General features: G+C 32.0%; 192 protein-coding genes (1 of these 192 cut by a window edge). 97 read left to right on the top strand and 95 right to left on the bottom strand.

Annotated elements, in window-relative coordinates; all coding sequences use genetic code 11:
• The 3 genes from GKZ86_RS10280 to GKZ86_RS10270 all read right to left on the bottom strand — a co-directional run.
• A protein-coding gene (locus GKZ86_RS10280; protein ID WP_194632480.1) for a transglutaminase domain-containing protein crosses the window boundary here: on the bottom strand, positions 1 to 234 show its 5' end (the start). 1701 nt of this gene lie to the left of the window's left edge; the window shows 234 of its 1935 coding nt (coding positions 1-234); it begins with the start codon at positions 232 to 234; the stop codon falls past the left edge of the window.
• The gene (locus tag GKZ86_RS10275) at positions 209 to 3460 is read right to left on the bottom strand and encodes a toxin-antitoxin system YwqK family antitoxin (RefSeq protein WP_154783018.1); all 3252 of its coding nucleotides are present in this window, start codon (positions 3458 to 3460) and stop codon (positions 209 to 211) included. Before GKZ86_RS10275 ends, GKZ86_RS10280 begins: the two co-directional genes overlap by 26 nt.
• 249 nt (positions 3461 to 3709) lie before the next feature.
• A complete protein-coding gene (locus GKZ86_RS10270) occupies positions 3710 to 4144 on the bottom strand; it encodes a DUF4268 domain-containing protein (protein WP_154783017.1) in 435 nt (144 codons plus the stop codon).
• 91 nt (positions 4145 to 4235) lie between these two features.
• Here GKZ86_RS10270 and GKZ86_RS10265 point away from each other — a divergent pair, with 91 nt between their 5' ends.
• Complete coding sequence (locus GKZ86_RS10265) at positions 4236 to 4886, top strand: CoA pyrophosphatase (RefSeq protein ID WP_154783016.1); 651 nt, start codon at positions 4236 to 4238, stop codon at positions 4884 to 4886.
• A gap of 128 nt (positions 4887 to 5014) precedes the next feature.
• Positions 5015 to 5824: a 1-acyl-sn-glycerol-3-phosphate acyltransferase gene (locus tag GKZ86_RS10260; protein WP_154783015.1), complete on the top strand. Its 810-nt coding sequence runs from the start codon at positions 5015 to 5017 to the stop codon at positions 5822 to 5824.
• Positions 5825 to 6022: 198 nt separating this feature from the next.
• On the opposite strand, the gene GKZ86_RS10255 is transcribed toward GKZ86_RS10260, so the two are convergent.
• From GKZ86_RS10255 to GKZ86_RS10245, 3 genes are all read right to left on the bottom strand, one after another.
• Positions 6023 to 6655 (bottom strand): hypothetical protein, encoded by a 633-nt coding sequence (locus GKZ86_RS10255; protein WP_154783014.1) that lies wholly within the window; start codon positions 6653 to 6655, stop codon positions 6023 to 6025.
• An 8-nt stretch (positions 6656 to 6663) separates the two neighbouring features.
• Complete coding sequence (locus GKZ86_RS10250; protein WP_068843197.1) at positions 6664 to 7158, bottom strand: RNA polymerase sigma factor; 495 nt, start codon at positions 7156 to 7158, stop codon at positions 6664 to 6666.
• A 150-nt stretch (positions 7159 to 7308) separates the two neighbouring features.
• Positions 7309 to 8370 carry a DUF3810 domain-containing protein gene (locus tag GKZ86_RS10245; protein WP_194632481.1) on the bottom strand — a complete coding sequence of 354 codons (1062 nt, stop codon included), beginning with the start codon at positions 8368 to 8370 and terminating at the stop codon, positions 7309 to 7311.
• 236 nt (positions 8371 to 8606) lie between these two features.
• Between GKZ86_RS10245 and GKZ86_RS10240 the strand changes: the two genes are divergently transcribed.
• Positions 8607 to 10067: an aminoacyl-histidine dipeptidase gene (locus GKZ86_RS10240; protein WP_154783013.1), complete on the top strand. Its 1461-nt coding sequence runs from the start codon at positions 8607 to 8609 to the stop codon at positions 10065 to 10067.
• Between the two features lie 284 nt (positions 10068 to 10351).
• Here the strand turns inward: GKZ86_RS10240 and GKZ86_RS10230 are convergent, their stop codons facing one another.
• The 4 genes from GKZ86_RS10230 to GKZ86_RS10215 form a co-directional block, all read right to left on the bottom strand.
• Positions 10352 to 10690 (bottom strand): DHCW motif cupin fold protein, encoded by a 339-nt coding sequence (locus GKZ86_RS10230; protein ID WP_154783012.1) that lies wholly within the window; start codon positions 10688 to 10690, stop codon positions 10352 to 10354.
• A 95-nt stretch (positions 10691 to 10785) separates the two neighbouring features.
• Positions 10786 to 11559, bottom strand: coding sequence for a carboxypeptidase-like regulatory domain-containing protein (locus tag GKZ86_RS10225; RefSeq protein ID WP_059118028.1), 774 nt, complete (start codon positions 11557 to 11559; stop codon positions 10786 to 10788).
• A 238-nt stretch (positions 11560 to 11797) separates the two neighbouring features.
• The gene (locus GKZ86_RS10220) at positions 11798 to 13723 is read right to left on the bottom strand and encodes a DEAD/DEAH box helicase (protein WP_154783011.1); all 1926 of its coding nucleotides are present in this window, start codon (positions 13721 to 13723) and stop codon (positions 11798 to 11800) included.
• A 204-nt stretch (positions 13724 to 13927) separates the two neighbouring features.
• On the bottom strand, positions 13928 to 14506 hold the full coding sequence (locus GKZ86_RS10215) for a non-canonical purine NTP diphosphatase (RefSeq protein ID WP_154783010.1): 579 nt from the start codon (positions 14504 to 14506) through the stop codon (positions 13928 to 13930).
• 86 nt (positions 14507 to 14592) lie between these two features.
• Between GKZ86_RS10215 and GKZ86_RS10210 the strand changes: the two genes are divergently transcribed.
• Positions 14593 to 16371, top strand: a complete 1779-nt coding sequence (locus GKZ86_RS10210; RefSeq protein ID WP_154783009.1) for an ABC transporter ATP-binding protein — start codon at positions 14593 to 14595, stop codon at positions 16369 to 16371.
• Here the strand turns inward: GKZ86_RS10210 and GKZ86_RS10205 are convergent.
• Positions 16352 to 16675: a DUF2809 domain-containing protein gene (locus GKZ86_RS10205; protein WP_194632482.1), complete on the bottom strand. Its 324-nt coding sequence runs from the start codon at positions 16673 to 16675 to the stop codon at positions 16352 to 16354. The two genes, GKZ86_RS10210 and GKZ86_RS10205, sit on opposite strands and share 20 nt — an antisense overlap.
• A 171-nt stretch (positions 16676 to 16846) precedes the next feature.
• Between GKZ86_RS10205 and GKZ86_RS10200 the strand changes: the two genes are divergently transcribed.
• The 3 genes from GKZ86_RS10200 (at position 16847) to GKZ86_RS10190 (ending at position 19083) form a co-directional block, all read left to right on the top strand.
• The gene (locus GKZ86_RS10200) at positions 16847 to 18034 is read left to right on the top strand and encodes a glycoside hydrolase family 88 protein (protein WP_154783007.1); all 1188 of its coding nucleotides are present in this window, start codon (positions 16847 to 16849) and stop codon (positions 18032 to 18034) included.
• Between the two features lie 4 nt (positions 18035 to 18038).
• Positions 18039 to 18446, top strand: coding sequence for a hypothetical protein (locus tag GKZ86_RS10195; RefSeq protein WP_154783006.1), 408 nt, complete (start codon positions 18039 to 18041; stop codon positions 18444 to 18446).
• Between the two features lie 202 nt (positions 18447 to 18648).
• Positions 18649 to 19083: a hypothetical protein gene (locus tag GKZ86_RS10190; RefSeq protein ID WP_154783005.1), complete on the top strand. Its 435-nt coding sequence runs from the start codon at positions 18649 to 18651 to the stop codon at positions 19081 to 19083.
• 58 nt (positions 19084 to 19141) lie between these two features.
• On the opposite strand, the gene GKZ86_RS10185 is transcribed toward GKZ86_RS10190, so the two are convergent.
• Positions 19142 to 20653 carry an FMN-binding glutamate synthase family protein gene (locus GKZ86_RS10185; RefSeq protein ID WP_154783004.1) on the bottom strand — a complete coding sequence of 504 codons (1512 nt, stop codon included), beginning with the start codon at positions 20651 to 20653 and terminating at the stop codon, positions 19142 to 19144.
• Positions 20654 to 20688: 35 nt separating this feature from the next.
• A complete protein-coding gene (locus GKZ86_RS10180; protein WP_154783003.1) occupies positions 20689 to 21471 on the bottom strand; it encodes an NYN domain-containing protein in 783 nt (260 codons plus the stop codon).
• Positions 21472 to 21673: 202 nt separating this feature from the next.
• Here GKZ86_RS10180 and GKZ86_RS10175 point away from each other — a divergent pair, with 202 nt between their 5' ends.
• The 3 genes from GKZ86_RS10175 (at position 21674) to ric (ending at position 23507) form a co-directional block, all read left to right on the top strand.
• On the top strand, positions 21674 to 22123 hold the full coding sequence (locus GKZ86_RS10175) for an Rrf2 family transcriptional regulator (protein ID WP_154783002.1): 450 nt from the start codon (positions 21674 to 21676) through the stop codon (positions 22121 to 22123).
• A 27-nt stretch (positions 22124 to 22150) separates the two neighbouring features.
• Complete coding sequence (gene azu, locus GKZ86_RS10170; protein WP_154783001.1) at positions 22151 to 22672, top strand: azurin; 522 nt, start codon at positions 22151 to 22153, stop codon at positions 22670 to 22672.
• A gap of 103 nt (positions 22673 to 22775) precedes the next feature.
• Positions 22776 to 23507 carry an iron-sulfur cluster repair di-iron protein gene (gene ric / locus GKZ86_RS10165; RefSeq protein ID WP_154783000.1) on the top strand — a complete coding sequence of 244 codons (732 nt, stop codon included), beginning with the start codon at positions 22776 to 22778 and terminating at the stop codon, positions 23505 to 23507.
• Between the two features lie 137 nt (positions 23508 to 23644).
• Here the strand turns inward: ric and GKZ86_RS10160 are convergent, their stop codons facing one another.
• From GKZ86_RS10160 to nirK, 3 genes are read right to left on the bottom strand one after another with little or no spacing between them, the layout of a single operon-like run.
• A complete protein-coding gene (locus GKZ86_RS10160) occupies positions 23645 to 24238 on the bottom strand; it encodes an SCO family protein (RefSeq protein WP_154782999.1) in 594 nt (197 codons plus the stop codon).
• A gap of 7 nt (positions 24239 to 24245) precedes the next feature.
• Entirely contained in the window at positions 24246 to 25019 is a 774-nt protein-coding gene (locus GKZ86_RS10155; RefSeq protein WP_154782998.1) for a formylglycine-generating enzyme family protein, read from the bottom strand.
• A gap of 12 nt (positions 25020 to 25031) precedes the next feature.
• A complete protein-coding gene (nirK, locus tag GKZ86_RS10150; RefSeq protein WP_154782997.1) occupies positions 25032 to 26480 on the bottom strand; it encodes a copper-containing nitrite reductase in 1449 nt (482 codons plus the stop codon).
• A 293-nt stretch (positions 26481 to 26773) separates the two neighbouring features.
• Here nirK and GKZ86_RS10145 point away from each other — a divergent pair, with 293 nt between their 5' ends.
• Both GKZ86_RS10145 and GKZ86_RS10140 read left to right on the top strand, forming a co-directional pair.
• Positions 26774 to 28036, top strand: coding sequence for a pyridoxal phosphate-dependent aminotransferase family protein (locus GKZ86_RS10145; protein WP_154782996.1), 1263 nt, complete (start codon positions 26774 to 26776; stop codon positions 28034 to 28036).
• 120 nt (positions 28037 to 28156) lie between these two features.
• The gene (locus GKZ86_RS10140; RefSeq protein WP_154782995.1) at positions 28157 to 28648 is read left to right on the top strand and encodes a hypothetical protein; all 492 of its coding nucleotides are present in this window, start codon (positions 28157 to 28159) and stop codon (positions 28646 to 28648) included.
• A gap of 116 nt (positions 28649 to 28764) precedes the next feature.
• Here GKZ86_RS10140 and GKZ86_RS10135 read toward each other — a convergent pair whose 3' ends face one another.
• Both GKZ86_RS10135 and GKZ86_RS10130 read right to left on the bottom strand, forming a co-directional pair.
• Positions 28765 to 29883, bottom strand: coding sequence for a GTP cyclohydrolase (locus GKZ86_RS10135; protein ID WP_154782994.1), 1119 nt, complete (start codon positions 29881 to 29883; stop codon positions 28765 to 28767).
• A 48-nt stretch (positions 29884 to 29931) separates the two neighbouring features.
• Positions 29932 to 30918 (bottom strand): transporter, encoded by a 987-nt coding sequence (locus GKZ86_RS10130; protein ID WP_154782993.1) that lies wholly within the window; start codon positions 30916 to 30918, stop codon positions 29932 to 29934.
• A gap of 124 nt (positions 30919 to 31042) precedes the next feature.
• Between GKZ86_RS10130 and GKZ86_RS10125 the strand changes: the two genes are divergently transcribed.
• The 6 genes from GKZ86_RS10125 to GKZ86_RS10100 all read left to right on the top strand — a co-directional run bounded on the left by GKZ86_RS10125 (position 31043) and on the right by GKZ86_RS10100 (position 39241).
• The gene (locus GKZ86_RS10125; RefSeq protein ID WP_154782992.1) at positions 31043 to 31324 is read left to right on the top strand and encodes a DUF4834 family protein; all 282 of its coding nucleotides are present in this window, start codon (positions 31043 to 31045) and stop codon (positions 31322 to 31324) included.
• Positions 31325 to 31373: 49 nt separating this feature from the next.
• Positions 31374 to 33803, top strand: a complete 2430-nt coding sequence (locus GKZ86_RS10120; RefSeq protein WP_154782991.1) for a YfhO family protein — start codon at positions 31374 to 31376, stop codon at positions 33801 to 33803.
• A gap of 340 nt (positions 33804 to 34143) precedes the next feature.
• Positions 34144 to 35430, top strand: coding sequence for a glycosyltransferase family 4 protein (locus GKZ86_RS10115; RefSeq protein WP_154782990.1), 1287 nt, complete (start codon positions 34144 to 34146; stop codon positions 35428 to 35430).
• 52 nt (positions 35431 to 35482) lie between these two features.
• Positions 35483 to 36952, top strand: coding sequence for an oligosaccharide flippase family protein (locus GKZ86_RS10110; protein WP_154782989.1), 1470 nt, complete (start codon positions 35483 to 35485; stop codon positions 36950 to 36952).
• 93 nt (positions 36953 to 37045) lie between these two features.
• On the top strand, positions 37046 to 38695 hold the full coding sequence (locus tag GKZ86_RS10105; RefSeq protein ID WP_154782988.1) for a mechanosensitive ion channel family protein: 1650 nt from the start codon (positions 37046 to 37048) through the stop codon (positions 38693 to 38695).
• A gap of 297 nt (positions 38696 to 38992) precedes the next feature.
• On the top strand, positions 38993 to 39241 hold the full coding sequence (locus GKZ86_RS10100; protein ID WP_228526555.1) for a hypothetical protein: 249 nt from the start codon (positions 38993 to 38995) through the stop codon (positions 39239 to 39241).
• A 161-nt stretch (positions 39242 to 39402) separates the two neighbouring features.
• Here the strand turns inward: GKZ86_RS10100 and uvrA are convergent, their stop codons facing one another.
• Positions 39403 to 42201, bottom strand: coding sequence for an excinuclease ABC subunit UvrA (gene uvrA, locus GKZ86_RS10095; protein WP_154782987.1), 2799 nt, complete (start codon positions 42199 to 42201; stop codon positions 39403 to 39405).
• Positions 42202 to 42536: 335 nt separating this feature from the next.
• Between uvrA and GKZ86_RS10090 the strand changes: the two genes are divergently transcribed.
• From GKZ86_RS10090 to GKZ86_RS10055, 9 genes are all read left to right on the top strand, one after another.
• The gene (locus GKZ86_RS10090) at positions 42537 to 45338 is read left to right on the top strand and encodes a triple tyrosine motif-containing protein (RefSeq protein WP_228526556.1); all 2802 of its coding nucleotides are present in this window, start codon (positions 42537 to 42539) and stop codon (positions 45336 to 45338) included.
• 242 nt (positions 45339 to 45580) lie between these two features.
• Positions 45581 to 48646: a TonB-dependent receptor gene (locus GKZ86_RS10085; protein WP_154782986.1), complete on the top strand. Its 3066-nt coding sequence runs from the start codon at positions 45581 to 45583 to the stop codon at positions 48644 to 48646.
• A gap of 11 nt (positions 48647 to 48657) precedes the next feature.
• Entirely contained in the window at positions 48658 to 50139 is a 1482-nt protein-coding gene (locus GKZ86_RS10080) for a RagB/SusD family nutrient uptake outer membrane protein (protein ID WP_154782985.1), read from the top strand.
• Positions 50140 to 50151: 12 nt separating this feature from the next.
• Positions 50152 to 51768, top strand: a complete 1617-nt coding sequence (locus GKZ86_RS10075; protein ID WP_154782984.1) for a hypothetical protein — start codon at positions 50152 to 50154, stop codon at positions 51766 to 51768.
• Positions 51769 to 51779: 11 nt separating this feature from the next.
• Positions 51780 to 53441: a family 16 glycosylhydrolase gene (locus GKZ86_RS10070; protein ID WP_154782983.1), complete on the top strand. Its 1662-nt coding sequence runs from the start codon at positions 51780 to 51782 to the stop codon at positions 53439 to 53441.
• Between the two features lie 82 nt (positions 53442 to 53523).
• Complete coding sequence (locus GKZ86_RS10065) at positions 53524 to 54282, top strand: family 16 glycosylhydrolase (RefSeq protein ID WP_154782982.1); 759 nt, start codon at positions 53524 to 53526, stop codon at positions 54280 to 54282.
• A gap of 312 nt (positions 54283 to 54594) precedes the next feature.
• Positions 54595 to 55179 (top strand): RNA polymerase sigma factor, encoded by a 585-nt coding sequence (locus tag GKZ86_RS10060; protein WP_154782981.1) that lies wholly within the window; start codon positions 54595 to 54597, stop codon positions 55177 to 55179.
• A gap of 50 nt (positions 55180 to 55229) precedes the next feature.
• Positions 55230 to 55373: a hypothetical protein gene (locus GKZ86_RS25235; RefSeq protein WP_194632483.1), complete on the top strand. Its 144-nt coding sequence runs from the start codon at positions 55230 to 55232 to the stop codon at positions 55371 to 55373.
• A gap of 531 nt (positions 55374 to 55904) precedes the next feature.
• On the top strand, positions 55905 to 56969 hold the full coding sequence (locus GKZ86_RS10055; protein ID WP_154782980.1) for a tetratricopeptide repeat protein: 1065 nt from the start codon (positions 55905 to 55907) through the stop codon (positions 56967 to 56969).
• A gap of 18 nt (positions 56970 to 56987) precedes the next feature.
• Here GKZ86_RS10055 and nth read toward each other — a convergent pair whose 3' ends face one another.
• Positions 56988 to 57641 carry an endonuclease III gene (gene nth, locus GKZ86_RS10050; protein ID WP_154782979.1) on the bottom strand — a complete coding sequence of 218 codons (654 nt, stop codon included), beginning with the start codon at positions 57639 to 57641 and terminating at the stop codon, positions 56988 to 56990.
• 153 nt (positions 57642 to 57794) lie between these two features.
• Here nth and bcp point away from each other — a divergent pair, with 153 nt between their 5' ends.
• Complete coding sequence (gene bcp / locus GKZ86_RS10045; RefSeq protein ID WP_154782978.1) at positions 57795 to 58247, top strand: thioredoxin-dependent thiol peroxidase; 453 nt, start codon at positions 57795 to 57797, stop codon at positions 58245 to 58247.
• A 68-nt stretch (positions 58248 to 58315) separates the two neighbouring features.
• Here the strand turns inward: bcp and GKZ86_RS10040 are convergent, their stop codons facing one another.
• Complete coding sequence (locus GKZ86_RS10040; protein ID WP_154782977.1) at positions 58316 to 59776, bottom strand: TonB-dependent receptor; 1461 nt, start codon at positions 59774 to 59776, stop codon at positions 58316 to 58318.
• 90 nt (positions 59777 to 59866) lie between these two features.
• Between GKZ86_RS10040 and GKZ86_RS10035 the strand changes: the two genes are divergently transcribed.
• From GKZ86_RS10035 to GKZ86_RS10025, 3 genes are read left to right on the top strand one after another with little or no spacing between them, the layout of a single operon-like run.
• Positions 59867 to 60631 carry an MBL fold metallo-hydrolase gene (locus GKZ86_RS10035; RefSeq protein ID WP_154782976.1) on the top strand — a complete coding sequence of 255 codons (765 nt, stop codon included), beginning with the start codon at positions 59867 to 59869 and terminating at the stop codon, positions 60629 to 60631.
• A gap of 12 nt (positions 60632 to 60643) precedes the next feature.
• The gene (locus GKZ86_RS10030; RefSeq protein ID WP_154782975.1) at positions 60644 to 61147 is read left to right on the top strand and encodes a hypothetical protein; all 504 of its coding nucleotides are present in this window, start codon (positions 60644 to 60646) and stop codon (positions 61145 to 61147) included.
• A gap of 45 nt (positions 61148 to 61192) precedes the next feature.
• A complete protein-coding gene (locus tag GKZ86_RS10025) occupies positions 61193 to 61612 on the top strand; it encodes a hypothetical protein (RefSeq protein WP_228526557.1) in 420 nt (139 codons plus the stop codon).
• A gap of 154 nt (positions 61613 to 61766) precedes the next feature.
• On the opposite strand, the gene GKZ86_RS10020 is transcribed toward GKZ86_RS10025, so the two are convergent.
• From GKZ86_RS10020 to GKZ86_RS10000, 6 genes are all read right to left on the bottom strand, one after another.
• The gene (locus tag GKZ86_RS10020; protein ID WP_154782974.1) at positions 61767 to 62102 is read right to left on the bottom strand and encodes a hypothetical protein; all 336 of its coding nucleotides are present in this window, start codon (positions 62100 to 62102) and stop codon (positions 61767 to 61769) included.
• Between the two features lie 16 nt (positions 62103 to 62118).
• The gene (locus tag GKZ86_RS25565; RefSeq protein ID WP_255459998.1) at positions 62119 to 62253 is read right to left on the bottom strand and encodes a hypothetical protein; all 135 of its coding nucleotides are present in this window, start codon (positions 62251 to 62253) and stop codon (positions 62119 to 62121) included.
• 103 nt (positions 62254 to 62356) lie between these two features.
• Entirely contained in the window at positions 62357 to 63001 is a 645-nt protein-coding gene (locus GKZ86_RS10015) for an alpha/beta hydrolase (RefSeq protein WP_154782973.1), read from the bottom strand.
• Positions 63002 to 63099: 98 nt separating this feature from the next.
• Positions 63100 to 63426, bottom strand: coding sequence for a hypothetical protein (locus tag GKZ86_RS10010; protein ID WP_154782972.1), 327 nt, complete (start codon positions 63424 to 63426; stop codon positions 63100 to 63102).
• 5 nt (positions 63427 to 63431) lie between these two features.
• Entirely contained in the window at positions 63432 to 64688 is a 1257-nt protein-coding gene (locus GKZ86_RS10005; protein WP_154782971.1) for a dihydroorotase family protein, read from the bottom strand.
• Positions 64689 to 64815: 127 nt separating this feature from the next.
• On the bottom strand, positions 64816 to 66744 hold the full coding sequence (locus tag GKZ86_RS10000) for a BatA and WFA domain-containing protein (RefSeq protein ID WP_154782970.1): 1929 nt from the start codon (positions 66742 to 66744) through the stop codon (positions 64816 to 64818).
• Between the two features lie 306 nt (positions 66745 to 67050).
• Here GKZ86_RS10000 and GKZ86_RS09995 point away from each other — a divergent pair, with 306 nt between their 5' ends.
• Entirely contained in the window at positions 67051 to 68163 is a 1113-nt protein-coding gene (locus GKZ86_RS09995) for a lactonase family protein (RefSeq protein WP_154782969.1), read from the top strand.
• Between the two features lie 141 nt (positions 68164 to 68304).
• Here the strand turns inward: GKZ86_RS09995 and GKZ86_RS09990 are convergent, their stop codons facing one another.
• From GKZ86_RS09990 to GKZ86_RS09980, 3 genes are all read right to left on the bottom strand, one after another.
• The gene (locus GKZ86_RS09990) at positions 68305 to 69657 is read right to left on the bottom strand and encodes a DEAD/DEAH box helicase (RefSeq protein WP_154782968.1); all 1353 of its coding nucleotides are present in this window, start codon (positions 69655 to 69657) and stop codon (positions 68305 to 68307) included.
• Between the two features lie 102 nt (positions 69658 to 69759).
• Complete coding sequence (locus GKZ86_RS09985) at positions 69760 to 70524, bottom strand: TIGR02757 family protein (RefSeq protein WP_154782967.1); 765 nt, start codon at positions 70522 to 70524, stop codon at positions 69760 to 69762.
• A 123-nt stretch (positions 70525 to 70647) separates the two neighbouring features.
• Positions 70648 to 71313 carry an ABC transporter ATP-binding protein gene (locus GKZ86_RS09980; RefSeq protein WP_154782966.1) on the bottom strand — a complete coding sequence of 222 codons (666 nt, stop codon included), beginning with the start codon at positions 71311 to 71313 and terminating at the stop codon, positions 70648 to 70650.
• 135 nt (positions 71314 to 71448) lie between these two features.
• Here GKZ86_RS09980 and GKZ86_RS09975 point away from each other — a divergent pair, with 135 nt between their 5' ends.
• Together GKZ86_RS09975 and GKZ86_RS09970 are read left to right on the top strand one after the other, a co-directional pair.
• Entirely contained in the window at positions 71449 to 72165 is a 717-nt protein-coding gene (locus tag GKZ86_RS09975; RefSeq protein WP_154782965.1) for a phosphodiester glycosidase family protein, read from the top strand.
• Positions 72166 to 72267: 102 nt separating this feature from the next.
• Positions 72268 to 72564 carry a hypothetical protein gene (locus GKZ86_RS09970; RefSeq protein WP_154782964.1) on the top strand — a complete coding sequence of 99 codons (297 nt, stop codon included), beginning with the start codon at positions 72268 to 72270 and terminating at the stop codon, positions 72562 to 72564.
• On the opposite strand, the gene GKZ86_RS09965 is transcribed toward GKZ86_RS09970, so the two are convergent.
• The 6 genes from GKZ86_RS09965 to GKZ86_RS09940 all read right to left on the bottom strand — a co-directional run bounded on the left by GKZ86_RS09965 (position 72561) and on the right by GKZ86_RS09940 (position 77524).
• Entirely contained in the window at positions 72561 to 72863 is a 303-nt protein-coding gene (locus GKZ86_RS09965) for a DUF6787 family protein (RefSeq protein ID WP_154782963.1), read from the bottom strand. The two genes, GKZ86_RS09970 and GKZ86_RS09965, sit on opposite strands and share 4 nt — an antisense overlap.
• A 32-nt stretch (positions 72864 to 72895) precedes the next feature.
• Complete coding sequence (locus GKZ86_RS09960) at positions 72896 to 73327, bottom strand: DUF6146 family protein (protein ID WP_154782962.1); 432 nt, start codon at positions 73325 to 73327, stop codon at positions 72896 to 72898.
• Between the two features lie 224 nt (positions 73328 to 73551).
• Positions 73552 to 74115, bottom strand: coding sequence for a DUF937 domain-containing protein (locus tag GKZ86_RS09955; protein WP_154782961.1), 564 nt, complete (start codon positions 74113 to 74115; stop codon positions 73552 to 73554).
• A 105-nt stretch (positions 74116 to 74220) separates the two neighbouring features.
• Positions 74221 to 75171, bottom strand: coding sequence for a D-2-hydroxyacid dehydrogenase (locus GKZ86_RS09950; protein WP_154782960.1), 951 nt, complete (start codon positions 75169 to 75171; stop codon positions 74221 to 74223).
• A 115-nt stretch (positions 75172 to 75286) separates the two neighbouring features.
• Positions 75287 to 76357, bottom strand: coding sequence for a 3-phosphoserine/phosphohydroxythreonine transaminase (gene serC / locus GKZ86_RS09945; RefSeq protein ID WP_154782959.1), 1071 nt, complete (start codon positions 76355 to 76357; stop codon positions 75287 to 75289).
• A gap of 93 nt (positions 76358 to 76450) precedes the next feature.
• On the bottom strand, positions 76451 to 77524 hold the full coding sequence (locus GKZ86_RS09940) for an acyl-CoA reductase (RefSeq protein WP_154782958.1): 1074 nt from the start codon (positions 77522 to 77524) through the stop codon (positions 76451 to 76453).
• A gap of 149 nt (positions 77525 to 77673) precedes the next feature.
• Here GKZ86_RS09940 and GKZ86_RS09935 point away from each other — a divergent pair, with 149 nt between their 5' ends.
• The 3 genes from GKZ86_RS09935 (at position 77674) to GKZ86_RS09925 (ending at position 79760) form a co-directional block, all read left to right on the top strand.
• A complete protein-coding gene (locus tag GKZ86_RS09935; RefSeq protein ID WP_059118173.1) occupies positions 77674 to 78024 on the top strand; it encodes a 4Fe-4S dicluster domain-containing protein in 351 nt (116 codons plus the stop codon).
• Positions 78014 to 78448, top strand: coding sequence for a hypothetical protein (locus GKZ86_RS09930; protein WP_154782957.1), 435 nt, complete (start codon positions 78014 to 78016; stop codon positions 78446 to 78448). The genes GKZ86_RS09935 and GKZ86_RS09930 overlap by 11 nt, the downstream gene beginning before the upstream one ends.
• 145 nt (positions 78449 to 78593) lie before the next feature.
• Complete coding sequence (locus GKZ86_RS09925; RefSeq protein ID WP_154782956.1) at positions 78594 to 79760, top strand: hypothetical protein; 1167 nt, start codon at positions 78594 to 78596, stop codon at positions 79758 to 79760.
• A 48-nt stretch (positions 79761 to 79808) separates the two neighbouring features.
• Here the strand turns inward: GKZ86_RS09925 and GKZ86_RS09920 are convergent, their stop codons facing one another.
• Together GKZ86_RS09920 and GKZ86_RS09915 are read right to left on the bottom strand one after the other, a co-directional pair.
• A complete protein-coding gene (locus GKZ86_RS09920; RefSeq protein WP_154782955.1) occupies positions 79809 to 80555 on the bottom strand; it encodes a class I SAM-dependent methyltransferase in 747 nt (248 codons plus the stop codon).
• An 82-nt stretch (positions 80556 to 80637) separates the two neighbouring features.
• Positions 80638 to 83391 carry a TonB-dependent receptor gene (locus tag GKZ86_RS09915; RefSeq protein WP_154782954.1) on the bottom strand — a complete coding sequence of 918 codons (2754 nt, stop codon included), beginning with the start codon at positions 83389 to 83391 and terminating at the stop codon, positions 80638 to 80640.
• Between the two features lie 331 nt (positions 83392 to 83722).
• Here GKZ86_RS09915 and ychF point away from each other — a divergent pair, with 331 nt between their 5' ends.
• From ychF to GKZ86_RS09825, 18 genes are all read left to right on the top strand, one after another.
• Complete coding sequence (gene ychF, locus GKZ86_RS09910; protein ID WP_154782953.1) at positions 83723 to 84817, top strand: redox-regulated ATPase YchF; 1095 nt, start codon at positions 83723 to 83725, stop codon at positions 84815 to 84817.
• A 257-nt stretch (positions 84818 to 85074) separates the two neighbouring features.
• On the top strand, positions 85075 to 85752 hold the full coding sequence (locus GKZ86_RS09905) for a TIGR02117 family protein (RefSeq protein WP_154782952.1): 678 nt from the start codon (positions 85075 to 85077) through the stop codon (positions 85750 to 85752).
• Positions 85753 to 86104: 352 nt separating this feature from the next.
• Positions 86105 to 87064 (top strand): YihY/virulence factor BrkB family protein, encoded by a 960-nt coding sequence (locus tag GKZ86_RS09900; RefSeq protein ID WP_194632484.1) that lies wholly within the window; start codon positions 86105 to 86107, stop codon positions 87062 to 87064.
• Positions 87061 to 87585 (top strand): NADPH-dependent FMN reductase, encoded by a 525-nt coding sequence (locus GKZ86_RS09895; RefSeq protein WP_154782951.1) that lies wholly within the window; start codon positions 87061 to 87063, stop codon positions 87583 to 87585. The genes GKZ86_RS09900 and GKZ86_RS09895 overlap by 4 nt, the downstream gene beginning before the upstream one ends.
• A gap of 4 nt (positions 87586 to 87589) precedes the next feature.
• Positions 87590 to 88570, top strand: a complete 981-nt coding sequence (locus GKZ86_RS09890; protein ID WP_154782950.1) for a transglutaminase domain-containing protein — start codon at positions 87590 to 87592, stop codon at positions 88568 to 88570.
• A 54-nt stretch (positions 88571 to 88624) separates the two neighbouring features.
• On the top strand, positions 88625 to 89602 hold the full coding sequence (locus tag GKZ86_RS09885; RefSeq protein WP_154782949.1) for a transglutaminase domain-containing protein: 978 nt from the start codon (positions 88625 to 88627) through the stop codon (positions 89600 to 89602).
• A 99-nt stretch (positions 89603 to 89701) separates the two neighbouring features.
• Complete coding sequence (gene pncB / locus GKZ86_RS09880) at positions 89702 to 90877, top strand: nicotinate phosphoribosyltransferase (protein ID WP_154782948.1); 1176 nt, start codon at positions 89702 to 89704, stop codon at positions 90875 to 90877.
• A 162-nt stretch (positions 90878 to 91039) separates the two neighbouring features.
• Positions 91040 to 92908 carry a DNA topoisomerase IV subunit B gene (locus GKZ86_RS09875; protein WP_154782947.1) on the top strand — a complete coding sequence of 623 codons (1869 nt, stop codon included), beginning with the start codon at positions 91040 to 91042 and terminating at the stop codon, positions 92906 to 92908.
• Positions 92909 to 92912: 4 nt separating this feature from the next.
• Entirely contained in the window at positions 92913 to 94097 is a 1185-nt protein-coding gene (locus GKZ86_RS09870; protein ID WP_154782946.1) for a hypothetical protein, read from the top strand.
• 72 nt (positions 94098 to 94169) lie between these two features.
• On the top strand, positions 94170 to 96893 hold the full coding sequence (locus GKZ86_RS09865; RefSeq protein WP_154782945.1) for a DNA gyrase/topoisomerase IV subunit A: 2724 nt from the start codon (positions 94170 to 94172) through the stop codon (positions 96891 to 96893).
• Positions 96894 to 97101: 208 nt separating this feature from the next.
• Positions 97102 to 97836, top strand: coding sequence for a hypothetical protein (locus tag GKZ86_RS09860; protein WP_154782944.1), 735 nt, complete (start codon positions 97102 to 97104; stop codon positions 97834 to 97836).
• 154 nt (positions 97837 to 97990) lie between these two features.
• Positions 97991 to 99979: a fibronectin type III domain-containing protein gene (locus GKZ86_RS09855; protein WP_154782943.1), complete on the top strand. Its 1989-nt coding sequence runs from the start codon at positions 97991 to 97993 to the stop codon at positions 99977 to 99979.
• Positions 99980 to 99984: 5 nt separating this feature from the next.
• On the top strand, positions 99985 to 105129 hold the full coding sequence (locus GKZ86_RS09850; RefSeq protein WP_154782942.1) for a T9SS type A sorting domain-containing protein: 5145 nt from the start codon (positions 99985 to 99987) through the stop codon (positions 105127 to 105129).
• A 3-nt stretch (positions 105130 to 105132) separates the two neighbouring features.
• Entirely contained in the window at positions 105133 to 108906 is a 3774-nt protein-coding gene (locus GKZ86_RS09845; RefSeq protein WP_154782941.1) for a fibronectin type III domain-containing protein, read from the top strand.
• 1408 nt (positions 108907 to 110314) lie between these two features.
• Complete coding sequence (locus tag GKZ86_RS09840; protein ID WP_154782940.1) at positions 110315 to 111790, top strand: hypothetical protein; 1476 nt, start codon at positions 110315 to 110317, stop codon at positions 111788 to 111790.
• Positions 111791 to 111850: 60 nt separating this feature from the next.
• Positions 111851 to 113194 (top strand): PKD domain-containing protein, encoded by a 1344-nt coding sequence (locus tag GKZ86_RS09835; RefSeq protein ID WP_154782939.1) that lies wholly within the window; start codon positions 111851 to 111853, stop codon positions 113192 to 113194.
• Positions 113195 to 113209: 15 nt separating this feature from the next.
• On the top strand, positions 113210 to 114916 hold the full coding sequence (locus GKZ86_RS09830; RefSeq protein WP_194632485.1) for a hypothetical protein: 1707 nt from the start codon (positions 113210 to 113212) through the stop codon (positions 114914 to 114916).
• Positions 114917 to 114983: 67 nt separating this feature from the next.
• The gene (locus tag GKZ86_RS09825; RefSeq protein ID WP_154782938.1) at positions 114984 to 119606 is read left to right on the top strand and encodes a hypothetical protein; all 4623 of its coding nucleotides are present in this window, start codon (positions 114984 to 114986) and stop codon (positions 119604 to 119606) included.
• A 587-nt stretch (positions 119607 to 120193) separates the two neighbouring features.
• Here GKZ86_RS09825 and GKZ86_RS09820 read toward each other — a convergent pair.
• The 9 genes from GKZ86_RS09820 to murQ all read right to left on the bottom strand — a co-directional run bounded on the left by GKZ86_RS09820 (position 120194) and on the right by murQ (position 126608).
• Positions 120194 to 120820, bottom strand: a complete 627-nt coding sequence (locus tag GKZ86_RS09820; RefSeq protein ID WP_154782937.1) for a PolC-type DNA polymerase III — start codon at positions 120818 to 120820, stop codon at positions 120194 to 120196.
• Between the two features lies 1 nt (position 120821).
• The gene (locus GKZ86_RS09815; RefSeq protein WP_154782936.1) at positions 120822 to 122741 is read right to left on the bottom strand and encodes a DUF294 nucleotidyltransferase-like domain-containing protein; all 1920 of its coding nucleotides are present in this window, start codon (positions 122739 to 122741) and stop codon (positions 120822 to 120824) included.
• A 204-nt stretch (positions 122742 to 122945) separates the two neighbouring features.
• Positions 122946 to 123317, bottom strand: a complete 372-nt coding sequence (locus GKZ86_RS09810) for a DNA topoisomerase IV (protein ID WP_154782935.1) — start codon at positions 123315 to 123317, stop codon at positions 122946 to 122948.
• Between the two features lie 292 nt (positions 123318 to 123609).
• Complete coding sequence (locus tag GKZ86_RS09805) at positions 123610 to 124185, bottom strand: DUF1572 family protein (protein ID WP_154782934.1); 576 nt, start codon at positions 124183 to 124185, stop codon at positions 123610 to 123612.
• Positions 124186 to 124295: 110 nt separating this feature from the next.
• Positions 124296 to 124868 carry a pentapeptide repeat-containing protein gene (locus tag GKZ86_RS09800; RefSeq protein WP_154782933.1) on the bottom strand — a complete coding sequence of 191 codons (573 nt, stop codon included), beginning with the start codon at positions 124866 to 124868 and terminating at the stop codon, positions 124296 to 124298.
• The gene (locus GKZ86_RS09795) at positions 124856 to 125170 is read right to left on the bottom strand and encodes a type II toxin-antitoxin system RelE/ParE family toxin (protein ID WP_154782932.1); all 315 of its coding nucleotides are present in this window, start codon (positions 125168 to 125170) and stop codon (positions 124856 to 124858) included. The genes GKZ86_RS09800 and GKZ86_RS09795 overlap by 13 nt, the downstream gene beginning before the upstream one ends.
• A complete protein-coding gene (locus GKZ86_RS09790) occupies positions 125155 to 125385 on the bottom strand; it encodes a hypothetical protein (protein WP_154782931.1) in 231 nt (76 codons plus the stop codon). The genes GKZ86_RS09795 and GKZ86_RS09790 overlap by 16 nt, the downstream gene beginning before the upstream one ends.
• 27 nt (positions 125386 to 125412) lie before the next feature.
• Positions 125413 to 125634 carry a DUF6095 family protein gene (locus GKZ86_RS09785; protein ID WP_154782930.1) on the bottom strand — a complete coding sequence of 74 codons (222 nt, stop codon included), beginning with the start codon at positions 125632 to 125634 and terminating at the stop codon, positions 125413 to 125415.
• A 161-nt stretch (positions 125635 to 125795) separates the two neighbouring features.
• A complete protein-coding gene (gene murQ / locus GKZ86_RS09780) occupies positions 125796 to 126608 on the bottom strand; it encodes an N-acetylmuramic acid 6-phosphate etherase (RefSeq protein WP_154782929.1) in 813 nt (270 codons plus the stop codon).
• 178 nt (positions 126609 to 126786) lie between these two features.
• On the opposite strand from murQ, the gene GKZ86_RS09775 reads away from it, so the two are divergent.
• A complete protein-coding gene (locus GKZ86_RS09775) occupies positions 126787 to 127929 on the top strand; it encodes an AraC family transcriptional regulator (protein ID WP_154782928.1) in 1143 nt (380 codons plus the stop codon).
• 155 nt (positions 127930 to 128084) lie between these two features.
• On the top strand, positions 128085 to 130469 hold the full coding sequence (locus tag GKZ86_RS09770; RefSeq protein WP_154782927.1) for a TonB-dependent receptor domain-containing protein: 2385 nt from the start codon (positions 128085 to 128087) through the stop codon (positions 130467 to 130469).
• A 159-nt stretch (positions 130470 to 130628) separates the two neighbouring features.
• Here GKZ86_RS09770 and GKZ86_RS09765 read toward each other — a convergent pair whose 3' ends face one another.
• On the bottom strand, positions 130629 to 131297 hold the full coding sequence (locus GKZ86_RS09765) for a ZIP family metal transporter (RefSeq protein WP_154782926.1): 669 nt from the start codon (positions 131295 to 131297) through the stop codon (positions 130629 to 130631).
• A gap of 91 nt (positions 131298 to 131388) precedes the next feature.
• On the bottom strand, positions 131389 to 132153 hold the full coding sequence (locus GKZ86_RS09760) for a bifunctional 2-polyprenyl-6-hydroxyphenol methylase/3-demethylubiquinol 3-O-methyltransferase UbiG (RefSeq protein ID WP_154782925.1): 765 nt from the start codon (positions 132151 to 132153) through the stop codon (positions 131389 to 131391).
• Between the two features lie 135 nt (positions 132154 to 132288).
• Here GKZ86_RS09760 and GKZ86_RS09755 point away from each other — a divergent pair, with 135 nt between their 5' ends.
• The 3 genes from GKZ86_RS09755 (at position 132289) to GKZ86_RS09745 (ending at position 134483) form a co-directional block, all read left to right on the top strand.
• On the top strand, positions 132289 to 133452 hold the full coding sequence (locus tag GKZ86_RS09755) for a class I SAM-dependent RNA methyltransferase (protein ID WP_154782924.1): 1164 nt from the start codon (positions 132289 to 132291) through the stop codon (positions 133450 to 133452).
• Between the two features lie 90 nt (positions 133453 to 133542).
• The gene (locus GKZ86_RS09750) at positions 133543 to 133779 is read left to right on the top strand and encodes a hypothetical protein (RefSeq protein ID WP_071637079.1); all 237 of its coding nucleotides are present in this window, start codon (positions 133543 to 133545) and stop codon (positions 133777 to 133779) included.
• An 11-nt stretch (positions 133780 to 133790) separates the two neighbouring features.
• Positions 133791 to 134483, top strand: coding sequence for an aspartate/glutamate racemase family protein (locus GKZ86_RS09745; protein ID WP_154782923.1), 693 nt, complete (start codon positions 133791 to 133793; stop codon positions 134481 to 134483).
• A gap of 64 nt (positions 134484 to 134547) precedes the next feature.
• Here the strand turns inward: GKZ86_RS09745 and GKZ86_RS09740 are convergent, their stop codons facing one another.
• The 3 genes from GKZ86_RS09740 to rlmD are packed head-to-tail and all read right to left on the bottom strand — an operon-like array spanning position 134548 to position 137290.
• Positions 134548 to 135357 (bottom strand): DUF6048 family protein, encoded by an 810-nt coding sequence (locus tag GKZ86_RS09740; RefSeq protein ID WP_154782922.1) that lies wholly within the window; start codon positions 135355 to 135357, stop codon positions 134548 to 134550.
• Entirely contained in the window at positions 135329 to 135865 is a 537-nt protein-coding gene (locus GKZ86_RS09735; protein ID WP_154782921.1) for a DUF6452 family protein, read from the bottom strand. The genes GKZ86_RS09740 and GKZ86_RS09735 overlap by 29 nt, the downstream gene beginning before the upstream one ends.
• A gap of 12 nt (positions 135866 to 135877) precedes the next feature.
• Complete coding sequence (rlmD, locus tag GKZ86_RS09730; protein WP_154782920.1) at positions 135878 to 137290, bottom strand: 23S rRNA (uracil(1939)-C(5))-methyltransferase RlmD; 1413 nt, start codon at positions 137288 to 137290, stop codon at positions 135878 to 135880.
• A 227-nt stretch (positions 137291 to 137517) separates the two neighbouring features.
• On the opposite strand from rlmD, the gene GKZ86_RS09725 reads away from it, so the two are divergent.
• A complete protein-coding gene (locus tag GKZ86_RS09725; protein ID WP_317173571.1) occupies positions 137518 to 138498 on the top strand; it encodes a HAMP domain-containing sensor histidine kinase in 981 nt (326 codons plus the stop codon).
• Here the strand turns inward: GKZ86_RS09725 and GKZ86_RS09720 are convergent.
• The 6 genes from GKZ86_RS09720 to epsC form a co-directional block, all read right to left on the bottom strand.
• A complete protein-coding gene (locus GKZ86_RS09720) occupies positions 138495 to 138941 on the bottom strand; it encodes a hypothetical protein (RefSeq protein ID WP_154782918.1) in 447 nt (148 codons plus the stop codon). The genes GKZ86_RS09725 and GKZ86_RS09720 overlap by 4 nt on opposite strands.
• 104 nt (positions 138942 to 139045) lie before the next feature.
• Positions 139046 to 139450, bottom strand: coding sequence for a hypothetical protein (locus GKZ86_RS09715; RefSeq protein WP_154782917.1), 405 nt, complete (start codon positions 139448 to 139450; stop codon positions 139046 to 139048).
• Positions 139451 to 139559: 109 nt separating this feature from the next.
• Positions 139560 to 139973 (bottom strand): hypothetical protein, encoded by a 414-nt coding sequence (locus tag GKZ86_RS09710; RefSeq protein ID WP_154782916.1) that lies wholly within the window; start codon positions 139971 to 139973, stop codon positions 139560 to 139562.
• A gap of 151 nt (positions 139974 to 140124) precedes the next feature.
• The gene (locus tag GKZ86_RS09705; RefSeq protein WP_154782915.1) at positions 140125 to 141111 is read right to left on the bottom strand and encodes an aldo/keto reductase; all 987 of its coding nucleotides are present in this window, start codon (positions 141109 to 141111) and stop codon (positions 140125 to 140127) included.
• Positions 141112 to 141253: 142 nt separating this feature from the next.
• Positions 141254 to 142141 (bottom strand): cysteine synthase CysM, encoded by an 888-nt coding sequence (gene cysM, locus GKZ86_RS09700; protein WP_154782914.1) that lies wholly within the window; start codon positions 142139 to 142141, stop codon positions 141254 to 141256.
• A complete protein-coding gene (gene epsC / locus GKZ86_RS09695; RefSeq protein WP_194632486.1) occupies positions 142141 to 142932 on the bottom strand; it encodes a serine O-acetyltransferase EpsC in 792 nt (263 codons plus the stop codon). Before epsC ends, cysM begins: the two co-directional genes overlap by 1 nt.
• A gap of 193 nt (positions 142933 to 143125) precedes the next feature.
• On the opposite strand from epsC, the gene GKZ86_RS09690 reads away from it, so the two are divergent.
• Positions 143126 to 143827, top strand: coding sequence for a DUF1003 domain-containing protein (locus GKZ86_RS09690; protein WP_154782913.1), 702 nt, complete (start codon positions 143126 to 143128; stop codon positions 143825 to 143827).
• Between the two features lie 15 nt (positions 143828 to 143842).
• Here the strand turns inward: GKZ86_RS09690 and GKZ86_RS09685 are convergent, their stop codons facing one another.
• The gene (locus GKZ86_RS09685; protein WP_194632487.1) at positions 143843 to 144127 is read right to left on the bottom strand and encodes a DUF2752 domain-containing protein; all 285 of its coding nucleotides are present in this window, start codon (positions 144125 to 144127) and stop codon (positions 143843 to 143845) included.
• A gap of 104 nt (positions 144128 to 144231) precedes the next feature.
• Here GKZ86_RS09685 and GKZ86_RS09680 point away from each other — a divergent pair, with 104 nt between their 5' ends.
• The gene (locus tag GKZ86_RS09680; RefSeq protein WP_154782912.1) at positions 144232 to 144417 is read left to right on the top strand and encodes a hypothetical protein; all 186 of its coding nucleotides are present in this window, start codon (positions 144232 to 144234) and stop codon (positions 144415 to 144417) included.
• A complete protein-coding gene (locus GKZ86_RS09675; RefSeq protein WP_154782911.1) occupies positions 144407 to 144958 on the top strand; it encodes a Smr/MutS family protein in 552 nt (183 codons plus the stop codon). Before GKZ86_RS09680 ends, GKZ86_RS09675 begins: the two co-directional genes overlap by 11 nt.
• A 150-nt stretch (positions 144959 to 145108) precedes the next feature.
• Here the strand turns inward: GKZ86_RS09675 and GKZ86_RS09670 are convergent, their stop codons facing one another.
• On the bottom strand, positions 145109 to 146092 hold the full coding sequence (locus GKZ86_RS09670; protein ID WP_154782910.1) for a hypothetical protein: 984 nt from the start codon (positions 146090 to 146092) through the stop codon (positions 145109 to 145111).
• Positions 146093 to 146175: 83 nt separating this feature from the next.
• Here GKZ86_RS09670 and GKZ86_RS09665 point away from each other — a divergent pair, with 83 nt between their 5' ends.
• A complete protein-coding gene (locus GKZ86_RS09665; protein WP_154782909.1) occupies positions 146176 to 147300 on the top strand; it encodes a cysteine desulfurase family protein in 1125 nt (374 codons plus the stop codon).
• Between the two features lie 78 nt (positions 147301 to 147378).
• Here GKZ86_RS09665 and GKZ86_RS09660 read toward each other — a convergent pair whose 3' ends face one another.
• Both GKZ86_RS09660 and GKZ86_RS09655 read right to left on the bottom strand, forming a co-directional pair.
• Positions 147379 to 147939, bottom strand: a complete 561-nt coding sequence (locus GKZ86_RS09660) for an L-threonylcarbamoyladenylate synthase (RefSeq protein WP_154782908.1) — start codon at positions 147937 to 147939, stop codon at positions 147379 to 147381.
• 22 nt (positions 147940 to 147961) lie between these two features.
• A complete protein-coding gene (locus GKZ86_RS09655; protein ID WP_154782907.1) occupies positions 147962 to 148792 on the bottom strand; it encodes a hypothetical protein in 831 nt (276 codons plus the stop codon).
• A gap of 132 nt (positions 148793 to 148924) precedes the next feature.
• Here GKZ86_RS09655 and GKZ86_RS09650 point away from each other — a divergent pair, with 132 nt between their 5' ends.
• Positions 148925 to 150103 carry a glycosyltransferase gene (locus GKZ86_RS09650; protein WP_194632488.1) on the top strand — a complete coding sequence of 393 codons (1179 nt, stop codon included), beginning with the start codon at positions 148925 to 148927 and terminating at the stop codon, positions 150101 to 150103.
• Positions 150104 to 150114: 11 nt separating this feature from the next.
• Positions 150115 to 151329: a glycosyltransferase gene (locus GKZ86_RS09645; protein WP_154782905.1), complete on the top strand. Its 1215-nt coding sequence runs from the start codon at positions 150115 to 150117 to the stop codon at positions 151327 to 151329.
• A 1-nt stretch (position 151330) separates the two neighbouring features.
• Here GKZ86_RS09645 and GKZ86_RS09640 read toward each other — a convergent pair whose 3' ends face one another.
• The 4 genes from GKZ86_RS09640 to GKZ86_RS09625 form a co-directional block, all read right to left on the bottom strand.
• A complete protein-coding gene (locus GKZ86_RS09640) occupies positions 151331 to 152287 on the bottom strand; it encodes a hypothetical protein (protein WP_154782904.1) in 957 nt (318 codons plus the stop codon).
• A 74-nt stretch (positions 152288 to 152361) separates the two neighbouring features.
• On the bottom strand, positions 152362 to 153333 hold the full coding sequence (locus tag GKZ86_RS09635) for a hypothetical protein (protein ID WP_154782903.1): 972 nt from the start codon (positions 153331 to 153333) through the stop codon (positions 152362 to 152364).
• 15 nt (positions 153334 to 153348) lie between these two features.
• Positions 153349 to 154308 (bottom strand): hypothetical protein, encoded by a 960-nt coding sequence (locus tag GKZ86_RS09630; RefSeq protein WP_154782902.1) that lies wholly within the window; start codon positions 154306 to 154308, stop codon positions 153349 to 153351.
• Between the two features lie 149 nt (positions 154309 to 154457).
• Entirely contained in the window at positions 154458 to 155534 is a 1077-nt protein-coding gene (locus GKZ86_RS09625; RefSeq protein WP_154782901.1) for a glycosyltransferase family 1 protein, read from the bottom strand.
• Between the two features lie 85 nt (positions 155535 to 155619).
• Here GKZ86_RS09625 and GKZ86_RS09620 point away from each other — a divergent pair, with 85 nt between their 5' ends.
• A complete protein-coding gene (locus GKZ86_RS09620; protein ID WP_154782900.1) occupies positions 155620 to 156384 on the top strand; it encodes a Kdo domain containing protein in 765 nt (254 codons plus the stop codon).
• On the opposite strand, the gene GKZ86_RS09615 is transcribed toward GKZ86_RS09620, so the two are convergent.
• Positions 156365 to 157138 (bottom strand): glycosyltransferase family 2 protein, encoded by a 774-nt coding sequence (locus GKZ86_RS09615; protein WP_154782899.1) that lies wholly within the window; start codon positions 157136 to 157138, stop codon positions 156365 to 156367. The two genes, GKZ86_RS09620 and GKZ86_RS09615, sit on opposite strands and share 20 nt — an antisense overlap.
• 16 nt (positions 157139 to 157154) lie before the next feature.
• Entirely contained in the window at positions 157155 to 158219 is a 1065-nt protein-coding gene (locus GKZ86_RS09610; protein ID WP_154782898.1) for a glycosyltransferase family 9 protein, read from the bottom strand.
• 128 nt (positions 158220 to 158347) lie between these two features.
• Between GKZ86_RS09610 and GKZ86_RS09605 the strand changes: the two genes are divergently transcribed.
• From GKZ86_RS09605 to GKZ86_RS09595, 3 genes are all read left to right on the top strand, one after another.
• Complete coding sequence (locus GKZ86_RS09605) at positions 158348 to 159097, top strand: glycosyltransferase family 2 protein (RefSeq protein ID WP_154782897.1); 750 nt, start codon at positions 158348 to 158350, stop codon at positions 159095 to 159097.
• Between the two features lie 276 nt (positions 159098 to 159373).
• Positions 159374 to 160087, top strand: a complete 714-nt coding sequence (locus GKZ86_RS09600) for a polysaccharide deacetylase family protein (protein WP_154782896.1) — start codon at positions 159374 to 159376, stop codon at positions 160085 to 160087.
• An 8-nt stretch (positions 160088 to 160095) separates the two neighbouring features.
• Positions 160096 to 160845, top strand: a complete 750-nt coding sequence (locus GKZ86_RS09595) for a glycosyltransferase family 2 protein (protein ID WP_154782895.1) — start codon at positions 160096 to 160098, stop codon at positions 160843 to 160845.
• Positions 160846 to 160914: 69 nt separating this feature from the next.
• Here the strand turns inward: GKZ86_RS09595 and GKZ86_RS09590 are convergent, their stop codons facing one another.
• Complete coding sequence (locus tag GKZ86_RS09590; RefSeq protein ID WP_133508629.1) at positions 160915 to 161730, bottom strand: 2,3,4,5-tetrahydropyridine-2,6-dicarboxylate N-succinyltransferase; 816 nt, start codon at positions 161728 to 161730, stop codon at positions 160915 to 160917.
• 289 nt (positions 161731 to 162019) lie between these two features.
• Between GKZ86_RS09590 and GKZ86_RS09585 the strand changes: the two genes are divergently transcribed.
• From GKZ86_RS09585 to GKZ86_RS09565, 5 genes are all read left to right on the top strand, one after another.
• A complete protein-coding gene (locus GKZ86_RS09585) occupies positions 162020 to 162658 on the top strand; it encodes a PAS domain-containing protein (protein WP_154782894.1) in 639 nt (212 codons plus the stop codon).
• 173 nt (positions 162659 to 162831) lie between these two features.
• The gene (locus GKZ86_RS09580; protein WP_154782893.1) at positions 162832 to 163065 is read left to right on the top strand and encodes a hypothetical protein; all 234 of its coding nucleotides are present in this window, start codon (positions 162832 to 162834) and stop codon (positions 163063 to 163065) included.
• Complete coding sequence (locus tag GKZ86_RS09575; RefSeq protein WP_154782892.1) at positions 163055 to 163336, top strand: type II toxin-antitoxin system RelE/ParE family toxin; 282 nt, start codon at positions 163055 to 163057, stop codon at positions 163334 to 163336. Before GKZ86_RS09580 ends, GKZ86_RS09575 begins: the two co-directional genes overlap by 11 nt.
• A 22-nt stretch (positions 163337 to 163358) precedes the next feature.
• Entirely contained in the window at positions 163359 to 163775 is a 417-nt protein-coding gene (gene ruvX, locus GKZ86_RS09570; RefSeq protein ID WP_154782891.1) for a Holliday junction resolvase RuvX, read from the top strand.
• Between the two features lie 121 nt (positions 163776 to 163896).
• Positions 163897 to 165393 carry a malate:quinone oxidoreductase gene (locus GKZ86_RS09565; protein WP_154782890.1) on the top strand — a complete coding sequence of 499 codons (1497 nt, stop codon included), beginning with the start codon at positions 163897 to 163899 and terminating at the stop codon, positions 165391 to 165393.
• Positions 165394 to 165431: 38 nt separating this feature from the next.
• On the opposite strand, the gene GKZ86_RS09560 is transcribed toward GKZ86_RS09565, so the two are convergent.
• The gene (locus GKZ86_RS09560) at positions 165432 to 167654 is read right to left on the bottom strand and encodes an FUSC family membrane protein (protein ID WP_154782889.1); all 2223 of its coding nucleotides are present in this window, start codon (positions 167652 to 167654) and stop codon (positions 165432 to 165434) included.
• Between the two features lie 198 nt (positions 167655 to 167852).
• Here GKZ86_RS09560 and def point away from each other — a divergent pair, with 198 nt between their 5' ends.
• From def to mazG, 4 genes are all read left to right on the top strand, one after another.
• Positions 167853 to 168443, top strand: a complete 591-nt coding sequence (gene def / locus GKZ86_RS09555; protein ID WP_154782888.1) for a peptide deformylase — start codon at positions 167853 to 167855, stop codon at positions 168441 to 168443.
• A 68-nt stretch (positions 168444 to 168511) separates the two neighbouring features.
• Positions 168512 to 169015 (top strand): DUF5606 domain-containing protein, encoded by a 504-nt coding sequence (locus tag GKZ86_RS09550; protein WP_154782887.1) that lies wholly within the window; start codon positions 168512 to 168514, stop codon positions 169013 to 169015.
• A gap of 243 nt (positions 169016 to 169258) precedes the next feature.
• The gene (locus GKZ86_RS09545) at positions 169259 to 170068 is read left to right on the top strand and encodes a carbonic anhydrase (RefSeq protein WP_154782886.1); all 810 of its coding nucleotides are present in this window, start codon (positions 169259 to 169261) and stop codon (positions 170066 to 170068) included.
• A gap of 84 nt (positions 170069 to 170152) precedes the next feature.
• Positions 170153 to 170923 (top strand): nucleoside triphosphate pyrophosphohydrolase, encoded by a 771-nt coding sequence (gene mazG / locus GKZ86_RS09540; RefSeq protein ID WP_154782885.1) that lies wholly within the window; start codon positions 170153 to 170155, stop codon positions 170921 to 170923.
• Position 170924: 1 nt separating this feature from the next.
• Here the strand turns inward: mazG and GKZ86_RS09535 are convergent, their stop codons facing one another.
• Positions 170925 to 171605: a Crp/Fnr family transcriptional regulator gene (locus GKZ86_RS09535; protein ID WP_154782884.1), complete on the bottom strand. Its 681-nt coding sequence runs from the start codon at positions 171603 to 171605 to the stop codon at positions 170925 to 170927.
• 199 nt (positions 171606 to 171804) lie between these two features.
• Between GKZ86_RS09535 and GKZ86_RS09530 the strand changes: the two genes are divergently transcribed.
• From GKZ86_RS09530 to GKZ86_RS09495, 8 genes are all read left to right on the top strand, one after another.
• On the top strand, positions 171805 to 174192 hold the full coding sequence (locus GKZ86_RS09530; RefSeq protein WP_154782883.1) for a heavy metal translocating P-type ATPase metal-binding domain-containing protein: 2388 nt from the start codon (positions 171805 to 171807) through the stop codon (positions 174190 to 174192).
• Between the two features lie 116 nt (positions 174193 to 174308).
• Positions 174309 to 174500 carry a cbb3-type cytochrome oxidase assembly protein CcoS gene (gene ccoS, locus GKZ86_RS09525; RefSeq protein ID WP_154782882.1) on the top strand — a complete coding sequence of 64 codons (192 nt, stop codon included), beginning with the start codon at positions 174309 to 174311 and terminating at the stop codon, positions 174498 to 174500.
• 2 nt (positions 174501 to 174502) lie between these two features.
• On the top strand, positions 174503 to 176692 hold the full coding sequence (gene ccoN, locus GKZ86_RS09520) for a cytochrome-c oxidase, cbb3-type subunit I (protein WP_154782881.1): 2190 nt from the start codon (positions 174503 to 174505) through the stop codon (positions 176690 to 176692).
• Positions 176693 to 176696: 4 nt separating this feature from the next.
• Entirely contained in the window at positions 176697 to 176873 is a 177-nt protein-coding gene (locus GKZ86_RS09515; RefSeq protein ID WP_154782880.1) for a CcoQ/FixQ family Cbb3-type cytochrome c oxidase assembly chaperone, read from the top strand.
• A gap of 17 nt (positions 176874 to 176890) precedes the next feature.
• Positions 176891 to 177829, top strand: coding sequence for a cbb3-type cytochrome c oxidase N-terminal domain-containing protein (locus tag GKZ86_RS09510; RefSeq protein WP_154782879.1), 939 nt, complete (start codon positions 176891 to 176893; stop codon positions 177827 to 177829).
• Positions 177830 to 177839: 10 nt separating this feature from the next.
• Positions 177840 to 179258, top strand: coding sequence for a cytochrome c oxidase accessory protein CcoG (ccoG, locus tag GKZ86_RS09505; RefSeq protein ID WP_154782878.1), 1419 nt, complete (start codon positions 177840 to 177842; stop codon positions 179256 to 179258).
• A gap of 12 nt (positions 179259 to 179270) precedes the next feature.
• Positions 179271 to 179720 (top strand): FixH family protein, encoded by a 450-nt coding sequence (locus GKZ86_RS09500; protein WP_154782877.1) that lies wholly within the window; start codon positions 179271 to 179273, stop codon positions 179718 to 179720.
• Between the two features lie 173 nt (positions 179721 to 179893).
• Positions 179894 to 180595, top strand: a complete 702-nt coding sequence (locus GKZ86_RS09495; protein WP_154782876.1) for a sulfite exporter TauE/SafE family protein — start codon at positions 179894 to 179896, stop codon at positions 180593 to 180595.
• Here the strand turns inward: GKZ86_RS09495 and hemN are convergent.
• From hemN to GKZ86_RS09470, 5 genes are all read right to left on the bottom strand, one after another.
• The gene (gene hemN, locus GKZ86_RS09490) at positions 180592 to 181956 is read right to left on the bottom strand and encodes an oxygen-independent coproporphyrinogen III oxidase (RefSeq protein ID WP_154782875.1); all 1365 of its coding nucleotides are present in this window, start codon (positions 181954 to 181956) and stop codon (positions 180592 to 180594) included. The genes GKZ86_RS09495 and hemN overlap by 4 nt on opposite strands.
• Before the next feature lie 127 nt (positions 181957 to 182083).
• The gene (locus tag GKZ86_RS09485) at positions 182084 to 182554 is read right to left on the bottom strand and encodes a hypothetical protein (protein ID WP_154782874.1); all 471 of its coding nucleotides are present in this window, start codon (positions 182552 to 182554) and stop codon (positions 182084 to 182086) included.
• A gap of 105 nt (positions 182555 to 182659) precedes the next feature.
• Positions 182660 to 183007: a hypothetical protein gene (locus GKZ86_RS09480; protein WP_154782873.1), complete on the bottom strand. Its 348-nt coding sequence runs from the start codon at positions 183005 to 183007 to the stop codon at positions 182660 to 182662.
• A gap of 110 nt (positions 183008 to 183117) precedes the next feature.
• Complete coding sequence (locus tag GKZ86_RS09475) at positions 183118 to 183540, bottom strand: DoxX family protein (RefSeq protein WP_154782872.1); 423 nt, start codon at positions 183538 to 183540, stop codon at positions 183118 to 183120.
• A gap of 122 nt (positions 183541 to 183662) precedes the next feature.
• Entirely contained in the window at positions 183663 to 185291 is a 1629-nt protein-coding gene (locus tag GKZ86_RS09470) for an acyl-CoA carboxylase subunit beta (protein WP_154782871.1), read from the bottom strand.
• Positions 185292 to 185504: 213 nt separating this feature from the next.
• Between GKZ86_RS09470 and GKZ86_RS09465 the strand changes: the two genes are divergently transcribed.
• The 3 genes from GKZ86_RS09465 (at position 185505) to GKZ86_RS09455 (ending at position 186942) form a co-directional block, all read left to right on the top strand.
• The gene (locus GKZ86_RS09465) at positions 185505 to 186095 is read left to right on the top strand and encodes a TetR/AcrR family transcriptional regulator (RefSeq protein ID WP_154782870.1); all 591 of its coding nucleotides are present in this window, start codon (positions 185505 to 185507) and stop codon (positions 186093 to 186095) included.
• 68 nt (positions 186096 to 186163) lie between these two features.
• Complete coding sequence (locus GKZ86_RS09460; RefSeq protein ID WP_154782869.1) at positions 186164 to 186622, top strand: hypothetical protein; 459 nt, start codon at positions 186164 to 186166, stop codon at positions 186620 to 186622.
• 5 nt (positions 186623 to 186627) lie between these two features.
• Complete coding sequence (locus tag GKZ86_RS09455) at positions 186628 to 186942, top strand: DUF3817 domain-containing protein (protein ID WP_154782868.1); 315 nt, start codon at positions 186628 to 186630, stop codon at positions 186940 to 186942.
• 314 nt (positions 186943 to 187256) lie between these two features.
• Here GKZ86_RS09455 and lpxD read toward each other — a convergent pair whose 3' ends face one another.
• The 3 genes from lpxD to prfB all read right to left on the bottom strand — a co-directional run bounded on the left by lpxD (position 187257) and on the right by prfB (position 190566).
• Positions 187257 to 188255: a UDP-3-O-(3-hydroxymyristoyl)glucosamine N-acyltransferase gene (gene lpxD, locus GKZ86_RS09450; RefSeq protein WP_154782867.1), complete on the bottom strand. Its 999-nt coding sequence runs from the start codon at positions 188253 to 188255 to the stop codon at positions 187257 to 187259.
• 638 nt (positions 188256 to 188893) lie between these two features.
• Positions 188894 to 189340, bottom strand: a complete 447-nt coding sequence (msrB, locus tag GKZ86_RS09445) for a peptide-methionine (R)-S-oxide reductase MsrB (protein WP_154782866.1) — start codon at positions 189338 to 189340, stop codon at positions 188894 to 188896.
• Positions 189341 to 189467: 127 nt separating this feature from the next.
• Positions 189468 to 190566, bottom strand: a protein-coding gene (prfB, locus tag GKZ86_RS09440) for a peptide chain release factor 2 (protein ID WP_154782865.1) whose coding sequence is annotated in 2 segments (ribosomal slippage) — positions 189468 to 190502 and positions 190504 to 190566 — 1098 coding nt in all. Because the reading frame shifts where the segments join, the coding sequence is not laid out codon by codon here.
• A 150-nt stretch (positions 190567 to 190716) separates the two neighbouring features.
• Between prfB and GKZ86_RS09435 the strand changes: the two genes are divergently transcribed.
• A complete protein-coding gene (locus GKZ86_RS09435; protein ID WP_154782864.1) occupies positions 190717 to 191736 on the top strand; it encodes a low specificity L-threonine aldolase in 1020 nt (339 codons plus the stop codon).
• Positions 191737 to 191895: 159 nt separating this feature from the next.
• Here GKZ86_RS09435 and GKZ86_RS09430 read toward each other — a convergent pair whose 3' ends face one another.
• The gene (locus GKZ86_RS09430) at positions 191896 to 192216 is read right to left on the bottom strand and encodes a YbaB/EbfC family nucleoid-associated protein (protein WP_042564215.1); all 321 of its coding nucleotides are present in this window, start codon (positions 192214 to 192216) and stop codon (positions 191896 to 191898) included.
• Positions 192217 to 192283: 67 nt separating this feature from the next.
• Between GKZ86_RS09430 and GKZ86_RS09425 the strand changes: the two genes are divergently transcribed.
• The 3 genes from GKZ86_RS09425 to GKZ86_RS09415 all read left to right on the top strand — a co-directional run bounded on the left by GKZ86_RS09425 (position 192284) and on the right by GKZ86_RS09415 (position 196784).
• On the top strand, positions 192284 to 194419 hold the full coding sequence (locus GKZ86_RS09425; RefSeq protein ID WP_194632489.1) for a S9 family peptidase: 2136 nt from the start codon (positions 192284 to 192286) through the stop codon (positions 194417 to 194419).
• Between the two features lie 70 nt (positions 194420 to 194489).
• Positions 194490 to 195530 (top strand): PLP-dependent cysteine synthase family protein, encoded by a 1041-nt coding sequence (locus GKZ86_RS09420; protein WP_154782863.1) that lies wholly within the window; start codon positions 194490 to 194492, stop codon positions 195528 to 195530.
• 366 nt (positions 195531 to 195896) lie between these two features.
• The gene (locus GKZ86_RS09415; protein WP_154782862.1) at positions 195897 to 196784 is read left to right on the top strand and encodes a LamG domain-containing protein; all 888 of its coding nucleotides are present in this window, start codon (positions 195897 to 195899) and stop codon (positions 196782 to 196784) included.
• A gap of 83 nt (positions 196785 to 196867) precedes the next feature.
• Here GKZ86_RS09415 and GKZ86_RS09410 read toward each other — a convergent pair whose 3' ends face one another.
• The 15 genes from GKZ86_RS09410 to gcvT form a co-directional block, all read right to left on the bottom strand.
• Positions 196868 to 197059 (bottom strand): hypothetical protein, encoded by a 192-nt coding sequence (locus GKZ86_RS09410; RefSeq protein WP_154782861.1) that lies wholly within the window; start codon positions 197057 to 197059, stop codon positions 196868 to 196870.
• A gap of 414 nt (positions 197060 to 197473) precedes the next feature.
• Positions 197474 to 198025, bottom strand: a complete 552-nt coding sequence (locus tag GKZ86_RS09405) for a hypothetical protein (RefSeq protein WP_154782860.1) — start codon at positions 198023 to 198025, stop codon at positions 197474 to 197476.
• Between the two features lies 1 nt (position 198026).
• Positions 198027 to 199019, bottom strand: a complete 993-nt coding sequence (locus GKZ86_RS09400) for a hypothetical protein (protein ID WP_154782859.1) — start codon at positions 199017 to 199019, stop codon at positions 198027 to 198029.
• Positions 199019 to 199543: a hypothetical protein gene (locus GKZ86_RS09395; protein WP_154782858.1), complete on the bottom strand. Its 525-nt coding sequence runs from the start codon at positions 199541 to 199543 to the stop codon at positions 199019 to 199021. Before GKZ86_RS09395 ends, GKZ86_RS09400 begins: the two co-directional genes overlap by 1 nt.
• Entirely contained in the window at positions 199540 to 205596 is a 6057-nt protein-coding gene (locus GKZ86_RS09390) for a fibronectin type III domain-containing protein (protein ID WP_154782857.1), read from the bottom strand. Before GKZ86_RS09390 ends, GKZ86_RS09395 begins: the two co-directional genes overlap by 4 nt.
• A gap of 52 nt (positions 205597 to 205648) precedes the next feature.
• The gene (locus GKZ86_RS09385; RefSeq protein ID WP_154782856.1) at positions 205649 to 208099 is read right to left on the bottom strand and encodes a hypothetical protein; all 2451 of its coding nucleotides are present in this window, start codon (positions 208097 to 208099) and stop codon (positions 205649 to 205651) included.
• Positions 208100 to 208188: 89 nt separating this feature from the next.
• Positions 208189 to 213051, bottom strand: coding sequence for a T9SS type A sorting domain-containing protein (locus GKZ86_RS09380; protein ID WP_154782855.1), 4863 nt, complete (start codon positions 213049 to 213051; stop codon positions 208189 to 208191).
• Between the two features lie 25 nt (positions 213052 to 213076).
• Positions 213077 to 214204: a hypothetical protein gene (locus tag GKZ86_RS09375; RefSeq protein WP_154782854.1), complete on the bottom strand. Its 1128-nt coding sequence runs from the start codon at positions 214202 to 214204 to the stop codon at positions 213077 to 213079.
• Positions 214205 to 214315: 111 nt separating this feature from the next.
• Positions 214316 to 215476 (bottom strand): SprB repeat-containing protein, encoded by a 1161-nt coding sequence (locus GKZ86_RS09370; protein WP_194632490.1) that lies wholly within the window; start codon positions 215474 to 215476, stop codon positions 214316 to 214318.
• A 73-nt stretch (positions 215477 to 215549) separates the two neighbouring features.
• Entirely contained in the window at positions 215550 to 216722 is a 1173-nt protein-coding gene (locus GKZ86_RS09365; protein ID WP_154782852.1) for a SprB repeat-containing protein, read from the bottom strand.
• A 3-nt stretch (positions 216723 to 216725) separates the two neighbouring features.
• Complete coding sequence (locus GKZ86_RS09360) at positions 216726 to 218804, bottom strand: hypothetical protein (protein ID WP_154782851.1); 2079 nt, start codon at positions 218802 to 218804, stop codon at positions 216726 to 216728.
• Between the two features lies 1 nt (position 218805).
• Complete coding sequence (locus tag GKZ86_RS09355; RefSeq protein ID WP_154782850.1) at positions 218806 to 223524, bottom strand: hypothetical protein; 4719 nt, start codon at positions 223522 to 223524, stop codon at positions 218806 to 218808.
• Positions 223525 to 223828: 304 nt separating this feature from the next.
• Complete coding sequence (locus GKZ86_RS09350) at positions 223829 to 224542, bottom strand: YebC/PmpR family DNA-binding transcriptional regulator (protein WP_007811539.1); 714 nt, start codon at positions 224540 to 224542, stop codon at positions 223829 to 223831.
• Between the two features lie 230 nt (positions 224543 to 224772).
• On the bottom strand, positions 224773 to 226803 hold the full coding sequence (locus tag GKZ86_RS09345; RefSeq protein ID WP_154782849.1) for a S41 family peptidase: 2031 nt from the start codon (positions 226801 to 226803) through the stop codon (positions 224773 to 224775).
• Positions 226804 to 226997: 194 nt separating this feature from the next.
• A complete protein-coding gene (gene gcvT / locus GKZ86_RS09340; RefSeq protein ID WP_154782848.1) occupies positions 226998 to 228080 on the bottom strand; it encodes a glycine cleavage system aminomethyltransferase GcvT in 1083 nt (360 codons plus the stop codon).
• Between the two features lie 390 nt (positions 228081 to 228470).
• On the opposite strand from gcvT, the gene GKZ86_RS09335 reads away from it, so the two are divergent.
• Positions 228471 to 229715, top strand: coding sequence for a site-specific integrase (locus GKZ86_RS09335; RefSeq protein ID WP_154782847.1), 1245 nt, complete (start codon positions 228471 to 228473; stop codon positions 229713 to 229715).
• 101 nt (positions 229716 to 229816) lie between these two features.
• Entirely contained in the window at positions 229817 to 230137 is a 321-nt protein-coding gene (locus tag GKZ86_RS09330; protein WP_154782846.1) for a hypothetical protein, read from the top strand.
• Positions 230138 to 230686 lie beyond the last annotated feature (549 nt).

Genomic DNA, 230686 nt, shown 5'->3' with positions numbered 1-230686 from the left:
TATACCATTTTGAGTCAAAATCAAAGATTGGACGTGATTGTCTTGTATTACTTTTAAAGCGTTGTTTTCAATTGAAATATCATACGTTTCGGAATTATCCAAAATGACTTCATTATAATCAGGATAAAAGTTTTTAATATCCTGAAATGACTTTTGCGCTGTACCTGAAATTGAATAGAAAAAAAAGAAAATGATTAGAAAAAATAATCTATTTGATAATATCGACCAATTCATCTGAATCATATTTTTTCGTTTCTACTAGTTTCCCAGCGTTATAAATTAGTACATTACCGTGCAGTTCATCACTTTTTAATGATATTTCAGCCCAAAGTTGTCCGTCTTCTTTAAAGTATTGTTGTTTACCTTCGAATGAATTATTGACAAAATTTTCTTTTTTAAATGGTTTTCCGTTTGTATAATATTCAATTCTTTCGCCTTCTAAGCCGCTGTTTCTATAAGTGCACTCGTATTCTAATTTTCCTTCAAAACTATTGATGATAAATTTACTGGTGATGCTTCCTTTATTAAGTTTAAATTGAATAGCGATTTTTCCATTTGGATATGAAGATAAAATATCGGCTGTTTGATTTTCGATATTAATCTTATCATTTAATTCTCCTGTTTTATTTTTTCGGATAAAATACTTTGGAATGTTATTTTCATAACCAATAATTACTATTGGTTCTCCTTTTTGATTAAAATAAGTAGTTTCACCCTCAATTGCACTGTTAATTTGTGCATATTCTATCATTTTTGATTTGTTATGATAATAACGAATCGTTTTTCCGTTTTCAACACCAAAATTATGCTCTTCAGTTAGTCTTAAATTTCCAACATAATCATAATATTTACTAAGACCGTTCAATTTTCCGCAATAGTAATTTTTCTCAATAAGAAGAGAACCTAAAGGAGAGTATTCTTTATATAAATTATGAAGTTTCCCGTTAATATATTCAGCTTCGACTATATTGGTTTTAAATTTATCATACGAATTAAATTTCCCATTTAATATGCCGTTTTTCATTTCATAATTTCTGCTGTACGCTCCATTTTGAAATGAAAGAGTAAATTTTCCTGTTTTATTCTTATAATCAATATCATTTTCCTGTTTTCCGTTAATATCGAATGTTTTTCGATTAGTCAGATAACTATTTATATAATGATCAATATTAGAAATTTTTCCGTTTTGAAAATAAGTGAATTTATCAAATGCAATATCATTCTCTACCATAAAACCTTCAGTGCTAACAGCTCCGTCAGAATAAAATGTTTGGTAAGGACCATTTTGCTCTCCTTTTTCGTAGTTAAAAAGTTGAGACACTTTATCACCATCATAAACTTCATAACGACCACTTATAGTGTCATTTGTATAATTATTTTTACTGGAAAGATCACCGTTTCTATCATAACTTGTACTTATACCATTTGTTTTGCCGGCGATGTAAAACTCATTTAATCTTAATACTCCTGATGCATATAAATAATTCCATTCACCGCTTTTTTTGCCTTTTTCAAAAGCACCTTTAATTCTGAGTGTACCATCAAAGTTTTTCAATTCAAAACTTTTTTTGGTCAGATTAACCGGAACCCCTTTCGAGTCATTTGGACTAAATTGAAGACCTGATTTTAATTCTCCCGATTTATGTTTTTCTTCAAAATATTTATTTCCGTAAATATCAAAAAAGCTATATGTTTCAAGATCTCCTTTGTTGTAGATACTTTCATAAGATTTTTTGCCATTTTCAAAGTAATCTGTAGATTTTACAATATCGCCTAAAGCATAAATATTTTCTTTTTCTAATGCTTTGTTTACGTTATAAAATTTATAAGATCCCTCAACAATACCATTTTTATAAACAGCTTCAGATTTTATAGTTTTACCGTCAAAATATTCTACATAGTTTCCTTCAATTTTATTGTCGACACAATTATAAGTTTCCGTTAAAGCTCCAATCTCATTATAGATATTGTATTTACCGCTAAGTTTTCCGTTTTTATAATCGATTTCATTCTTTTTGGTTCCGGTTTCATACAAACAAACCAGATTTCCGTCTCTTTCACCATTGGTAAAGTTTATTTCACAGTTTTTACCACCGTTGGGAAAATAAGATACACATATACCGTCGAGCTTATCATCTTTATAATTTTCTGTCAATGCGATATTTCCATTCTCATAATAAGAAGTTCTTTTTCCATTTAATTTTCCTGCAGTAAAGTATTTTTCTTCTGTAAGTTTTCCTTTTTCGTCATAATACTTTTGTAAACCATCTAAATTTCCATCTATAAAATTAAGTTCTCCATTTAAATTCCCGTAAGCATTTAAATATTTACATTTTCCCTGAAATTCTCCATTGGTTTGTTTTCCAATTATATAAGGTCTTTCGTTACGAATAGAAACAATTACCTCTTCTTCTTTACCAAAAAGATCTAATTTTCTTTTTCCAAAGGCAGACCAAAGATCTTTTGTTGCATAATCATCAACAAAAGCAACTATTTTTTTCTTTTGTTTATTTAGTTCTTTACCAATTTTATCTTCGATAGAAAGCAGGCTGTAATAAGAGTATCCTTCAAGCTGATTTTTTTCGACCATTTGTTTTACCCATGGCATGTATGTAGTTTCAAAAAATCCGTCAGCTATTTTGTGTTCTGCTGAATATTCTGCAACAGCTTGTACCTGACGTGTTAGTACATCATCAATACTCGATTTTATTTTGTAAACCTTTTTTAGCGGTAATTGGTTTCTTAAAACAGTTTCTATTTCTTCAAAATTATCTCCGGATTTTGAAAAAACCAGTTTGTTTTCCGTAAGATAATTTTGTCCGTAGTTAGCATTTAATTGCATAACTGCCTGACTGGCAAATGCACCTGTAGGAGCAACAATAAGATAACTCATTAATGCAAGAGTTCCTTCTACTATTTTTCCGTTTTCAAGAGCGATACTACCCAATAAATAATGCGAAGATGCATGATTAGGATCATTAGTTACAATGCGTTTAAGTATATCAACCGCTTTTTGAGGTTCTTTTTTACGAACATATAAAATAGCGAAGTTGTATTGAAAAGTAGAAGAATTTGATAAGTATTTCTCTCCTTCTTTAAATATTTTTTCAGAGAGATCATATTCTTTTTCGTTGCTTAAAAAAATACCATACAATTTATATAACTCAGGATTTTCATCCATTTTGCCTCCTTTATATAAATCTTCCAAAAATGTTTTTAGCTCGGTTTTTTTCTCCTGAGCGCTAAGTGTTAATGCAATTTCGTATTGCGCATTAAGATATTTGGGATCTATTTTACTTATTTTATGGAATTCTTTTAAGGCTTCATCATATTTTTTATTATCATAAAAGTCAACGCCTTTTTTGATTATGGAGTCATTATTATAAACATAAGCATAATCAATTTGTGCATAGTTTTTTGAAAATGAAACTAAAAAAAACACCAATAAAATTTTTCTCATTATAGATTTAGGTTTTTCAAATATAAAAATTTTGACCTAATTTGTATCTATTATAGGTATTTCTTTATTAATTATTTTTTAACTTTTAATTTGAATAATAATTAGCTCTAAACCAATATGTTTGTAAAAATATTTGCAATTTAAATAAATTATATAAAAAGCAACTAACCCCGACAGTTTTCAGAAAGCTGTCGGGGTTTGTTGCTGAAAAACTTAGGAAGTAAGTGTCTGAGAACCTCAGACACTTACTTAAGAAATATCCTTAATAAACTCATCATACTCTAAATAGAACATTTCGAGAGCGTGCATTTTTTCAAAGAAGAAATCAAAAATAGTATCCCAGTTGTTACGATTGCTGAAACCAACTCCTTGTTTTTCGACCCAAATTCGGCTAATTGTTTTGCTGCTTTCTAAAGTATAATTTTTTTCGAAAACCAAATCCTTTATGAATTCTTCTTCCAGAATATTTTTTAAAGCTTCAATTTTTTCAAAATAAGCAATACGTTTTTCATCGCTGCGAGGTTCGATATCAATTAAAACCTGTGCTTTTTTATTGTCAACATAAAATTTAAAAGAGAAGTCTTTGATTTTTGTATCATAAAGAACCCATTTACGTGGATATTTTTCGGCGAAAGCCACCCAAAACTCTCTTTTTAATTTTTGTGATTCCTCTCTACTGTACATTTTTATGGCTTTAAATTTAGAAAACTTGTAGAACCGCGTTTTCTGGACTATATTTATATTTTATTTGAAAGTACAAAAATAAACTTTGAATATGGATTTTCAAGATTTTTTGCAATATGTTCCTAATTTAATTCCTGTTGAACTTCCAGCTGAAGCTGCGCATATAAAAATGGCACCTAAAGAGCGAACAGAAGCATTAAAAAACCTTGATTTAAAAGCTATAAATCCGAGAATTGCAGCCGTTATGATGTTATTTTATCCAAAAAATGGAGAAACACATTTGGTTTTAATTGTCAGAAATGCTTATAATGGCGTTCACTCATCGCAAATTGCTTTTCCGGGCGGAAAATATGAGACTTTTGATGCGTCTTTTAAATATACAGCTTTACGCGAAACAGAGGAAGAAGTTGGTGTTTTGTCTGAAAAAGTTGAAGTCATTAAGGAGTTTTCGCCAATGTATATTCCGCCAAGTAATTTTTTAGTACATCCTTTTTTAGGGATTTCAAAAGAAGAACTTTTGTTTCGTCCCGATGTGAGAGAAGTAGCTGGTATTATAGAGCTTCCGCTTTCATTTTTTTTGAATGATGAAATTATTATCGAAGCCACATTGTCAACTTCTTATGGAAATAATATTTTAGTTCCCGCATTCAATATCGAAAATCATATTGTTTGGGGAGCAACAGCAATGATATTAAGTGAACTAAGAGATGTTTTGAAAACTGTTTTTAAAGAAAAATCGTAAATACATAAATTTAACAATTTGATATTCATTACGATATCAATTTCTTTTCGGAATTGTTTATTAATGTTGCCAAATCAATATATTTTGTATGTTTGCGATTCAACAAAAAACATAATACTAACACAGCTATGGGATTGTTTAAACGAAATCCTTTTGGACATATATTATTCATTAAAAAATGGTTAATTCGTATTTTGGGCGCTATGACGCACCGAAGATATAGAGGATTTAATGATTTGCAGATTGAAGGATCTGAAATTATTAAAACACTGCCTGATAATAATGTTTTGTTTATATCCAATCATCAGACTTATTTTGCTGATGTAGTTGCTATGTTTCATGTTTTTAACGCAAGTTTAAGCGGACGTGAGGACAATATTAAAAATATTGGTTACTTGTGGCAGCCAAAAATGAACTTGTATTATGTTGCTGCAAAAGAAACAATGCAAGCCGGTTTATTGCCTAGAATTCTGGCTTATGTTGGAGCAATTACCGTAGAAAGAACCTGGCGTGCAAAAGGTGTTGATGTAACTGAAAAACGTGATGTTAACCCAAATGATACTGAAAATATTAAAATTGCGCTTGAAGATGGCTGGGTAATTACATTTCCTCAAGGAACAACAAAGTCATTTAAGCCTGTTCGTAAAGGAACCGCACATATTATCAAACAACATAAACCTATCGTAATTCCGATTGTAATTGATGGTTTCCGTCGTTCGTTTGATAAAAAAGGACTCCGTATGAAAAAGAAAGGAATTCTTCAATCGTTTATCATCAAAGAACCTCTTGATATTGATTATGAAAATGATACTATCGATGAAATCGTCGAAAAAGTAGAATTTGCTATCGAACAACATCCATCATTCTTAAAAGTTATTCCTGCAGAAGAAATTAAAATTCAGGAAGAATTAAATAAGTTGAGAAGATGGGAATATTAAAGGGATTTTAGATTTCTGATTTTAGATTGAAAAACTTTAGATTTTTTACCAACTCGAATTTGGAATTTTAATATTCCAATTTAGAATATATCTTATACTATCTCAGTATTAAAAAAACTAAGCAACTCAGAACCTTAGCGCCTTAGCACCTCAAAAAAAAACTTTGAACTTTTGCGACTCAGAACCTTTGCACCTCAATTAAAAATCAATTTTCTTCAACTCCTTATAATTCGCATACAATCTGCGTAACAGAGTTCCGTATAATAATCTGTAAAAGCACCAGAATATCCCTAAAAAGGCTAATGTTACCAAAAACAAAATACCAACAGTAATAAACATTGCTTTGCCATTTGTAGCAAGTTTATCTCTCAGGAAATCCATTTCAGGATTGTATACAAAGGCGATGAAAAAGCTAATAATTGAGCTTATAACAGCCATTCCTAAATTGTACCAAACATAATATTGAACTGTTTTTCTGGTTTTTAAAATGCTGCTCATCAACAATTTTGTAGATCCTGTAGTAGAAATCGTTTTGTAATTTTTATAGAAAAAATACACAAAAATCAAGACCACAACATAATTGAAATAGGTTAGGAGCTCAAGATAAAATATCATTTCTGCATGTTTTATCTTAATCAGCATTTCATCAGTACTGAAAAAGAAATTCGAAACCGTCCAAAATAGAATCTCTAAAATGCTAATAATCAAAATCCATTTTACAATAGAAGATGATTTTTTGTGAATCATTTTATAGATTTCTTTTTCAGAAATTTGTTCAAAAGAATCCGAGTTCTTTTTCCAGTCTTTTTTTAGTAAATCCAGTTCTTTCATAATAATTTTTAAGGATTTAGTATCTTTTTAAGTTTCCCCTTGATTCTGTTCATTTTCACACGTGCATTCACTTCGCTGATACCTAAGGTTTCAGCTATTTCTTGATAATCTTTGTCTTCTAAATACATAAAAACTAATGCTTTTTCGATGTCATTAAGCTGATAAACGGCCTTGTACATCAATTTAATCTGTTCTTCTTCTTCATAATTGTAATCAACATCTTTTACAAAATGCTGATGACTTTCATATTCTACTGTCGATACGGTACGTTTGGTTTTTCGGTATAAGGTAATAGCGGTATTTAAAGCGACACGATATGTCCAGGTCGAAAATTTACTGTCGCCTCTAAATTTTGGATACGCTTTCCAGAGCTGAATTGTTATCTCCTGAAACAAATCTTTGTGTGCATCTTCGCCGGCAGTATATAATCTACAAATCTTGTGGATTATATTCTGATTTGCCTGCAATTGCGCAACAAATGATTGTTCTAGATTTTCGCTCATATTTTATTAGTAGGTATGAAATGATTTTTGTTACAGTTAATCTTTTATTTTTTGCCACAGATTAAAAAGATTAAAAAAGATTTGTAATTCTTTTTCACTTTAACGCAATATAAAAAAACATTTTAATCCGTGTAATCTGTGGTAAAAAAACTATAATTCTCGCGTTTTATAATAATTCACCATCAAGTCAACAAATTTACTATAGCTTTCCATGCCATCTTTTTGATTGTTTGTTTTTAGGAAATTATCATAAAGAATATGGAAACCTTCGTCAATAAAAGTGTCATATTGTTTCCAGAAATCGTGGCTTTCTTTATAATTTTTTAAAATTCCGACATGAACAGTTTTTTTCAATTGATTAAAAATCTTCTCATTTTTTACCTGCCAAATTCCTAAACAATAACGCAATGCAAAACTATAACCGGAATATTGATAATACAAATTATCATTTTTAACCGATGCTAAAACGCCAATAAAATTACATTCGCTTTCGCTTGCAAATCCTATTTGATGCGCCATTTCGTGGCAACTAGTAAGCGGAAAATTATACATTGGCATTAAATCATTTACCTGAGCTTCATTTGTAAACGGATTTAGATAACCTCCAAAACCCATATAAGTCAGCGGTAAACTAAAAAGTGATTTTTTAACGCTTAAAATTTCATATTTAAAATAAGGATGTTCTTTGGCAAGATTATTATATCCATTTAAATTCATTTGAAAAGCTTCGTTTTGAGAATACGGAAAAACGATTTTAGCACTGTCATTTTTCGTTATTTGAAACTGAATTTCATTTGTTTTAATGATTAATTTTTTAGTAAAAACCAATAATTCAGCATCTGTATATTCTCTTTGAATTTTCATTTTTTCGAAAAGAGGCTCTCTGTAATAATTGAAGGCCCATAATAAATGAAAGAAGAAATAGAATATTGAAAGAACGCTCAAAACCTTCAAAAGATTATCTTTCCATTGAAGTTTCCATGTTTTTCTTGTTTTCCATAACCATCGGATTAATAATAAAATTAAAATAGAATAGATACAATCGCCAAAAGAAAAAGGAATTTTACCTAAAACGATTCTTGAAAAATGAGAGATTTTCAAATATAATACGTTGCTGTAAAAACGTTCGATAAATTCTGGAAAGAAAGGAAGAATCTTTAAAAGAATGATTTGTACGAGAAATAATAAAGGTAAAATGTATTTTGATTTCACAGCATAAATTTTGATTACGTAAATATAAATACAATATTGATTGATAAAAAAAGTTAGCCATGAATTCCACTAATTTTCACTAATTAATAATTCTGTAATTGTAAAAGCAGAAAAATATTCTTGAATTATATTTTAATTCCGATAAGATTAGTGCTAATTCGTGTAATTGGTGGCAAAAAAGAATTTAAACTTTGTAACTTTGGGACTCTTAATTGTTAAACTTCAAACAAAATATAATGAGTCAGGAAATAAGAAATCTGGAACCGAAAGCGCTATGGAATAAATTTGCAGATTTAAATGCAGTTCCACGTCCGTCAAAGAAAGAAGAGCGTGTGATCGAGTTTATGAAGAACTTTGGAAACAGCTTAGGTTTAGAAACTTTTGAAGACGAAATTCGAAATGTAATTATAAGAAAACCGGCAACTCCGGGAATGGAAAACCGTAAAGCAATTGTACTGCAAGGACATCTTGATATGGTACATCAAAAAAATACAGATACAGTTTTTGATTTCGACACTCAAGGAATTGATATGTATGTTGATGGTGACTGGGTTCGCGCTCGCGGAACAACGCTTGGTGCTGACAATGGACTTGGAGTAGCAACAATTATGGCTATTTTAGAAAGCAAAGATATTCCGCATCCTGCAATTGAAGCATTATTTACAATTGATGAAGAAACTGGAATGACAGGTGCTTTAAACCTTAAAGGAGGAATTCTTCAAGGTCAGATTTTATTAAACCTGGATACAGAAGAAGATGATGAAATTGATATTGGTTGTGCAGGAGGAATTGATGTAACAGCTACAAGAGCGTATCACGAAGAAGAAGTTCCGGAAGGATCAGTTGGACATATTATTACGGTAAAAGGTCTTAATGGAGGTCATTCAGGAATGGATATTCATAAAGGTTTAGGAAATGCTAATAAAATTATGAACCGTTTATTATTTGATGCTTTTGAAAACTTCGGTTTACAAGTGGCTGAAATTAATGGAGGAAGTTTACGAAATGCGATTCCGAGAGAAAGTGTTGCCAAAGTCATTATTTCTGAAATGTTTGATGAAGCGTATATTTTTGATATGCAGGAAATCATCAACGATATAAAAGCAGAATATAAAACAACAGAGCCAAACCTTACTATCGAAATCGTAAAATGCGATTTACCAGAAAAAGTAATGGATTTAGGTGTTCAGGAAGGAATTATCAGAGCAATTTACGCCGCACATAATGGAGTTTACAGAATGAGTGCTGATATGGCTGATTTAGTAGAAACTTCAAATAATATTGCGCGTGTTATCGTAAAAGATGGCGAGATTTTAGTGGGATGTTTAACACGTTCTTCTGTAGAAACTTCAAAATTTGATTTGGCTAATTCTTTGCGTTCTGCTTTTGAGTTGGTTGGTTGCGAAGTAGAACTTTCAGGATCTTATCCGGGTTGGACACCAAATGTCAATTCTGAAATTTTAGATACTTTGGTTGGAATTTACGAGAAACAAAACAACGAGAAACCAAAAGTTGTTGCTTGTCACGCAGGTTTAGAATGTGGAATTCTTGGAACAAATTATCCTGATATGGATATGATTTCTTTTGGTCCAACCATTCATGGAGCACACTCTCCTGATGAAAGAGCAAGTATTTCATCAGCTCAAAAATATTGGAAATTCGTATTAGAAATTCTTTCGAATATTCCGATTAAGTAATAAGTCTCAGTATTCAGTAGCAGTTTTCAGTTTCCTTTGAGATTGAAAACTGCTACTGTCACTGAAAACTGAATACTGCGACTGAAAATTTAAAAATTAATCTCTTTTAGGAGCATTTTTCTTCTCTCTTTTTTCTTCTTTCTTTTCCTTAGCTGTTTTTAACGGTTCTTTTTTTACCGTCTTTTTAGCGTCTTGACTTTTTGCCATGATATTTAAAATTTAGTTATTTCTCTTTTTTTGATCTAAGTAAATGTAGAAATAATATTTCAATTTATTTAAAGTAATTATTTTAAAAAATCTCCATCAATTATCAGTAATTCAACACCTTTTGTAGTTATAGAGCGGTGAGAGCTTACATCATCAGAAACTACATAAGTCATTCCTTTTGAAAGTTCGAATTTTTCTCCGTTCTCTAATTCACTGATAAAATTTCCTTCAAGGCAATGTACAATGTGTCCTTTTTGGCACCAATGATCAGCAATATAATTCTCAGAATAACTAACTTTTCGAATACGTAAACCTCCTAATTGCAATGTTTGCCAATACGCAATTCCGGTCTCTCCTGAATGTTCAGTTTTAGTAATTTTACTCCAGTCGATGGTTTGAAAAGATATATCAGACATATTTTTATGGTTTTATATTTGAAATAATTTAAAAAAAAATCCTCAATACAAATTTGTAACTGAGGATTTAAATATTTTATGTTTTGAAAAGTATTTTAATTACGTTTCAACACCTTATATTGTTCATAACAAGCACTAATGGCATCCATGATTTGTAAATCATTTGCTTCCTGAATAAAAGCATCAGAATAACTGCAACGGTGTAAAATTTCAGGGATTTCATCTTTGCTTACACCTAAAAGCACCGATACGGTTTCGCGATCGTATTTTGATTCTAAAAGATTTCGAACAGTATCATCCTTTCGCATTTCCTTCAATTTCTTGAGTTCTCTTCCGTTTTTTCCGAAGAAATTATAAAGCATATCTGCAGGATTAAAAATAGAACCTAATACTTTTCCAAATGCATTTGGAGAATATTCACCCGCTTCATAACCTTGTGTAAGACCTGAAATACTATAACGATAATTTTCTTTAGTTGGGATTAATTTTGAATCTACTTCAAGATAACCTGTTAAATTAAAAGGAGCAATAACAACTTCTTCAAGTGCAATTGCTTTTTCAGTAAGCTGAATTCTGGTAATTTTATTTTTTATCCAGTCATTTGTTACTCTGATTCTTAAAGATTGAAATCCTAGTAATGAAAAGTGAATGGTATCGTTGGGTTGTACATCAATTTCAAAGTAACCTTTAGCGTCAGACATGGCGCCACGAACTTTGTTGGTGTTGATGATATTTACGTTAGGAAGAGGCTGTTTACTATTATCGTTAATAATGTAACCAGAAACTCTTTGCGGAACAGTAGATTCTGTGTCTTGCGCAAAACCAACGGCTGATAGTAGGGTAAAAAAGAAAACTGCGAAATATTTCATATCCTGATTTAAAGCACTAAAAGTACTAAATAGGGATTAAATATTTCGCAGTCTTCGAATATAATTATCAGAAAATTAACAAAGGTAGCAGTGTTGCTTTTAGTATTTAAATAAAAAAGGATAAGGAAGATTAAAATACAAAACTCATTTATAGGGCATAAGATTCTTAATGTAAAAAAAATCCCAAATTCCAATTATGTATGGAATTTGGGATTTTGTATTTTAAGATATTAAAGTATTAATCTCTTCTTGGTCTTCTTGGTCTTGGTGAATCACCAAAGCTTTCAGAACGTCTTGGAGCTCTGTCTGAACTTCCTTCACTTCTTGGAGCTGAACTTCTAAAACCACCTTCTCTTTTTGGAGCAGATGAATTTCTGTCGCTTCTGAAACCACCTTCTCTAGGAGCAGAGTTTCTGTCGCTTCTAAAACCTCCACCACCAGAGCCTTCACGTCTTGGTCCGAAACTTCCACCACCTTCGCGTCTTGGTCCGCCAGAACTGCGTCCACCGCCGCTACGGCCATTATGGTCACGTCTTCCGCCACCATCATTTTTAGAAATTTCAACATTAATACGACGTCCTTCTAATTGTACGTTGTTTAATACTTCCATTACTTTATCAGTATGTTCAGGATCAGTGTTAAAGAAAGAGAAACCTTCTTTTACATCTACTTTGAAAACGTCATCACGACCTAAGTCTAATGTTTCTTTCAAGTAATCTTTAAGTGTCATCCAATCGAAATTGTCTCTTGAACCAATGTTTACGAAATAACGAACTGCTCCGTTATTATTGAATTCTCTTGGCTCAGAATCACTTCTTTCACGTCTTTCAGAACCTGAAGACTGATTAGAAATATCTCTGTTCTTTTTATAGTAAGCAATAAAACGGTTAAATTCTACCGAAACCATTTTCTTAATCAATTCTTCTTTAGATAAACCTTCAAGAACATTGTTAATAGCTGGTAAGTAGTTGTCAATTTCGTGATCAACTTCAGTATCTTTAATTTTGTTTGCTAAGTGCAATAATTGAATTTCGCAAATCTCAATTCCAGATGGAATAGGTTTTTCTTCAAATTTTTGTTTGATGATTCTCTCGATAGAAGAAATTTTACGCAACTCACTTTTTGTAACAATTACAATAGAAGTTCCTAATTTTCCAGCTCTACCAGTACGTCCGGAACGGTGATTGTAAGTTTCAATTTCGTCAGGAAGTTGGTAATTTACTACGTGAGTAATATTATCAACGTCAATACCACGTGCAGCAACATCAGTAGCAACAAGCATCTGAATTTGTCTTCCACGGAAAGATTTCATTACACCATCACGTTGCGCCTGAGATAAATCTCCGTGCAATGCAGCAGCGCTGTATCCATCTTCAATTAATTTTTCAGCTACAGCTTGTGTATCTCTTTTAGTACGACAGAAAACCACAGAGAAAATATCCGGGTTAGCATCGGCTAAACGTTTTAAAGCTTCGTAACGATCACGAGCATTTACTAAGTAAAATTCGTGAGAAACTGTTGCAGAACCTGAGTTCTTAGCTCCAACAGTAATTTCAACTGGTTCGCTCATGAATTGTTTTGCAATTCTTGCAACCTCTTGTGGCATAGTTGCAGAGAACAACCATGTACTTTTTTGATCCGGAGTATCTGATAAAATAGATACGATATCCTCATAAAATCCCATGTTCAACATTTCGTCAGCCTCATCAAGAATACAGTAATCTATATTTTTAATGTTTACTAAACCTCTGTTAATCATGTCTTGCATTCTTCCTGGAGTTGCTACAATAATTTGTGCTCCTCTTTTAATCTCTCTAGCTTGCTCTGTAATACTAGCCCCGCCGTAAACTGCTACAACATTAATACCTTTCTCGTATTTTGAGTAGTTTTTAAGTTCGTTGGTAATCTGTAAACAAAGTTCTCGTGTTGGCGATAAAACTAATGCTTGTGTATTCCTATTCTCAGCATCAATTTTTTGAATTAGCGGAAAACCGAAAGCTGCCGTTTTCCCTGTCCCTGTCTGAGCCAACGCAACCATATCTGTGTCTTTTTCCAATAATAGGGGAATCGCCTTTTCCTGTACCTCTGACGGATTTTCAAATCCTAGATCTAAAATCGCCTTCAGTAACGATTCATTCAATCCTAATTGTTCAAATTTATTCATATGTATTTTTAAAATAGGGTGCAAAATTACTGTTAATTATTCAGATAAACTAATCCAATTTTAAGAATTATGTATTTGTTGTGATTTGATTATCAAAAGGTTATGTTTATCGTAAAATCATTTTTATCCAAAATGAACCAAAACTCAAAAAAAATTCGTCGTGAAATATAAAATTTCGCCTTTAAAATGTTGTATTTTAAACAATTATTTTGTGGAGTTCAGATAATCAATTAGTTGCTCAGTTGCTTTTGCGCGATGGCTAATTTTATTTTTAATATCCGAAGATAATTCTGCAAATGTCTCCGTATAATTTTCCGGTTCAAAAATAGGATCATATCCAAAACCATGATTTCCTTTTTTTTCTAAAATGATATTTCCCTTTGCAATTCCGGTAAATAAATGTTGTTCTCCTTTAATATTCAATGCAATAACGGTCTTAAACTGTGCGCTTCGATCTTTTTGTTCTGCCAAAGCATCAAGAAGTTTATTCATATTATCATCAGCATTCCGTTGTGCTCCGGCATATCGGGCAGAATAAACGCCTGGTTCGCCATTTAAAGCTGTTACTTCTAAACCTGTATCATCAGCAAAACAATCATAACCGTATTTTTCAGTAACATAATTAGCTTTTAAAATTGCGTTTCCTTCAATAGTATCTGCCGTTTCGGGAATTTCTTCGTGACAGCCAATTGCTTCAAGACTTAATAATTCTATAGATCCTTTAAGAATGCTTTGTATTTCTTTTATTTTATTGAGGTTGTTTGATGCGAAAACGAGTTGCATGATAATAAGTTTAAAGATGTATAAGTAATTTGAAACACAAATTTAGAATTCTTATATTTGATATGTTGCCTAAAAATACAAAATAAATGCAGATATCCGTACTATATAAAAAAATAACTCCTTTTGTTAAACCGTACAAAAAAATGGTTATTGCTACATTATTACTTACTTTTTTAGGTTCGTTTGCAGCTCAGGTAAATGCTTTAATATTAAAATATACAGTAGATTCTATCAGTAATTTAATGGTAGCGCACGAACCATTATCAAAAGGGTTTCATTTATTAGAGATTATTAGTATTGTTTTGCTATCCAAAGAATTGGTGTATTCGGTAGTACAATTTGGGCAAAAGTTTTATGGAGAAAAACTGCGAATTTTTATAACTCGTGATATTTCTCAGGCAATTGTCGAGAAAATCCTGAGTTACAGAATGGAGTTTTATACTTCAAACGAAAATGAAAGCGGAAAGCTTCAAACTAGAATCGATTTAGGAATTAGCAGTTTAACCAGATTAGTTCAGAATTTTTTTATTGATATTTTACCTCTGTTTACAAATGCAATTGTGGCTTTGGTTTTAATGTTTTATGCCAATGTGTATGTAGGTTTAGTGAGTTTATGCATTATTCCCATTTATTTTTACATCAGTCAATTGCAAGCCAATAAACTAAGTGGTTTTAGACGAAGAATGCGAACGTATCGTGAAACGAAGAATAACGGAATCATAAGCTTAATTGAATCTATAACTGTTATAAAATCATTTGTTCGTGAACCTATGGAAGCTGATCGTCATCAGAAAATTCAATTTGAAATGACAGAAAATCAACTTGGAACCAGAAAAACCAGTTTTATTTTTGAAAGTATTAAAGGTTTCGTTGAACAAATTGGAGTTGTAATTATCATTATTCTAACGGCTTATTTTGTTTTGAATAATACGATGACAATTGGGGCGATTATGTTTCATATTATGCTGTTTAATAATGTTTCGGCACCAATTAGACAATTGCACCGTATTTATGATGAAGTAAACGATGCCTTAATTTATTCTGAAGGCTTTTTTGATATTTTAGAATCTGATAATGAAAAAGAAACGAGCGGAGATTATATTCCTGAAAAAATTGTTGGACTTATAGAAGTTAAGGATGTTGATTTTGTTTATCCAAACGGAACAAAAGCACTTTCTGATATTAATTTCACCATAAAACCAAATGAAACAACGGCTTTGGTAGGATTAAGCGGAGCTGGAAAAAGTACTGTTATTAATTTGCTCGATAAATTCTATTTGCCTTCGTCAGGAAAAATTTATTTAGACGGAGTTGATTTAAACGATTACAATACCGATTTTCTGCGCAAAAATATTGGATTGGTTTTGCAGAAAAACCACATTTTTAAAGGTACAATTGCCGAGAATATTTTATACGGAAATCCTGATGCCTCACAATCAGAAATTATAGAAGCGGCTCAACAAGCCTATATTCACGAACAAGTAATGCAATTGCCAAAAGGTTATGATTCTGATGCACATTTACTTTCAGGAGGACAACAACAACGAATTGCCATTGCAAGATTATTTTTAAAAAATCCGCCCATTATTTTTTTAGATGAGCCAACGGCCAGTTTAGACGCGATTGCAACAGAACAAATTAAGAAATCACTCGATGCCATAAAAAAAGACAGAACAGTTATTATAATCTCCCATAGTATTTCTCAAATTATTGATGCATCACATATAATAGTTTTAGAACAAGGAAAATGTGTAGAACAAGGCACGCACGATGAATTATATGATAATAAAGCTACTTATTATCAAATTTTTATGGCAATGGCAAATAGTTTAAATATTGATAAAATCACGCAGACTTTTGATTAGAGTTTCTGAAGATGATTCTCTCCATTATAAAAGCAAATAAAACTCCAAAAGTATAAGCCAGAATATCACTCCAAAGAAAACCTTGCCCCAGAACATATCTGCCAAAAAGTGTTTTTCTAAGTTCAACAATCCATTCCGCTTGATAAAGTTGCAAAAACTCAATTCCGTAGCAAATCGATACACTCAAAATTATAATTTGCAAAGATTTTTGATTTGTAAATAGGATTCTCACCAAAAAATAAATCATTACAGCATACAGTAAATCACCAATATATAAAGGGATTAATGCAATTTTTCTTGACATAATTCCAAGAAAAATAATCAATAGAAACAGGACGAAATAAAGAGCTCTGGATTTATTCAAATTTCAACCTGATTTAGCATTATTTGTACTTTTTTAGTATTACAAAAATACAAAGATTCGAATAGGACTGTTTTATTTTATAATTTTATTGATTATCTAACATATAACTACATGCATACAAAATTTAATTTTTTTATTGTTTCAATTTTAGTTTCGTTTCTTTTTATAAATGAAGCACATTCTCAAAAAAATGATTCATTCGATGTTAAAAAACAACTCGAATATTGCGCAGCACAAGCCTCTAAAACATTGACTGTAATTCCTGATGACGGAACTTCTCCAAGAATGGTTCCGAATGGAAGCAAAGAATGGAAATTTGTTGGTTACAAAGACTGGACAAGTGGTTTTTGGCCTGGTGAATTATGGTATTTATACGAAGCAACGGGAGATAAAAAATGGGAAAAACAAGCCGATAAATTCAGTCAGTTTTTAACGCCATTATCTGTAAGCAAAGCAGGCGACCACGATTTGGGTTTTCAGATTTTTAATAGTTTCGGAAACGGATATCGCTTAACAAAAAACAAACAATACAAAGATGTTATCCTTAAAACGGCAGATACTTTAGCAACGCTTTTTAATCCAAAAGTAGGAACGATTCAATCCTGGCCACATAATAAAATGGGAGGACATAATACAATTATTGACAATATGATGAATTTGGAACTCCTTTTTTGGGCATCTAAAAATGGAGGAAACAAAAAGTTATATGATATTGCTGTAAAACATGCTGAAACCACAATGGCAAATCATTTTAGACCGGATTATACTTCTTATCACGTTATTATTTATGATTTTGAAACCGGTAAGAAGATAAAAGGAAGAACGGCTCAGGGATATAGTGATGATAGTATGTGGGCGAGGGGACAAGCTTGGGCTATATATGGTTTTACAATGGTTTACAGAGAAACAAAAGATCCCAAGTTTTTAGATTTTGCACATAAATTGGCCCGTGTTTATTTAGATAAATTAACCACCGAAGATTTAATCCCGTATTGGGATTTTAATGCACCCGGAATTCCTAATGAACCTCGAGATGCTTCTGCAGCTGCAATTGTTTCTTCGGCACTTTTAGAATTGAGTTCTTATACAAAAGACAAAGCTTTGAAAAACGAATATCTTGCAAAATCTAAAAAAATGATTGTTTCGCTTTCAGATCAGTATCAAAGTCGTGACGTGAATTCTGCATTTTTGCTTCATTCAACCGGACACAAACCGGCCGGAAGCGAAATAGATTGTTCTATTAATTATGCAGATTATTATTATCTTGAAGCACTTTTAAGACTTCAAAAACTAAAATAGAATCATGATAAAAAAAATAAGCCACATTTCGTTTGCCGTTATTATTGTTTTGATGCTGATGAGCTGCAAAAACACAAAGCAAAAACTTCAGGAATATGTTGCAACTTATAATACTACCGCTGCAAGTTTCAAAGCTAAAAATGTAACACTTACTACGGCAAGAGGTTATATAAATGACGACAAAATAGAATTGCGTTTTGAAACCAATTTGCCGCAAAACGAATCAAATAAAACAGCAGCCGGAACATCATTTCGTAAATTGCTCAAAGAAATGATAAATAAAGACCAGATTCCTGCCGCATTGGTAGAAGAAGGCGTACAGTTTGATTCTTATTTTTTAGCTGATGATAATACTGTTCTTTCCAAAGAAATCATAAATAAGGAATCAATTTCTGAATTATTAAAAGAATAATTCCTTTAGATATTGTAATGAATAAAAGCCTCTTTAATCTTTTTTAAAGAGGCTTTTATTCATAGTTGTATTTTGTTATTTATAAGTTGCTAATTAAGTTGTAGTCAAATAATTACATTTTTTGGTTTTGTAAATGAAAATTGTTTTTGAGTAAAAATTTCATTATGTTTGAGTTAAAAATTAACTATTAAACCATAAAATTATGAAAAAAATTACCCAAATCGCATTTGCTTTATCGCTTGTATTATTGTTGGTAAGTTGTAAAAACACCAAACAAAAAATCCAGGAACATGTAAGTAATTATAATATTTCATCTTCAATAAAAGGTAATAATATTGTTAGTACAAGTGCTAAGGCATTTTTAAATGATAATAAAATTGAAATAAGAATTGAAACTAATTTAGAAGGAACTGAAGAAAATAAATTGGCAACTACGACATCATTTCCTGCTTTATTGAAAGAAATGATTAAAAACAATCAAATTTCTCAGGAATTAATTGATGAAGGAGTAAAGTTTGATGTGTATTTTTTATCCTACAATAATATTATTCTTGCACAACAATTAGTTGATAAAGAAGAAATTGCAGCTTTAGAAAATGGAAAAAGTGCTGAAGGTAAAGAAACGGCAAAACTTTAGTTTCTAAATAAACTATTTAAAAAAGCCTCTTTGAAATGACAAAGAGGCTTTTTTGTATCTAATGTTTTGTAACATTTGTTAGAATATCAGGGAAATAATGATCTGATAAATGTGCGAATTCGTCTCCGCGCATAAAAATATTAGGATCAACATCTGAAAAAGAAGTTTTTCCTGCAGCTGCCAAAAGTTCGTTGGCAGAATGTAACGTGTTTTTATGAAAATGATATACACGATCTGATTTATCAGTGACAACCAAACCTTTCATCAACATTTTATTTTGAGTAGCAACACCTGTTGGGCATTCGTTATTATGACAACGAAGCGCCTGAATGCAGCCTAATGAAAACATGAATCCTCGCGCGCTGTTACACATATCTGCACCAAGAGCTACAGCATGCAAAATAGAATAACCTGAAATGATTTTTCCACTGCCAATAATGCGTATTTTATCGCGAATATTTAAACCAATCAACGTTTTATTTACAAAGATCAATGCAGGTTCAAAAGGCATTCCAACACCATCTGCAAATTCCAGTGGAGCAGCGCCCGTTCCGCCTTCGGCACCATCGACAGTTATAAAATCAGGATAAATATCCTCAGCAATCATTTCGTGGCAAATAGCTTCAAATTCAGTTGTATTACCAATACATAATTTAAATCCGATAGGTTTTCCGTTAGATAATTCGCGTAATTGTTTAATAAAATGAATAAGTCCTTTGGTATCTGAAAAAGCATGATGTCCGGGAGGAGAAAGAATCATTGTATGTGGTTCAACACCTCTTATTTTTGCAATCTGCTCTGTGTTTTTAGCTGCCGGAAGCACACCGCCGTGACCAGGTTTTGCACCCTGAGAAAGTTTAATTTCAATCATTTTCACGTTTGGAAGATTGGCCTTTTCCGAGAAATTTTCAGGACTAAAGTTTCCTTCAGCATCACGGCATCCAAAATATCCTGTTCCAATTTGCCAGGTAATATCGCCACCGCCCGCAAGATGAAATTCAGTCAAACCGCCTTCTCCGGTATTTTGATAGAAATTTCCTTTTTTAGCACCAATATTTATCGCACGAACTGCATTTTCGCTTAAAGAACCAAAACTCATAGCAGAAACATTAAATAATGAAGCTAAATAAGGTTGTTTACAATCTTTTCCGCCAACTAATACACGAGGTAATTCTTCGTTTACTTTTGCCGGAAAAATAGAATGTTTTATTCCTTCATAACTATCATGATTTAAGTTTAGTTGTGTCCCGAAAGGCGTACTCGAATCAATGTTTTTGGCTCTTTGGTAAACCAAAGAACGCTGGTTTCTTGAAAACGGTTTTCCATCCGTAGATCTTTCTATAAAATATTGTTGAATTTCAGGAGCAATCATTTCAAATAAATATCTGAAATATCCTAAAACCGGAAAGTTTCTTAAAATGGCATGCTTTTTTTGTGAAGCATTATAAACACCTACAACCAATAATATTGGTAAAATAATAACGAGCAGAAAACCACGCTTAGTATAATAATAAGTTACTGCAACAATTAGAAACAATAAGAATCCGTAGATAAAGAATTTTTTTCTCATGTTCTTAAAAAATTAAAATGTAATAAAGTAAATAATTAATTGAATCGTAATCGAACATAAACATGTTTGATTCCTTTTTTATCGGATTCTCTTTCGTCAATCTCCAGAATATCAGTAAGTGATTTTAACATTGGTGTAAGTTTAGAAAAACCATAATTTCTTGGGTCAAACTCAGGTTTTTTCTTTACAATCAGGTTTCCAACATCTCCCAAAAATGCCCAGCCATCATCATCTTCAATGTCTTCAATAGTGGCTTCAATAAGTTCGATAGTTTGTTTGTCTATTTTATGTAATGCTTTTTCTGTTGGCTTTTCAACAGGTTTTTTAGCATCTGCAGTTGTGGCAGCTTTTGGTTTTTTCTTTTGGATAGCGCCATCCAGAACCTCTATATAAATAAATCTGTCACAAGCAACGATAAATGAGTTTGGAGTTTTCTTTTCTCCAATACCAATTACTTTCATTCCGGATTCTCTCAATCGAATCGCCAAACGGGTAAAATCGCTGTCGCTTGAAACAATGCAAAATCCATCCAGTTTTCCTGAATAAAGCAAATCCATTGCATCAATAATCAAGGCAGAATCTGAGGAATTTTTCCCTACTGTATAACTATATTGTTGAATAGGAGTAATTGCATGTTCGAGTAAAACAGCCTTCCATCCATTTGAGTTTGGTTTGGTCCAGTCAGCGTAGATACGTTTAGTAGTTGGCGTTCCAAATTTTGTTATTTCTTCCATCATGCCTTTTACATTGCTGTACGGTACATTATCGGCATCAATAAGAACGGCCAGTTTTAAATCTTTTGAATTGCTTACAGGCATTATTTACGAGTTAGAAAATTAGTTACTTCCAAAGGTAAAACTAAAATTGGTTTTTTATAAAGACTTAATGTCAAATATGCTTTTTATTCTCATAAATTATTTTGGTTATAAATAAGATATTTTCTGTCAAAATTAATTAAGGATAAATTTGTCTTTTAATATAGACTTGAATATCTTTGTATGGAATTTAATCTATCAGTTTATGTTTTCAAAGGCATGTGAGTACGGCATTCGGGCTTCTATTTTTATTGCAACCAAATCTTCAAAAGGAATTAGGGTTGGAATAAAAGACGTAGCCAAAGAAATAGATTCTCCCGAACCTTTTACGGCCAAAATAATGCAGATTTTAACCAAAAATAGCATTATAGCTTCTTCTAAAGGAGTGGGCGGTGGTTTTGAAGTTTCTAATGAAGTGGCAAAAAATATAAAATTAATTCAGATTGTAGACGCCATAGACGGAGACAATATATATAAAGGCTGCGGCATTGGTTTAAAAGAATGTTCAGAAACGCATCCTTGTCCTGTGCATAATGAGTTTAAAAAAATAAGGGAACTTTTAGTAGCAATGTTAACCACGACTACGCTTGAAGATCTTGCTTCAGGAGTAAAAGCAGGCGATTTTCATTTAAGAATATTAAATAAAGACGAATAGAATTTTTATAATTTAAATACATTAATAATGAATAAAAAAGTCAAAATTTCGATTGTAATGTTAATGGGTTTTTTAGCCATAACTTCATGTGGTAAAAAAGAAACGACTCGAACAGATGAACCTACAGAAATAAATGAAACAGAATCAGAAGGTGTAAAACAGGCAACAAATGCTGAAAATGTCTTGGTTATTGAAGGAAATGACCAAATGCAGTTTAATACTGCAGAATTAAGAGCAACTGCCGGAAAACCAATTACTTTAACGTTAAAACATGTTGGAAAAATTCCTAAAGAAGCGATGGGACATAATTTGGTTATTTTAAAGGAAGGAACAGATGAAACTGCTTTTGCCTCTAAAGCGATAACGGCTAAAGACACTGATTATATTCCTGCTACTGAAAAAGCTTCAATTATTGCTCATACTAAATTACTTGGAGGAGGAGAACAAGATACAATTGAATTTACGATTGATAAAAAAGGAACGTATAACTTTTTATGTACTTTCCCGGGTCACGTTGCCATGATGAAAGGTGTTTTAATTGTAGAATAAATATGAACTCTAATGTCTTTGCAGATGTTAGGGTTTTTTAATAACTCAATAAAAGATAATTTTATCTTTTATTATAAATCAAATCATAATTAATTTTAAGAAAATGGAAAATTTAAAGAATAAAACAATTGGTTCATTTGTAGCTCAGGATTTTAGAACAGCTGCTGTATTTACAAAATATCAAATCGATTTTTGCTGTAAAGGCAACAGAACGCTGACTGAAGTTTGCGAAAAACAAGATATCGACTCCGATGTATTATTGCAAAACGTGTATGATGTTTTACAATCTGGAAATAATAATGGAATCGATTTTAATTCCTGGCCATTAGATTTATTGGTCGATTATATCGAAAAAACACATCATCGTTATGTAGAAGATAAAACAACAATTTTGATTCAGTTTTTAGATAAACTTTGCAAAGTTCATGGAGCAAGTCATCAGGAATTATTCAGAATTAATGAATTGTTCGTGGAAGGTGCCGGAGAATTGGCACAGCACATGAAAAAAGAAGAATTGATCTTGTTTCCTTTTATAAAAAGAATGGTAAAAACGAAAGAATCTGATGGGGTTTTATCTCAGCCTTCTTTCGGAACAGTATCAAATCCAATTGCTATGATGATGCAGGAACACGATAATGAAGGCGATCGCTTTAGAGAAATTGCAAGATTAACTAATAATTATACAGCACCAAGTGATGGTTGTACCACTTATAAAGTAACATTTGCTATGCTAAAAGAATTCGAAGAAGATTTGCATAAACATATTCATCTTGAAAATAATATCCTGTTCCCAAAAGCAGTTATTCTTGAAGAAGAGTTTTCTCAAAGTAATTAAAATAAATAATAGAGTGAATGCGTCAACCAAATAATCTTATTGATTATTGTTGACGCATTTTTATTATTAAATAAAAAAGCAAGAGTCAATTAATTAAAATCTCCTCTTGCTCTTCAACTAATCAACCTACCTATTTTTTAAATTTTTGAAGCTTCTTCGTTTATTTTATTAATTGTCTGATCATTATTTACACCTAAACCTTCCTGCTGATAAATTAATTCTCCTTTAGTATTAAAAACACTGATAATATTAGAGTGCGAAAAATCCATTGGAGATATTTGTTTGTAATTTACGGCCAGAAGTGCTGCAAATTCGCGCGTATTGTCTTCTGTAGAACGTAAAAATAGCCAGGGATCCTGATTCATTTTGTTTTCAATTGCAAACGATTTTAATCTTTTTGGAGTATCTGTTACAGGATCAATACTTACTAAAACAAGTTTTACCTTATTCTTTGTTTTTTTGTCTAATTTTGATTCTATATCTCTCATATCTGCAACTAGTTTTGGACAGGCTGCTTTGCAAGAAGTATAAATCATGACCATAACAAGAACATTTCCTTTGAGATTTTTAAGTTCAATATTTTGCCCGTTTTGAGTAGTCCATTTTGAAGGCAAATTGTAGATTGAAATATCTGTTATTTTTGCATTTTCAGGATTTGATGTTTCTTTTGTAAAATCTTTGCAGCTTTGTAATCCAAAAACCAGCAATAAGAGTACTATTGTTTTTTTCATTTATGGGTTATTTTAAATTAATATTTGTTGAGCTTGCGCATCGAAAACCCAAATTTCGTGTTGAATATTGTGCTTTTAAACTTCCTCTAAAAGCATATCGCATAAAAGCCGCATAATCCATTAAATCACTTGCATTTACAGATGCGCCGCCGCAGAACAGGTTTTTATCCTCACTTTTGTCTTTTCTGGATTCACCAGATAAAAAAATGCTGTTAAAGTCCAATGTCCATTCCCACACCAAACCATGCATGTCGTAAACGCCCCAATAATTTTTGAAAGTTTTTCCAATCGAATTTTCATAAGTTTTGGATTTTTCATACCACGACAAAATGTATTGGTTAAACTCTGATTTAGTTCTTGCGTCTATTTTTTTTTCATCGGCCATAGCCACATATTCCCATTCATCCATTGTTGGCAAACGTTTTCCCTGGCATTCGCAATATTTTTTGGCCGCAAACCAGGAAACATTCGTTACGGGCGATTTAGTGTTGTTATTTCCAAAATCAACATCACTTATCCAATATCCCAGATAACTTTTGTCAGCAAAAATTCCTTTCATTTTTGATTTTCTGAATTCGGGATTCTTTTTAACGAAACTCAAATATTGCTGATTTGTTACGGGATAAACATCCATAAAAAAGGATTTTACAGCAACAGGATTCTTTGATGAAGCTCCGTAAAGAGGGACAAAATATCCCTCTTTTATCGGAGCCATTTTTAGTTCTTGTGTCCGAACAATCTGAACTAAAAAAAGAATAAAAATAAAAATGCTTTTTTGCATGATATTCAGTTTCTATCGCTGTGCTTTTACCATTTCGGGCGTGATTTCAGTTTTATTATTTCCCCAACTATTATAGATGTAAGTCATAACATTGGCTATTTCATCATCAGATAAATTTTGCGCCGGCATGACATTATTGAATTTTTTGCCATTTACGGTTACTTCTCCACTCAAACCATGCAAGATGGTTTTAATGGCTCTTTTAGAATCTGCGTTTAAATAATCTGATTTTGCAAGAGGAGGAAATGTATTCGGAATTCCTTGCCCTTCAGATTGATGACAAGCAAAACATGTTGTTCCAAAAATTTGTTTCCCAACCGTCATTTTTTCTGCAATAGTTCTTTTTGGAGTTACAGTTTTAGCTGCTTCTGTACTAGGCATTTTTTGAATGGTTCCACCTTCTGGTAAATAAATACCTTCCTGAATAGTACCTGAATAGATATTTTTGTTTTCAGGACCTTCAACTTTCAATATTCCCAGCGCACCTTTATTAAAAGCTCTGAAAATAGAATGATCGACCAAGATAAAATTACCTGGAGTTTCTACCTTAAAATCTACAATAGCGGAACCTCCGGCAGGAATTAAAGTTGTTTGAACATTTTTATTAATGAGTGCGCCGCCTTCTACATGTACATTATCGAATATTTCGCCAATAACATGAAAAGAAGAAACCAAATTTGGTCCGCCGTTACCAACAAATAAGCGAACAGTTTCGCCAACTTTTGCAGTAAGTTCATTTCCGTTTGTTAAAGAACCTACTTTTCCGTTAAAAACGACATAATCAGGAGTTTCTTTAACCGCTTTATTCATATCAAAAGGCTGAAGCCCTTTAGCTCCGTATTCGCCCTGAGTATAAAAATCACCTTGCATTACGTAGTATTCTTTATCAACAGGAGGAAGTCCGCCTTCCGGTTCAACCAAAATCAAACCGTACATTCCGTTTGCAATATGCATTCCAACAGGCGCTGTCGCACAATGATACACGTATAATCCAGGATTAATTACTTTAAAACTGAATACTTTTTCGTGGCCAGGTGCAACCAAAGAGGATGTTGCCCCGCCACCGGGACCTGTTACGGCATGCAAATCAATATTGTGAGGTAATTTATTATCAGGATGATTTTTTAAGTGAAATTCAACTTCATCTCCAACACGGGTTCTGATAAAACTTCCCGGAACAGAACCGCCAAATGTCCAATACGTATATTTTACGCCATCAGTCATTGTACCTTCCTGTTCTTTAATTTCCATATTAACTTTTAACTTCATGGCTTTTCTGTTACCAATTGGTTTTGGAACCCTTGGCGGAGCAGTAAGTTCAGCGTCCATTTGTCCTTCTGTGGTAATTTCACCATAATTTGCAGCTTGTTCTTCCTTTTTGCAAGACGATAAAAGCGCTGCTGCAAAAACAATACATACAAATACTTTTAATTTTGATTCAATTTCATGCTTCTTTTTCATAATAAAGTGGTTTTATTTTTAGTTTTAAATCAAAGTAAAATTAAAAGACAACTTTATCTTTTATCATGATAAAAGTCATATATTACGTATAAATTCTTTTAGATGTTTAATTTTATACCAATATGGAGCATGCTTATTCGTATAAAAATCACATTACTTATCAAAAAATCATTGATTAAATAAGATATCCACAATATTTTTTAATAAAAATAATTAGCGAACTGCATTTTAGAATAATAATCATTATTTTTGCACCCTGTATAAAAATAAAATTATTACTTCAAAATATATTTATGGTAAAAGATTTATTCGAAAGAATTCAGAACAATAAAGGACCATTAGGAAAATGGGCTTCGCAAGCTGAGGGTTATTTTGTATTCCCTAAATTAGAAGGTGAACTTGGTCCGAGAATGCAATTTGGTGGAAAAAATATTTTAAATTGGAGTTTGAATGACTATTTAGGTCTTGCTAATCACCCGGAGGTACGTCAGGCAGATATTGATGCAGCAGCTCAATATGGGGCAGCTTATCCTATGGGAGCTCGTATGATGTCAGGACATACAAAATACCACGAGCAATTAGAGCAGGAATTAGCTGAGTTTGTAATGAAACCGGCTGCTTATTTATTGAATTTTGGTTATCAGGGAATGGTTTCTACTATTGATGCTTTGGTAACTAAAAATGATATTATTGTATATGATGTAGATTCTCACGCTTGTATTATTGATGGAGTTCGTTTGCACATGGGTAAACGTTTTACATACAAACACAATGATCTTGAAAGTATGGAGAAAAACCTGCAACGTGCTACTAAAATGGCTACTGAAACAGGTGGAGGTATATTATTTATTACCGAAGGTGTTTTTGGAATGCGAGGACAACAAGGTAAATTGAAAGAAATTGTTGCTTTAAAAGAAAAATACAATTTTAGATTATTAGTTGATGATGCACATGGTTTTGGTACTCTTGGAAAAACAGGAGCCGGAGCAGGTGAGGAGCAGGGAGTTCAGGATGGTATTGATGTTTACTTTTCTACTTTTGCAAAATCAATGGCTAATATTGGAGCTTTTATAGCTGCAGATCAAGACATTATTGATTATTTGAAATATAATTTACGTTCTCAAATGTTTGCAAAAGCATTGCCAATGATTCAGACAATTGGTTCTTTGAAACGTTTAGAATTATTACGTAATCACCCGGAATTGAAAGACAAACTTTGGGAAAATGTAAACGCTTTACAAAGCGGATTACGTTCTAGAAACTTTAATATTGGAGATACAAATACTTGCGTAACACCAGTTTATTTAGAAGGAAGTGTGCCGGAAGCAATGGTAATGGTAAACGATTTAAGAGAAAACTACGGTATTTTCTTGTCGATTGTAATTTATCCTGTAATTCCAAAAGGAATTATTTTGTTGAGAATGATTCCAACAACTTCACATACTTTGTCTGATATTGATGAAACATTAGTAGCATTCGAAGCTATTCGTGAAAAATTAGAAAACGGAACTTATAAAGAAATTGCAAGCAGAACTAAAGTTGATTTAGACGCTTAAATTTTTTTTAAAATAAATTCCTTGTAATATGGGAATTATGTAAAAAAATCCATTCGTTATGCGAATGGATTTTTTATTTATTAGACTAACTTTATTCTACTAATTATTAAAAGAAAATTTATGAAAAAAGTATTAGCAATAACAATAATAATTTTAAGTGTTTTTATTTCCTGTAAAAAAGAAACAACTCTTCCTCCGCCAGAAATAACTCCAACTGCTCCAAAAGAAGCTGAAATAGCAGAGCCAGCAGGAGACCAATGTTATGTTTCGACGGCAAATAACAGCACAATTAAGTTGAGTTTTAATGTAAACTCACATCAGGAAGTAAACGGAAAATTAAGTTATAGTTTATACGGAAAAGATAAAAACGAAGGTACTTTAATTGGTAATATGAAAGGCGATACCTTAATTGCTGATTATACTTTTACATCAGAAGGTGTTTCATCAGTTAGAGAAATTGCTTTTTTACAAAGAGAAAACACATTTATTGAAGGATACGGAGACATAGTTGATGCTAATGGCAAAGTAACTTTTAAAGATAAATCAAAATTAAAATTTGATGCAAAAACAACTTTAACAAAAGTTGATTGCACAGATTTTGTACAGCATTAAAAATAAAAAAAATTGTAAAAAGAAAATCCCTCTAAAACATTTAGAGGGATTTTTTGTTATTAGAATATATCTTATGAATAGCTATTTTTATAATTCACAATTCATAATTTACAATTTTATAGATATTTCAAATAGGTTTTTCTCTGGCAGTGAATTTTCGGGTCAAAATTTTTCCAAAGTAAATGAATCGCTGTATTATCGGCTAATTCAGGAGTTCTGATACAAGTTTGGATTCCTTTTTCTGTAAATGTTCTGTAATATTCATCAAAAATAATAGCTGTAACACCTTTGTTTTGATAATCCGGATGAACTCCAATTAAGTAAAAAACAACATCTTTGCTCTTTTTTCTGGCTCTTAATAAATGAATAAAACCAAACGGAAATAATTTACCTTTTGCTTTTTGCAAAGCCTCAGAAAAACTTGGCATTACAATACTAAAAGCTACTAATTTGTCATCTTTATCAACCACAAATTTTATGTATTCCGGATTGATAAAACTGATGTATTTCTTTTTGAAATATTCTTTCTGAATATCAGAAATAGCTACAAATGAGGCCAGTTTCGCATAAGATTCATTAAACAAATCAAACATTTTGTCAACATGCGGCATAATGTCTTTTGTTTTAGTAAAAGTCAAAGATCTTAAACCATATCGTTTTTTGATTAATTCCTGTGCTTTAAGGAAAAATTCAGGTTTAACATTCGAAAAAGGAAAAACACTTTCAATGTATTCTTTTTCTATCTGAAAACCCAATTGCTCAAAATGAGTTACATAATAAGGATTGTTATACCATGTAATCATGGTTCCCATTTGATCGTAACCTTCTGTAAGAACACCTACTTTATCCAGGTTCGAAAATCCCATCGGACCTTCGGCATGTTCCAGATTATTTTGTCTGCCTAATTCGTAAACTTTTTCCAGTAAAGCTTTTGTTATTTCGATATCATCAATAACATCAAACCAACCAAAACGAACTTTTCTTTTATGCTGATTATTGACTTCAGACCAATTGATAATCGCTGTAATTCGCCCAACAATTTCATTGTCTTTGTACGCCAGATAAAAATAAGCTTCAGCGTTATCAAAAGCAGGATTTTTGGTTTTATCAAAAGATTCTAATTCATCTGCAATAATGGGCGGAACCCAATAAGGATTGTCTTTATATAATGAAAAAGGAAATTTGATATATGCTGTTAATTCCTTCTTTGTTTTGGCTTCTTTAATTGTAATCATTAAAATCTTTATTGTAAAATAGCTCTTTGCAAAAGAGTCGGTTATTAATTATTCGTATTTAGATTTACGTTTTCTTTCCTGTTCCTGATAATCGGTTTCTTTTTTAGACTTTTTATCTTTAGGATCTTTTTCTTTTTTAGTTTTTCGGGATTCTCTCTTGAATTCCATTTGTTTCTCTTTATAACTTGCATCATAACGCCACGAAACACCAACTCCTCCATATAAAATAGAAGGTGTATTTTTAAAGTTCGTACTGATAGAAGCATCAACCTGAAGATTTGAATTAATCAAATAAGCAGCTCCACCACGCCCAATAACATCACTGTAAAAATCACTTTTGAAGCCTTGGTTTTCAATAAATCCTGACCATTTACTGTTAAATCCATGTGTTAGTGTTAATACATAAGCATAACTAGGATAATCTGTTGTAATATAATCGGCAATAATATTCGTAACAAAAACCCATCTTCCATCACCAAAAAGATTTTGAGTAATCAAAGCTACTTTTGGAGAAATACTTGACTGTGGAGAAAATGAATACGGATTATCTGCACCAACAAAATTAGCTCCGGCAAATACCGAAACGGCAGGAATTAACGAATGCCAGTCGAATCTGTGATTGGCTTTATAGCTGTAAATGTTTTTTGTTTTTTCGTAGTTTTTAAAAGGATCGTAAATTAAATATTTAGCACCTAAAACCGTTTGTCTGAAGTTATTTTTTTTGTAGGTTGTATACGGAGTATCAAAGTTTTCCATTTGATATTGTAGATCCAGTATAAATTCTAATTTTTCTAAGAAAGCTCCGTATCGAAACGTTAAGTCAGTTCCTAAACCGGTTGCGTCATAATTTAATAAGTCGTGTTTTTCTCTAATGCCATAAATACCGGCTTCAGCCTGAATAACTGATTTTCCTACTGCATATGCAGACATTGTTTCTCCAGGTCGGTTCGAATTGATAACATCCGTATATTGTGCAAAAAAGAGTTGAGGTGCAAAAAAGAGTGCCGTTAAGAATAAGTTTTTAATTTTCAACATAATTTATTTGGGGATTAAAAAGTAATAACGCAAATCAAATGTACTATATTTTATTATTTATTTAAGATTGTTATTTTAATTTTAAACAATGGATTTATTAATTTTGGAAAAAAATTAAACAATTATGCAAGAAGCATCTTTTTCAGGTTTAATAAAAGCTATATTTTATATGTTGGCTTTTTATTATATTTTTAAATTTTTAGCTAGAATCTTTTTGCCAGTGTTGGTAAAAAAAACAGTTGAGAAAGCAGGAGAAAATTTTTCTAGACAACAACAATATACTCAGGATAATTCATGGCAAAAAACGCGTAATAATGACGAGATTATCATTAATACAGCAAATGCAAAAAATCCTCGCGAGACCAAAAAGATCGGCGATTATGTTGATTACGAAGAAATAGATTAAGTTTGTGTCCTAAATAAAAGGATTCATCATTTAACCAAACCAGCCTACATTGAAAATAGTAAATAAGTTCTATCCGCACGCCCTTGTTGTCCTGGGCTTTATTCTCGTTTCCTTAATTTATTTTTACCCGGTTTTACAGGGAAAACAAATATTCCAATCGGATATTGCACAATATACCGGAATGGCAAAAGAGCAAAATGATTTTAGAGCTGCAGAAAATACTGAGCCGTATTGGACAAACTCTGCTTTTGGAGGAATGCCAACTTATCAGTTAGGAGCAAATTATCCAAATGATTATATAGGAAAGTTAGATGATGCTTTACGTTTCTTACCACGTCCGGCAGATTATCTGTTTTTATATTTCTTAGGTTTTTACGGATTGTTACTGGTTCTCAAAACAGATCCTTTAAAAGCATTTATTGGAGCCATTGCATTTGGTTTTTCTACTTATTTAATTATTATTTTAGGAGTTGGTCATAACGCAAAAGCGCATGCTATTGCTTATATGCCATTGGTTATAGCCGGTTTTATACTCGTTTTTCAAAAGAAATATATTTGGGGAGGTTTACTCACCATGTTTGCCGTAGCGTTGGAAGTGAATGCAAATCACTTTCAGATGACTTATTATTTATTGATTTTCTTATTGATTCTTTCTGGTTATTTTGCTTTTAATTTCATCAAGGAAAAAGAATATAAACAACTTTTAACTGCAATTGGAGTTTTGGCAGTTGCCGGAATTTTTGCTATTGGTGCCAATGCCGGGAATTTACTGGCAACAAGCGAATATGCAAAGTATAGTATACGTGATAAAAGCGAATTGACTTTTAATCCTGACGGATCTAAAAATTTGACTACCGCTGCAATGACTACAGATTATATTACTGAATATAGTTATGGTATTGCTGAAAGTTTAAATTTGATTGCGCCAAGAATTTTTGGAGGTTCCAGCCACGAAAATGTGGGTACGGATAGCCGTATGTATCAATTTATGCTTGAACAAGGAGTTCCTTCAGAACAAGCTCAGGATTTTGTTTCAGGAATGCCGACCTATTGGGGAGACCAACCCATAGTTTCTGCTCCGGCATATATAGGAGTTGTGGTTTTCTTTCTGGCTGTTTTAGCATTATGTATTGATGAAAGAAAAATAAAATACGTATTTCTTGGTGGAGCATTATTTACTTTAATGCTTTCCTGGGGAAAAAATTTCTCTGCATTAACGGATTTCTTTATTGAATACGTTCCGATGTACGATAAATTTAGAGCAGTTTCATCGATACAGGTTATCTTAGAATTATGTTTTCCTGTATTGGCTGTCATGGGATTACAATCTTTTTTTAAAGCAAAAGAGGAACCAAAATTACAGCAAAAAGCATTAATGCAAACAGGTGTTTTTGGACTCGGAGTTTTACTGATTTTAGTATTTGCTAAAAGTATGTTCCATTTTACAGGAATGAGCGATAACAGTTACGCCCAAGCATATGGTCCTGCTTTTGTTGATGCATTAAAAGAAGACAGAATGACATTATATTCTGCTGATTTGTTGCGTTCAGGATTTTTTATTGTATTGACTTTCGGAATCTTATGGTTATTTATCAAAAATAAATTCTCGCAAAATACGACGTTAATTATTGTTGGTATTTTAATGATTTTTGATCTGTTTTTTGTAGATAAAAAATATGTTTCTGCTAAAGATTTTGTAAGTCCGGTTCAGATTGCGGCTCCATTTCAGGAGACACCAACAGATTCACAAATATTAAAAGATACATCCGTTTATCGTGTATTTGATCCACAAGGACAATTACAAGGAAGATCATCTTATTTTCATAAAACCATTGGTGGTTACAGTGCTGTTAGACCAAGAAGAATGCAGCAATTATACGATTACCAAATTGCAAAAAACAACATTGAAGTGCTTAATATGTTGAATGTTAAGTATGTTATACAAACTGATAAAGAAGGAAATGAAATTCCGGCAGTTAATCCGGATGCAAACGGAAATGCATGGTTTGTACAATCTGTAAAAGTGGTAAATAAACCGGATGATGTAATGAAAGCATTAGATCATATTGACAGTAAAAAAGTAGCAGTTTTTAATGTTAATGAACATGAAGGTAAATTTAAAGATGCCGGCTCAAACAAAGTTTGGGATACAACAGGAACTATTAAAGTAATACAGTATAAACCAAACTACATTAAATATAATTCAGATAGCAAAAATGATGCTTTAGCAGTATTCTCTGAAATGTATTACAAAAATGGATGGAATGCTTATGTTGATGGTAAATTGACAGATCATTTCGCGGTTGATTATGTTTTAAGAGCAATGGAAGTTCCGGCTGGAAAACATACTATAGAATTTAAATTTGAACCACAAGTTATAAAAACAGGAGGAATGATTACATTGGCAAGTTCAATTGTAATGTTTTTATTGTTGGTTGGTGGAGTTTATTTTGAAAAATTCTATCGTAAAGATTCATAAAAAATTCACGAAGACACTCAAAAATAATTTTAAAAATCTTCGCGAAACTTAGTGAGTCTAGATAAAATTATTGTCTCACAAAGATTTCACAGAGATACTCTGAGAATAATGTTATTTGATTAAATGAAAGTTGATAAAACGAATACAGCAAATATTAATATTCTTGAAAGAAAACGAATAGAAGAGATTAAATCACTTTCCTATTTCGAAAGATTAGAACGATTAATGATTCTTATTGAAGTTTCATATACTTTGAATTTAATAAATAGAATTTCTATTCAAAATAGAATAAAATTACAAGTTCTAAATCTACACTTTTAAACAATAAACGATTTTTTCATTGGAACAAAAAAAACTATTAATAATTACTTATTATTTTCCGCCAGCTGGAGGCCCGGGCGTACAGCGTTGGTTGAAATTCGTAAAATATTTACCTGAATTTGATGTTCAGCCTATTGTTTATGTTCCAGAAAATCCAACTTATCCAATAGTTGACGAAGGTTTGGTGAGTCAAATTTCAGATAAAGTAATTGTTCTGAAGAATAAAATTTGGGAACCGTATCAATTAGCTTCTGTTTTCTCAAAAAACAAAACCAAGAAAATCAGTTCCGGAATTTTTCCGCAAAAGAAAAAACAAACTTTTTTAGATAAAACCTTTCTTTGGGTTCGTGGTAATCTTTTTATTCCGGATGCGCGTGTTTTTTGGGTAAAACCATCAGTCGCTTATCTGGAAAAATATATTAAAGAAAATAATATTGATACCATTGTAACTTCTGGGCCTCCGCACAGTTTGCATTTAATTGGTTTAGAATTAAAAGAAAAACTAAACGTAAAATGGTTCGCCGATTTCCGCGATCCGTGGACTACGATTGGGTATCATAAAGCATTACGCTTATCGTCTTACGCAGCTAAAAAACATAAAAAACTAGAACATAAAGTACTCAATACTGCTGATACAATCATCGTAACCAGTAAAACTACTAAAACCGAATTTCAGGCTATTACCGATAAGCCAATTTCGGTAATTACAAATGGTTATGATGTTGAGAATGTAGACAAACAAACTTTAGACAGTAAATTTACACTGGCACATATAGGATCATTTTTATCCGATAGAAATCCTCAGTTTCTTTGGGAATCTTTAGTTGAATTACTTCAGGAAATCCCGGATTTAAAATCACATTTAGAAATTAAATTAATTGGTGCCGTAAGTCAGGAAGTTCTGGATTCTATAGCTCAGTTTAATTTAAAAGATTATTTGAATCTCTTAGGCTATGTTTCACATCATGAAGCTATTGCTCATCAAAAAAAGTCACAAGTCTTACTTCTTATCGAAATAAACTCAGAAGATACCAAAAGTATTATTCCGGGAAAATTATTCGAATATATGGTGTCAAACCGCCCAATAATTGCTATTGGTCCGCAAGGATCTGATTTTGCAGATATTATAAAAGAAACCAATACGGGAGTATTTTTTGATTATTCTGAAAAAGCGAAATTAAAAAGTGTAATTTTGGGCTTTTATAATCAGTTTTTGGAAGGAAAATTACAAGCTAATGGCGTTGGTTTACAACAATATTCAAGAAAAAACCTGACCAAACAATTAGCACAATTGATTAAAGAATAAAGCTTAAAAAAATCTATCCCGAGGCATCGGGACTAAAATCAGAAATCCAAAAATGGGTATTGTTTTAAATCAGTCTTTCAAAAATACAATTATTACTTATATAGGTTTCGGTATCGGAGCTATTAATACACTTTATTTATATCCTGTTTTTCTTGGTGCAACTTATTATGCATTAACAAATTACATTCTTTCGGCAGCAAATGTTATTATGCCTTTGTTTGCTATTGGAATGCAAAATACATTGGTCAAATTTTATTCGCAATATAAAACAGAACAGGAAAGAGAACAATTTTTGTCCTTCACAGCCTTATTTCCGGTTTTAATGTGTATTCCGTTAGGAATCATCGGAATCTTTTTCTTTGATGATATTACTGCTTTTGTTTCGAAGAAAAATCCTGTAGTTAAAGAATTTATGTTATTGATTCCATTTACTGGAATTTGTATGGCTTACTTTGAGATATTCTATGCGTGGGCTAGAGTGCATATGCATTCGGTTTTTGGGAATTTTATTAAAGAAGTCGGGCTGAGATTATTTTCATCAATTGCTTTAATAGGATTGTATTTTAAATGGATGACCCTAATCGAGTTTGTATATGTAACTGCGGGAATTTATTTTGTAGCTTTTTTAATTACAATGTTTTATGCTTTTTATATCAAGAAACCCAATTTTCAGATTACAATTCCAGAGAATGTAAAACATGTAATGGAATATACTTTCTATATTATTCTGTCAGGAAGTGTTGCTAATTTACTATTGGATGGAGACAAAATAATGTTAAACCAATATATGGAAATTAAGAATATTGCTTACTATTCTGTTGCTACTTATATTGCGCTGGTTATTTCGGTTCCGAGTCGTGCAATGCATCAAATTGTATATCCAATTACGGCAAAATTGATGCATGAAAACAAACATGATGAATTGAACGATTTATACAAAAAAACATCAATAAATCTTCAGATTGTGGGAGGTTTTGTAATGTTGTGTATTTTTGTTAATATCAATCAACTTTATGAAATAGTTCCTGAAGAGTATAGAGGAGGTGTTCCAGTTGTTTTTATGATTGGTTTATCAAAATATTTTGATTTGATTTTGGGAAATAATAATGCCATAATTTTTAATACAAAATATTATCGACCAGTATTATTTTTAGGCTTAGGATTAGTCGTTTTGACATTTATACTTAACGTAATATTTATTCCGCTATATGGTATTATGGGTTCTGCATTTGCTACTTTATTGTCTATAACTTTTTATAGTTTGGCTAAGTTACTTTTTGTGGTCAAGAAACTTCATTTATATCCTTTTACAAAACAAAATTTGTATTCTCTAGGGGTAACCGCTGCTTTGTTTTTAGCGTTTTATTTTTGGGAATTTCCCGTTTATCCATTAATAGGAATTGCTTTAAAATCAATTTTAGTTACTATTTTATACTTATATTTTAATTATAAATTTAAGATTTCAACAGAAATAAATCAGGTAATGAACAATCTTTTAAATAAAGTTGGAATTAAAATTTAATACGATTTTATCGATAAACGAAAAGTAAATTAATTTCGAGTCTATTTTGTTTTTATATTTGTTAGAAGATAACTAACTTATTTATAGCGGAATATGAAAAAGGAATTACTTTGTTTTTTGACATTTTTCACTATTTTGTTTTCTCTTGCAACTTTTGCACAACAAGAGAATGTACAAACAATAAAGCCTAAGGTTACAAAACCAATTTTAAAAGGATATCCTGTAAATCCTTTTAAAGACACGCTTTTTTATGTTTATAATAAAGTGGGATCATTTTCTGCCGAAAATAGGGCAAAGGCTATTACGGGAAAGATTAAATCGCTTTATGAAAATGATCTTTTTAAAGCTGACTCTTTAAAAATTATTCCTTCGGATATTAGTTTAGACATTGTTTATAAAAATGATTTAATACTAATGTCGGTTTTAAATGCAGATGCAACAGCTGAAAACAAATCAGTTCAGGAAATTGCAAAACGTAATTACAACGCGATTAAAAAGGAAATTGTGTACCAAAACGAAAACTATTCGTTATTACCAAAACGTCTCGGATTTACAGCTTTATTAATCCTTATTCTGGGTTTGGTATTGTTATTTGTTTCTAAAATATTCAATCGAATAAAATCTTATGTATCAACTCACAGAGAAAAATTTCTCAAAGGATTTACCTATAATAATGTAAATGTGCTTACTCCTGAAAAACAAGAGTTTGTTATCATTCGGATTATTGGAATCATAAAAGTAATTACTTTAATCATAATCGTTTACTTAACGCTTCCGGTACTTTTTAGTATTTTTCCCGCTACAAAAGCTTATACAACTACGATTTTAAAATGGACGCTCACGCCTATAAAATCTGCGACAATGGGATTTGTTGATTTTCTGCCAAATCTGTTTACAATAATTGTAATTATTTTGATTTTCAGGTATTCACTTAAAATAATCAAATTTTTTGTTGATGAAATTAACAAGGAGAATATAAAAGTAGATGGTTTTTACAGCGATTGGGCAAAACCAACATTCAATATTATTCGGTTTTTGGCGTATGCTTTTATGTTAGTGGTAATTTTTCCGTATTTGCCGGGATCAGATTCTCCTATTTTTAAAGGTGTTTCGGTATTTGTTGGAATCTTATTTTCATTAGGTTCATCAAATGCAATTGCCAATATGGTTGCCGGTTTGGTGATTACTTATATGCGTCCGTTTAAGATTGGCGATTTTATTAAGATTGGGGATGTAAGCGGAGAAGTAATCGAAAAAACGGCTTTGGTTACAAGAATCAGAACACCAAAATTTGAAGACATTACAATCCCGAATGCCACAGTTTTATCGAGTACTTCTACAAATTATTCTGCAAATACCAAAGATTCAACAAATGGTTTATTGATTCATACGACTGTTACAATTGGTTATGATGTTCCTTGGAAGGATATTTACAAAGCATTAATTGATGCCGCTTTAAAAACTGATATGACCGAACAAACACCGGCACCGTTTGTTTTGCAAACAAGCTTAGATGATTTTTATGTTTCCTATCAAATAAATGTTTATACGAAAGAACCTACGAAACAGCCAAGAATCTATTCCTCCTTACATCAAAATATTCAGGACTGTTTTAATGCGGCCGGAATCGAAATCATGTCACCACATTATAATGCTCTGAGAGATGGGAATACCACTACAATTCCGGAGAATTATTTAGATAAAAATTACGAATCTCCGACCTTTAATTTTAAGAAAAAATAGTAAGTAATTGATATACAGTTAAAAAACTTTAAATTTTAACAGGTATTTATTTTGTAATTAATTATATTAAAATTAACTTTATATTAGAAATTTAGCATCGCTTTAATAAAATAGATAAACATTATCTTATAAAATACAATAAAGCGATATAATTTCTGTTTACTAAGACTAATCACTTTGGTAAAAGTTAAATTGCGATAGTATAGAGTAGTACTATTCTTGGGTTAAATTTTTTAAATAATTATGATGAAAAACATTCACCTCAACCACGAACAAAGTTTGCAAGTGTTTTCTAATATGATATCGAATAAAATTCATAATGGATTTACGCTTGAAGAGAGAAATGACGAGTTTCTTTTTGCAGTTCTTTCTAAAGGAGGAAAGGTAGTGAATCATGGTTTGAATTTCACCATTTTTTGCCTGACCTTGGGATTATGGTCATTTGCATGGCTATATCTTACTGTTGAAGCTTCTAAACAGAAAAAGATATTGGTAGCCATTGACGAAGATGGTTTGCCTTTCGAGGAGAAATGTTTGGTCGCATAAAAAAATCACTGAAAAACGAAAAAAAGCCCTAAATTAAATTTATTTAATTTAGGGCTTTTAATTTATATGAATTTATAAAAACCTTTAATATAGACGCACAGCCATGCGCCTCTACAGTAAAACCTTTGTCCCTTTGCATCTCAGAACCTCAGAACCTTTTTTTAAAGAAGTTTATCCTTCAAATAAATTCCAGTAACAGATTCTTTTACCTTTACAATATCTTCGGGCGTTCCTGCCGCTAATAAATAACCGCCATTTTCACCACCTTCCGGACCTAAATCCAAAATCCAGTCGGCACATTTTATAAGATCAAGATTGTGCTCAATTACAATTATAGAATGGCCTTTTTCAATTAAAGCATCAAAAGAAGCCAATAATTTTTTGATGTCATGAAAATGCAAACCTGTTGTAGGTTCATCGAATACAAACAAAGCTTTATCTTTTGTAGCACCTTTTACTAAAAATGATGCTAATTTAATACGTTGTGCTTCACCACCGGAAAGTGTTGAAGAAGATTGTCCTAACTGTACATATCCCAAACCAACATCCTGAAGCGGCTGTAATTTTTGAGTTATTTTAGCTTGTTTGTTTTTATCGAAAAAAGCAATCGCATCATCAATAGTCATGGTAAGAATATCGTTGATATTTTTATCATCAAAATTGATTTCTAAAATCTCTTTTTTGAAACGTTTTCCTCCGCAGGTTTCACATGGTAGCGAAACGTCGGCCATAAAGACCATTTCGACGTTTATAGAGCCTTCTCCTTTACAAGTTTCGCAACGACCTCCGTCAACATTAAAAGAAAAGTGTTTTGCCTGATAACCTCTTATTTTAGATAATTTTTCTTTAGCGTACAATTCACGAATATCATCATAAGCTTTAATATACGTTACTGGATTCGATCTAGAGCTTCTTCCAATTGGGTTTTGATCTACATATTCGATGTGCTTGATTTGCGAAAACGAACCGTTTATTTCGCTAAACTGACCTGCTTTTTCGGCTGCATTTTCCAGCTTTTTTTGCATTGCAGGAAATAAAATCTTTTTAATCAAAGTACTTTTTCCACTTCCTGAAACTCCGGTAATTACCGTTAAAACATCTAAAGGAAAAGTAACATTAATATTTTTTAAGTTATTTTCTCTGGCACCAATAATTTCAATATGATTTTTGAATTTTCGTCTTTTCTTCGGAACAGAAATTTCAAGATCTCCATTCAGATATTTCGCTGTCAGAGATTCTGATTGCAAAATTTCATCGTAAGTTCCCTGAGCCACTAAATTCCCTCCAAAAGTTCCTGCTTCGGGACCAATATCAATAATCATATCGGCAGCTTTCATAATATCTTCATCGTGTTCAACGACAATTACGGTATTGCCTAAATCGCGTAACGAAAGCAAAACCTTAATCAATCGTTCCGAATCTTTTGGATGTAAACCAATACTTGGCTCATCTAAAATATACATTGAACCAACCAAACTACTTCCAAGAGAAGTGGCAAGGTTTATACGTTGCGATTCTCCTCCTGAAAGTGTCGAAGAGTTTCTGTTTAACGTTAGATAATCCAAACCAACTTCTGTCAAAAATGACAAACGGTTATTGATTTCTACCATTAAACGTTTTGCGATTTGCTGTTCGTAAACATCCAAATCGATATTTTTGAAAAAAGTAACCAAATGTTTAATCGGCAAATCGACTAATTCAGAAACTGTTTTTCCGTTTATTTTTACATAAGAAGCTTCTTCACGTAAACGTTTTCCGCGACAAGCGTAACATTTTGTTTTTCCGCGATAGCGTGATAACATTACACGATTTTGAATCTTATAATTTTTTTCTTCGAGTTCTTTAAAGAAACCATTCAGACCTTGAAAATATTGATTTCCTTTCCAGACTAAATCTTTTTGCTCTTCTGAAAGCTCGAAATAAGGTTTGTGAATTGGGAAATCAAATTTATAGGCATGTTTTACCAATTCGTCTTTATACCAGCTCATGCTATCGCCTCGCCACGGATAAATGGCGCTTTCGAAAACGGATAAAGAGGTATTTGGAACGACCAAATCAGCATCAATTCCAATAATATTTCCGTAACCTTCACAAACCGGACAAGCTCCGTACGGATTATTAAAACTGAATAAATGAACATTTGGTTCTAAAAACGTAATACCGTCTAATTCAAAATTATTCGAATAAGTAAGTCTTTTATCTGAACCTAATTCCTGTAGATAACAAATTCCTTTTCCTTCAAAAAAAGCAGTCTGAACAGCGTCGCCAAGACGATTATAGAATTCTTCTTCATCCTTAACAACAATTCTGTCAATGATTAGTAAAATATCTTTGTTGTCTAATTTATGAAGATCTGTTGGTGTAAAATCGTCTAAACGAACCATTTCGTTATCGACTAAAATACGTGCAAAACCTTGTTGTAACAATACTTTTAGTTTGTCTTCGAGTTGTCTGCCTTCCTCAAGATGAATAGGAGAAAGCAACATCCATTTGCTGTCCAATTCAAAGTTTTTTACATCAGAAACAACATCGGTAACGGTATTTTTTTTGACTTCCTGTCCGGAAACCGGCGAATATGTGCGGCCAATTCTGGCGTATAAAAGTTTAACGTAATCGTAGATTTCTGTTGAAGTTCCAACCGTAGAACGGGCATTGGTTGTGTTTACTTTTTGCTCGATCGCAATTGCCGGAGCAATTCCTTTTATATATTCAACTTTTGGTTTGTCTAAACGTCCCAAAAACTGACGTGCGTATGATGATAAACTCTCCACATAACGACGTTGTCCTTCGGCATATAAAGTATCAAATGCTAAGCTAGATTTACCTGATCCTGAGAGTCCTGTAATTACAACAAGTTTGTTACGGGGAATAGCAACATCTACATTTTTTAAATTATGTACCTGCGCTCCTTTAATTATAATATTATGTTTCGGGTCGAGTGTAGAAAGATCAATTTGCATAAAAAAAGTCAATTTCTACAAAAGTAATCAATTTTGAATTGAGTTTTGTTAAGGACATTGTTCCAAATTTTAACAGAATTACAATGTTTGGGTTTGATTATTAGCTCAAAATTTTGCCACTGGTTTCAACCACAGGCTATGTTTAAAATGCTTAGGAAATTGTTTGAAGTATTGCTAGTGATTTCAACCGCTGGAAGCTATATTATGGTAATTGTTTTCTGTGGTTACAACCGCGTGTTGTTTGTAAAATCTTTTATTTTAGTTAAAATTATTGTTTCAGCATAAAATATTCTATTTTAGAAGTGTTTTTAGAATAAATAAATAACCACAACCAATTGAAGACTAACCTTTCTCTACTTTGTTTCTTGATCAGTTCTATCCTGTTTTCGCAGGAATTACCTCCAATTGTAAAATATCCGTCGACTGTGTATGGCGCTGGAAATCAGAGTTGGATGATTTCGCAGGATGAACAGAATTATTTGTATTTTGCTAATAATGAAGGGCTTTTAGAATATAACGGGACCAATTGGGAACTTTATCCAACGCCTAATGAAACCATTATGCGATCTGTAAAAGTAATCGATAATAAGGTTTATACTGGTTGTTATATGAATTTTGGATATTGGACTCGCCAAGCTAATGGAAAATTAAAATATACTTCGCTAAGCGATACCATTAAAAATAAAATTCTGGATGACGAACAGTTTTGGAACATTTTAAAATACGATCAATGGATTTTGTTTCAATCGCTGAACCGAATTTATATTTATGATACAAAAACAAAAAGCTTTAAAATTATTTCGCCTAAAAATGGTGTTATAAAATCGTTTAGCACTAAAAATTCTATTTATTATCAAACCATAAATGAAGGTCTTTTTGAGATAGAAGGAGGAAAAGGAAAATTGATTTCTGATAATCCTATACTGAAAAAGTTTACGATTGTCAATGTGTTTACAATAGATGATGGTTTGTTGATTCAGACGCAATTAGACGGATTTTATAAACTTACAGGAACCACTTTAACACCTTTTGCAACAGAAATTGATGAACAAATAAAAGCGAGTTTTGTTTATAGCAGCCAAAGACTTCAGGATGGCAGTTATGCTCTTGGAACTGTTTCTAATGGAATTTTTATTTTATCGAATTCAGGAAAATTCCATTATCATATTTCGCAAAGCAAAGGTTTAAGCAATAATACGGCTTTGTCATTGTTTGAAGATAAAGATCAGAACGTTTGGGTTGGTCTCGATAACGGAATTAACTGCATCAATCTGCAAACGCCGGTGCATAGTTTTACAGATGATACAGGTGTTCTGGGAACGGTTTACGCATCAATTGAATTTAACGGAATGTTGTATGTAGGAACAAATCAGGGATTGTTTTGCAAAAAATATCAAAGCAACGGCGATTTTCAGTTTATAAGTGGCACAAAAGGACAGGTTTGGTCTTTGCATAGTTATGACAATACGCTTTTTTGCGGTCATGATTCAGGAACTTTTATTATTGATAATACAACTGCGAGAAGTATTTTTTCGGGCTCGGGAACCTGGAAGTTTGAACCTTCTCCAAACAATAGAAACATTTTGCTTCAGGGAAATTACTACGGAATTTCGGTTTTAGAGAAAGTAAACAATCAATGGAAATTCAGGAATAAAATTGATGGTTTCAGTTATTCTTCTCGTTATTTCGAAATTACTCCAAATTTAGAAGTTTATGTAAGCCATGAATATAAAGGTATTTTTAGATTACAATTGGATAATTCGCTTTTAAAAACACAAGAGTTTTATACGTATTCGTCTCCAAAGAAAGGAAAAAATGCAAGTTTAACTAAATTTAATAACGCGATTTATTATGCTTATAAAGGCGGAATTTTTAAACTGAATCCGAATACAAAACAATTCGAAAAAGATAAACTATTAAGTTCTATTTTTGAAAAAGACGAATATACCTCAGGAAAATTAATTGTAGATAAGTCTAATAAAATCTGGTTATTTTCTAAAAATTACATTCATTATTTCTCTGCCAGTAAATTGAGCAATCAATTAAAACAGAATATAATACCAATTCCGTCTTCTTTAACCAACTCAATGCTGGGTTTTGAAAATATTACCCAAATCTCAAAATCAACTTATTTAATTGGTACAACAGATGGTTATTATACGCTTAATATCGACGATTTAAGTTTTAAAAACTATACCGTTTCCATAACAGAAATTTCAATAAATAAACAAAATCAAACTTCAAATGATGTAGTTTTAAAAGAAGAAGGAAGTTTTAAATCGAATGAAAACAACATTATATTAAATTATACTGTTCCCGAATATAATAAATACATCAATTCAGAATATCAGTATTTATTAGAAGGATTTCAAAATGACTGGAGTGAGTGGAGCACAAAATCCTCTGTTAATTTCAAGAACTTATCACCCGGAACTTATACCTTCAAAGTCCGTGCAAAATATGCCAATACAGTATTGCAAAATACAGCCACTTATACTTTTGTGGTTTTAAAACCTTGGTATTTAACCAATCTGGCTGTTTTTATTTATTTGCTATTGTTAATTGTCATTGGTTATTTTATAAACAAAGCATATCGCAATTTTTATCACAAGCAAAAAGAGAAATTAATTGAAGAAAATAATCTTTTACTGGAGATTAAAGAGCTTGAAAACGAGCAGCAATTAATGAAATTAAGAAACGAACAACTCTCGCAGGATGTTGATAATAAAAACAGAGAATTGGCTGTTTCGACGATGAGTTTGAATAGTAAAAATGAACTTTTGGCTTTTATAAAAGAAGATTTGAAGAAAACATCTCAGGATGATAATAAAAACATTAAATCGGTTATTAGAACCATTAATGATAATATTACCGAAGAAGATTCCTGGAAGGTTTTTAAAGAAGCTTTTGACAGTGCCGATAAAGATTTCCTGAAAAGAATAAAACAACTTCATCCTTTATTAACACCAAACGATTTGCGTCTTTGTGCCTATTTACGATTGAATCTTTCTTCTAAGGAAATAGCTCCTTTGTTTAATATTTCGGTTAGAAGTGTTGAAATTAAAAGATATCGTTTGCGTAAAAAAATGGATTTACAGCACGAAATCGGTTTAGTCGAATATATACTGGCTGTATAGGAAGTCAGAAAATCCTTCGAAAACAACTATACATTACCACAACATTAACCTTTTGTTGTGATTATTACACTTATTTGTTAAAGAAATTAACATTCGGATTTTACTGTTAAATGGCGATCTATTTTGTTATATCTTAAATTTTAGTGCATTATTTTTGAGATGTATGTTTTTTGTTGTGGTTAATTTTAACGTATTCTTAATAGGATGCAATAATTTTAACTTCAATAAAAAACTAACTAATTATGAAATCTAAATTATTACTAATGGTATTATTACTGTTTACATCTTTTGCGTTTTCGCAGACGTTTGATGTAACCGGAAATGTACTTGATGGATCAGGCTTAGCATTGCCTGGCGTAAATGTAAAAGTTAAAAATTCGTCAAAAGGTACAACCACAGACTTCGACGGATCTTTTAAACTTTCAGGTGTTTCAACCGGCACCACAATTGTTTTAAGTTATATTGGATACCGAACGCAAGAAGTTGTTGTTTCCGGACCAAAAGTTACTGTTAAAATGAGTGAAGACTCTAAATCATTAGATGAAGTTGTAGTGATTGGTTACGGATCTCAAAAGAAAAGAGAAATTACCGGAGCAGTTGGAGTTCTGGACAGCAAAACACTTGATGTTTTAAAACCATCAAGAATTGAGCAGGCGCTGCAAGGAACTATTTCCGGAGTAAACGTCACTACACAATCCGGAGCACCAGGAGCTCCGCTTGATATACGTATTCGTGGTATAGCTACAAATGGAGAAAATAAACCGGCAACTATTATAGATGGTTATGTGGGAGATCTGGGTTTGCTAAATCCAAATGATATTGAAACCATTACGGTTTTAAAAGATTCTCAGGCAGCTATTTATGGAGTGCTTGGAGCAAACGGAATTATTCTCGTAACAACAAAAATGGGTAAAAAGAATTCTAAAACTAAAATCTCTTTTAATAGCTATACAGGATTTCAGGAAGCTTCCAGAAAATTATCAATTCTAAGTGCTACCGAATATGCTTTATTATTAAATGAAAGTTATGCCAATGGCGGAAAAGCGCTTCCTTATCCAAACGTAAGCGGTTTAGGAAGTGGAACAGACTGGCAAAAAGAAGTTTTAGGAACCGGTGTACCGTTATTAAACAGCGATTTGACAATTTCGGGAGGATCTGATAAAATTACCTATTCTATTAGTGGTTCACACCTTGATCAGGAAGGTATTGTAGGTGGCGACAAATCTGGTTATTTAAGAAATACAGCCAGACTAGCATTAGGTGTAGATTTGAGTGATAAAATCAAATTAAAAACAAATTTAATCTATACTTATTTTGATAGAAAAACAATTAACGAAAACGGATTAGGATCTGTATTGTTTAATGCCTTAAACGTACCGGCAACATTAAGTCCGTACGATGCAAATGGCAATTTTACATTAGTGCCAAGTACAACAGGATTTGGAACAGAAATTATAAATCCACTCGCACAAGTTGAAAACACATACAATGATTATAATTATAAAAAGCTAAACGGAAACTTTGGTTTGGATTATAAAATTTTCAAAGGATTTGTATTGTCAAGCTCAATCGGATTTAATACAGCAAACAGTGAAAGCAAAATATTTGCCCCACAAATAAATTATGGAGGAAAAGTTTTTGATAATCAAAGAAGTTATGTAACGCAAAGAACTGTAAACGACAACGATTACTCATTTGATATTTATGGAACTTATAATACAAAAATAGCAGAGAACCATAATATTACTGCAACTCTGGGAAATACTATTTATAAACAATGGGGAAATTCAGCCGTTGCAACAGGCTTTGATGTGCCTAATAATTCATGGGAGTTTGCAGATCTTTCTTTAACTAAAGGATTGCCAAGCGCTTTAAATACTGGTGGTTATGTTTATGATCAAAGAAGACTCTCTTATTTTGGAAGAGTACAATATGATTATAAAGGAAAATATCTTTTTTCAGCAATTATCAGACGTGATTCTTCTACAAAATTTGGTCCCGGTCATAAAATAGGATATTTTCCATCTCTTACAGCAGGATGGGTTGTTTCAGACGAAGGTTTCTTTGGAAAATCAGAAACAATTAACTTCTTAAAATTTAGAGCCAGTTACGGAAGTTTAGGAAATGATCAAATTCCAAATAATGGCTATTTAAGTATTTTAAATGGTGAGGCAACCTATGTTTTTGATGGCGCATTAGTAAGCGGAGCCGCAACGGGACAAATACCAAACCCGAATTTAAAATGGGAAGAAGCCAAAAAGTTTGATGTTGGTTTGGATTTAAAATTATTCAATGATAAATTTTTTGTAGTAGCAGATTATTTTATCGATACAAGAAAAGATTTATTGATACCAAATATTCCGGTTTCAGGAATTATCGGAGTTGGTGCTCCGGGAGCAAGTGCTCCAACAATGAATGCCGGTACTGTTAGAAATTCAGGATTTGAATTTGCGATAGATTATAAAGAAAAATTTTCAGACTCATTTACGATGAGTGTAGGTTATAATGTAACGTTTCTTAAAAATGAAGTCTTAGCGGTAAATAACGGAACAGGATTTATAGAACAAGGTTCTTTTGGAGTAGGACAACCGGCCGCATCACGTATGGAAGCAGGAAAACCAATTGGGTATTTTTATGGATATAAAACCGATGGTATTTTTCAAAATCAGGCGGAAGTTGATGCACATCCTTCACAATTGGCTTTAGGAGCAAATGCTTCGCCGGGAGATATTCGTTATGTAGATGTAAATGGAGATAATGTAATTGATACTAAAGACAGAACAAATATTGGAGATCCAATTCCGGATGCTACAATGGGATTCAATATTCAGTTAAATTATAAAAATCTTGATTTTGCAGCATATACATTCGCATCAATAGGAAACAATATGGTTCGTAACTACGAAAGAGTACTTTCAGATGCAAATCGTCTTGATTATGTTTTAGACAGATGGACGGGAGAAGGAACAAGCAATTCTGTACCAAGAGTAACTACAGGAGCTACAGCAAACAATGTTTTGTCTGATTATTTTGTTGAAGATGCTTCTTATTTAAGAATTCAGAACATACAAATAGGATACACAATCAATCCGAAAGTGACTCAAAAAGCCGGAATCACAAAGGTAAGACTTTATGCGGGAGTAAATAATCTGTACACTTTTACCAAATATAAAGGGTTTGATCCTGGGGCTTCATCAGGACCTACAAATCAGGATGGAGTTTCTCAATCGCCAATTGGTGCCGGAATTGACTACGGATTTTATCCTGTTCCAAGAACTTATTTATTGGGCTTAAACATTAATTTTTAATTTCAATTAAAATGAAAAAATATTTATTTACTTTTCTAATAACGATAACATTAATTCTAACTGTAACAACTTCTTGTTCAGATGAATTTGTTGATCCGAAGCCTGTATATTCTATCGATTCAGAGAATTATTTTAATTCTAAATCAGATTACGATGAGGCGTTAATTGCCGCCTATGATTTACTTCAGGCAACTTATGTAAATGTTTTGCTGGGAGAAATTGCTTCAGATAATACATTATGCGGAGGTGAAAGCCCGACAGATGTAATTGGTTTTCAGCAAATAGACGATATGACTCACACTCAGGTAAACAGCAATTTAAGAGACATCTGGAACTGGATGTTTGCAGGAGTTCAAAGAGCCAATTATATACTTGAATTTCAAAATAAAACAGATTTTTCGGGAAAAACACAGCTTATAGCCGAAACACGCTTTCTTAGAGCATATTACCAATTTGAATTAGTAAAATGGTTTGGCGGTATACCAATGAAAGCCGATGCGAGGTTTAAAATTGGAGATGAAAAAACAGTTCCGCGCTCGTCAGTTGCAGAAGTTTATGCTTCCATTGAAGCTGATTTGATTTTCGCGGCTGCAAATTTATCTCCAAATGCTGCCCAAAAAGGACGTGCGACAAAAGGAGCTGCTCAGGCATTATTGGGAAAAGCTTATTTATATCAAGGCAAATTTTTGGAAGCAGCCACTACTTTACAGGCTTTAATAACTACAACGCCATATACATTAGAAACAGATTATAATAAGATATTCGAAGCAGAAGGAGAAAACGGATCAGAATCTGTTTTTGAAGTTCAGTATACAGATGTTGAAGGCGCAGGTTTTACTTGTTTGCAATGTAGCGAAGGAAACGTAGCTGTTGGATTTAGTGGAGTTAGAAATTACACAGGACCATTATTTTCTTCAGGCTTTAGTTTTAATATTCCAACTCAGGAATCAGCAAACGCTTTTGAAGTTGGAGACAGACGTAAAAATGTTGCTATTTTAGATATTGTAGCTTTTGCAGCAGCTAATAGTGGCGTATCATATGGAAAAGGTAATGAAGATACAGGATTCTTCAACAGAAAATATTTACCAAGAAAAAGAAGTGCAGAAGCAGCCGGAGATTTGAATTTAACGAATCCAAACAATTACAGAGCAATTCGTTATGCAGATGTTTTATTAATGGCTGCAGAAGCTTATAACAGAGGCGGAATTGATGATGGAAAAGCCAGAGAATATTTAAATCAGGTAAGAAGACGTGCTTTTGGAGACAACAATCATGATATATCAGTTTCTGGTGCTGCTCTGACTGATTTTATTGCGACAGAAAGAAGATTGGAACTTTTTGGTGAAGGACATCGATTTTTTGATTTGGTTAGAACTGGAAAAGCAGCAGGAACTATTCCTGGTTTCACAGCTAATAAAAATGAATTATTCCCACTTCCAATCGAAGAAATTCAGTTTGCAAACGGAAATTGGAAACAAAATCCTGGATATTAAAAAACAGCAATTATGAAAAAAATACATTCTATTATAAGTATTTTCGTTTTAGCACTATTTTTTAGCTGCTCAAGCGATGAAAATAGCGATATTGATTTAGAAGGTTTAAGTGCACCAACTAATATATCGGCTTTGACCACAGTTACCCAGGATAATACAGGTAAAGTTACATTTGTACCTAAAGGCGAAGGTGTAACACAATATAAAATTAATTTTGGAGATGGCAGTGCAGATTCTGATTATATAGGAACCGGATCAACGGTTGCACATATATATAAAGAAGGTGTTTACAAGTCTAAAATTATTGCAATGGGAATTAATGGAAAAACTACCGAAGTTGAAAAAGAAGTAGTAGTTTCGTTTAAAGCTCCTGAAAATTTAGTAGTTGAAGTAACGAATGATTTATCAGTATCTAAAAAAATCACCGTTAAGGCAACAGCTGATTTTGCTTTGTTTTATGATGTTTATTTTGGAGAAACAGGAAAACCAGATCCGGTTTCGGGAAATAATGGTGAATCAGTTTCATATACATACCAGCAAGCAGGAGTTTACACCATTCGTGTAGTTTCAAAAAGCGCTGCAGTAAAAACGACAGAAAAAACAATTGAAGTTACGGCCAAACTGGTTCTTAATCCAACAACATCAGCACCAGCGCCACCAAACAGACAAGCTGGAGACGTGATTTCTATATATGGTTCTAAATACACAAATGTAGCAGGAACTAACTTTTTTCCAAATTGGGGACAATCTACCACTTTTACAGAATTTGATTTAGCCGGAGATAAAATCATCAATTACAACAACCTGAATTATGAGGGAATTGCATTGGCTGATAATGTAACAATCGATGTTTCCGGAATGGAGTATTTTCACATGGATGTCTGGACAGCAGACTTAGATAAAATTGATACGTTCTTAATTAGTAAAACCAATGGAGAAAAACCGGTATCAAAAAATCTAACTGCAAATCAATGGACAAGTATTGATATTCCAATTTCTGCATTTACAAGTCAGGGATTAACCGTTGCAGATATTTTTCAATTGAAATTGGTTGGAACTCCAGCTGGTAAAAATGTATTTATTGATAATATTTATTTCTATAAAACGGCTGCTCAGTCTGTAGAATTGCCACTTGATTTTGAATCGGCAACATTAACGTACACTTGGGGCGGTTTTGGAGATGCTAATTTTGGACCAATTCCGGTTTCTGTAGTAACAAATCCGGATAAAACGGGTGCGAATGTATCAAACAAAGTAGTAAAAATAGAAAAACTGTCAGGAGCTCAGGTTTGGGCAGGAGCAAGTATTAACTTAGAAAAAACAATCGATTTTACTAAAGGAACAACTGTAAAAGTAAATGTTTGGTCGCCTAAAGTTGGAGCCGATATTTTATATAAAATGGAAGTTTCGACATCGCCAAAAGACGGAAACGGAAATCCAACTGTCTTTTTTGAAGCACATGCAACCACAACAGTTGCTAATGCATGGCAGGTATTAACGTTTGATTTGACAGCTGCACCTGGTTTTAGCACAGCGAATAAATACGACAGAGTAATTTTATTCCCTGACTTCGGACAAATGGGAACAGGTGCTGTCTATTACTTTGATGACATTAAACAATCCAATTAAAAAAAGAAATCATGAGCAAAAAAATAATTATAAATATAGTATCCTTATTTGCGATTCTCCTGATGACGGGTTGTCAGAAAGATGATTATACATTTGGATCAATAGAGGCACCAACAAATCTTAAGATAACCGCTGAGATTGTCGGGAAAACGACCAATGCTCCTGACGGAGACGGTTCAGGAATGGTAAAATTAACCGCGACTGCAGATAATGCTGTTTCATTTAAATATGTATTTAGCGACGGAACTTCAGAAAATTCACCAAGCGGAAAATTCACTAAGCGTTTTACCAAAACAGGCGTGAACACTTATACTGTAACACTTATTGCCAATGGCAGAGGTGGAATTGCTTCAAATATTACACTTGATGTTACCGTTTTAAGTAATTTTAGTGATGACGAAGCCGTTCAGTTATTAACATCCGGAACCTCTAAAAAATGGTATTGGTCAGCATCAGAACCAGGACATTTAGGTGTAGGTCAAAACGATGCCGATGCAGCTAAAAATTATTATGCAAATTACTATCAGGCAGGAGCGTTCGAAAAAGCAGCTTCACCAGCCAGCAGCTGTTTGTATGATAATGTATTAACATTCTCTCTTGATGGCGAACAATTGAAATTTCAATTGGATAACGGTGGATCAACATTCTTTAATGCCGCTTTTGCAAGTGTAGCAGGAGGAAGTTCACCAGATGATGCTTGTTTAAGCTATAATGCAGGTGGAATAAAAACGGTTTCGTTAAGTCCTTCAGAATCAGTTGTGTCAAAAAACCCTGATCACGCTACACAAACGCGAGGAACCATGTTAAATTTCTCTGATGGAGGATTTATGGGTTATTATATTGGTCAGAGTTCTTATGAAATATTATCAATAACAGCCAATAGAATGGTAGTTAGAGCCGTTATGGGAGGAAATCCTGCATTGGCATGGTATCATATCTTTACGACCACAAAGCCAACTCAAAATCAAGATACAGATTACACCAATTTAGTTTGGTCTGAAGAATTTAATACTGATGGAGCGCCAGATGCTGCAAAATGGGGTTATGATTTAGGAAAAGGAGATAACGGCTGGGGAAATAATGAAAAACAAAATTATACCAATGCAGCAACAAATGTTATTGTACAAGGTGGAAGCTTGAAAATTACAGCCAAAAAAGAAGCTTCTGGTGGAGCTGATTATTCATCGGCCCGATTAAAAACAGATGCCAAATTTAAGTTCACTTATGGAAAGATTGAAATTAAAGCCAAACTTCCAATAGGAGCCGGAACATGGCCTGCAATTTGGATGCTTGGACAAAACTATGCGACAAAACCTTGGCCAGCATGTGGAGAAATCGATATTATGGAACATGTAGGAAATAACCAAAACGTTATTCTAAGCACACTGCATTATCCCGGACATTCAGGAGGAAATGGAAATACAGGATCTAAAACCATTCCAAACGTTTCAACAGAATTTCATGTTTATAAAGCGGTTTGGAGCCCGACATCAGTAAAAACTTATGTTGATGATGTAATGATCCATTCTGTAGCCAATGATGCTTCACTTCCCTTTAACAGCGACTTTTTCCTGATTTTGAATGTAGCAATGGGAGGTAATTTAGGAGGAAATATTGATGCAGCCTTTACACAATCTTCAATGGAGGTTGATTACGTAAGAGTCTATCAATAGAATATGAATTAATTAGTAAGAATGAATGAGAAGGTCAGTTTAGGCTGGCCTTCTTAATTTTTTAGAATTTAAAAACGATACTATGAAAAAAGTAGTTGTACTAATAATGCTCAGTAGTTTTTGCTTTGCACAAAATGCAAAAAGAAAACTCATCTGGGAAGAAAATTTTAATAAAAAGAAAATAAACGAAACCTTTTGGAATTTCGAACTTGGTGACGGCTGTCCGAATTTATGCGGTTACGGAAATAATGAAAGACAAATCTATACCAAAACAAATCACGAAATTAAAGATGGAAATTTAATTATAGAAGCCAGAAAAGAAGGAGATAAATACACCTCGACTAAAATAACGACTAAAGGAAAAAAAGAGTTTTTGTATAGTCGAATTGAAGCCAGGGCAAAATTACCTGTTGGTCACGGTTTATGGCCCGCATTTTGGATGTTAGGAGCTAATATTGATGAGGTAAAATGGCCAAAAACCGGTGAAATTGATATTTTAGAATATATCGGCAGAGATCCGCATATGGTATACACAACCTTGCACACGCAGGATAGTCATGGTAATACCATAAATACAAAAAGAACAGAATTTCCAACTATAGAAGAAGGATATCATGTTTATGCTATTGAATGGAATAAAGATAAAATCGATTTTTTTGTAGATACAACTTTAGTTTATACGTTTAATCCGGAAATTAAAAATGAAGACACTTGGCCGTTCAATAAACCATTTTATATTATTGTCAATTTAGCTATCGGAGGCAATTTTGGAGGTCCTGCTGTAGATGATACTATTTTACCGCAAAAGTATTATGTAGATTATGTTCGGGTTTATGAATAAAATTAAATAATATAAATATTGTTAAAAAAAGAAGTGTAACTTATTTAAAATAAATGATTTATATAAAATGTGCTTCTTTTTTTAATTTGTTAAAACATTCCCATTATTTGATATTTTTGAAGGCTTTGGTCGTAAAGTTTAAAATTAATTATGATTTTATTGTTAATTATTGTTCCAATCATTTGCTTTTTAAAATAATTATTTGTTAAATTTGGACTGAATATTAACAGACATAAAAAAGATACGCCTATACAATAAAACTACTTTTTAGAAAATTACTTAGATTTTAAACAGAACTAAAAAGGTAGTATTATGGCTGATCTGCATATTCCAGACGCTCTATTAGTAAAAAATTATGTCGAAGGCAATGAAAAAGCTTTAGCGACATTGATAAAAAGGCACGAGTCTAAGATATATGGATTTATATATTCTAAGATAGCTGATAGAGATATTTCAAACGATATTTTTCAAGACACTTTTATTAAGGTAATAAAAACCTTAAAAAGCAATTCATATAATGAAGAAGGTAAATTTTTACCTTGGGTTATGCGTATATCACACAATTTAATTGTAGATCATTTTCGCAAAACCAAAAAAATGCCGATGTACAGAGAAACAGAAGAGTTTTCGATTTTCTCAATCATGTCTGACGATTCTTTAACCATAGAAAATAAAATGATCTTTGATCAGGTTGAGGTTGATCTAAAAAAGATCATTGAAGAACTTCCCGAAGATCAAAAAGAAGTTTTAGTGATGCGTATGTATCAGGATATGAGTTTCAAAGAAATTTCAGAACTTACAGGAGTTAGTATCAATACAGCATTAGGAAGAATGCGTTATGCATTAATGAATTTGAGAAAAATAATTGATAAACATCAAATTATTTTAACCAACTAATACTATTTTGAATATTAGGTCGTTATACTATTATAAAACATTTTCATAGTATGGCAAAAATTTACTCTAAAAAAGCATTAGCTTCTAAAAATCTTAAACCTAAAAAAGAAGTCGTTTCTTTTTTATTAAACTACTCACAAGCGTTGACTGTTGTGAAGATAGACGATAAAAGTTTTGAGATCATAGCTAATTAAACAGCCCACTACTTTGGTCGGATGTTTATTTCGAAAGAAAAACCAAATGGTCGTTTTGGTTAAAAGCTCACTATTTGTATGTAAATACAAGTAGTGAGTTTTTTTTTAGGATTTAGTTTTTAAACCTATTTTTTTGCATTATTTAAAATATACGCATACTCTTATTTTAAATATATGATTTTAATAAGTACTTCTTTGTTTTAATTCTAATTATCGATGTTTTTCTGTTAAAACTTGATATTTTTCATTTATTTATACTTGTTTATTCAAATTTTAGTTTATTTTAGTTCAAAGTAATTTTTATTCAATTAAAATATGAAACTGATTTAGTTTTGTATGAAAAAACTTTAATTGTAGAAAATTTTCCAGTTATAATGCTAATGAAATAAAATGTTTAACCAATTAACCAAAAAATTTATGAAAAAAAACTACTCCGGATTATTTTGTCTTGTTTGTTGTGTTTCTTAATGTTCAATGAAGAATAGTAAGACCATTCATAACCAAATCTAGTAACAACTAAACATGACCAAAATGAAAAATAACCAAATAATATTGATATTCCTTCTCTTTATGAATATCGGAGCATTTGCTCAAAAAGAACAAATAAAAGATGCGCAATCTTTATTTGATGGCGGAAAAAGCCAGGAAGCATTGGCAATTTTAAATAAAGTAGAATACCTTATACTTAATGCGCCAGATGAAGATAAATCAGATTTTTACTTTTTAAAAGGAAATGTATTAAAAGACTTAGCTGTAAAAAATATAGATGCAGTTAATAATTTTACATTGGCATCACAATCGTATCAGGACGTATTTATATATGAAAATGAATCAGGTAAATTTAAATTTACCATTAAGGCTAATGAAGCTTTAAAACAAATGAAATCTAGCCTTGTTAATGGTGCAATGACCGATTTTAAAGCAGGAAAATTTAAAGAAAGTGCAGAGAAAAGTTATAAAGTTTATTTGTTTGATAAAAAAGATACGCTGAATTTATTCAATGCAGCATCTTCATCTGTAAATGCAAAAGACTATGACTCCGCAATTAAATATTATGAAATTCTAAAAAAGATTAATTTTTCCGGAAAAAGACTTTTGTATTTAGCCACAAGCAAAAAAACAAAAGAAGAAGATGTTTTTGTTTCGCCAAAAGCAAGAGAATCAGCAATTCAGCAAGGATTGTATGAAAAACCAAGAACAGAGTCCGTTCCTTCTAAAAAAATAGAAGTGAATACAAACTTAGCTGATTCTTATCTGGAAAAAAAGGAATACGCCAAAGCAGAAACAGTTTATAATTATGTTTTAGAATTGAATCCTAATGATATTGATGTTTACATTAATTTAGCTTACTTAAAGTTACAGCTAAAGAAAGATTTAACGGATGAAATAGCATCTTTAGGAACTTCGGCAGCAGATATGCAGAAATATGATAAGTTGAATGCTAAAAAAGATGATATTGCCCGTAGTGCGATTCCATATCTTCAAAAAGCCCTTGTTATAGAACCTAAAAATTCAGATGCAACAAAAACACTTTTGGGTATTTACAGGTCTCTTGACATGACAAACGAATACAATGCGCTGAAAGGCAGTATGTAAAATAAAATAAAGAAGCTGCTAAACCTTTTTAGCAGCTTCTTCTATTATAGATTTTTTTCCAATAGTTCTCGTGATAATATCTTTTTCTAGACTCCAGCCACGAGCAGGCGAATACTCACGTCCGTACCAAATAATCTGAAGATGTAAATCATTCCATAAATCTCTAGGGAATAATCTTTTAGCATCTTTTTCTGTTTGTACTACATTTTTACCGTTCGAAAGATTCCAGCGATACATCAACCTATGAATGTGAGTATCAACAGGAAAAGCCGGAACACCAAAAGCCTGCGACATTACTACACTAGCCGTTTTATGGCCAACTGCTGGCAATTCTTCAAGAGCTTCAAAACTCTGCGGAACTTTTCCATCATGTTTATCAATCAAAATATGCGACAAACCATGAATGCCTTTTGATTTCATTGGTGATAAACCACAAGGGCGAATAATTTCCTTAATTTCTTCTACCGACATTTTAATCATATCATACGGATTATCAGCCTTTGCAAAAAGTATTGGAGTAATCTGATTTACACGAACATCCGTGCATTGTGCTGAAAGCAAAACAGCAATTAATAATGTATAAGGATCTTTATGATCAAGGGGAACAGGTATAGTAGGGTAGAGTTCTTTTAACGTATTTATAACAAATTGTACGCGAGCTTCTTTATTCATTTCCGTATTTTTAGTGTCGTAAAAATAAGGAATTATAAATTATAAGTTATGAGTTATTAATTGTGAGTTTGAATGTAATTCTAAAATCCACAATCTATATTCTTTACTCTTTGTTCTTTCTTCTAAAATTAAAACAATCTAAAATAAAAATATATGACAACATTAAAAGCCGGCGACAAAGCACCAAATTTTTCAGGAATAGATCAGGATGGAAAATCCCATAAATTGGCAGATTATGCCGGAAAAAAGCTAGTAGTTTTCTTTTATCCAAAAGCAAGTACACCAGGTTGTACGGCAGAAGCTTGTGATTTAAGAGATAATTTCGAACGTTTTAAAGCTAACAATTATGAGCTTTTGGGAGTAAGTGCTGACAGCCAGAAAGCGCAATTAAAATTTAAAGACAAATACGAATTTCCTTTTCCATTATTAGCTGATGAAGATAAATCAGTAATCAATGCATTTGGTGTTTGGGGACCAAAGAAATTCATGGGAAAAGAATACGACGGAATCCACAGAACAACTTTTGTAATCGATGAAAACGGAGTTATTGATGAGGTTATCGAAAAAGTAAAAACAAAAGAACACGCAGCACAGATTTTGAAGTAATCTTTTATTTCAGGTTTCAAGTTTCAAGTTTTGCTGGACCTGAAACTTGAAACCTGAAACAAAAAAAACTAAATATTTTGCTCTAATTCAGTTTCAGGATGATATCCAAATAAATGGTGTTCCTTTATAATTTCGGCAACACCTGATGGAAGCATAGGTTCCCAACCAGATTTTCCCTGGCTAATCATTTTCAGAACCTCACGAGAGAATACATTTAATATTTCAGTATTGTAATCTTTAATATCAACCACTTTTCCATTGAATTTGAAGAATTTATACAATTCCTTCATTCGAGGATGAACTTTCAGGTTTTCAGAAGTAATAATTTCTCCATCATCGCCCAACATTGGATATAAGAATACCTTCATATCGCGATAGAATAATTTCCCGAATGCTTCCAGAATTCCACCACTTAAATGACGGTAGTATTTCTCATCAAAAATATCAACAAGGTTGTTTACACCCATTGCCAATCCCATTCTGGCTTTGGTATAATTAGAAAAATATTCAACCACTTTATAATATTCCTGGAAATTAGAAATCATAACCGTTTGACCTAGAGAACAAAGCAATTCGGCTCTGTCCATAAAATCACGCTCATCAATTTCACCATCCGAACGTAAATTCGAAAGCGTAATTTCAAAAACTACTAAAGTATTATCTTTTTCAACTTTATTTTCTTCGAGAAACATTTTTAATGATTTCTCATACATATCAAGATTTACGTTCGTAACCGGACGGAAACTTCCTCTAAAAGCAAGTAAATTCTTTTTGTATAAAACAGCGGCAGGCAAAACATTCTTTCCTTCAGGATTAAACATTACGGCATCTGTCATTCCGTTTTTAACCAATTGCAAACTCATTAAACGATTATCAACATCAGCAAAACGAGGTCCTGAGAAGTTAATAGTATCAATTTCGAGTTGGTCTTTGTCTAAGTGATCGTATAAATAACGCAGTAAACGTTTTGGATCATTGTATTTGTAAAAAGCACCGTAAATTAAGTTTACACCTAAAATTCCCAGTGTTTCTTGTTGTAGTCTCGCGTCAGTTTCTTTAAAACGAATGTGAAGAATAATTTCGTTGTAAGCTTCGTCAGGTTCAATTTGGTATCTAATTCCAACCCAACCATGACCTTTAAATTGTTTTGCAAAATCTATTGTAGCAACAGTATTGGCATAACTGAAGAAAAGTTTGTTTGGATGTTTCTCTCGGCTTAAACGCTCCTCAATCAGTTCACCTTCAAACGTAAGCATTTTTTTAAGCCTGTTTTCGGTTACGTATCTTCCGTCGCCTTCAATTCCGTAAACCGCATCACTAAAATCTTTGTCATAGGCAGACATTGCTTTTGCAATTGTTCCCGATGAACCTCCGGATCTGAAAAAATGCCTAACTGTTTCTTGTCCAGCGCCAATTTCAGCAAATGTCCCGTAAATATTCTCGTTTAAATTAATGCGTAACGCTTTGTCTTTTATAGAAGGAATCTGTTCGATGACCTTGTCACCTTTGAGTTTTATTTCTGTACCCATTTTATTTTAAATAGATTTGTTACAAAGTTAGCAAATTAGGCTTCTAATGAAAGAGAAATAATCCTATTTTTGTAAAAAAATTAAGTTCAATTGAAGATCTATTTTTTAGGTACTGGTACTTCTCAAGGCATTCCAATTATTGGAGTCGATCATCCTGTTTGTAAAAGCACTGATGCTAAGGACAAAAGACTTCGCGTTTCCATCTGGATTACGTGGGGCGAACATTCGTATGTAATAGATTGCGGCCCTGATTTCAGGCAGCAAATGCTTTCTTGCGGATGTAGGCATCTCGATGCTATTTTGTTTACGCACGAACATGCAGATCATACCGCAGGTTTAGATGATATTCGCCCGTATAATTTCCGTCAGGGAGAAATTCCGGTTTACGCACATCAGCGTGTAATCGATAATTTGAAACGCCGTTTTGACTATGTTTTCGAAACCGTAAACAAATATCCCGGCGCTCCAAGCGTTAAAACAATTGAAGTTATCAATAACAAACCTTTTGCTGTTGGAGATAAAATGGCCATTCCGGTAAATGCCATGCATGGTGATTTACAGGTTTTTGGATACCGTATAGACGATTTTGCATATCTGACAGATGTAAAAACAATCGAAGAACCTGAAATAGAAAAACTGCATAATTTAAAAGTACTGGTTATAAATGCATTGCGTGTAGAACCGCACGACACCCATTTTAATTTGCAGGAAGCACTTGATTTTATAAATTTAGTTAAGCCCGAAAAGGCTTATCTAACACACATTAGCCACGTTTTAGGGTTTCATGAAGAAGTACAAAAACAACTCCCTAAAAACGTTTTTCTGGCTTACGATAATTTAGAAATTACAATTTAATTATACCACAAAATGAAAAAATCCTTAATGCTTTATCTTTTTATCCTTGCGATATTAATGAATGTTTTTACTTATATGTTTTACAGTAATGAAGTAAAATTTGGACAAGAAAGATATGATAAAACCACTAAGAAACTTAGAGACAGCATCAACTTAGTATCATCACAATTAGCCGAAGCAGATTATTTTTCCCTGGCACATAATGACAATGCCCAAAATTACTTTGATAATAGCGCTTCTGGCGGGAAAGTAATTTTATTTGAAAAATTAATTCCAATAGTGACAGAAAAATTATTAGACTTCAATTCAAATCCAAACGGAAATCCGTACACAGGACAAGATAAAATTGATGGAAAAAAATTCATTATCAATAAAGTAAAAATTTTAAACCACAGATGGATCATTGCTGACTATAGCAATGGAGAATTGTGGGGAGAAGTCTTGTTAAAATACTTTGTTAGTGATGACGAAAGTATTACTTTTGAAGTTAATCAATCATTGTTATATCAAAAATAGGACATCATAGTCCTATTTTTTTAGCAATTTAAATTAATAGGATATATGAAAAAGATGTTTTTATTTTCAATTGTTGCTGGCTTTGCATTTTCTTGCGCGCCAAAAGTTTCACAAGAAAAAAATACTACAAAAGAAGAAAAAGTTTTAGTCGGAGGAGATGTTGATGCTCATGGCTGCAAAGGTTCAGCCGGTTATACCTGGTCTATCCTGAAAAATCAATGTATACGTATTTTTGAAGGCACAAAACTATCTCATGCCGAAGAAACAGGGAAAACATACACGACAGCTGCATACGTAATTTTTGAAGGCAACAAAGCCGAACTTTTCCTTGATACCCAAAAAGAATCTATTATTCTGGAAAGAAAATCAGAAGGCGATTCCTGGACTAAAGGAGATTTGCAATTAATTCCGTGGAAAGGTTATGTTCTGAAAAAAGGTGGAAAGATTATTTATACAGGACAATAAAATTAATAATATTATTTGTTTTCAAAATAAGGGAGACCATCATTAACGATTGTTTTAATTTCAATTTCATTTTCCAATCTTGAGATTAAATGAATATGATGGTCGCCATTATTCGGATCTTTTATTATAATATTTTCGCAGATAAAATTATTATCTAGATTTTGCTTTTCAAACATTTTACAAAATAAATCACTTCTAAACTGAGCATCTGAAATATGTTTACGTTTCTTATTTTTAGTGATAGGCTCGTTACTACAATAAAAATATAAGACGCTATTGTTTTCTCATCAAGAAACCTTTGAATGGTTGATGAAAAATGAAATAAAGTTTTTCCGTTATTTATCTGACTCGGGCTTTCCATTATTTCAATTGTAATATCTACAATCGGTAGATTAAAAGTATCCGGAAGATGAGTTTTGCTAAATTCTGTAAATTTTATTAGATACTGAAATCCTTCAACCGTTGTGTACGGTATAACTTTATCAAACATATCTCTTTATAGGAAATTATTTTTTTGGAAAATATTTTGCCCAATCAGAACGCATCTGTTCTTTACGCTCTTCTTTTGCTTTGCGTAAATTTCTTAGATTGTCTAAAAGACGATCAGACGGTTTGTCGATATGAATAGTTGAAGTTTTCATTTTACAAAGTTACAGAATAATTGCTAAAGAACAATTCTAAATAAAAATATGTAAAAACTTACAAATATTAGAATGCTTCAGATCTAATAGAATGAATATGAATCTATCCCACCAGCCAATTCTTGAAATCAAAGAAATTCTGTGGCGCAACACCATGTCCAACAGGATATTCTTTATAAGTAACCGGAATATTTAGTTTTTCTAAAATAGCAGGCGTTTTTCTGGCCCAGTCAATCGGAATTACCTGATCTACAGTTCCGTGTGAAGCGAATATTTTTAAGTTTTTAAAATCGTTTTTCTCAAAACCTTCTTTAATAATTTCATGATTAAAATAGCCACTCATTGCAACCACTCTCTGAATTTTTTCAGGATAAGAAAGCGCAACAGAATAGCTCAAAATAGAACCTTGACTAAAGCCTATTAAAGTCACATTATTAGCATCAATAGGATAATTAGCAACTAATTCATCTACAAATGCAGCAATCAGATCTCGAGAAGATTTTGCTTGTTCGTTATCTGAAAATTTATTTTGGTCAGCATCAAAATTAATCGCGTACCACGCATAAGCACCATATTGTAAATCGTAAGGCGCTCTTGCAGAAATAATATAATAATTATCAGGAAGTTCAGTAGCAAACGAAAACAAATCAGCTTCGTTGCTGCCGTATCCGTGTAATAAAAGTAAAACAGGATTTTTATCTAAAATAACTTTTGGTTCTTGTATTTTATATTCTAAAGATAGATTCATTTTAATTGTGAATTGTGAATTGTGAGTTGTAAATTTTGGACTTTGTAAAAGTTTAAAACTTACACAAAGTTTTCCAGATTTGAAATTTGGGATTTAATTTATCCGATGCTTTTAAACCATTTTTGGAATAACGCGCCAACCAAAGGAATTGGTCTTGTCTGACCTTGAATAGCAGAAAAAATTCCATAAGTCCAAAGAATTGAAATACAAATCCACATTGGAAAAGTGATCATAAAACTGTCGAAATTGCTGATAATAGCTCCGAAAGAAATAAATGCCAAAGACAATCCTAAAGCCTGGCGAATATGAAAAGAAGCAAAACTATTTTTATTTTCTGAGTTCATCGACATGGCAATTAAAACACCAATAATTAAGATATAACTGGTAATTGCGATTGATTTTCCTTCTTCGATTGAATTATTCATTGTAATTATTTAGAGATAACAAGTTGATTTTGATTTAAAATTCCGTAAACAGAACCTTTTATTTCAGTTCCTAAAAAAGCAGAATTTTTAGATTTTGAAAGAATATTTTCTTTCGTAAAAGTAGAATTTCCGTCTGGAGTAAAGAACGTAAAGTTTGCTCTTGAACCTTCGGAAATTGTATTATTTTCAATTCCAAAAATCACTTTTCCTATAGTAAGTTTTTCGATTATAGTTTCTAAAGGTAATACCGTTAACAAAGCTCCAAATGCACTTTCTAAACCAATTGTTCCGTTTTTGGCAGTATCAAATTCCATTTTCTTGAATTCAATATCAATTGGATTATGATCAGAAGTAATCAAATCAATTGTTCCGTCTTTAATTCCGTTTAGTAAAGCTTGTCTGTCGCTTTCAGTTCTTAATGGAGGCGTAACTTTAAAACGAGTATCAAAACCTTCCAGTTTTTCATCGGTTAAAACCAAATGATGTACAGCAACACTGCAAGTTATATTTAAGCCTTTTGCTTTAGCTTCTTTAATTAGCTCAACCGATTTTGCTGTAGAAATTGTTGGAATATGAAGTTTTCCGCCCGTATATTCTAATAAATACAAGTTTCGCGCTACTTGCAGTTCTTCAGCTAAATTCGGGATTCCCTTCAAACCTAATTTGGTTGAAACAATTCCTTCATTGGCAACTCCATTTCCTTTTATATTAGCATCTTGCGCGTAAGTAATCACTAATCCGTCAAAATCCTGTACATATTGCAAAGCGATTTTTAAAAGATTGGCGTTATCGATACTTTTGTTATAATCTCCAAAAGCAACCGCTCCGGTTTTCTTCATATCAAATAACTCAGCCATATCTTTTCCTTCGCTGGCTTTTGTTAAAGCACCAATTGGATAAAGTTCTGTAGCAAAACCATTTGCTTTGTTTTTTACGAAATTTACCTGCGATTGATTATCAATAATAGGGAAGGAGTTTGGTTGTAAAACAACGGCTGTAAAACCACTTTTCGCAGCAACATTCAATCCGTTTGCAATAGTTTCACGATCTTCATAACCTGGTTCTCCAAATGAAACACTGCTGTCAAACCAACCTTGAGAAAGATGCAAATTATCAAATTTTACTTCGGTTGTGTCATCAATATCAAGAATTGAAGTTCCTATTTTTTCGATTAAACCATCTGCAATTAAAAGATCAACGGTCTGGTTATGAAACGGACTTTTTGAATCGATAATTTTGGCGCTTCTGATGATTATTTTCATATGTAGATTTTTTTTATTCAAACATAAAATGTTTTTATTTCTACCATTAAGAGATTAAGTTAAATTAAGAAGGCTCAAAGCGTTATAATCTTAATCTCTTAATGGTTCGAAAAAATAAACTTAAAGTTTATTTCACAAACTTAATAATTGCCATTTCTAATGCTAAAAATAACAGTGCAAAGATAACAAACCATTTCCAAATTTGACTGTCAGTTCGTTCAGTTTGTAACGTGTTAAAAATAGTTGAAATCGTATCGGCGGTTTTAAAATCAGAAACCACATTGGTATTTACCTGACTCAAATCGCTTTCGCTTCGTTTGTAATTGAAACTCAAATTTTCAACGGATTCTTTTTTATCAAAAACACCATAATTTCCTGCAGTTTCAGGAAAATCATTAAAAACCAATTTTACTTTATTGTTCAGTATTTGTTGAATCGGAATGAACGAATCCTCATTTCCTCTTACTTCTAAAATAGCATCTTTACTTAATAAAACATCTACAAAATAAGGCTGGTTATTGCCAATTGTTAATGCATTTACTCCGGTTTTTTGATTGTTTTGTCCCATTTTATAAAACAAAGGAACTATTAACGGAGATTGCTGAAAGTTTGAATTGATTGCGTTTATTGGTGCAGAAAAAACAGTAATTCCGGAAACCGGATTCTGAATCATTGTTGCAAAAACACTTTGATCTTCATAAGATAAAACCGCCGGATATGGACTTGATATTTCAAATGAAGTATTTGTTTTTGGATATTGAAAATTCGTGATTTTATTCTCAAAAACACCTGAAAATAAAGGATGGTCAAAATTGATTTTGGTAATCAATTTACTTTTGTTTTCAATGTTTTTGAATTGGATTTTTCCAAAATTCGCTAAGAATGTATTTAGATTAGAAATTGAACTTTTTTCAGAAGGAATTACAACTAAATTACCACCTTTAGAAACAAATGATTTTAAAGTGGTTTGCAAAGCTTGAGGAACTTCTATCAATTCATTTAGAATAATAGTATTTTGTTTTTCTAAACTATTATAATCTAAACTACTAATCGAATAGTTGTTATAATTGAATTCAGTTGAAGTATAAATTCGGGACAAGAAATTACTTTTTTCAGGTTCTCCGATACTAATAACATTTATTTTTTTAGCTTTCGAAATGCTGAAATAAAGCTTGTTGTCGTAAGTTAATCCATTATCTTCAATAGTTACATAGCCGTGGAAAGCTTCTTTTGGAATCGTAAAATTGATTTTCTTTTTCTTCGCATCAAAATTGATAATTGTTTTGGCAATTAATTTATTTTGATTGTACAAAGCCATCGAAATAGGTTTGAAATCTTCGCCATACGCCGATAAATTAACGCTTATTTCGTAAAAATTTTCTAATGTCTGATTGATGTAAACGCTGTCAATCGCAACATTGTTTTTTTGTTCAGCTTCAGAAATAAGAAAATACGGTTTTTCTTCTGTATCAATATTTTTCACATCTTTTTCAGCCAACCCAACCGCATCTGTAATGATGACAATATCTTTTTTATGGGATGATTTATGTGCTTTTACCTTTGCCATTATCGACGAAAGCTCAAAAGGAGTGGCGCTGTATTTTAGATTTTGTAAAGCACTTTTAGACGATTTTATATCGGTATTCCAGTAATTCTCAGTATTGGTTAATAACGAAAATTGAGCAGTTTCAGGAGTGTTTTCCAGTAATTCCTGAACGGCACGTTTTAGTAATTCACCTTTTTTTCCTTTTGCCTGCATACTAAACGAATTGTCCAGAATAATATACATTTCGTTTGATGCATTTTTGCTGTCTTTGGCTTCAAAAAAAGGTTGGGCAAAAGCTAAAATGACACAAGTTAGCAGTAATAAACGAGTGGCTAATAATAGCCTTTTTTTGATTTTAGAACTCTTACGGGTTTGAACAGCAAGTTCTTTTAAGAAACGTACGTTTGTAAAATAAGAGGTTTTAAAACGTCGTAATTGAAACAAATGAACCAAAATAGGAACAATCAATAAAAACAGAAAGTAGAGAATTTCGGGTTGTTTAAAATGCATTCTGGCTTTGATTTACTTCACTACGTTTGATTTTTCGCGAAGATTCTGGTCAAAAATACAAATTTTTAGCCAAACCAAATAAGTAATATTTAGTTAAACCATATAAGTTATATAAGAGATTAAAAGCAAATGTTGCTGTCTCGAAAATTAAATGAACTTATACCACTTATATGGTTTAAAAATTTGATTAGCATAGTTTGAAAAATGTAACTTTTGAAAATTCATTTGTAACAAAAAATAAAGTTCTTAAAGATATTATTGAGTATTTTAGCATATTCAAAAAACTATCAAAAACTATCAAAAACAATGAAAAGATTATCCATATTACTTTTTTCTGCTTTAGCTTTTACCACTTCGCAAGCTCAGAATAAATTTAATTTATTAGTTGGCACGTATACAAATACTTGTGAAAGCAAAGGAATTTATGTTTACGAATTTAATGCTGCTTCTGGCGATTTTAAATTAAAGAATTCTACAGAAAACGTAGTTAGTCCGAGTTATTTATCGGCTTCGGCAAATAATAAATTTATTTATGCAGTAAACGAAAACGGAACCCAAAGTGCTTTAAGTGCATTTGGATATGATTCTAAAACCGGTAAACTGAAATTGTTGAATTCAAATGCTACATTAGGCGCTGATCCTTGTCATTTAATTAATGATGACAAAAATGTAATTGTGGCTAATTATTCTGGTGGAAGTATTGCTGTATTTAAGAAAAATGCTGATGGAAGCATTACTGAAGTTCAACAATTGATTCAGCATGAAGGAAAAGGACCTAACGCCGCACGTCAGGAAAAAGCACACGTTCACATGGTTGTTTTTTCTCCGGATAAAACGTTTATTTTATCAAATGATTTAGGTCAGGATAAAATTTTCATCTATAAATACAATGCAAGTGATAAACATGATATACTGACTTTGAAAGGAACTGTTGACGTAAAAGCAGGTAGTGGACCCAGACATTTAACGTTTAGTAAAGATGGTAAATTTGTTTATTTACTTCAGGAATTAGACGGAACATTGACCACATTTGCATACGATAAAACTGGAAATTTAAAGCTTTTAAAAGAAACCAATATTATCCCAAAAGATTTTAAAGGAGCGAACAGTTCTGCAGCGATAAAAATTTCACCTGATGGAGGTTTTTTATATGTGTCTGACCGTGGCGATGTAAACGCAATATCGGTTTATCAAATTCTGAAAGACGGAAGTATTAAACTTGTAGAACAAGAAAGTACTTTAGGAAAAGGGCCAAGAGATTTTGTTATCGATCCAACAGGAAATTACCTTTTAGTTGGGCATCAATATACCAATGATATTATCATTTTTAAAAGAGATAAAACAACAGGAAAGCTTACAAACACTGGTAAAAAAATCGAATTGTGTTCTCCGGTTGGATTGCTTTTTACGAAAATTTAGTCTTAAGGTACTGAGGTGCTAAGTTGCTAAGGCACTAAGATTAAAAGGCTCAAAACACAGAATTAGTTCTATATTTTGAGCCTTTTTTATATTTTTAAACTTAGAACCTTAGCAACTTAGTATCTTAGAAGCTAAAAAAAACTATTTATCCTTATCTTTTCTCTTCTTATCTCTCGTTTTCAACATATTTCGATTGACAGATCCGTGGGTTTTCTTTTTGGTTTTTGAAGGACCTCCAAGATTTACTTTTTTGTTCTTTTTATCTTTTTCATGGAAAGCACCTTCACCTTTTAGTGTTTGCTTTTTCATTAAAAACTTAATCGGTTGTTTGTCTTTTTCAGGTTCGATTAATTTTGCTGAAATTTCAACTTCTTCAGGAAATTCAGCTATTTCAAGTTCCTGATTCATTAAAACTTCCACTTCAATTTTAAATTCTTCTTCACGAGGCGTGATGAAACTAATTGCAGTTCCAGAAGCATCCGCACGACCTGTACGACCAATTCTGTGCATATACAATTCAGGAAATTCAGGAAGTTCAAAATTGATAACGTGTGAGATATTCGAAATATCCAAACCTCTCGCCATAATATCAGTTGTAATTAATCCGCGAAGATTTCCTTCCTGGAATTCAGCCATTGTACTCAAACGGTAATTTTGAGATTTATTTGAGTGAATTACACCAAACTGACCTTCAAAATCTTCTTCAATTCTGGTATGAAGCATGTCTGAAATCTTTTTATTATTCACAAAAACCAAAACACGTTCCATGCTTTCGTTTGTTTCTAATAAATGTTTTAACAGATTTACTTTTGTATTGAAATTAGGAACATTATAAGTAATTTGAGTAATGTTTTCAAGCGGAGTTCCTGATGCAGCAAGCGTAACTTCTTCAGGAAAATCAAAAAAGTCATTCAAAACAGCATCAACTTCATCTGTCATTGTTGCAGAGAAAAGTATGTTTTGACGTTTTGTTTTCATCATCGCCAAAAGCGCAGTTAATTGCGTACGGAAACCAAGATTAAGCATTTCATCAAACTCGTCAATAACTAATTTTTGAGTTTCATCAAAACGAATTACAGCATCAAGTGCTAAATCCATTGTTCTACCAGGCGTTCCAACAAGAATGTCAACACCTTCGTAAACCGCTTTTTTTTGTGTATTTATGTTTACTCCACCAAAAATACCAAGTGTACTAACAGACATGTATTTAGTCAGTTTCTCTACTTCTTCAACAACCTGAACTACTAATTCACGTGTTGGGACCAGAATTACAATTTTTGGCGTATTGGTTGGGGTAAATTTGTATAATTTTAAAAGGGGTAATAAATAAGCAAATGTTTTACCTGTACCAGTTTGCGCAATTCCCATCATATCACGACCTGACATAATCACAGAAAAAGATTTTTCCTGAATAGGAGTTGGCGTAACAAATCCTAATTCGTCGATTGCTTTTTGTACTGATTTTGGAAGATTGAATTTCTCGAAAGTGCTCATTTACATTAAATTTTGTGCAAATGTACGTTAAATTGATGGTTAGATCACTAGATTTTTCGAATCATCTAATAATCGGGCAATCTAATATTCTAATTATCAAATTCAAAACCCTTCAAAAACGCCCAAACCAAATAAAGCAAAATCATACTTTACAGGATCTTTTGCATCCATTTCACGAAGTTTTAAATCAAGTTCTGTCAAAGCTTTTCCGTCATTTTGTTTTCGGGTAAGAATACCTAGTTTTCGGGCTACATTTCCGGAATGAACGTCAAGCGGACAAGATAATGCAGCTGGCGAAATGGTTTTCCAAATGCCTAAATCAACGCCTTTTGTGTCCTGACGAACCATCCAGCGCAAATACATGTTGATTCTTTTTGCTGCAGAATTGTTTAATGGATCTGAAATATGTTTTTGAGTTCTTGGCAAATGGTCTATTTCGAAGAATATTTTTTTGAATTCATGTATGCTTTTTTGCAAACTGTCTTGTTCCTGATGTTTTGCAAAAACAGTTTCTAAACCACCATGATTTTTGTAAATGTGCTGTAATCCTTTTATGAATCCGCCAAAATCTTTTCCGTTGAAGGTTCTGTGTACAAAATTCTCAAGGCGTTCTATATCTTCATCAGAATGTGACATGATGAAATCATAAGGCGTATTACCCATTAATTCCATCATTTGGTGTGAATTTTTAATAATCATTTTACGATTTCCCCACGCAATTGTTGCGCTCAAAAAACCGGCAATTTCAATATCTTCTTTTTGAGAAAATAAATGCGGAATTTGAACAGGATCACTTTCAATAAAATCCTGATTATTATATTGAATGACTTTTTCGTCGAGAAATTCCTTGAGTTCTTTTTGGTTCATGTTTAAAATGAATGTTCTTATTTATTCGAGTGCCCTAGCCCTGATGGTCCCGAAGCTTCGGGAGGATCCTTTTTCTTGCTTCTTTAGCAAGGAAAAGATATAGCGGACAGCAGGAAACAGCTCCTAATTACTAATCTGGCCATCGACCATTATTAATTTTCGGTCAGCCATATTCGCCAATTCTTCGTTGTGGGTTACAATTACAAATGTTTGACCGAATTCATCACGAAGCTTGAAAAATAATTGGTGTAAATTTTCGGCAGAATGCGTGTCAAGATTTCCCGAAGGTTCATCGGCAAAAATAACATCAGGTTTATTAATTAAGGCTCTGGCAACGGCCACACGTTGTTGTTCACCGCCCGAAAGTTCGTTTGGTTTATGATTTATTCTGTGCGATAAACCTAAATATTCTAACAATCGTTTGGCTTCTTTTTCAGTTTCAGCCTTAGATTTATTGGTCATAAAAGCGGGAATACAAACATTTTCCAATGCTGTAAATTCTGGTAATAATTGATGAAATTGAAAAATAAAACCAAGATTTAAGTTTCTGAATTTAGATAATGCTTTGTCACTAAAACCCAGTACATTTTCTCCGTTTATGATTAATGAAGTTTGAGTTTGTAATTTTGATGGTTTGTCTAATGTTCCCAAAATCTGCAACAAAGTTGTTTTTCCGGCACCTGAAGCACCAACGATCGAAACAATTTCTCCTTTTTTAATATGTAAATCAACTCCCTTTAAAACTTCAAGTTTATCGTAGAATTTATGTATGTTTTTTGCTTGTATCATTATGAAACTGTTTTTACAAAGAAACAAAGATTCTATCGATATTAAAATGTGTTCTAACAGAATTTTAGGAACTAAACCAAATAAATCATTATTGCTATTTTTATTTTATATTTATAGGAATATAATTTTTAAAAGATGAAATCGAAAATAGCTTTATTGATACTGATAATGTCAATTGGTACTATTTTTATTAGTGCTAAGATATATTATGAAGACCCATTTTTGACTTATAAGGTTGATCTTAAAAAACAGGATTTAAAATTATTTTGGAAAAATGAAAAAGGACAGAATTTTGAAAGTATTGAAAATCTTAAACTTTGGGTTGAAGCAAAACATCTAAAATTAAACTTTGCCATGAATGCAGGAATGTATAAAAAGGATCTTTCACCTCAAGGGCTTTATATTGAAAAGAAAAAAGTTGGATCTCCTTTGGATACTACAAAAGCAACTGGAAATTTTTATTTAAAACCGAATGGCGTTTTCTATATTACTACTGAAAAAGCTGCAAAAATTTGTACGACTGAAATGTTTCATAACAACGGTAAAATTGAATATGCTACTCAATCCGGACCAATGTTGGTAATTAATGGTCAAATTCATCCCGATTTTAAGGAAGGTTCTTCTAATTTAAATATCAGAAACGGAGTTGGTATTTTACCTGACGGAAATGTCGTTTTTGTATTATCGAAGAAAGAGATTAATTTTTATGATTTTGCAAATTATTTTAAAAGCTTAGGCTGTAAAAATGCTTTGTATCTTGACGGATTCGTATCTCGTGCTTATTTGCCTGCTGAAAACTGGATTCAAACCGATGGAAATTTTGGAGCAATATTTGCAGTAACGAGCAAATGATGATTTAATTATAGGTGGGAATTTAAAAAGAAATTCACATTTACAAATAATTTGATCTGATGATTTATTTTTAAATTCGAATAATCTCTAAATGAAAATATAATGCAGGATCTAAATGTTGTAGACGATAAAAGAATGTCAAAATTGGTAATTGGATTAATTTTGGACGGAATTGGTATGTTAACGTATTCTGTTTTTGGACTTGCCGAATTAGGAGATATTATCTGGGCGCCAATTGCAGCTTTTATTATGACCAGAATGTATAGAGGCAGAGTTGGAAAAGTTGCCGGTCTTTTGACTTTTGTAGAAGAAATATTGCCTTTTACTGATATTATTCCGTCTTTTACACTTACATGGATTTACACATATTTCTTTTCAAGAGAACCCGAGCAAAATTAGTTTTTAAACAAGAATCCAAGTCCCATACTTTTAAGCATTTTCTTTTCGAAATTCCAAAAGAAACGATATTGCCCAAAAACAGTTCCTATTGCAACCAATAAAACCTGGTAAATAGGGAAAATAATTATAAGACGAATTAAGGTAAACCAGCCGCCGAAATCTTCTTTGGTAATTCCTAACCAAACACAAAAAGGCTTAGACAACCATGCAGATGCTGATCCTGTGACAGCAAAAACGATAAATATGATGATAAGTTGAAAATTTGAGGTAATGCCCCAACGTTGTTTTAATCTATTCATTTTTATTTGTAATGATTACAAATATAACAACATTATCTTGATGGAACATATCCCCAAAGCTTTTGTTTATAAGTATTTTGAAAATAAATCATGTAGTTGTAAATAAGGTAGTTTACCTCGTACCCATAATGGATGTTTGGTTGGTAATCAATTCTCATTTCATATAAATTTGGACTAAAACGTTGTGGTTGTAAAACACGATTATTCCATTCTGTTACATACAAATAATTCTTATTTTCAAGAAAAGACAATGAATGATAGTTTCTGGGAAACGCTCTTGAAGCCAACCAATAACTAAATCCGTTATCGATAATAATAACTTCATATTCTAAAGAATCGTTTTTAATTCGAACCGTATCATTTAAGGCAACATTTTGTTTTGCAGCTGTGTCAACATTTTTTTGAGATGTTGAGCATGCTACTATGATAAACAAAACAATTAATATGTAAATGATATTTTTCATGACTTGAAATTTCGAACATAAATTTACAAAAAAATCAAGTAGGGTTTTTAAAATTTAACAATTTTAAAAGGTTCAAAGGTTCAGAGGTTCAAAGAAGCAGAAGTTAATTGGGTTTTAAAATTATGAAAATAAAAATAGCCGTTTCTTAAATAGAAACAGCTATTTTCATTAAAACCTTTGCGTCTTTGAACCTCTGAACCTTTGCGCCTTTGAACCTTTAAAAATTACTTACTGTTAAACAATCTCCCGATAAAACCTGAAATTCCGCCTTTACTTTTGGTAACGACAAGAACATCGGCAATGTCAACTTTTCCGTCAGCGTTTTGGTCCAGGCCAAATTGCGTTCCGTATTTTGAAATTGTGTCCATTATGCTTGAAGCTTGTCCGCTGTTTCCGGAAATAGAGCTTATGATATCTGAAATTTGAAAACTATTATCGTTTGGATCTTTTGCTTTATTGACTAGCGAGCCTAATATTTGTGGAATCAAGCTTGAGGCTACTCCAGATGAAGCGTCACTGCTTAATCCAAATTTTTGACCAAGATTTCCTGATAATTGTTGTGTCAATTGTTGTACAACCGGATTTGAACTGTCAATAGGTGAATTACCATTAAATAATCCCGCCAATTGTTCTGCACCACCTTCTGAAGCAATTTTTTTTAATCCGTCAAAAATCGAATTACTTGCCTCGTTCATTACGCCGTCATTATGCTCGTTTGGGACAGCATCGTTATTTACAACAGCAGTGTTTCCGTACTGTTGTACTAATTGTGTTAATTGTTCAAACATGACTTGATTTTTTAAAATTAGAGAAATCAAATTTACTAAAAAAAGAAAGAGATTTACTAATTAATATTAATAAATCTCTTACAAATTATGTTTGATGATTGGTGACTAGCTTAATAAAGTAATGATTTGTGAAGCTAATTCAGTACCAATTCTATCTTGTGCTTCTCCGGTTGCAGCTCCGATGTGTGGAGTCAACGAAATTTTTGGGTGCATTAAGATTGTCATTTCCGGTTTTGGTTCGCTTTCAAAAACATCTAAACCTGCAAAAGAAACTTTTCCTGAATCTAAAGCTTTTATTAAAGCAACCTCGTCGATAACACCACCACGTGCACAGTTTACGATTCCAACACCATCTTTCAATAGTGCAAATTCTTTTTCTCCAATGATGTAACCATCCTGAGCAGGAACGTGTAATGTAATGAAATCAGCTTCTTTAAATAAAGATTCTAATGATTGAGAAACAACTGTTGTAGTGATTGACTGACCATCAAAAAATTCAACTTTAATATCTACTTGCGGAATAAAACTATCAGCTGCGATAACTTTCATACCTAAACCAAGCGCCATTTTTGCAGTTGCTTGCCCGATACGTCCAATACCAACAATACCTAATGTTTTTCCTCTTAACTCAACTCCGTTTGCGTACGCTTTTTTCAAACCGTCAAAGTTTGAATCGCCTTCCAGAGGCATATTTCTGTTAGAATCGTGTAAAAAACGAACACCAGAAAACAAGTGTCCAAATACCAATTCAGCAACAGATTCTGATGATGAAGCTGGAGTATTAATTACATGGATTCCTTTGCTTTTTGCGTAATCAACATCAATATTATCCATACCAACACCACCACGACCAATAATTTTTAGTCCCGGACAAGCATCAATAATATCTTTACGAACTTTAGTTGCACTACGCACTAAAACTACGCTTACATTGTTTTCGTTTACAAAATTAGCTACTTGTTCCTGAGCTACTTTTGTAGTTATAACTTCAAATCCACCTTTTTCTAAAGCTAAAATTCCACTTTTAGAAATTCCGTCATTGGCTAATACTTTCATTATAGTTTATTTGTTTATTTGGTTAATCGTTTAATTGATTGACCAATATATTATATATTTTTTTCTTTTTTGAATTTAAAGCAATTTCGATTAAACAATTAACCGAATAAAACGATTAAACTTTACTCTCCAATGCTTTCATTACATCTACTAATACCTGAACACTTTCGATAGGCATAGCGTTGTAAATAGAAGCTCTGTAACCACCAACTGAACGGTGACCAGGTAATCCTGAAATTCCTGCAGCTTTCCATAAAGCGTCGAATGTTTCAGTATGATCAGCATTGTTTAATAAGAATGTAACGTTCATTTTTGAACGGTCTTCTACAGCTGCAGCACCTTTAAATAATGGATTTCTGTCGATTTCATTATAAAGTAAATCAGCTTTTGCATCGTTTAGTTTTTCAACTGCTGCAACTCCGCCTTTACTTTTAATCCATTGCAATGTTAATAGCGAAACATAAACTGCAAAAACAGGAGGAGTATTATACATACTTTCTGCTTTAATATGTTTTGCATAATCTAACATGCTTGGAATTGTTCTTCTGGTTTTCTCTAAAATTTCTTCTTTAACGACTACCAAAGTAGTTCCTGCAGGGCCCATATTTTTTTGAGCTCCGGCATAGATTAAATCAAATTTAGAGAAATCTAAATCGCGTGAAAAAATATCAGAACTCATATCGCAAACAACAGGAATATTTGTTGTTGGAAATTCTTTCATTTGAGTTCCAAAAATGGTATTGTTACTTGTGCAGTGAAAATAATCTGCATCACTTGGTATTGTGTATCCTTTTGGTATATGGTTGTAATTTTCTTCTTTAGAAGAAGCTACAACAACAGTTTCTCCAAAATTTTTAGCTTCTTTTATTGCGGCAGTTGCCCAGGTTCCCGAATCTAAATAAGCGGCTTTTCCGTTTTCTTTCAATAAATTATAAGGAGCCATTAAGAATGCAGTACTTGCACCACCTTGTAAAAATAAGGCTTGATATCCTTTTCCTTCAAGTCCTAACAATTCTAAAGCAAGCGAACGAGCCTCATCCATAACAGCAACGAAATCTTTACTTCGGTGCGAAATTTCAAGAATAGAAAGTCCTGAATCGTTAAAATCTAAAATTGCTTTTGATGCTTTCTCAAAAACTTCTTGAGGTAAGATACTTGGTCCTGCGCTGTAGTTGTGTTTTTTCATGGTTGTTGTTAATAGTCGAAAATTTTAAAGACGCAAATTTCGGCAATAGGAGCTGAAAAAGCGATAAATAATTCGAAATAATTAAACATTTTTTTACTTTGTTGTTAACAAAAACGTTATAGTATCTACGTTATCTGCATAATCCCACAATTGAGGATTTTGCGTTTGTCCGAACGGAATACTGTTTTTGATTAAATCGTTGCTTACGATGCATTGAATTTGTTCAGCATCAGTTTCAAGACGATTTTCCAGATCTTCGATGTTTTCATAAAATTCATAAAAAACACTCGAAATAGGAGAGGCGTAACTCGGGTCTTCTTTCAATGTCAAAAAACCATTATCTAATAATTTGAAATTGCTCATTAAGAAAACTGCTTTGTTGTAATCGTAATTATTAGCGTATTTCTCGTAATGAATAACGTCCTGATATTTAAAAATAGCTTCAAAAAAAGCCACAAATGAATAATCTTTCGGGACAAAAAGTTTAGAAACATTACGACATCCTAAGCCGAAATAACGAAAAATATCTTCACCCAAAGCTTGTAAATCTTCAACTGTTTCTTTTCCGTTTAAAACAGCGGCTGAATTTCTGTTTTTTCGAATGATTGAAGGCTTATCTTTAAAATAATATTCAAAATATCGTGCTGTATTATTACTTCCGGTAGCAATTACGGTATCAAAATTTTCGAGTTTGCCTTCCACGAAAGTGATCTTATCTTTTAAACTTTCATCAACAAAAATTAAATATTTGGCTAAAAAGGGTAATAAATGCTGATCGTTTGAAGAGGTTTTTATTAAGGCGCTGTTTCCTGTAATTAAAACAGATAAAAAATCATGAAAACCTACCAAAGGAATATTTCCGGCCAATATTAATGCAACGGTTTTTTCTTTTTTGTCGCTTTGAGCAAATTCAGCTGTATAGTTAGAAAGCCACTTATCGATGTTTTCCTGCGTAAGGGCATCTGCCCAGGATTTTATGGCAAAGTATACCTGTTCAGGTGTATACCAGCCATTATGTGATTGTGAAAGATGAATTAGTTTTACAAAATCATCAAAAAACAAGTCATTGCCTAAAACCGATTCATTTTGTGTATTTTTTGTTTCAGAAAATTGACTTAAAAATTTTCCTAATTCAACAAAAACACTTTTTTTTGTTTCTAATGTCATATTGTTTGCTTATGAATTGTTTTGATTGTAATTTTGCACAAAAATAAGGATAAATAAGTCGAAAGTCAAAAGTCATTAGGTCAAAAGCTAGTAATGTCTTTTTTTGACTTTAGAACTTTAAGACTTTTAACTTTAAGACTAAAAAAACAATGGCAATAATTATAACTGACGAATGCATAAACTGTGGGGCTTGTGAACCAGAATGCCCAAATACAGCAATTTATGAAGGAGCTGACGATTGGAGATATAAAGATGGAACCAGCCTTTCAGGAAAAGTAATTTTACCGGACGGAACTGAGATTGATGCAGAAGATGCTCAAACTCCAATTTCTGACGAAGTATATTATATTGTTCCTGGAAAATGTACGGAATGTAAAGGGTTTCATGATGAACCTCAATGTGCTGCTGTATGTCCGGTTGATTGTTGCGTACCAGATGATAATCACGTAGAAGATGAAGAAACCTTGTTGAATAGACAAGCGTTCTTGCATGGTGAATAAATTTCGGAATTTTGCCAAAAACAATTCTGTAAGGTTCTCCTTTTTATTAGTTTACGCAGGTTTTATTTATTTGAAAGTTGCAAATTTTGAAAATTACAATTTTTATGATGGAAAGATAATTGGGCTTCATAAAATTGTTACTAATAATCATTTAGCTGACGGCCATGGCTCTGTTTTAATTGGTAGAGAAATTCCAGAGATTGAATATTATGTAAATGGAGATACTATTAGATGTGATCAGGGTGAGTTAAGATTGGTAACCAATTTTGAGTTAAATGAAAAGATTACAGTTCTTGTTGATAAAGAATATGATTACAAAACCAAGATTTACAGCTTATTTTATTATTGGATAGATTATAATGAATTAATCGTTTTTCTTCTGGCGTTTTTGTTCATTCTTGGATTTATTAAGAACTTTTTTTAGATATAAATATAATCCTGAGTACTAACTCAGGATTTTTTTTGCCAATTATGTTTTTTATTAATAAAAATCTTGGGGTTTTATGTTTTATTTTTGTTAATTTGATGAAAATTTTAAGACTTTGTTTGATAATTTTAATAATAGTCCTATGAAGAGATTTATAATTTTACTCATTATATTCATAAATGCCACAGTTTTTGCCCAGGATGTAGAATATTCTATTGTTGTAAAAGATATTGAAACACAGCTGCCTATAGAAAATGCAACAGTTGTTATACTAAAAACCAAGCAAATTTTATTAAGTAACCAGGAAGGCAAAGTAACTTTTGTGTTAAGTGGCGGATCGAATGTACAGATTTCTGAAACCAATTATGAAAATGTAACACTTCGTTGGTTAACTTTAAAAGAAGGTGAATTTGTTGTTTACCTAAAAAGTAAAGACAACAAACTAGACGAAATTGTTTTATCAAAAGAAAATCCACAAAAAATTCTTCAAAAAATTGTCTCTAATTCGGCACAAAAACTGGCAATGCCATATCGCCTTAAAGTTTATGTCAGAGAGTTTTTTATGCTCGATAATAAATACTCTTATTATAATGACGGACTTGTAAATTTTCAATTTAATGTAAATCAGAAAAAAGTCAATACAACATTACTGGTAGAACAAAACAGATCTTATGGTTTGATAGAAGAAGATGTAAGTACTGATTTGAAAGGTTATAATTTGAATGATATCATGGAAAATTATTCAAATTTGAAATATTTTGATCCTATTTTAGATTCTAATGCGAAGAAGGAATTTGATTTTATTACAAAAGGGCATCCTAGTAATAAGGATTTGTATATAATGTCTGTAACGCCTTTGAATAAATCTAAAAAAACACTCGACAATTATGAAATTGTATATGATCCGGAAAAAAAGCTAATTATAGAATTTAGTATAATCGTAACGCCCGGAACGGTTGCTGAAATTGAAGAAGAAAAATTAATTGGAGCTAAAAATATTACCAGATCTATTGTAAAAGTAAATTACAGGGTCGATGATGAAGATTATTATTTATTGAGTTCGAATGAAGAAATAGGTTATGATCTTGTTTTGAAAGATAAAGCAGTTAAAAATATTCAGGTCAGAAATAGTTTTATCACGACAAATTTCAACAAACAGAAATTTACATATAGCGAAAGTGACGTTTTTAAAGAGAAAACTCTTTTTAATAAAAAGAATAAAATCCTAACGAATTACTGGAATATCTCTGGTTTTACAGCTACTGATGAAGAAAAAGCATTAATAGACGGACTAGAGTTTAAAATGTAATTTTACGATAAAAAATAAAAAACCCTGAATTTATATTCAGGATTTTTTTTATGCTATTTTTTTTGCAACGATAACATAAGTATCATACGCATATGTTTTTCTGTCGATAGTTTTGAGTATTTCAAAATTGTTTAGATAAAGAAAAAGCTGAATTTCATTGAGTGTAAAAACACGAACGGTCGAAAAATCATTTTCTATAACTTCTTTTTTGCCATTTAAAATCGTGTAATATTGAGCCGTCCATTCCAGCATGAAATTTTCTAAGGAATTGTTGGTATCCCAATGACTTTCTCTTATATAATTAATGTTCTCAAATTCGGCTTCATGAATAATTACAGGATTTTCTTTTGTAAAAGGAATGAATCGGTTCGCATCAATAAAATCGAAAATCAAAATTCCGTTTTCATTTAGATTTTTATAAATAGAATCAAAAGCTCTGTTAACATCATCATTATTAATAAGATAACTTGTCGATCTTCCGGTAATTAAAATAGAATCTACAGTTTTTTCGAGTTTAAAATCCCGCATATCACCTTGTATGAACGAGCAGTTTTTGTTGCGTTCCTTTGCGATTGCAATCATATCATCGCTGTAATCAAGACCTTGATAATTATGATTGTTTGCTTCGAATCGTTTTGCGAGATTTCCGGTTCCGCTTCCTATTTCGAGAGTACTCGAACCTTTATTTTCCTGAATCAGATTATTATAAAAAGCATATTCTTCGTCGTAATTGACAAAAGTTTGATACATCGCATCGTAAATCGCGGCCATTTTGCCGTCATATAAATTTGCCATAACGATTTGTTTTTAATTATAAAATTATAAAAAAAAGGGCTGTCATAAGACAACCCTTTTTGATATTTAAGCAAAGTTGAACTTAGAACTTATAATTTAAAGATAAATTAAATATTGTACCTAATTGACTGAAATGTGAACCATCATACGTCATTCTCGAATAACGTTGGTTGAATGTAATTAAATTAGATTGTCCTTTAACAGCTGCTGGGTCTGCTAATAAGGCAGCTCCGGCTTCATTTTCAGCTACAAATTTCCATTCTGGCAAAACATTAAATAAGTTGTTTACATTTAATGCAATTGTTAATTTTTCAGTAGCATTAAAATTAACTCCTAAATCAGTAACAATTTTAGCAAGGAATTCTGTTTTAAGATTTGGTTGTGAATCATCTCTTCTTATTTCACCATCAGGATTTCTTTCCAGATTTCCATCTGCATCTCTAACCTCATTAGAAACTAAACCATCTTGATTAAAAGTAGATTTCCCGAAATAAGTATTATTAAGAGAGAAAGCAAATTTGCCAATTTCATAATTTACACCTAAGATCCATTTTGTTTTAGGTCTTGATGTAAAAGTAAGTGAGTTTAAAATATCACTGAATGAACTATTGTTTTTCATACCTGAAATTCTTTCGTTTTCAAAAGTAATATTTCCTGATAAGTTAAAGCCCAATTTTCCTTCTCCGATACCAATATTATTATAACCTGTAACAACATCCAAACCACTAGTTCTCGAATCAAAAGCATTAGAAAAATAAGCAATATCACCAATAACTTCTCCTGTAGCAGGAACAACTTCATATTGTTTGTCTCCTAATGTTACTCTGTCTTCTATTTTAATATTGTAGTAATCAACAGTTATATTGAAATTTTTGAAAGGTTTTGCTCCAAGACCAATTGTTATGTTTGTTGATTTTTCTGGTTGCAACTGATTTACACCTAGCTTACGAGCTTGAGGTGAAACGTTATTAACAATTCCACTAACTTGAATTCCCTGACCAGGAACAAAAGAATATTGTGATTTTTGAGTATAAATCTGGTGTAATGTTGGAGCTCTGAAACCTGTAGAAACAGATCCTCTAAACGTTATTTTATCATCTAGGAATTTATATCTTGTACTTGCTTTCCAAACTGTCGCACCACCAAAATCGCTATATTCTTCGTGACGAACTGTTCCGTTTATTAAAAAGTCTTTTGTAACATCAAAAGCAACATCTAAATAAACACCAACATTGTAACGATTAAATTTTCCTGAGTTTTCAGGTCTGTTTCCTGCAAAAGAGTCAGCACCGATTCCATCCCAAGAAGCTTTATCTCCTTCATAAACAGTGAAATATTCTGATCTAAACTCAGTTCCAAGACCAATACTGAATTGATCTGATAAAATTTTAGAAACGTCGATATTTCCAACTAAATGATTAAAAGAAACAGCGCCCGGTTTAAACGAAATTGGACTGTTTTCTCTGTAAATGTTATTTCCGTCGTCATCAAGTAAGTCAGATCTGTTAACAGAGTTGTTTACTGCGTACGTTTGTTTGTTTCCTCCTACAGTCACACTAGCGTCTGTATTCCATCCGTTTTTCACGCTTTTAAATCCAAGAGTACCATTATAATCACTTAAATCTCCTTCAAAGGTTGGTCCATATCCATCATACGAAGGATTAGCAGCGTCACCATTTCCAAATAAATCATTAAGATAAGGATCACCAGATAAAGGTCTCCAATACGGTGTTCTGTAATTGGCAAACGATTTTACTTTTTTATACACATAAGCAGCATTATAATATAAACTAGTATTATCGCTGATTTCGCTTCCTCCATTAATTAAGAATTTCGCAGCGGCTGTTTCAGGAGAACCATTGATGTTTCCTGCATCCGGACGTCTGGCAAGAAAAGATTGGACATCTGCAATATCAGCGCCAAAATCTCCTGCATCTCCTTCGGCATCAACTGTTCCTGGTCTGTTGGCTAATTTTACTTTTGAAAAATCAATAGTATAATTTAAAAAGCCTTTTTCGCCCACTGTTGTACCATTGTTTAAACTAACGCCAAGCATTTCTCCGTCACCTTCAGAAGTAATTCCACTTCTTAGAGTTGCAGATCCATCGCTGTTGTTTTTCTTTAAAATGATGTTCATAACTCCGGCAATGGCGTCAGAACCGTATTGAGCAGAAGCTCCGTCACGAAGAATCTCAACTCTTTCGATCGCATCTGTTGGGATTGCAGAAATATCTGCACCTGTTTCTCCACGTCCCGGAGACGTTTGTACATAAAGCAATGAACTTAAGTTTTTACGTTTACCATTAATAAGGATTAAAGTTCTACTTGGTCCTAAATTTCGAATCTCATACGGATCCAGTAATGAAGTAGCATCATTTACAGGAGTTTGTACTGTATTAAAAGATGGAATTTTGTACTGTAACGCCTTATCAAATGTAGCTTGTCCTGTAGAAGTTAAATCTTTAGAAGATAATACGTCGATAGGCAGCGCACTTGTGGTGTTACTTCTGGCAGCTGTTCGTGATCCGGTTACGACCACTTCATCCAGATTTTGTCCTCCTTCTTCAGATAATGAAACATCAATTTGAGATGTATTAGCTAATCTTGTAACGCTACTATACCCTAAATATGTAAAAACTAATGAAGCGCCTTCTTTAACAGTTATTTTATATGATCCGTCAATATCGGTAGAAACACCGTTATTAGTTCCCTTTTCAATAATGTTGACACCAGGCAGGGGGTTTCCTGTATTGTCTTTTACAACACCCGAAACTTGCTTTTGCGCAAAAATAAAGACGGTGTTGAATAGAAAAAATAAAATTGCAATTCTTTTCATGTTAAAACTTGTTTTGGTTAAAAATTTTGTATGTGGTTTGTTAAATATTGTGATAAAATTAGTATTATTTAACAAAACATTACAATAAAGTTTAATTTTTTTTAAGAAAAGTAGTAAAAAAGTATATATCGTCATTTTTTGTATACTTAAGAGCTATTAAATCTTATATTTGCAAAATTTTAAGGGCAAAATGTATCATTTTGGCAAAATAAAAATTATAGGAAAAAACGATCACAATTCGATTAAGTTAAATGCTAAATAATTGATTCATAATTAATAATCTTAGTGTTTTCAAGGGTCGAAATCAATAAAAAACAAAAATTATCTACATATGAAAGCAGGAATTGTAGGATTACCAAATGTTGGAAAATCGACTCTTTTTAATTGTTTATCTAACGCAAAAGCGCAAAGTGCGAACTTTCCGTTTTGTACAATCGAACCTAATATTGGTGTTGTAAACGTTCCGGATCCAAGAATCAATAAATTAGAAGAATTGGTAAAACCAGAACGCGTACAAATGGCAACCGTAGATATTGTAGATATTGCAGGTTTGGTAAAAGGAGCAAGTAAAGGTGAAGGTCTTGGAAACCAGTTTTTAGGAAACATCAGAGAGTGTAATGCTATCATTCACGTTTTACGTTGTTTTGATAATGATAATATTGTTCACGTTGACGGAAATGTAAACCCAATTCGTGACAAAGAAACAATCGATATCGAATTACAGCTAAAAGATTTAGAAACTGTTGAAAAACGTTTAGAAAAAGTAAATCGTGCTGCTAAAACAGGAAATAAAGAAGCACAAACTGAAAAAGCACTTTTAGACAGAATCAGAGAATCATTGTTGCAAGCTAAATCAGCTCGTACAATTATACCTCAAGGTAATGATGAAGAAGTTTTAATGGAATCTTTTCAATTAATTACTGCAAAACCAGTTTTATATGTTTGTAATGTTGATGAAAATTCAGCAGTAAACGGAAACAAATATGTAGATCAGGTTCGTGAATTAGTAAAAGATGAAGATGCTGAAGTTATTATTCTTTCAGTAGGAGCAGAGGCTGATATTACAGAATTAGAAAGCTACGAAGAGCGTCAGGTTTTCCTTGAAGATATGGGATTAACTGAGCCTGGAGCATCAGTTTTAATTCGTGCAGCTTACAAATTATTAAAGCAACAAACTTACTTTACTGCTGGTGTAAAAGAAGTTCGTGCCTGGACAATCAACATTGGTTCTACAGCGCCACAAGCAGCCGGAGTTATCCATACTGATTTTGAAAAAGGATTCATTCGTGCCGAAGTTATTTCATACGAAGATTACGTTCAATACGGTTCAGAAGCAAAAGCAAAAGAAGCAGGAAAATTCAAAGTAGAAGGAAAAGAATATGTTGTGAAAGATGGTGATGTAATGCATTTCCGTTTTAACGTTTAATTTTTTTTTTAGAGATTTTAGAAGAAAGAACAAAGAGTCAAGAATATAGAAAAAACTGCTGGAGGAATTCAGCAGTTTTTTTATGTTTAAAAACGTCAGCCTGACAAAAAATGAGAATAAAAAAATCTGTGTAAATCCGCGCTTTCGCGAAAACGAATTCGTAAAATCCGTGTATCATTTTTCAGCAAACAAAATTTTGGCTCAAAAATTGGTTACAGAAAAACCAACCAATAACTAATTTAAAAAAAACAATCAAAATGCTACAAAAAACTTTCAAATTTTTAGGCTGGACACTTTTCGGAATTTTCAGTTTTCTTGTTTTGTATGTACTATCCGTTTATCTGATTTCTAAAATCACCGTCAATTCAGATATTGCCAAGGTCGAAGAACAAAACGCAATTCCAATTTACATTCTCTCAAATGGCGTTCACACCGATATTGTCGTTCCTATAAAAAATGAAATCAAAGACTGGCGAAATCAAATTCAGTTTAACCAAACCCAATCAAAAGATTCACTGATGAATTTTATAGCTTTCGGTTGGGGCGATAAAGGTTTTTATCTCGATACTCCGGAATGGTCAGATCTAAAAGCAAGCACAGCACTCAAAGCCGTATTTGGAGTAAGTTCATCGGCAATGCATACCACATTTTTCAAACAACTTCGTGAAGGCGAAGATTGCAAACGTATTTTAGTCTCCAAAGAAAATTATCAAAAATTAGTCTCTTATATTTCAGACAGTTTTAATAATCCAACAAATCCGGAATGGATAGAAGGGCACAGCTACGGGAAAAAAGATGCTTTTTATGAGGCCAAAGGAAGTTATAGCCTTTTTTATACTTGTAATACCTGGGCAAACTGTGCATTAAAAGCGGCGAATCAAAAAGCATGTTTATGGACGGTTTATGATAAAGGGATATTTTGTCATTATCAATAATTACCTCTAAAAATATATAGTCCCTACTAGACAATCTCATGTTTATTAGTTTTTTACCAATATTAATTCTCTACGAAATATTTCTTGCAGAGGTCTAATTTTTGACATTAAAAAAATAAAGAGAAAGAAATTTATCTGATATTAAATTTCGTTATACTCCGTTAGGAGTAAAATAGGGTAGAAATTAATTATCACACGTAAAATTATCCCGTAGGGATTATGCATTAATTTAACAAAACGATATTTAAATTTCAAAAACATGGTAAAAATGTAAGATTTGCCAAAAAAGCGAGAATTGACATTTTTTCATTATTGCGTAAATTTGAGAGTATATCTAAAAACCAAAAGTATCGTGAAAGTCAAAAGTATATTCTCCAAATCATGGTTTCTTTTAAAGAATACCTTTTTAGAATTTAATGATGATAACGCCATTAAACTTAGTGCCGCATTATCATATTATACGATATTTGCATTACCGCCTTTATTGATTATAATCATTACAATCTGTGGATTTTTCTTTGGTGAAGATGCCGTTACGGGACAGCTTTATGGGCAAATCAACGGACTGGTTGGAAATGGTGCCGCAATTCAGATTCAGGAAGCTATAAAAAATGTCCAATTATCTGGAGATAATGTTTTTGCAACCGTATTCGGAATCGTGATGCTTTTAATTGGTGCTTCCGGAGTTTTTGCCGAAATACAAAGTTCTATAAATTTTATTTGGGGATTACGCGCCAAACCTGATAAAGGTGTCAAAAAATTTATTCAAAATCGATTAATGTCGTTTTCAATGATTGCTTCAGTAGGTTTTTTAATGTTAGTCAGTCTTTTGCTAAATACAACATTAGATTTAATTAGCTCACGTCTAAAGGTTTACTTTCCTGAGAGCACCGTTTATTTGTTTTATATAGTCAATATAGTAATTGTACTTGCCAGTATTACACTTCTTTTTACAATTATTTTCAGAACATTACCGGATGGAAAAATAAAATGGAAAGATGCTTTTATAGGATCAACCGTTACGGCTATACTTTTTATGATTGGTAAATTTGCCATCGGATTTTATTTAGGCAGTTCAACTGTTGCTTCTGTTTACGGTGCAGCGGGTTCTGTAATTATTATTTTAGTTTGGGTCTATTATTCGGCAATTATTCTTTATTTTGGAGCAGAATTTACCAAAGTATATGCAAAATCTTACGGTGGTAATATTTACCCGAATGAATACTCAGTAGAAATAGCAAAAGAGATTTACGAAATCAACGAGCCGAAAAAAGAACCAATAGAAGATAAATTACAAAAAGAGAAACCATGAAAATAGTAGCCTTTGGAGGAAGTAACAGCACACATTCCATCAACAAACATTTAGCAACTTACGCTGCAGGTTTATTCGAAAATGCCGAAGTTGAAGTTTTAGATTTGAATGATTATGCAATGCCATTATTTAGTGTTGACCTTGAAAAGGAAATTGGACAACATGAAATTGCAAAAGCATTTTTAAGAAAATTAGAAAGTGCAGATATTCTGGTAGTTTCTTTAGCCGAAAATAATGGAAATTATTCAACAGCTTTTAAAAATTTATTCGATTGGAGTTCCAGAATTACGAAAGAAGTTTTTCAGCAAAAACCTATGTTATTATTAGCAACTTCACCAGGCGCAAGAGGCGGAGCTTCAGTACTGGAAATTGCCAATAATGCCTTACCAAGATATGGTGCGCAAATAAAAGCCACTTTTTCATTGCCCGTTTTTAATGCCAATTTTGATTTGGAAAAAAATCAAATTTCTAATGCCGAATTAGATAAAGAATTGAAAGATATTATAAAAGCCAGTTTTTAATTTCATGACAACAAAAAAGACCATTTTTCTATTCCTTTTTATCAACGTTATTTTTTTATACTCTTCATTTGCACAAAACTATAGTGCAGTAGATAAGATCGTTTTAAAATATCCAAAAAGCTTTAATACCACTGAAGAATTAGCAGAAAAAATCGGAAAAGATTTTAATTCTGAATACGATAAAGCGCGAGCAATTTACAGCTGGATTGCCTTTAATATAAAATATGATTATGCGGCTTTTTTAAAACCTCAAAGATCACAAGGATTTAGTTATCGTAATGAAGCTGAAAAACAGAAGAAAATTCAGCAACTCGAAGATAAACTCACACAAAATACATTTAAATCACACAAAGCAGTTTGCGAAGGTTTTACAGCTTTATATCAGCATTTAGCTTCATTAACAGGTTTAAAATGTGAGGTAATTAAAGGCGATTCTAAAACAAGATTAGATGATATTGGACGTGAAGATTTAGATTCAAATCATGCATGGAATATAGTTTCAATTGATAAAAAATGGCGTTTAATAGATGTAACCTGGGGTCAGGGTTATTTTGATAACAATAAAGGACGAATGGTAAACGATTTTTCGCCGGTTTATTTTGATACTGATCCGGATTACTTTTTTGCAAAACATTTTCCTGATTCAGGTTCTTATTTAGGGAATAAATTAAGCAAAGAAGATTTTCTAAACGGACCTTTACTTTATAATAAAGCAATTGAAGGCGATCATAAAATTAAAGAACCGGAATCTGGCATAATCGAAGCTAAAACCGGAGAAAAAATCACATTTTTAATCAAGAACATTTCAAAATCGGATCAATTTTATTATTTGAACAGAAAAAATCAGCCTGTTAAAATTAGCAATGGAAAAGAAAGAAAAGATGGTTTGGAATTTCAAATTATTATCGATAAAAATATAGGTGATTATATTACTTTTTTTCTGGATACAAATAGTATTGTTTCTTTTAAAGTTGATATGAAATAAAGGAATAAAAAGGATATATTTACTCCTAAAACTATTCCAATTCAAATACCACTAATGACAATAAAAAACATCGTTTTTGCATTTCTTTTCCTGAATGTTATTTTTATAAATTTATCTTATTCTCAAAAGTATAATGCAATCGATAGTATCGTATTAAAATATCCAGATTTTGAAAATACGGAAAAATTGGCAGAAAGAATCCAAAAAGACTTTACAACAGAACACGATAAAGCAAGAGCCATTTACAGTTGGGTTGCACTGAATTTAAATTATGATTTAGAAACATATTTAAATCCTCCGGAACCTAAAGATTACAGTTCTAAAAATGAATCTGACAGAGCAAAACAAATACAATTAGGAAAAGCGAATACAACACAAAAAGCATTTAGATCACGAAAAGCGGTATGTGCAGGATTTTCACTTTTGTATGCACATTTAGCTTCATTAGTTGGATTAAAATGTCAGGTAATAACGGGAGATTCTAAAACAATGCTGAATGATATTGGGAGAAGAAGATTAGGATCTAATCATGCATGGAATACAGTTCAGATTGATGGAAAATGGATTTTACTTGATGCTACTTGGGGACAGGGTTATTATGATGAAAAAAAGAGAATAGTTAGACGGGAATTTACGCCAATTTATTTTGATATGGATCCTAAGTATTTCTACGCCAAACATTTTCCAGATTCAGCGATGTATTCCCAGAACACAGGAAACAAAGATGCATTTTTGAATGGGCCACTTATTTACAATGACTTTATAGCAGGAGAATGTGAAGTGCTGATGCCTTTTTCCGGTGTTATTCAGGCAAATGACGGTGATAAAATAGCTTTTAAAATTAAGAATATTTCAAGATTAGAAAATCTTTATTATCTAAATAAAAAAGAAGAATGTGTTGAGATTGAAAATCTAAAAGTAAAAAATGGGGTATTTGAATTTCAAATTACATATTATAGAAAACTAGGTCGATTTATCACTTTCTTACTTGATGGAAGCGGTCTTATGGCTTTTAAAGTAATACCTAAGTAAGAATTATTTTGCAAATCTGATTTATATCATTTTCTTATTTTGTCGAATTGACGTATCTTAGCAGTTCACGGATTTGAAAAAAATATAGCAATTTGTTTTATGGAACCAACTTTTTTGAAATCAATATTAGATAATGATTTCTATAAATTTACGATGCAGCATGCCGTAATTAAACTTTTTCCAAAAGCAAAAGTGCGTTACGCTTTTATCAATCGAGGCAAACATGTTTTTCCGCCAGGTTTTGCAGATTTACTTCGAAAATCTGTTGATGCAATGGCAGATTTGCGATTGACAAAAGACGAAAAACATTATTTATCGCATCATTGCAGATACCTCGATCCAACATATTTAGATTTTTTACAAGGATATAATTATGATCCGTCTGAAGTTCATATCACGCAGGAAGGAACTGAAATAAAAGTAGTGATAGAAGGTTTTTGGTATCGCACTATTTTATGGGAAGTACCTTTGATGGCATTAATTTCAGAACTTTTTTATAAAGCCAATCTTCTAATTCGATTGAATGATGAAGCCATTAAAAGTCTTACGAAAACTAAAATAGATAATTATAATTCCTTAGGAGTTTCAATTTTAGAATTCGGCACAAGACGCCGTCATTCTTACGATGTTCATGTTTTAGTCAATGAAACCCTGAATACTTTTGGTTCGCAAAGTTTTATCGGAACAAGCAATGTTCATTTTGCAATGGTTAACAATAAACGTCCATTGGGTACACATGCTCACGAATGGTTTATGTTTCATGCAGCACAATTTGGGTTTAAAATGGCGAATTTAATCAGTCTCGAAAACTGGACAAAAGTCTACGGAGGAGATCTCGGAATTGCTTTAACAGACACGTATACTACAGAAGTTTTCTTCAATCAATTTGATAAAAAATACTCCAAGCTTTTTGACGGCGTTCGTCATGATAGCGGCGATCCGATAGAGTTTGCTCAAAAAGTAGTTACGCATTATATCAAAATGGGAATTGACCCAAAATCGAAAACAATTGTTTTTTCTGATTCCCTCAATTTTGAAAAAGTAAAAGCTATTTCAGATTTCTGTAAAGACAAAATCAAAATGTCATTTGGTATCGGTACCAATTTTACCAATGATGTGGGTCTTCCGGCGATGAATATGGTCATTAAATTGACAGATACAAAGCCAGATAATACACATTGGCAAGGCGTTGTAAAACTTTCTGATGAGAAAAATAAAAATACGGGAACGCCTGAAATGATTGCTTTGGCGAAACAAGTTCTCGGAATCAAATAGTATTTTTTTGTAACAAGTCTGATTTTTTATATTTTTATCGGCTGTATTTTTTTAAAATCAATTTAAATAGAATTCAAAGCTGTTATTATTCATAACAAAAAAAAAATACGCTTTCATTTTTTATAGAGAAATGGTACATTAGCCAAAAATCCTAATTCATTTATGCTAGAGCAAAATCAATATAACGAAGATAATATTCGATCACTCGATTGGAAAGAACATATTCGTATGCGACCGGGGATGTATATCGGAAAATTGGGGGATGGATCTTCACCAGATGACGGTATTTATATTCTTTTAAAAGAGGTTTTAGATAACTGTATCGATGAATTCGTGATGGGAGCCGGAAAAACAATTGAGGTAACGATCAAAGAAAAAACGGTTTCTGTTCGTGATTACGGACGTGGAATTCCGTTAGGAAAAGTAGTCGATGTTGTTTCTAAAATGAATACCGGAGGAAAATATGATTCTAAAGCTTTTCAAAAATCAGTTGGTCTAAACGGAGTCGGAACAAAAGCCGTAAATGCACTTTCGAGCGCTTTTCGTGTAGAATCTGTTCGTGATGAAAAACAAAAAGCAGCAGAATTTTCAGGTGGAAATCTGGTTTTAGAAGAAGATGTAATTGATACAACGAAACGTAAAGGAACAAAAGTAACTTTTACGCCAGATGAAACGATCTTCAAAAACTACAAATTCCGTTTAGAATATGTTATAAAAATGGTCAAAAACTATTGTTATCTAAACAACGGTTTAACGATTATATTCAACGGAGAAAAATACCTTTCTGAGAACGGTCTTAGAGATTTATTAGAAGAAACCATTAGCGAAGAAGATCTTGAATATCCAATTATTCATTTAAAAGACCATGATATTGAGATCGCTTTAACGCACAGTAAAACACAATATAGTGAAGAATATCACTCTTTTGTAAACGGTCAGAATACCACACAGGGAGGAACACACTTGGCAGCTTACAGAGAAGCGATTGTAAAAACCATTCGCGAGTTTTACAATAAAAATTTCGAAGCCTCTGATGTTCGTAAATCGATTGTGAGTGCAATTAGCATCAAGGTTATGGAACCTGTTTTTGAATCTCAAACCAAAACCAAATTAGGTTCGATGGATATGGGATCTGATGACGGAACGCCACCGGTTTCTGTTCGTACTTTCGTAAACGATTTTATCAAAACCAAGTTAGATAATTATTTACATAAAAATCCTCCAACGGCAGAAGCATTATTGCGTAAAATTTTGCAGGCAGAAAGAGAACGTAAAGAATTATCAGGAATTCGTAAACTAGCGACAGATCGTGCAAAAAAAGCCAATCTTCATAATAAAAAATTAAGAGATTGCCGCGCGCATCTTCCGGATACAAAAAACCCAAGAAACTTAGAAAGTACACTTTTTATTACCGAGGGAGATTCGGCTTCCGGATCAATTACCAAATCACGCGATGTAAATACACAAGCCGTATTTAGTCTGCGTGGTAAGCCTTTGAATTCGTACGGAATGACGAAAAAAATTGTGTACGAAAATGAAGAATTCAATTTACTGCAAGCTGCTTTAGATATTGAGGACGGATTGGAAAAATTACGTTATAACAATATCGTAATCGCAACCGATGCCGATGTCGACGGAATGCACATTCGTTTATTGTTGATTACTTTCTTTTTACAATTTTTCCCGGAATTAATAAAAGAAGGACATTTATATATCTTGCAAACGCCACTTTTCAGGGTTCGTAATAAAAAAGAAACGATCTACTGTTATTCTGAAGAAGAAAGAAGAGATGCCATCGAAAAACTAAAACCAAAACCGGAAATTACCCGATTTAAAGGTTTGGGAGAGATTTCGCCGGATGAGTTCAAAAATTTCATTGGAGAAACAATTCGTCTTGACCCAATTATGATGGATAAAAACACTTCGATAGAGCAATTATTGTCTTTCTATATGGGGAAAAATACTCCGGACAGACAAGAATTTATCATAAAGAATTTGAAGGTTGAATTAGACACGGTTGAAGAAGTTTAAGTTTATGAGAAAAAGTATTCTGGGTTTATTAATTGTCGTATTTATTTCCTGTCAGTCAAAAAATGATGAGAAAAAATCAGTAGTAGTTTCTAAACCTGTAAGTGAAATTAAAATTGAAAAAAACAGCGATAGTTTAATTTACAAAATAAATGAAAATACTGTTGTAATAGAGGAGGATACATTAAAGCTGGAAAGTCCATTTATATATTCTTTTGAAGGAATAATAAATGATAATAAAAAGATACAGCTGCATCTTTCGAACCAATTGGAAATCGAATACGGAGGATACTCAAAAACAGCAACTTTTTATATCGATGGAGCAGAAGAAATTTTTAGCTGTTATTTTACTAAGGATAAAAAACAGGATTATTATGCGGCAAACATTGATAGTATTGATGCTAATAAAACAGCTTGTAAGCTTAAATTATATAAGCTGTCAACAGATGAAATGTATATAGAAGTTTCATTGGGTAAAAAGAGTTTTAAAATATTTCCAAGTAAAATATTTCCGGCATACAAATGTTTTGATGAAATAGATTATACACTATTCGATTCCAGAGATGCCTTTAAAAAAGAAGAAGCACCAGAAGAATTTACGCCATCGAGAGATTATACTTTTTTTGCTGAAATTCTTTCAAATGATGCAGGTTTTGATATGCTCGAAACAAAATTAAAGTATTTAAATACAGATCCTGTAAGCATTAAGAATTATAAAAAATGGAAACATAGTTTTAAGGTTGAAAAATCAAAAAATGATGACGAGAATTATAGTTCTGAGAATTTGACCATTGTATCACCGGTTTTTATAGACTCTAATGTTTACGTTGTTTCTAATTTCTCATACCATTATACGGGAGGAGCTCATGGTTCAGTTCATACAGAATATGATAATTATGATGTAAAAACAGGTACTGCTATTGCTATTGGAAATATAATAAACACAAAAGATAAAAAATTTATCGCTTTATATGAAAATAAAATTAAGGCATATTTTGCAAATGAAATATTAGAAGATAAAATATTAATAACCGATAATTTTTATATTTTACCTACAGGAATTGTTTTTTCTTATACGCCGCAGGAGCTGATTGGTTTAGAATCTGGAGAAATGAATGTTTTTTTTAGTTATGAAGAATTAAAACCCTTTATTTTGAAAAATACAATTTTAGATCAGTACAATTCGAATTAAAGAATATCAAACTTGAGTTAAATCAAAGTTTATCACAACAAATTTAAATTTATAATTTTCGAATATAAATAAATGAAAGACGAAGAAGACGATAACATAATTCCAAATGACGACGAGAATAATTCAGATGAAAATCCGATTGATGAAAATCAGGATGGAGATGACGATGAAATTATCAACGTAGATGCCAAGCATTTTGAAGGCCAGCATTTTTACGAAAATCAGGAAGAAGAAGGCGAAGACGTTATTACGAAAGTAACAGGGATGTACAAAGACTGGTTCCTGGATTATGCTTCATACGTAATTCTGGAGCGTGCAGTTCCTGCTATCGAAGATGGTTTTAAACCGGTTCAGCGTCGTATTATGCACTCTTTAAAAGAGCTGGATGATGGTCGTTATAATAAAGTTGCCAATGTTGTTGGGCACACGATGCAGTATCACCCACACGGAGATGCGAGTATTGGTGATGCCATGGTGCAAATTGGACAAAAAGATTTATTAATTGACTGTCAGGGAAACTGGGGTAATATTTTAACTGGTGACGGAGCTGCGGCTTCTCGTTACATCGAGGCACGTTTATCTAAATTTGCTTTAGAGGTTTTATATTCTCCAAAAATTACCGATTGGGGTGTTTCGTATGATGGTCGTCGTGCAGAACCAAACAATCTTCCGGTAAAGTTTCCGTTGCTTTTGGCACAAGGAGCAGAAGGAATTGCGGTTGGTCTATCCACGAAAGTGTTACCTCACAATTTTAATGAATTGATTGATGCTTCAATCAAGATTTTAAAAGGAAAAGCCTTTACATTATATCCTGATTTCATGACACAAGGTATTGCCGATGTGTCTAATTATAATGACGGATTACGTGGTGGGCGTGTGCGTGTGCGTGCTAAAATTGCCCAATTAGACAAAAATACATTGGTGATAACGCAAATTCCGTTTTCGACCAATACCACGACTTTGATTGACAGTATTTTGAAAGCCAATGATAAAGGCAAAATCAAAATCAAGAAAATCGAAGACAATACCGCTGCCGATGTTGAGATTTTAATTCATCTTTTCCCGGGCGTTTCTCCAGACAAAACAATCGATGCTTTGTTTGCTTTTACAGCCTGCGAGACTTCTGTAGCGCCTTTAGGTTGTGTTATTGAAGACAATAAGCCATTGTTTATTGGAGTTTCTGAAATGTTGAAAATTTCGACCCACAGAACGGTTGATCTGCTTAAGCAAGAATTAGAAATTCAGTTAGAAGAATTAAAAAATAAATGGCATTTCTCTACTTTAGAAAAAATCTTCATTCGTGAAGAAATGTACATTGATTTCAAATTATACTCGGACAGAGAATCGCTTTATAAATATTTATACGATCGTTTTGAGCCTTTCAAAAAATCATTTGTCAGAGAAATTAACGATGATGATTTACAAAGACTGACTCAGATTCCGATGATTCGTATTACGCGTTTCGACTCTGATAAAGCGGATGATTTTATCGCCAAGTTAGAAGATGAAATGAAGGAAGTAGAGCATAATTTGGAAAATCTAACTGATTTTGCCATTGCATACTTTACCAAATTAAAAGAGAAATACGGAAAAGGCCGCGAACGTCAAACAGAACTTCGTGTTTTTGATAATGTTGAGGCTACAAAAGTGGTTTTACGTAATACAAAATTGTATGTAAACCGCGAAGAAGGATTTGTTGGAACAAGTCTTAAAAAAGATGAATATCTTACCGATTGTTCTGATATTGACGACGTAATTGTGTTTTTACGCGATGGAAAAATGATGATTACGAAAGTTGATGCAAAGACTTTTGTTGGAAAAGATATTATTCACGTTGCTATTTTTGATAAAAGTGATAAGCGTACGATTTACAACATGATTTATCGTGACGGAAAATCGGGACCTTCTTATATCAAACGTTTCAATGTTACCGGTGTAACGCGTGATAAACCGTATGATTTGACCAATGAAACAGCCGGATCGCAAGTCGTTTATTTTTCTCATAATCCGAATGGAGAAGCAGAAGTAATTACGATTTTATTACGTCAGGTTGGAACAATCAAAAAATTGAAATTCGATATTGATTTTGCCAAGTTAGCCATTAAAGGAAGAGCTTCAAAAGGAAATTTAGTGACTAAATATCCAATCAAGAAAATCGAATTAAAAGAGAAAGGAATTTCGACTTTATTACCAAGAAAAGTTTGGTTTGACGATACTGTAAAACGTTTAAACGTTGATGCGAGAGGAGAGTTATTAGGAGAATTTAAACCAAGTGATAAAATTTTGATTATCAGTCAGTCTGGTAAGTTGAAAGTTATCATTCCGGAATTATCAACGCATTTTGATGAAGATATGATTGTTTTGGAAAAATGGAAACCTAAAAAACCAATTTCGGCTATTTATTACGACGGAGAAAAAGAACGTTATTTCTTGAAACGTTTCTTAGTTGAAACCGAAAATAAAGAAGAAAGTTTCATTACAGATCATCCAAACTCTCAATTAGAAATTGTATCAACAGATTATCGCCCGGTGGCACAATTAGTTTTTACAAAAGTAAAAGGAGTTCAAAAAGAAGATTTGCATATTGATATTGAAGATTTTATAGCTGTAAAAGGTTTTAAAGCTTTAGGAAATCAATTAACAACTGATAAATTGAAACAAGTAAACTTACTTGATCCGTTACCTTACGAGGAACCTGTAGAAGAAATTCCTGAAAAACCGGAATTATCCGAAGATGATGAATCGGTAGAGACAGAACTAGATGATGACGGCCAAATAGGTTTGGTTTTAGATTAATAAAACAAAAAACGCTAAGAAATTTTCTTAGCGTTTTTTTTATGTATACTACTGAAAAAAAAATTAACAAAAATTTAATAAGTCTTATTTTGTTATAATTTAAATTTTTAATGGAGTGTTGGCTCATGGTTTGATTTCTAAATTAGCCAATTAATTTAAAATCAAAATTATGAAAAAATTATTAAGCTTATTAAGTGCCGTTTTACTTGTGTTTGCCTCGTGCTCTAAAGATGATAACAATGAGTCTGAGTCATCTGAGCCAGTTTCTTCAATTTTAGTAAAAAAAATAACAGATATAGAGATTGATGGAAGTTCTTCAACTATAAATTATGAATATAATGGAAATAAAATAGTTAGTATTACAGAAGATGGTTTGGTATCTAAGTATACTTATACTGGAGACTACATAACAAAAATAGAAGAACTTGATACTAATGGTAAAGTTGATTTAACAACAGAATACAGTTACACTAATGGAAAGCTGACGAGTAGTATTAGAAAAAATACTAATGCTAAATACTACTATAAAACAAGATATGTTCATAATGCAGATGGAACCGTTATTTATGACAATTTCAGAGGTATTGTTGAAACAGGGGTTGAACAAGAATATGGAGCGACAGGAAAATACACATTACAAGATGGTAATATAGTAAAGCTTGAAGTTTCTTATTATGGAGACGAAAGTTCATATGTATATGAGTACGATACTAAAAAACATCCTTTAAAAAATGTTACAGGTTTAGGTTTGTTATTAGACGATGAGACACTTGTTAATAATGTAATTAAGAAAACTTCTACTTCAGGATCAGGAGATAAAATTAGTACAAGTATAACAACATATAGTTATAAATATGATGCAAACGATTATCCAACAGAAAAAGTAGAAAGTTACCAAAGTGGGAATTCTATTTCAACACAAACTACTCAGTACACATATTAAAAAATACAAATAGAAAAAGCAAATACTTCATGGTCACTTGAAGTGTTTGCTTTTTTCATATGGAAACAATTGCATAATGGCAAAAAAAACACTCATTTTATTATCCTTACTATTTATATCATTATCATATTCTCAAACTAAACCTGCGACTGTCATGGTTAATACCAGAGCCCAGAAAGATAAAATTTTAATCCGCTGGGCAATAAATTCTCCTATTGAGTGGCAAAAAGCAAATAAAAAAGGATTTATAATTACCAGAACAACTGTATTGCGGGATGGAATTATTTTACCTAAACCTGAAAAAACACTACTTACGCTAAAGCCATTAGTGCCAGAACCTTTAGACTCTTGGCTGGACTTAGTACAAAAAGATAGTAATGCGGCTATTATAGCACAATCCATTTATGGAGAAAGTTTTGAGGTGACCGCAGCCAAAGAAGGAGAGTTGTCAAAAATTGTAAATATGGCTGATGAATTGGATCAGCGATACACTTTTGCTTTGTACGCAGCCGATATGAGTTTTGAAGGAGCGGTAAAAGCAGGCTGGGGATTTGTTGATACCAATGTAAAAAAGAATGAAGTTTATGCCTATCAGGTTAGTGTTTTCGAAAATCCAAAAGTAAAAGAATCGTCTTATGTTATTGGTTTAAAAGATTATAGTGTGTTGCCAGCGCCGACAGATTTTATTGCAGTTCCGGATGATAAAAAAGTAATCCTTTCCTGGGATTACGAAACTTTCAAAAGAATTTATACTTCTTTTATGGTAGAAAAATCCTCTGACGGAATAAGTTATGCACCAATATCAAATACAGCGCTTGTAAATTTAAACGATAAAGAAGATCATCCATCAAAAACAATGTATTATGTGGATACACTTAGTGTCAACGATAAAATATATCACTATAGATTATATGGTATAACTTCTTTTGGAGAAAAGGGAGAAGTAACAAAACCTATTACAGTTAAAGGCGTGGATGCTGTAGTTACTTCAGCCAGATTAATTGACTACACTATCGTTAATTCTAATGAAGTTAATTTAGAATGGGATTATCCAAAAGAATCAGAAAGTTTTATTCAAGGTTACGAAATCAACTTAGCAGACAATGATAAAGGACCTTATAAAGTAGTTTCTAAAATTATCCCTCCATCGCAGAGAAAATTAAATTACAAAGAAGATTTATTTCCATCTAACTACTTTACAATATCAGTTGTAGGCAAAAATAATCAGCGTTTAACCTCACAAAGTATGCTGGTACAGCCTGTAGATTCTATACCTCCCGCAAAACCGATTGGACTGGAAGGTATAATTGATAGTCTTGGAACGGTAAAACTAAAATGGAAACCAAATCAGGAAAAAGATTTACGAGGCTATCGTATTTTAAAAGCCAATAATGCAGATGAAGAGTTTGTAGATATTTATCATAAATCATATGTTGGTACTACTTATAAAGATAGTGTTAGTTTAAAAATGACAAACGGTAAAGTATATTATAGAATTGCTGCCGAAGATATGCGATTTAATATTTCTGAACCATCTGATGTTTTAGTTTTAGATAAACCGGATAAAATTCCGCCGGCAGCACCAATTTTTAAAGATTATGTTAATAAAGATGGGAAAGTCCACTTAGAATGGATTCGCAGTTATAGTGAAGATGTCGTAGGTTACAGTCTTAGAAGAAGAGAAAAAGGACAGGAAAAATGGTTGGAAATAAAACAGATAAACGACACAATTCAAGAATTTACAGACGATAGGGTAGAAAATAAAAAAACATATCAGTATGCTATTTTGGCTAAAGATAGAAGCAATAACTGGTCATCACTAGATCATTCTACAATAACAATACAAGTTTTAGATTTTACACCAGTAAAAGTAATTTCATTTTTACAAGGTATACCAGATCGAGAAAATAAAAAAATAACGCTCACTTGGGATTATAACAAAAACAAAGACAAGATAAACAGTTTAAGTATATATAAAAATGTAAAAGGAGCTCCGCCCACATTATGGAAGGAATTAAATAGTGATGTGTTTACTATTGAAGATAAAAATCTAAAAATAAATATGGAATACGAGTATCACGTGGTTCCAAGTTTACAGAGTAGCAACCCTGCAAAAGAAGAAGTTTTAACTGTTGTTTATTAAGATTTATGAAGAAGATTTACTTATTGTTTTTTTTATTGGTTTCGGGATTTGTTTTTTCGCAGGTAAATTTATCAGGAAAGGCCGTTTATACTTTAAAAATTACTGGCCAAGTAGGTGCAGATGGGAGTTCATGTGGAGATGATATTACAAGAGGGTTACAATGGATAGCTTATAAAGATATCAAAAATAGTTATAAAACCTTGATTCAAGGATCAGCTGCATATCCTGGCAATGGACATGGATTAACCGATCAGTCACTTGAATCTGATATTTTTTATTTTACTGAAGACGATAAAGTTACTGAGTTGTTTGTTAGGACTACTAAAAGGGATAGAGGAAACTTTGGGTGTAAAGGTGTTCAATACAGCGATGCTTCTCTTTTGGTTACTACAGATTATTTCTATAAATACATCGATTTTTCTACATTAGAACTTAATCAATCTGGTAACATTACCATCGATATACATCCAGTTATTAATTTAACTAATCCTGATATTAATAATAATATTATAGGTACAGCAAGTTCAATTGTTATTCCAGAAATGAAAGGTATTGATAACAAGTATTTTCAATGGATGTATCATATTGATGGAGAGCAGGAACGTATTAGAGTCGGGCTTTCATGGCGCTGGGTTGATGTTTGGAGAAGTTTACCTGATGAATATCAAGGAGTAAACTCATTAAATATAAATTGTGAAGACTTTTTACCTTTTGACGCTGTAGGTAAAAAGATTACTTTGAGAGCCAATACTTACGGGACTACAGTAGAATTATTATATGCGAAATCAGCACCAACTATTGACTCTGTTGATGCTCAACAAACCAAATGTTTTGATACAAATGATGGAAGAGCTATAATAAAATTTAATTCAAAATTAGTAGCAGGAGAAACATTGACATGTTCAGTTTCTGAGTTAGATGACTTAGGAAATATTAAAGAAGTAATTTACTCTACTCAAGATGATGAAACTATTTTAATCGAAAATAATTTAACATACGAAATACCTTGTAATTTTACAAAAGGAAAGTACAGAATAAAATTATTGGGTTGGTATAAAGAACCAGATAAGAAAGGTGCTAATACATATGTGATGGATTCTGAACATCAAAAAGATTTTGAAATAATTCCCCCTCTTCCATTAGATTTTACATTTGAAGCTAAAAATGTACAATGTTATGAATCTCATGATGGAGCCATAACAATTACTCCAACCGGAGGTACCCGTGACGTTTTAGGAAATGATTATTATTCATTAGATAATGGGGCTTGCTGGATAGCTTTCCCTAATAATAAATCATATACCATTTATGGATTAAATCCGGGAACTTACAAAATAAAAGTTAAAGACATGCATGGCTGTATTGCCAGAATTCAAACTTTAGTTGGTGAAGAAATTCAGCTTGGTGAAGAAAAAATTATCGAAGCAATTATTTATCAGCCGTTATCACCTTTAACGGTAAATTACACCTACAGACAAAACCCAACTTTTTTTGGAGCGTTTAATGGGAAAATTACAGCTTCAATAAGTGGTGGAACGATAAAAGATGATAAATCATACGACTATAAGTGGATAAAAACCACTGGTGAAGAATTTGTAACAACCGCCCAGTATAATGCGATCGATAACACCTATACTATTTCGTTAGAAAATGTTCCGGCAGGAGAATATAAATTAACAGTAACAGATAAAAATTATGTTTCGGCTGAAAATAAAACGAGTTGTTCAGTTATTGAATCTTCTCAAATTTTGATCCAGCCCCAGTCAATTGCAATTACCTTAACAGAAACACAATCTATATCTTGTAACTCAGAAAATGAAGATACAGATTCAGATAAATTTTCAGATGGGATTTTAAGTGCTGTAGTTGTTGGAGGTATTGAACCTTATCAATATGTTTGGTCAAAATATAATGATGCAGTAAATGCTTGGGATGTTTTACAGGACCAGACTTCTAAAATTGCTCAGAATCTTTCAAAAGGAAATTATGCTGTAAATATTATAGATGCTAATGGAATTACACAAGGAATTTATAACACTATAGATTTGGTAACGGCTATTCCGGCAGCAAAAGAAATTGCAGAACCTGCAAAATTAAATTTATCATTTGAAACCGGAAACATTTCCTGCTATAGTGGAAATAATGGTTGGGTAAAAGCAAATGTATCGGGCGGAATGACTCCTTACAACTATACATGGTATAATGTTAACGGTGGAATCATAAATAATAATGAAATATCACAGCTAACAGCAGGAGAATATTTCGTTGAAGTTACAGATAAAAAAGGCTGTTTTATAAAAGGAAATATTATATTAACAGAACCGAAATTGCCAGTGGCAGTTGACTATAAAGAAATTGTATCTCCTACTTTTTCAGGCGCTGGCAATGGTAAAATTATTGCAGAAGTAACAGGAGGAACTCCTAACAATGATGGTACCTATATTTATGAATGGAAGAATGCAGTCGGAGTCCTTCAAACAACAACAACGGAACTATTAGATGGAAAATACATTATTACGTTAGATGGAGTTCCTGCTAATGATTATTTATTGACCATAAAAGATAAAAATTATAACGAAGGATCAGGGCAAATTGAAAACTGTTCGATCCTGAATTCAAAAGTAACCTTGAAGGAACCAGATCCGCTAAAAGTAACCTTTGAAATCATTAGGTCTATTTCATGTAATTCAAATAATGAATTTGGTAATAATAAAGATACAGATCCGCAAGACGGGCAACGGGACGAATCACAAGATGGTATTTTAATAGCGCATGTAACAGGCGGTACTCCATTGGCAGCATCTGCAAATAACGGATTGCCTTATTATTTCTATTGGAAAAAACAGCAAGCTGATGGTTCTTGGATGCCATTGTTTAACATTACGGGAGAAACAGCTTCAAACCTTTCTCATGGAAATTATGTCTTAAATGTAAAAGACAGAAACGGGATTATGTTGGGAACTTATATCAATAATAAGCTTGTAGAGGAAATTGATGTGACCCAATTTATGCAGGAACCTCCAAAATTAGTTGTTACCATAACAAATGGAAATGTTTTTTGTAATGGAGGAAATGACGGCTGGGCAACAGCAAATGTTACCGGAGGAACTCCACCTTATGATTATAAATGGTCAAACGAGACAGAAACCGATAAAAACACTATTCTAAAAGCAGGTGAATATTGGGTCTTTATTACTGATACTAAAGGCTGTACAACACAGGAAAATGTTGCAATTACAGAACCTAAAGCGCCTTTGACAATAAAATATAGTGAGGTTTTAAATCCTAGTTTTTACAAAGCAACAAACGGAAAAATTGTAGTAGAAGTTACAGGTGGTACTATTTCTGCAAATAACTCCTATTGGTATGAATGGAAAAATAGCAAAGGAGTTATACAGACAGCAACTACTAGTTTTAATAATGACATTTATACCATTTCTTTAAATGGAATCCCTCAGGAAACATACACCTTAAATGTTCATGATGCCAATTATGATGCAGCAACAAATAAATCAAGTTGTAATATTTCAAATTCAATTATCATATTAGAAGAACCGGATCCGCTTGCAGTTACATTCGAAATAGTAAGAACTATTTCTTGTAATATAAATAATGAATTTGGAAACGAAACCGATATAAATCCTCAAGACAATCAAAGAGATGAATCGCAGGATGGAATTTTGGCAGCACATGTAAAAGGTGGTATTCAGTTACAGGCCGATAAAAATAACGGACTTGCCTATTATTATACTTGGAAGAAAAAACAAAGCGATGGTTCTTGGAAAATATGGAACGATCAGGATGAAACAATTGAAAATATTTCAGAAGGAACTTATGCTTTGAATATCGAAGATGCTAATGGAATTAAGTTAGGAACTTACACAAATAATATTTTAGTTAAGGAGACTGATGCAGTTCAGTACATCGCCCAGCCTGCAAAACTAAATTTGACGTTTACAAAATTAAATGCCAGCTGTAACAATGGAGATGATGGATGGGCAGAAGCTCATGTTTCTGGCGGAACAGCACCTTATTCATATGAATGGACGAACGGAGAAACAACTGCAAAAATTGAGAATATTACAACAAGTAATTATTTTGTATTGGTTACAGATGCAAAAGGATGTGTTGTGCAGGGAAGTATTTTTGTTGGGGATCCAAAAGGAATCTTAACTACAGAAACAATCAAAAATCCAACTTGTTATAAAGCAAACGACGGCTCAATACAGTTAAATGTTACAGGAGGAAATTTACCCTACAGCTATTTATGGAACACCAGTGCCACATCCAAAGATTTAAATAATCTTAAAGCAGGAAATTATGAAGTAAGTATTACCTGTCCTGACTGCTGCGTTTACAAAAAGAGATTTGTTTTAAAAGAGCCAAACCCAATTATAGTTAATTTAGGAAAAGACAGAACATTGTGTAACGATCAGGTTTTAGATTTAGATGCTGCTATTGAAGATGCTAATGCACAGTACAGCTGGACTTCCACAAATGGATTTACATCAAACCAGCCAAAAGTAAGTATAACAAAAGCCGGAACATATCATGTAAAAGTGACCTCAGGTTTAGGATGTATAGGTGAAGACGAAATTATAATTAAGACAAGCAAAGCAATTATAAGTTCTGAATTTTTATTAAGCTCTCAGGCTTATCTGGATGAAGAAGTTATTTTGGTAAATGTAAGCGATCCCTTTGGAGAAAGTACAAAATGGATACTGCCTGAAGGAGTAAAAACAATCGAACAAAAAGAAAAATACATTATACTCAAATTTAACGAGATTGGTACCTACACCGTTGGCTTACAGCAAACACAAGGAGAATGTTTTGCCATCTACAATAAAAATATTAAAGTAGAAAAACGAAGCACATTGCCAAATACCGGCAGTTCACCAAAGTCTATAATAGATTTTATCGTGAGGCCAAACCCTAGCAACGGTAATTTTAAAGCAATTGTTAATCTGGAGAATAATACTGCAATTAATTTACGACTTTTTTCTACTACAGGAAAATTTACTATGCAGAAAAAAGACTCAGGAAAGAAAAAGTATGAAATCGATTTTAATACCTCATTACAGTCCGGAATGTACATTTTAGTATTAGAAACAGAATTACAAACGCTTGTTAGAAAAATTATCATCTATTAAAATATGAAAAACATTTTCAAAAAAATATATCTTTTTATCCTAATACTGTTTTCTGGTTTAAATAGTTATGCGCAATTATATCCCGTACAATTAACACAAGTTTTTAATAGTCCTTACAGCGTAAAAATATCTGATTATGCTACGAGCATGGATACTAAAATGCGTTTACTAATAAATACATTAGATATTTCAATAAACAACAGGCAGGTTCGCTTAAAACTATATATTCAAGGTAATGGACTTAATGTGCAGACCAGCGATTATATGCAGCAACGTCCAATTTTTATTAATGGAGGTGAACTTCAGACTTTAACAAATACTGATATTTCTGCCTTATTTAGATTAGAAAACCTACAAGGGATTACCGCAGCTCAGTATGCAAATGGATTACCAGAAGGGATGTATAATTTTTGTTTTGAGATGTATGATTACATCACAAATCAAAGAATCTCGCAAAAAAGCTGTGCTAGTTTGTATTTAATACTAAATAATCCGCCACTATTAAATACACCTCAAAAAAATGAGCAAATTGCAGCAAGCGATTTCCCGAATATTATGTTTACCTGGACACCGCGACAAACCAATGCAACCAATGTTTCGTATAAGTTTGAATTAAAACAGCTGATTGATCCTACACTAGATCCGCAGTTTGCCTTTCAGATGGCACCACTTTTGTACGAAGAAACACTTTTTAGTACTGTTTTGTTGTATAATTTAGGCATGCCAATTCTTACGCCGGGAATGCGATATGTATGGCGTGTAAGGGCAATTTCAACAACAGGATTATCTGAAAATGCAGTTTTTAAAAATGATGGTTACAGCGAAATCTACTCGTTTAAATATACTGCACCTTGTGCTGCGCCAACGTTTTTATTAAGTGAAGCACAAGGACCAAACAGCGTTAAAATAACCTGGCAGGGAATTCCTGATCATACTAAATACCAGCTGCAATATAAAAAACAAGATGTTCGTAATGCACAATGGTTTTCGACAAATAGTTTAAATACACAAAGTTTAATTACCAATTTAGAACCCGGAGTAACCTATCAATTTCGAGTTGGTTCAAGCTGTGATCCAGCAACTGAGGGAATCCAGTCGTTTACTTATTCAGGAATCAGCACCTTCACAACGCCGACTCAAACTAATGGAGTTCCGGCTTACAATTGCGGAATTATTTCTAAAGTTAATATTCAAAACCAAAAACCGCTTACCAACTTAATTCAGAGTGAAACTTTCACAGCAGGTGATTTCCCAGTGACAGTTTTAGAATTAAAAGGAGAAAACAGTCCATATTCAGGCCGTGGTTATATTATTGTACCATACTTAAAAGACACCAAAATTGCCGTTGAGTTTAATAACATTGTAGTTAATACAGATTATCAGTTAATTAGTGGAGTAGTAGAAACAAGTTATAATGCGGATTGGAAAAATGTTGTTGATGTAGAAGATTTTACAGGAGAAGGACAAAGTGGCAAAATAAAAGAAGAAGTTCCGTTTGAAATTGGCAAAATTTTCATTAATGCAAATGGAGACATCGTAGTAAACGGTAAAAATGGGGAACAAGTTACCATACCGGGAGGTAAAGATACCGTAATTACAGATGATACAGGAAAAATTTATACTGTAGACAAGGACGGAAACGGAAGCAACGAAGGAGATGAACCAGCAGTTGGCGGAAAATCAACACTTGCAAATACAGACGGAGTAGATAAAAATGGTGAGGTGACTGAGTTTACAGCCAAAGGAATATCTATTGCATTCTCAGGTAATGAGAGTAAATATGCTTTTGATATAATGCCTGAAAATGCCACCGAAAGTTTGAAAAAACTGTATAAACAAGTTGGTACAAAAGCATTGCCTTATAAAGCCGTTGTAAACGGGCAGAGTGATACAGTTTTGGCTACAGTAAGTCTTGCTGATGCGAATATAAAATTAGATAGTATTGTTTTTAAGACAGAAAGTGGAGCCAAAATCGATGCAATAAGAAATGATAAAACTTTCATTTTAACTGTAAATGGTAAATTAACGTATGCCGAAGAGCAAGTTTTAGCAACCATACAACAAGGCGATAAATGGAAAGTAATAGGAGCTTTTATGCTGGTACATATTTCATCAAAAGAAGTAAATGTTGCTTTAGTTCCTACAGATGCTATCTCTGAAAACAAACTTGATGAAGTTATCTCAAACACTCAGGTAATTTATAATAAAGTTGGGGTAAAGGTAAATTTTACAAAACAACCAGTTATAAATATTAGCAGTGTAGTATCTGGTAATACAATTCAAACAGAAAAAAATACAATTACTTCAACATATAGTACAGAACAGCAAAAAATTAACAGTTTATATCAATCAACAGAATCAAGCTATGTACTTTTTATTACCAATAAAACATCAAGCACCGGACAACAAGGTTATATGCGTTTGAATGGACAATTTGGGTATGTATTTAATTCTGAGACTGCATTGTCAAAAACGCCAGCGCATGAACTCGGCCACGGAATTTTTAAATTAGAACATCCTTTTGAAGTTTACAAAACAGCAGAAAAAAGTACTGATTTGTTAATGGATTACAGTTCAGGAATTGTTTTAAATCATCAGGATTGGAAACAAATCAATGATCCTGCGTTTAGGTTGTATGCGTTTCAGAGTCAGAGTAGTGGGGAGTATGAAACGGATGGACATTATTCTACAGTTTATTTAGTTTCTCTGATGTTAGGAATGAATCCAGCTAAAGCTAAAGAATTAGCAACAGCAACAGAAGCACCAGACACTACAATTCATAGTCCCATGAATTTTGAGTTAAATGATACATGGGGCCATCCTGGGGGACCACAACAAGAAATACATTCATTAACTGGAGGATTTCATGGAATTGAAGAATTTTTTACAACTATTAAATTTTTATATGCACCAATCGAAGATATTAAAACTCAAGGAGAGTTATTACATCGCTTTGGAGATACTTATGCCCATACTAGGATCGGAAATTTAAAACCGCAAGATATGAAGGAGAATTTAAATTTAAAAGAAGCAGATGATACTACTATTAGAAAATATATAGATTCTTGGAAGAAGATAAAATCAGAAACGACACTTGGAAGTCAAATAACACCTTGGATTAAATTTTTTAATTATTATTTGCAAAGAGACGGATTGGAATTTTTAAATAATGAATCAAAGCAAAAGGAAATTTTTAAAGGAAGAACTTTAAAAGAGGCTTTAAAGGATCTATATCTTACTAATGATTCAAGCGGTTTTATAATGTATGGAGAAGAAGGTTACACAGGGGATCATTTTAAGTCAGATGGTGGTTATCCCGATCAAATTTTTTTAAGACCAGATTGGTACCATATTTACGTGCAGAATTTATCTTGGCTTATTGCTTCAAAATATAAATTAAATAATTTGCTCCTGAATTTATCTGTTTTTGATAAGATGATTAATTTTATTGTTAGAAGCAAATGTTCAATGAAAGGAATTATAGACTACGAAATTGCTAAATTACGAAATGAAAAAGTTATATATGTTCCTATATATTATGCTGACGGTAAAATATTAGCTACAGTAGATGAGGCTCTAAGTGATTATGAATCAAGAGCTGTAAATGTAGTGGAATATACAGTAAAATATTTAGGAGAACAAGGAATTCCTCCTTCACAGATAAAGGTTACAAGAACTGACAGGTTAGTTGTTAAACAATTTGCTTCATCTAGTGGAGCTGTATCCTTGCCAAGTTCTTCAAAAACAATTGAAGCATTTGTTATAACAATAAAATAATGAATTATGTTAAGTTACATTTTACAAATATTTTTTTTAATTTCTATTGTATATATTTCATATAGAAGCAAATCTTACCTATTGTCTAATTATTTTATAGGTTTAATTTTGCTTTTGTATTTTGTGGATTTAAATTTTCGTGGAGAATCTCGGTCATTAATGTTTGAGATTGTAATGCTTCTATATATTTTACCAACATATACTTTTTTATTCGTTTCTTCTTTATCAATATATTTTGATGAAACAAACTCTAAAAAATATTATTTTTTCATACCAATATTTACTTACTGTCTTATTATATTTTTAGAGCTATTTTATTTTAAGATGAAAGAAGCATTTACTTTTATATATCTCCCAATTTTTGTAGCTTTTTTTCCATTATATATTTTGAAGTATTATCGAAAATATATAGTAGAGGAAAATAGTTAATTTTAGAGCTACCAGAAGGAGTAACTAGAAAAGATTTTTTTAAATAATAATTAAAAAAAATGAATTTAAATATTGTCAATTGCTGTAATTTTAATATTCTACTCTAGTTACAAATTTTGTATATATAGAGGATCGTATTTGTCCCCCTAAAGAAATTAAGAGCTTAAGTATATAACGACGCAAGAAATTTTCTGCGGTTGTTTAAAGAAAAAAAATGAGAAAAATATTAAAATATTTAATGATAATTTTTATTTCAGGATACATATTAAATAAATTACTACTATTTGGTTTGACATATTTTTATTTTCACGGTTCTGTAAGCTCTCCAAATTAAATGAAAGTATATGAGTTTAATACATCTGTTATAAAATTTAAAAATGAATTAAGAACAATTTCTGATAAGTCAATATACCTAACTTATCAAGACTCGGTTCTTGGCGCTTCAGAAATAAATACAATATGAATATTTGAAAATGGAGAAAAACTAACCTATTATTTAAAGGTAAATGAGGGACGAAATGATAAAGATATGCCTGTTAAGCTAAATCTGTATTTCATAAATGGCAAAGGAAATGATGATTTTGGTTGGTTTTCTAATAAAAAAAATATGCAAATAAAATTATTTGAAGAGAATGTCATAAAACCGTTATCTATAAAGTTTGAAAGGATAGAAGTGGAATGATTTTAATTATTTAGCTTGTTAGCGCAAAGCTTTAGTTAAAGTTAAAACGAAGTAATAGATAATAAAAAAACTAAATAGAAGCTTATTTATAAGTTTCAAACCAAATAAATTAAGAAAAAGATAATTAGTAAATCTTAGAACTAATTAAATAGAATGCTTTAATATCCTTTTTGTAGAACTTACAAAGTTTAAGAATACCAAAAATACCACATTTTACGAAACTAAATATCCAATAAGACAGTGATTGTTGGAGTAATTCCTTATGAAATAAACTAATTTAAAATAAAGTATTAACACATGAAACAAAAAATTTTAACCCTATTAATTTTACTTTTTTCAATAAGTAATAACGCCCAAAAAATAAAAATTGATAAAGGAGAAATAAAACTCGATGAAAAAATAGTAGGATATATTGAGGGTAAAAAGCCAATTTTTACCATTTACAATCTAGATAAGACTTATGCAGTTACTGCCGAGGTGAAAACTGTTCCAAATGAACCTTCCCTGACATTACCATGGATAGAACTTAAAGATCAAACAACTGGAAAATTGAACGAAATGGATTTCAAGAGCAGAAAATTTAGTGCATTCAATTACGATAGAAGTATAATTTATGAATTACTAGAGCGAAATTTTTTTACAAACGATGGACTAAATAAGGAAACTATTGAGGGGTTTGTAAATGGAGAATCAGCAGGCATTTCTGAAAAACGTCTAGGTGTTCAAAATGAAATAAATCAAGCAAATAAAGTTGCAGATACATACCAATTAACTATCGATGATGCAGGAGTTATTTATAGTATAAAAGCAAAAAATCAAGATCCGCTTGATAAAAGAATTGGTTATATAGAAGTAACCTTACCAGCAACAAATGGTGAGGTAATGTATGAAGTGATGGATCTGGATAATTATTTAATAGGGACGTGGTTTGGAAAAGGAGGTACGATTTCAGGTTACAATAAATTTCTAAATCAGGAATTGATCACTTTTGATAAAAAGGTATTAAAAGTTGCTTTTGATAATAGTGGAAATCCAATAGGATACAAAATGAGTAAAGATATTACTGCGATGAATATTGTAAGAGTATTGATTGGGAATAGTTATACGCTACAGCATCAGGGAAAAGGAGAAGTAATTGCAATTAGAGCAGAACAGGCGAAAGTTACTGAGGAAAAAATAAAAACAGAGCGTTCAAATTCAGCTAATATTTATGAACAAAACGGATTTGTAATAAATGAAAAAAGCGAAAAAAAATCTGGACCAATTACTGCTGAATTCCAATCTATAAAATCAGAATCATCAAGTGGAATGGCTGATATGACAGCTTACGGTAAAACAGTTGTATTAAAATTTACTAATGAAAAAGGTCGAGAAAAAACAGAAACTTTTAAATCAAAAAACGGAGTTAGATTCTGTATTGATAAAGGCGGAAGCGAAGGATGTTACTTGGGGTTAAAAACGATAGGAAATACTTTGGGAGCAGCTGGAAGTTTAAACTCGTTAAGTTTTGATTTTTCAAGCTTCTATAAAATTTTGTATGAACAAAATGGTTACATGGTTTTGGTCGATCCATTACTTTTATCCGATTTTATTTTAAAAGTTCCGACACAAGAAAAAGGTTTGTATACCAACAAATCTAGCGACGATAAACTGAAAAAAAATGTTGCAGAATATCTGAAATGCGATTCGATAGTATTTGAAAATTATGATTTTAAAACACTTGAAGGATTGATAAAGGTATTGGAAGATTATAAAAATAATTGCAGCAAATAGAATGCTTTAATAGAAAACACTGCAGCTTTAAAAAGCTGTAGTGTTTTTAAAATAACCATCATGAAAAAAGCTTTACTCTTACTACTATTTATTGTAATAACTTCTTGTTATCAGGAAACCTCTATAATTGTAGAAGGTGATTTTACCACATCTTATGTTAATGACAAAGAATCGGTACCCGTTATCATTAAAATAGAAAGTAAAATTACTGGAGCAGATAAATACGAATGGACTTTTGAAGGAGGAAGTCCAAGTACTTCATCTTTGAAAAACCCAGGCGAAGTCCTGTATGATAAACAAGGAAATTATACCATAAAACTTAAAGCATCAAATGCAGATGGAGAGAGTAAAGAAATCAGCAAAACAGTTGTGATTAGGGACGGAATTAATATTGATTTTACACCTGAAGTTTTAAAAAGTAATTATCCGCCTGTTGAGATATCTATAAACAATAATACTCTTGGTGAAGGACTTACATTTAACTGGGATTTTCAAGAAGGAATACCAGTATCTTTTTCCGGAAAAACACCCCCAAATATTATTTTTACAACTCCGGGAGAGCATACAATTACTTTAACAGTTTCTAATGGCGTTGAATCTCAAAAAGTAACTAAAACAATAGTTGTTGCACCTTTATTAGTGAGTATATTTTCATATGAACCAAAATTTGAAAATGACGATTACCAATCTCCGGTAACCATTAATTTTACAAATAAATCAGTTAGTGCTGTAAAATACAAATGGACTTTTCAAGGAGGTAATCCGTCAGTATCTACAGAAGAAAATCCAACGGTTATCTTTACAAGTGTTGGTACTCATGAAGTTACTCTGGAAGCTTCGAATGATAAAACAAATCAAATTTTTAAATCAATTGTTACAGTCCAGCCAGATACAAACCTACGTATTTTAACAAATATAAAATTAGGGATAAACTCGGCACACAACAATAACAATATTGGAGCAATGTTTTCTACCGTTACCAGACAAGTATATAAAGCAAATGAAATCAATGAACAGAACAGCAATTTAATAGATATTGTATTTCAAGGGCTAAACGGTAATTTGGCATATAACAAATTTATTTCACCAGATCAGGTAAATAATTATGGTTTTCTTTCACTCAAAAATGCACAAAGCACCATTTTTGTAAACTCTCAAAACCTCTGTAATTGCGGACTAAACTTTACAGAAGCACAGTTTGATGCAATGGTAAATGATACTTCAATAAAAGCTTTAAATATAAGTTACAGCGCGGCAGGAGAACAGCAATTTGGTTTTACATATCCAAGAATAATTTTATTCAAAACACAAGACGGACGAAAAGGAGCAATCAAAATTAAATACATGGTAAAAAACGGAACCAGTTCTTATATTTTATGCGACATCAAAGTACAAAAACAATAAAGGAGGAATCAATTAATGAAAATAAATAATACAGTTTTTTGGTTAAAACTTCTCGTTGTTTTACTGTTTTTAGTAACTAAAAATAGCTATTCACAAGATGTTGATTTAGAAAGTTTTTATAAGCCTAATTTTAAAGTTACAGGGGGAGTAAATGCCAATATGATATTTTATAATTCCAATCAGCAGAATTCTCGTGAGCCATTTAGTTATTTGCTTTCTGGTAATTTGAATGTCAGTGCATTCAGCTTTAACATTCCAATATTTTACAGCCTGACTAATCAGGGAAATAATCTAGGTTACAAGGCTCCGTTTGACTTTAATAGAATTTGTATTATGCCAAAATACAAATGGGCAAAAGCTTATATAGGGAATGTAAGTATGACTTTTTCGCCTTACACTTTAAGTGGAATTCCTTTTAGAGGGGTCGGTTTAGAATTAACGCCAAGAAGTCCTTTTAAAGTGAGTTTGATGGGAGGACAGTTGTCGAAAGCAGTAAATCAAGATGATGCTTTAGGTGGAATTCCAATTTATGAGCGATTCGGTTATGGTATAAAAACAAGTTTTGAAAAAGAACGATATAAAATAGGATGGATTGGCTTCTATGCTAAAGACAATGTGAATTCTATTGTGTATACAGGAAATGATAATGGAGTAACACCGAAATCGAATTTTGTAAACAGCTTATTTTTTGGTACTTCATTATTAAAAGATTTGACTTTTAATGTAGAATATGCGCTTTCTATACTAACAGATGATACCCGTGCAGAAACGATTCATACGGGAAGTTTTAAAGACAGGCTTTTTTCTACAAAAGAAAGCACTATTTTCCTGAATGCTTTAAATGTAAATTTTGATTACACTATTCAAAAAACAAAACTAGGATTAACATACGAACGTATCGATCCTAACTATAATACTTTGGGGGCACTATATTTTAATAATGATTTAGAAAATATAGCATTGCGTCTTTCAAGACCTTTTTATAATGATAACATTAATGTTTCGGCTAGTTTAGGATACCAAAGAGATGATTTGGCACATGACAAAAAACAAGATAGTAAACGAGTAGTTGGTTCTATTAATATGAATTATAAAATTACAGATCAGCTTAATTTTACAGGAAGCTATTCTAATTTTTCAACCTACACCAATAAAAAAATGGACCAGTTTGAGTTGATCAATAATCCAAATGTTGTAGCGGCTGATACTTTAAATTATAAACAATTGTCTCAAAATGCGAACCTAAATTTAACTTATTCTTTTGGGGAAAAGAAAAACCAAAATATGAATTTCAATTATAGCATTGCCGGTCAGGCGAACGAACAAGGAGGAATTATCAGAAAAGGACAGGCAAGCACAGTTCAGAATTATAATTTGGGACACACTATAAATTTCCTCGGAATTAAAACAGCTTTAAACAGTTCTTTAAATTATACAAATAACCAAGTAGGGCATTTTGACAACTCTTCACTTGGTGCTTCAGTTGGTATTTCTAAAAAACTGCTCAAAGAAAAGTTAAACTCCAATTTTGGTTTATTGTATAATAATACGCAAAGTGATGAAAACTCAAGTTCTGTTTTCGGTTTAAAGCTTAATAATAGTTATACGCTATTACAAAAACACAATTTTTCATTAGGTATGATTTCAATGTTTAGAAGTTCAACAAATAAGCCGGCCAACAATGATATTATGCTGAATTTAAATTACGGGTACAGTTTTTAAAAAAATGAACGCCTTAATATAAACGTCTTGAAATTTTGATTTCAATTTATAAAATAGATTTTTAGTTATGAAGAAGTTTTACAAAATAAACTTATCTGCCTTATTTATACTTTTTTGGTTTATTAGTTCTTACGGACAGGATATAACAGCTCCAAAGGAATTGAACGCAGCTGCGAGCTCAATAGAAAAAATTGCAGCATCAGATCGTTGGGTTGATAAATTTTCAAATCAGGATTTGGTAGAACTGCCTGTTGGGATTAGAAATACGGTAAACAACATTCAATATTCTATCGGGATTACAAAGGCTGTTTTTTCACCAGAATATACTACTTTGACAGTATTCTGTAGAGTAGATATTCCTCAAAAAGATAAAAACGGGCAGCCAATGCAATTGTTTTTTGGAGCCGATAATGTAAAACTTTCACATCAGGGAGGAATCATTGGAGAGGCAAAATTAGTATTATTGGGGAATGTAGATATTCCTTTTAGTGATAATAAATGGCAGTTGTCTTTATATGGTGGCTTTGAAATGACAACTGGTCATGTCAATGATTTAACCTATGTAACAATTGACTGTGATGGTTTTAAGGAAATGAAAGTTTCGGGAGCAATTGAGTTTTCAAGAGATTTGATCTTACCAATTGATCCAACAACAAAAACAGTCGATGAAGCAAAAACAACAGTGCCCAAAACTTATTATAACGGAAAAACAGTTCAGATTCCTAATAGAGTTCGAGGAGAATTTAGTTTCACTGCTAGCGATTGGAATGATATTTTAGTAAATGTAAGCTTACAGCCTTTTATTTTGAAAGATAAACGAAATGGGAAAGATTTTGAAGGTAATTTCCAGTTTTTGGTAAGTAATGCAGTCTTAGATTTAAGTGATTTAAAAAACGATCCATCAGTAGTTTTTCCTGAATACTATGCAAAGAACGCGCTTTTAGTACCAAGTCCCCAAGCTTGGAAAGGGGTATTTATTCAGACTTTTGATATAGGCCTTCCAAAAGAATTTCAAACCACAGATACGGCATCAAATAAAGAAAGAATTCATGTAGGAGCTCAAAATCTTATAATAGATAAATTTGGAGTTTCAGGAACTTTTTATGCAGATAATGTTTTTCCTCTCGATAGAGGAATTACAAATGAAGAAAAATCCTGGGCTTATTCTTTGGATCATATAGATGTGACTATTGCTGCAAATACTTTTATAAAAGCGAATTTGAGCGGTGAAATTTTGCTGCCAATTACTAAATCAACAAGTTCATCTTCATCAAATTCAGCACAAAACAAAAGAAAAGGGTTACTTTACAATGGATTTATATCCATGAGTGAGCAGCAGTTAATTGTTGTTACTAAAGATTCTTTATCTTTTGATATCTGGAAAGCGAAAGCCCTATTACTGCCTAATAGTTCTGTAGAGTTAAACTTAGTTAATGGAAGATTTTTACCCAAAGCCAATTTAAATGGAACAGTTTCTTTTGGTACCAATAAAGGAGCGACAGATGATAAGGATGTAGAAGGAAAACGAATGGTTGATTTTAAAGGAATCTCCTTTGAAAACTTACAGCTCCAGACCGTCTCTCCAATTATTTCTGTACGAAATATGGGATATAAAGGTACAGTTGCATTTGGAAATTTTCCTGTTTCAATTGGCAATATAAATGTTGCTATTAATGGAAATGATTCCCGAATTGATTTTGATTTAGGAATTAACCTGATGGAAAGCATAGGAGCAGGAGCAACAGCTAGGATAGGAATTCTGGGAAAAATGTATGAGGAAGGACATAGGCAAAAAAGCAGATATGCTGGTTTGGATCTATCAGCTATTAATATTGACTGCCAGTTTAGCGGGTTAAAAATTAAAGGTGGTCTTATTTTAATGGAAAAAGATCCTGTTTATGGTAATGGGTTTAATGCAGATTTAGAAGTTGATGTTGCTGAAGTAGTCAATGTAAAAGCAAAAGCTATTTTCGGACGTACGACTTTTAGATATTGGTATTTTGATGCGGCTGTAAAATTTCCTTCAGTTCCAGCACCATTTATGATAAATGGTTTTGGCGGCGGAGCATATTATAAGATGCATCGAAATTCTGATATTGCCATTGGTGATTTCTCTCCATCAGGGCTTAGTTATACTCCTGATGAAAAAATAAATTTAGGAATTAAAGCTTTGATTTATTTTCACATTGGTTCAGAAACTATCTGCGATGGTGAAGCTGGATTTGAAATAGCATTTAACTCAAAAGGAGGAGTCAACAGATTGGCCATTTTTGGAAAAGCCAATGTTATGGCTAAAATACCAGGAATGAAAAATATCAGCGGGTTAATGGAAAAAGTGTCTTCAAATGTTACCTCAAAAAAAAGTTTTTTAGGAATTACAGAAAGTGATCTTAAAGGATCTTTTGCAAGTAAGTATATTCCCGAGGCAAAAGAAGCAATCCCGGGAGATTTATCTGCAGAAGTAGGAATTAAAATGGCAGCAGCAATTGAATTTGATTTTCAGAATAAATCTATGCATGCGACAACAGATGTATACATTAATACTCCTGGAAATTTTTTATCAGGAACTGGACCTGGAGGAAGAGCCGTTTGGGGAGTTTTTCATAAAGATCCTAAAGACTGGTATATGTATATGGGAACGCCAGACGATAGGTGTGGGGTAAAAATAGGTGTGGCAGGTATATTTTTAAAAACAACGAGCTATTTCATGGCAGGGACAGTGCTTCCTGGAAGTCCGCCGCCGCCGGCTGTTGTTGCTAAAATTTTAGGTGTTGATGCCAAAGATTTAGATTATATGCGTGATGAAAATGCGTTGGCTAATGGAGGAGGTCTAGCGTTTGGAGCGAGTTTAGATTTTGATACAGGAGATTTAAGTTTCTTGCTTTTTTATGCCCGTTTTCAAGCAGGAATGGGATTTGACATTATGCTTAAAGATTATCAGGAAGCTAAATGTTCTAATACAGGAAAATTGGTAGGTATAAATGGATGGTATGCTAATGGACAATCTTATGCTTATTTACAGGGAGAATTGGGAGTTAGAATAAAACTTGCTTTTATAAAGCTAAAAGTTCCTATAATTTCTGGAGGAGCGGCAGTTTTGCTGCAGGCAAAATTACCAAATCCGGTTTGGATGCGAGGTTATGTTGGTGGTAATATGAATGTTTTAGGTGGATTAATAAAAGGAAAATTTAGATTTAAATTAGAAATTGGAGAAGAATGTCAATTTGAAAATGCATCTCCATTAGGCGGAATTAAATTGATAACCGATGTAACACCAAAACAAAATTCAACAGATGTTGATGTTTTTGCTGTACCGCAAGCCGCATTTTCAATGAAAGTTAATGAAGCATTTGTAATTCCCGAAGATACAGGAGATGTTACTTATAAAGTAATATTAGAAAAATTCAAGGTATTTGATGATGTAAACGAAATTCAAGGAACTTTTGAATGGGGTTCTATGAAAGACAGGGTAAATTTTGTTTCAACAGATATTTTACCTCCAAATAAAGAACTTAAAATACAAGTTGAAGTTAGCTTTCAAAAAATGATAAATGGTGTGTTTCAGCCAATAAAAGTGGATGGAAAAATTGCAACTGAATATGAAGAAAGGCTCTTTAAAACAGGCGGAGCGCCTAATCATATTCCATTATCAAATATTAAATATTCATACCCAATTGTAAATCAGAAATATTTCCTTGAAGATGAATATTCAAAAGGATATATTCAGTTAAAAAGAGGCCAGGACTATTTGTTTGAAGATGCGAGTTGGGAAACTAGTATAAAAATAAACGAAGAAGGGAATTCTAATACAAAAGCAACGGCTTTTAATTATAATACTAGTTCAAATGAAGTTTATTATGATTTACCAGATATTAAACAAGAAAAGAAATACAACTTTTCGATAATGAGTAATTTAAAACAAACTCCACAAAGAAATACAACTTCATCAACAAGAACCAATACAATTAATGACGATGGTAATGATGTACAAATAAAAGAAAATCAGGCTGATGCATTGTCTAAAGCAGAAGGCAGTATCGATCGTTTATCGTATTCATTCAATACAAGTAAGTACAAAACCTTCACTTCTAAAATGAATGCTATAAATACTCAAAATTATAATTTTGGAGTTTTATATTCAGATGTTATTTATTTAACCAATACTATTTCAAGCCAGGAAGCATTTGATCTGGTAGAATTACAAGGAGTATCATATAGTGATGACAAGCCAATCATTATCGCACAGTCTAAACTAAATGATGAGTATTATCTAACAGATATTTTTCCATATTTATATAAGGATTATCCTTTAAATGGTAATTTTTCTATTGATAATAGAGATACAAATGATTTAGGAATAATTCCGGCAAAAGCAATTCCACTTAATGCTTATTACATGACAAGTATTGAAAATGATGTAAATCAAACATGGACAAAAGGTAATTTTCCTTTTAAGTATAATATGCCTTTCCTTTATAAACAAGACTGGACTGACTTAAATAACCAAATTATTAATGCTTATGTTAATGGAGATAAAAATGTTGAATCGATTGCAAAGCGTTTTTTAAATAGGAATTACCAATTTATGCGATATGGAAATTATGATATAATAATGAAGTATTCGTTGCCAGGAAATAAGCAAACAACAGAATTTACATATAAGTATAAAAATGCTAATAAGTTTAGATAAATTCGAAAAGAAGTATAGTCTTAAATCTCTATGCGATTCTATATAAACAAGTCACGAACCTTAAAACGCTAAGAAATTTTCTTAGCGTTTTTTTTAGAATCAAAATTCTAATTCAATCATTTAGAATATGCCCATTTAAAAACCTTATCGTTATGTTTTTATATTTTATTGAGGACTACTAATAGACTAAGTCAAAACTAAATTTGTCTGTCAATAATTATAAAAGCCAATATGAAAAGTCAATTCATCTTTATAATATTACTACTTTGCAGTTGTACAAATAATAGGTTTTATGCTCGTGTGTATGATTACGATACAGATCGGCCAATTAAAAACGTGAATATAAATATTAATGGAGATACAACTCAAACAGATAGTACTGGATATTTTAGTATGAAAGTCAAATCAAATTTTCCTTGTACAATATTTTTGCAAAGGAAAGGATATGCCTCAAAAAAAATATTCAGAAAACCGGATTCTCTTGGACAATTCAGCAAAAAGAACTTAGAAAATAATTCAATTTATTTATTCAATAAAGAAAGTGAGTTTTCTAATAAAATTAGAAACCAGTGATTACAAATCGGATATTATTTGAAAAGCTGATTTAAATTGGTATGCTTTTTTTCTTTTAGTTTTTTTACAATTTTTAAAAACGCAATTGCCGTAATATAAGCATCGCCCAAAGCAGTGTGTCTGTCTTTTTTAGAAATATCAAATTTATCGGCAAGATCATCAAGTGTATAATGATCTTTTCTTTCAAATAAATGCGATTTTATTAAAGTGTTTTTATATAAATGCGCTGTATCTAAAGTTTTGTTTGTAAGCTCAGGCATGCCATTTCTTTCTAAAGCTTTGTTGATCATTGTAATGTCAAAAATGGTATGATGTGCAATAATGATCGAATCACCTAAAAAGGCTAAAAATTGTTCTAAAGCTTCTCGTTCATTGGGACGTTTCAAAATAAAATCTTTCAGAATACCATGAATTTGAGCCGTTGATTTATCATAATGATCCTGTTCAATATATACCTCGAAACTATTCTGAATTGATATTATATTATCTTGCAAAACAAGTGCGCCAATGCATAATATTCTATCATTTTCGTAATCAAAACCAGTAGTTTCAGTATCAAGAACTACAAATCTGGTTTCTTCAATAGAGATATTTTCATCAAATAGATTGTCTTCCTTTTTCCAAAAATTAAAAATACTCATGTTATACGACGTTTGAAATATTAAATCTTACGCTAATCAATTCCTGGAGCTCTTTGATGGTTTTAAAAGTTCTTTTGAGTTTTATTTTTTCCATTTTAGATAAAGTTTCCAATGCAATAAATTGCCCGGAATCATTGTGCAAAAGACCTTGTTTGGTTCTGAATTTTAATAAAGCTTTAAATGAATAAGAACATGATAAATACAATTCTCTATTGTTTGGTTCAAGCTCGGCTAATTTTTCAAATCGTTCTGCAGTATTGCTAATCGCCTTAACAGAATGCGATAAGATCAAAACGCGTGCAGCATCTGTTAAAGGCATTAAAGCACGTCTTTTAATATCAAAATTATCTTTGTTCGCTCCGTCTTGTTCTACTAAAAACTGCCTAAAAAAGCCTGTAGGAGAAGGACTTTGCAATGCACCGCTTACTAAATGCACATAAAAAATTGGGTTTGCTTTCACACTCTCAAAAATAGATTCTGAAAGTTCGTTTGCAATTTCAGAATCTCCATAAGTGACACTATAATCAAAAAAGATAAAAGATAATAAAACTTCATTTTTCCCTGGATTTGTAATCCAGTAATGGACTTGATCTTTCCATTCGTTCAGGCTCATGCACCATTTCGGGTTCGAAGCCATCATTTCGGCTGGACAGTAATCATAACCAATTTCAAAAAGCCCCTTGTTGACAAGAGCCGCAAATTTTAAAAAATATACTTTTGTTTCATCTCGAAAAACTTCAGAAACATTTTCATAAATAATAGCATTATCCTGATCCGTGTGCAACATTTGTTCACTTCTTCCTTGACTTCCCAAAGCCAGCCATGCAAACTTTACGGGCGGCGGACTGCTCATTTTTTCGATCGACATTTCGATAACACGAGTTGTGCAGGCTTCGTTTAACTCGGTTATAATTTTAGCAATTAAAGTCATCGGAATATTTTGATCTAAATATCCCTGAAGCAATTGCATTATTCTGGCCCGAATAGGCTTAATTTCTTTAACTTTTTTGGCTCTTTTTAAAGCCTTTATTAAAACAGCAGGATTGTTTCCTAGCGCAACCATCACGTCGTGTTTAGATAAAATCCCAACAGCTTTTGTATTAATTGTACCATCTTTGGTAAGACATAAATGACTGATACTGCTTTTCATCATAGCCATTTGAGCCTCAGTAACTGTCATTTTTTTAGGATACGTAATAACCGGTTTTGTCATTATAGATTCTGCTGTGGTCAGGATCGAAAAATCTCCGGTAACGATTTTATTGCGTAAATCTTTATCCGTAATAATTCCAATTGGTAGCATTTCATCTACAATTAATATTGCACCAACTTTTTTCTTATTCATTATTTTGGCAACATCTCTTGCAGTTGTAGACGGACTGCAGGTGACAATTTTCTTCGAATATTTTATAGGTTGAAGATCAAATGAATCTTTACTTGAATGCAAATTTTCCTGTTCTAAATCGTCTCCATATAATTTATCCTTATGAATATCTGAATACGGATTTCGGGTGTTAGAAGCATAACTTTCGATTAAGAAATTACCAACATTTCTATTTTCGAGCGCATAGGGTTTAAAAACTGCAATTGGAATTGCATATAATATGCTTTCTTCATGTGCAACGGCTTCCATGATATAATTTTCCTGTGCCAGAAGTGGTCGCAATCCAAAAATATCACCCTCATCACACATATCCAAAACAGTGTTTTTTGTGCTTTTTCTAAGCGCTACAGCGCCTTTATGAACGACATAAAAGGAATCATGCGTTTTTTCATTTTCTGTAAATACGATAGCATCTTTATCTTTATAAATGATTGAAATTTGTTCAGATAATTTTTCAAGATCTTTTTGATGCAAAAAACTAAAAGGCGGATAGTCTTTTAAGAAGTCAGCAACTCTGTGAGATATGGTATTTTTCATGCGTTAGATTTAGGTTCTAATGTAAGATTTAAAATAGAAATGTAAAAGAAACACCTGTAATTATTTACATAAAGGTGCAAAGAAGCAAAGGTACAAAGTTGCAAAGTTTTTATTTCTTTGGGACTTGATGACTTTGTGGCAAAAGGATATAAAAAAAGTCCCAAATTTGGAACTTTTTATAGTATAATCTAACGTAAAAACAGGTTACTCAATTTTTGTAACCGTTCCGTGTTGTTTTTCTTCAGAACCAACCATTCCAAATTCAAAAGTATAGGAATCCTTAGAAGTCGTTAGAATTTTCATTCCAATCGCTTTTTCTTCGGCCATATTTTTTGGATGTTTTTTCTGCAAAATATATTCGCAATCGCTTACCCAACGAACAGTCGAAGTATCTGTTTTTCCTTCAAAAGTTTCAATTTCAATATCGTCTTTTCGTTCAAAAACGGTTGTTTTTTTTACGCCGTTTACTTCAAATTCAAACTTGAATTTTCCATTTTTAAAATCTTTGCAATTGTGTTGTGCATCATAACAAGATACCAGGGCAAGTAGGGGTAAGAAGAATATAATTTTTTTCATTTTAAATAAGTTGTTTTTTTAGGAGCTGTTTCCTGCTTTCCATTTCAATCTTTTTATTCCGCTGAAGCGAAATAAAAAGGATTTCTCCCGAAACTTCGGGACAATCAGGGCTAGAAATATAGCGGATATACAAAAATATAAGCGACAATTAGGAATAAAAGGATATTAAGAAAACTCAGAAAAAATAAATTCCGTCTTCTATTTTGATCAGCTTGTTCATCAGATAATTTTGTTCGGCAGAATTTAATTAAAAGCCAATACCAAAAACCTCCTAAGTAAGCATGATATTCTATCATTTTAGCCTTTTTAATTCATCGTCAGTAAAGTTCTTAATTTCTTTTTCTTTAGCAAACTTTTCAGCGTTGTAATTTTCGGATTTATTTTTGGGAATCGATAAACTATCCCAGGAACTATTTTTTAATTGTTTGGCATAAAAAACAATCTGACCAACATGATACGGATAATGTGCCAACTGACGATTTATGGCTTCAATAACGGTGTGACCTTCATTACGAATATAAATAATATCCGAAAGTTGTTCTGGTTTTAAACTATTCAAAGCATCAAGAAAGCAATCCCAGCCTTTATTCCAGACCTCTAAAACGGATTCTTTCGATTGTAAATCATTCTCAAATTCGGCATCACGGTTACGCCATTCTTTCTCGCCATCAGAAGTTAAAAAATCTGTCCAACGCGAAAGCATATTGCCTGAAATGTGTTTTATAATTGTTGCAATACTATTGGTGTCTTCATTTACAGAAACAAAAAGCTGTTCCGGTTTTAATTGATCCATAGCTTTTTCGCCAAGCATTTTATAATAAAGAAATTGCTTTTTAACGTTTTCTAAATAGTAGATATTTACTTCCATGATTATTTTTTTTTGCCACGAATTCCACCAATTTTCATGAATTTTTTCAACACAAAACGTTTAAATTTTAATTCGTGAAAATTCGTGTAATTCGTGGCTTTTTTAAATTTTTAAACAATTTTAATATCATATTTATCCAAAAGCCCAACAATTCCGTCATTTGAAAATTGTGCTTTTCTCATCGGATTAAATTCCGGATCGATTTTATAATTGTATGCCGTTTTAAAATTAACAGCGGCCAATTGTGTATCATTAAATATCGCACCTTCTAAATTGCAATTATCAAAAACCGAACTTGTTAAATTAGTTCCTATAAAAGTAACCTCTCTCACAGAACAATTAATGAACTTGGTTTTAGGCATTTTTTTATTCGAAAATATGGCATAATCCAAAGTGCTTTCTTCAAAATAAACCTGAAATAAAAAGTCGTCACATTCATTAAAAGCAATTCCTAAAAGCTTACAATTTTTGAAAGTAATATTTTTTAAACTTGTGCTAAAAAGACTTGTCATCGACAAATTACAGTCGATAAACTCGCAATCTAAAAAGGTATTGTAGGCAAAATTACTGTTAGAGAAATCACAGTTTTTAAAAACACAATCTTCAAACTCCCGATTGTTTATTTTTTTATCAATATAATTGATTTTCTCGAAGGTTTTTTGAATGTGAATTAGACTTTCCATGAATGTTTTTTGGGTTTCTGAGCGTTGTGACGTACTCGGAGTATATAGATAGTATCTTCTGTTATTTGATAAGAAACAGCGTAATCATAAACAGAATAAACTCGAAAACTACCATCATTGTTGGTTTTTTGTTTATCAAGTTTATAAATTTCTGCTTGTGTTTTAAGTATTTCTGTACTGTCAAAAATGGTATTAACTACTTTATCTGCAATTGTAATTGATTTACTTTCAAAGAAAATATAAAAATGAATGTCTTCTAATTGATCTAGAGCGTCGCTTGACCAAATTATTTTCTTCCCCATTTTTTTGCAATTTCTTTTGCTTGATCTTCAGTGTAGAAGTTACCCTTTTTGATATTTTCTAAAGCATTTTCGATATCTAAATTATAAGCTGCATCTGATTCAACTGTAGAATTATTTATAGACTGTAAAAGATGTTTTAATTTTTCTACAAAAGAAGGATCCTTTACTTTATCAATTTCCTGATGAATCCAATTAATTTCTGCCTGTATATCCATGATAAATAATTTTAGTAAAGATACAAATTAGTCATTAAACAAACCTTTCATAATAATTTTCAATCCATAAAAGATCAAAAACATAGCACTTAAGCAAGCAGCGATTCCTATTCCCAGAACCAAATAATGCCAATTTGTGTGCTGATTCATAAATGCATTATAAATCAAGGAAGGTCCAATAAATAACAGAGGCAATGAACCTGATAAATATTTAACGCCTTTTCCTAGTAATTCTTTATTTGTTGCCATTTTTTTTGTTTCAGGTTTTTTTTTGTTTCAGGTTTCAGGTCTTTTTAGTTTCAGATTAAAAACTTTGGCAAAAATTGTTACTTCATCTCTGCGAACTCTGCCTTCTTTAATACTTATTTAAACTTCGTGAACTTTGCGAAAAACCTTTGCGAACTTTGTAGTTAAACTTTATAATTATCAACAGCATTTCTAACGCTGCCGTATTTTTTCAATAATTCAGAAGCTTCTTCATAAGAAACCGGAATTTCTCCCATAATCATTTTCACTCCACGATCTACCAGTTTAATATTGCTCAATTGCATATCAACCATTTTGTTTCCTTTTACTTTTCCAAGCTGAATCATGGCTGCCGTCGAAATCATGTTTAAAACCAATTTCTGAGCTGTTCCGGCTTTCATTCTTGAACTTCCTGTAACGAATTCTGGTCCAACAACAACTTCAATAGGAAATTGCGCTGTTAAAGCAAGCGGACTTCCGACATTGTTAGTAATACAACCTGTTAGAATATTATTTTGATTACAGGTTTCTAAGCCTCCAATAACGTATGGAGTTGTTCCGGAAGCAGCAATTCCAATAACTACATCATTAGGACCAATATTATTGTTTTGCAAATCGATCCAGGCTTGTGTTGCATTATCTTCAGCATTTTCTACTGCACGACGTATCGCAGTATCGCCACCAGCAATAATTCCGTTAACCAAATCAAACGGAACTCCAAAAGTAGGAGGACATTCAGAGGCATCAACAACACCTAAACGTCCGGATGTTCCTGCTCCGATATAAAATATTCTGCCGCCCAGTTTTAGTTTCGCTACAACTTGCGCTACCAAAGCTTCAATTTGTGGGATTGCTTTTTCGACAGCATCAGGAACGGTTTTGTCTTCATTATTAATATTAGTAAGCAATTCATGAACCGACATTTTTTCTAAATGTTCGTATTTTGATGCTTGTTCTGTGGTTTTAGTAAATGTCATTTTTTGTCGAAATAGTTATCCTCCAAAATTAAACTTTTTTATTCCAAATCAGGAAAAATTAAGAAGCAAACTCATCATCATTTTTTAATTTTTTGGATTGATTTTATTTCTTATGAATCTATTTCAAGACCTTGCTAAATGAACTAAAATATTATATTTGTTAAATAATGAAAGATAAATGGATAAATTAGATTTATTGCAGGGGATTGGCACAATCTCGGTTTTTGTGTCTTTACTGCTCGCCTTTTTTTTATTTACAGTTAAAACAGATAATAAATTAGCGAACCGCTTATTTGCTTGGTTTTTTGTTTTTTCTGCGGTAGATCTTAGTGGCTTTTTCATTGAGGCAAGTACTCGCAGAGAATTAAATTTTGAGATTTTTAGATCGACAACCTGTTTGTTAGAAATGCCTTTGTTTTATCTTTTTGTACTAGCTGTTTGTTATTCTGATTTTAGGCTAAAATGGAAACATTTAGTTCATTTACTTCCTTTTGTAATTGTTAATTTAGTTTTTATTCCAAGAATTTATCTAAGCATAGATGTAGATAAAGATACTTTCGCTTCGGGACTTAATTTAATGCCGGAGATTTACTTTATCCAGATTTTAGTAGAATGTCAATACGTATTTTATATTGTGTATGTGTTTTTGATTGTGAAAAAGTACAGAGAAATCTATTTAGAAAATTATGCAAACGCGAGTACAGCGACTTACAAATGGCTTTTTCAGATTACATGCGTATTTTTGACGGCACATATTATTGTAGCATTAAAAAATTTATTGCGTTACAGTGGTTACAGTGAAATATTTTTGTGGGCAAATGTTCTTGTCGGAACGATAGCTTTATGTATCACTTGTTGGTTTATAATGAAAGCTTTAAATCATCCTGAACTTTTTAGAGGTGTTAATTCAAAACTGAAACTGACCAAAGACATTCTGCCAAAAGTTGAAGAAAAACCAGAATTGGTAAATGCTCAAAACGATTTGATCAACACTCAAATAACAACTTTGAAACAATATATGACCGAGAAAGAACCTTTTCTGGATCCGTCGCTTACGATTCAGGAATTGGCAAACCAAATTGATATTCCGGTTCGGGATTTATCAATTTTGATTAATCACCAAATGGATCAGCACTTTTTTGACTTTGTGAATGAATATCGCATTCAAAAAGCGATGAATATTTTGAAAGATGAGTCTAAAAGTCAGCTTACCGTTTTAGAAATTTTATACGAAGTTGGTTTTAACTCCAAATCATCATTTAATACTTCTTTTAAAAAATACACGAATTTAACGCCAACAGCGTACCGAAACGCTTCATAATTAAGGCTTTGTAAAAAGTCGTACTTCAAGCCCAATAAAGTCGAACTGATTTCTTTAAGAGAAATTGGTTCGACTTTTTTTTGTCGGTCGAATCTGGAAAATTTCTAAGGCAACTTTGCTTCAAATTAATCGAAACAAGTTTAAAATTAGAAATCATGAAAAAAGCAAACCTCTTTATCTTTTTATTATTGCCTATATTTTGTTTGGCACAATCATTTAAATTAAAAGGAAAAATATCCAACGAAACATCTCCATTAGAATGGGCAGATATTTCAATTTCAAATTCAGAAGGAAAAATTATTGACGGTACAACTTCTAAACAAGATGGTACTTTTGAAATTAATCTTAAAAAAGGAGTTTATAAAGTTGGAATTAGCCTTTTGGGATTTACAGATTATGAAAAAGAAATTTCTTTAGAAAAAGATACTGATTTGGGAATTATTATTCTAAAAGAAAACGCAACTCATTTAGGAGAAGTTGTGATTCAGTCTAAAAAGAAAACCATTGAGCAAAAAACAGATCGTTTGGTTTATAATCTTGAAAATAATGTTACAACAGTTGGCGGCGATGCTTTAAGCGCCATTAATACGGCGCCAGGAGTTGTGGTGCAGAATAATACAATTAATATATTAGGAAAAGGGACTTCTCGTGTTATGATTGATGGAAGAATGATTGAATTGGTTGGAGAAGAACTGAATAATTTCCTGAAATCAATCTCGGCAAGTGACATTAAAAATATTGAAGTTATCAGTAATCCGCCGGCGAAATATGACGCTGAAGGAACTGGCGGATTGATTAATATTATTATGAAAAAAGGCGTTCGTGATTCCTGGAAAAATACCACAACAGTTTCTTACGATCAGAATAAATTTGGAATTTCTACTTTGAGAGATAATTTCTTCTATAATAAAAATAAGTTCAGATTTTCGGCCAGTGTAAATGCAAAAACGGGTTATTTGAATGCAACCGATGATTTAAAAATATATTTTCCTGACGGACTTTCGCATATGTACAGCGCAACAAAAGTAAAAACAGAAAATCTTTCGGGGAAATTAGCTTTAGATTATGATCTTTCTGAACGCACAACAATTGGCTTTCAGTATTTGAACGACAGAAATAATCCTGATTTTAAATCGCATATTAGAATTGATAATTATAATACTCAAAATCAATTGGATAATGTTACGCTGAATACTAGTTTTACTGATAGAGGATCAAAGAATCAAACTTATAATGCACATTTGATTACCAAAATAGATTCTTTAAAAAGAAAATTATCTGTTGATGTGGATTATTTTAACTACAGTTCAAAATTCGATCGAAATTTCGTTGCCAATAATTATACGCCAGAAATGATTTTTGTTGATGTAAATCAGTCAGGAAGAAATATTTCGAATCAGGATATTGATAACTGGAGTTTTAAGGCTGATATGGAGCATCCGTTTGAAGCGCTGAATTTATCTTATGGTGCGAAAATGAGTTTTACAAATAGTATAAGCGATGTACTTTATTATAATACAATTTCGGGAACTCCGGAATTAGATCCGAACCAATCTAACCGATTTAAATATACCGAAAATAATCAGGCGTTTTACATTAATGGGGATAAAAAATTCGGCTCAAAGTGGAATTTTCAAGTTGGATTAAGATTAGAAAATACGCAAACTAACGGATTTTCTGAAACGATGAATCAGGAAACGGAGAATAATTATTTGAAATTGTTTCCAACAGTTTACGCTTCTTACAAGAAAAATGAGAATAATACTTTTAGTTTGAATTACGGAAAAAGAATCAACAGACCTCGTTTTGATTTATTAAATCCGTTTCGAATTTATATTAATAGCAATAGTTATTCTGAAGGAAATCCGTTTTTAAGACCTTCGTTTAGTGATAATTTTGAGTTTGCATATTCTTATAAAGAAATCCTGAGAACTAGTGTTTTCGTTAATGCAATTACAAATGGTTACGGCGTTTTATTTACATCAAAACCGGAAACAAATACGCAAATTGTAACGCGTGACAACTATTTTAAAAGTTTAAATTACGGTATTGGAGAAACTTATTCAGCAAATTTTGCTGATTGGTGGTCAAGTGAAAACTCATTGTACTTTTTAGGCGCAAAAACCGAATTTATTAAGGACATTAATGCAACGCCATCAAATAGTTTACAAGTAGACTTTTCTACAAATAATACTTTTGTATTAGGAAAAACAACAAAATTGCAAATCGATTTTAGCTACAGTACGCCTTTTAAAAGTGGTTTGTATGAAATAGGATATACGTCGAGTTTTGATATTGGTTTTAAACAGGATTTGTTTAATAAAACGATGCAAATTGCATTTCTTGCAAATGATATTTTTAATACGTCTTACTTAAAAGATTTTACTTCGGTTGTAAATGGTGTAAAACAAGTGTATGATCAAAAGGAAAGTAACCGATTTGTACGTTTATCTGTGGTTTATAATTTTGGAAACAAAAAAATAAATGTAAAAGAACGCGCTTTTGGAAATCAGGATGAGAAAAAGAGAACGGGGAATTAATTATTAATTGTTAATTGTAAATTGTGAATGATGTTTTATCAGACTTGAAATTAGGAGTGTTACTATGATTCGGTATCCTAACAGGTTTTTTCAACCTGTTAGGTATGTTGAAGATGCTAAAGTTAATACCTAACAGGTTGAAAAAACCTGTTAGGAAATCTATAAAAAGAATGCCAATAGAATTCCGAGTACGATCATTGAAACTTTGGCAATATTAAATTTATGTCCTTCGCTGCTTTCGAAAATTATTGTAGATGAAATGTGAAATAAAATACCAATTACAATTGCGGTAATTTCCGTGTAATAATCATTTAAAATTGGTAAATATTGAGATGCAACTGTTCCTAGCGGCGTCATGATGGCGAAAGTCAGCATAAAAGCAAAAATGGCTTTTTTGTTTAAATCGGCATTGATGAAAAATGTGGTTAAAATCACAGCAATTGGCAAATGATGAATCGCAATTCCGATTGCTAAATCATGATGATGGCTAACAGGAAAGCCTTCTAAAAAAGCATGAATACAAAGGCTTATAAAAAGTAACCAAGGAATTTGTGACATTTTTGCATGTCCGTGAACGTGTCCGTGTTCTGCTCCTTTGGAAAAAAACTCTAAAATGATCTGAAATAAAATTCCGATCATAATAAACAAGCCAATTTTATGATTATGAGAACTATAAACTTCCGGCAGCAAATGCATAACCGTTAATGATAATAAAAATGAACCACTAAAGGCAAGCAGTAATTTTAAATTGGTTTTGTTATTTGGTTTTATAAACAAAGCCACACTATATCCTAAAAGTACAGAAAAGAAGGGTAGTAAATAGTTCATTCTTTATTGTTTAATCGTTGATTTGTTTAATCGGTTAATTGTTTTTTTGTTCAGCGTTTAAACGGTTAAACAATTAAACGATTCACCAATTTTATTTAAAAATCATGATTAATCGTTCGCTTTCGGTTTTATGGAATTTTTTGAGTTTGTAATCTCCAAAAATATCCAGTAGAAAAATACCGGCTTCAGCCATTAATTCTTCAAAGTCTTTTAAGGTTAAAGCTTTTACTTTTTCGGTAAAATGATATTTTCGGCCTTGATCTTCAAAATCTATTTCTTTCAAAATATGTCCGTCTTCAACATATCTTTTAATTTTAAAATCTATTCCGTCAACAATTTTATTTTCTTCAGGAACCAAAGTTTCAATTACCTGGTTTACGTTCATAAAATCGATCACTGCAAACCCGTATTCAGATAAACTTTCTTTAATCGCTTTAAGAGTCGTTAAGTTATCATCGTCACTTTCAAAATAGCCAAAACTTGTAAAAAGATTAAAAATAGCGTCGAACTTTTCTTCAAAAGGTTCGCGCATATCGTGTACTTTAAAATGCAGTGTTTCATTACTGTTTTTACTGGCTTCGGCAATACTGTTTTCAGACAAATCGGCGCCTAAAACATTAAAACCAAGTTGGTTTAAGTAAATAGAATGGCGTCCTTTTCCGCACGCCAAATCAAGTACTTTTGCTTTTTCGGGAAGATTAAGATAATGCGTAAGATTATCCATGAAAATCTGAGCTTCTCGGTAATTTCGGTCTTTATAAAGAATGTGATAATACGGAGTATCAAACCATGATGTAAACCAGTTTTCGGTGTTACGCTCCTGATTTGGTGTTGATGAGTTTGGTGCTTCAGACATTTATTCTATTTCAATTAATTCAAAGTACCGCAAATTTAGTGTATTTTTGCCGAAAAATAACTATTTCGCGACGATACCTGAATAAACGTTAGTATCGGTATGTGATTGGAGTTGTTTTTTAATACAAAAATAAAGATGGAAGAAAATTTTAGAATGATAGCCAAATGTTTTTTTGGCTTTGAAGAAATATTAGAACAGGAATTGCGCGCGCTTGGTGCTCAGGATGTAGAAAAAGGAGTGCGAATGGTAAGCTTTAAAGGGGATAAAGGTTTTATGTATAAGGCCAATTTATCGCTTAGAACGGCGCTTAAAGTATTAAAACCTATTTACTCATTTAGAGCTAACAATGAGCAAGCTTTATATAAAGGAATTTCGGGTATAAACTGGTCTAAATTACTGAATGCTAATCAAACTTTTGTGATTGATGCAACAGTGCATTCTACTTATTTTAATCACTCTGAGTTTGTTTCTCAAAAATGTAAAGATGCTATTGTTGATCAGTTTAGAGAAAGAACAGGACAACGACCAAGTATTGATAAAGCTTTTCCGGATTTACGAATCAACATTCATATTGATAAAGATCAGGTTTCTGTTGCTTTAGATACTTCTGGAAATTCGTTGCACCAACGTGGTTACAGAACGGCTACGAATATTGCGCCAATCAATGAAGTTTTGGCTGCAGGAATTTTATTATTATCAGGTTGGGAAGGGCAAAGTCACTTTTTGGACCCGATGTGTGGTTCCGGTACTTTTTTGGCGGAAGCTGCAATGATTGCTTGTAATATTCCGGCAAACATTAATAGAAAAGAATTTGCTTTCGAAAAATGGAAAGATTGGGATAATGATTTGTTCGAACAAATTGTAAACAGTCTGATGAAAAAAACGAAAGAGTTTCATTATACTATTAAAGGTTTTGATAAAGCGCCAAGTGCAGTAAACAAAGCCAAAGATAATATCAGAAATGCAAATTTAGAAGATTACGTTACGATTCAGGAAGAAAACTTTTTTGATACTGAAAAAGCAGTTGAAGGAAAGCTTCACATGGTTTTTAATCCGCCTTATGATGAGCGTTTGGATATTCACATGGAAGAATTTTACAAAAATATTGGAGATACACTTAAGAAAAGCTACCCGGGAACAAACGCCTGGTTTATTACAGCCAATCTTGAAGCCCTAAAATTTGTGGGATTAAAACCTTCAAGAAAAATAAAACTTTTTAACGCAAGCCTTGAAGCACGTTTGGTAAAATACGAAATGTACGAAGGAAGTAAGAGAACGAAATTTCAAGTTAACGAATAATAGGTACAAAGGTTCTGAGGTTCAAAGGTGCAAAGGAAAAACCTATGTCCCTTTGAACCTTTGTAACTTTGAACCTTAAAAAGAAAAAAAATGACAAAACTACAAGTAAGAGCTTTTTTATATCAATTAGGATGTTTCGCTATTCTATTTATTTTAGGTAGATTTTTAGTGGCAACTTATACAGGATTAACAGGACTTTGGATTCCGATGACGGCATTTATTGCTGCTACTTTGATATCGCCTAAATTTCAGGCAGTAAAAACGAAAGACGGTGAAAAGCTTTTTATGAAATGGATTTTTATAAAAGGAATTAGAGAAATCGGATAAATTGGTTATTTATGAGGATAATTGGACTTATTGGTGGAATTAGCTGGGTTTCGACTTCAGATTATTATAAGCTTATAAATCAGGGAATAAACGATAGACTGGGAGATCTTAATTTTTCAGAATGTTTGCTTTACTCTTTTAATTATGCTGATATTAAAAAGAATAACGAAAATAACGATTGGGATTCTACTTTTAACATGCTTTTAAAAGGGTGTCAGTTTTTAAAACAAGGCGGAGCAACTGCGATTGTTTTGTGTGCAAACACGATGCATTTTATCGCTGACCGACTTGAAGAAGCTATTGAATTACCGGTTATTCATATTGCAACTGCAACGGCTATCGAAATTCAAAAACAAGGATTGAAAAAAGTTGGTTTGTTAGGAACAAAATTTACAATGGAACTTGATTTCTTTAAAGATAAATTAATTGAGAAAGATATTGAGGTTGTTATTCCTGATAATAATGCTGACAGGGATTTTCTTCATACTACAATTTTTGAAGAATTAGGAAAAGGTATTGTAACTGATGCGACTAAAAAACGTTATTTAGAGATTGCAAACCAATTAATAAAAGAAGGAGCAGAGGGAATTATTTTAGGTTGTACCGAAATTCCGCTAGTTATTAAACCTGAAGATGTAACCGTTCCTGTTTTTGATACCGCAATAATACATTCTAAAGCGGCTGTTGATTTTCAATTGTCGTAAAATTTAATATAAAAAAAGCCCCGAATTTATGAATTCGGGGCTTTTTTGATTTTTATCTGAAAAATTACTTTTTAGGAGCAGCTTTCTTGATTTCCGGTACAATTATTTTTTTCTTGTAAATAGGAATAAAGTATGAAACGGTATAATTAAAACCAATTCCGAAATTACCATCATAAGTACGGTTAAAACCGGGAATATACAAATTATCAAAACCATCAGGCTTTGAATTAGCAACCAGAAGTTTTAACTGAACACCAAAACCTACAAATACATTATTAAAAACTTTTGCTTTTACACCGCCGGCAACTTCAAGCCATCCCGCTGTAAGTCCGTCGTATTTTTGTCCCACAACAATTGGAGGCTGTTCTCCCCAATATGGGTTTGCATTATAAATTTTATAACTGTTCAATTGTTGACTAAAGGTACTAAAACCGCCGCGTAAGCCAATGCTTATAACGTTTTCCATATCAAGCCAGTTGTCATATAAATTATAATCAAAACCTCCCTTAACATAAGTTCCTGTTGCACTAGAATTTAGTCTTAGATCATCAGTAGTTTTGTCTTCAAAACCAAGTTCTGCAGCTAAAAAATATTTTTTCGTTAAACGAAAATCTCCAACAATTTCAATTCCTTTATAATCTTTATCATATAAACCGCGTGTAAGTTTATATAAATCAACGCCTACGCGCAAACCATAACGATCTGTTTTTGGCGGAATAATAATGCTGTCGGTTTTTGTTTGCTGAACAACAGGCTTAGTTTTAGCCTTTGGCTTAACTTGAACGCTATCTTTTGTTACAGTTGTTTGGGCGTGAACCAAAAACATTGAAAACAATAGACAAGTACTAAAAATATACTTTAAGGTGTGTTTCATCTTCGAATTCAATATGTTTGTTTATTGGGGCAATATCCTGCATCCATATTCCGTCACCGGCAGGATCTGTTTGTATAAAAGGTACTTGATCATTTAGCTGAAAAATGGTTTTAAAACCACAAGCTCTCGATACATAAATATTTTGTCGTGTATAATCGAACTTTAATACATCAATATTAACAAGAGAAGCGTTAGTGTCTCCATAATTCAAAGTAAACTTATAAGTAACAGTATCAGCATCTGTTCTTAGAGGAAGACCAATCGAGTCAGCGTTAGTTATATATTTCTCATCATCAAGAGCACTTTCATTAAAAATAATTCCGTTAGGCTGATCTGCACCTTCTACTTTTAATCGCGTTACTTTTTTCTTTACAGTCGGATTATTAATATCGTAAAATGAAATTATTAATCGTGGCGTAGTTGGTGTAGCCGGATCACAAATATCATCTTTCTCGCAACTTGATAAGCCAAAAGCAAAGACTAATAAAAAAGCTATTATTTTTTTCATTTATAATTTTTGTTATCGAAGTTCTAAAAGTACAACATTTTCAACATGATGCGTTTGCGGAAACATATCAACTGGCCTAACACGTGTAACTTTGTATTTTTCGTCCATTAAAGCTAAATCACGTGCTTGTGTAGCAGAGTTACAGCTTACGTAAACTACTTTTTTAGGAGCAATTTTTAAGATCTGATCGATAACAGCAGCGTGCATACCATCTCTTGGCGGATCTGTAATAATAACATCCGGTTTGCCGTGTTGAGCAATGAAACTTTCGTTGAAAACCACTTTCATATCACCAACAAAAAACTCACAATTTGTAATATTATTGCGTTCTGCATTGGCTTTAGCGTCTAAAATAGCTTCTGGTACACTTTCTACACCAATTACTTTTTTTGCTTTTTTAGAAACGAATTGCGCAATAGTTCCGGTACCTGTATATAAGTCATAAACAGTTTCATCGCCAGTAAGTCCTGCAAAATCACGTGTTATTTTATATAATTCGTAAGCCTGATCAGAATTGGTTTGGTAAAATGATTTAGCATTAATGCTAAATTTTAAACCTTCCATTTCTTCCAGGATATAATCTCTACCTTTATATAGTTTAATATCCTGATCGTAAATTGTGTCGTTTTGTTTTGAATTTACAACATATTGTAATGAAGTAATTTGTGGAAATTTCTCGTATAAATGATCTAAAATCAATTCGCGATTTTTCTTGTCATTTTCAAAAAACTGAATCAAAACCATGATTTCGCCGGTCGAAGCAGTACGAATCATGAAAGTTCTTAATAAACCTGATTGTTCTCTTGGATTGAAAAAGGCTAAATTATGCTCGTTTGCAAAATCCCTGATTTCGTTTCTGATCGCATTTGAAGGATCTTCCTGTAAATAACATTTTTGAATATCGAGAATTTTATCCCACATTTTCGGAATATGAAATCCTAGTGCATTTCTGTTTCCTAAATCTTCTGTACTTCCAATTTCTTTTTCGGTTAACCAACGAGCGTTAGAAAACGAAAATTCCATTTTATTTCTGTAGAAAAACTGTTTTTCTGAACCCAAAATAGTTTCGAATTCAGGAAGCTCAACTTTTCCAATACGTTGTAAGTGATTTTTTACTTCATTTTGTTTGTAATACAACTGTTGGCTGTACTTCATATTTTGCCATTTGCATCCCCCACAAACTCCAAAATGATCGCAAATTGGTTCAATGCGATGTTCTGATAATTCGTGAAATTTTACTGCTTTGCCTTCATAATAGGCTTTCCTTTTTTTGAAAGTTTGAACGTCAACCACATCTCCCGGAACTACATTCGGAATAAATATTACTTTTCCGTCTGGAGCTTTCGCTACTGATACTCCTTTTGCCCCGGCATCAAGAACCTGAATTTGGTGAAAGACAACTTTGTCTGTATTTTTTCTTCCCATAGCGCAAAAATAAGGGTTTGTAAACTTTTATAAATTTAATTTTTAAAATATTTTATCAATTTTATCATTTTATTCCGTTTAGTCGGGTTTAAAAGGTAACTTTGTTTTTGCAAAATCCCAAATGCTACATTTTTAATCTATTGTATTGTTGTTTTTTTATGAAGTTGTATCACAAACTCTCACAAATTAGCTTTTTGAAGAAGAGCTACGCGTTCAAATTTTTATTTGTGGCATTTATTGGTATTCATATCCCTCTTATCGGAATTTTATTTTTTGTACTTTATTATAATACGAGTATTTCACCAACTTCTATTTTAATTTTTTCTTTAATAATGACTTTACTGGCTACTTTAATAACGCTTGTAATTTTAAATCAATTGATAAAACCTATTGCAATTGCATCAAAATCATTGAATGATTATAGAAATAAAAGAAGACTTTCTGTTTTGCCTACTGAATATACTGACGAAGCAGGTTTATTAATGTGTAATATTCAGGAATCTATTTATGAAGCTGAAAGTTTTATAAACGAAAAACAGGACTTGATTTACATGCTTTCGCATGATTTAAAGAATTTTGCAGGAAATCCTCAGGGTTTGGCAAAATTGATAATCGAAGAAAATCCATCAGAATCTGTAAAAGATCTTGCTGCTTTAATTTGCGAATCGACTGATTTGCAGTTTAGATATATTGATAATTTTATTAAATTATTGAATGAACAGGATCAGGTTGTAAAGATAAATCAGGAATTAAGAGTTGTTAATTTTCCTAATATTCTGCCATTTATTAATGAACAGGTTGAACAGCGCCTTTTAGATAAAAACATAAAACTAAGTGTAAATATAGAATTGGACGAAGCTAAACTTTGGATCGATGAAGGTTTACTGATTCAGGTTTTAGTTAATTTGATAAGTAACGCTATTAAATTTTCTTATTTTGATAGTGAAATCAATGTTAGGATTTTTGCTGAGAACGAAAAATTAACCATTACGGTTATCGATAAAGGTATTGGTTTTGATAAAGATCAGATTGATGAATTATTTAAGAAATTTACTAAAATGAGCCGATTAGGTACTGCAAAGGAAACTTCGACGGGAATTGGTTTGTATTTATGTAAAAAAATCATCGAAAGAAACAAAGGCGAATTGAACGCCTCAAGCGAAGGCAAAAACAAAGGAGCTGAATTTAGAATTGTATTCGAGGTTTAAATTTTCTTTCTTTTTATGATTTCATAATTGATAATCGTTAAAAAGTAAAAACAAGAATCGGCTGTAATTTTCCCCAGAATAATTCCGAAGAAGTAATTTCCACACAAAATTGGCATCCAGTACATGCAAAACGGGCGAACTATTAAAAAGTCTAAAATTGCAGGATATCCAAACTCTAAAACTAAGTTTTTTACTAACGAAAGGATTTCCCTAAAAGTTGTTTTTTTCTGAAGAAGTTTATTTTCTGATGCTAATTTTTTATAAGAAGAAAATAAAATTACACCGTAAAAAGCTAAATATTCTGCACAAGTAATCAAATAAGCAGTCGTTAGTCCGCTATAAATTTTGCTAAAAAGTGAAGTTGTCAAAGCGGCACTTGTACTCGCTAATTCGGCATATTTATAACGGTTAAACCATTCTTTAAAATTTGATTTTGTAAGCATTTTTTTTAAAGTTTCTAAGAGAGAAAGCTTCTAAGGTACTAAGTTTTATTTTAGATTTAAAACAAAAACAGTAATACCTTAGAGTCTTAAAAACTTTAATTATTCTAGAAAATGACGTGGTTGTAAGTTAGTGTAGGTTTTCCATTAACACAGTCAACTCCGGTTGGAGCAGATCGTATAGCACAATCATAAAGTAATTTCCATTTAGTCTCAAATGCTGTTTTTGCTTCCTGATATTTTTTTATTTTATCAAGAAATTCAGCTGTATTTATTTTTTTTGAATATAAAATATACCCAGCGTCTTCACCGCAACCATTTCTATCGAATTGAGTAAAAGCCCATTCTTCAGGGTTTGTGCAAGTTTGAGAATTGACTAATGAAAGCGTAATGATTTCATCATGCATTGTTTCGAGTTTTTGTGATTCTTTCTCTTTTGGATCATCATCATTGTTATTGCAAGAAGCAAATATCAAGCAAAGGGCAAATACAATAAAACTTAATTTTTTCATGGTTAATGATTTTATGGTTAGTTTTATTATTAGATGCTTTGATTCACAAATGGTTGCGTAGAGAAAAGTTTGGTATCTCAAAAACTTATATATACTTACAATCTCAGATTTAATTAGTCGTAAAACTTGCCAAACTAAATTGTAATGTAGGTTTTCCGTCTACACATGCAATGCTTGTTGGAGGAACTGAAACATTACAAACAGAGTATATTTTCCATTTAGTCTCAAATTCTACTTTGGCATCCTGATATTTTTTTACTTTATCAAGAAACTCAACTGTATTTATTTTTTTTGAATATGCAATATATCCTCCATCTCCGCCACATGCATTTCTATTGAGTAAAGTAAAACTCCATTCTTCAGGATTTGTGCAAGTTTGAGAGTTGACTAATGAAAGTGTAATGATTTCATTATGCATGGTTTCGAGTTTTTGAGATTCTTTTTCTTTTGAATCATCATCATTGTTACTGCATGAAGCAAATATTAAACAAAAAGCAAATACAATAAAACTTAATTTTTTCATGGTTAATGATTTTATGGTTAGTTTTATTATCAGATGCTTTGATTTATAAATGGTTGCGCAGAATAAAAACCAGATTCTCAAAAAAAAGCTTAGAACCTCAGTCCCGATCCTGAAGTGTCGGGACGGGATAGCGACTCAGAACCTTAAAAAGCTACCACAAATGATGCACAGAAGATTTAATATACTTTTCGTAAATTTTATTCATTGCTGAAATTTTTTCCGGCGTTAATTTCGGTAAATCATAAACGGATAAATTCGAAAGAACATGACTTTCTTTTGAAGCACCCGGAATAATACAACTGATATCTTCAAAACTCAAAATCCATTGTAAAGCGATAGGAGCAAGATTCGCAGTTTCCGGAAATAATGATTTTAATTCTTCAACAGCTTTTAGCCCTAATTCATAATCAATTCCAGAGAAAGTTTCGCCTTTATCAAAAGCATCTCCGTTACGATTGAAATTACGGTGATCTTGTGCTTCAAAAGTTGTTTTAGAATCAAATAAACCGGTTAAAAGTCCACTTGCTAAAGGAACTCTGGCAATAATTCCGATATCTTTTTTTCTTGCTTCGGAGAAAAATAATTGCGACGGGCGTTGACGAAACAAATTAAAAATAATCTGTACAGTCGTAACATTCGAATATTCGATGGCTTTTAAAGCTTCTTCTACTTTTTCAACGCTTACGCCCAGATTTAAAATCTTGCCCTGATCCTTTAAACGGTCAAACATTTCAAAAATTTCAGGTCGGTAAAAAACTTCAGTAGGAGGACAGTGCAGCTGAATAAGATCCAGTGTTTCTAATTTCATTCTTTTCAAACTGTCTTCAACATATTTCTGAAGCACTTTTGGCTGATATCCTTCACTCACATGCGGATTAATATGACGTCCACATTTTGTAGCGACATAAATGCGTTCAGATCTTGAGCGAACGACTCTTCCAACAGCAGTTTCGCTTAAACCATTTTCATAAACATCGGCAGTATCAATAAAATTTACGCCATTATCTATTGCTGTATTCAAAAGTTCATCTGCCGTTTTATCATCAAAAGCAGATCCCCATTTTCCTCCAACTTGCCAAGTGCCAAGGGAGATTTCAGATATATTGAAGTTTGTTTTTCCTAGTTTTCTGTAGTTCATTTCTTTTAGGTGCAAAGGTTCATAGGTGTAAAGGTGCAAAGGTTTTTTTTGAGGTTTAGAGTTGCAAAGGTTCACAGGTATAAAGTTTTTTACTCAGTTTAGAAATCTGTGTACCTTTGCATCTCTGAACCTTTGAACCTTCCTAGTCGAATAAATCCGAAGACAAATATCGATCGCCGCGATCGCAGATTACGGCTACAATAACGCCGGATTCTAATTGTTCGGCAATTTTTAGGGCAACGGCAACAGAACCACCGCTGCTCATTCCGGCGAAAACACCTTCTTCGAGTGCGAGTCTTTTAGTCATTTCTCTTGCTTCTTCTTCGCTTACATCTATAACAGAATCTACTTTAGAGGCATCAAAAATTTTCGGTAAATATTCCTGTGGCCATTTGCGAATTCCCGGAATCTGAGATCCGTCGCTTGGCTGTGCGCCTATGATTTGTATGGCAGGATTTTTTTCTTTTAAATAAGTCGAAGTTCCAATAATAGTTCCCGTTGTTCCCATTGCAGAAACAAAATGCGTTACAGTTCCTTCAGTATCATTCCAAATTTCAGGTCCGGTAGTTTTGTAATGTGCTTTCCAGTTATCATCATTCGCAAATTGATTTAACATCAAATAACCGCCTTCTGCGACTTTTTTGTCGGCATAGTCGCGTGAACCAATAATTCCTTCGCTGGCAGGCGTTAAAATCACTGTAGCACCATAAGCACGCATTGTTTGAGTTCTTTCTTTTGTAGAATCTTCCGGTAAAACCAATTCAATCTCTATTTGAAATAATTGTGCAATCATTGCAAGGGCAATTCCCGTATTTCCGCTTGTTGCCTCAATTAATTTGTCTCCTTTTTTTATGTCACCTCTTTCCAGAGCCGATGCAATCATATTATACGCCGCTCTGTCTTTTACGCTTCCACCAGGATTATTCCCTTCAAGTTTCAGTAAAAGTTTTACGTTTTTATTTTTAACCAAATTGACTGTTTCCATCAATGGTGTATTTCCAATTAGGTTTAGCAATTTCTGTGGACCCATTATTTAATTTCTTTAATTTTAACTTCAGTTGTAGTTGTGTTCATGACAATAGAACCATCGGGGATCGATTTTGTAACCCATGCGTTTCCGCCAATAATACTATTTTTACCAATAATAGTTTGTCCTCCCAAAATTGTCGCATTGGCATAAATGCATACATTTTTTTCTACGGTAGGATGACGTTTTGCGTTTTTCATTTCTTTACTTACGCTCAACGCGCCAAGCGTTACTCCCTGATAAATTTTCACATGTTTTTCGATTATGGTAGTTTCACCAATAACAATTCCGGTGGCATGATCAATAAAAAACGGAGAAGCAATTTTAGCTCCCGCATGAATATCAGTTCCCGTAATTCTATGGGCATATTCGCTCATCAATCGTGAAAATAATAGTAAATCAAGAAGATATAATTCGTGACTTAAGCGGTAAATAGCAATGGCATAAAAACCGGGATATCCCAAATAAACTTCATCAATACTGTTTGATGCAGGATCATTTTCCAGAATATATTCAGCATCCTGATTTAGTTTTTCTAAAACACCAGGCAGTTTCTCTAAAAAGCGGTCCCACATTGATCCGCATAAATTATTTGGTTTTTTGCAGGCTAAAACTGCAATTTCTTTAAAGCATATTTCGAGTTCGTCGATGCTTTCATCCAAAGCTGCATTAGAATCAAAAAGAGCGTAGAAAAGTTTTTCTGTAAAATCTTCTGTTTTAGTTTTGATTCCGTAATTAATATTTGAATGGCTTTTTAAAGCTTTTATATTTTGTATGATGAGATTTTTTGACACAATTTTAAAAATTGAATGGATAAATTTGAAACGTTAAAAGTAAGACGTTTTTTGTAAATAAAGGCACGAATTACCTAAAGAAATTTTGTTTTGAGGATTGTATTTGTGATAAAATAAAAGAATTTAGAGCCTAATAATTTATATGATTCTTAAGAAGTTAAATGCGTAAATTCGCTTATAAAACAAATTGAAAATGAAAAACGATCCGACTTTTAAAAGTTCTATTTCTAACCTGTCTTTTCCTTCAAAAGAAAAAGTTTCAGGAAAATCTATTCACGATCCAATTTTAGGACTTATTATTAAGGACCATCCTTCTTTTTGCGATGATGATTTTATTGCCGTAAAAGAGCTTAATTCTTATCGTCAGAAATATGTTTCGAATTATTTATCTACTGAAATCGGGGCACTTTCAGATCTTGAAAAAAGTGTAATCGAATCTTTAAAAGAAGATAAATCGATTGTAAGTATTGTTGAAGACGAAGAGGAGACTAGAAATTTTGGTCAAAAAATTGCTGATAAGGTGGCAAACTTTGGTGGAAGCTGGACTTTTATAATTTCATTTTTACTTTTTATCGTTCTTTGGATTGGTTCGAATGTTTATATTTTGGTCAATAAAGGATTTGATCCGTACCCGTTTATTTTACTGAATTTGATTTTATCTTGTATTGCAGCTTTGCAGGCTCCGGTTATTATGATGAGCCAAAATCGTCAGGAAGAAAAAGATCGAAACCGTGCCAAAAAAGATTATATGATTAACCTGAAATCTGAATTAGAAATTAGAATGATTCATGATAAAATTGATCATTTGATTATGCATCAGCAACAAGAATTAATCGAAATTCAGAAAGTGCAAATCGAAATGATGAATGATATTTTAAACCAGATTAAGAAATAATTTGAGCTTTAAAAATCAAAAATAAAAGTGTTTGAAGTAATATCCAACAATCATAAATAATCCATTTATGGCTGCTAAAATCCAAAGCGTTTTTTGATGATTTTGTGATTTATTGAAAAGATAAAAAGCTCCAAATCCTAAAAACAAAAGTGTAGAATAAAGTGCCGGATACATCTTAAAAGCGGCAAAAAAGTCACCTTTAAAAAGTAAGAATAATGCGCGTTGAAAACCACAGCCCAGACATTCAATTCCGAACAGTTTTTTGAATAAACAAGGCAGCATGAATTTCTCTAAAGTCACAACTTTATTTTTTACAATTTTACGAAAAAATATTCGATAACATTTCAAGAGGTGAGAACTAGTATTTTAAAGTTTCATACTTTTGAATTCTTATACTTTAAAATATGAAAGCTTTTAAAATTTTAATAATGATTCTTGCAATTTCAGTTGCGCTATATGAGCAGGTTTCAGCAGAAAAAAATATCTATATTATGGTTATTGCGATTGCGGTTTTCATGTATGGAATGATGCAGTTGAGTGCAAAAACACCAAGTAAAAATCAGGAAAAAGAAGAACAGGATGCTGACTAAAGGAGATAAGGTTTCGGTTTTAGACGAGGCTATAAACGGAACAGTGATTTCAGTTAAAAACAAAGAAGTTTTGATTGAAACTGAAGATGGATTTATGATGACATTTTTTGTCAACGAATTACTTAAAATACAAGATTCCAGTAATTTAATGAATTCTATTAAAAGAATTAATGTAGATGAGATTACAAAAGAAAAAACAGAGCCAAAACCAAGAAGTTTTGTAAAAGAAAAGAAGGATAAACGCGAAATTGCTGCTCCTGAATTTGATTTGCATATTGAAAAACTGGTTCCTAATAAACGCGGAATGTCAAATTATGATATCCTGACTTTGCAAACGGAAACGGCAAAAAGACATATTGAATTTGCTATCAGAAATCGTATTCCCAAAATTGTTTTTATTCACGGAGTTGGCGAAGGAATTCTAAAAGCTGAACTTGATTTTTTATTAGGCCGTTACGACGGATTGGATTTTCAGGATGCCAATTATCAAAAATATGGCTTAGGCGCAACTGAAGTTTATTTTAGACAAAATAATAAATAAGCATTTTTTTGAAGGTTGAAAAGTTCAAAAAAAGGCATAAAAAAACGTCCGTTTTCAAGCCTAATTTCATATTGAATTAGAAAGAAAACGGACGTTTTTTTTGTAAGAAAAATAAATTCTGTGATTTTAAAAAAATCAGATATAAATTATTTAGGGTGTAGCTACTGTAGAGAATGATCCAATCGCAAAACTATCTCCTAATTTAAAGCTGCTATTTCCTTTTGCAAGCGTTACATTTTTAAGAACAATAGTGTGCAAAAATGTATTTGGTCCGTTGGTAGTTGTAGTTACTTCTATATAGCCACTTACATTTGCAACACCGTCAACTCCAGCCCATGTTTCTCTTAAAGTTGGTGTAGAAGGAACAGGCGTTTTACAGAAATAATCGGCGTTTAAAGTACTATTATAAACTCGGTATAAAAGTTTGTTTTTCGTAGAACTTATTACTGCTGTTCTTGGTGTATTTAGAGGAGTAACAGTATTTTGAATTAAACTAGCATCTACATCATCAATTGTTATGGATGCTCCCGAAATTATAAAATTATAGATTTGCCCAGATGTAGAACATTGTGCTGCTGTGTCATCAAAAGCTAAATCTAATGTATTTGTAACTCCTGTCGCAAAATCACCAAATTTTATTTCAGGTACTGTTACATCAACGCCATTAACTGCATAAGTAACATTTTTAATAGAAATATTATGGTTGTATCCTGTAATTCGGTTACCATTGCCAGTTGCATTTGGGGTATGAGTTGCTGTTGTTGTAATTTCCATTAACCCTGATTTTGCATACCATTCATTGATGATTTTAGGAGTAGCGGGCGGAATTAAACTACAAATATCTGTACCTGTTATTGCTCCATCATAACCTCTGTAAACCAATCGGTAACTTGTATTGTCAATATTATGTTGATCCGGAACATTGAGTGGTGTTTCATCCTCTGTAAAAGTACCTTCGGGCACTTGTAATAATAATGATTCCTGGCTTTTAAGTTTATAAACTAAAAGATTATCTGTCGTACAATTTTTTGCTTCAACAGTTTCAAAATCTATTTGTTCAACAGTTATATCACCATCATCGCAACCATTTAATAAAAGTGCGAATAACAGTAGGCTTGCATATTTTCTCATCATAATTTTATTTGGGTCAAAAATAGTGAAAAATTTGGCAAATGATATTTAAGAATAGACAATTGATATTTCTTAACTTTGTCCCGATGAAAAAAGTATATCTCGATAACGCCTCAACTACAGCCATGCGACCTGAAGTTATTCAGGAAATAACAAAAGTTATGACTGAAGATTTTGGTAATCCGTCTTCTACACATAGTTTTGGACGTAATGGAAAAACCATTTTAGAACTTTCAAGAAAAAGTATTGCTAAACATTTAAACTGTTCTGCACAGGAAATTATTTTTACTTCAGGAGGAACTGAAGCTGATAATTGGATTCTTCGTTCTGCTGTAAAAAATCTTAAGATTGAACGCATTATTACGACGAAAATAGAGCATCATGCGGTTTTACATAGTGTTTTAGTATTAGAAGCTGAGTTTGGTATTCAGGTAGATTATGTAAAGATAAATCATGACGGGAGTATTGATTTAACACATTTATCAAATCTATTGTCTGAAGATAAAAAGACAATAGTGAGTTTAATGCACGTAAACAACGAAACAGGAACGATTTTAGATCTTGAGAGGGTTAGTGTTATTTGCAAGCAATATAATACCTTATTTCATTCGGATACGGTTCAATCTGTTGGAAAAACGGAAATTGATCTTCAAAAAACGCCTATTGACTTTATTGTCGCGAGTGCACATAAATTTCACGGACCAAAAGGTGTTGGTTTTGCATTTGTTCGTAAAAACTCAGGTTTACAGCCTTTGATTTTTGGTGGAGAGCAGGAAAAAGGACTTCGCGCAGGAACTGAAGCGGTGCATCAAATTGCCGGAATGGCAAAAGCATTGTCTATTTCTTATGAAAATTTAGATGAGGAAAGAACGTATATTTCAGGTTTAAAAACATATCTTATTGATCAGCTTGAAATTCATTTTCCGGGATTTAGAATCAATGGAAAAAAAGAAGATTTCTACAATATTATCAATATTATTTTACCTTTTTCTGAAGATAAAACTTCGATGTTATTGTTTAGTTTAGATATGAAAGGTATTGCAGTTTCAAGAGGAAGTGCATGTCAGTCTGGAAGCATAAAACCTTCTCATGTTTTAAAAGAAATGCTTTCGGAGGCTGATTTAAAATTACCCAATCTCCGAATTTCATTTAGCCATTACAATACCAAAGAAGATATTGATTGGTTGATTCAAAGTTTGAAAACTTTATAAGGTTCAGAGTAGCAAAGGTTCAAAGATTTTTTTCTTGCAGATTTTAAAATTCTAAACTCTAAAATCTGCAATCTAAAATTACTTACGTATTACTTTTACCTGCGAATCATTTGTCAACTTTATGATTGTTGAAGGTTTTCCGGCAATTTTATCCTGATTTAATTTTACTACGTAATCAACTCCTTTGATAATTTCAGGATTAATATCTTTGAAAGCGATAGGAGTAGGCTGTCCCGAAATATTAGCCGATGTTGAAACTAAAGGCTTTTTCATTCGCTCTAATAGTTTAAAGCAAAAAGGTTCTTTTACGATTCTAACTGCAAGTGAATTATCAGCTGCAATGATGTTTTTAGCGACATTTCTGGGCTCGTCAAGAATTAAAGTTGTTGGTTTTTCAGATAAATCCAGAATTTGCCAGGCTACTTCAGGAATGTTTTTAAATACATTATACATCATCTTTTCACCATTCATCAAAACAATCATACTTTGAGTTTCTGCACGTTGTTTCAGTTTATATATTTTGGCAATAGCTTCAGGATTGGTAGCATCGCAGCCAATTCCCCAAACTGTGTCCGTTGGGTATAAAATGATTCCGCCTTCTTTAATGATTTCGTAAGCGTTATGTATTTCTTCGTTCATGATCTGGGTATTAAATTCTTTTTTATTTTTTGCTTTGAATATTTAAAACATTTTTAATTTTCAAAAATATAAGTTTTATTTTTCTTTTCTTTCTGTTTAAATATTTGGTCAATATACTTTTATTGTCCCAATTACTTTGAAAAATAACACCTAAATAGACCTTCTTTAATTTTTCGATGTTATAAAACCTTTTTTCTATTAAAAATTGTTTCTTATAATGATAGACTTTGAAAAGACCTTCTATTGGATAAATCGGAATTAGATTTGTTTTTAAAAGGTATTCTCCATAAATAATAGTTTCTGAAGGAGGTGAATCAACTTCTATTTCATTCATAAAATCTTCAAAAGATATATTTTTTGAAGCCAAAAAGGTTTCGTTAAAATCTTTCCACACAGCACAAGACCATAAATATGGAGAAGGTCCGTAATCCCATATTTTATTATGTTCATTGCCAATTAATTTTTGTGTTACAGTTGATGCATTTTTAAAAAAAACTGTGTCTGAATCTAAATCGATCTGATTAACCATTTCCAGAAAAGGCTTAGATTCATGCATAATTGTATAAGGCGTGTTTTCATCAAATAGAAAATCACTTTTTCTAAACGGAGTTATGAATTCACTATCAGAATCAATACAAAGATAGTTTTTACAAATATTTAATCTGTAAAATTTACTTTTTATTACTTGTTGGTATCTCCAGGGATCTTTTATATCACATTTGTAGATGTCAGAATCATTAAGCAGGTTTAATTCAGGATCAGTATTTTTTGCTAAAAAGTAATCGTAATCACGATCGTTTATTGCAATATAAACAGGAATTTTATCGATATTAAAATTTTTTATCGATTTCATTAATTTTTTATAGGAAACATAATCGTCTTTATATGTTTTTATTAAAATAGCAATATCAAGCATATTATTTTGATAGAATTTTTTGAAATGTTAAAAATAGTTTATTTTTGTAATTTAATATATTTCCTACTAATGAAAATTTTATATTTCTACCCTGAGAACCCATTATCTTATAGCCAGGGAAACAATTCCAGAGCTTTAGCATTGCTTAACTACTTTAAAATCAGAAACTTTTACGTTGATCTTGTGGCAGAAAAATCAGAAGCCTTCGAAGAAGGATCACTTGTTAAATTGAAAAACGAAAAATTAATTAATGATGGATTTCTTTTAAATAGATATAATAAAACGGATAATCGTCTTCATTATTATTTTGATTATTCTTTTCCGAGACAAATAAATAAGCAGCTTGGAAATATTATTAGAGATTTTGACCGAACCCAATATGGTTATAAAGAACAATTTTTAAAAATAGTAAATGATAATAACTACGATATTATAATAATTTCCTATGCTTATTGGGTACCACTTTTAGATAAAGTGATTAAGGCAAAGAACTCAAAATGGATTATTGATACACATGATTTTTTAACATCACAATTTCAGTCTAATAAAAAATTTGTTTTAGATCAATATTTTAAAACTGAAATCAATCTGATGCAGAAATTTGATAATATTTGGGTAATTTCAAACGAAGAAAAATATCTCTTTTCTCAATTTATAAAGAGTCCGGTAAGTTTGGTTACTCATGGTTTGCCTAATAATGTTGAAACTTCAGCCAAAACAGAAAAAACAATTGATATAACGTATGTTGCCAGTGAAAATTTTCATAATATAAAATCGGCAGAATGGTTTTTTACTGAGGTTTATCCAACATTGCCAAAAAATATACGAATCACTGTAGTAGGCAAAATCAACAATCATATTCCAAAATTTGAAAATGTTCAAAATTTATCATTTATAGAAGATTTAGATGATATTTATAATAAAACCAAAATTACAATCTGCCCAATGTTGTCTGGTACCGGTGTAAAAATAAAAGTTATAGAATCTTTATCGCACGGGATTCCGGTTGTATGCACTGAAAGAGGCGTCGATGGTTTGTTGAATAAAATAAATAATGGATGTCTGGTAACGAACAATCCTTTATTGTTTTCGCAGTATATTTGTAAACTTTTGGATGATAAAGATTTTTATAATAAAAACCATTTAGAGGCTAAGAATTTTTTTGAAGAAAATTTTGACGTCAAGAAAACATACGAGGTGCTAGATAATATTTTTCTAACTAACATCCAATCAAATACAACAGCATAATTCAACAAAAAATGTTTAAATCAATTAAGTTATATTTTAGATTAAAATCGTTGGCTAAAAGGCTAAAAAAAGAAAACAAGCAAATTGACTTTACAGCAAATTTAAAATACAATACAAATGTTATTATAGTCGATATTAAACTGCCAGAGTATGATAAAGATTCAGGATCAAGACGATTAACAGAAATTATAAAATTACTTATTGCAAATAAAATAGGTGTTTTTTTGCTGGCTGATTTTAAGGAACATCGTTTTACAACCAATTATGTACAGTATTTTAAAGATTTAGGCGCTGTAGTTTATGAACCAAGTGTTGATAAATCTGGGAAATTAGTTACCAAAAATGATTTTATAAAGCAAGTTCTTCCTTTTGCAAGTTTTGCCTGGCTACACAGGCCTGAAATTTTTGCAAAATATTATCCAATTGTTAAGGAAAATAAACCGTCAATAAAAGTCTTTTTTGATATGGTTGATTTTCACTATTTAAGATTCAAAAGACAATTTGAATTGATAGGAGATCCTGAAATAATGAAAGAAGCTGATCAATACTTGAAACTAGAGCTTGATAATTGCCAAAAAGCAGATAAAATCATCGTAATATCTGATGTTGAAAAAGAAACTTTAAAGGAATTTTACAATCAGGATTCTAAAATAATCAGTATTGGAAATATTCATCAATATATAGAAAATGAAAAATCGGTTTCATTTGAGGATCGAAAAGATTTATTATTTATTGGAGGTTTTGACCACAAACCAAATGTTGATGCTGTACATTATTTAGCAGAAGAAATTATGCCTTTATTATGGCAATCAAATCCTGAAATTTCGATTTCTATAGTAGGAAGTAATGCTCCTGATTCGATAGTAAATTTGAATTCTGATAAATTCAAAATTGTTGGCTATGTAGAAGAAGTTTCTTCGTATTTTTTAAACTCACGTATTTTCGTTGCACCATTGCGATACGGAGCCGGAATTAAAGGCAAAATAGGGCAGAGTTTAGAATTTGGCTTACCATTGGTTACAACTGATATTGGAGCAGAAGGTTTTGATTTTGAAGAAAACAGAAATAACATTGTTGGAAATACAAGTGAGGAAATTGTTGATAATATACTTTTGCAGTACCAAAACAAAGAAGTATGGGAAAAAATAAGTGCCGATTCAAAAAAGGTTATTGAACCTTTTTCAACTCAAACGATCGAACAAAAAATAATAAGTTTAGTTCAATAAGTTAGATTTGAAATACGGTTTTTACCCAATTTTCAATGGTGTATTTGTAATAAATAGCATCGCTTAAAGGCTCGTATGGAGTCTTGAAAAAATTGAGATCTATATTGATAGCTGAATTTTCATCAAGAATTAGTATGTTATTCGGATTATAAAAATCGTATTGACGAATTGCTTGATTTGTTGTAATAATTTTTCGCTGCATGGCGAGAGCTTCAAATATCCTAAAGCTTAAGCCATTGTGTCCATGCCTAATTAAATCTAAAAAATATTTAGAATTGTCTAAATCATTTTTCAAATCTTCGGGAAGAAGTGTTTTCTTTGAAAAAATCATATTTGGATTCATATTTTTAGGAACTCTTTTACCTACAACTACGAATTTATAATTGATGTTATGATCTGAAAGACAATAAGACAACTTGTTTAAGAATTCAAATCTTTCATCAATAGATATTACAATAAAGATATTGTCGTTAGTGTCATTTTCAGATTTAATTTCTCTTTTATTCATATAAATATAATTTGATATGAACTTGAAATTATATTTTTTTACATCATTAAAATCAAAAGAAAAGATTTCATCAAATACTCCATCCAGTAAATCATCCATAGGAAATCTGTTATAACTATCATATATATAAGTAATATATTTGTTAGTTTGTTTTTTGATCTCTAAATGAGTTTTTTTGCTTATTCTATCCGGACGTATAAACATAATAATATCCTGATGCCCCAATTTTTTGAGTTGCTCCAGGATATTTTCTTCTAATGCTATGTCTTTTATGTTTTTATTGAAGAATGATTTATTAATAGAATTACTGATTTTATCAAAAACAGAAGTGTATTTATATTTAAACTTCGAAGCGTCGATATGATTGGCATCGATATTTTTTCTTTTTAATTCAATTATAATATTGTGATCAAAATAAGTTGAATCAAAACTAATTAAACATACTTTCATAGTGATGCGTTTTTAATGTAATTTGTAATAAAGAATAGAATCACTATAATTTTGTAATCTATTATTTGCTGTAATTAGGCTTTATCGAAAAGCTTTTTTACATCTTTAATCATGTTTTCTTTTTCATTTATGACAAATGTCCTGAAATCAGTAAACTCATTAAAAACTTGCTCATAATTGTTCATCAAATGATTTATAAGCTCAGTTACTTTTTCCGTTTGTCTTTCATTTTCGTGTAATTTATAACGTTCAGGAATACCTAAATCTTCCTTAAATGCAGAGGTTCCATCACGACCGGTCAATAAACATACACCAGAAACCAAGGCTTCTCTCGGAATTTTATCTCTTCCCGGAAAATATCCAAAATCAATATGAAGTTTGGTTTTTCGTAAAGTATCTCTCATTTCTTCCCTTGACATTCCTGACAATGGCGTCCATTTGTATTGAGGGAGAAGGGTCATGTATTTTTCTATCTTATCCAATCCTTTTTTAGGATTATAAGTAATGATATTTTCTTTTGGGAAATCATTAATTTCAGGTAAATTTTCGAAGAAAAGTTCCGTTACATAATCACACAAATATGCAATATCATTATCTAACTTTTTAGTCAATAAAAACTCTTTCGTTCTTTGAGATTGATACCAATGTGTAACCGTTTTATTAGGTTCAAAACGATATTCAGTATGTTTAAAAGGTACAATTAGTTTTCTCAACCAGTTCTTTTTTGCTTCTCTGCTATTCATTAAAACCTCATAAAAATCAAGGCTTAACCACCAGATTTTTTTTTGAGCTAACGGATATTTAGCAATAAGATTTGTCATTGATTCTGGTATAATCATTACATTTTCTGTGCTATCCTTTACTTTCATTACATAAGGAACATTGTAATTTTTGTAAAAAGGATGTACAGGATTTTTTTTATGTTTCGAGTATAACATTTTGGCATTATATCCCAATGAATTTAAGATATAACCTAGTTGATGCAATGCTTCTGGTCCTCCAGTAGCTTTTTTGGGAGGACAAACAATATATATATTTTGTGCCATTTATTTTGAATTAAATTATCTAAGACTATTAAAAATTACATTTTCAGCCCAGCCTTCTAAAGTATATTTATTGAAAATTTCCTCAGGTATTTTTTCATATTCTTTCTCAAAAAATGATGTTGGGATCTCAGGATTTTTATCGTCGATTATCAAAATGTTATTTGGATTGTAAAAATCGTAATTAGCAATATCTGAATTTGTAGTAATCAGCTTTTTATGCAAACCAATACTTTCAAACACTCTAAAAGTTAATCCAATTTGTCCTCTTCGATTTACATCAAGCAAAACCTGAGCATTGTCGATATATTCTTTAACCTCTGATAAAGGAATATGGTTTGTAATATATTCTATTGTAGACGTCTTTCTTTTAAACTTTCTGTCATAAACAAATATCTTATGGCTTATGTTGTTGGCTTTTAAATTATCTGCAATTTTAGCAAGAATAGGTAGTCTTTTATCATTTGAAATGATGTTAAAAACTTTATATTCAAAAGGTTTGTTTAAGACTACAGGAACAGCATTATAAATCCAGTTTGTTGCAAAATTCAAGTTGTATTTTTCACAATCACTTTTCTCAAACGAAAAGACTTTGTCAAAATTAGGAATTACACGTACTATTTTTGGACATCGATGCGTGTTGTCATTAAAATAAGCGATTGTTTTTTTTCCGTATTTTTTAAATTCCAAAATACTTTTTGGATCAATAAAATCACCTTTTATAACTAAAATAGCATCTTGAAATTCGCCTATTTCTTTTAAGTTTTCTATGATTTTTTTTCCAAAATGCATCGTTTTTAAGTTTTTCTTAAAAAAGGTTTTTAGAATAAAATTATAAATTTTATAAAGTGGGTTAGGGTACTTATATTCAAATTTATCAAAATTAATGTGATGAACATCATGTCCCTTTTGTTTCAAAGAGATAGCTATGTGGTTGTTAAATCCCCAATCATCCAGACTTATCAGAGTAATACGCATAATGTGTTTTTTATTACAGTCAAGTAAATTTTTAAATTATAGTTTAAATAATTTTGTACAATTTAAATTCAATAAGGTTTAATATCAAATCTTAATATACAATGTTTTTCTTGTTAGAAAAATATATAATTATAAAAGGGGTAGTAGTTTTATAGTAAAATATCGTTATATACTTTTAAATAAGAAGCGGCAGCAATTTTCCAATCAAAATTTAAAGCCCTTTCTTTTAAATTTTTTTCACTTTCTTGTCTATTATTTTCATGATTATGCAGTCCGTCAAAAAGCACAGTTTTCATATATTCAGGATCAAAATTATTCCAGTAATTTGCTGCCGTTCCGCCAACTTCCGGTAAAGAAGTTTTGTCAGATAAAAAAACAGGTTTACCAAAACTCATTGCTTCAATAGGAGGTAGGCCAAAACCTTCTCTTATAGAAGGAAAAAGAAATGCAGTACAGTTTTTCATGAAAAATTGTTTGCCTTCTTCTGTAACTTTTCCGGTTAAAAAAACTTGATTACTGAGGCCGTTTTTATCAATTATTTTTTTTATTTCGTCACCGTAGTCTTTTGCATTATTACCTGAAATAATTAAATTAAAGTCTTTTATTAATTTCATCATATTAATAATAGACTCATAATTTTTTCTTTTTATAAAATCTCCAATGGTATAAAAAAACGGTTTGTCAACAGGAACATTTGGAATATAAGAAGTTGTGTTAAGCAATATCGAAATTGGATTTCCATTGTGAATTACATACTCGGGAACATCGGGAACCTTGAAATATTTATGAGTTTGTTGTTTCGAAAATTCAGAGATATAAGTTATTGCGGTCGCTTTGTCCAGTTTTTTTAAAAACAGTTTATTACGTCTGTGATTTATGTCTGAAGAAACTTCTTCAGTAAAATTTACGTCATGAATAGTCAGTAAATATTTTTTACATTCAAAAGGTTCGACCTTAGTATTCTGATTTACAGAATGCCATAGGTCATAAGGTTTGCGGATTCTAAAAATTTCCAATCTTGAAAAAGTGGTATATTGATTATAATCAAATTTTTTACCAAATTCGCTTTTAAGAAGTTTTACGTTCCCTGTATTTAATGTTAGTCTCATGTCATCAAAATTCAATTCAGATAAACCTTTAATTAATTCATAATTAAACGTTCCTAGGCCTCCTGCTCTGTTATTGATATTATGTGTTTCTAAAAAAACACTTTTCCGATTTGACATTCTTTAATTTTTTTTACGAAAATACAATATTAATTTGAAGTGTTAAATTCTATGCGTATTTTTGTTGTTCATAAAAATATTCTACATGAATTTTAAAGTAAATAAGATTTTTACTAACGAGACTGAATCCATTCTTCACATTATTAAAAATTTTAATAATTCAGGTATTCTTTTTGGTAACGGACAACGTAACATCATAAAATTATTTGATTTAGGTGATAAAACAATTAATATTAAGTCATTTAAAATTCCCAATTTAATAAATAAAGTTGCTTATAAATATTTTAGAAAATCTAAGGCAAAACGATCTTTTGAATATGCAACAATTTTATTAGAAAGAGGTATTGGTACGCCTCAGCCTATTGCTTTTCTTGAAAATTTTAGCTGGCTGGGTTTAAGAGACAGTTATTATGTAAGCGAACATCTAGTAACGGAATTAACTTATAGAGAGTTGGTAGAAATTCCTAACTATCCTGATGGTGAAAACATATTAAGGCAGTTTACCAGATTTAGTTTTGGACTTCATGAAAAAGGAATCGAATTTTTAGATCATTCGCCAGGAAATACTTTAATTAAAAAGAAAGAAGACGGAAATTATGAATTCTTTTTGGTTGATTTAAACCGAATGGAATTTCATGAATCTATGACTTTTGAAATGCGAATGAAAAATTTGTGCCGTTTAACTCCTTTAAAAGACATGGTTGCAGTAATGAGTAACGAATATGCTAAGTTATACGGAGAATCTGAGCAAAAAATATTTGATACTTTATGGAAATATACTGCTGATTTTCAGGAACAATTTCACAGAAAAAAACGTTTGAAAAAGAAGCTTAAATTCTGGAAGAAGTAATTCGGAAAAGTTCTTTATATCGAATAAAAATACTATAAGCATTTAGATAACATATAGTTATTCCTTTTATGCCATCTAAAATTCCAAGTCTAATTAAATATTGATATAAAAAAGTATAAGTAGGATGGAAAACCAGCTTTAAATAAGATGGTTTCTGTCCTTTTTTTAGTTTTTCGTGTGCTTTTAAAACGCCATAATTATACATTTTCATCTTATAATCCAGAAATGAAGTGTATGAAAAATGAATAATTTTGTGTTTTAAAGTTGCAATTTCTCCGTTTACAATCAGTTTTTCATGAACCATTCTATCTTCGGTATACCTGCAATCTGATTTTTTAAAAAGCCTGAAAATCTTATCAGTTTGCCATCCGCTAAAATGTAATTTCCTGTTTTTGAACATAAAAGTTCGGTATATCAAATAGGCGCTTGCAGCGTAATTATCATTTATTGTTTTAAGGATCTCAGATTTTAAATTAGGAGTTAATTTCTCATCAGCATCAATAAATAATATCCAGGGATTTTTTGCCTGATCGAGGCCAAAATTGCGTTGTAATGTGTAATTAATAAATTTATTTTGAATTAATTTCACATTTTCAAATGAGTTAATTATAGCAACCGTTTGATCAGTACTGTAAGAATCTATCACAATTATTTCATCGGCAAAATCAATATCTTCAAGCAATGATTTTATATAGCGTTCTTCGTTTAGCGTAATAATCAAAACGGACAACTTTGGCTTTTCATTAGCACTCATTTGATATTTTTACTTTTCAATTTTTATATTCTTGAAAATAGGTCTCTAGTTTTTCAAGCATTAGTGCTAAAGGATATTCAGCATAATATTCAAAAGTATGATCCTTTATATATTGTTCCGTATATTGTTGGTATATTTCAGGCTTTAAATCTTTTAGGTGAATAGAAACATTTTTAGCTTCATTTTCGAATATTTGCCATGTTTCTTTTCTAACAGAAGGTGTAAATATTGAAAAAGTCGGAATTTCAAGTGCTTTAGCCATATTTACAGCTCCTCCTTCATTTCCTATGAGCATTTCACATTGTGATAATAATGCTAAAAACGGGCGTAATTCTGTACAATACAAATCAAAAACAATATGTTTTTTTGTTTCTTCAGTACAATAATTATATATTTCTAATGCAAGATCTTTTTGATACGGAACATAATTGAATATAATAGTAGCATTGGTTTTAGCGACTGTAAAATCGATAATTTTTGCCATTCCGTCTAAAGGATAGGTTTTATAAACTTCGCTTCCTAAAATCCCAAACATGATTAAAGGTTTGCTGTTATCTACATTATAACTTTTCAGAAGATTTTTAGCATCTTCAATTTCAGACTCTTTTAGAAATATTTTTGGTTTTACATCTGTAATTTTTTCAGAAATAAATGGTTTAAGAAGTAACAAACGATTTTCAATAGCTAAGCCATGTTCTGATTCTACAGCATCAAAACGTTCGTAAGTATAATTGTAAAATATTTTAGTATACCATTTATGATACGAAACTTTATATTTTGCTCCGGAAAACATAGTAATTAAATTAGTCTCTAACTTTGAGTATACATCAATTACTGCATCGTATTTTCTTTTACGGATTTGAAAAATAAATTTAAATAATGAAGGGATTGATTTTCTAACCTTGTTTGATAAAGGAATAACGGTATCAATATTTGGATTTTCTTTTAGTACATCGACAGAATTGGGATAGCACATATAATCTATCACAGCGTCAGGAAATTTGGTTTTTAAGTTGTTGCAAATTATGGTACTTGTTAATACATCTCCAATTCTTTTTTGCTGAATGACTAATATTCTCATTATTTTCGTGTTCAATTTTCAAGGCTAAATTACAAACTATTTTATGAAGTGTGCAAACGTAAGGTCACAATAAGATTAAACTAAAGTAAAAAAGTTATATTTTTGTAGTTAATAAATTAAAATTTGCAATGGAAATTAGTGGTCTTGTTATTACTTTCAATGAAGAAAAAAACATAGGAAAATGTATAGATGCTTTACTAAAAGTTTGTAACGAAGTAATCATAGTAGACTCATTTAGCAAGGACCGTACTGTTGAAATTGCTAAAGAAAAAGGCGCTGTAGTTATTGAGCAGGCTTTTTTAGGAGACGGACCGCAACGCACACATGGTTTGCCGTATTGTAAAAATGATTGGATTTTGAATCTTGATGCAGATGAGTTTCTGGATACGGATGCAGAACAATTTATTATAAATAAAAAATACCTTGAAGGAAACCACGATGCTTTTAGTTTCAGGGTAAAAAACTTTTTAGGCGATAAACTTATTGATTTTTCAGGATGGTATCCGGATCATAAAGTGCGTTTTTTTAATAAACAGACGGCACATCCCTCAAATTCTATAGTACATCAAAAAATAATAACTCAAAACGAGAAAAAAGCAGCAGTTCATATTTTACACTATGGCTGGGATTCTTTAGATCAAATTATTGCAAAAAAAAATCAATACTCGGGGTGGCACGCACAACAATTATTTGATCAGGGAGTAAGGATTAATGCTTTTAAACCAATTCTTAACGGAACTGTCTCCTTTATTAGATGCTACTTTTTTAAGAAAGGTGTTTTTAATGGTCTCGACGGATTATCGATAGCAATGATTCAGAGTTACTTTTCTTATATGAAATATGCTAAGCTTTTAAAACTTCAAAAAAAGCTAAAATAAATATTTAAACAGTAAATAGTTTATTTTTTGTGCCATCTACAATTAAGGTTGTTGATGCAAATGCTTTTGCTTTGTAATTAAGTCTAGGTCATTATTATTCAATCATATTCGTCGATTGATAATCCTGTTTCGTCGATTGAAAATACCAGTACATGGAATTGAAAAAAAACACCGTCAAGTGTAATATATTCCATTCTTTGCGTTATTTTTTCAAAAGAACTTTTTATTTGTTAAAAATATCACGATAAATCAATAGCTTTGCGAAAAAATAAATAAATGTCAAAGTTGCCAATTTTAATGTACCATAACGTTGTTATAGACGAAGCTAAATCTTTAGATTTAAGTATTTCTGTGTCAAAGTTAGAATCACAATTTAAGTTTCTACACGAGAATAATTACACGACATTTCATTTTAAAGATTTAGAAAATTTAAAAGAATTGCCCTCAAAAAGTATTATTATCACTTTTGATGATGTTACAGAATGTCAGCTTATATATGCAGTGCCTTTGCTAAAAAAATATCAATTGAAAGCATCTTTTTTTATACCATTTTCTTTCGTTGGTAATTTTGATTATTGGATTGAAGGAAAAGAAAAGATAATGAGTGTTGAACAATTAAAAGGATTAGACAGCAATTTTATTGAGTTGGGTTATCATTCTTTTGAGCATAAAAGATACAGTTCATTATCTAAAGAAGAATTAGAAGCTGATTTTATTAAGTCTAACAATTTTATAGCAGATAATGAATTAGATATAAAACCTGTTTTAGCTTATCCTTTTGGAAATTATGCTAAGAAAGATGCAGAATTTGCTGTATTTAAGAAAGTAATGCGTGAAAATGGCATGAAATATGGTTTGCGAATAGGGAACAGGGTAAATAAATTTCCTTTTAAAAATGATTATTTAGTAAAAAGAATAGATATAAAAGGAGAAGATAGTTTGTTTAGATTTAAATTAAAATTGAAAATAGGAAAGCTTAAATTATTTTAAATATATATATGGAGATTAGTGGACTGGTAATAACCTATAATGAAGAAAGGCACATTGCAAAATGTATAGATGCTCTGTTTAAAATTTGCGACGAGGTAATTGTTATAGATTCATTAAGTACAGATAATACAGTAAAAATTGCAGAAGAAAAGGGTGCTAAGGTTATTTCGCAAGCTTTCTTAGGTGATGGACCTCAAAGAATTTATGGACTTCCTTATTGTAAAAATGATTGGATCTTAAATATGGATGCTGATGAGATTTTGGCTGAAGATGCCGAAAACTTTATATTATCAGGAAAATACAAAAATCAGGATTTTGATGTCTATGCTTTTAGTTTATATAATTATATGAACGGTAAAGTAATAGATTTTGCTGGTTGGTATCCTGATAAAACATCACGTTTTTTTAATAAAAAAACAGCTTCACCATCAAAAGACAGAGTTCACCAAAAAGTTTCAGGAAAAAATAAAACTCATCTAAAAGTTCATATACACCATTACGCATGGGAAGATTTTGATCAGCTTATCTGCAAGAAAAATTTATATTCGACTTGGCATGCTCAACAGTTTTTTGACCGTAAAAAAAAGGTTAATAGCTTTAAACCTATATTAAATGGATCAGTTTCTTTTGTAAAATGTTATTTTTTAAAAAGAGGTTTTTTAAACGGATTGGATGGTTTAACATTTTCGATAACTCAGGGTTTTTTCACCTATATGAAATATGCTAAACTTTTAAAACTTCAACAAAAGAGTAAGTAACACAAAAAAATATATAAAAAAAGGAATGAGATATCTCATTCCTTTTTTTGTTATTTATAAGACTGTAAATTAAACAGCAACATCGTATTCACGAAGCGCATTGTTTAATGACGTTTTTAAATCTGTAGATGGTTTACGAGTACCAATAATTAAAGCACATGGAACCTGAAACTCTCCGGCAGCGAATTTTTTAGTATAACTTCCAGGAATTACAACTGAGCGTGCAGGAACAAAACCTTTCATTTCAACTGGTTCATCACCGGTAACATCGATAATTTTTGTTGAAGCAGTCAAACAAACATTAGCACCAAGAACAGCTTCTTTACCAACATGAACTCCTTCTACAACAATACAACGAGAACCAATAAAAGCGCCATCTTCGATAATAACCGGAGCAGCTTGTAAAGGCTCTAAAACTCCACCAATACCAACACCACCGCTTAAGTGAACGTTTTTACCAATTTGTGCACAACTACCAACAGTTGCCCAAGTATCAACCATAGTTCCTTCGTCTACATAAGCACCAATATTTACATAACTCGGCATCAAAATAACACCACTCGAAATATAAGCTCCGTAACGCGCTACAGCATTTGGTACAACACGAATTCCTTTTTCAGCAAAACCTCTCTTTAGCAACATTTTGTCGTGATATTCGAAAATACCAGACTCCCATGTTTCCATTTTCTGAATTGGGAAATACATAACAACTGCTTTTTTTACCCATTCGTTTACCTGCCACTTGTCACCAACTGGTTCAGCGCAACGTAATTTTCCAGCGTCTACTAATTCGATAACTTCTCTAATAGCATCAGTTGTAGTCGTTTCTTGTAATAAAGCTCTGTTTTCCCAAGCTTGTTCAATTATAGTCTGTAAAGAATTCATAAGTTTTAATTTTTTGCAAAGATAGCGTATTTGGGCAAAAGCAAAAAAGTAAAACCCTCTGAAAATGTTACAGATTTAACTTTTTGTTTTTAATTTGATAAATAAATAACCCGCGACTTTATTATTAATCAAATAAACTACCTCTAAAAGTTTTTTTAATATTAGAATATGACAAAAGTCAGGTTTTGTATTCTTAGTTCAGATTAATTTCGCCGCAGGTTTTTTGCAATACAAGCTGCGAATCACTAAGATAAAAATCCGAAAAACAAAAGCTTTAATCTACAGATATATGAATCAGGAAAATCAACTTCAAAGACAACAGAGAACTATTATTGATAAAGAAGTCTCTTGGGACAAAACTCAGGTAATTATGAGTAAAACAAATGCATTTGGAATCATTGAATATGCCAATGAAGTATTTGTTGATGTTTCTGGTTATGAAGATTATGAATTAATGGGGCAACCCCATAATATTATTCGTCACCCGGATATGCCAAAAGTAATCTTCAAAGTTTTATGGGAAAATCTTAAAAACGGAAAAAACTTTCATGCTATTGTAAAAAATCTGGCTAAATCAGGAAGATATTATTGGGTTATTACCGATTTTGAAATTTCGAGAGATGAGAACGATGTCATTGTAAATTATTTTGGTAGAAGACAAGCGGTTCCGCAAGAAGTTATAGCGTTACACATTGAACCATTATATAAAAAACTGTTGCAAATTGAAGCAGCAAGCGGAATGGAATTTAGCGAAAAATACCTGATTGGATTTTTAGAAGAAAAAGGAAAAAGTTATGTCGAATATATTAAAGACTTGATTTTTGAACAGGAAAGAGGACACGCAAAATTTGATCAGTATGAAGAAAAACATGTTGAAGAAGAAGACGAAGAACAAAGAGGCTTTTTTGGCCGTTTATTTAATAGATAATAATAATTGATTTTTTAGGTTTTAAATATTTGGGAGTAAATCCGTTTTGAATTCTCAAAGCGGATTTTTTTTAAGTAATAATAATACAGTTTTTGTTTTCGTTATTGTTGAAGATTTAAAAATAATTTTTTGTTTTTAAAAAGCTTATATTTGTGTAGTAAAATGAAAGTATTATGGAAGCAATAAGATTAGAATTTCAGCCAGAGATTAAAGAGAAAATCTTAAAATTTTTAAGCTCATTTTCTTCTGATGAATTGAAAATAACTCAAGAGGATCCAGACTTTGATGAAAATAGAAAGAAACTTCAAGAACGAGCAGAAAAAATAACAAATGGAACTGCTGAATACAGCACTTTTGAAGAATTAAATATTTTATTAGAAGATACGATTTCAAAATATGAACATTAAATTAACTATTGAGTTTAATTATGATTTAAATGATATAGTACATTTTATTGCAAAAGATAAACCTGTTGCTGCAAGAAAATTCAAAAATGATTTACTAAAAAAACTCAAAAAAGACTTAGTAAATCCTTTTCATTTCAAGAAATCAATTTATTTTAAAGATGAATCTTATCGAGACTATGTTTTTAAAGGTTACACTACAATTATTAAAATAGATTCACAACAAGAAATAGTTTATATTATAGGTATTTTAAAACATAAAAATACATTTTAAGTAAATTAGCAAAAACTAAAAAATGCCAAGAATTCTCTCCATAGATTACGGACAAAAACGCACTGGAATTGCCGTTACAGACGAAATGCAAATTATAGCATCAGGTTTAACAACGATTCCAACCAATACTTTGATTGATTTTTTGAAAGACTATTTTACTAAAGAAAAAGTCGAAGTGGTCTTAATTGGAGAGCCAAAACAAATGAATGGGCAACCTTCAGAAAGTGCGCCAATAATTAAAGGTTTTGTAACTCATTTTTCTAATATTTTCCCAGATATGAAAGTGGTTCGTGTAGATGAGCGCTTTACTTCAAAAATGGCATTTCAAACGATGATCGACAGTGGATTGAGCAAAAAACAACGTCAAAATAAAGGATTGATCGACGAAATTTCTGCTACAATAATGCTTCAGGATTATCTTTCCTCAAAACGATTTTAGAATTTTCTTTCAATAATCACAATTCATATTATTTTTTAGAAAAACATAACTTTTATCATGTCAAATTAGTTTTTTTTTGCAATTATAAAAAGTACCTTTGCATTTTAAAATAAATACTGTTATGCCTGACGAAACAATACGTTCTAATAGTGAAGTAGTACTCATTGGAGCTGGAATTATGAGTGCCACTCTTGGACTAATTTTGAAAGAGTTACAACCCGATATTAAAATTGAAATTTACGAAAGATTAGATGTTGCCGCAGCCGAAAGTTCTGATGCATGGAATAATGCAGGAACGGGACATTCTGCCTTTTGTGAACTAAATTACACTCCCGAAAAGGCTGACGGAAGTATTGACCCTAAAAAAGCAATAAGTATAGCAGAATCATTCGAAGTTTCTCGTCAGTTCTGGTCTTATTTAGTGCAAGAAAATAAAGTTCCGTCTCCCGATAATTTTATAAAAAGCGTTCCTCACATGAGTTTTGTTTGGGGAGAAAAAAACGTTGAATACTTAACGAAAAGATTTAAAGCTTTGCAAAGCAATCCAATTTTTTCTCAAATGACTTTTAGTACAGAATTTGAGCAATTAAAACAATGGATGCCGCTTGTAATGGAAGGCAGAGAAAATAACGAAAAGTTAGCTGCAACTCACATGCCAATTGGTACCGATGTAAATTTTGGAGCTTTAACCAGAAGCATGTTTAGCTATTTAGAAAAACTTGATGGTGTTACTTTACATTATAATCATGAAGTAAAAAAGTTAAAACAACGCGAAGATAAATCATGGAGAATTAAAATTACCGATTTATCAAACGATACAACAAGAAAAGCATATACCAAATTCGTATTTATTGGTGCAGGTGGAGGTTCACTACCATTGTTAGAAAAAGCAAATGTTCCAGAAGGAAATGGTTACGGAGGATTTCCGGTAAGCGGACAATGGTTAAAATGTACCAATCCTGAAGTAATTGCAAAACATCAGGCAAAAGTTTACGGAAAAGCAAGCGTTGGAGCGCCTCCAATGTCGGTTCCGCATATTGATACACGTGTAATTGATGGCGAAAAAGCATTACTTTTTGGACCTTTCGCAGGATTTTCAACCCGTTTCTTAAAAAACGGATCTTATCTTGATTTACCATTATCTATAAAAGCAAATAATTTAATTCCGATGTTATCAGCGGGATTTCATAATATTCCTCTAACTAAATATTTAATCGAACAAGTTCGTCAGTCTCCAAAAGACAGAATGAATGCGCTTCGTGAATATTTACCAACAGCACGTTCTAAAGACTGGAAATTAGAAAGAGCAGGACAACGTGTTCAGGTAATTAAAAAAGATGAAAAAGAAGGTGGGGTTTTAGAATTTGGAACTGAAGTGATTAATACACATGACGGAACTTTGGCAGTTTTATTAGGAGCTTCTCCCGGAGCATCAACAGCTGTTTCGATTATGATTGATTTAATAAGCAGATGTTTTACAAATCAAATTAAAACGCCTGAATGGGAATCAAAAATGAAAAATATGATTCCGTCTTACGGACAAACATTAAACGACAAACCTGAGCTTTTATCAGAAATCAGAAAACATACTTCTGAAGTTTTAAAACTAAATAATTAAGCTCACGATTTTATATAAAAGCAACAAATCCAGATGAATTAATCTGGATTTGTTGCTTTTAATTCTTTTGTAATTTTTAAAATCTTTTCAGCCAGATTGCTCATCCAGATCAATTGTTCAATAACCATTTGAGCTTCCTGCATTTTAGCCTGGCGAGTTTCCTTATCAAGTTCGTCATCTATTATTAAGCGTGTAAAATTAATACGTTTAAGTTCTTCAAATTGCAAAGTGACATCTTCTTTATCAAAAAACGTATCAACAATAATAGTTTCATTTTTTAAAATCGAGATTGATTGTTCCAGATTAGATAAAATGGTTTTTATAATATAATTAAACGAATCTGAAGCAGATGTTGTTTGGTGTGACTGAATATAAGTGGATAAAGAAGCTAATGCCGAAAGAAGCGAGTGATTTAAAACCACCAGTTTATTCACCAACGGAAGTGTCTTTTGTTTTGATTTTGGTTCCTGCATCATACGTTGAAATGAAGTCATTAAATTACCAATTTCAACAAAAGCATGCTTTCTGGATAATCGGTAAGAAGTTGGAACCTCTCCTTTTTTATTATAAAAATCAGCAATTTCCTTAAGATAATTTCGATTCGCACGAATCGAATTTTCGATATGAATAGGTGTATTTATAAATTCCCAGGCCGGCCATAAAAACTGATTGGCTAAAAAGGCTAAAATAGCTCCGGTAAGTGAATCTAATATTCTAAACTGAATTACCTCGACAACATTTGGGGTTAGAATTCCGTAAATAAAAACAACATACATAGTGACAAAAGTGGCACTTATTTTATAATTGATTTGAGTAAACGAAATTCCCAAAAGCATACAAACAATAGAGAAAATGCTTAAAGCAACGTGATTCTGAACCAATGATACAATACCAAATGCAAGCAACCCTCCCAAAATAGTTCCGAAGATTCGATTATATGATCTTTCTTTGGTTAAACCATAACCCGGACGCATGATTACAACAATAGTAAGCAAGATCCAATATACATTTTGAAAAGGCAAGAACTTTCCAATAACGAAACCAATCAAAATAGTAATCGTCAACCGCAAAGAATGTCTGAAAATAGAAGATGAAAAACTCATATTTTCAATCAAAGTACGCAATGGATAATATTGTGGAGTTAAGAATTTTTCTAATTCTTTATCCTTGTCTTTCAGTTTATAAGATTGCATTGCAAGAGAAAGAGCTCTTTGAATAATTTTGATTTTCCCAACCTGGTTTTTAGCGTATTTCAGCATATTGGTTAACATCAAAACACCTTCAGCAGCTTCATCTTTCCCTAATGTTTTTTCATAATCAAAAATGGCAAATTCAAGAGCATCAAGCTCATTCTTCAAATCATTTTTATCAACATAAACAGCAATATGGTGTACGTTTTTAGAAAGTTTTTTTAACGTTGAAGCCAGTTTATAAGCTACGTTTTGGTACGTTCTTAAAACATCAGGATATTTATTAAATTTTTCATGAAGTTTGCTATGATCAAATGAAGTATATAAAGCCAGTTCCTGAATTTCGATTAAAGTGATAAAAACCAACAACATTTTTCTGTTTTGACTAGTGGCCGCAGAAGTATTTTGATTTCCAATTAAAACCTTTCTCAAATCTTCGTTAATCAAATTTATATCAACCTGAAGTGCCAATTGTTTTTCGATAATAGCCGTTCTGTTAGCTTCCGGGCTCCACAAATCGCCTCTTAATTTTAAATATTTTGCAGTTAATTTTATGCCTTCCGAAATTTGTAATTCGACATATTTATACGGTTGTACAAAATGAAAAACAAGCGATACGATTAAATATAAAATACCTCCAATAAAAATAAAACCAGAATATTCTACAGCTTCCCAACCTTGATGCAAATGTCCAAAAGATAAAGAAATAGAAAGTAAAGCAGAAAATGAAACCAATGTAGCACGCTGTCCGTATACAGAAATCATAGAACATAAAAACAACAGAAATCCTAAAAAAGGATAAAATAAAAAAGGAAAAGGATAGGCGAAATTCACTAATAAATTTACACCTGAAACTATAAATGAAGCAACAATAAGTCCTTTTATTTTATGGCTCAAAGTACTCGGAATATCACTTGGATAGGTATAAAAAGCACCTAAAGCTATAGTAAAACCAATTTCGAAATGTCCTAAAAAATTCAAAATTATAACAGGAACAACAGAAGCAATAGTTACTTTTGAAGCATTAAAAAAAGAAGTACTGTTTATAAATTTTGTGATTCTATCTAACATATATGAAGGTTTACTAGCAAAAGTACGAATTGTACGAATTAATTTGGCATAATTATAGATGAGATTTTAGAAAGCAGGTAAAAATGCGATTTAATATGTTGTTTAGAATTATTCATTGACTATTTTTTACTATTTTTGCCAGCTGAATTAGAAGATAAAATTCAGTGTTTTCAGTAGATAATACTTAAATTAATACAAATGATTTTACCAATTGTAGGATATGGTGATCCGGTTTTAAGAAAAGTGGGTGAGGCAATTACGCCAGATTACCCAAACTTAAAAGAAACAATAGCAAACATGTACGAGACCATGTATAATGCTTATGGTGTGGGGTTAGCTGCTCCACAAGTAGGCATATCGATTCGATTATTTGTTATTGATACGACTCCTTTTAGTGATGATGAAGATTTAAAGGCAGATGAGCAAAAAAAATTAAAAGGTTTCAAAAAAACTTTTATAAATGCAAAAATTGTTAAAGAAGAAGGCGAGGAGTGGAGTTTTAACGAAGGATGCCTTAGTATTCCTGATGTTCGCGAAGATGTATATAGAAAGCCAACAGTAACGATCGAATATTGTGAAGAAGATTTTGTAATGAAGACCGAAGTTTTTGATGGTTTGATTGCAAGAGTCATTCAGCATGAATATGATCACATCGAAGGAGTTTTGTTTACAGACAAAATATCTTCTTTGAAAAAGCGTTTAATTCAAAAGAAATTGAAGAATATCACTGAAGGTAAAACTTTTCAGGAGTACAGAATGAAGTTTGCTTCGGCAAAAAAGGGGAGATAATTAGTGTTCTTACAGAAACAGAACATTAAAAAACAGAATAAAAATTCTTAATACTAATTTTAATAAACATGAATTTAGAGAAAATTTTAGCCATTTCAGGGAAACCAGGTTTATATGTATTGAAAGTGCAAACTCGTACAGGTTTCGTGGCAGAATCATTATTAGATGGAAAAAAAATTACAGTAAATTTAAAAAGTAATGTAAGTTTACTTTCTGAAATTTCAATTTATACTTACGAAGGCGAAAAACCTTTGACTGAAGTTATGCAACGTATTGCAACAAAAGAAAACAAAGGTCAGGCTCTTTCTCATAAAGAAGATAATGCGAAATTAGCGGCTTACTTTAAAGAAATTTTACCTGAATATGATGAAGAAAGAGTTTATCCTTCTGATATTAAAAAAGTATTAAACTGGTATAACACACTTCAGGCAAAAGGTCTGGTTACTGATTTAGCTCCGGCTCCTGCTGAAACTAAAGAAGAAGCTGCTCCGGTTGCAGAAGAAAAACCTAAAAAGGCACCAGCAAAAAAAGCACCAGCTGCTAAAACAGCAAAAGCTAAAAAAGAAGAATAGTAGGTAACTACATTTCAAAATATACAAATCCTGTTAAGATATTTTCTTGACAGGTTTTTTTTTGTTTTAAAAATTGGCTTTAATTATATGTGTAGAAATAAATAAAAACGCTATTTTTGTAAGAAAAATAATAAAACATTAAAGCAAGATTTAAACTTTTAATTTGTAATTAATTGAAATGTAGTTTATTGTGTTTAATGTTGAAATTATAACTGAATAATAATATTTTATTTTGAATTGATTATGAAAAGGATAAAAGCAACATTACTGATTGGATTGACTATAATAACAATTACGGCTTGTAATAACAAAACTAAAGAAACTGAAAATGCTGTAGGATCTTCTGATTCATCAAAAACAGAAGAACATCATCAAAAACATTGGAATTACGATGGAGAAACAGGACCGGAGCATTGGTCAGAAATTGATCAGAATGATTGCGGAGGAAATGCTCAATCGCCGGTTGATATTGTTGAGACTGAAAAAGATAAAACATTAAAACCTATTGAATTTCATTATAATCAAAAGACAAAAATTCATGATATTATAAATAATGGGCATTCTATTCAGTTTGATTTTGAGCCCGGAGATTATATTGTCATCAACGGAAATCAGTATGAACTTAAACAATTTCATTTTCATGAACCGGCAGAACATACTATAAAAGGAGTCAGATATCCGTTAGTAATTCACATGGTTCATAAAAGTAAAGAAGGAAAATTTGCTGTATTAGCGATTATGGCACAAGAGGATAAGAACAGTAATGAAACTTTTGAATTTCTTGACAAATATTTACCAGCCAAAGTTAATGATACTGTAAAAGTAAACGCTGATTTTAATATCAATAAAGTCCTTCCTCAAAATAAAACCTATTATACTTATACAGGTTCATTAACAACGCCACCTTGTACAGAAGGTGTTGAATGGTTTATTTTTAAAAACCAAATCGATGTTTCAATCAAAATGATTAAAGATTTGAGAAAAATAATGCCAGTTAATAATTTTAGAAATGTTCAGGAATTAAATGGCAGGAAAATTAAAGAATCAATCTAACAAAAAAGAAGGCATAATTTGCCTTCTTTTTTTTGACATAATACTCAATAAAATATTCTAATTTTGGAAGTATAAAATAAAAAGATGAACAAAGAACTTCAACTAAAAGCATTCGAAAGATTATTAATTATCATGGATGAACTACGCGAGCAATGTCCCTGGGATAAAAAACAAACTTTGCAAACGCTCAGGCATCTTACAATTGAAGAAACTTACGAATTAGGAGATGCTATTTTAGATAATGATTTAAATGAAGTAAAAAAAGAATTAGGCGATTTGTTATTGCATATCGTTTTTTATGCTAAAATAGGTTCTGAAACCAACGATTTTGATATAGCCGATGTTTGTAATGAAATCTGCGAAAAGCTGATTCATCGTCATCCTCATATTTATAGTGACACTGTTGTAAAAGATGAAGAAGAAGTTAAACAAAATTGGGAAAAATTAAAACTAAAAGAAGGTAAAAAATCTGTATTAGAAGGCGTTCCAAGAAGTTTACCAGCATTAGTAAAAGCAAGCCGAATTCAGGATAAAGTAAAAGGTGTTGGTTTTGATTGGGAAGAACCGCATCAGGTTTGGGACAAAGTGCAGGAAGAATTACAAGAATTGCAAATCGAAGTTAAAGCAGGCGATCAGGATAAAATAGAGGCCGAATTTGGCGATGTTTTATTCTCGATGATTAATTATGCCAGATTTTTAAATGTAAACCCAGAAGATGCATTAGAGCGTACTAATAAAAAATTTATCAAACGTTTTCAATATTTAGAAAGCAAAGCAGGTGAATTAGGAAAGCCTTTAATGGATATGACGCTGGCAGAAATGGATGTATTCTGGAATGAAGCTAAGAAACTCTAAATTATTCGGCTAATTTTTTTAAAGCTTTTACGTTTTTAAGCACAATTTTTTTTCCAGCCAATTCTATCAATTCCAATTTATTAAAATCTGATAATAAACGAATACAGCTTTCAGTTGCAGTTCCAATCATTCCGGCTAATTCCTCTCTGGTAAGCTGCACTTTTAAGGTATGATCTGTATTTTCACCAAACGTATGATGTAAATATAATAAAGTCTCTGCTAATCGCTGTTTTACTGTTTTTTGAGCCAGTGCAATTTTGTCATTTTCAGATTCTTTTAAATCTTCGCAAACAGATTGCATTAAGTTCATTGAGAACTGATTGTTATTATTGAAAAAATTAATGATTTCAGATTTTGGAATAAAACAAACCTCCATGTCAGCAATAGCTTTCGCAGATAAGTTAGCCGGTTCATTGCTTATCATAGAACGCTGTCCTAAAAGTTCTCCAGATTTAACAAGTTTTACGATTTGGTCTTTTCCGTTCGCACTAAGTTTAGATAATTTTCCAACTCCGTCTTTTACACAAAAAACGCCGTTGGTTACTTCGCCTTCCTCAAAAATAGCATCACCTTTTTTTATCTTATAAGTTGTTTTGCTGTTGGCTAGTTTTATTACTTCATCTTTGCTTAGGGCTTTCAAAGAAGTTAGTTGTCGAACGATACATTGGTCACATTTATTCATGACAAAAATTTTGAGCAAAATTAACCATTATTCATGTCTTAAAGCATAATAATTTCAAAAAAAATAAGAAATAATCTCAATAAAAAAAATGGCCTTTTTATTTTTAGTAAATTAGAATCATAATTTAAAAAAGCATGATAAATGTCATATTTATGCTCTTTTTTAATTTATAAACTTTGCACAATTTAAAAAACAAATTATGGAGGAGCAAGGTTGTTTTCATTGTGGTTTAACCATTGCTGGAAATGAAGAAATCAATTTTGATAATAAATTGTTTTGCTGCAATGGTTGCAAAACAGTTTACGAAATTTTTAGCCTTCATGATTTAACCTGCTACTATGATTTTGAAAAATCACCGGGAGCTACTCCACAAGATATTCAGGGCAAATACGACTTTCTTGATAATGAAGCTATATTATCAAAAGTCCTCGAATTTCAAGAAAGCAATACAGCTATTGTATCTCTAAATATTCCACATATTCATTGTAGTTCATGTATCTGGATCCTCGAAAATCTTAATAAATTACAATCAGGCATCAATATTTCCCAAGTTAATTTTCCTGAGAAAAAAGTCCGAATCACCTATAATTCCGATCTTGTTTCACTTAAAACCATCGTTTATATGCTAAGTTCAATTGGCTATGAACCTTATATTAGTTTAGAAAATTATGAAACAGGAAAAAGCAATGTTGATCGAACCCTAACCTATAAACTTGGAGTTGCATTTTTTTGTTTCGGAAATATAATGCTGCTCTCGTTTCCTGAATATTTTGAAATTAAAGAGTTTTGGCTCGATAATTATAAGCCCTTTTTTAGAGCATTAATTTTTGTTTTGTCACTTCCCAGTTTTTTATACTCAGCAAGTGGTTATTATGTTTCAGCATATAAAAGCATCAAATCTAAAATGCTGAATATTGATATACCTATTGCATTAGGAATTATCGTAATGTTTATTCGAAGCACATTTGATATGCTTATGGATTACGGACCCGGTTTTTTTGATAGCTTAACAGGTTTGGTTTTTTTTATGTTACTCGGAAAAATGTTTCAGATAAAAACCTATAGTTTTTTAAGTTTTGAAAGAGATTTTAAATCCTATTTTCCAATCGCTGTTACCAGAATTAATACAGACACATCCGAAGAGAGTGTGCCAATTTATGATGTTTTAAAAGGCAACAGATTATTAATCAGAAATCAGGAATTGATTCCTGTTGATGGTATTTTAATTAGTGAAAAAGCAGAAATCGATTATAGTTTTGTGACCGGAGAAGCAATTCCGATTAGCAAAAAATCCGGAGATAAAGTATTTGCAGGAGGAAAACAAATTGGTAAAGTAATCGAAATGGAAGTACTGCATTCTGTTTCTCAAAGTTACCTTACACAATTATGGAGCAATGAAATTTTTCAGAAAAATGTACAGCAAAAACACAAAACAATTACAGATGCCATTAGTAGATATTTTACACCAATATTATTATTAATTGCTTTTGCATGTTTAGGTTATTGGATATTTATAGATGCCAATACAGCCTTTAATGTGTTTACTGCAGTATTAATTGTCGCTTGCCCTTGTGCACTGGCATTAACGGCGCCATTTACTTTCGGAAATATTTTACGAATTCTAGGAAAGAAGAAATTATATCTTAAAAATGCATTAGTAATCGAACAATTAGCAAAAGTTGATACAATAGTTTTTGATAAAACAGGAACAATTACAACGCATAAAAAAGCAGACATTACTTATGAAGGAAGTATAATTTCAGAAGAAAATAGTATTTTAATAAAAAATGTGCTTCGTGGATCAAATCATCCATTAAGTCGAATGTTATATGATTTTTTGCCTGAAACAAAGAAAATTAAAATGGAGGATTTTCAGGAAATAACCGGAAAAGGAATTCAGGCATTTGTAGAAAACAAACAAATAATAATTGGTTCATCTTCATTTGTTGAAGCCTCAATTTCAGATTTATCCGAAATAGAAACAACTTCACTCCATATCAAAATTGATGGTATTTATTATGGAAGATTCAATTTTAAAAACCAATATCGTGAAGGTCTGGAAGAGTTGTTTTTGAAACTGAATAAAAACTACCAAATCAAAATATTATCAGGAGATAATGATGGAGAAAGAGCAAACCTTGAAGCTCTCCTGCCAAAAAATACACAACTTATTTTTAATCAGAAACCCGAGCAAAAATTAGCATTTATAAAAGAATTACAGGAAAATGGACAAAATGTAATGATGGTTGGGGATGGTTTAAACGACGCTGGTGCTTTAGCACAAAGTAACGTAGGCATTTCGATCTCTGAAAATGTCAATGTTTTTTCTCCTGCCTGCGATGCAATTTTAGATGCGAGTGAGTTCTCAAAACTAAATTACTTTTTAAAATTATCTCATAAATCAATAACTATAATCAAAATGAGTTTTGCCTTATCACTGCTCTATAATGTTGTTGGACTTACCTTTGCGATTACAGGAAATCTTCTTCCCCTGGTGGCTGCTATAATTATGCCTTTAAGTACGATTACCATAGTTAGTTTTGTAACTATAATATCTAACTACTTAAGTATTAGAAAATTAAATTAAAATTTTAGTAATATTTAAGAAAATTTTTACTAAATTTAACATTCTTCTCTGACCATGATAATTATCATATTTTAAAAGCCTGTAACCAAGTAATTTTGTTAACATAAATTTACGGTATGAGTGTTATCTATCTATTAATTTCAGTAAGTATTTTCGTAGCTATCGGATTTTTTATTGCCTTTATTGTTGCTGTTAAATCAGGCCAGTATGACGATGATTATACACCTTCAGTCAGAATACTTTTTGACGACGAAATCAAAATTACCACCCAAACAAAAGATTCACCAACCGAAGAAAAACAAGTATAATTATGGAAATGGAACAGTTTTATTACGACAACAAAATTGTAAAAAAATTCATTTACGCCACCATTCTTTTTGGAGTAGTGGGTATGTTAGTAGGGCTAACCCTTGCGGTTATGTACCTTTTTCCCAACATGACCGATGGGATTTCATGGCTAAGCTATGGTAGATTAAGACCTTTGCATACAAATGCTGTTATTTTTGCCTTTGTAGGAAATGCCTTTTTTGCCGGAATGTATTACTCCATGCAGCGATTGCTAAAAGCCAGAATGTTTAGTGATTTTTTAAGCAATTTACATTTTTGGGGCTGGCAGCTAATTATTGTCGCAGCAGCTATAACATTGCCTTTAGGTTATACTTCATCAAAAGAATATGCTGAACTTGAATGGCCTATTGATATTGCGATTGCAGTTATTTGGGTCGTTATGGGTATCAATATGATAGGTACAATGTTGCGTCGTAGAGAGCGCCATTTGTATGTAGCTATTTGGTTTTATTTGGCCACATTCGTAACTGTAGCTGTTCTACATATTTTTAATAATATAGAAATCCCGGTTTCAGGATTAAAAAGTTATTCTGTTTACGCCGGAGTTCAGGATGCGTTGGTACAATGGTGGTACGGACATAATGCAGTAGCATTTTTCCTGACAACACCATTCTTAGGTTTAATGTATTATTTTATTCCAAAAGTTGCCAATCGACCTATTTATTCATATCGATTATCTATTATTCACTTTTGGTCATTAATATTTATTTATATCTGGGCCGGACCACACCATTTACTTTATTCAGCTTTACCAAGTTGGGCTCAAAATTTAGGAGTAGCATTTTCAGTAATGCTTATCGCTCCATCTTGGGGAGGTATGATTAACGGACTTTTAACTTTAAGAGGTGCGTGGGATAAAGTTCGTGAAGAACCTGTTTTAAAATTCTTTGTAGTAGCTATTACTGGATACGGAATGGCAACTTTTGAAGGTCCAATGCTTTCATTAAAAAATGTAAATGCAATAGCGCATTACACAGACTGGATTATTGCCCACGTGCACGTTGGTGCCTTAGCTTGGAACGGATTTATGTCTTTTGGTGTTATTTACTGGTTGATTCCAAGAATGACGAAGAGTAAATTATTCTCTAATAAATTAGCCAATTTCCATTTCTGGATTGGTACTTTAGGAATTATTTTATACGCATTACCAATGTACGTGGCTGGTTTTCAGCAGGCATCAATGTGGAAGCAATTTAATCCGGATGGAACTTTAACCTATGGTAACTTCCTTGAAACAGTAACTGCAATTATGCCATTATATTGGATGAGAGCAATTGGAGGTTCTTTATATCTAATTGGAATGTTGACATTGGTTTACAACATTATCATGACTATTAAAGCCGGTGAAACCATCGAAGATGAATTAGCTCAGGCTCCTGCATTACAAAGAATAAGCAGTAATAGACTAAATGGAGAAAAATTCCATTCCTGGTTAGAAAGAAAACCAATTCAGTTAACCATTTTAGCAACGATTGCTATTTTAATTGGAGGAGTGATTCAAATTGTACCAACAATTATGGTAAAATCAAATATTCCAACAATTTCAAGTGTAAAACCTTATTCACCATTAGAACTTGAAGGACGTGATTTATATATAAGAGAAGGCTGTGTAGGTTGTCATTCACAATCCGTTCGCCCTTTCAGAAGCGAAGTTGAGCGTTACGGACCTCAATCAAAAGCAGGAGAATTTGTCTACGACCATCCATTTTTATGGGGATCAAAACGTACAGGACCTGATTTGTTAAGAGTAGGTGGAAAATACAATGACAACTGGCATTTCAATCATTTCTGGAGCCCGCAAAGTATTTCTGCAGGTTCAATTATGCCAGGTTATAAATGGCTGTTTGATAACAAACCAATGGATATTTCATTAACACAAAAGAAAATGCAAGTCATGGTTTCGCTTGGTGTTCCATACTCAGAAGCTGAAGTAGCGAATGCTCAGGCAGCATTGAGAACGCAGGCAATTTCGATAGAAAAAAGCTTAGAAAACGATCCTGATTTTGTAAAAAGTTATGAAGACAGTAAAAAAGCAGCTGTTGCTAAAGGTGAAAAATTCGTGCCGATGAATGAAAGAGAAATTGTAGCCTTAATTGCTTATATACAAAGACTTGGAACTGATATTAAAGTAAAAGATATTTCTAAAAAATAACATTATGTTCGAACAAATAAAGCACAATATGGAGAATATATCGGGTATAGAAATTTACCCGATTCTTTCTCTACTGATATTCTTTTTCTTTTTTGTAGGCCTGGGTTTTTGGGTGTTCTCATATAGAAAAGATAAAATTCAGGAAATGAGTGAAATTCCTTTAGATGAAGGAACAGTATAATTTGAAAAGATAATAATATGAAAAAATTTTTCCCAGTATATGTAAGAGTACCGCTGATTTTCTTCATCGTTTTTGGTTTAATGGAATACTTTATAGATTCTGGTGATCGACCGGCTTTTATAAAATACCCAATGCTTTCAGTTTTCTTATTTGCATTCCTGTTTATTTTAATTGCTATTGAAATCACATTAAGTGCAGTAAATCGTGTCATGTATCAATTGATGACACCCGAAGAAAAAGCAAAACTGGAATATGAAGAGCGCCTAACTTTAAAAGAAAGTGATTGGTATAAAAACCTTATGCACAAGCTTACTAAAACACAGCCTATAGAAAGTGAAGGTGAATTATTGATGGATCATGATTATGATGGTATTAAAGAACTTGATAATAATTTGCCGCCATGGTGGGTTTATTTATTCTATATCTGTATTGTTTTTGGTGTAATTTATTTTGCCCGTTACGAAATTTTTGGTGGTAACGATCAGGAGGCTGAATTGAAAATGGAAATGGCGCAGGCTAAAGTAGATGTCGAAGAATATCTTAAAACGGCACCTGATTTAATGGATGAAAAGACGGTTGTTTTACTGACTGATCCGGAAAGTTTAGCAGCTGGTAAAGAAATATTTACAACAAATTGCGCAGCTTGCCACAGAGCTGATGCCGGTGGACAGATTGGACCAAACTTAACAGATGACCATTGGATTTTAGGAGGTGGAATTAAAAATGTTTTCCATACTATAACGAATGGAGGACGTGACGGAAAAGGAATGATATCATGGAAAACTAATGGTTTAAAACCAAAAGAAATTCAAAAAGTAGCGAGTTATATTTTGTCTTTACAAGGTAGTAATCCAAAAGAGCCAAAAGCTCCGGAAGGTGAAATTTGGGTAGATGACAGTGCACCAAAAGATGCCGCTGTCAGTACAAAAAAAGACAGTACTGAAGTTAAAAAATAATTATAATATCATGTCAAATTTACCAGACGAAGCTTTTAGAGATACCATTGGAACTATTGATGAAGGTGGAAATCGAAAATTTATTTTCCCGAAAAAACCGTCTGGTAAGTTTTACGATTATCGAAAAATAGTTAGTTACATTTTACTGGCCATTTTAATTGCTAATCCGTTTATAAAAGTTAACGGAAATCAATTTATGATGTTCAATGTTATGGAACGTCGTTTCAATATTTTTGGATCTCCATTTTGGCCACAGGATTTTTATCTCTTTGTAATATCAATGCTTGTTGGTATTGTCTTTATTATTTTGTTTACCGTTGTTTTTGGAAGGATTTTTTGTGGATGGATTTGTCCCCAGACTATTTTTCTTGAAATGGTTTTTCGCCGAATTGAATATTGGATTGACGGTGATCGTGGCGCTCAATCGCGTTTAGCAAGACAAGAATGGAACGCAGAAAAAATTAGAAAAAGACTCATTAAATGGTCCATTTTTTTCTTAATTTCTTTTATTATCGCCAATGTTTTTTTAGCCTATTTAGTGGGTAGTGACACGCTGTTTTTAATGGTTGAAGAAGGACCTGTTCAGCAAGCGAGTAATTTTATTGCACTGCTTATTTTTACAGGAGTATTTTATTTTGTATTTGTATGGTTTCGTGAGCAGGTTTGTATAATTGCCTGTCCTTACGGCCGATTACAAGGAGTTCTTTTAGATAACAAATCGATTAACGTTGCGTATGATTTTGTACGTGGAGAAAAAGAAGTTGGCCGCGCCAAGTTTAATAAAAAAGAGGACAGAGCTATAACCGGTAAAGGAGATTGTATCGATTGTCATCAATGTGTGCATGTTTGTCCGATGGGAATTGATATTAGAAACGGAACACAATTAGAATGTACAAATTGCACGGCCTGTATCGATGAATGCGATAGTATAATGGAAACTGTTGGTTTGCCAAAAGGACTTATTCGTTATGCATCTGAAGATGAAATTGCAAAAAAAGAGCCTTTTAAATTCACAGCGAGAATGAAAGGTTACACGGCTGTTTTAATTATTTTACTAGGTGTTTTTGCAGGAATGTTGTTTTTAAGAACCGATGTTCAGGCGATTGTTTTACGTTTACCAGGACAGCTTTTTCAGCATAAAGGCGATAAAATAAGTAATGTTTATACCTATAAAATTGTCAATAAAACGATGAAAGATTACAACGATATTCATTTTGAATTAATTGATCAAAAAGGGGAAATTAAAAATGTTGGAAAAGAACATTTTAAAATTAAAAAAGAAGACATTTCACAAGGAACACTATTTATAGAAATAGAAAAAGCACTTTTAGAAAGTGATAAAACAAAAGTTGAAATTGGGGTTTATAATGGCAAAGAATTGCTTGAAACTACAACAACAAACTTTTTAGGTCCACGAAGTTTTAATTAAAATAAAAATACCATGAAAATCAATTGGGGAACCGGAATTGTCATTGCTTTTGCGCTGTTTATGACCTTTATTTTATATTTTGTTTTTGAAGTGCAATCGAATAGTAAGTACGATAACGATTTGGTTGTTGAAGAATATTATAAACACGATTCGCATTTTCAGGAAGAAATGGCCCGAATTCAAAATGCACATGATTTACAATACAAGCCTTCTATTAAATATACCGAAAATGGTGTAAAAATCGCTTTTCCAACAACATTAGAAAGTGATAAAATAAAAGGAAATGTTTTATTGTACCGACCTTCTAACAAGAAATTTGATTTTAATACTCAAATCAGTTTGTCAAATTCTACTTTATTTATCCCAAAAAATAAATTGATAAAAGGACGTTGGGATGTGAATATGGAATGGCAATACGATGGAAAGAAGTATTTAACTAAAGAAGTAATTTACGTAGATTAAATTTGTTTTTGCCACATATTGTAATGATTTACACAGATTAAAATCATTATAACCTAATCTGTAGCAAAATAAAAAATAAGTAGATTATTTCCTTGCCACCAATTGAACTAATTCGAACAGGTTTTTCTGATCATTTTAATCTAATTAATCTGTAGCAAAAAAATAGAAAACAAATGTTGTATTCAGCTTTCATATTTGGTCTTATCAGTAGTTTACACTGCATCGGAATGTGCGGGCCAATTGCCATGATGTTACCTGTAGATCGTGAGAATGAAGCTAAAAAAATAACCCAGATAATAACATATCATTTAGGCCGATTGACAGCTTACGCTTCAATCGGTTTAATTTTTGGATTATTAGGCAGAGGTTTCTTTTTGGCAGGATTACAGCAAAAAATGTCAATCTTTATTGGTTTGGCGATGATACTTGTAGCCTTAATTCCTGAAAAGGTATTTTCAAAATATAACTTCTCCAAACCAGTTTATAAAATCATCTCAAAAATAAAATCAAGCTTAGGGAATCAGTTTAAAAACAGAAGTTATAAATCACTTTTTATAATTGGATTGCTAAACGGATTTTTGCCTTGCGGAATGGTTTATGTGGCTTTATTTGGCGCAATAGCTATGCAAAGTGCCAATTTAGGAGTTCTGTATATGATTTTGTTCGGTCTAGGAACTTTACCGCTAATGACATTAGTGGTATATATTAATGCAATGATAAAACTTCCGTTTCGAAATAAAATACAAAAAGCTATTCCTTATGTTGCGGTGATTATTGGTGTTTTATTTATCCTTAGAGGTTTAGGTTTAGGAATTCCGTATGTTTCACCATCTAATATGAGTTTGTTTGTACAACAAGTTCCTAATTGTCATTAAACAGTCATCGAAAACAAACTTGTTTCCGGTGATTTTCTTTTTAAATGCAAATCAAAAGCCATGCATATATTGCGTACAAAAGGTTTTCCGGCTTCTGTAATTCTTATTTTATTGTTTTCAATTATAATTAACTGATCTTTTTCTATTTCTTTCAAATCTGATAAAACAGTTGGGAGTTCTTTAAAATATAATGATTCATTATTCCAGGAAGTTTCAAACTCACAAGTTAAGTTTAATATATGTTTACGAATAATAAGGTCTTCATCTGTTAGTATATGACCTTTTACAACAGGCAATTTATCCCATTCTAGTAATTGATAATAATCTTCTAAACTCTTCGTATTCTGTGCAAAACTATACCAACTATCACTAATAGATGAAACACCTAAACCAATCATCAATTGTGTTTTTGAAGCGCTGTACCCCATGAAATTCCGATGCAGTTTTTTGTTTTCTGCAGCTTTATATAAGCTATCAGTTTCCAGCGCAAAATGATCCATACCAATTTCATGATAACCATTTTTAGAAAGAAGCTTTTTGCCAACTTCATATAATTTTCTTTTTTCGGCATCTTTTGGAAGATTTTCATCATTAAATCCGCGTTGCCCGTTTCCTTTTATCCACGGCACATGTGCGTAGCTGTAAAATGCCAAACGATCCGGTTTTAAAGAATTTGTTTTCTCAACAGTATCAACAACATCTTCAAGAGTTTGAAATGGTAAACCAAAAATAATATCATGACCAATAGAATTATACCCAATTTCTTTTGCCCAAAAAGTTACTTTTGCGACATTATGAAAGGGTTGAATTCTGTTAATTGCTTTCTGAACTTTTTCTGCATAATCCTGAACACCAAAACTCACTCGGCGAAAGCCCAGATCATATAACTTTTTGAGTTGCTCGTAAGTGGTGTTGTTTGGATGTCCTTCAAAACTAAACTCATAATTTTTAGCTTTATTAGCAAAACTAAAAATACCATTTATAAGATGTTCTAAGTTATTTTTTGAAAAAAATGTTGGTGTACCGCCACCCAAATGAATTTCTTTTATAGAAGGTTTTTCAGGAAGCAATCTACAATATAAGCTCCATTCTTTTAAGAGTGCTTTTATATAGGTTTCCTCAACAGAATGATTTTTAGTAATACGTTTGTTGCATCCGCAAAATGTACACATGCTTTCGCAAAAAGGTAAATGAATATATAAACTGATACCGTTTTGAGAATTACTCTCTGAAAATGCTTTCTGAAAAGATTCTGCCCACTTTTCTGGAGTAAAATTATCTTCATTCCAATACGGGACAGTTGGATAACTTGTATATCTTGGACCTGGAACATTGTATTTTTGAATCAAAGAAATTTTCATAAAAGTGGATTTTGGAACATCAAAATTAAGTTCTAAATCCAAAATATAAAATGATAAATATCATATTAATGCTATAAAAAAAAGAGACTCAAAATGAGCCTCTTTTTACTGAATTAAATAACTAACACTAAATAGAATCCTGGATGATTTTAAGCCATTTTTTTGCAAACATATGATCTTGATAAGCACTTATTTGTTTGATGCGGTCGTCATCAAAATCATAGAATGGAATTGTAATTTTTTTAGAAGTTTCTCTATCCTGAAATTCAAAATCAATTTTTAAGATTGTGTCTGAATTTCCATCTGTAGTTAAAACCAATTTAGCTGATGAGACTGATTTTAAATCTACAAACGTTGATTCTTGTTGATTTGGATTGAAATTCATTAGAATGAATTTTCGATTTTTGTGATCGATTGTAAGCGTTTTATTGCTTTGAGACTCTGTTAAATCAAAATGTTCCGGATATGTCGGATTGAATTTCTTTTTTATGCTTAAAATTTTTGATTTGTTTGCAGCACTTGTTCGGGCAGAGAAATATACGGGAATGGCTACTATGACCGCAATCACAATACCAATTATAGTTACACTTGTATCCATGTTGTTTAAATTAAATAATATGAAATAATAAACAGTCTCCTGATTGAAAACGGTTTAATTTATTTGGAAGGAATAATTCTTCGCGCTAAAATTTCATGTATTTAATTACCAAAAATAATGGAAAGGGTAGAGCAGTAAAGAGACTTTTTTACTCTGAAGAGAATATTGATTGGCAAAATTTGATGCCGATTTTATAACCTGATGACTTGGAATTATCATTAACAATGCATCAAACCATTTAATTACGGCAGGATGATTTGTTTTAATATTTGCTATAAGCTGATAACTTGTCTGCGGTTGTATGAAAGCTAAAGAATCAGTTGATTCAATAGAAAAATTTGTATCCGTTTTTTGAGTCTCAATTTTTTGTACAGCAGCTTCATTTGCTTGCATAGCAAAGAAAGCAATGATCAAAAGTGATACAAAAAATAGGGTCTTACGAATCGAATTCATGGCGGCGAATTTAATGCATAAAACACAATTAAAGAAATTTTAAAGAAAAGATTAACGATAAAAAAAGTTATTATTTATCCTCAACATTTATTGCCGAGGATAAATAACTATTATTGTTGCATTTTGAAGTAATAATCAGCCGAATGTTTTCCGCTGCCATAAAACAAAAAGAAAACACAAACTAATAATGTAACCACAGCTAAAATTAAATTTTCAGAGTGCATGTTTCCCATGAAATTGATAATAACGGCTCCAAATAAAATGGGTAACTGAGCCGCTATGGCCCAACGGGTAAGTAATCCAAAAACAATCATTATGCCTCCAATCATATGAGCTGGCGCAATGTAATGTAACATAAACATTCCGCCCCCAAATCTGTCGATAGGAGAAATTAAATCATGCAAATACTGAACGTTGGTTACAAACCAAACTCCTTTCATAAATAAAAAAACGCCCAATACAATACGTACTAAATCTACTGGTAAATAAGTGTGCGCATTAGCCCATTTATTCAAACTTTTTACATTTTCCATGATGCTACGTGATTAAAAATAATATACTAAGTTACTAATTTTTAATGATATAGATTTTTTTAATGGCTTGAAAATGAGTTTTGTATTATTTTTTTAACGTATTTTAAAGAATTACTAAATGGCTAAACCTGAATAACTCCCAAATTAAATGGTTTTTGAATAGGAGCGTGGTTCGCAGCTTCAATTCCCATAGAAATCCAAGTACGAGTATCTAAAGGATCAATAATAGCATCTGTCCATAATCTTGAAGCGGCGTAATAAGGTGAAGTCTGTTCATCGTAACGTGCTTTTATTTTATTGAATAACTCTGTTTCTTTGGCTTCATCAACAACTTCTCCTTTTGCTTTAAGCGAAGAAGCTTCAATTTGAGCCAATACTTTTGCGGCCTGAGTTCCGCCCATAACGGCAAGTTCTGCACTTGGCCATGCAAAAATCAATCTCGGATCATAGGCTTTTCCGCACATTGCATAATTTCCTGCTCCGTATGAGTTTCCAACAATTACAGTAAATTTTGGTACAACCGAGTTACTCACGGCATTTACCATTTTGGCGCCGTCTTTTATAATTCCGCCATGTTCAGATTTTGATCCAACCATAAAACCTGTAACATCTTGTAAAAAAACTAAAGGAATTTTCTTTTGATTGCAATTCGCAATAAAACGAGTTGCTTTATCTGCACTATCAGAGTAAATTACGCCACCAAATTGCATTTCTCCCTTTTTGGTTTTAACAACCTTTCTTTGATTTGCCACAATACCAACAGCCCAGCCATCAATTCTGGCATAACCTGTTATTATGGTTTGTCCGTAACCGTCCTTATAAGCTTCAAATTCAGAATTATCGACCAATCGATTGATGATTTCCATCATATCATATTGTTCATTTCTGGCTTTTGGTAAAATTCCGTAAATAGCTGCAGGGTCAAGAGTAGGTTTTTCGGCTTTGATTCGGCTGAAGCCAGCTTTGTCATAATCGCCAATTTTGTCTACAATATTTTTTATTTTATCCAATGCATCTTTATCATCTTTGGCCTTATAATCTGTCACTCCGGAAATTTCGCAATGCGTTGTAGCTCCTCCTAAAGTTTCATTATCAATAGTTTCACCAATTGCTGCTTTTACCAAATAACTTCCGGCAAGAAAAATACTTCCGGTTTTATCAACGATTAAAGCTTCGTCGCTCATAATTGGCAAATAAGCTCCGCCGGCAACACAACTTCCCATAACGGCAGCGATTTGAGTAATTCCCATGCTGCTCATTTGGGCATTGTTTCTAAAGATGCGTCCAAAATGCTCTTTATCAGGAAAAATTTCATCCTGAAGCGGTAAATAAACGCCGGCACTATCAACCAAATAAATAATTGGAATTCTATTTTCCATTGCAATTTCCTGTGCGCGTAAATTTTTCTTTCCTGTAATAGGAAACCATGCACCGGCTTTTACAGTAGCATCATTGGCAACAACAATACATTGTTTTCCTTTTATATATCCTATTTTAATGACAACGCCGCCAGAAGGACAACCACCATGTTCAGCATACATTCCTTCACCAACAAAACCTCCAATTTCTATACTTTTTGAGTTTTCATCTAACAGATAATCGATGCGTTCGCGAGCTGTCATTTTACCTTCGGCATGTAGCTTTTCGATACGTTTTTCACCTCCGCCCAATTTTACTTTGGCAAATTTTTGTTTTAGTTCAGAAAGTAATAATTTATTGTGATCTTCGTTTTTATTGAAGTTTAAATCCATAAGAAATTGATGTTTTTACAAAATAGTGTTGGCTAATTTACAAAATCAATTGAAACCCACATAATAAAATGTTTTCCTCAAATGAAATAAAAGTAGGTTCACTATATCCAAAAAAATTAAAAGAAATTAGCTGTGTTATGGATTAGTAACTGAATTTATTCGAAGTCATATTTTTTGCCTTAATTTGTTGTTTCATACTAATCAGTATTTTTTATGTCAAAAGCTGCAAATACAAGACTGACAATTCTTCATAAAGCGTTCGAATTGATTTATTCTAAAGGATATCAAACCACAAGTATCGATGATATTATTGCAACTACGCAAGTTACAAAAGGCGCTTTTTATTATCATTTTAAAACGAAAGATGAAATGGGAGTTGCCATTATTGAGGAGATTTTAAAGCCTACAATGATGGAAAGTTTTATACAGCCTATTGAAAACTCATTAAATCCTATTGATGATTTTTATAATATGATTTCTTATTTGCTTCTTGAAGATCCTTTTTTGCAGGTAAAATATGGATGTCCGGTTGGAAATCTAACTCAGGAAATGACACCGTGGAATAATCAGTTTAGTATTGCTTTGTCTGAATTAGTAGATCAATGGAAACATACTATTGAAAAAGGTATTTTAAACGGTCAAAAATTAGGAGTAATCAAAAAGGATGTAAATGGAGAACAAGTTGCCTTTTTTATAATGTCTGGATATTGGGGAATACGAAATTTCGGAAAACTTCAGGATAATAATTTATGTTATGTTGCTTATTTAAAAGAGTTTAGGGGTTATTTGAATAGCCTTAAATAAATTTAATTCCAAAAACATACTAGTTAGTATGTTTTTGAATATATTTGCATTGTCAAAATCAAAAAACAATGTATCAATCATTATTATTTTGCCATTCGATCTTGCGATGGCTCGTATTAGGAAGCTTATTATACTCGATTTTTAGAGCTTATAAAGGCTTTTCTACTCAATCTCTTTTTACAAAAACAGACAATTCTGTTCGACATTGGACTGCTACAATTGCCCATATTCAATTAATTTTCGGGATTCTAATTTACGTTCAAAGTCCGATCGTAAAATACTTTTGGAAGAATTTTAAAGAAGGAATTCAAAATAGTGAGTTTGTATTTTTTGGAATACTTCATATTTTCCTGATGCTGTCTGCGATTGTTTTAATTACGATTGGTTCAGCTTTAGCCAAAAGAAAAGCAAATGATAATGATAAATTCAAAACAATGCTGCTTTGGTTTTCAATTGCCTTAATTATCATTTTCATTACCATTCCGTGGCCATTTTCACCTTTAGCAAACAGACCTTATTTTAGATAAAACTTATGAAAAATTTACTGCAAACAAATACCGGAAGATTAAGAATTATTGGTTTTCTGGAAGGAACATCTTTATTGATTTTACTTTTTATTGCTATGCCTTTAAAATATATTTTTGAAATGCCAATTCTGACAAGACCTGTTGGAACAATACACGGAGCGCTTTTTTTGCTTTTTATTTTTAATACTATAAGTGTTGGTGTTGAACAAAATTGGAAATTTAGAAATACAACATGGAAGGTACTTTTAGCATGTATAATTCCGTTTGGAACTTTCTACATTGATGCCAAAATTTTAAGCAAGATTGATTTGAAAGAATAACTATCAGAAAAACTAAATCAACCAATAACCAAATAATTAAACCATGGTTTTAGTGTTTAAAACAAATGTAAATACGCTTTCGAAGGTGCAGCGAATTACCCCAAAATTGAATAGGTTATTTCCGAATTCTAAATGGAATTTTGATCTGGAAGATTGTGATCGGATTTTACGATTTGAATCGGATAATAATATTATGAAAGAGATTATTATTTTAATGAAAGTTCTTGGCTTTGAATGTGAAGCCTTATAAAAGTATAAAGCAAAAAAAAAACAGAAGATTTACTTCTGTTTTTTTATATATAATGTTGTTTGAATTATTTTTTAGAATCGCAAACCATTCTTTTTAAAATGGCCCATTGTTTTAATGCATCGCGAGCTTCAACAGCAGGATATCCTAACATTGTTTTTCCTGCAGCAACATCTCCGGTAACGCCTGAACCGGCACCAACGATAGCGCCATCACCAATAGTGGTGTGATCTTTTATAGAAGCGCTTCCGCCAATAATAACACCATTTCCTAAAGTTACAGAACCTGCTAAACCGCTATTTCCGGCCATAATACAAAATTTACCTAATTTGCTGTTATGTCCAATCTGAACTAAGTTGTCAATTTTGCAACCATCTCCAAGAATAGTCGAGCTAAATTTTCCACGATCTACACAAGAATTTGCTCCAATTTCAACTCCGTTTCCAATAATTACATTTCCGATTTGTGGAATTTTCACCAAACCTTTTTCTTTACAAGGACGGAATCCAAATCCATCAGCACCAATTGTTGCATTTGGGTGAATAATACAATCGGTACCAATATGACAACGCTCACGAACTACAGTTCCCGACCATATAATAGTGTTTTTACCAATCGTACATTCATCTAAAATTGTCACATTTGGATAAATAGTAACATTAGCCCCAATTTCTACATTTGGACCAATATAACAACCTGCTCCAATTCTGGCTCCTTCGCCAATAATTGCAGTTTCATCTACTGTAGCAGTTTTGTGAATGTTGGTGTGAAATATTGGAGTAGGAGGTGCAAAAAGCGCCAGGATTTGAGACATTGCCAAATCTGCATTTTTTACTTTGATAAAAGCACGATTATCCCCAGGTTCAATCGAAATATCTTCATTAACTACTGCAACTGAAGCTTTTGAGCCTTCCCAGAATTTTTCATATTTCTTATTTCCTATAAAAGAAATTTCAGAAGTTGTAGCTTTTTCAAGTTGTTCTGTAGCTGTAATAGATTGTGAAGTACTGCCGTATATTACGCCATTTATAACTTCATTGATTTCGTGAATTGAGTAGGATTTCATTTAGTAAATTTAGTTGACTTAAGGGTTAATATTCGCCAAATAAAATGATTTACATTTAAATTACCTAATCTTATTTTGAAGTTTTTTATATAGTATTTTAAATAATAGTTTAAATATTACAAAATTAACAAAAAAACTATTAATTTATTGTTTGTTTTTCATTTGTAAATTGCATTGTGAGGCTTTTAATACATCTTGTATGATGTTATTTGTAAGTTTTTAAATCTTTTTCAAACCAATAATATTAAGTGAAAAATTGATAAGTTAAAATGATCTATCTATTTAAAATAATACAACTTAAGTCCTTAAATTAGGCTTTTTTGAATGATAAAAGGGATTTGATATTTTGTAAGTTATGTGTCTTTTTTGATTCTGTTTAAGCTTTAATTGAATTTTTTGCTGAATTCCTGATGAAAATTGTAGAGAGAATTTTAAAATATATTTTGTTAATGTTTTCAATTAATACTGGTAACGATTAAAATTTGTAAGTTAAAACTTAAATTAGTTATTAATTATTGAAGTAATACAAATCAAAAAAATCGAATAAATTTTATTATTTCTGAATGTTATAAAATTAAAAAAGCGATTCTCTTTTATAATAAAAAGGAATCGCTTTTCTTGAATAATTTAAGGTTGAATTATTCTTTTATTTTAGATAATGATACGGCATTAATACAATAACGTAATCCGCTTGGTTCAGGACCATCGGGAAAAATATGTCCTAAATGCGCATCACAAGTATTGCAAACCACTTCAACACGAATCATTCCGTATGATTTGTCTGCATGATAAGCAATAGCATTTTCCTTAATTGGTTGTGTAAATGAAGGCCAGCCTGTTCCTGATTCAAATTTTTCTGATGCATCAAAAAGCAAAGTTCCACAACATTTGCACTCATAGATTCCAGGATCAAACAAACTGCAAAGTTCTGAGCTAAATGATCTTTCAGTTCCTTTTAAGCGTGTTACCTGAAATTCTTCAGGGGTTAAGATCTGTTTCCATTCTTCCTCTGTTTTCTCCACTCTTTTTTCCGGAGCTGGATTTCCTTTATTTGTAAAACGAATTACATCGGCCCATTTTATCATAAGTATAGATTTAAAATGAAAATTATTTTAATTTAACCATTAAGATATTAAGAAAAATTAAGTTTTTGCTTCTTAGTGTAACTTAATATCTTAATGGTTCAAAGACAAATTTTAAATGTTTTAAAATTTATTCCTCTTCTTTTTGTCCCATCATCATTAAAAATGCTTTTAGGAACCCATCAATATTTCCGTTCATAACGCCATCAACATCACTTGTTTCGTGGCCGGTACGAACGTCTTTTACTAATTTATAAGGCTGCATAACATAATTACGTATTTGCGAACCCCATTCGATTTTCATTTTTCCGGCTTCGATATCGGCGCGTTGCGCTTGTTGTTTCTTCAATTCAATTTCATACAATTGAGAACGTAACATTTGCATCGCACGTTGTCTGTTGTCTTGTTGAGAACGTGTTTCAGAACATTGAATCTGAATTCCGGTTGGTTTATGTACTAATTGTACTTTTGTTTCAACCTTATTTACGTTTTGCCCTCCGGCACCACTAGAGCGAGAGGTTGTAATTTCGATATCGGCAGGATTAATGTCAATTTCGATACTATCATCTACAAGCGGATAAACATAAACAGATACAAATGAAGTGTGACGTTTGGCATTGCTATCAAAAGGTGAAATTCGAACTAAACGATGTACGCCGTTTTCTCCCTTTAAATAACCAAAAGAATAATCGCCTTCAAACTCTAAAGTAACAGTTTTAATTCCTGCAACCTCGCCTTCCTGAAAGTTAAGTTCTTTTATTTTATAACCATAACTTTCGCCCCACATCATATACATACGCATTAGCATTCCGGCCCAGTCGCAACTTTCCGTTCCGCCGGCTCCGGCAGTAATCTGAACAACGGCACTTAAACTGTCTCCTTCGTCAGAAAGCATGTTTTTGAACTCGATGTTTTCAATATGCGTTTGCGTTGTGTTGTAATGTTCGTCTAATTCTTCTGCAGAAAGTTCCCCTTCTTTATAAAAATCATAGGCAAGTTGCAACTCATCAGTAAGTTCAATGGCTTTGTTATAATCCTCGATCCATTTTTTCTTGTTTCTAAGGTTTTTTACAATTACTTCGGCTTCTTTTGCGTTGTTCCAAAAATCGGGAGCGAAGGTTTTTTCTTCTTCGTTGGCAATTTCAATTAATTTGGCATCAACGTCAAAGATACCTCCTCAACGCACCAAGGCGCTCCACAATACCTTTTATTTGTTCGGTAGTTGTCATAAATTAATATTAGTTTTATATGTTTTTTATAAATATTACGTTAATTTGGTTTTAGTTTATTTACGAGTTAAAATTTATTAAAACTCACAAAGAATAACTATAAGTAATACGTAATTTTGTTGTACAAAAATAAGATATAGTTTTTAGAATATGGAAATAAATTTAATTAGTGATACCATTACCAAACCTACATACGAAATGTTGCAGTATATGTTTAACGCACAAGTTGGTGACGACGTATACAAACAAGATCCTACAGTTATCGAATTAGAGTCAAGGGTAGCTGAGTTTTTTGGTATGGAAGCTGGACTTTTTTTTCCGTCTGGAACTATGGCAAATCAAACGGCAATTAAATTGCATACGCAGCCGGGAGAACAATTAATTGCTGATAAATACGCACACGTTTACCATTATGAAGGTGGAGGAGTTTCTTTTAATAGTGGCGTTTCATGCTGCTTGTTAGATGGAGACAGAGGAATGATAAATGCAGCGCAGGTTGCGGCGGCGATTAACGATCCGGAGTTTTATCATAGTCCGTTAACGAGTTTGGTTTGTGTTGAAAACACGACCAATAAAGGCGGAGGCGCTTGTTATGAATTAGAAGATTTAAGAGAAATAAAAAAGGTTTGTGATGCCAATAATTTAAAGTTCCATTTAGATGGAGCCAGAATTTGGAATGCATTGGTGGCTAAGCGACAAAACCCAAAGGAATTTGGGGCAATATTCGATACAATTTCAGTTTGTTTATCAAAAGGATTAGGCGCTCCAATTGGTTCTGTTTTGCTTGGAACGAAAGCTGATATTTATAGAGCGTTGAGAATCAGAAAGATATTTGGTGGTGGAATGCGTCAGGTAGGTTATTTGGCTGCAGCCGGATTATATGCTTTGGCACATAATATTGAAAGATTAGCCGAAGATCACCGAAGAGCTAAAGAAATTGCAGCAGTTTTAAGTACAAAACCCTGGGTCGCAGCAATCGAACCTGTAGAAACTAATATTTTGATTTTTTCATTAGCAGAAGGTTATAACGACCAACTTTTAATCGAAAAACTAAAACAAAAAAACATTTCAATAAGCTCAATGGGGCATAATAAACTCCGCATTGTAACACATTTAGATTATAGAGAAGTGATGCATACGTATGTTTTAGAGACTCTTTCGAAGTTTTAGAAAAGGCTCAAAGAGGCAAAGGTTTTTTAGAAAAGGTACAAAGAGGCAAAGGTTCAGAGGAACAAAGATTTGAACTTATAGTATATAAAAGAAAAAGGTTCAAAGGTTAATCACAATGAGAAAATCTTTGAACCTTTGTAGTTTATAGCCTTAGGACCTTTATTTAAAAAGATTATCCATTCCGGGAATCATTGGCATATCCATTTTTGCAACCGCGTCAAGTTCTCTTTCGTTTACGCTTGTTGCTTTTTCAATTGCTTTATTTAGGGTTACGATTAAGTAATCTTCCAGTTGCTCTTTGTCTTCTAATAAAGAATCATCAATAGAGATTGATTGTATTTTTCTATTAGCAGTTAATGTTACTTTTAATAATCCGTCAGCGCTTTGTTCGTCGATTAAAACAGTATCCAAACGCTTTTTTGTATCTTCTATCTTTTGTTGGGTCTCTTTAAGTTTACCCATCATTCCCATTAAATCCATTTTGTTGATTTTTAAATTATCTCGTACAAAATTAGTATATTGCTGTATTAAAACAATAGAATATTTTATGAAAAAATTAATTCCGTTCTATTGTGTTTATAGTATTTTTGCTCCTTCTTATATAAAAATTAATGCCCAACAAATGCAAAACGATATAAAGGCACCACAAGCCAAAGAAATTTCAAAATCATTAAAAAAACATAAAGAAATACGAACCGATAATTATTTTTGGCTAAATGACCGTGAAAATCCTGAGGTAATTGATTATTTAAATCAGGAAAATGCTTATTACCAAAGTATGACGGTACACACAAAAGGACTTCAGGAATCTTTATATGAAGAGATGAAGAGCCGAATTAAAGAAGATGATTCTTCTGTTCCGTATTTTTACAATGGTTATTTTTATATCACTCGTTTTGAAACAGGTCAGGATTACCCGATATTTTCAAGAAAAAAAGGAAGTCTTTCTGCAGATGAAGAAATTTTATTCAACTGTAATGAAATGGCAAAAGGTCATGCATATTTTAAATTAGGAGGATTAAGTATTAGTCCGGATAATAAATTTGCAAGTTTTGGACTTGATCTTGTTGGAAGAAGAATTTATACCATTCAGTTTAAAAACTTAGAAACAGGAGAAATTTTAGCAGATAAAATAGAAAATGCAACTGGCGGATCTGTTTGGGCAAATGATAATAACACTGTTTTTTATACCAAACAAGATGAAGTTACGCTAAGAGCTGATAAAGTTTTCAGACATAAATTAAATACGGATTCATCAGCTGATGTTTTGGTTTTTAATGAAACTGATGATACTTTTAATGTTTCGATAAGCAAAGAAAAATCAAGAAAATATATTGTTATTGGTTCAGGAAGTACTTTAACAACGGAATATAGAATTCTGAATTCTGATAATCCTGATGGAGAGTTTGAAGTTTTTCAAACTCGTGTACGTGGTTTAGAGTATAGTATTTCGCATTTTGAAGACTCGTTTTATATTTTAACCAATAAAGACAAAGCAACCAACTTTAAGTTGATGAAAACGCCTGAAAATAAAACAGGGAAGAAAAACTGGGTAGATCTTATTCCGCATCGTGAAGATGTTTTGTTGGAAGATATTGAGATTTTCAAAAATTATTTAGTAGTTGAAGAACGCTCAAATGGTTTAAATCATATCAGAATCATGCCTTGGAATGATGAACCGGATTATTATTTGCCATTTGGCAGCGAAACTTATAACGCTTATACCACAACCAATATTGATTTTGATACAGATATTTTGCGTTACAGTTACCAATCGCTTGCAACGCCATCGTCTGTAATTGATTTTAATATGAAAACTAAAACCAAGGAAATCTTAAAAGAACAACAGGTTTTAGGTGGAAAATTTGATAAAGAGAATTACATTGAAGAACGCGTTTGGGCAACGGCAAGAGATGGTGTAAAAGTGCCAATTTCGATGATTTATCGTAAAGGTTTAGAAAAAAACGGTAAAAATCCGTTGCTTCTTTATGCCTATGGTTCATATGGGATTACTATGGATACTTATTTTTCATCAACAAGACTTTCGCTCTTAGACCGCGGTTTTGTTTATGCCATTGCACATATTAGAGGAGGAGAAGATTTAGGCAGACAATGGTATGAAGATGGAAAACTGTTAAAAAAGAAAAATACCTTTACAGATTTCATTGATTGCTCTAAATTTGTAATAGACGAGAAATATACTTCTTCTGAACATTTGTATGCAGAAGGAGGATCCGCAGGAGGACTTTTGATGGGAGTTATCGTAAATGAAGCTCCACAATTGTATAACGGAGTTATTGCTCAGGTTCCTTTTGTAGATGTTATTACAACAATGCTCGATGACAGTATTCCGCTAACAACTGGGGAATATGACGAGTGGGGAAACCCAAATAATAAAAAATATTACGATTATATGTTATCGTATTCGCCATACGATAATGTAAAAGCACAACAATATCCAAATATGTACGTTTCTACTGGATTGCATGATTCGCAAGTACAATATTGGGAGCCGGCTAAATGGGTAGCCAAGTTGAGAAATATGAAAACAAATAATAATCTTTTGTTTTTAGATACCAACATGGATGCTGGGCATGGCGGTGCTTCAGGGCGATTTGAAGCTTTAAAAGACTTAGCAAAAGAATTTAGTTTTTTATTAGATTTAGAGAAAATTAAAGGCTAATTAGAAATTTTTTGTTAAATTTGCAACCTATCGAGGTTATTTAAAAATACCTTTGATTAACTATTTTTTTATGAAAGAAGAAATAAACGCTTATAATAATGTTTTAGAGTTAATAGGCAATACTCCGCTTATTAAACTAAATAAAATCACCGAAGAGTTAGAAGGTAATTTCTACGCAAAGGTAGAAGCTTTTAACCCGGGACATTCCTCAAAAGATAGAATAGCGTTATATATTATTGAAGAAGCCGAGAAAAAAGGAATTCTTTCTCCCGGAGACACCATTATCGAAACAACATCTGGTAACACAGGATTTAGTTTAGCTATGGTAAGCATTATAAAAGGTTATAATTGTATACTGGCAGTAAGTTCAAAATCGTCGAAAGATAAAATTGACATGTTGAGAAGTTTAGGAGCTAAAGTATATGTCTGTCCCGCTAACGTTTCTGCAGATGATGAAAGGTCATACTATAATGTTGCCAAGCGACTGCATGAAGAAACAAAAGGTTCAGTATATATTAATCAGTATTTTAATCAGTTAAATATTGATGCCCACTATAACACTACAGGTCCGGAAATTTGGGAACAAACCAAAGGACAAATTACCCACCTTATTGCTTGTAGCGGAACCGGAGGAACAATCTCAGGAACTGCAAAATTCTTAAAAGAGCAAAATCCAAACATTAGAATTCTCGGAGTCGACGCATTTGGCTCAGTATTGAAAAAATATCATGAGACAAGAGAATTCGATAATAAAGAAATTTATCCGTATCGTATAGAAGGTTTAGGTAAAAACTTAATTCCATCTGCTACAGATTTTGATATCATTGATAAATTCATGAAAGTTACCGACGAAGAAAGTGCTCACTCAGCCCGAGAGATTACTCGCAAAGAAGGTTTGTTTGTTGGATATACATCTGGTGCGGTAATGCAGGCGATTAAACAATATGCAGAAGAAGGTGAGTTTACAAAAGACAGTAATATTATTGCTATTTTCCCAGATCACGGTTCTCGTTATATGAGTAAAGTATTTAGTGATGACTGGATGAATGAACAAGGATTCTTTGATAGTGTAAACGAAGAAGAAGTTCAAAAAATTGAATTTGTAAAGTAATTTAATTACTTCTAAAATATAAAAGCTCCGAATATTTTATTCGGAGCTTTTTTTATGAATTGTATGTCAAATCTTGAATCTACTACGTTTTTAAATTTGAAGATGTAATTGGTTTAAATTAATTTTCTTAAAATTGTAGTAATAATATATTTGTAATGGATTATTTTTATATTTGTTTAAAGTTAATTCATTATTTTAAGAATATAGCTGACATTTTAATCGATTTAAAAGTAGGTAAAGTCTTCTTTTTTTATTTTTTCAACGATTATTTAGGTCAGTCATCGGTAAAATTTTTGATAGACTTTATAATAGTATAGATTAGATGTATTAAAATGACACATGTCTTAAAGCCCAAAAACCTACTATATGAAAAGAATACTACTCACAATAATGTTTGTAAGTTTTTTAAATGCCAATGCCCAAAATCCAATTCAGGAATTTAATTTCGATGGAAATTTAAACAGTAAGGATAAAACAATTTCGTTTGTTGGAACCGCCAATTTTGTACCCGACAGAATGGGAGTTGCAAACGGAGCACAGCGACTTACTAATAAAGCTTTGCAAGCTGTTGTGGGAGAACTTCCGCAAGATAAAAAACCGAGATCTGTATCGATATGGGTAAAATTTAATACTATCGTTTCACCCAATTACATTTTAGGTTATGGTGGTGCAGCAAATGGCCAATATTTTGGTTTGTTACAACAAAGCGCAACTGGAGGTAATTCTGAAGTAAGTTTGGCAGGCTGGGGAGCAGGCAATGATGTTCTGGTTTCAATTCCGCTTGCAAAAGAAGTTTGGTATCAATATAGTATTACTTATGATGGAAATGCTTCTAAAGTATATCGCAACGGCGAATTATTAAAATCGGTAGATGGAATTGCCCGCTCAACGAAAGGATATATTTTTAGACTTGGAGAACTAAATACAACAATTGGTGTTAATGCTGATATAGACGACTTAAAAATATATAATGTCGCTATGACTGATGAACAGGTTATGGAGTCTTATAACAGTTCTAAACCTATTCCTGCTCCAGTAGTAGAGAAAGCACCAGCTGTAAAAAAGGGCGCAGCAGAAACTAAAGCTGCAGTAAAAACAGCAGCAGCTCCTACAACTCCAACAAATAGTAATACGGTTTCTAAAAAAGTTGAGGTTTTCTCACAAGGAAAAAAAATAATTGGAAGTAATGCTTCTAATATTGGTGACTTGCCGGAAGGGACTTATTTATTGAAAATAACAAATGGTCAGGATTGATAATTAACTTCAATGAGTTTTTGTTTTTAGTGTAATTACTGTTTAAAATCAAAAAGCCTTCTGAATTTTAGAAGGCTTTTTGATTAACGCTTTTTTTGTTGTCCAGGTGCATAAGCTTTAGCACTTTTACTTCCCGACATTTTTTTCGCTTGTCCCGGCGGTACTTTTTTTGATTCGCTGCTATGTACATGTGTAGTACAGCTTATAACACTAAGAACCACAAATAAAATTACCATAATGATTACGGCAAATTTTGTATATTTTGATGTTTGCATAATTATTTTTATCGCAAATATACTAGAATTAGGATTGTTATATTCTATATGTCTTTGTAAAACGATTATAAATAGAAAAGCTGTTTAATTGATGTTCAGAAAGATTTGACAAATGTTAATGTTGTTTTTGATATAAAATAAAAAACCTTCTATCTTGTTTCAATTTTGCGACAAAATAAATTTGCCTTCAATTAGTACTAAATAATGATATTCATCATAATTCATTAGTTGTGTCTGTCGTCTAACCTCGATTATCTTTCCTTCATGCAAAAGCAGTTTTTATTTTAAAGATAAACGATTTTCGTGTGTTTTAACATTTAAAAACTAACATTAAAAAATGGAGATATTTTTATGAAATTACAATATCTAACAACAAAAAAAACTGCGCAAAGGCAGAGACGTTTGCGTAGTTTTTCAAGGGAACGGTTCGGAGAGCTTGGTATTATATTTTAAATACCCTATCTCTCGGTCTTTATCCTGAATGGATCTTTGTAATATTTGTCTGTTGATAAAAGGCAATTTCCAAAGGTTATAATATTCTAAGTCTACAAATTGATCTTGTTTTTTTAGCTCATCAAATAAATCATAAGCTAATATCCAACCATCATTTGATGTATGTTTCTGGAGTAAATTTTCAACAGCTATATTTAAGTTGTCTAATTCCTCTTTTGTTATAATTTTTTCTGGTATTAAATAATCATAGAGTAGGAATTTTGCATAATTTTTTATTTCCTTATTTGTATATGCTTCTGGTATAATTAGTAATTGACTTTCTTTAGCAAGATCGATCCAGTCAAAATTAACGTCATTAATTGCCTCAATTAAATTTTTGACTAAGTCTCTTTTACTAATCATACCATTTTCAATAGCATTGCTAAGCATACTTATGCTATCATTGTAAGGTAGCCACCAATCTTCTGCAAACTTTGCTAGAGCCAAGATTAAATTTTCGTTATTTCTTTTCATCTTAAAAATCTGGAAACATAGTTACTAATTGCCAATTATTTGGACTAACTTCTTCATATCCTGCCCTTACTTTTTTGGCTTGTTGGAATGTAGTTCCATCTTTAGGGACACCTTTACCGTATGTAGTTCCATCTGTTAATTCGTGTATGACTGTTTTACGTCCATTAACAATAGGTGTAGAATTAAATGCAGGCGTTCCTGGCCTCGTATTATTTAATGCCTTTTGCAATTGCTGAGGTGTTTCAAATTTTGAACTATACGGCGGCTTTGGTGGATTTATAGGATTGTTTCCAATATAAGAACCATCTGGAGCGATTCCTTCATTAGCTCGCTTAATTAATGCTTCATCTGTTACATCATACCCATGTCTCTCTAAAGTATGACCTTTTGGATGTTGCTGAAGTTCTGTCAATTCATTTGCTGTGTATGCCGATTTATCAGGCATACGCTTCACAACTAAATCATCGCCCTTCTTAAATACTTGATAACCGTTTGCAGGTTGTCCTATTGGTGTTGCCCCACTATGTAAAATATCATCAAAATATTTCGTTGGTAAAATCTTACCATTACTGATTTGAGCGACCTCATCTCCATTTTTGCTTAGTAATTTTAGAGTTCCATTATTTTCAACAACACTTCCGCCAGATCGAAGAATGTCATCGTAAGTAGATTTTAAGGCTCCTGTAAGACTCTTCTCAACCTCTTTGAGAGATTTCCACTTCAAATACCCACCAACTTTACCAATTTCATCTAAATTCTTTGAAACTAAATTAAGCTCTTCTATATTTTTTGCAAGACCTGCTTTTTCGTTATATAATACTTTCCAAGAATCAAATGCTTTTTGCGGATCTTTTTCTGCGAAAGTTACAAGTTCTTTAGATGTATACATATCATCTTTAAAGAATCCTCTAATAGTTTCACATTGCGCATTTACATTTAAGAATGTGAATAACGCAACCCATAATGTTAAATATAATTTGAATGTATTTTTCATTATCCTTTATTTTTAATTTTTGCGATTATCGCATCTGTTAGTAATGGGTCCTGCCATATTCCAATTATATATGTAATATCTTCCCCTAATTGATCTTCTCCAGCTCCGCGAGGTTGATTTTCTGAATTCCATCTATTGAACTCAATTAATATGTATTCTTTCCCCTCTTCTTCAACTAAGATAATTTCTCCAGGAGTATTATATAGTGAGTTGATTTTTAATACACTTAAAAAGTATCCTTTATGAATTGCATGTTCTTCAATTTCAAATCCATATGTTTTGGATAAAAATAATAGTTCGTGAATACTAAAATATTCATTTGAATCAACAAATGGGTTTACTAGCAATTTTTTTCGATGAGTTTTTCTTTTTTCAGAAAATATAATACTTCCATCGGAATTTAGAAATTTAATTGAAGGTCTAATCAATTCTGTTTTTATAGAAACTATACCTTCTTTCATTTTTTCAGACCCATTGCCAAAAATTTCAGTTTGAACACAGTAAAATTTTTCTATTAATATCATTTGCAATCAATTTTGGTCATTAATTTATCTACTTTGAAAGTTAGGTCTTCAATTTCATCTACCCACTTACCGCCTCTAAAAACTGAACGTTGTACTATATCATAAGTAGCTCCTTTTATAAAGTATGTTGCATCATGAAATTTATGATTAGATTGTATTTGTTTTGCTAGTCCTTGTTGTAAAACACCATTTTTATTTTTCCATGGTATTGCATCTCCATAGCTAAACTTCAATCCATCAACATTTTTCATTCTAAATTTTATATAAACCATTCCTTCTTGTATATCTTCTAATAAGGCTCTTGAATCATAGGTATATGGAATATCAATTTTATTATACTCGTCTAGTTTTACTGGACTTGCAAAACCACCTCCTAATTCTGTAACTTCAGTAATTTTCCCATCAGCTTTATCAACTTTTGGATTTTGAAAACGATCAAACAAGTCTCCAACACCTGGGGGAACTTCACTATCAACTTTTATGAATCCGTTAAAAGGAGGCCAACCACCATTTATTAAGTTTTTTGGGTCTGCATGGAAATAATTATATAATCCATCCCAATCTTTGTTACCCCATAATTCATATGCTTTTACTTTTTGCGACATATCTGCATTACCAACAGTAGCTTCAAAAGCTTCAAAAGTTCCTCTCTTAAGTTTTTCAACTTTTGAAATTGTAGCTAATTCATCTACACTCTTAATACCTTTTGAGGCCCATTTTTCCCAATAAACTAATAATTTTTCATCTTGTATTTTTTTTAATGCTGCTAAATCAGCACTGACAAAATCTTCAAAAAATTTAGCTTTAGCGGTTTCGTCTAATGCATTTATTTCTTTGTTTAGAGTACTTAATTCAGATTTTTTAAGTAAAGTTAACAAATCCCCTGTTTCACTAACTCCTTTTTCTGACCTCAGTATTAAGATTGCGCTGCTTACTAATTCTATTTCTGCAGATGTAATTGCTTTTGCATCTTTTAAAGCATTTAAATTTTTCTCTAATTGTATAGCAGATAGTTCCTTAGTAGGTTTTGTTAATAATTTTATATTATTGTTAGTGTTTATAACTTTAACTTCTGTCGCAAATTCAATAGATTGATTCTTTATATCAAGTGCTGTATAATTCAATTGTGTGTCCTCAACAACCTCACCAATATTTTTAGCATCATTAATAGCTCCTATTTCATTAGAAATTTTCAACATATTATTTGGCAATAATAAATCACCAACAGAAACGATACCAGTTACTAAACTTGCTTTATTGAAGAAATTTGCAAGTTCAGGGTTTTGTTCTCTAAACGCGGTTCCTGCCATACTTGCAACAGAACTTATTTTGTCAGCATAAAATAAAACTCTTCCAAGTTTTGTTAATTGTCCACCTGGTATTGCCAATGTTAAAGCATCAAATGAAGTTTGAATAATGTCAGCTTGTGTTTGACTGTCTCCAACATCACTTGAGTATAGAGATAAAATTGCCGGAACAGGAATTGCAATAGGTTTTCCATCCTTATCTTTATTTTCTGGATAATCTGAAAGCAGATTATCTTTTGACAAATTCTTATATAATATAAAATCAAACGGAGAATATAGTTTTGCTTTCGCAGCCAATGATTCATTCTTAAATAAACCTTCTTTTAAAACCTGTTCTACATGAATTTTTTTTGTTTTTTCGTCATATTCAGCATCAATTGATAAAAACTGATGTTTTGTTTTATCATAGTCGTAAAAAAGACCAATAACCGTAGAACTCGATAGATATGAAGCAAAATCTGCAGAACCTCTTACAAAAATATTTTGATAATCATAAGTAAGAGTACTTTCAGGTTTTTTGAAATATTCTTTAAGTTCATTTATAGATTTTAGTTTATATTTATTTACAATTTCCTTTATACCATTCTTGTATTTATCGGATCGTAAAAAATGCTGATAAAACACACTCATCAATAATTTTCTGTTATCGCCAGAGATTACTAAATTACTATCATTTATCTTAAGATACATAATGTACCAAAGGGGAAATTCTCTTTTAATTGTTGCAGGACCTGAACCACCTCTAGTATTTGGCCAACTAAAAACTACTTTATCATTTTCTAATAAATCTATTAATGTGTTTGAATCAAATTTCGTATAACCAATTATTTTAACTATAATTTTTTCTTCTTCTTCATCCCATAAGTTTCTTTGCATTAGTATTTTAACTAATGCTATAGCTCTTTCAGAATTTAAATTTTGAAATTCGAGCTCTGTTGCAAGTTTTAAACAGGTTACTTGTTCTTCACTGATAGATTTAAGTGCAACATTTGGGTCAAATAAAGCTTTAAGACATTCATTATTTGCTTTTACCTGATCATTTAATGATGTGTCAAAATATTGAAAATACTTTTCGTAATATTTTTGTTTATCAGCATTATTATATAATTCATAAATAAATTTATACGTGTCTGATTTGCCTCTCCATCCTGTATGATCATCTAAATTAACTCTAAAGTTTTCATCCCATTTATAAGTATCTTTTATAGAACCAGCATATGCAGTAGCACCTGCCCCAGATTGCTCTGAATATGTATCAGCAAATTTGTCGAAAAAGTCAGGATATACAACTCGCATTTCAGCAATTTTATTTATCCATAATTGCTCAGATTTTCCAAAATGATTCTTAAGCATATTTTTTGTGTTTTGGCTATAACACCAAAGACATGAAGTTGCAGGTACTTTAATTTCTTTTGTTAGATTATTTAAAATTTTAGTTGAATATGGAGCAATTTTATTGATAAATTCATCAAGTGCTATATCTTTTGCACTAGTATTATATTGACTTAAATTTTGATGTTCACCTATTGGCAATGATAATTTGAATATTGCATAATTTGAATTTTCATTCAATAAAGGATAAATAAAACCATCAACTTTATTATAGTCAGTTAAATCCTTATAAACTTTTTGATCTTGTTGATCTACATATCCTGTAGGTTTTTGATACACATATTCATGTATAGTTTTTCCATCTTCTTCGAGTTTTTCAAATCTATACAGAGCACCTGTTTTTGTTTTATTATAATATGATTTTGAAGATTCATCTCCAACTACTGATCCATATATAAATTCATATCTCATTAATTTATTATTAGGAATAGATACAATTTGCCCATCAGGTGTTACAAATGATACTGTTCCTTTTGTTTCATCTTTTGGATCTTTATCTAAATTGACAAAAGAGTATGGTATTTTATCATATGTTCTAATGTTTTCTCCATCTTCATCCCCCTGAATAAACGGATACAACTGCAATCCCGGCGCATGAAGAACCTGCCAATCATTATGACTCAATAGAACTCCAGTTCCATAATCCATTAATAAATCAGTCGTTGTGGAAGTGTTGTATTCTGTAAAAGGATGCTGTAAACCAAAAACACCATGACCTAATTCGTGTGCTAAAGTGCGAACGATATTGGCTTTATTAAAAATAAACCCATATTGACGTTTCAATGGCATGAAACCTAAGATGTTAGATTTACTTGATGGAGCATCTGTATAAATTACATAATAAGTATCTTTTTTATAATCTGCACCTAATTTTAGTTTTAAGTTTGCAGTTATTTGTTGTTGTTCAGCCGTGTAAGTAGCTAGTAAACCGCTTTCACTGGTTTCAATGCTTTCGCCCCAAGTGTTGTCTAAAGTTACATCTACTGTATTAACGTTAAATGTTACTCCTGCAGGCTCATATATAGCATTTAACTGAGATTGAGCATCGTTTGGAATTGTTGCATTATTAACCCTTACCAGAGTCACATTTACCTTTTTATTCGTCAAATGCCACAAATCCATCGTACCCGCAATATCATATTTTCCAGCAGCTTCTTTTGAATCTTTTGGAGTTGCTGGTCTTACGGTTGCAAGGATTGTTTCTTTTGCAAAATCTAACGTCTTTTTCAATGTAAGTGTTGCAACATTGTCTTTCCATACAATTTGAGTACTGTCTATTGCGGTACCGTTTTGAGTTTTAAAAACAAGATCCTTCTTCGTTTTTCCGTTTTTAAAATCAACCGTTGCTACTACAACATCAGTGTTAGGATTGTCTGATATTGCTTTATAATTTACTTTATAAGTACCGCCGCCTTTTTTCGGAATTGTTTGATAGGTTTTGGTCAAGCTTCCATTTTCGGCTGTTGGAGCTGTATCAAATGAATATTTTCCATCTCCTTTAGAGAAAATAACATTGACATCTGGAGAAGAAATCTCAGCAACATCGCCACCAGATCCCATTCCGTTTGTGTTTTTAGAAGTTGGAATTCCGCCTGGAGCCAATTGTCCTGTTTGTTTGATATCTCCGGCAGGAGCATTGGCAGGAACAGCATATTGTTTGCCGTCTTTATCTGTAATAACAATATCATTTACCGTTTTATCTAGTACCGAAGTTACTCCTGTAGTACTTGTTACTGTTATAGTCCCATCAGGATTTTTTACTACAGATTTTATAGATAAATCATATTGATGGTTCACAACATTACCCGCATCTCCAAATGCATCATTTACGACACCATCTAAATCAGCCATTCCGCCCCAATTAGGATCGTAACTAGCTACAATTTCTCCTGAAATTAATTTGAAATCAGTATTTACACCAATATTATTAAACGTAATTCGGATACGGGAGAACTGTCCAAGATTAATTTTATCACCTCCCAGAGCATCAGCGGCATCAATCAGTTTTCTGAATTTTTCTAAGAAGGGCAGGGTTACATATCCTTCTCCTGTAAAACTTCCATTGCTTCCTGTTGCTTTTAAGACTACAATTGGGAAATCTCCGGCCGTTACAACATCATTCGGAAAAAGTTGCGGTAAAGGTGTTTTATTAGCCAAATCTTTTGGATCTGGTTTTATTCCACAACCGGCAAATGCAATTTCATCTTTTTCTAGTGTTGTAAATTCGTGAACTGTACTATGTGTATATTTACCAACATCACAGGAAGCTCCTACTGTATATTCGTAAGTCGCATTTGGTTTTAAATTGCTAATAGTTATCGATTCTCTGGGAGTTACAACTTTGTACCATTCTGAACCTGCATTTTTTTCTCGGTAATTAACCTGATAATCAAAATTATCAATATTACCGCTCCAGCTTACTTTTGCCTGATCTTCGCTAACACCTGTTGTTGTTATCGATAATGGTGCTGTACAAGAGACTTCATAGTTAAAAGAAAAAATTTCGCTATAACCATTATTTTTAAAAACACCAATTTCTTCTGCACCCAAAATGGCTTTGGCTTTTATTCGCCAGGCGTATTTTTTTCCGGGAATAAGTTGAGGTTGACTTATGCCATATTGAAATGTTGTATTTCTTGTTGTGGTTGTATATAAAGGTGGAGAATAAGCAAACGCATTTTGTACAGGTGTATAATTATCCCAAATTTCGACCAATGAAAACTCATATTCTACATTGCTTACATTGATACTTCTTGGTGTCCAGCTGAATATAATGTTTTGAATATTTGACTGCATTATTGAAGCATTATTCAAAGGCAAGTTTAAGAACGGAGGTTCATTCTGAAAAATAATTGTCGTTACACTGGTTTTCTTAGACAGTTTTTTGTTTGTAGCAAAATCATAAACTTCAACGGAAAAATTATAAATACCTTCTGGTAATGGCTGTGCATATTGATTTGGATTTAAACCTAATATATTTTGAAATTCAAAATAAGGCGCTAAATCAACATTGTTAAGCTGCAGCGGAAAACCTCCTTCAAGATATAATGGTCTTGCACCTACAACAAAATCATTTGAAGAAAACGAAATAGAATTTCCCTGGAAATAAAATTTCAGTCGAACTTGTCGGTTTGAAATCGTTAAATCGTTCAATACCAATTGTATTTTTATTGGACTATTTATCGTAGTTGCATCAGCATAATTGCTTAAATAAATAGGAGATGGCTGCGTGATTTGTGTACTTATGGTAACAGGAAAAGATTGTGCGTAGCCACTCAATCCTATTAATGAGCATACAAGAAAAAAGAGTAGGTGTAGTTTTTTTAGCATTTTGGGTAATTGTGGTTTATCCATTATTTTTGGTATTATATCTTGTGATGTCTTCCGACTTTGTTTTCTACAGTTTTTATTTCTGAATGTGCTTTAAATCAATATCATCAATTGTGGCATTTTTAACTGCCAGGTCATGATAAAATGGTATCATTTTTATTTCAACTGCATCTACTATTTCAGTTGCTGATTTTTTATCTTTTATTAATTTAAAAGTTGCTTCTATTTCTTGTTTACTAAAATCAGCTGCATATTGGTTTTTCTGAATTTCGGTCGCCGGGATTTTAGACAAGGCCGAAATTTCCTTCATCATCCATCTGTGATGCATTAGCTGATTGCGACTATTATCGCTTCTTTCAACCAATCTCAAATATGATTTATAAGCTGTTTTATCTGTAATATCGGCTTCATTTTTACCATTTAATGGATTACTGTTTACTCTTCCAAGCGCAGCTACATAAGAATTTTCAAGACTTTCATCTTTAGTAGAAATTTCTTTTTCCAGCTTTTGTGAAGCTTCAGCCAAATATTCGTTGTATTTTTTTAATGTCTCGGCTTCAGAATCATAGGCTTCTAAATAATCCAGTACTTTTTCTTTAAACTGCTTTTCATTAGGAGTTAAAGTTGCTAATGTTAACAGATGTTCCATATTAGTATTATCTTCAGCAGGCAATGGATTTAAAGCCAGTTGCATATCTTTTAACTGTGTCGTAATTTCATCACGCGTACCTTCAAAATTTTTCCCGTTTGAACTTATTTTCAAAGTCGGATTTAAATTTAAATCGTCTGCTGTTCTCGGCTCTCTTTTAGGACGTAGTTTTATTTTATCAAAAGAGTAGGTGTAGGTTAAAGTTCCAGTTAGATCATTGTTTTTCTGAGTTGATGAATTACTAAACAATGAAATAATACCCATATTGAAATTATGTTTTTGCAAATAGATATAAGAACCGTTTAATCTAATATTAAAAATATCGTTTTGTTTTACCCCATCGTTATAACTTGTATTGTAACTGGTAGAAGCAGAGGTTGTGAATTTTTTATCGAAGAATAATTTTGTAGCGCCAATTGTTGGTCCAAAAATTAAACTTTTGCCACTATCAGTTTTCCCATAAGTGTTATTTATGGCTGCATTAATATTCAAATCTCTTTCCGGATATCCAATACTATACGTAAGACCGGAGTTGTAATAAGTGCTTGCACCGCCTGCAATTGTTTTTCCTTGTTGCTGATTTATGGCATCTTGCATTGAAAAGTTAGCGTTGATCGATTTTTTTATGCGTTTATCACTCTTCAATAAATAGTTTACTGCAATCGAAGCATTTTGATTGACTTGTCTGAAATTTAAAGTATCCAGATAATCGAAATTAGAAACCTGATTGATATAATCAAATTGATTTCTACTATTGGTATAAGATTGAAAATTAGAATAATTGATATTAAAATTCAGTTTTTCATTCGCACGGTAATCAACGGTTAGTGCTGATACTAAACGTTTCATTTGGCTTTCTTTTTGTTTGTCAAGATTGTCTTTTTGCAATCCTAAATTTACAGAGATAGAAACTTTGTCTTTATATAAAGATTGAGAAGCATTTACCGTAATATTTTCTAAGTCATTATTAAAATAATATCCACCTAATGTTCTGTAATTTGGATCAATTCGTTCATATCCTAATCCTAAGGAACCTTTTCCGGCTGGATAAACCAATTGACCTTTGAAGGCATTATAACTTGATGTTGTGTTGTTTGGACTCAAAAACAAAGCTGCAACTCCTTTTGCTTTAGTTCCATCGGTTGTTCTTGTATCTTCGGTGATGCTGCTATTCGCAAATTCGGTAAAGACTTGTAATTTTTGGAAAAGCTTAAAATTAGTTTCAAAACTTATTGCTGCATTTTCCTTCGGAGAAACACCTAATTCAAATAGTATCGGATTTGAAATGGAGTTTATTTCGTCTTTTGCTTTAAAAAAAGTAAGTCCAAGCGTTATTTGCTCTAATGCATAATTTGTTTTAAAACCGTAACCAAATCTTTTATACGTTGGTAAAAGATCCGGGTAAGCAGTATTGTATTCGCTATTTTTTAGCAATCGGCCGTACATGGCACTAACTTTAAATTTTCCTTGCGGAGTTAAGTCAACTCCAAAACCAGAAAATTGATGCCCGCTTAAAGTGTAAGGAGAAAAAGTCATGCTTACATCACCAATATGTGCAGTTATCCATTTATAAGATGGGTGTATGCTCAAACGGTTCATTAATACCGGTTTTTCATATCCAAATTTTTGATTGGTGTATGAAAACGATAATGGAATATTGTATAATCCGGCGATATTAAAATTAATATTTCCGTTTAAAAAATAGCTAAAAGGTTCTCTGGCTGCATTTCCTGAATAGAATACTGTATTAGCAGATGCTCCTCCTGAAACATTTACCAATTTTGCTTTACCAACTTCCTGAACATTAAAGTTCTGTGAAAAACCAAATGCACTTACAAAAAGTAATATTATATTAAATTTTAATCTTTTTAAAATCATCTTTGTTATGATATGAGAATCAAATCAGCAGTTATTTTCTGCTGATTGATTTTCATTATTAATTTGATACTTACTCTGAAAAACACAACTTATTTGATGATTATTTTTCTCAATTTAGTGCCTTGTTGTGATTCAAACAGAATAAAATAAACTCCTGACGGAAGACCATTAAGGCTAAAGTTGAAAGAGTAATTGTCTTTACCTTCTTCATACTTAGAGTCTATTACCTGATTATTACTTAAACTATAAACCTTGATATGTCCTGGCATTATTTTATCAAGAGTAACATCTACAGTGAATTTTCCGTCAGATGGATTTGGATAAATCTTCAAATCAAATTTTTTCTGTGAATCTGTATCGTCCGGATTTTCATATTCTCCTTCTGTAACCATTACAGTTTTGGTTTGAGTGGCGACGCAATTTCCTTTCTTGGTAATTATAGTAATATCATGTTCTCCAAGTTCATTAAAACTTATTTCAGCATAATCTTTATCTTTTGAAACTACAGTTGCACCAGCAGGTAAAACCCATTCTACAGTATCAGGAATAGGATTACTAATGTCTACAATGATGATTTTTTCATTTAAGAAGGCTTGAGATGAAACAGCAAATTCAGCACTAATAGCAGTATTTTGACTCGATATCTTGATTGTATCTGTAGCTTCACAACCTAATTTATTAGTTACAACAACGGTATAATTTGCCGGTTCAGAAACGGTAATCATAGCATTATTACTTTTAAAACCTTTGTCTGATGTCCATGCATAAGTAGCTTGATTATCGGCTATAGTTGCATTCATCGTTAAAGTCTGATCGAAACATAATGTTACATCTTCACCAAGATCTATAACATCTTTTGGTGGATTTACAATTGTATATGTTCTTGAAATAATACAACCTTTAGCATCTTTAATTTCAACAGAATAAGTTCCTGCTTTAGCATTACTTAAAGTGTTTGATGTTTCACCCGTATTCCATAAATAAGTATACGGAGCAATTCCTGCAATGGTCGTTACAACAATTGTAGCATCTGATCCTGCATAACAGGTTGGAATTTTTATATTTTCTGAAGCATCTAAATGTGCGGGAGCTGTAATAGTTATGCTTTTGCTGATTTTACATCCGTTTTTATCTGTTACTAATAAAGAATAGTTTCCTGGAATTACATCAATTAAGTTAGGCGTTTTTGCACCTGTATTCCATAAATAAGTATAAGGAGCAGTACCTTCCGAAACATTTGAAACAATAGTCCAATCATTACCATCTCCACAACGCGTATATTCTGCAGAAAGAGAATTGGTCAATATGGTAGGCTCTGTAATTATAATATTTTGGCTTTGAATGGATTTATCAAAAGAATCTGTTGCTATGACATAATAGGTTCCTGCTTTGGCATTTGTTAAAGTTTCTGCCGTTCCCACAACAACTGAAGGATTATTTACATTATACCATTTATAATAATAACCTGGAAGACCACCAGAAGTAAGTGCTTTTATACTGGCAGTTGCATCACCATGGCATTGTACTGTGTTTATTTGTACAACGTCAATAAACAAAGGATCAACTTTATCTAAATCTCTTGCTATGATCGAACAACCATTCGCATCTGTAACGCTGATAAAATATTGTCCTGCATAAATATTATAAATACTGGTATTTGAAGCTTTATTATTATCTGTATAGATCAAATTCATATTTTGATCATACCATTGAAAATTATAATTTGGCGTTCCTCCCTGAACTGTTACTGCAATACTTGCATCGTCTACTCCCTGGCCTGATGGAGGCGTTTTAACTACTTTATTTATAGCTAATACTTCCGGTTCGGTTATTACAAAATCCTGAGTGGCGCTACAATTATTAGCATCTCTTACTGTAACGGAATAATTTCCGGCAAAAAGATTACTTATAGAATTAGGATCTACATCTGAAGTTTTGCTCCATGTAATCGTATATGCTCCTGTACCACCAGTTGTTGTAATATGAATTGAACCGTCTTGTTGATTTTTACACGAAACATTTGTTTGCGTAAAATTAATTTTTACTGGAGTAGGTTCGTTAACAATTATTTTATTGGAAGTATAACTGTTTCCAAATCCATCTGAGACTTCTAAGAAATAGTTTCCGGCAATTAAAGCTTCTGATGGATTAGTAGTTGATATTGTAACAGAAGGATTAAGTTCATTATACCATTTATAGATATAATTTTTATAAGCATCAGCAACTCCAATAGGAGCACCTCCGGTTATTGTAGCTTTTAAAACAGCTTCTTTGTAACCAAAACATTTAATAGATTCAGTCTCAGTTATTGCAGTAATTAAAAGTTTATTTGGCTGAAGAATTGTATAAGTTGCTTCTGTTGTACATAGGTTTTTATCTGTAACAACAACAGTGTAAGTATCCGCTCCAATTCCATTTAATAATGGATTTGTTTTTCCCGTGATTATTGTTTTACCAGCTCCTTTGTACCATTGATAAGTATATGGAGATGTACCTTCAGAAGCTACAATTTCGATACTACCGTTTGTCAGACCAAAGCCAGTTGCTTCAGTTTTATTAAAAGAAGATATAACCAAAGCTTTTAACGGCTGTGTGATTGTAACAGGAGCAGTTGCAGGATAAGAACATCCGTTAGCATCTGTAATGCTGAAAGTATAATCTCCGGCAGTTAATTGAGTTGGATCAACAATTTTACTATTATCATTTACATCTTTCCAGACAACAGTATAAGCTCCTGTTCCTCCTTTGATATCAAGTGTAATTGTTCCGTCATTGCCATTAAAACAATTTACATTGGTTTTAATAAATGAGCATGTAATAACAGGCCTTTCAGTTAATTCTGCAATTTCAAGTTCTCTCGAAACACTCGCATTGTCCGTTACGACAACTTTATAAAATCCAGCATATAAATTGTTTGCCTTATTTGTAATTTGAGAGGCAAGTAAAATATAAGTATCTGTAGCTTTTTGTTTGTAATACCATTTATAAGTATATTGATTAGGAGTTATTGGTGTACCACCAGTCGCAAGAACTTCTATACTTCCGGTATTTGCTCCATAACAGCTAACATCTACTTTATTAACGAATGTTACTGCTAAAGCTTTGAGTGTAATTGTCTGAATAGCTGTGGTACAGTTATTATTATCTTTCACAGATACTTCATAAACACCTTCTCCTAATCCTGTTACAGGGCTTACTGAATATTGAGTAGTAACATTATTTTTCTTTAGAATATAGGTATAGTTACTCGTTCCTCCAGTTGCATTAATAGTAATTTCACCATCATTGGCACTAAATAATGTAGGCTGTTTTTGTCCAATACTTGCTATCGCTATTGCATTATTTTGATTTATTGTAATATTCTGTGGGCTTGGAAATGTACATCCGTTTTTATCCGTAATTACATAAGAATATGTTCCTGCAGGTAATTGTGCAGGGTTAGCGGCTTGCAATGTAATGGCGTTTTTCCAAACAACTGTGTATGGAATAATTCCTCCCTGAATGTTAAGCGTTATGGTTCCATTACTTTCTCCATAACAAATAACATCTGTTGATGTTGATGTTGCTGTAAGTGGTGCTAAAGGCTCAGTTGTAATAATATAGGTTTTACTAATCATTGTGATATCATCACTGACTTCTACTCGATAACTTCCTGCAGAAATTCCTGTTATTGCGTTAGTTGTTTGTCCTAAAATTTCTATACTGTTTTTAAACCATTTGTATTTATAACCTGTTAAATCATTTGTTCCTCCACTTACTTCTACAGATAAAGAACCGGTTTCAGCACCATAACATTTAATGTTTTCCTGCGTATAGCTCTTTATGTTTAATGCTTCTAATGTTATCGTAATAGTTGGCAAAACGCATCCGGAAGAAGATGTAACGTTAATATTATAAGTACCATTTCCCAGATCTAATCTTTGACTTCCATTTTCAGTAAATAGCGGATCTCCCACTTTTGACCATTGATAAGTATAAGTATTGCTTTCCCCAGGAATAATTCCTCCGGATGCAGTAAGAATAATTCGGCCATCATTATTTGTTAATGTAGGCTGTTTTATTCCGCTGTTGACTTTTAGCTCACTAGTTGGTTCTTTAACAGTAATTGTTTTCTTTACTGTAGAACATCCTGCAACTGCAGCATCATAAATGGTATATCTATAATTGTCTGCACTTAATCCTGTGCGTTCAAAAGATGTTATTGTAGCATCATCTTCCCATATTATGGTATAAGTGCCTGAACCGCCTTTAGGTGTTAATTTGATTGAACCTGTTGAATCTCCAAAACATTTTACATTAACAATGTTTTCATCAGCTTCTAATTGAGTATTTTCTTTTAGCTGCGTTACAGCTTTTGCTATAGTGGCATTTTGATTATCCATTACATTTACCATATAAAAACCAGCCTTTGTAGTTAATTGCGGTCCTGTACCACTAACGGGTTGTGGATTATCACCATTTATATTATCACATTTAAACCAGGTGTATGTGTAATTTGGTGATCCACCGTAAGGATAACCTCCAGCGGCTACTGCAGTTAAACTTCCATTGTTTCCTGAACAAGTAATTAAAACTGGCGTATTAATACTGACTGTTATTAAATTTGGCTCATATACGGTAAAATCAGCTTCTACAGGGCAGCCTTTAGAATCAGCTACTTTTACTTTATATGTTCCTGCTTCAAGCGCATTTATATTTACAGATTGTAATGGCTTATTAATATTAGACCAGCTAGTGGTATACGGAGGTGTTCCTCCTGAAATAGTATTCAAAGAAATAGTTCCATTAGATAATCCTACTCCCGTTGCATTTGTAACGCTTGCTGTAATAGCATTTAATGCTGGCGGGTTAATAATTTTAACTGCTTTAGCTCCATTGCTGTCAACTTGTTGAGAATAACCCAATAAACTCACAAAGAACAATAAGAATAATAATAAGTAATGTTTTTTCATAATTATGTTTGAATATTTGGGTTTTTTATTTTTCTGTACAAGAATTGCTATCAACAACTTTTACTTTATGATCACCTTCTGATAATTCAATAGCATCAAATGTTAAAGGATGTTTTTGTGCCAATGTTTCACTATCTATCATATAATAATAAGGAGATGTCCCTCCCGAAGCTGTAACTGTTACAGCACCTTGTTGGTTATGACAATTAGGTTGTAATTGTGTTATGGTAAAAGTTAATGGATCAGGACTTCCGATAGAAAAAGGATCTGTTGTAATTGCAGTAGATCCAACAAGTGTATTATTATCAGTAGTAGTTTGGGCTTGGTATTTTATATAATACGATCCTTCAGCTAAACCTGACCAGATATATGTTTTATTGATAATTTGATCTTTTGTTACGAAGATACTTTTGTCGAAAACTCCATTTTTAAAGATGTTGAAAAGAAATTTATCACCATCCTTAAGGTCTGTTTTAAATTTTATAGTTGCACTTCCGGAAGACTCATATTTGCATTTTGTTTTTTCAGGTATAGGTTGACCATCAAGTTCAGGCGAGCAGCCAATAATAGTTAAAGTAGTTACTTTTGAAGACATCGTTACTTTTGGATTTGCATAGTATGAATCGATATCAGATTTAACATGCAAAGCTCCTCTAAAACTTGCTCCCAGTTCCGGTATACCTGCTGTAGTGTAAGGAGCTTTAATCAAGGTCCATGGAAAATTACCAGTTGTACTATAATAACTAACATAAATTCCCCCTGCAATTGTTTCACAAACTCCAACTGGCACTGTTGCCTTATTTATGTATGGTGATCTTAAATAAAAATATTCCGGAGCACAACCTCCTGTGAATGTTTTTCCAGCAAAATATTCACTCCAGGTATAAGTCCAGGATTGAGTTGTACATCCCGCATTAAGACCAGCCCTCCATTCCAGGGTTAAAGGAAAACTAGCTGCAGTTAAATTAAGAATTATGCCATAATTGTCTACCACACCATAACTTTCATACAAAGTCTGACCTGAACTATTTGTAACTCTCAATTTTCCATTGCCATTATTATTTAAGAGAAGATCAACTTCCAGCATAAGTTGTTCTTGTGAAAAACTGGCTATACTAGAAAATAGAATGATTAAGAATATAATTTTTTTCATATTGGTTTAGGTATAAAAAAAGTTAACGTTAGCATTTTACGGCAAAAATGCCATTTTGTGCAGATGTTTTTTGGTGAGGTTGGTTTATATAGTAAAGTTTTTTTCATAATATTATTTTTCAATGCAATCACGACTGTCTAATACTATTACCTTATGATCACCTTCTGATAATTCATTAGGAATAGTATAAAGGCCCGTAAAAGAATGCTTATTTGTTAATGGCTCGTTATCTAAAACATAAAAATAAGGAGTTGTTCCTCCTGAAGCTGAAATTTGTATTTTACCCTTATCATCAACGCATGCAGGTTGAATAGGGGTTACCGTAAAAGTTAAAGGAGTTACATTTGCTATCGTAAAAGTAGGACTTATTACAGGCTGTGATCCAACTAATATGTTATTATCTGTATTGGTTTGAGCTTGGTATTTAATAACATATGATCCTGCTGCAATTCCAGTCCAGGTAAATGATTTATTTACTATTTCAGCATAACTGACAAATTTATGAGTCATAAAATTATTGTCCTTAAATAAATTAAGAAGTAATTTTTGATTCGTTGTTATATCTGTTTTAAAGTTTAATGTTACACTACCATTAGATTCATTATTACATCTGACATCAGCCACAACTGGATTTCCGTTCAACAAAGGAGAACAAGAAATAATATTATAATTGACAACGTTAGAATAGATGTTTTCCTGAGTAATAGAAGGATCTGAGTCGATTATAGCATGAAAATAAATAGGTCCAGTATAGTTGTCTAATAGAGCAAAATTAGCTTTAATAAATTCATAATTTTGATTAAAAGCAGTACTTATGTTAGTTGGAATAAAATGAGATCCATCTTTACTATATTCCCAATAAAATCTTTGAGAGCCTGTACAGCCTGTAGCGGAGAGTGATATTTTGTCGCAAAAAGAATTATCAGCTGGAGGGTCAGCTATAACCTTATTGCTTATAATTTCAAAGTTAGGGGGGGATGGCCCATTATAACCATATGAATACCCTACGTATTTTTGACAAGTATTTATAGTAGTTATCATTAAGCCAACTGAATGATAATCACCACAACCACCACTACATGAAAATGTTTCAGCTTTATAACTGGCAAAAAGATATGCACTTGGCATTTGATTAAAAATAAGATATTCTCCAGCTTCAACAATTGGGCATAGCCAATTTCCATGATCATCTATGATTTTGTATTCATAATCGTCTTCGTAAATATGATTACCATTGACGTAATCATTACAACCGCCATAATTGGTCTTCATAATATACATTTGTGAATGTATTTTATGAATTCCACAGATCAATATAAAATAGAGTAAATAAAATTTCATAATATTATTTTTCAATGCAATCGCGACTATCTACAACTATTACTGTATGATCTCCTTCTGGTAATTCATTAGGAATAGTATACAGGCCCGCAAAAGAATGTTTATTTGTTAATGGCTCGTTATCTAAAACATAAAAATAAGGAGATGTTCCTCCTGAAGCTGAAATTTGTATTTTACCCTTATCGTTATTGCATAATGGTTGTACTGCTGTAATTGTAAAATTTAATTTGTCTCTAGGTGTTATTGTAAAAAATGTGGTAGGACTCACACTAGATGCCGTATTGTTTTCAAACTGTGTTTGATATTTAAATTCGTATTTTCCTGGAGGTATGTTTTTCCATTTAAAAACAGTGGGTGAGATTTTTTCAACATTAACTGCATCATCAGAAGTTGTAGACGTTACCATGTTTTGACCTACAGGATTGCGAGTAAGTAAAAATTTTTCGCCAGTTTCTAATGGCCTGCTAAAAGTGAATATAACCTCACCATTGTTATAATTGCAAAAGGTAATATTAGGGTCTGAGGTATTATTTAAATTTGGAGAGCAAAAAACAAATATAAATGGATGATAAGTATACACTTGAGTTCCCGCAAATTTTGCCCTAAAATAAGTAGTTTTACTTATTCCGGAATTATCAGAATAGATTTGATTATAAGTCTTTGTTAAGGTATTTACATTAGAATTTGGAATAACTTCATACACATTAGTACCAGATTTCATTACTTCCCATCTTTCAATGTTACCTGAACAAGTAAGATTGCTTGTAACGCAACCAATATTATCGATATTTCCAATCGCTTGAACATTAACTCTAAGACCAAAAGGCGCGGTTGCACTTTTGTATTCACAACTACTAGTATTATCCAAAATAACCTGAGAAACCTCACTGTAAGGAAAGGGATAGCAAAAGTCATCTCCAGTAGGTTCACATCCCAAAACCTGCACTATTTTCGTCGGTTTTACAAGTGTTTCAAAAGTAATGCTTGGATAATTATCTGCATTAAAATTAATAGAAGGTATAACATTATTGCTGACATCATATGCATAGAAATTTTCGGCACCCGCAGAAGAACACCCGCAGCCAAGAGACCCGGCTTCCAGATTAACTCTATAGGTTAGTTGCCCAAAGCTTTTTACCGATAATAAAACAATAAGTGATAGTAAAATTCTCTTCATATATTAAAATTTCACAGTATAAAAATCCATTTTTGACGTTCTTCCATCTTTTGACACAGCTCTTATGCCATATTTATAATTTGTATTAATCGTAATAGTAGGGTCTGATAAACGCTTTATATTTCCTTTCACGATTTGAATTAATTGTAAAGCGTCTTTGTCAGAAGCTTTGTATATTTCAAAATTATCAACATTTTTTTCTGAGTAATCCCAGGATAAATCAATCGTATTTGTAACTTTATTTGATTGCGCAAAAAAGCCTTTTACATCAGGTAATAATGAATATTTAGGTACAAACATTGCTATCTCCGGAGAAGGATTTGAAACTAAATTACTTTCATCTTTTGCAAAAATTGCATATCGATAGGTATTTCCCTCTATAGCAGTTTTATCCTGATATTTTTCTTCTTTATTTTTTGTTTCAAAAATTAATGTCCAGTCTTTTTGGTCATTTTCTTTTCGATATAATTGATGAACAGCCACATCTTCACTGGAACTATTTGCCCATTCAAGAAAAACAGAACCATCTGCAATTTCATATTTGTTAAAAGCAGGAGAAGCAGGAGGTATTACGTCAGGCTTTTTTAATATTAGAGGCTCTGAAAAATCGGACATATTGTATCTATAATCAACAGCAATAATTTTATAATAAACCTTGCTATTCAAAGTTTTTATAACAACTTTATCTTCAAAAGTATTTGGTTCGCTCGGACTTATAGTTACCTGACTATATTCTTCATCAGGGTTGTATGCTTTGTAAATTCTATAACCCAATAAATCTTTTTCCTTGTTGTGAGTCCATGTTAATTTTACAACTCCCAAACTGTCAATTACACCTTTTAAACCAATAGGTTTTGCTGGCGGAATTGAATCCACAGGCTGAACAAGCATTGGAAAAGATACTCTGTTGCTTCCGTTTTTTCCAACGGCGGTTAATGTAAAATAATTTGTAGGTGATAATTTATTATAAACAACATTTCGGGATTTTGGCGAAATATTTTTAATAACGGTCGTATATTTAGCATCATCTTCCTCAGAACGATTAAGTTCAAAACCAGTAATTTCATCATTTCCTTCTTCTGGAAATTCCCAAATCAAATTTACAGTTGTATCATCTTTAAATTCCTTAACAGTAAGATGAGGAACGTATTTCAATATTGATTTTCCTTTTCCTGAAATTATTTCAGAATAAGGACCTAATTCACCAAATGGAGAAATACCCTGAATTCTGTAACTGTATTGTATATTATTTGCTATAGAATCAACATAAAAAATTTGTTTATTGTTTGCATTTTGCTGACTTAAACTTGTGTAAGGCTTATCTGTAATTCTTTTAAAATTTTTCTTGTCAGTAGATCTTTCTACATAGTAGCTTCCATAAGCGTGAGCTAATATTTTAAAATTCCAACTCAACATAGTACTGCTGTCAGTAAAATGTGCTGTAAAATCCATAGGCTTCGGTAAAGGCTCGTAATCTTTTAACCCTACAAATACTCCCCCATAAGCAATGTTTAATTCTTTCTCTGGTACATTCGAAGAAATTCTATAAGCATATTTTTCATTCGGTTTGACCGTTTTATCTTCAAAACCTAAACCCGCCTTTTTAGCAATCTCAAAATCTTTATCGGCTGAAAATAATGCAAATGTGAATCTTTGCTCATTTTCTTCAGAAATGTTTATGATAGACTGTATATTATCAGCTCCAGCTACAGTAAAAGATTCTCCATAAATTGCTTGTGCCACAATTGCAGCATTATCATTTTCATCAATTAGTTTTTCCCACTTTTCAAGAGCTTCCGGTTTACATGTCTGAGATAAAACAATTCGTTCCGGCTTTGATAATGTTTTGTTATCACGAGTTACAGTATAGCGCTCTACCAAATAGCCATAGGTATTTAGTTTTTTCCAGGCAAGCGGATCATTTACTGCCCATCGCAATAAAATTTTGTCCTTTTGTACTCTTGCTATAACTTCGATTCCAATTTTTTTCTCAACTGAGATACTATCTTTAGTGCTTTTTTGTTGTGAGTAACCATTACTAATTAGTGTAAGAACAAGAATAATTAAAATTTTAAGCTTCATGCTAATTTGTTTTATTGAATGTAAAAATTGAACTTGTACCTGCTTGTCCGCCAGGTAATGTATAGTTTAGTTTGATATTATAGTTTCCGTCCTGAATCATAGGAAAAGTTCCATTTATAATATAATTGTATCTCTCACTCATGCCTGGGTTTTGGCCATTTACATATTTATTGACTACTCTATATTGTAAGTTCGTAAAATCGGTTTTATAATAATACGGCTGATTGTATCGATAAGGCAGCCTTTCTCTCAGATAAGAACTTTTTGGATTATTTGTTAAATCCGATTGATACCAGGTTAAAAGCTCAATTCCTTTTGTTGGAGGAGCACCTAATACGTTAGTGTCTCTTGGGAATGTGAAATCTGATTCTAAAGGATAACCTTTATATATCAATGGATAGATGTAATTTTTATAATAATTATCATCTAACGTTGCTTCGACATTCACTAATGGAATATTTAGGGTTTTGTTATTACCAATTATTTCGATTTCATCAAAAGGTTCAGTCGATGCATTTTCTGCATGTAAAGCGTGTACGTCAGAATAAATGATTTCGATATACGTATTTCGTGCTTTTTTAGCAGTCATTTTTTCCTGAAAAGTATTGTACTGGCTTGTATTAAAATTATATTGCAAAAGTTCAATATCACTTCCTGCAGTAATAGTTTCGCTTAACTGATTATTTTTAATATCAATGTTTGCATCATCTGATTGTTGTTTGTCATAATTTTCAGATAAGTTTCCATTTGCATCAGTTTTAGGCACGAGTGTCATCAAAGTAAGATTGTATGGCTTAGAAGTTTGTAAAACCGGTAAGTCAACAATAACTTTTTTAAGTGAACTATCATAACGCAAAGCTGTCGTAGCTGTTTTATCTGCTGTTTTATAGAATGCTTTTTGTGATTGGCCATTCTTTAAATCAAATAAATAAGGTTGTCCTTGTTTTAAAACAACATAAGCTTGTTTTGATTCATTTTGGTACACATATTTCTGATCAAAAACAGGATAACAATAAGAAATATTATTTACAGGAATATTATTTGGTGCAGCCCCGGTTGAAAATTTTCTGGTTTCAGTTTCCATAGCAACTTGCCCCTGATCGTATATAGTTTTCCAGTTTCCATTTACCATTTCCTGGAAACTTACTTTTACATTCAAAATCAAATCAGAATTTGGAGGTAATACATCAGTAGAAGTAAAAGTCACTAAATCCTTGGTATCATTCCAATTTATAGTACCTGGAATAAGAACTCCATCTTTCTTGATACTATATTCTTCCAGTTTAAGCATATAATATTTTATTCCGGCATCATCTTCAAGAGTAAAAACTTTTTCTACAGGCATGTTAAAACCAACTTGAGGAAGTGTAAATACATCTACATCTTTAGTTCCTTCACCAGGAGTAATATCAGCAATTGCTTTTAAGCCCTGCAAAGGAGTGTCATTTACAAATTCACATTGTTTACCAAATTCCAATTTAAACCTAAAACTTCCTTTTATAGCACCTCCTAGTATATCGAAATAACCAGCCATATAACCTCTAATCCATACAGGATTTGGTAGTTTTGCCTGCAATAAAACAGCGCCGCCACCTTTCATAATTGAGATTTTCTTTTTAATAAAAAATAATTTAATATTAATTCCCATTTCTCCCTGCATGTATGCATATGATTGTCCGTTAGCATACCAGCCATCAATACCAATTTGTCCTGATCCTTTACATTGTGCTTCACCATAATCTTTCACCATGATATCAAATCCAAATCCACATTGAAAATTAGCATAGAATGCAAGAAATGTCATATTTCCTGTTTTTAGACTAAAATCGGCACCAAAAGCAAACCCTTTACCAGATGCCACACTGTTTTCATCTCGCATATAATCTAGCGTAGCAACATCTACACCTAATAATTTAGCAACAATATCCGGTGGAGGAGGGCTTCCGGGAATATCATCTCCCATCATAAAATAACCACCGGCTTCTACTTCAAAAGATCCTATCGCTAGTTTTATTCCTAATCGGTCAGTAGGTGTACCCGCGCGAACATACCATTTATCCGGAGCAAAGTGTAAAACCGCCCATCCGGCTCTGTTACCTGAGGCGCGACCTTGTATGAAACCACCAGGAGTACTTATATATAAATCGAACGAACCGTGTAAAGTTTTTAATCTAAAGTCATATTCTATAGCAGCAAACGCATTAATACCCATAGAAGCTTCTACATCATTAGGATATAATTCTGCAGCTGCTTTTGATAAATTTGATGTTTTTAAAGCTTCCGTTGCTATTTTACCCATCAGAGATTCATTTTCTGTCACCGCTTTTAAGGCATCGGTTAATTCACTAGCACCTGGAATTTCGAAAGTCTGCATAACGTGACCTTCACCATAAATACTGATTCGGTTTATACCACCTTTACTGTTAAAAGCAATTTCAAAACCTGCACCACCCCAAAAAGCGCTGGATGTTCCGGTAGCAGCAAACTTAATCATGGCTTTTACACCAAGGCCAGAATCAATATCAGGAACATAATTAGATCCTGAAGCAGCAAATCGGTTACTGAAACCATCTTTTTTCATGTGATAGTAAGCACCTCCGCCAAAACCTTTAAAGGTAATAGCTCCTGCCGGAATGTTTAAACCATCGACCATGGCATCAACATACCAGTATCTAAAATTGATAGATCCAAAAATAGCATTGGCCTCTACTTTAATACCACCAGTAAAATCGCAACTTAGCGATCCTTTAAAGCCTTTACCATAAACGGGGTCATTATCCATTATGGTAATACTTCCTTTTAATTTCATTCCACCTAAATCGGCTGCAATAGAAATTTGTTCAAATTTAAGATGATCGTATTTCCATTTCTGGATTCCTTCATCCTTGCCAAATTTTCCAACGACGTAAAATTTAGTTTGCCCATTAAATTGATTTTCCATCATATTTATGGCAAGATCAACTTTTAAGCTGGCGCTTTCATCAGTGGTAATTAAAGCAATTTCATTAATTGTTACCGGGAAATTACTAACCGTAGAACCATCATTTTGTACATTTTTGTATCCAAAATAATCAGCACTAATGTATGGAGATACAGTCTGCAACATTAGATTTTGAAAAATAACGCCTTTAAAAGATACCGTTTCTTTTTTCTCTCCTGTAGCAGAACCTCCACTTGCAGCGTCTGTTTTTTCTAGTGCAATTGCTTCTGCTGCAGTTATTGGTTTATTGCTGGCATTTAATGATAAAGTACCGTATAGAACTGCTTTTGGCAGAAATTTACCATCTTTAACTTTTAATTCGACATAAGAGTTTTTTTCGATGACTGCCTGGGCTTTAAACGCCTGAAAACAAATCCCGTTTGTAACTTGTGCATTTAATAAATACTCATTATTAAGAGGGTCTATTAATCCTTTATAAGCTAACTCTGATCTTGTGCCTCCATTACATTTTCCTGATTTATCAGAAACAGGTAAAAGAATATCACCGCCAAAACTGGCAGCTGTCAAAGAATTCGCAACTAATGTTATACTAACATTGTCCAAAGACATTTGCCATCCGGATGCATCTCCTTCATCGATGCCTATTAGGTTGCTACCCGAAAATGTTCCGGAAACTCCCATACGATCAATCAATAAATCTGTTGCTTCAAACCGAATTCTTTCCTTACTGTTTTTTTTCTTAAACTCTTCGGGTAAAACAATTTTAAGAGATTGTACATAAAGACCACGCCACAAATTTTCATTTCCGGGCACTAAATATTTAGTTGCATAGTTTGGCGGCCATTTTACACTTTGAGAGTTTCGTAAATCACTAAAATCGATTACTGCTTTATTTAATTCAAAACAAAAACCTTTTTTAGATGTTAATTGAAATTTAGGTAATGATATTTCGATTAGAATGTCATTCCAATTCGAAACTATAGTTTTAAAGTTTCCTGTAACAAGTGCAGGAGAAGGGAGGGCTACATAATTATTATCTACCGGTTCTAACATATTTCTTGAAAACTGCACGTCAGCCGTAATTCCAAGTTCTTTAAATCCGTTACAATCAATAGTTACATAAGTTTGATTAGCAACGACTCCGGTCTTCATGTTCATTCCGCCTTTCAGAATCAACAATAAGTTTTCTCCGTTAATTTTGATCGGAACATCACCTAATAAAACCAAATTAGTATCGCCAACTAAACCACCTTTGTGGGATAACCTAATATTGTTTGCTCCAAAAAATAATTCTTTTGGTTTTCCGTCAGCACCGTGTTGTGGTATAATGATTCGAACAAAAGCTGTAAGTTCGGTATATTCAGGAGTGAATTTTGCATTACTAATCCCTAACATGTATTGAATACCACCAATTGTCTTTTTGATACCAAGAGGTAACATCGACAATTTTTTTGGTTCCAGAACGTCTGTAAGATTACCGCTTTCGTCAATTTTCAGACAAGTTGCCATTGCGGTTTTTAAATCATCGCTGGTTTCACCTGCAATAGGAAAATTCTTTCTTAAGTATTCATTGGTGAATTCGCTTTCTGAATTTTGAGTATAATTGAAGGAATTCTTATCAGAAAGAATATTGTTTTTCGGAATACTATTTTTAGCTGCTAAAAGTTTTTTCGAATTACTTATAGTATCTGTGTAAGTACTTGAAAAACAGTTTGAACTGATCGTAAATAAAACTAAAATGTATACGAAAGAGCGTAATCTAAGAGTAGTTTTTTTCAATTTTTTGGTAGGTTTTGGTGTGGTAATGTATAATATATCCCTTAAATCATCTAAATTTCAATGACTTAAAGTGCCAAATATATTATATAATTTTTAACAGGAAAAGAATTGTTTATAAAAATAATATTATAACATTTCTATTAAATTTTACATAATTACCAGCTATCCCAAGAAGTTGAAATAAATAATTTTGGAGCAAACATAAACATTCCAAACTTTTATTTTTTACGGGATTCCTCATTATAACAAAAAAAAACTCCAGATTTCTCTGGAGTTTTTATAGTATAAGAATAATTAAAGAATATTATTCCTCTTTCATAGTATGATAAACGTTCATAACGTCATCATCCTCTTCAATTTTTTCAATTAGTTTTTCAACGTCAGCGATTTGAGCTTCGGTAAGTTCTTTTGTAATTTGTGGAATACGTTCAAAACCAGAAGACAAGATTTCTAAACCTCTGTTCTCTAGTTCTTTTTGCAAAGCTCCAAAACTTCCAAAAGGTGCGTAGATTAAAATTCCGTCTTCATCTTCAAAAACCTCTTCAGCACCAAAGTCAATCAATTCTAATTCTAATTCTTCCGGATCAAGATTTCCCTTTGCAATTCTAAAATTACAAGTATGGTCAAACATAAACTCTACAGAACCCTGAGTTCCCATAGTTCCGTTGCATTTGTTAAAATAGCTACGAATATTAGCAACCGTTCTATTATTATTATCAGATGCAGTTTCAATTAAAATAGCAATTCCGTGAGGCGCATATCCTTCAAACAAAATTTCTTTATAATTGGCAGTATCTTTATTACTTGCATTTTTTATCGCGCGCTCCACATTGTCCTTAGGCATGTTGGCCGCTTTAGCATTTTGTATTACAGCTCTTAATCTAGAATTGGCATCTGGGTTAGGACCACCTTCTTTAACGGCCATAACGATATCTTTACCAATTCGGGTAAATGTTTTAGCCATTGCTGACCAACGTTTCATTTTTCTTCCTTTTCTAAATTCGAACGCTCTTCCCATTACTGATTTTTTATTTTGAGATGCAAAAATACGGTTATTCCTTATTTTTCCAAACTCAAAAATTAAGTTTTTTTGATTTGTTTAAAGTTTAAAGTTTCAGGTTTAAAGTTTGCTCAACTATACTTTAATAAGTGATTGCAAAATTACGTTGAAACAATGCATAAATCTTAGGAATAATTTTCGGTTAACATAAAATTGAAACCTCAAATAAATTGAATCTGAAACTAAATTTATTTCGAAGCATTAAATTCCGAAATAATATTAACCGCTTCATTTAAGTATGGATTGGTTTTCAGATTATCAATTTGATACTGATTTATTGTTTTTTCTGTTGGATAAACACCTAATAAAAATTGATTTACGCTAGAATTGTAAACATCTAAAGGATTATTATCATCATTAAAAGTGTGTATTTCTGTCCAAATAGAATTTACAGTCTTTTTTTGATCGAAAACGGCATCTAAAGTCATAGGAATCTCGGCCTTTGGAACATTTACCATCTGATCTATTTTTACATTAATCTTTTTAATGTCATTAAAGTAGTAATTATCCGCCAGTCGCAAAGTGCTGTTTTTAGCAATTTTATCAATAAGATCGCGTTTTACGTAAGTTTTGTATTTTAAAAATGGCGCGATACTGTCATTTTTGATGGCAGTAGGAAAATCACTTTCTTTTTGGTAAATACCTTCATAGAATTCCGGAAGAACAACATCGGGCTTGACCCCAATATATTGGTGGCTTTTTCCTGTAACCCTGTAAAATTTATTAATTGTTATTTTTAGAAAATCGGTATTTTTTGTCTCATCAAGCGAAAGAATAGTCTGCATTGTTGCTTTACCAAGCGTGTTGCTGCCTAATAATAAAGCACGATTATAATCTTGCAATATCGAAGAGAAAAACTCACTTGCAGAAGCTGTATTACTATTGATTAAAATAACAATAGGACCTTTATAAATAACGCCCCTAAACGGATCATTAATTACAGATTCTTGTTGTTTGTTGTCAATAACAATAGAAATCGGACCATAATCAACAAACATTCCGGCTAATTTAATGGCTTCTTCCATAGAACCACCGCCGTTGTCAATTAAATCAATTACCAGACCTTTAATATGGTCTCTTTCTAATTTTATGACTTCTCGTGCCACATCATCAGCGCAGCCTTTTCGGCTATTTCCATCTAAATCAGCATAAAAACTCGGAATCTTAATATAACCAATTTTACTATCCTTTCCGATTATGAAACTAAAAACCGAATTGTCTTCATCTTTCATAACTTGTTTTTCGATGTAAACTTCAAAGTTTTTGCCTGAATTTCGTTTTAATGTCAGGATAATACTTTTATTAGATTCAGATAAAATCATGGTAGAAATTGATTCTAGCGAAGAACAAGAAACTTGGAGCGTTTCTTTTTTATTGGAAACAGAAAGAATCTGATCTCCTTTTTTTATTTGTCCCGTTTGATACGCCGGACCATTTGGATCTATTTCATCGATTATAATTTCGTTTTTCTCATTCAAATTCACGGTCATTCCTAAAGATAAATGCTCTTTTGATAACGAAGCAACAAAACTCGATTTAGAATCATCACTAAAATACGCTGTATGAGGATCAAAATAAGTACAAAAGAAATTATAAAGCTTTTCTTCCTGTTTAATATTAGATTCTAGAAGTGTACTTATTCTGCAAATTTCATTAGACAAGATCGTTTTTTTAGAAGCCATTTCCAACGATTTAAAATTCGTTTTCAGCGAATCCAGATTATCACTTGTTTCAGCAATGTCATCCAAAATCTGATAACGTAATTTTTTGATCCAGACTTTCTCTATATTTTCGTTTTTAAGATAAAAAGCAAAAGATTTTTTGTAAAAACGAATCGTATCTTTTTTGGTATAGTCAATAGTCCCGGCCTGAATTTTTTCTAAAACAGCTTTTGTTCTAATAAGTCCGTTTTTGTATTTATTGGTAATATCTGCTAGAAAACTACAATCATTTTTCAGAATTAAATCATCTAAATTCAAGCGATATTTCTTTGCTAATTCGTCGTATTCACTTTGAAAAAATATATTTCGGGAAGGATCTAATTCATTGATTAGATTATCGAAAACAAAAACAGATAAACTATCATCTACCGGTTTTGGGCGAATATGTTCCGTTTGTATAAGTACATTTATTTTGTTTAGTATTTCGCATGTTTGATCGCTATTTTGACCAAATAGAACGCTCGTAGTCAACATCGATACTAATAATATTTTTTTCATAAATAGAACCCATTCGTTTAGACTAAAATTACGCTTTATTTTTTGATAAAAAGTTACATTTTTTCTAAAATTTCTTACATCAAAACGAATTGTTTTAACAAAGCAAAAACTAATAAAATTATTTTAATGTTAAATCTATAGCAAAAAAAAAGCGCCACTTAAAAAGTAACGCTTTGTAAAATATATATTTAAAACTATTTCTTGTAAAAAGGCAATTTTACCACTTTAGCCGGAACATCATTTTTTCTAATTCTGATAAAGATATCGCTATCAACAGTACTATTATTTACAGTAACATAACCTAATCCAATTCCTTTATTCATAGAAGGAGACATAGTTCCGGAAGTTACAACACCAATTACAGCGCCAGAAGCATCAACAATTTCGTAATCATGTCTTGGTACAGCACGTTCCTGCATTTCAAAAGCCACTAATTTTTTAGTAACGCCGGCTTCTTTTTGTTTTTTCAAACTTTCAGAATTCGTGAATTCTTTATTAAATTTTGTGATCCAACCCAAACCGGCTTCAAGCGGAGAAGTCGTATCATTAATATCATTTCCGTACAAACAGAAACCCATTTCTAAACGCAAAGTATCACGAGCTGCAAGTCCAATTGGTTTAATTCCGAAAGCTGCACCAGCTTCAAAAACTTTATTCCAGATAGCTACAGCATCAGCATTTTTACAGTAAATTTCAAATCCGCCAGAACCAGTATAACCAGTTGCAGAAATAATTACATCATTAAAACCTGCAAAATCAGCCACTTCAAAATGGTAATAAGCAATTGCAGATAAATCTATAGAAGACAAAGGCTGCATAGCTTCAACCGCTTTTGGTCCCTGAATCGCCAATAACGAATAATCATCAGAAAGATTTTTCATTTCAACACCCAAATCATTGTGCGAAGAAATCCAGTTCCAGTCTTTCTCAATATTCGAAGCATTTACAACCAGTAAATACTCTTCCTCTTTCATTTTATAAACAATCAAATCATCTACAATTCCGCCTTCAATGTTTGGCAAACAAGAATATTGAGCTCTTCCAATCGTCAAAGTCGAAGCGTCGTTAGAAGTCACTTTCTGGATCAAAGCCAAAGCATTTGGTCCCGTAAGTAAAAATTCTCCCATGTGCGAAACATCAAAAACGCCCACACTATTACGAACCGTTTCGTGTTCAGCATTCACGCCCTCATAAGTAATAGGCATATTATAACCGGCAAACGGAAGCATTTTTGCTCCCAAACTTTCATGTATTTGCGTAAGCGCAGTATTTTTCATTGTGTTGTTTTATAAAATTGTGTCGCAAATTTATTCAAAAAATATCGAAAATTAATAGTCTAAATTATAAAATTCGCAATAATTAGAAGCTATTTCCTACTATCCGCTATATCTTTTTGTTTTTAAAGAAAAAAGATTAGAAAAAAGCAAAAGTAAGCAAAACGATTAAAACTGTTATTATACACTGGTTTATAAAAATGGTAGTCTAAAATTGGAACTCGGTGTCCGATAGGTTTTAGGCATAAAATGACAAGGTTAGGTTACTAAATCATTACTGATTATAATCTGATTGAATTGACTATAATAGTTTATATTTCAGTCATTTGCAGTGTTCTTCACATTCTCTTGTAACTCAATTAAAATTAATTTTAAACATTAAATTTTTGAGTTATGGAACAAGCAAAAAGATCCACTTTCAAGTTATTATTCTACTTGAAAAAAAACGAACCAAAGAAGAACGGAAATGTGCCTATTATGGGGCGTATTACCATTGACGGAACACCGAAAACATTCGGAACAAAATTAGAAATCAATCCTAATAATTGGGACTTGAAGAATGGAAGAATTCTTGGCAAGAGTGTTCAGGCGTTAAGTACCAATCTTATATTAGATAATATACGGCTACGTATCAATAAGACATATGATGATATGCTTAAAGAAGAAGGTTTTACTACTGCACAAAAAGTAAAGCTGTCTTTTTTAGGGATTGGGGTAATGGATGATGCTGTCCTTAAAGCATTTAAAGAGCAGAATGAGGATTTTGAAAGAATGGTCAGTAAAGGAAAACGTTCTCAAAACACTTATAATAAATACAAATCGGTCTATAATCATCTATGCGAATTTATAAAGGAACGTTATTACAGAGAAGATATGCCTTTTCGGGAACTCACTTCCGACTTTATTAGGGAGTTTGATTTCTTTTTACGTATAGATAAAAAATGTACACACAATACGGTTTGGGTTTATACAATGCCACTCATCGCTTTGGCTGAACTCGGTATAAAAAAGGGGTTTATACGTCAAAATCCTTTTGAAGATTATAAAATCAGCGTGGAAGAAACTGATAGAAGCTATCTTTTAAAAGATGATGTAGAAAAAGTAATGCTTCTAAAGCCTTCTAAACCACAATACGAACTTGTAAAGGATCTTTTTATTTTTAGTTGCTTTACAGGACTTTCCTATATAGATATTCAAAAACTAAAGTGGGGCAATATACAGTCTTTCTTTGATGGTCATCAATGGATTATTAGCAGAAGAAAAAAGTCAGATGTTGCTTCTAATGTTCGTCTAATGGAAATTCCGAAGCATATCATAGAAAAGTATCGAGGAATTACCCATAGTGATTATATTTTTGAGATACCTACCAATCCAACCTGTAATACTCATATTAGAAAATTAATGGTGGAAGCTGAAATTATTACAGAACAGAAAGTAACTTTTCATACCGCACGTCATACATTTGCTACTATGTTCTTAACTGAAGGTGTACCACTTGAAAGCCTTAGTAAAATGATGGGGCATAAAAATATATCAACTACACAGATTTATGCTAAAATCACAAGTCAGAAAATCAGTAAGGATATGGATTTGGTATCACATAAATTCAAATCGATGGAGGATGCTTTTATGCCATAGCCGAATGTCAGCCTATTTTACAGAAGTATGTCCTTTTGTCTTGTTTTAAATAGTGGTATTCTATTTGTCAATTAGTTAACTCTATTAAACCAATTTATAGTATGCAAATAATTATACACACAAAAGATGCTGATGCTCTGTTAGAGGCTATCAATGCAAAAATTAGAAAAGAGGAATTAAAAACCTGGGAAATTAAACTAAATAATGACAAAGAGGTTCTTTACAATCACACTCCGGACCAATGGTCTGAAAAGGTTTTATTAAAACCTAAAGATCACGACAATGGTCTTAAAGTATTTACTAGTTATTGGACTAAAAATTCTGAACCTGATGAAGCTACTAAGGGCTATATTATCGGTAGGTTCGTAGAGATTTTAATGGTTCATTTTAAAGATCATTTTTCAAAATTAGAAGTGAGCTAATTTTATTACAATTTAGATTATTAAGCAGGATTTATGTCCTGCTTTTTTTATGCCCCTACTTAATCCTCAAAGCACATTTCTTTTTCCCTCACAATTCCCACCACTCATAAAAGAGCTTTGATTGGATGCTTTGAGAAAAAAGCATACTGAAAAATCCCAGACATAACCCCAACAATATTTTTTCAGCATCCTTTATGTGGCTTCAGAAGCCACATACTTTAAAACTATAAGTCTTACCTAGAAATTCTGCGATATGTAATGCAGATTTTTCAACCAAATTGACCATTTCCTCAATGCCTTTTCCATAGGCTTCCACAGTGATTTTATCCAAGAACCGGTATGCTGTTTGTCCCATTTCAAGAGCAAAGGTATTTCCGTGTTCTTAACGCAGAAACAAGGTCTTGCCCTCCGGGTTTGCAAAATAATCTCCACCCATTCGGGTCGTATTTTTTTGACAAAACCTTGTTTCTGCTGGAAAAAACGGTCAAATTGACCATAGATTTTCAGTTTAAAATGATCACTCGATTCGGAGCAAACTGATCACCTAAT

The organism is Flavobacterium sp. LC2016-13 (assembly GCF_009707955.1).
In the GTDB taxonomy this organism is placed as follows: domain Bacteria; phylum Bacteroidota; class Bacteroidia; order Flavobacteriales; family Flavobacteriaceae; genus Flavobacterium.
This window is presented reverse-complemented; position numbering and strand designations above follow the sequence as displayed.

Coding starts and splice junctions, on each gene's coding strand:
- GKZ86_RS10275 (WP_154783018.1), bottom strand. CDS start 3,460: ATGAGAAAAATTTTATTGGTGTTTTTTTTAGTTTCATTTTCAAAAAAC.
- GKZ86_RS10270 (WP_154783017.1), bottom strand. CDS start 4,144: ATGTACAGTAGAGAGGAATCACAAAAATTAAAAAGAGAGTTTTGGGTG.
- GKZ86_RS10265 (WP_154783016.1), top strand. CDS start 4,236: ATGGATTTTCAAGATTTTTTGCAATATGTTCCTAATTTAATTCCTGTT.
- GKZ86_RS10260 (WP_154783015.1), top strand. CDS start 5,015: ATGGGATTGTTTAAACGAAATCCTTTTGGACATATATTATTCATTAAA.
- GKZ86_RS10255 (WP_154783014.1), bottom strand. CDS start 6,655: ATGAAAGAACTGGATTTACTAAAAAAAGACTGGAAAAAGAACTCGGAT.
- GKZ86_RS10250 (WP_068843197.1), bottom strand. CDS start 7,158: ATGAGCGAAAATCTAGAACAATCATTTGTTGCGCAATTGCAGGCAAAT.
- GKZ86_RS10240 (WP_154783013.1), top strand. CDS start 8,607: ATGAGTCAGGAAATAAGAAATCTGGAACCGAAAGCGCTATGGAATAAA.
- GKZ86_RS10230 (WP_154783012.1), bottom strand. CDS start 10,690: ATGTCTGATATATCTTTTCAAACCATCGACTGGAGTAAAATTACTAAA.
- GKZ86_RS10225 (WP_059118028.1), bottom strand. CDS start 11,559: ATGAAATATTTCGCAGTTTTCTTTTTTACCCTACTATCAGCCGTTGGT.
- GKZ86_RS10220 (WP_154783011.1), bottom strand. CDS start 13,723: ATGAATAAATTTGAACAATTAGGATTGAATGAATCGTTACTGAAGGCG.
- GKZ86_RS10215 (WP_154783010.1), bottom strand. CDS start 14,506: ATGCAACTCGTTTTCGCATCAAACAACCTCAATAAAATAAAAGAAATA.
- GKZ86_RS10210 (WP_154783009.1), top strand. CDS start 14,593: ATGCAGATATCCGTACTATATAAAAAAATAACTCCTTTTGTTAAACCG.
- GKZ86_RS10205 (WP_194632482.1), bottom strand. CDS start 16,675: ATGTCAAGAAAAATTGCATTAATCCCTTTATATATTGGTGATTTACTG.
- GKZ86_RS10200 (WP_154783007.1), top strand. CDS start 16,847: ATGCATACAAAATTTAATTTTTTTATTGTTTCAATTTTAGTTTCGTTT.
- GKZ86_RS10195 (WP_154783006.1), top strand. CDS start 18,039: ATGATAAAAAAAATAAGCCACATTTCGTTTGCCGTTATTATTGTTTTG.
- GKZ86_RS10190 (WP_154783005.1), top strand. CDS start 18,649: ATGAAAAAAATTACCCAAATCGCATTTGCTTTATCGCTTGTATTATTG.
- GKZ86_RS10185 (WP_154783004.1), bottom strand. CDS start 20,653: ATGAGAAAAAAATTCTTTATCTACGGATTCTTATTGTTTCTAATTGTT.
- GKZ86_RS10180 (WP_154783003.1), bottom strand. CDS start 21,471: ATGCCTGTAAGCAATTCAAAAGATTTAAAACTGGCCGTTCTTATTGAT.
- GKZ86_RS10175 (WP_154783002.1), top strand. CDS start 21,674: ATGTTTTCAAAGGCATGTGAGTACGGCATTCGGGCTTCTATTTTTATT.
- azu (WP_154783001.1), top strand. CDS start 22,151: ATGAATAAAAAAGTCAAAATTTCGATTGTAATGTTAATGGGTTTTTTA.
- ric (WP_154783000.1), top strand. CDS start 22,776: ATGGAAAATTTAAAGAATAAAACAATTGGTTCATTTGTAGCTCAGGAT.
- GKZ86_RS10160 (WP_154782999.1), bottom strand. CDS start 24,238: ATGAAAAAAACAATAGTACTCTTATTGCTGGTTTTTGGATTACAAAGC.
- GKZ86_RS10155 (WP_154782998.1), bottom strand. CDS start 25,019: ATGCAAAAAAGCATTTTTATTTTTATTCTTTTTTTAGTTCAGATTGTT.
- nirK (WP_154782997.1), bottom strand. CDS start 26,480: ATGAAAAAGAAGCATGAAATTGAATCAAAATTAAAAGTATTTGTATGT.
- GKZ86_RS10145 (WP_154782996.1), top strand. CDS start 26,774: ATGGTAAAAGATTTATTCGAAAGAATTCAGAACAATAAAGGACCATTA.
- GKZ86_RS10140 (WP_154782995.1), top strand. CDS start 28,157: ATGAAAAAAGTATTAGCAATAACAATAATAATTTTAAGTGTTTTTATT.
- GKZ86_RS10135 (WP_154782994.1), bottom strand. CDS start 29,883: ATGATTACAATTAAAGAAGCCAAAACAAAGAAGGAATTAACAGCATAT.
- GKZ86_RS10130 (WP_154782993.1), bottom strand. CDS start 30,918: ATGTTGAAAATTAAAAACTTATTCTTAACGGCACTCTTTTTTGCACCT.
- GKZ86_RS10125 (WP_154782992.1), top strand. CDS start 31,043: ATGCAAGAAGCATCTTTTTCAGGTTTAATAAAAGCTATATTTTATATG.
- GKZ86_RS10110 (WP_154782989.1), top strand. CDS start 35,483: ATGGGTATTGTTTTAAATCAGTCTTTCAAAAATACAATTATTACTTAT.
- GKZ86_RS10105 (WP_154782988.1), top strand. CDS start 37,046: ATGAAAAAGGAATTACTTTGTTTTTTGACATTTTTCACTATTTTGTTT.
- GKZ86_RS10100 (WP_228526555.1), top strand. CDS start 38,993: ATGATATCGAATAAAATTCATAATGGATTTACGCTTGAAGAGAGAAAT.
- uvrA (WP_154782987.1), bottom strand. CDS start 42,201: ATGCAAATTGATCTTTCTACACTCGACCCGAAACATAATATTATAATT.
- GKZ86_RS10085 (WP_154782986.1), top strand. CDS start 45,581: ATGAAATCTAAATTATTACTAATGGTATTATTACTGTTTACATCTTTT.
- GKZ86_RS10080 (WP_154782985.1), top strand. CDS start 48,658: ATGAAAAAATATTTATTTACTTTTCTAATAACGATAACATTAATTCTA.
- GKZ86_RS10075 (WP_154782984.1), top strand. CDS start 50,152: ATGAAAAAAATACATTCTATTATAAGTATTTTCGTTTTAGCACTATTT.
- GKZ86_RS10070 (WP_154782983.1), top strand. CDS start 51,780: ATGAGCAAAAAAATAATTATAAATATAGTATCCTTATTTGCGATTCTC.
- GKZ86_RS10065 (WP_154782982.1), top strand. CDS start 53,524: ATGAAAAAAGTAGTTGTACTAATAATGCTCAGTAGTTTTTGCTTTGCA.
- GKZ86_RS10060 (WP_154782981.1), top strand. CDS start 54,595: ATGGCTGATCTGCATATTCCAGACGCTCTATTAGTAAAAAATTATGTC.
- GKZ86_RS25235 (WP_194632483.1), top strand. CDS start 55,230: ATGGCAAAAATTTACTCTAAAAAAGCATTAGCTTCTAAAAATCTTAAA.
- GKZ86_RS10055 (WP_154782980.1), top strand. CDS start 55,905: ATGAAAAATAACCAAATAATATTGATATTCCTTCTCTTTATGAATATC.
- nth (WP_154782979.1), bottom strand. CDS start 57,641: ATGAATAAAGAAGCTCGCGTACAATTTGTTATAAATACGTTAAAAGAA.
- bcp (WP_154782978.1), top strand. CDS start 57,795: ATGACAACATTAAAAGCCGGCGACAAAGCACCAAATTTTTCAGGAATA.
- GKZ86_RS10040 (WP_154782977.1), bottom strand. CDS start 59,776: ATGGGTACAGAAATAAAACTCAAAGGTGACAAGGTCATCGAACAGATT.
- GKZ86_RS10030 (WP_154782975.1), top strand. CDS start 60,644: ATGAAAAAATCCTTAATGCTTTATCTTTTTATCCTTGCGATATTAATG.
- GKZ86_RS10025 (WP_228526557.1), top strand. CDS start 61,193: ATGAAAAAGATGTTTTTATTTTCAATTGTTGCTGGCTTTGCATTTTCT.
- GKZ86_RS10020 (WP_154782974.1), bottom strand. CDS start 62,102: ATGTTTGATAAAGTTATACCGTACACAACGGTTGAAGGATTTCAGTAT.
- GKZ86_RS25565 (WP_255459998.1), bottom strand. CDS start 62,253: ATGAAAACTTCAACTATTCATATCGACAAACCGTCTGATCGTCTTTTA.
- GKZ86_RS10015 (WP_154782973.1), bottom strand. CDS start 63,001: ATGAATCTATCTTTAGAATATAAAATACAAGAACCAAAAGTTATTTTA.
- GKZ86_RS10010 (WP_154782972.1), bottom strand. CDS start 63,426: ATGAATAATTCAATCGAAGAAGGAAAATCAATCGCAATTACCAGTTAT.
- GKZ86_RS10005 (WP_154782971.1), bottom strand. CDS start 64,688: ATGAAAATAATCATCAGAAGCGCCAAAATTATCGATTCAAAAAGTCCG.
- GKZ86_RS10000 (WP_154782970.1), bottom strand. CDS start 66,744: ATGCATTTTAAACAACCCGAAATTCTCTACTTTCTGTTTTTATTGATT.
- GKZ86_RS09995 (WP_154782969.1), top strand. CDS start 67,051: ATGAAAAGATTATCCATATTACTTTTTTCTGCTTTAGCTTTTACCACT.
- GKZ86_RS09990 (WP_154782968.1), bottom strand. CDS start 69,657: ATGAGCACTTTCGAGAAATTCAATCTTCCAAAATCAGTACAAAAAGCA.
- GKZ86_RS09985 (WP_154782967.1), bottom strand. CDS start 70,524: ATGAACCAAAAAGAACTCAAGGAATTTCTCGACGAAAAAGTCATTCAA.
- GKZ86_RS09980 (WP_154782966.1), bottom strand. CDS start 71,313: ATGATACAAGCAAAAAACATACATAAATTCTACGATAAACTTGAAGTT.
- GKZ86_RS09975 (WP_154782965.1), top strand. CDS start 71,449: ATGAAATCGAAAATAGCTTTATTGATACTGATAATGTCAATTGGTACT.
- GKZ86_RS09970 (WP_154782964.1), top strand. CDS start 72,268: ATGCAGGATCTAAATGTTGTAGACGATAAAAGAATGTCAAAATTGGTA.
- GKZ86_RS09965 (WP_154782963.1), bottom strand. CDS start 72,863: ATGAATAGATTAAAACAACGTTGGGGCATTACCTCAAATTTTCAACTT.
- GKZ86_RS09960 (WP_154782962.1), bottom strand. CDS start 73,327: ATGAAAAATATCATTTACATATTAATTGTTTTGTTTATCATAGTAGCA.
- GKZ86_RS09955 (WP_154782961.1), bottom strand. CDS start 74,115: ATGTTTGAACAATTAACACAATTAGTACAACAGTACGGAAACACTGCT.
- GKZ86_RS09950 (WP_154782960.1), bottom strand. CDS start 75,171: ATGAAAGTATTAGCCAATGACGGAATTTCTAAAAGTGGAATTTTAGCT.
- serC (WP_154782959.1), bottom strand. CDS start 76,357: ATGAAAAAACACAACTACAGCGCAGGACCAAGTATCTTACCTCAAGAA.
- GKZ86_RS09940 (WP_154782958.1), bottom strand. CDS start 77,524: ATGACATTAGAAACAAAAAAAAGTGTTTTTGTTGAATTAGGAAAATTT.
- GKZ86_RS09935 (WP_059118173.1), top strand. CDS start 77,674: ATGGCAATAATTATAACTGACGAATGCATAAACTGTGGGGCTTGTGAA.
- GKZ86_RS09930 (WP_154782957.1), top strand. CDS start 78,014: ATGGTGAATAAATTTCGGAATTTTGCCAAAAACAATTCTGTAAGGTTC.
- GKZ86_RS09925 (WP_154782956.1), top strand. CDS start 78,594: ATGAAGAGATTTATAATTTTACTCATTATATTCATAAATGCCACAGTT.
- GKZ86_RS09920 (WP_154782955.1), bottom strand. CDS start 80,555: ATGGCAAATTTATATGACGGCAAAATGGCCGCGATTTACGATGCGATG.
- GKZ86_RS09915 (WP_154782954.1), bottom strand. CDS start 83,391: ATGAAAAGAATTGCAATTTTATTTTTTCTATTCAACACCGTCTTTATT.
- ychF (WP_154782953.1), top strand. CDS start 83,723: ATGAAAGCAGGAATTGTAGGATTACCAAATGTTGGAAAATCGACTCTT.
- GKZ86_RS09905 (WP_154782952.1), top strand. CDS start 85,075: ATGCTACAAAAAACTTTCAAATTTTTAGGCTGGACACTTTTCGGAATT.
- GKZ86_RS09895 (WP_154782951.1), top strand. CDS start 87,061: ATGAAAATAGTAGCCTTTGGAGGAAGTAACAGCACACATTCCATCAAC.
- GKZ86_RS09890 (WP_154782950.1), top strand. CDS start 87,590: ATGACAACAAAAAAGACCATTTTTCTATTCCTTTTTATCAACGTTATT.
- GKZ86_RS09885 (WP_154782949.1), top strand. CDS start 88,625: ATGACAATAAAAAACATCGTTTTTGCATTTCTTTTCCTGAATGTTATT.
- pncB (WP_154782948.1), top strand. CDS start 89,702: ATGGAACCAACTTTTTTGAAATCAATATTAGATAATGATTTCTATAAA.
- GKZ86_RS09875 (WP_154782947.1), top strand. CDS start 91,040: ATGCTAGAGCAAAATCAATATAACGAAGATAATATTCGATCACTCGAT.
- GKZ86_RS09870 (WP_154782946.1), top strand. CDS start 92,913: ATGAGAAAAAGTATTCTGGGTTTATTAATTGTCGTATTTATTTCCTGT.
- GKZ86_RS09865 (WP_154782945.1), top strand. CDS start 94,170: ATGAAAGACGAAGAAGACGATAACATAATTCCAAATGACGACGAGAAT.
- GKZ86_RS09855 (WP_154782943.1), top strand. CDS start 97,991: ATGGTTAATACCAGAGCCCAGAAAGATAAAATTTTAATCCGCTGGGCA.
- GKZ86_RS09850 (WP_154782942.1), top strand. CDS start 99,985: ATGAAGAAGATTTACTTATTGTTTTTTTTATTGGTTTCGGGATTTGTT.
- GKZ86_RS09845 (WP_154782941.1), top strand. CDS start 105,133: ATGAAAAACATTTTCAAAAAAATATATCTTTTTATCCTAATACTGTTT.
- GKZ86_RS09840 (WP_154782940.1), top strand. CDS start 110,315: ATGAAACAAAAAATTTTAACCCTATTAATTTTACTTTTTTCAATAAGT.
- GKZ86_RS09835 (WP_154782939.1), top strand. CDS start 111,851: ATGAAAAAAGCTTTACTCTTACTACTATTTATTGTAATAACTTCTTGT.
- GKZ86_RS09830 (WP_194632485.1), top strand. CDS start 113,210: ATGAAAATAAATAATACAGTTTTTTGGTTAAAACTTCTCGTTGTTTTA.
- GKZ86_RS09825 (WP_154782938.1), top strand. CDS start 114,984: ATGAAGAAGTTTTACAAAATAAACTTATCTGCCTTATTTATACTTTTT.
- GKZ86_RS09820 (WP_154782937.1), bottom strand. CDS start 120,820: ATGAGTATTTTTAATTTTTGGAAAAAGGAAGACAATCTATTTGATGAA.
- GKZ86_RS09815 (WP_154782936.1), bottom strand. CDS start 122,741: ATGAAAAATACCATATCTCACAGAGTTGCTGACTTCTTAAAAGACTAT.
- GKZ86_RS09810 (WP_154782935.1), bottom strand. CDS start 123,317: ATGAAAAAAATTATATTCTTCTTACCCCTACTTGCCCTGGTATCTTGT.
- GKZ86_RS09805 (WP_154782934.1), bottom strand. CDS start 124,185: ATGGAAGTAAATATCTACTATTTAGAAAACGTTAAAAAGCAATTTCTT.
- GKZ86_RS09800 (WP_154782933.1), bottom strand. CDS start 124,868: ATGGAAAGTCTAATTCACATTCAAAAAACCTTCGAGAAAATCAATTAT.
- GKZ86_RS09795 (WP_154782932.1), bottom strand. CDS start 125,170: ATGGGGAAGAAAATAATTTGGTCAAGCGACGCTCTAGATCAATTAGAA.
- GKZ86_RS09790 (WP_154782931.1), bottom strand. CDS start 125,385: ATGGATATACAGGCAGAAATTAATTGGATTCATCAGGAAATTGATAAA.
- GKZ86_RS09785 (WP_154782930.1), bottom strand. CDS start 125,634: ATGGCAACAAATAAAGAATTACTAGGAAAAGGCGTTAAATATTTATCA.
- murQ (WP_154782929.1), bottom strand. CDS start 126,608: ATGACATTTACTAAAACCACAGAACAAGCATCAAAATACGAACATTTA.
- GKZ86_RS09775 (WP_154782928.1), top strand. CDS start 126,787: ATGGATAAATTAGATTTATTGCAGGGGATTGGCACAATCTCGGTTTTT.
- GKZ86_RS09770 (WP_154782927.1), top strand. CDS start 128,085: ATGAAAAAAGCAAACCTCTTTATCTTTTTATTATTGCCTATATTTTGT.
- GKZ86_RS09765 (WP_154782926.1), bottom strand. CDS start 131,297: ATGAACTATTTACTACCCTTCTTTTCTGTACTTTTAGGATATAGTGTG.
- GKZ86_RS09760 (WP_154782925.1), bottom strand. CDS start 132,153: ATGTCTGAAGCACCAAACTCATCAACACCAAATCAGGAGCGTAACACC.
- GKZ86_RS09755 (WP_154782924.1), top strand. CDS start 132,289: ATGGAAGAAAATTTTAGAATGATAGCCAAATGTTTTTTTGGCTTTGAA.
- GKZ86_RS09750 (WP_071637079.1), top strand. CDS start 133,543: ATGACAAAACTACAAGTAAGAGCTTTTTTATATCAATTAGGATGTTTC.
- GKZ86_RS09745 (WP_154782923.1), top strand. CDS start 133,791: ATGAGGATAATTGGACTTATTGGTGGAATTAGCTGGGTTTCGACTTCA.
- GKZ86_RS09740 (WP_154782922.1), bottom strand. CDS start 135,357: ATGAAACACACCTTAAAGTATATTTTTAGTACTTGTCTATTGTTTTCA.
- GKZ86_RS09735 (WP_154782921.1), bottom strand. CDS start 135,865: ATGAAAAAAATAATAGCTTTTTTATTAGTCTTTGCTTTTGGCTTATCA.
- rlmD (WP_154782920.1), bottom strand. CDS start 137,290: ATGGGAAGAAAAAATACAGACAAAGTTGTCTTTCACCAAATTCAGGTT.
- GKZ86_RS09720 (WP_154782918.1), bottom strand. CDS start 138,941: ATGCTTACAAAATCAAATTTTAAAGAATGGTTTAACCGTTATAAATAT.
- GKZ86_RS09715 (WP_154782917.1), bottom strand. CDS start 139,450: ATGAAAAAATTAAGTTTTATTGTATTTGCCCTTTGCTTGATATTTGCT.
- GKZ86_RS09710 (WP_154782916.1), bottom strand. CDS start 139,973: ATGAAAAAATTAAGTTTTATTGTATTTGCTTTTTGTTTAATATTTGCT.
- GKZ86_RS09705 (WP_154782915.1), bottom strand. CDS start 141,111: ATGAACTACAGAAAACTAGGAAAAACAAACTTCAATATATCTGAAATC.
- cysM (WP_154782914.1), bottom strand. CDS start 142,141: ATGGGTCCACAGAAATTGCTAAACCTAATTGGAAATACACCATTGATG.
- GKZ86_RS09690 (WP_154782913.1), top strand. CDS start 143,126: ATGAAAAACGATCCGACTTTTAAAAGTTCTATTTCTAACCTGTCTTTT.
- GKZ86_RS09680 (WP_154782912.1), top strand. CDS start 144,232: ATGAAAGCTTTTAAAATTTTAATAATGATTCTTGCAATTTCAGTTGCG.
- GKZ86_RS09675 (WP_154782911.1), top strand. CDS start 144,407: ATGCTGACTAAAGGAGATAAGGTTTCGGTTTTAGACGAGGCTATAAAC.
- GKZ86_RS09670 (WP_154782910.1), bottom strand. CDS start 146,092: ATGATGAGAAAATATGCAAGCCTACTGTTATTCGCACTTTTATTAAAT.
- GKZ86_RS09665 (WP_154782909.1), top strand. CDS start 146,176: ATGAAAAAAGTATATCTCGATAACGCCTCAACTACAGCCATGCGACCT.
- GKZ86_RS09660 (WP_154782908.1), bottom strand. CDS start 147,939: ATGAACGAAGAAATACATAACGCTTACGAAATCATTAAAGAAGGCGGA.
- GKZ86_RS09655 (WP_154782907.1), bottom strand. CDS start 148,792: ATGAAATCGATAAAAAATTTTAATATCGATAAAATTCCTGTTTATATT.
- GKZ86_RS09650 (WP_194632488.1), top strand. CDS start 148,925: ATGAAAATTTTATATTTCTACCCTGAGAACCCATTATCTTATAGCCAG.
- GKZ86_RS09645 (WP_154782905.1), top strand. CDS start 150,115: ATGTTTAAATCAATTAAGTTATATTTTAGATTAAAATCGTTGGCTAAA.
- GKZ86_RS09640 (WP_154782904.1), bottom strand. CDS start 152,287: ATGAAAGTATGTTTAATTAGTTTTGATTCAACTTATTTTGATCACAAT.
- GKZ86_RS09635 (WP_154782903.1), bottom strand. CDS start 153,333: ATGGCACAAAATATATATATTGTTTGTCCTCCCAAAAAAGCTACTGGA.
- GKZ86_RS09630 (WP_154782902.1), bottom strand. CDS start 154,308: ATGCGTATTACTCTGATAAGTCTGGATGATTGGGGATTTAACAACCAC.
- GKZ86_RS09625 (WP_154782901.1), bottom strand. CDS start 155,534: ATGTCAAATCGGAAAAGTGTTTTTTTAGAAACACATAATATCAATAAC.
- GKZ86_RS09620 (WP_154782900.1), top strand. CDS start 155,620: ATGAATTTTAAAGTAAATAAGATTTTTACTAACGAGACTGAATCCATT.
- GKZ86_RS09615 (WP_154782899.1), bottom strand. CDS start 157,138: ATGAGTGCTAATGAAAAGCCAAAGTTGTCCGTTTTGATTATTACGCTA.
- GKZ86_RS09610 (WP_154782898.1), bottom strand. CDS start 158,219: ATGAGAATATTAGTCATTCAGCAAAAAAGAATTGGAGATGTATTAACA.
- GKZ86_RS09605 (WP_154782897.1), top strand. CDS start 158,348: ATGGAAATTAGTGGTCTTGTTATTACTTTCAATGAAGAAAAAAACATA.
- GKZ86_RS09600 (WP_154782896.1), top strand. CDS start 159,374: ATGTCAAAGTTGCCAATTTTAATGTACCATAACGTTGTTATAGACGAA.
- GKZ86_RS09595 (WP_154782895.1), top strand. CDS start 160,096: ATGGAGATTAGTGGACTGGTAATAACCTATAATGAAGAAAGGCACATT.
- GKZ86_RS09590 (WP_133508629.1), bottom strand. CDS start 161,730: ATGAATTCTTTACAGACTATAATTGAACAAGCTTGGGAAAACAGAGCT.
- GKZ86_RS09585 (WP_154782894.1), top strand. CDS start 162,020: ATGAATCAGGAAAATCAACTTCAAAGACAACAGAGAACTATTATTGAT.
- GKZ86_RS09580 (WP_154782893.1), top strand. CDS start 162,832: ATGGAAGCAATAAGATTAGAATTTCAGCCAGAGATTAAAGAGAAAATC.
- GKZ86_RS09575 (WP_154782892.1), top strand. CDS start 163,055: ATGAACATTAAATTAACTATTGAGTTTAATTATGATTTAAATGATATA.
- ruvX (WP_154782891.1), top strand. CDS start 163,359: ATGCCAAGAATTCTCTCCATAGATTACGGACAAAAACGCACTGGAATT.
- GKZ86_RS09565 (WP_154782890.1), top strand. CDS start 163,897: ATGCCTGACGAAACAATACGTTCTAATAGTGAAGTAGTACTCATTGGA.
- GKZ86_RS09560 (WP_154782889.1), bottom strand. CDS start 167,654: ATGTTAGATAGAATCACAAAATTTATAAACAGTACTTCTTTTTTTAAT.
- def (WP_154782888.1), top strand. CDS start 167,853: ATGATTTTACCAATTGTAGGATATGGTGATCCGGTTTTAAGAAAAGTG.
- GKZ86_RS09550 (WP_154782887.1), top strand. CDS start 168,512: ATGAATTTAGAGAAAATTTTAGCCATTTCAGGGAAACCAGGTTTATAT.
- GKZ86_RS09545 (WP_154782886.1), top strand. CDS start 169,259: ATGAAAAGGATAAAAGCAACATTACTGATTGGATTGACTATAATAACA.
- mazG (WP_154782885.1), top strand. CDS start 170,153: ATGAACAAAGAACTTCAACTAAAAGCATTCGAAAGATTATTAATTATC.
- GKZ86_RS09535 (WP_154782884.1), bottom strand. CDS start 171,605: ATGAATAAATGTGACCAATGTATCGTTCGACAACTAACTTCTTTGAAA.
- GKZ86_RS09530 (WP_154782883.1), top strand. CDS start 171,805: ATGGAGGAGCAAGGTTGTTTTCATTGTGGTTTAACCATTGCTGGAAAT.
- ccoS (WP_154782882.1), top strand. CDS start 174,309: ATGAGTGTTATCTATCTATTAATTTCAGTAAGTATTTTCGTAGCTATC.
- ccoN (WP_154782881.1), top strand. CDS start 174,503: ATGGAAATGGAACAGTTTTATTACGACAACAAAATTGTAAAAAAATTC.
- GKZ86_RS09515 (WP_154782880.1), top strand. CDS start 176,697: ATGTTCGAACAAATAAAGCACAATATGGAGAATATATCGGGTATAGAA.
- GKZ86_RS09510 (WP_154782879.1), top strand. CDS start 176,891: ATGAAAAAATTTTTCCCAGTATATGTAAGAGTACCGCTGATTTTCTTC.
- ccoG (WP_154782878.1), top strand. CDS start 177,840: ATGTCAAATTTACCAGACGAAGCTTTTAGAGATACCATTGGAACTATT.
- GKZ86_RS09500 (WP_154782877.1), top strand. CDS start 179,271: ATGAAAATCAATTGGGGAACCGGAATTGTCATTGCTTTTGCGCTGTTT.
- GKZ86_RS09495 (WP_154782876.1), top strand. CDS start 179,894: ATGTTGTATTCAGCTTTCATATTTGGTCTTATCAGTAGTTTACACTGC.
- hemN (WP_154782875.1), bottom strand. CDS start 181,956: ATGAAAATTTCTTTGATTCAAAAATACAATGTTCCAGGTCCAAGATAT.
- GKZ86_RS09485 (WP_154782874.1), bottom strand. CDS start 182,554: ATGGATACAAGTGTAACTATAATTGGTATTGTGATTGCGGTCATAGTA.
- GKZ86_RS09480 (WP_154782873.1), bottom strand. CDS start 183,007: ATGAATTCGATTCGTAAGACCCTATTTTTTGTATCACTTTTGATCATT.
- GKZ86_RS09475 (WP_154782872.1), bottom strand. CDS start 183,540: ATGGAAAATGTAAAAAGTTTGAATAAATGGGCTAATGCGCACACTTAT.
- GKZ86_RS09470 (WP_154782871.1), bottom strand. CDS start 185,291: ATGGATTTAAACTTCAATAAAAACGAAGATCACAATAAATTATTACTT.
- GKZ86_RS09465 (WP_154782870.1), top strand. CDS start 185,505: ATGTCAAAAGCTGCAAATACAAGACTGACAATTCTTCATAAAGCGTTC.
- GKZ86_RS09460 (WP_154782869.1), top strand. CDS start 186,164: ATGTATCAATCATTATTATTTTGCCATTCGATCTTGCGATGGCTCGTA.
- GKZ86_RS09455 (WP_154782868.1), top strand. CDS start 186,628: ATGAAAAATTTACTGCAAACAAATACCGGAAGATTAAGAATTATTGGT.
- lpxD (WP_154782867.1), bottom strand. CDS start 188,255: ATGAAATCCTACTCAATTCACGAAATCAATGAAGTTATAAATGGCGTA.
- msrB (WP_154782866.1), bottom strand. CDS start 189,340: ATGATAAAATGGGCCGATGTAATTCGTTTTACAAATAAAGGAAATCCA.
- GKZ86_RS09435 (WP_154782864.1), top strand. CDS start 190,717: ATGGAAATAAATTTAATTAGTGATACCATTACCAAACCTACATACGAA.
- GKZ86_RS09430 (WP_042564215.1), bottom strand. CDS start 192,216: ATGGATTTAATGGGAATGATGGGTAAACTTAAAGAGACCCAACAAAAG.
- GKZ86_RS09425 (WP_194632489.1), top strand. CDS start 192,284: ATGAAAAAATTAATTCCGTTCTATTGTGTTTATAGTATTTTTGCTCCT.
- GKZ86_RS09420 (WP_154782863.1), top strand. CDS start 194,490: ATGAAAGAAGAAATAAACGCTTATAATAATGTTTTAGAGTTAATAGGC.
- GKZ86_RS09415 (WP_154782862.1), top strand. CDS start 195,897: ATGAAAAGAATACTACTCACAATAATGTTTGTAAGTTTTTTAAATGCC.
- GKZ86_RS09410 (WP_154782861.1), bottom strand. CDS start 197,059: ATGCAAACATCAAAATATACAAAATTTGCCGTAATCATTATGGTAATT.
- GKZ86_RS09405 (WP_154782860.1), bottom strand. CDS start 198,025: ATGAAAAGAAATAACGAAAATTTAATCTTGGCTCTAGCAAAGTTTGCA.
- GKZ86_RS09400 (WP_154782859.1), bottom strand. CDS start 199,019: ATGAAAAATACATTCAAATTATATTTAACATTATGGGTTGCGTTATTC.
- GKZ86_RS09395 (WP_154782858.1), bottom strand. CDS start 199,543: ATGATATTAATAGAAAAATTTTACTGTGTTCAAACTGAAATTTTTGGC.
- GKZ86_RS09390 (WP_154782857.1), bottom strand. CDS start 205,596: ATGGATAAACCACAATTACCCAAAATGCTAAAAAAACTACACCTACTC.
- GKZ86_RS09385 (WP_154782856.1), bottom strand. CDS start 208,099: ATGATTTTAAAAAGATTAAAATTTAATATAATATTACTTTTTGTAAGT.
- GKZ86_RS09380 (WP_154782855.1), bottom strand. CDS start 213,051: ATGAAAAAACATTACTTATTATTATTCTTATTGTTCTTTGTGAGTTTA.
- GKZ86_RS09375 (WP_154782854.1), bottom strand. CDS start 214,204: ATGAAAAAAATTATATTCTTAATCATTCTATTTTCTAGTATAGCCAGT.
- GKZ86_RS09370 (WP_194632490.1), bottom strand. CDS start 215,476: ATGAAGACCAATTATGGCGGTTGTAATGATTACGTCAATGGTAATCAT.
- GKZ86_RS09365 (WP_154782852.1), bottom strand. CDS start 216,722: ATGAAGAGAATTTTACTATCACTTATTGTTTTATTATCGGTAAAAAGC.
- GKZ86_RS09360 (WP_154782851.1), bottom strand. CDS start 218,804: ATGAAGCTTAAAATTTTAATTATTCTTGTTCTTACACTAATTAGTAAT.
- GKZ86_RS09350 (WP_007811539.1), bottom strand. CDS start 224,542: ATGGGAAGAGCGTTCGAATTTAGAAAAGGAAGAAAAATGAAACGTTGG.
- GKZ86_RS09345 (WP_154782849.1), bottom strand. CDS start 226,803: ATGAAAAAAATATTATTAGTATCGATGTTGACTACGAGCGTTCTATTT.
- gcvT (WP_154782848.1), bottom strand. CDS start 228,080: ATGAAAAATACTGCGCTTACGCAAATACATGAAAGTTTGGGAGCAAAA.
- GKZ86_RS09335 (WP_154782847.1), top strand. CDS start 228,471: ATGGAACAAGCAAAAAGATCCACTTTCAAGTTATTATTCTACTTGAAA.
- GKZ86_RS09330 (WP_154782846.1), top strand. CDS start 229,817: ATGCAAATAATTATACACACAAAAGATGCTGATGCTCTGTTAGAGGCT.